The organism is Pseudoalteromonas sp. MEBiC 03485 (genome assembly GCF_004195145.1).
Taxonomy (GTDB): Bacteria; Pseudomonadota; Gammaproteobacteria; order Enterobacterales; family Alteromonadaceae; genus Pseudoalteromonas; species Pseudoalteromonas apostichopi.
Map to the genome: position 1 here is coordinate 315001 of NZ_SGBT01000001.1, position 230686 is coordinate 545686.

216 protein-coding genes, 6 tRNA genes, 1 pseudogene and 1 riboswitch (1 of these 224 cut by a window edge) are annotated in these 230686 nt (G+C 41.4%); of the genes and pseudogenes, 86 read left to right on the forward strand and 137 right to left on the reverse strand.

All coding sequences use genetic code 11. The annotated features are described in order from the left end of the window. Positions 1–588, reverse strand: partial view of a ribonuclease PH gene (gene rph / locus EVU92_RS01435; protein WP_130049721.1) — the 5' portion only. Its footprint begins 126 nt before the window's first position; only the first 588 of its 714 coding nucleotides appear in the window; it begins with the start codon at positions 586–588; the stop codon falls past the left edge of the window. Between the two features lie 181 nt (positions 589–769). Between rph and EVU92_RS01440 the strand changes: the two genes are divergently transcribed. Beyond that, entirely contained in the window at positions 770–1630 is an 861-nt protein-coding gene (locus EVU92_RS01440; protein WP_130049722.1) for a YicC/YloC family endoribonuclease, read from the forward strand. A 234-nt stretch (positions 1631–1864) separates the two neighbouring features. On the opposite strand, the pseudogene EVU92_RS01445 reads toward EVU92_RS01440, so the two are convergent. Next, positions 1865–2964, reverse strand: a pseudogene (locus EVU92_RS01445) (IS3 family transposase). A gap of 310 nt (positions 2965–3274) precedes the next feature. On the opposite strand from EVU92_RS01445, the gene EVU92_RS01450 reads away from it, so the two are divergent. The 9 genes from EVU92_RS01450 to EVU92_RS01490 all read left to right on the forward strand — a co-directional run bounded on the left by EVU92_RS01450 (position 3275) and on the right by EVU92_RS01490 (position 14120). Continuing rightward, positions 3275–4462, forward strand: a complete 1188-nt coding sequence (locus EVU92_RS01450) for a hypothetical protein (RefSeq protein WP_130049723.1) — start codon at positions 3275–3277, stop codon at positions 4460–4462. Next, positions 4446–5762, forward strand: a complete 1317-nt coding sequence (locus EVU92_RS01455) for an HD domain-containing protein (protein ID WP_130049724.1) — start codon at positions 4446–4448, stop codon at positions 5760–5762. Before EVU92_RS01450 ends, EVU92_RS01455 begins: the two co-directional genes overlap by 17 nt. After that, on the forward strand, positions 5759–7033 hold the full coding sequence (locus EVU92_RS01460) for a DNA methyltransferase (RefSeq protein ID WP_168989993.1): 1275 nt from the start codon (positions 5759–5761) through the stop codon (positions 7031–7033). The genes EVU92_RS01455 and EVU92_RS01460 overlap by 4 nt, the downstream gene beginning before the upstream one ends. Before the next feature lie 4 nt (positions 7034–7037). After that, on the forward strand, positions 7038–8423 hold the full coding sequence (locus EVU92_RS01465; protein WP_168989994.1) for a GTPase: 1386 nt from the start codon (positions 7038–7040) through the stop codon (positions 8421–8423). 301 nt (positions 8424–8724) lie between these two features. Continuing rightward, complete coding sequence (gene gmk, locus EVU92_RS01470) at positions 8725–9345, forward strand: guanylate kinase (protein ID WP_130049727.1); 621 nt, start codon at positions 8725–8727, stop codon at positions 9343–9345. Between the two features lie 101 nt (positions 9346–9446). Beyond that, positions 9447–9722 (forward strand): DNA-directed RNA polymerase subunit omega, encoded by a 276-nt coding sequence (gene rpoZ / locus EVU92_RS01475; RefSeq protein WP_054554225.1) that lies wholly within the window; start codon positions 9447–9449, stop codon positions 9720–9722. Positions 9723–9852: 130 nt separating this feature from the next. Continuing rightward, the gene (spoT, locus tag EVU92_RS01480; RefSeq protein WP_130049728.1) at positions 9853–11958 is read left to right on the forward strand and encodes a bifunctional GTP diphosphokinase/guanosine-3',5'-bis pyrophosphate 3'-pyrophosphohydrolase; all 2106 of its coding nucleotides are present in this window, start codon (positions 9853–9855) and stop codon (positions 11956–11958) included. An 11-nt stretch (positions 11959–11969) separates the two neighbouring features. Further along, positions 11970–12362, forward strand: coding sequence for a RidA family protein (locus EVU92_RS01485; protein ID WP_054554223.1), 393 nt, complete (start codon positions 11970–11972; stop codon positions 12360–12362). A gap of 153 nt (positions 12363–12515) precedes the next feature. Continuing rightward, positions 12516–14120, forward strand: coding sequence for a FapA family protein (locus EVU92_RS01490; protein WP_130049729.1), 1605 nt, complete (start codon positions 12516–12518; stop codon positions 14118–14120). A 49-nt stretch (positions 14121–14169) separates the two neighbouring features. Here the strand turns inward: EVU92_RS01490 and asnA are convergent, their stop codons facing one another. Next, the gene (gene asnA / locus EVU92_RS01495) at positions 14170–15165 is read right to left on the reverse strand and encodes an aspartate--ammonia ligase (protein WP_130049730.1); all 996 of its coding nucleotides are present in this window, start codon (positions 15163–15165) and stop codon (positions 14170–14172) included. A gap of 197 nt (positions 15166–15362) precedes the next feature. Between asnA and asnC the strand changes: the two genes are divergently transcribed. The 3 genes from asnC to recG are packed head-to-tail and all read left to right on the forward strand — an operon-like array spanning position 15363 to position 18703. Continuing rightward, the gene (gene asnC / locus EVU92_RS01500; protein ID WP_054554220.1) at positions 15363–15821 is read left to right on the forward strand and encodes a transcriptional regulator AsnC; all 459 of its coding nucleotides are present in this window, start codon (positions 15363–15365) and stop codon (positions 15819–15821) included. 44 nt (positions 15822–15865) lie between these two features. Continuing rightward, entirely contained in the window at positions 15866–16582 is a 717-nt protein-coding gene (gene trmH, locus EVU92_RS01505) for a tRNA (guanosine(18)-2'-O)-methyltransferase TrmH (protein ID WP_130049731.1), read from the forward strand. Positions 16583–16621: 39 nt separating this feature from the next. Next, positions 16622–18703: an ATP-dependent DNA helicase RecG gene (gene recG / locus EVU92_RS01510; RefSeq protein WP_130049732.1), complete on the forward strand. Its 2082-nt coding sequence runs from the start codon at positions 16622–16624 to the stop codon at positions 18701–18703. Positions 18704–18807: 104 nt separating this feature from the next. Here the strand turns inward: recG and EVU92_RS01515 are convergent, their stop codons facing one another. Continuing rightward, positions 18808–19740 (reverse strand): porin, encoded by a 933-nt coding sequence (locus EVU92_RS01515; protein ID WP_130049733.1) that lies wholly within the window; start codon positions 19738–19740, stop codon positions 18808–18810. Between the two features lie 196 nt (positions 19741–19936). After that, the gene (locus EVU92_RS01520; protein WP_054554216.1) at positions 19937–20791 is read right to left on the reverse strand and encodes a LysR family transcriptional regulator; all 855 of its coding nucleotides are present in this window, start codon (positions 20789–20791) and stop codon (positions 19937–19939) included. Positions 20792–20881: 90 nt separating this feature from the next. Between EVU92_RS01520 and EVU92_RS01525 the strand changes: the two genes are divergently transcribed. After that, a complete protein-coding gene (locus tag EVU92_RS01525; protein WP_130049734.1) occupies positions 20882–21256 on the forward strand; it encodes a DUF413 domain-containing protein in 375 nt (124 codons plus the stop codon). 78 nt (positions 21257–21334) lie between these two features. Then, positions 21335–22570 carry a diguanylate cyclase gene (locus EVU92_RS01530; RefSeq protein ID WP_130049735.1) on the forward strand — a complete coding sequence of 412 codons (1236 nt, stop codon included), beginning with the start codon at positions 21335–21337 and terminating at the stop codon, positions 22568–22570. 2 nt (positions 22571–22572) lie between these two features. Here EVU92_RS01530 and rarD read toward each other — a convergent pair whose 3' ends face one another. Continuing rightward, positions 22573–23496: an EamA family transporter RarD gene (gene rarD / locus EVU92_RS01535; protein WP_130052203.1), complete on the reverse strand. Its 924-nt coding sequence runs from the start codon at positions 23494–23496 to the stop codon at positions 22573–22575. A 225-nt stretch (positions 23497–23721) separates the two neighbouring features. Here rarD and recQ point away from each other — a divergent pair, with 225 nt between their 5' ends. The 4 genes from recQ to EVU92_RS01555 all read left to right on the forward strand — a co-directional run bounded on the left by recQ (position 23722) and on the right by EVU92_RS01555 (position 28258). Beyond that, complete coding sequence (recQ, locus tag EVU92_RS01540) at positions 23722–25545, forward strand: DNA helicase RecQ (protein WP_130049736.1); 1824 nt, start codon at positions 23722–23724, stop codon at positions 25543–25545. A 7-nt stretch (positions 25546–25552) separates the two neighbouring features. Next, positions 25553–25849: a DUF3630 family protein gene (locus EVU92_RS01545; RefSeq protein WP_130049737.1), complete on the forward strand. Its 297-nt coding sequence runs from the start codon at positions 25553–25555 to the stop codon at positions 25847–25849. 67 nt (positions 25850–25916) lie between these two features. Continuing rightward, the gene (locus EVU92_RS01550) at positions 25917–27632 is read left to right on the forward strand and encodes a BamA/TamA family outer membrane protein (RefSeq protein WP_130049738.1); all 1716 of its coding nucleotides are present in this window, start codon (positions 25917–25919) and stop codon (positions 27630–27632) included. A 65-nt stretch (positions 27633–27697) separates the two neighbouring features. Further along, a complete protein-coding gene (locus tag EVU92_RS01555; protein ID WP_105174932.1) occupies positions 27698–28258 on the forward strand; it encodes a mechanosensitive ion channel domain-containing protein in 561 nt (186 codons plus the stop codon). A 40-nt stretch (positions 28259–28298) separates the two neighbouring features. On the opposite strand, the gene EVU92_RS01560 is transcribed toward EVU92_RS01555, so the two are convergent. Genes EVU92_RS01560 through EVU92_RS01570 form a run of 3 tightly spaced genes read right to left on the reverse strand, consistent with a single transcriptional unit; the run spans position 28299 to position 30776 of the window. Next, the gene (locus EVU92_RS01560; protein WP_130049739.1) at positions 28299–29357 is read right to left on the reverse strand and encodes a succinylglutamate desuccinylase/aspartoacylase family protein; all 1059 of its coding nucleotides are present in this window, start codon (positions 29355–29357) and stop codon (positions 28299–28301) included. 32 nt (positions 29358–29389) lie between these two features. Beyond that, entirely contained in the window at positions 29390–30295 is a 906-nt protein-coding gene (rimK, locus tag EVU92_RS01565; RefSeq protein ID WP_062567363.1) for a 30S ribosomal protein S6--L-glutamate ligase, read from the reverse strand. 58 nt (positions 30296–30353) lie between these two features. Further along, positions 30354–30776 (reverse strand): ATP-dependent zinc protease, encoded by a 423-nt coding sequence (locus tag EVU92_RS01570; RefSeq protein ID WP_130049740.1) that lies wholly within the window; start codon positions 30774–30776, stop codon positions 30354–30356. Positions 30777–30924: 148 nt separating this feature from the next. Between EVU92_RS01570 and zntB the strand changes: the two genes are divergently transcribed. Beyond that, a complete protein-coding gene (zntB, locus tag EVU92_RS01575) occupies positions 30925–31896 on the forward strand; it encodes a zinc transporter ZntB (RefSeq protein WP_130049741.1) in 972 nt (323 codons plus the stop codon). A gap of 278 nt (positions 31897–32174) precedes the next feature. Here zntB and EVU92_RS01585 read toward each other — a convergent pair. Then, positions 32175–32249 (reverse strand) — tRNA-Arg (locus tag EVU92_RS01585). Positions 32250–32468: 219 nt separating this feature from the next. Between EVU92_RS01585 and EVU92_RS01590 the strand changes: the two genes are divergently transcribed. Next, on the forward strand, positions 32469–32651 hold the full coding sequence (locus EVU92_RS01590) for a helix-turn-helix domain-containing protein (RefSeq protein WP_054563404.1): 183 nt from the start codon (positions 32469–32471) through the stop codon (positions 32649–32651). Here EVU92_RS01590 and EVU92_RS01595 read toward each other — a convergent pair. The 3 genes from EVU92_RS01595 to EVU92_RS01605 are packed head-to-tail and all read right to left on the reverse strand — an operon-like array spanning position 32648 to position 34356. After that, a complete protein-coding gene (locus EVU92_RS01595; protein ID WP_130049743.1) occupies positions 32648–33454 on the reverse strand; it encodes a phosphotransferase in 807 nt (268 codons plus the stop codon). The two genes, EVU92_RS01590 and EVU92_RS01595, sit on opposite strands and share 4 nt — an antisense overlap. Continuing rightward, on the reverse strand, positions 33455–34078 hold the full coding sequence (gene pnuC, locus EVU92_RS01600; RefSeq protein WP_130049744.1) for a nicotinamide riboside transporter PnuC: 624 nt from the start codon (positions 34076–34078) through the stop codon (positions 33455–33457). 20 nt (positions 34079–34098) lie between these two features. Further along, entirely contained in the window at positions 34099–34356 is a 258-nt protein-coding gene (locus EVU92_RS01605; RefSeq protein WP_054563401.1) for a YkoF family thiamine/hydroxymethylpyrimidine-binding protein, read from the reverse strand. Between the two features lie 115 nt (positions 34357–34471). Between EVU92_RS01605 and EVU92_RS01610 the strand changes: the two genes are divergently transcribed. Continuing rightward, positions 34472–34711: a DUF2960 domain-containing protein gene (locus EVU92_RS01610; protein ID WP_062567354.1), complete on the forward strand. Its 240-nt coding sequence runs from the start codon at positions 34472–34474 to the stop codon at positions 34709–34711. Positions 34712–34716: 5 nt separating this feature from the next. Here EVU92_RS01610 and alr read toward each other — a convergent pair whose 3' ends face one another. From alr to radC, 17 genes are all read right to left on the reverse strand, one after another. Further along, positions 34717–35796 carry an alanine racemase gene (alr, locus tag EVU92_RS01615; protein ID WP_130049745.1) on the reverse strand — a complete coding sequence of 360 codons (1080 nt, stop codon included), beginning with the start codon at positions 35794–35796 and terminating at the stop codon, positions 34717–34719. After that, complete coding sequence (gene dnaB / locus EVU92_RS01620) at positions 35796–37175, reverse strand: replicative DNA helicase (protein WP_130049746.1); 1380 nt, start codon at positions 37173–37175, stop codon at positions 35796–35798. Before dnaB ends, alr begins: the two co-directional genes overlap by 1 nt. 265 nt (positions 37176–37440) lie before the next feature. Continuing rightward, the gene (locus EVU92_RS01625) at positions 37441–38382 is read right to left on the reverse strand and encodes a DUF4097 family beta strand repeat-containing protein (RefSeq protein WP_130049747.1); all 942 of its coding nucleotides are present in this window, start codon (positions 38380–38382) and stop codon (positions 37441–37443) included. Between the two features lie 11 nt (positions 38383–38393). Continuing rightward, complete coding sequence (locus EVU92_RS01630) at positions 38394–38879, reverse strand: hypothetical protein (protein WP_175580504.1); 486 nt, start codon at positions 38877–38879, stop codon at positions 38394–38396. Then, positions 38866–39417: an RNA polymerase sigma factor gene (locus tag EVU92_RS01635; protein ID WP_054554197.1), complete on the reverse strand. Its 552-nt coding sequence runs from the start codon at positions 39415–39417 to the stop codon at positions 38866–38868. The genes EVU92_RS01630 and EVU92_RS01635 overlap by 14 nt, the downstream gene beginning before the upstream one ends. Before the next feature lie 142 nt (positions 39418–39559). Further along, on the reverse strand, positions 39560–41308 hold the full coding sequence (locus EVU92_RS01640) for a PilX N-terminal domain-containing pilus assembly protein (RefSeq protein ID WP_240701294.1): 1749 nt from the start codon (positions 41306–41308) through the stop codon (positions 39560–39562). Further along, entirely contained in the window at positions 41301–41825 is a 525-nt protein-coding gene (locus EVU92_RS01645) for a prepilin-type N-terminal cleavage/methylation domain-containing protein (protein ID WP_233786785.1), read from the reverse strand. Before EVU92_RS01645 ends, EVU92_RS01640 begins: the two co-directional genes overlap by 8 nt. Next, the gene (locus EVU92_RS01650; RefSeq protein ID WP_130049750.1) at positions 41822–42223 is read right to left on the reverse strand and encodes a prepilin-type N-terminal cleavage/methylation domain-containing protein; all 402 of its coding nucleotides are present in this window, start codon (positions 42221–42223) and stop codon (positions 41822–41824) included. Before EVU92_RS01650 ends, EVU92_RS01645 begins: the two co-directional genes overlap by 4 nt. Continuing rightward, on the reverse strand, positions 42220–42672 hold the full coding sequence (locus EVU92_RS01655; protein ID WP_130049751.1) for a GspH/FimT family pseudopilin: 453 nt from the start codon (positions 42670–42672) through the stop codon (positions 42220–42222). Before EVU92_RS01655 ends, EVU92_RS01650 begins: the two co-directional genes overlap by 4 nt. A gap of 5 nt (positions 42673–42677) precedes the next feature. Beyond that, on the reverse strand, positions 42678–43109 hold the full coding sequence (locus tag EVU92_RS01660) for a type IV pilin protein (protein WP_233786784.1): 432 nt from the start codon (positions 43107–43109) through the stop codon (positions 42678–42680). 340 nt (positions 43110–43449) lie between these two features. Beyond that, a complete protein-coding gene (rplI, locus tag EVU92_RS01665) occupies positions 43450–43902 on the reverse strand; it encodes a 50S ribosomal protein L9 (protein ID WP_054554192.1) in 453 nt (150 codons plus the stop codon). 35 nt (positions 43903–43937) lie between these two features. Beyond that, entirely contained in the window at positions 43938–44165 is a 228-nt protein-coding gene (rpsR, locus tag EVU92_RS01670) for a 30S ribosomal protein S18 (protein ID WP_002962753.1), read from the reverse strand. Positions 44166–44177: 12 nt separating this feature from the next. Then, a complete protein-coding gene (priB, locus tag EVU92_RS01675; protein ID WP_036973732.1) occupies positions 44178–44480 on the reverse strand; it encodes a primosomal replication protein N in 303 nt (100 codons plus the stop codon). A gap of 67 nt (positions 44481–44547) precedes the next feature. After that, a complete protein-coding gene (gene rpsF, locus EVU92_RS01680) occupies positions 44548–44889 on the reverse strand; it encodes a 30S ribosomal protein S6 (protein WP_036973113.1) in 342 nt (113 codons plus the stop codon). A 239-nt stretch (positions 44890–45128) separates the two neighbouring features. Next, positions 45129–45284 (reverse strand): 50S ribosomal protein L33, encoded by a 156-nt coding sequence (gene rpmG / locus EVU92_RS01685; protein ID WP_022946036.1) that lies wholly within the window; start codon positions 45282–45284, stop codon positions 45129–45131. Positions 45285–45295: 11 nt separating this feature from the next. Then, positions 45296–45532 carry a 50S ribosomal protein L28 gene (gene rpmB / locus EVU92_RS01690; RefSeq protein ID WP_036973115.1) on the reverse strand — a complete coding sequence of 79 codons (237 nt, stop codon included), beginning with the start codon at positions 45530–45532 and terminating at the stop codon, positions 45296–45298. Between the two features lie 272 nt (positions 45533–45804). After that, on the reverse strand, positions 45805–46479 hold the full coding sequence (gene radC, locus EVU92_RS01695) for a DNA repair protein RadC (protein WP_130049753.1): 675 nt from the start codon (positions 46477–46479) through the stop codon (positions 45805–45807). Positions 46480–46622: 143 nt separating this feature from the next. On the opposite strand from radC, the gene coaBC reads away from it, so the two are divergent. The 5 genes from coaBC to EVU92_RS01720 all read left to right on the forward strand — a co-directional run bounded on the left by coaBC (position 46623) and on the right by EVU92_RS01720 (position 55839). Next, positions 46623–47816, forward strand: a complete 1194-nt coding sequence (gene coaBC, locus EVU92_RS01700) for a bifunctional phosphopantothenoylcysteine decarboxylase/phosphopantothenate--cysteine ligase CoaBC (protein WP_130049754.1) — start codon at positions 46623–46625, stop codon at positions 47814–47816. Positions 47817–47928: 112 nt separating this feature from the next. Further along, positions 47929–48516, forward strand: a complete 588-nt coding sequence (slmA, locus tag EVU92_RS01705) for a nucleoid occlusion factor SlmA (protein WP_054554189.1) — start codon at positions 47929–47931, stop codon at positions 48514–48516. A 325-nt stretch (positions 48517–48841) separates the two neighbouring features. Continuing rightward, on the forward strand, positions 48842–51604 hold the full coding sequence (locus EVU92_RS01710; RefSeq protein ID WP_130049755.1) for a prolyl oligopeptidase family serine peptidase: 2763 nt from the start codon (positions 48842–48844) through the stop codon (positions 51602–51604). A 189-nt stretch (positions 51605–51793) separates the two neighbouring features. Next, on the forward strand, positions 51794–54007 hold the full coding sequence (gene katG / locus EVU92_RS01715; protein ID WP_130049756.1) for a catalase/peroxidase HPI: 2214 nt from the start codon (positions 51794–51796) through the stop codon (positions 54005–54007). A 134-nt stretch (positions 54008–54141) separates the two neighbouring features. Then, a complete protein-coding gene (locus EVU92_RS01720) occupies positions 54142–55839 on the forward strand; it encodes a diguanylate cyclase (RefSeq protein WP_130049757.1) in 1698 nt (565 codons plus the stop codon). Between the two features lie 67 nt (positions 55840–55906). Here EVU92_RS01720 and EVU92_RS01725 read toward each other — a convergent pair whose 3' ends face one another. Both EVU92_RS01725 and EVU92_RS01730 read right to left on the reverse strand, forming a co-directional pair. Then, positions 55907–57172, reverse strand: coding sequence for a diguanylate cyclase (locus tag EVU92_RS01725; RefSeq protein ID WP_130049758.1), 1266 nt, complete (start codon positions 57170–57172; stop codon positions 55907–55909). Between the two features lie 251 nt (positions 57173–57423). After that, positions 57424–58608 carry an NAD(P)/FAD-dependent oxidoreductase gene (locus EVU92_RS01730; RefSeq protein ID WP_130049759.1) on the reverse strand — a complete coding sequence of 395 codons (1185 nt, stop codon included), beginning with the start codon at positions 58606–58608 and terminating at the stop codon, positions 57424–57426. 323 nt (positions 58609–58931) lie between these two features. On the opposite strand from EVU92_RS01730, the gene EVU92_RS01735 reads away from it, so the two are divergent. Next, complete coding sequence (locus EVU92_RS01735; RefSeq protein WP_130049760.1) at positions 58932–61067, forward strand: S8 family peptidase; 2136 nt, start codon at positions 58932–58934, stop codon at positions 61065–61067. Between the two features lie 88 nt (positions 61068–61155). Here the strand turns inward: EVU92_RS01735 and EVU92_RS01740 are convergent, their stop codons facing one another. The 5 genes from EVU92_RS01740 to prlC all read right to left on the reverse strand — a co-directional run bounded on the left by EVU92_RS01740 (position 61156) and on the right by prlC (position 68080). Continuing rightward, on the reverse strand, positions 61156–61629 hold the full coding sequence (locus EVU92_RS01740; protein ID WP_130049761.1) for a peroxiredoxin: 474 nt from the start codon (positions 61627–61629) through the stop codon (positions 61156–61158). 106 nt (positions 61630–61735) lie between these two features. After that, positions 61736–63661 (reverse strand): methyl-accepting chemotaxis protein, encoded by a 1926-nt coding sequence (locus tag EVU92_RS01745; RefSeq protein WP_130049762.1) that lies wholly within the window; start codon positions 63659–63661, stop codon positions 61736–61738. Between the two features lie 280 nt (positions 63662–63941). Further along, entirely contained in the window at positions 63942–64697 is a 756-nt protein-coding gene (locus EVU92_RS01750; protein WP_130049763.1) for a class I SAM-dependent methyltransferase, read from the reverse strand. 43 nt (positions 64698–64740) lie between these two features. After that, complete coding sequence (locus EVU92_RS01755) at positions 64741–65919, reverse strand: response regulator (RefSeq protein WP_130049764.1); 1179 nt, start codon at positions 65917–65919, stop codon at positions 64741–64743. 109 nt (positions 65920–66028) lie between these two features. After that, complete coding sequence (prlC, locus tag EVU92_RS01760; protein WP_130049765.1) at positions 66029–68080, reverse strand: oligopeptidase A; 2052 nt, start codon at positions 68078–68080, stop codon at positions 66029–66031. 151 nt (positions 68081–68231) lie between these two features. Between prlC and gorA the strand changes: the two genes are divergently transcribed. The 4 genes from gorA (at position 68232) to EVU92_RS01780 (ending at position 73488) form a co-directional block, all read left to right on the forward strand. Next, positions 68232–69593 carry a glutathione-disulfide reductase gene (gene gorA, locus EVU92_RS01765; protein ID WP_130049766.1) on the forward strand — a complete coding sequence of 454 codons (1362 nt, stop codon included), beginning with the start codon at positions 68232–68234 and terminating at the stop codon, positions 69591–69593. 119 nt (positions 69594–69712) lie between these two features. Continuing rightward, positions 69713–70759, forward strand: coding sequence for an AraC family transcriptional regulator (locus EVU92_RS01770; protein ID WP_130049767.1), 1047 nt, complete (start codon positions 69713–69715; stop codon positions 70757–70759). Positions 70760–70957: 198 nt separating this feature from the next. Continuing rightward, positions 70958–72631 (forward strand): hypothetical protein, encoded by a 1674-nt coding sequence (locus EVU92_RS01775; protein WP_130049768.1) that lies wholly within the window; start codon positions 70958–70960, stop codon positions 72629–72631. A 125-nt stretch (positions 72632–72756) separates the two neighbouring features. Continuing rightward, on the forward strand, positions 72757–73488 hold the full coding sequence (locus EVU92_RS01780) for a glutaredoxin (protein ID WP_130049769.1): 732 nt from the start codon (positions 72757–72759) through the stop codon (positions 73486–73488). A 54-nt stretch (positions 73489–73542) separates the two neighbouring features. On the opposite strand, the gene tldD is transcribed toward EVU92_RS01780, so the two are convergent. The 9 genes from tldD to EVU92_RS01825 form a co-directional block, all read right to left on the reverse strand. Then, entirely contained in the window at positions 73543–74982 is a 1440-nt protein-coding gene (gene tldD / locus EVU92_RS01785) for a metalloprotease TldD (RefSeq protein WP_130049770.1), read from the reverse strand. Further along, positions 74979–75809, reverse strand: coding sequence for a carbon-nitrogen hydrolase family protein (locus EVU92_RS01790; RefSeq protein ID WP_130049771.1), 831 nt, complete (start codon positions 75807–75809; stop codon positions 74979–74981). The genes tldD and EVU92_RS01790 overlap by 4 nt, the downstream gene beginning before the upstream one ends. Then, a complete protein-coding gene (locus tag EVU92_RS01795) occupies positions 75799–79656 on the reverse strand; it encodes a YhdP family protein (protein WP_130049772.1) in 3858 nt (1285 codons plus the stop codon). The genes EVU92_RS01790 and EVU92_RS01795 overlap by 11 nt, the downstream gene beginning before the upstream one ends. Further along, positions 79656–81128 carry a ribonuclease G gene (gene rng / locus EVU92_RS01800; protein WP_130049773.1) on the reverse strand — a complete coding sequence of 491 codons (1473 nt, stop codon included), beginning with the start codon at positions 81126–81128 and terminating at the stop codon, positions 79656–79658. The genes EVU92_RS01795 and rng overlap by 1 nt, the downstream gene beginning before the upstream one ends. Before the next feature lies 1 nt (position 81129). After that, a complete protein-coding gene (locus EVU92_RS01805; protein ID WP_130049774.1) occupies positions 81130–81699 on the reverse strand; it encodes a nucleoside triphosphate pyrophosphatase in 570 nt (189 codons plus the stop codon). Beyond that, the gene (gene mreD / locus EVU92_RS01810; RefSeq protein ID WP_054552785.1) at positions 81699–82178 is read right to left on the reverse strand and encodes a rod shape-determining protein MreD; all 480 of its coding nucleotides are present in this window, start codon (positions 82176–82178) and stop codon (positions 81699–81701) included. The genes EVU92_RS01805 and mreD overlap by 1 nt, the downstream gene beginning before the upstream one ends. After that, a complete protein-coding gene (gene mreC, locus EVU92_RS01815) occupies positions 82171–83013 on the reverse strand; it encodes a rod shape-determining protein MreC (RefSeq protein WP_130049775.1) in 843 nt (280 codons plus the stop codon). The genes mreD and mreC overlap by 8 nt, the downstream gene beginning before the upstream one ends. After that, complete coding sequence (locus tag EVU92_RS01820) at positions 83013–84056, reverse strand: rod shape-determining protein (protein ID WP_054552787.1); 1044 nt, start codon at positions 84054–84056, stop codon at positions 83013–83015. The genes mreC and EVU92_RS01820 overlap by 1 nt, the downstream gene beginning before the upstream one ends. 133 nt (positions 84057–84189) lie before the next feature. Beyond that, a complete protein-coding gene (locus tag EVU92_RS01825; RefSeq protein ID WP_130049776.1) occupies positions 84190–86217 on the reverse strand; it encodes a formylglycine-generating enzyme family protein in 2028 nt (675 codons plus the stop codon). 236 nt (positions 86218–86453) lie between these two features. Here EVU92_RS01825 and EVU92_RS01835 point away from each other — a divergent pair, with 236 nt between their 5' ends. Next, positions 86454–87353 (forward strand): pyridoxal-phosphate dependent enzyme, encoded by a 900-nt coding sequence (locus EVU92_RS01835; protein WP_233786783.1) that lies wholly within the window; start codon positions 86454–86456, stop codon positions 87351–87353. On the opposite strand, the gene EVU92_RS01840 is transcribed toward EVU92_RS01835, so the two are convergent. The 3 genes from EVU92_RS01840 to EVU92_RS01850 all read right to left on the reverse strand — a co-directional run bounded on the left by EVU92_RS01840 (position 87350) and on the right by EVU92_RS01850 (position 91408). After that, positions 87350–89077, reverse strand: coding sequence for an EAL domain-containing protein (locus EVU92_RS01840; RefSeq protein WP_130049779.1), 1728 nt, complete (start codon positions 89075–89077; stop codon positions 87350–87352). The two genes, EVU92_RS01835 and EVU92_RS01840, sit on opposite strands and share 4 nt — an antisense overlap. A gap of 253 nt (positions 89078–89330) precedes the next feature. Then, complete coding sequence (gene ssb, locus EVU92_RS01845; RefSeq protein WP_054563349.1) at positions 89331–90020, reverse strand: single-stranded DNA-binding protein; 690 nt, start codon at positions 90018–90020, stop codon at positions 89331–89333. Positions 90021–90040: 20 nt separating this feature from the next. Then, a complete protein-coding gene (locus EVU92_RS01850) occupies positions 90041–91408 on the reverse strand; it encodes an MFS transporter (RefSeq protein WP_130049780.1) in 1368 nt (455 codons plus the stop codon). A 163-nt stretch (positions 91409–91571) separates the two neighbouring features. Here EVU92_RS01850 and uvrA point away from each other — a divergent pair, with 163 nt between their 5' ends. Next, on the forward strand, positions 91572–94391 hold the full coding sequence (uvrA, locus tag EVU92_RS01855) for an excinuclease ABC subunit UvrA (protein ID WP_130049781.1): 2820 nt from the start codon (positions 91572–91574) through the stop codon (positions 94389–94391). A 12-nt stretch (positions 94392–94403) separates the two neighbouring features. After that, the gene (locus EVU92_RS01860; RefSeq protein WP_130049782.1) at positions 94404–95462 is read left to right on the forward strand and encodes a hypothetical protein; all 1059 of its coding nucleotides are present in this window, start codon (positions 94404–94406) and stop codon (positions 95460–95462) included. A gap of 14 nt (positions 95463–95476) precedes the next feature. Here EVU92_RS01860 and EVU92_RS01865 read toward each other — a convergent pair whose 3' ends face one another. Continuing rightward, entirely contained in the window at positions 95477–95722 is a 246-nt protein-coding gene (locus tag EVU92_RS01865) for a hypothetical protein (RefSeq protein WP_130049783.1), read from the reverse strand. A 278-nt stretch (positions 95723–96000) separates the two neighbouring features. Between EVU92_RS01865 and EVU92_RS01870 the strand changes: the two genes are divergently transcribed. Both EVU92_RS01870 and EVU92_RS01875 read left to right on the forward strand, forming a co-directional pair. Next, on the forward strand, positions 96001–96192 hold the full coding sequence (locus tag EVU92_RS01870; protein ID WP_130049784.1) for a hypothetical protein: 192 nt from the start codon (positions 96001–96003) through the stop codon (positions 96190–96192). Positions 96193–96247: 55 nt separating this feature from the next. Continuing rightward, positions 96248–97141 carry a TraB/GumN family protein gene (locus EVU92_RS01875; RefSeq protein ID WP_130049785.1) on the forward strand — a complete coding sequence of 298 codons (894 nt, stop codon included), beginning with the start codon at positions 96248–96250 and terminating at the stop codon, positions 97139–97141. A gap of 127 nt (positions 97142–97268) precedes the next feature. Here the strand turns inward: EVU92_RS01875 and trpS are convergent, their stop codons facing one another. From trpS to rpe, 3 genes are read right to left on the reverse strand one after another with little or no spacing between them, the layout of a single operon-like run. Next, positions 97269–98273: a tryptophan--tRNA ligase gene (gene trpS, locus EVU92_RS01880; protein ID WP_130049786.1), complete on the reverse strand. Its 1005-nt coding sequence runs from the start codon at positions 98271–98273 to the stop codon at positions 97269–97271. 50 nt (positions 98274–98323) lie between these two features. Beyond that, the gene (locus EVU92_RS01885) at positions 98324–98989 is read right to left on the reverse strand and encodes a phosphoglycolate phosphatase (RefSeq protein WP_130049787.1); all 666 of its coding nucleotides are present in this window, start codon (positions 98987–98989) and stop codon (positions 98324–98326) included. Continuing rightward, positions 98986–99672 (reverse strand): ribulose-phosphate 3-epimerase, encoded by a 687-nt coding sequence (gene rpe / locus EVU92_RS01890; RefSeq protein WP_130049788.1) that lies wholly within the window; start codon positions 99670–99672, stop codon positions 98986–98988. Before rpe ends, EVU92_RS01885 begins: the two co-directional genes overlap by 4 nt. Before the next feature lie 333 nt (positions 99673–100005). Here rpe and EVU92_RS01895 point away from each other — a divergent pair, with 333 nt between their 5' ends. Further along, complete coding sequence (locus EVU92_RS01895; RefSeq protein WP_130049789.1) at positions 100006–100302, forward strand: hypothetical protein; 297 nt, start codon at positions 100006–100008, stop codon at positions 100300–100302. A 5-nt stretch (positions 100303–100307) separates the two neighbouring features. Next, positions 100308–100493: a DUF2970 domain-containing protein gene (locus EVU92_RS01900; protein ID WP_130049790.1), complete on the forward strand. Its 186-nt coding sequence runs from the start codon at positions 100308–100310 to the stop codon at positions 100491–100493. On the opposite strand, the gene EVU92_RS01905 is transcribed toward EVU92_RS01900, so the two are convergent. The 9 genes from EVU92_RS01905 to EVU92_RS01945 all read right to left on the reverse strand — a co-directional run bounded on the left by EVU92_RS01905 (position 100465) and on the right by EVU92_RS01945 (position 109422). Next, the gene (locus EVU92_RS01905) at positions 100465–101307 is read right to left on the reverse strand and encodes a Dam family site-specific DNA-(adenine-N6)-methyltransferase (protein ID WP_130049791.1); all 843 of its coding nucleotides are present in this window, start codon (positions 101305–101307) and stop codon (positions 100465–100467) included. The two genes, EVU92_RS01900 and EVU92_RS01905, sit on opposite strands and share 29 nt — an antisense overlap. 53 nt (positions 101308–101360) lie before the next feature. After that, complete coding sequence (locus tag EVU92_RS01910; protein ID WP_130049792.1) at positions 101361–102779, reverse strand: AAA family ATPase; 1419 nt, start codon at positions 102777–102779, stop codon at positions 101361–101363. Next, a complete protein-coding gene (gene aroB, locus EVU92_RS01915) occupies positions 102779–103849 on the reverse strand; it encodes a 3-dehydroquinate synthase (protein WP_130049793.1) in 1071 nt (356 codons plus the stop codon). The genes EVU92_RS01910 and aroB overlap by 1 nt, the downstream gene beginning before the upstream one ends. Before the next feature lie 27 nt (positions 103850–103876). Next, complete coding sequence (gene aroK / locus EVU92_RS01920) at positions 103877–104395, reverse strand: shikimate kinase AroK (protein WP_036973192.1); 519 nt, start codon at positions 104393–104395, stop codon at positions 103877–103879. Between the two features lie 179 nt (positions 104396–104574). After that, on the reverse strand, positions 104575–106632 hold the full coding sequence (locus EVU92_RS01925) for a type IV pilus secretin PilQ family protein (RefSeq protein WP_233786782.1): 2058 nt from the start codon (positions 106630–106632) through the stop codon (positions 104575–104577). 22 nt (positions 106633–106654) lie between these two features. Further along, complete coding sequence (locus tag EVU92_RS01930) at positions 106655–107191, reverse strand: pilus assembly protein PilP (protein ID WP_130049795.1); 537 nt, start codon at positions 107189–107191, stop codon at positions 106655–106657. Beyond that, a complete protein-coding gene (locus EVU92_RS01935) occupies positions 107188–107793 on the reverse strand; it encodes a type 4a pilus biogenesis protein PilO (RefSeq protein WP_130049796.1) in 606 nt (201 codons plus the stop codon). Before EVU92_RS01935 ends, EVU92_RS01930 begins: the two co-directional genes overlap by 4 nt. After that, on the reverse strand, positions 107783–108355 hold the full coding sequence (locus tag EVU92_RS01940; RefSeq protein WP_130049797.1) for a PilN domain-containing protein: 573 nt from the start codon (positions 108353–108355) through the stop codon (positions 107783–107785). The genes EVU92_RS01935 and EVU92_RS01940 overlap by 11 nt, the downstream gene beginning before the upstream one ends. Next, positions 108343–109422: a pilus assembly protein PilM gene (locus EVU92_RS01945; RefSeq protein ID WP_130049798.1), complete on the reverse strand. Its 1080-nt coding sequence runs from the start codon at positions 109420–109422 to the stop codon at positions 108343–108345. Before EVU92_RS01945 ends, EVU92_RS01940 begins: the two co-directional genes overlap by 13 nt. 132 nt (positions 109423–109554) lie before the next feature. Between EVU92_RS01945 and EVU92_RS01950 the strand changes: the two genes are divergently transcribed. Beyond that, complete coding sequence (locus EVU92_RS01950) at positions 109555–112065, forward strand: PBP1A family penicillin-binding protein (RefSeq protein WP_130049799.1); 2511 nt, start codon at positions 109555–109557, stop codon at positions 112063–112065. An 83-nt stretch (positions 112066–112148) separates the two neighbouring features. Here the strand turns inward: EVU92_RS01950 and metL are convergent, their stop codons facing one another. Then, complete coding sequence (gene metL, locus EVU92_RS01955) at positions 112149–114494, reverse strand: bifunctional aspartate kinase/homoserine dehydrogenase II (RefSeq protein WP_130049800.1); 2346 nt, start codon at positions 114492–114494, stop codon at positions 112149–112151. 5 nt (positions 114495–114499) lie between these two features. Then, positions 114500–115759 (reverse strand): cystathionine gamma-synthase, encoded by a 1260-nt coding sequence (gene metB / locus EVU92_RS01960; RefSeq protein WP_130049801.1) that lies wholly within the window; start codon positions 115757–115759, stop codon positions 114500–114502. Between the two features lie 224 nt (positions 115760–115983). Here metB and metJ point away from each other — a divergent pair, with 224 nt between their 5' ends. Next, positions 115984–116304, forward strand: a complete 321-nt coding sequence (gene metJ / locus EVU92_RS01965) for a met regulon transcriptional regulator MetJ (RefSeq protein WP_036973203.1) — start codon at positions 115984–115986, stop codon at positions 116302–116304. 99 nt (positions 116305–116403) lie between these two features. Here metJ and EVU92_RS01970 read toward each other — a convergent pair whose 3' ends face one another. After that, a complete protein-coding gene (locus EVU92_RS01970) occupies positions 116404–117645 on the reverse strand; it encodes a malic enzyme-like NAD(P)-binding protein (protein ID WP_130049802.1) in 1242 nt (413 codons plus the stop codon). A 572-nt stretch (positions 117646–118217) separates the two neighbouring features. Further along, complete coding sequence (rpmE, locus tag EVU92_RS01975; protein WP_036973208.1) at positions 118218–118433, reverse strand: 50S ribosomal protein L31; 216 nt, start codon at positions 118431–118433, stop codon at positions 118218–118220. Between the two features lie 233 nt (positions 118434–118666). Here rpmE and priA point away from each other — a divergent pair, with 233 nt between their 5' ends. From priA to EVU92_RS02000, 5 genes are all read left to right on the forward strand, one after another. Beyond that, entirely contained in the window at positions 118667–120847 is a 2181-nt protein-coding gene (priA, locus tag EVU92_RS01980; protein ID WP_130049803.1) for a primosomal protein N', read from the forward strand. Between the two features lie 15 nt (positions 120848–120862). Further along, the gene (locus tag EVU92_RS01985) at positions 120863–121390 is read left to right on the forward strand and encodes an SPOR domain-containing protein (RefSeq protein ID WP_130049804.1); all 528 of its coding nucleotides are present in this window, start codon (positions 120863–120865) and stop codon (positions 121388–121390) included. An 80-nt stretch (positions 121391–121470) separates the two neighbouring features. After that, positions 121471–121989: an ATP-dependent protease subunit HslV gene (gene hslV, locus EVU92_RS01990; protein WP_054552816.1), complete on the forward strand. Its 519-nt coding sequence runs from the start codon at positions 121471–121473 to the stop codon at positions 121987–121989. Positions 121990–122000: 11 nt separating this feature from the next. Further along, positions 122001–123329: an HslU--HslV peptidase ATPase subunit gene (hslU, locus tag EVU92_RS01995; protein ID WP_130049805.1), complete on the forward strand. Its 1329-nt coding sequence runs from the start codon at positions 122001–122003 to the stop codon at positions 123327–123329. Positions 123330–123405: 76 nt separating this feature from the next. Next, a complete protein-coding gene (locus tag EVU92_RS02000; RefSeq protein ID WP_130049806.1) occupies positions 123406–123780 on the forward strand; it encodes a gamma-butyrobetaine hydroxylase-like domain-containing protein in 375 nt (124 codons plus the stop codon). A gap of 341 nt (positions 123781–124121) precedes the next feature. Here EVU92_RS02000 and EVU92_RS02005 read toward each other — a convergent pair whose 3' ends face one another. The 3 genes from EVU92_RS02005 to EVU92_RS02015 form a co-directional block, all read right to left on the reverse strand. Then, the gene (locus EVU92_RS02005; protein ID WP_130049807.1) at positions 124122–126002 is read right to left on the reverse strand and encodes a HAMP domain-containing methyl-accepting chemotaxis protein; all 1881 of its coding nucleotides are present in this window, start codon (positions 126000–126002) and stop codon (positions 124122–124124) included. 105 nt (positions 126003–126107) lie between these two features. Further along, positions 126108–127157, reverse strand: coding sequence for an MJ1255/VC2487 family glycosyltransferase (locus EVU92_RS02010; protein WP_130049808.1), 1050 nt, complete (start codon positions 127155–127157; stop codon positions 126108–126110). Beyond that, the gene (locus EVU92_RS02015; protein ID WP_130049809.1) at positions 127154–127690 is read right to left on the reverse strand and encodes a phosphatase PAP2 family protein; all 537 of its coding nucleotides are present in this window, start codon (positions 127688–127690) and stop codon (positions 127154–127156) included. The genes EVU92_RS02010 and EVU92_RS02015 overlap by 4 nt, the downstream gene beginning before the upstream one ends. A 212-nt stretch (positions 127691–127902) precedes the next feature. Here EVU92_RS02015 and rraA point away from each other — a divergent pair, with 212 nt between their 5' ends. Beyond that, positions 127903–128400: a ribonuclease E activity regulator RraA gene (gene rraA, locus EVU92_RS02020; protein WP_054552822.1), complete on the forward strand. Its 498-nt coding sequence runs from the start codon at positions 127903–127905 to the stop codon at positions 128398–128400. Between the two features lie 5 nt (positions 128401–128405). Next, complete coding sequence (locus EVU92_RS02025) at positions 128406–129455, forward strand: formimidoylglutamase (RefSeq protein ID WP_130049810.1); 1050 nt, start codon at positions 128406–128408, stop codon at positions 129453–129455. Between the two features lie 317 nt (positions 129456–129772). Here EVU92_RS02025 and EVU92_RS02030 read toward each other — a convergent pair whose 3' ends face one another. Both EVU92_RS02030 and hutI read right to left on the reverse strand, forming a co-directional pair. Further along, positions 129773–131449, reverse strand: a complete 1677-nt coding sequence (locus tag EVU92_RS02030; RefSeq protein ID WP_130052205.1) for a GGDEF domain-containing phosphodiesterase — start codon at positions 131447–131449, stop codon at positions 129773–129775. A gap of 118 nt (positions 131450–131567) precedes the next feature. Further along, positions 131568–132809 (reverse strand): imidazolonepropionase, encoded by a 1242-nt coding sequence (hutI, locus tag EVU92_RS02035; protein ID WP_130049811.1) that lies wholly within the window; start codon positions 132807–132809, stop codon positions 131568–131570. A gap of 144 nt (positions 132810–132953) precedes the next feature. Between hutI and hutC the strand changes: the two genes are divergently transcribed. After that, positions 132954–133661 (forward strand): histidine utilization repressor, encoded by a 708-nt coding sequence (hutC, locus tag EVU92_RS02040; RefSeq protein WP_130049812.1) that lies wholly within the window; start codon positions 132954–132956, stop codon positions 133659–133661. Here the strand turns inward: hutC and EVU92_RS02045 are convergent, their stop codons facing one another. Further along, positions 133662–134432: an NADP-binding protein gene (locus EVU92_RS02045; protein WP_130049813.1), complete on the reverse strand. Its 771-nt coding sequence runs from the start codon at positions 134430–134432 to the stop codon at positions 133662–133664. It lies immediately after the preceding gene. A 113-nt stretch (positions 134433–134545) separates the two neighbouring features. Between EVU92_RS02045 and EVU92_RS02050 the strand changes: the two genes are divergently transcribed. Beyond that, complete coding sequence (locus tag EVU92_RS02050; protein WP_130049814.1) at positions 134546–136573, forward strand: methyl-accepting chemotaxis protein; 2028 nt, start codon at positions 134546–134548, stop codon at positions 136571–136573. On the opposite strand, the gene EVU92_RS02055 is transcribed toward EVU92_RS02050, so the two are convergent. The 3 genes from EVU92_RS02055 to EVU92_RS02065 form a co-directional block, all read right to left on the reverse strand. Further along, positions 136558–136767 (reverse strand): hypothetical protein, encoded by a 210-nt coding sequence (locus EVU92_RS02055; RefSeq protein ID WP_130049815.1) that lies wholly within the window; start codon positions 136765–136767, stop codon positions 136558–136560. The two genes, EVU92_RS02050 and EVU92_RS02055, sit on opposite strands and share 16 nt — an antisense overlap. Positions 136768–137020: 253 nt before the next feature. Beyond that, positions 137021–137179 carry a YqaE/Pmp3 family membrane protein gene (locus tag EVU92_RS02060; protein ID WP_064971745.1) on the reverse strand — a complete coding sequence of 53 codons (159 nt, stop codon included), beginning with the start codon at positions 137177–137179 and terminating at the stop codon, positions 137021–137023. 55 nt (positions 137180–137234) lie between these two features. Continuing rightward, complete coding sequence (locus EVU92_RS02065) at positions 137235–137801, reverse strand: BON domain-containing protein (protein WP_130049816.1); 567 nt, start codon at positions 137799–137801, stop codon at positions 137235–137237. Between the two features lie 318 nt (positions 137802–138119). On the opposite strand from EVU92_RS02065, the gene EVU92_RS02070 reads away from it, so the two are divergent. Further along, positions 138120–138779: a LiaF domain-containing protein gene (locus EVU92_RS02070; RefSeq protein ID WP_130049817.1), complete on the forward strand. Its 660-nt coding sequence runs from the start codon at positions 138120–138122 to the stop codon at positions 138777–138779. A gap of 147 nt (positions 138780–138926) precedes the next feature. Here EVU92_RS02070 and rpsI read toward each other — a convergent pair whose 3' ends face one another. The 3 genes from rpsI to zapE form a co-directional block, all read right to left on the reverse strand. Further along, entirely contained in the window at positions 138927–139319 is a 393-nt protein-coding gene (gene rpsI, locus EVU92_RS02075; protein WP_095209788.1) for a 30S ribosomal protein S9, read from the reverse strand. A gap of 8 nt (positions 139320–139327) precedes the next feature. Continuing rightward, the gene (gene rplM / locus EVU92_RS02080; protein WP_130049818.1) at positions 139328–139756 is read right to left on the reverse strand and encodes a 50S ribosomal protein L13; all 429 of its coding nucleotides are present in this window, start codon (positions 139754–139756) and stop codon (positions 139328–139330) included. A 327-nt stretch (positions 139757–140083) separates the two neighbouring features. Continuing rightward, positions 140084–141172: a cell division protein ZapE gene (gene zapE / locus EVU92_RS02085; protein ID WP_130049819.1), complete on the reverse strand. Its 1089-nt coding sequence runs from the start codon at positions 141170–141172 to the stop codon at positions 140084–140086. A 219-nt stretch (positions 141173–141391) separates the two neighbouring features. Between zapE and EVU92_RS02090 the strand changes: the two genes are divergently transcribed. From EVU92_RS02090 to EVU92_RS02100, 3 genes are all read left to right on the forward strand, one after another. Next, positions 141392–141835: a YhcB family protein gene (locus EVU92_RS02090; protein WP_130049820.1), complete on the forward strand. Its 444-nt coding sequence runs from the start codon at positions 141392–141394 to the stop codon at positions 141833–141835. Positions 141836–141958: 123 nt separating this feature from the next. Further along, positions 141959–143311 carry a DegQ family serine endoprotease gene (locus EVU92_RS02095; protein WP_130049821.1) on the forward strand — a complete coding sequence of 451 codons (1353 nt, stop codon included), beginning with the start codon at positions 141959–141961 and terminating at the stop codon, positions 143309–143311. A 98-nt stretch (positions 143312–143409) separates the two neighbouring features. Further along, the gene (locus EVU92_RS02100) at positions 143410–144492 is read left to right on the forward strand and encodes a trypsin-like peptidase domain-containing protein (protein WP_130049822.1); all 1083 of its coding nucleotides are present in this window, start codon (positions 143410–143412) and stop codon (positions 144490–144492) included. A gap of 230 nt (positions 144493–144722) precedes the next feature. On the opposite strand, the gene murA is transcribed toward EVU92_RS02100, so the two are convergent. The 7 genes from murA to EVU92_RS02135 are packed head-to-tail and all read right to left on the reverse strand — an operon-like array spanning position 144723 to position 149379. Continuing rightward, positions 144723–145982 carry a UDP-N-acetylglucosamine 1-carboxyvinyltransferase gene (murA, locus tag EVU92_RS02105; protein WP_130049823.1) on the reverse strand — a complete coding sequence of 420 codons (1260 nt, stop codon included), beginning with the start codon at positions 145980–145982 and terminating at the stop codon, positions 144723–144725. Positions 145983–145997: 15 nt separating this feature from the next. Further along, positions 145998–146255, reverse strand: coding sequence for a BolA family protein (locus tag EVU92_RS02110; protein WP_054554171.1), 258 nt, complete (start codon positions 146253–146255; stop codon positions 145998–146000). Positions 146256–146260: 5 nt separating this feature from the next. Then, positions 146261–146554: an STAS domain-containing protein gene (locus EVU92_RS02115; protein ID WP_130049824.1), complete on the reverse strand. Its 294-nt coding sequence runs from the start codon at positions 146552–146554 to the stop codon at positions 146261–146263. Beyond that, positions 146547–147224, reverse strand: a complete 678-nt coding sequence (locus tag EVU92_RS02120; protein WP_130049825.1) for an ABC transporter substrate-binding protein — start codon at positions 147222–147224, stop codon at positions 146547–146549. The genes EVU92_RS02115 and EVU92_RS02120 overlap by 8 nt, the downstream gene beginning before the upstream one ends. A gap of 2 nt (positions 147225–147226) precedes the next feature. Beyond that, positions 147227–147775, reverse strand: a complete 549-nt coding sequence (gene mlaD, locus EVU92_RS02125) for an outer membrane lipid asymmetry maintenance protein MlaD (protein WP_130049826.1) — start codon at positions 147773–147775, stop codon at positions 147227–147229. A gap of 13 nt (positions 147776–147788) precedes the next feature. Continuing rightward, positions 147789–148568: a lipid asymmetry maintenance ABC transporter permease subunit MlaE gene (gene mlaE, locus EVU92_RS02130; protein WP_130049827.1), complete on the reverse strand. Its 780-nt coding sequence runs from the start codon at positions 148566–148568 to the stop codon at positions 147789–147791. Beyond that, positions 148561–149379 carry an ATP-binding cassette domain-containing protein gene (locus EVU92_RS02135; protein ID WP_130052206.1) on the reverse strand — a complete coding sequence of 273 codons (819 nt, stop codon included), beginning with the start codon at positions 149377–149379 and terminating at the stop codon, positions 148561–148563. The genes mlaE and EVU92_RS02135 overlap by 8 nt, the downstream gene beginning before the upstream one ends. A gap of 248 nt (positions 149380–149627) precedes the next feature. On the opposite strand from EVU92_RS02135, the gene EVU92_RS02140 reads away from it, so the two are divergent. The 12 genes from EVU92_RS02140 to mgtE all read left to right on the forward strand — a co-directional run bounded on the left by EVU92_RS02140 (position 149628) and on the right by mgtE (position 158999). Beyond that, entirely contained in the window at positions 149628–150596 is a 969-nt protein-coding gene (locus EVU92_RS02140) for a calcium/sodium antiporter (protein WP_130049828.1), read from the forward strand. Positions 150597–150599: 3 nt separating this feature from the next. Beyond that, entirely contained in the window at positions 150600–151571 is a 972-nt protein-coding gene (locus EVU92_RS02145; RefSeq protein ID WP_130049829.1) for a KpsF/GutQ family sugar-phosphate isomerase, read from the forward strand. A 3-nt stretch (positions 151572–151574) separates the two neighbouring features. After that, positions 151575–152126: a 3-deoxy-manno-octulosonate-8-phosphatase KdsC gene (gene kdsC, locus EVU92_RS02150; RefSeq protein ID WP_054561100.1), complete on the forward strand. Its 552-nt coding sequence runs from the start codon at positions 151575–151577 to the stop codon at positions 152124–152126. Continuing rightward, the gene (gene lptC / locus EVU92_RS02155; RefSeq protein ID WP_130049830.1) at positions 152123–152677 is read left to right on the forward strand and encodes an LPS export ABC transporter periplasmic protein LptC; all 555 of its coding nucleotides are present in this window, start codon (positions 152123–152125) and stop codon (positions 152675–152677) included. The genes kdsC and lptC overlap by 4 nt, the downstream gene beginning before the upstream one ends. Continuing rightward, a complete protein-coding gene (gene lptA / locus EVU92_RS02160) occupies positions 152667–153188 on the forward strand; it encodes a lipopolysaccharide transport periplasmic protein LptA (RefSeq protein WP_130049831.1) in 522 nt (173 codons plus the stop codon). Before lptC ends, lptA begins: the two co-directional genes overlap by 11 nt. Beyond that, positions 153185–153910 (forward strand): LPS export ABC transporter ATP-binding protein, encoded by a 726-nt coding sequence (lptB, locus tag EVU92_RS02165; RefSeq protein ID WP_062566533.1) that lies wholly within the window; start codon positions 153185–153187, stop codon positions 153908–153910. Before lptA ends, lptB begins: the two co-directional genes overlap by 4 nt. 117 nt (positions 153911–154027) lie before the next feature. After that, positions 154028–155524 carry an RNA polymerase factor sigma-54 gene (locus tag EVU92_RS02170; RefSeq protein WP_130049832.1) on the forward strand — a complete coding sequence of 499 codons (1497 nt, stop codon included), beginning with the start codon at positions 154028–154030 and terminating at the stop codon, positions 155522–155524. 27 nt (positions 155525–155551) lie between these two features. Next, complete coding sequence (gene hpf, locus EVU92_RS02175; RefSeq protein ID WP_036971325.1) at positions 155552–155839, forward strand: ribosome hibernation promoting factor; 288 nt, start codon at positions 155552–155554, stop codon at positions 155837–155839. Between the two features lie 3 nt (positions 155840–155842). Beyond that, the gene (gene ptsN / locus EVU92_RS02180; RefSeq protein WP_130049833.1) at positions 155843–156295 is read left to right on the forward strand and encodes a PTS IIA-like nitrogen regulatory protein PtsN; all 453 of its coding nucleotides are present in this window, start codon (positions 155843–155845) and stop codon (positions 156293–156295) included. Next, on the forward strand, positions 156296–157141 hold the full coding sequence (gene rapZ, locus EVU92_RS02185) for an RNase adapter RapZ (protein ID WP_130049834.1): 846 nt from the start codon (positions 156296–156298) through the stop codon (positions 157139–157141). A 15-nt stretch (positions 157142–157156) separates the two neighbouring features. Then, a complete protein-coding gene (locus EVU92_RS02190; protein ID WP_130049835.1) occupies positions 157157–157429 on the forward strand; it encodes an HPr family phosphocarrier protein in 273 nt (90 codons plus the stop codon). 211 nt (positions 157430–157640) lie between these two features. Beyond that, positions 157641–158999 carry a magnesium transporter gene (gene mgtE, locus EVU92_RS02195; protein ID WP_130049836.1) on the forward strand — a complete coding sequence of 453 codons (1359 nt, stop codon included), beginning with the start codon at positions 157641–157643 and terminating at the stop codon, positions 158997–158999. A gap of 34 nt (positions 159000–159033) precedes the next feature. Here the strand turns inward: mgtE and EVU92_RS02200 are convergent, their stop codons facing one another. Beyond that, on the reverse strand, positions 159034–161214 hold the full coding sequence (locus tag EVU92_RS02200; RefSeq protein WP_130049837.1) for a YgiQ family radical SAM protein: 2181 nt from the start codon (positions 161212–161214) through the stop codon (positions 159034–159036). Positions 161215–161498: 284 nt separating this feature from the next. Further along, positions 161499–163694 (reverse strand): EAL domain-containing protein, encoded by a 2196-nt coding sequence (locus EVU92_RS02205; protein ID WP_130049838.1) that lies wholly within the window; start codon positions 163692–163694, stop codon positions 161499–161501. Between the two features lie 259 nt (positions 163695–163953). On the opposite strand from EVU92_RS02205, the gene EVU92_RS02210 reads away from it, so the two are divergent. Together EVU92_RS02210 and EVU92_RS02215 are read left to right on the forward strand one after the other, a co-directional pair. Beyond that, positions 163954–164460, forward strand: coding sequence for an SRPBCC family protein (locus EVU92_RS02210; protein WP_167658738.1), 507 nt, complete (start codon positions 163954–163956; stop codon positions 164458–164460). After that, positions 164429–165316, forward strand: a complete 888-nt coding sequence (locus EVU92_RS02215; protein WP_130049840.1) for a TIGR03899 family protein — start codon at positions 164429–164431, stop codon at positions 165314–165316. Before EVU92_RS02210 ends, EVU92_RS02215 begins: the two co-directional genes overlap by 32 nt. Before the next feature lie 33 nt (positions 165317–165349). Here EVU92_RS02215 and EVU92_RS02220 read toward each other — a convergent pair whose 3' ends face one another. From EVU92_RS02220 to EVU92_RS02260, 9 genes are all read right to left on the reverse strand, one after another. Then, entirely contained in the window at positions 165350–166117 is a 768-nt protein-coding gene (locus EVU92_RS02220) for a TIGR04219 family outer membrane beta-barrel protein (RefSeq protein WP_130052207.1), read from the reverse strand. Positions 166118–166121: 4 nt separating this feature from the next. Beyond that, positions 166122–167108, reverse strand: a complete 987-nt coding sequence (locus EVU92_RS02225; protein WP_130049841.1) for a DUF2333 family protein — start codon at positions 167106–167108, stop codon at positions 166122–166124. An 8-nt stretch (positions 167109–167116) separates the two neighbouring features. Beyond that, a complete protein-coding gene (locus tag EVU92_RS02230; protein WP_130049842.1) occupies positions 167117–167623 on the reverse strand; it encodes a copper chaperone PCu(A)C in 507 nt (168 codons plus the stop codon). A gap of 80 nt (positions 167624–167703) precedes the next feature. Further along, complete coding sequence (locus EVU92_RS02235) at positions 167704–168030, reverse strand: hypothetical protein (RefSeq protein WP_130049843.1); 327 nt, start codon at positions 168028–168030, stop codon at positions 167704–167706. Between the two features lie 9 nt (positions 168031–168039). Continuing rightward, positions 168040–168246, reverse strand: a complete 207-nt coding sequence (locus EVU92_RS02240; RefSeq protein ID WP_054554145.1) for a PspC domain-containing protein — start codon at positions 168244–168246, stop codon at positions 168040–168042. A 10-nt stretch (positions 168247–168256) separates the two neighbouring features. After that, the gene (locus EVU92_RS02245) at positions 168257–168931 is read right to left on the reverse strand and encodes a PspA/IM30 family protein (protein ID WP_130049844.1); all 675 of its coding nucleotides are present in this window, start codon (positions 168929–168931) and stop codon (positions 168257–168259) included. Between the two features lie 235 nt (positions 168932–169166). Further along, positions 169167–170144, reverse strand: a complete 978-nt coding sequence (gene dusA, locus EVU92_RS02250) for a tRNA dihydrouridine(20/20a) synthase DusA (protein WP_130049845.1) — start codon at positions 170142–170144, stop codon at positions 169167–169169. Positions 170145–170380: 236 nt separating this feature from the next. Further along, positions 170381–170860, reverse strand: a complete 480-nt coding sequence (locus EVU92_RS02255; RefSeq protein ID WP_130049846.1) for a hypothetical protein — start codon at positions 170858–170860, stop codon at positions 170381–170383. Positions 170861–170958: 98 nt separating this feature from the next. Further along, complete coding sequence (locus EVU92_RS02260) at positions 170959–171579, reverse strand: MarC family protein (RefSeq protein ID WP_130049847.1); 621 nt, start codon at positions 171577–171579, stop codon at positions 170959–170961. Positions 171580–171673: 94 nt separating this feature from the next. Here EVU92_RS02260 and EVU92_RS02265 point away from each other — a divergent pair, with 94 nt between their 5' ends. From EVU92_RS02265 to EVU92_RS02275, 3 genes are all read left to right on the forward strand, one after another. Then, positions 171674–172108 (forward strand): transcriptional repressor, encoded by a 435-nt coding sequence (locus EVU92_RS02265; RefSeq protein ID WP_054554141.1) that lies wholly within the window; start codon positions 171674–171676, stop codon positions 172106–172108. 73 nt (positions 172109–172181) lie between these two features. After that, on the forward strand, positions 172182–172649 hold the full coding sequence (locus EVU92_RS02270; protein WP_054554140.1) for a chemotaxis protein CheX: 468 nt from the start codon (positions 172182–172184) through the stop codon (positions 172647–172649). Continuing rightward, entirely contained in the window at positions 172646–173071 is a 426-nt protein-coding gene (locus EVU92_RS02275) for a secondary thiamine-phosphate synthase enzyme YjbQ (protein WP_130049848.1), read from the forward strand. The genes EVU92_RS02270 and EVU92_RS02275 overlap by 4 nt, the downstream gene beginning before the upstream one ends. 72 nt (positions 173072–173143) lie before the next feature. Here EVU92_RS02275 and EVU92_RS02280 read toward each other — a convergent pair. The 5 genes from EVU92_RS02280 to orn form a co-directional block, all read right to left on the reverse strand. Continuing rightward, positions 173144–173219: transfer RNA gene (locus EVU92_RS02280), tRNA-Gly, on the reverse strand. 172 nt (positions 173220–173391) lie between these two features. Then, a tRNA-Gly gene (locus EVU92_RS02285) sits at positions 173392–173467 on the reverse strand. Between the two features lie 101 nt (positions 173468–173568). Then, positions 173569–173644, reverse strand: a tRNA-Gly gene (locus EVU92_RS02290). Between the two features lie 85 nt (positions 173645–173729). Continuing rightward, positions 173730–173805: transfer RNA gene (locus tag EVU92_RS02295), tRNA-Gly, on the reverse strand. 255 nt (positions 173806–174060) lie between these two features. Next, complete coding sequence (gene orn / locus EVU92_RS02300; RefSeq protein WP_130049849.1) at positions 174061–174606, reverse strand: oligoribonuclease; 546 nt, start codon at positions 174604–174606, stop codon at positions 174061–174063. A 122-nt stretch (positions 174607–174728) separates the two neighbouring features. Between orn and rsgA the strand changes: the two genes are divergently transcribed. Beyond that, positions 174729–175787, forward strand: coding sequence for a small ribosomal subunit biogenesis GTPase RsgA (gene rsgA / locus EVU92_RS02305; RefSeq protein ID WP_130049850.1), 1059 nt, complete (start codon positions 174729–174731; stop codon positions 175785–175787). A gap of 18 nt (positions 175788–175805) precedes the next feature. After that, on the forward strand, positions 175806–176672 hold the full coding sequence (gene asd, locus EVU92_RS02310) for an archaetidylserine decarboxylase (RefSeq protein ID WP_205987916.1): 867 nt from the start codon (positions 175806–175808) through the stop codon (positions 176670–176672). A gap of 38 nt (positions 176673–176710) precedes the next feature. Here asd and EVU92_RS02315 read toward each other — a convergent pair whose 3' ends face one another. The 8 genes from EVU92_RS02315 to EVU92_RS02350 all read right to left on the reverse strand — a co-directional run bounded on the left by EVU92_RS02315 (position 176711) and on the right by EVU92_RS02350 (position 184260). Next, complete coding sequence (locus EVU92_RS02315; RefSeq protein ID WP_130049851.1) at positions 176711–177478, reverse strand: HesA/MoeB/ThiF family protein; 768 nt, start codon at positions 177476–177478, stop codon at positions 176711–176713. A gap of 1 nt (position 177479) precedes the next feature. Continuing rightward, a complete protein-coding gene (thiE, locus tag EVU92_RS02320; RefSeq protein ID WP_130049852.1) occupies positions 177480–179003 on the reverse strand; it encodes a thiamine phosphate synthase in 1524 nt (507 codons plus the stop codon). A gap of 15 nt (positions 179004–179018) precedes the next feature. Next, entirely contained in the window at positions 179019–179801 is a 783-nt protein-coding gene (locus EVU92_RS02325) for a thiazole synthase (protein ID WP_130049853.1), read from the reverse strand. A 1-nt stretch (position 179802) separates the two neighbouring features. Then, complete coding sequence (thiS, locus tag EVU92_RS02330; protein ID WP_130049854.1) at positions 179803–180000, reverse strand: sulfur carrier protein ThiS; 198 nt, start codon at positions 179998–180000, stop codon at positions 179803–179805. Between the two features lie 8 nt (positions 180001–180008). Further along, positions 180009–181013, reverse strand: a complete 1005-nt coding sequence (locus EVU92_RS02335; RefSeq protein ID WP_130049855.1) for an FAD-dependent oxidoreductase — start codon at positions 181011–181013, stop codon at positions 180009–180011. A gap of 65 nt (positions 181014–181078) precedes the next feature. Next, positions 181079–183031, reverse strand: coding sequence for a phosphomethylpyrimidine synthase ThiC (thiC, locus tag EVU92_RS02340; protein WP_130049856.1), 1953 nt, complete (start codon positions 183029–183031; stop codon positions 181079–181081). A gap of 147 nt (positions 183032–183178) precedes the next feature. Next, positions 183179–183280, reverse strand: a riboswitch (TPP riboswitch). Between the two features lie 64 nt (positions 183281–183344). Then, complete coding sequence (locus tag EVU92_RS02345) at positions 183345–183746, reverse strand: META domain-containing protein (RefSeq protein ID WP_130049857.1); 402 nt, start codon at positions 183744–183746, stop codon at positions 183345–183347. 124 nt (positions 183747–183870) lie between these two features. Further along, complete coding sequence (locus EVU92_RS02350) at positions 183871–184260, reverse strand: acyl-CoA thioesterase (protein ID WP_130049858.1); 390 nt, start codon at positions 184258–184260, stop codon at positions 183871–183873. Between the two features lie 230 nt (positions 184261–184490). Between EVU92_RS02350 and EVU92_RS02355 the strand changes: the two genes are divergently transcribed. Beyond that, the gene (locus tag EVU92_RS02355; protein ID WP_130049859.1) at positions 184491–186590 is read left to right on the forward strand and encodes a TonB-dependent receptor; all 2100 of its coding nucleotides are present in this window, start codon (positions 184491–184493) and stop codon (positions 186588–186590) included. A 53-nt stretch (positions 186591–186643) separates the two neighbouring features. On the opposite strand, the gene epmA is transcribed toward EVU92_RS02355, so the two are convergent. Beyond that, positions 186644–187618 carry an elongation factor P--(R)-beta-lysine ligase gene (gene epmA / locus EVU92_RS02360; protein WP_130049860.1) on the reverse strand — a complete coding sequence of 325 codons (975 nt, stop codon included), beginning with the start codon at positions 187616–187618 and terminating at the stop codon, positions 186644–186646. A gap of 164 nt (positions 187619–187782) precedes the next feature. Further along, positions 187783–188349, reverse strand: coding sequence for an elongation factor P (gene efp, locus EVU92_RS02365; protein ID WP_054554126.1), 567 nt, complete (start codon positions 188347–188349; stop codon positions 187783–187785). 41 nt (positions 188350–188390) lie between these two features. Between efp and epmB the strand changes: the two genes are divergently transcribed. Then, the gene (gene epmB / locus EVU92_RS02370) at positions 188391–189404 is read left to right on the forward strand and encodes an EF-P beta-lysylation protein EpmB (RefSeq protein WP_130049861.1); all 1014 of its coding nucleotides are present in this window, start codon (positions 188391–188393) and stop codon (positions 189402–189404) included. A 268-nt stretch (positions 189405–189672) separates the two neighbouring features. On the opposite strand, the gene EVU92_RS02375 is transcribed toward epmB, so the two are convergent. After that, entirely contained in the window at positions 189673–189885 is a 213-nt protein-coding gene (locus tag EVU92_RS02375) for a hypothetical protein (RefSeq protein ID WP_130049862.1), read from the reverse strand. A gap of 72 nt (positions 189886–189957) precedes the next feature. Between EVU92_RS02375 and EVU92_RS02380 the strand changes: the two genes are divergently transcribed. Then, positions 189958–190248, forward strand: a complete 291-nt coding sequence (locus EVU92_RS02380) for a hypothetical protein (RefSeq protein WP_054554123.1) — start codon at positions 189958–189960, stop codon at positions 190246–190248. A gap of 423 nt (positions 190249–190671) precedes the next feature. Here the strand turns inward: EVU92_RS02380 and EVU92_RS02385 are convergent, their stop codons facing one another. Beyond that, complete coding sequence (locus tag EVU92_RS02385; RefSeq protein ID WP_130049863.1) at positions 190672–191175, reverse strand: DUF3016 domain-containing protein; 504 nt, start codon at positions 191173–191175, stop codon at positions 190672–190674. Positions 191176–191405: 230 nt separating this feature from the next. Here EVU92_RS02385 and galE point away from each other — a divergent pair, with 230 nt between their 5' ends. Further along, positions 191406–192419, forward strand: a complete 1014-nt coding sequence (galE, locus tag EVU92_RS02390) for a UDP-glucose 4-epimerase GalE (protein ID WP_130049864.1) — start codon at positions 191406–191408, stop codon at positions 192417–192419. Positions 192420–192665: 246 nt separating this feature from the next. Here the strand turns inward: galE and EVU92_RS02395 are convergent, their stop codons facing one another. The 4 genes from EVU92_RS02395 to EVU92_RS02410 form a co-directional block, all read right to left on the reverse strand. Next, positions 192666–193235: a hypothetical protein gene (locus tag EVU92_RS02395; protein WP_130049865.1), complete on the reverse strand. Its 570-nt coding sequence runs from the start codon at positions 193233–193235 to the stop codon at positions 192666–192668. 5 nt (positions 193236–193240) lie between these two features. Continuing rightward, positions 193241–193744 carry a sigma-70 family RNA polymerase sigma factor gene (locus tag EVU92_RS02400; RefSeq protein ID WP_130049866.1) on the reverse strand — a complete coding sequence of 168 codons (504 nt, stop codon included), beginning with the start codon at positions 193742–193744 and terminating at the stop codon, positions 193241–193243. A gap of 21 nt (positions 193745–193765) precedes the next feature. Next, positions 193766–194473, reverse strand: a complete 708-nt coding sequence (locus EVU92_RS02405; RefSeq protein WP_130049867.1) for a hypothetical protein — start codon at positions 194471–194473, stop codon at positions 193766–193768. 250 nt (positions 194474–194723) lie between these two features. Further along, positions 194724–194800 (reverse strand) — tRNA-Ile (locus EVU92_RS02410). A gap of 272 nt (positions 194801–195072) precedes the next feature. Here EVU92_RS02410 and hemN point away from each other — a divergent pair. Next, a complete protein-coding gene (gene hemN / locus EVU92_RS02415; RefSeq protein ID WP_130049868.1) occupies positions 195073–196446 on the forward strand; it encodes an oxygen-independent coproporphyrinogen III oxidase in 1374 nt (457 codons plus the stop codon). Between the two features lie 59 nt (positions 196447–196505). On the opposite strand, the gene EVU92_RS02420 is transcribed toward hemN, so the two are convergent. From EVU92_RS02420 to EVU92_RS02430, 3 genes are all read right to left on the reverse strand, one after another. Next, on the reverse strand, positions 196506–197021 hold the full coding sequence (locus EVU92_RS02420; RefSeq protein ID WP_130049869.1) for a DUF2489 domain-containing protein: 516 nt from the start codon (positions 197019–197021) through the stop codon (positions 196506–196508). Then, positions 197018–197617 carry a Der GTPase-activating protein YihI gene (gene yihI / locus EVU92_RS02425; RefSeq protein ID WP_130049870.1) on the reverse strand — a complete coding sequence of 200 codons (600 nt, stop codon included), beginning with the start codon at positions 197615–197617 and terminating at the stop codon, positions 197018–197020. The genes EVU92_RS02420 and yihI overlap by 4 nt, the downstream gene beginning before the upstream one ends. A gap of 751 nt (positions 197618–198368) precedes the next feature. Then, complete coding sequence (locus tag EVU92_RS02430; RefSeq protein WP_130049871.1) at positions 198369–199001, reverse strand: c-type cytochrome; 633 nt, start codon at positions 198999–199001, stop codon at positions 198369–198371. A 283-nt stretch (positions 199002–199284) separates the two neighbouring features. Between EVU92_RS02430 and yihA the strand changes: the two genes are divergently transcribed. Next, entirely contained in the window at positions 199285–199932 is a 648-nt protein-coding gene (gene yihA / locus EVU92_RS02435; protein WP_130049872.1) for a ribosome biogenesis GTP-binding protein YihA/YsxC, read from the forward strand. Positions 199933–199936: 4 nt separating this feature from the next. Here the strand turns inward: yihA and EVU92_RS02440 are convergent, their stop codons facing one another. After that, on the reverse strand, positions 199937–200455 hold the full coding sequence (locus EVU92_RS02440; RefSeq protein ID WP_130049873.1) for a DUF1285 domain-containing protein: 519 nt from the start codon (positions 200453–200455) through the stop codon (positions 199937–199939). Continuing rightward, a complete protein-coding gene (locus EVU92_RS02445; protein ID WP_130049874.1) occupies positions 200455–201042 on the reverse strand; it encodes a YceI family protein in 588 nt (195 codons plus the stop codon). Before EVU92_RS02445 ends, EVU92_RS02440 begins: the two co-directional genes overlap by 1 nt. A 424-nt stretch (positions 201043–201466) precedes the next feature. Here EVU92_RS02445 and EVU92_RS02450 point away from each other — a divergent pair, with 424 nt between their 5' ends. Next, a complete protein-coding gene (locus EVU92_RS02450; RefSeq protein WP_130049875.1) occupies positions 201467–202387 on the forward strand; it encodes a triacylglycerol lipase in 921 nt (306 codons plus the stop codon). A gap of 253 nt (positions 202388–202640) precedes the next feature. On the opposite strand, the gene polA is transcribed toward EVU92_RS02450, so the two are convergent. Beyond that, positions 202641–205376, reverse strand: coding sequence for a DNA polymerase I (gene polA, locus EVU92_RS02455; protein WP_130049876.1), 2736 nt, complete (start codon positions 205374–205376; stop codon positions 202641–202643). 511 nt (positions 205377–205887) lie between these two features. On the opposite strand from polA, the gene elbB reads away from it, so the two are divergent. The 3 genes from elbB to EVU92_RS02470 all read left to right on the forward strand — a co-directional run bounded on the left by elbB (position 205888) and on the right by EVU92_RS02470 (position 209878). Beyond that, positions 205888–206538: an isoprenoid biosynthesis glyoxalase ElbB gene (gene elbB / locus EVU92_RS02460; protein WP_130049877.1), complete on the forward strand. Its 651-nt coding sequence runs from the start codon at positions 205888–205890 to the stop codon at positions 206536–206538. Positions 206539–206719: 181 nt separating this feature from the next. Beyond that, positions 206720–207112, forward strand: coding sequence for a cytochrome c5 family protein (locus tag EVU92_RS02465; protein WP_130049878.1), 393 nt, complete (start codon positions 206720–206722; stop codon positions 207110–207112). A gap of 201 nt (positions 207113–207313) precedes the next feature. Beyond that, positions 207314–209878 carry a diguanylate cyclase gene (locus tag EVU92_RS02470; RefSeq protein ID WP_130049879.1) on the forward strand — a complete coding sequence of 855 codons (2565 nt, stop codon included), beginning with the start codon at positions 207314–207316 and terminating at the stop codon, positions 209876–209878. Here EVU92_RS02470 and rep read toward each other — a convergent pair. After that, the gene (gene rep / locus EVU92_RS02475) at positions 209868–211880 is read right to left on the reverse strand and encodes a DNA helicase Rep (RefSeq protein ID WP_130049880.1); all 2013 of its coding nucleotides are present in this window, start codon (positions 211878–211880) and stop codon (positions 209868–209870) included. The two genes, EVU92_RS02470 and rep, sit on opposite strands and share 11 nt — an antisense overlap. A gap of 111 nt (positions 211881–211991) precedes the next feature. Between rep and EVU92_RS02480 the strand changes: the two genes are divergently transcribed. Then, positions 211992–212255 (forward strand): accessory factor UbiK family protein, encoded by a 264-nt coding sequence (locus EVU92_RS02480; RefSeq protein ID WP_054561163.1) that lies wholly within the window; start codon positions 211992–211994, stop codon positions 212253–212255. A gap of 45 nt (positions 212256–212300) precedes the next feature. On the opposite strand, the gene can is transcribed toward EVU92_RS02480, so the two are convergent. From can to ilvG, 7 genes are all read right to left on the reverse strand, one after another. Continuing rightward, positions 212301–212963, reverse strand: a complete 663-nt coding sequence (can, locus tag EVU92_RS02485) for a carbonate dehydratase (protein ID WP_130049881.1) — start codon at positions 212961–212963, stop codon at positions 212301–212303. An 18-nt stretch (positions 212964–212981) separates the two neighbouring features. Continuing rightward, positions 212982–214160: a methyltransferase gene (locus EVU92_RS02490; RefSeq protein ID WP_130049882.1), complete on the reverse strand. Its 1179-nt coding sequence runs from the start codon at positions 214158–214160 to the stop codon at positions 212982–212984. A 50-nt stretch (positions 214161–214210) separates the two neighbouring features. Beyond that, a complete protein-coding gene (locus tag EVU92_RS02495; RefSeq protein ID WP_130052209.1) occupies positions 214211–215215 on the reverse strand; it encodes an ABC transporter substrate-binding protein in 1005 nt (334 codons plus the stop codon). Positions 215216–215333: 118 nt separating this feature from the next. Then, the gene (ilvA, locus tag EVU92_RS02500) at positions 215334–216887 is read right to left on the reverse strand and encodes a threonine ammonia-lyase, biosynthetic (RefSeq protein WP_130049883.1); all 1554 of its coding nucleotides are present in this window, start codon (positions 216885–216887) and stop codon (positions 215334–215336) included. A 2-nt stretch (positions 216888–216889) separates the two neighbouring features. Further along, positions 216890–218746: a dihydroxy-acid dehydratase gene (gene ilvD / locus EVU92_RS02505; protein WP_130049884.1), complete on the reverse strand. Its 1857-nt coding sequence runs from the start codon at positions 218744–218746 to the stop codon at positions 216890–216892. Between the two features lie 103 nt (positions 218747–218849). Next, positions 218850–219095, reverse strand: a complete 246-nt coding sequence (ilvM, locus tag EVU92_RS02510) for an acetolactate synthase 2 small subunit (RefSeq protein ID WP_054554110.1) — start codon at positions 219093–219095, stop codon at positions 218850–218852. Beyond that, positions 219092–220741, reverse strand: coding sequence for an acetolactate synthase 2 catalytic subunit (gene ilvG, locus EVU92_RS02515; protein WP_130049885.1), 1650 nt, complete (start codon positions 220739–220741; stop codon positions 219092–219094). Before ilvG ends, ilvM begins: the two co-directional genes overlap by 4 nt. A gap of 534 nt (positions 220742–221275) precedes the next feature. Here ilvG and EVU92_RS02520 point away from each other — a divergent pair. Then, positions 221276–222154: a TraB/GumN family protein gene (locus EVU92_RS02520; RefSeq protein WP_130049886.1), complete on the forward strand. Its 879-nt coding sequence runs from the start codon at positions 221276–221278 to the stop codon at positions 222152–222154. Between the two features lie 28 nt (positions 222155–222182). On the opposite strand, the gene EVU92_RS02525 is transcribed toward EVU92_RS02520, so the two are convergent. Continuing rightward, positions 222183–223640 carry an ATP-binding cassette domain-containing protein gene (locus tag EVU92_RS02525; protein ID WP_130049887.1) on the reverse strand — a complete coding sequence of 486 codons (1458 nt, stop codon included), beginning with the start codon at positions 223638–223640 and terminating at the stop codon, positions 222183–222185. A 129-nt stretch (positions 223641–223769) separates the two neighbouring features. Between EVU92_RS02525 and EVU92_RS02530 the strand changes: the two genes are divergently transcribed. Then, positions 223770–224393 (forward strand): hypothetical protein, encoded by a 624-nt coding sequence (locus EVU92_RS02530; RefSeq protein ID WP_130049888.1) that lies wholly within the window; start codon positions 223770–223772, stop codon positions 224391–224393. 13 nt (positions 224394–224406) lie between these two features. Here the strand turns inward: EVU92_RS02530 and EVU92_RS02535 are convergent, their stop codons facing one another. The 5 genes from EVU92_RS02535 to EVU92_RS02555 all read right to left on the reverse strand — a co-directional run bounded on the left by EVU92_RS02535 (position 224407) and on the right by EVU92_RS02555 (position 230682). Beyond that, entirely contained in the window at positions 224407–226155 is a 1749-nt protein-coding gene (locus EVU92_RS02535; RefSeq protein WP_130049889.1) for a response regulator, read from the reverse strand. Between the two features lie 97 nt (positions 226156–226252). Beyond that, entirely contained in the window at positions 226253–228589 is a 2337-nt protein-coding gene (locus EVU92_RS02540; RefSeq protein WP_130049890.1) for a fatty acid cis/trans isomerase, read from the reverse strand. Next, positions 228586–228966 carry a hypothetical protein gene (locus EVU92_RS02545; RefSeq protein WP_130049891.1) on the reverse strand — a complete coding sequence of 127 codons (381 nt, stop codon included), beginning with the start codon at positions 228964–228966 and terminating at the stop codon, positions 228586–228588. Before EVU92_RS02545 ends, EVU92_RS02540 begins: the two co-directional genes overlap by 4 nt. Positions 228967–229104: 138 nt before the next feature. Further along, a complete protein-coding gene (locus EVU92_RS02550; RefSeq protein ID WP_130049892.1) occupies positions 229105–229770 on the reverse strand; it encodes an SDR family oxidoreductase in 666 nt (221 codons plus the stop codon). Positions 229771–229887: 117 nt separating this feature from the next. Next, positions 229888–230682: a VOC family protein gene (locus EVU92_RS02555; RefSeq protein WP_130049893.1), complete on the reverse strand. Its 795-nt coding sequence runs from the start codon at positions 230680–230682 to the stop codon at positions 229888–229890. Positions 230683–230686: the final 4 nt, after the last annotated feature.

Here is a 230686-nt window from a genome sequence, read left to right on the forward strand (position 1 = left end):
TTTGCCAGTTTCAGTCAAAATCACGTTCATATCTGTTTCGGCTTCAGAATCTTCTAGATACTCAAGGTCACTAATTGGCTGGCCTTTATATACACCTACAGAGATTGCAGCAATCATATGCTTAAGTGGGTTTGAATTGATCATACCTTTACTACGCATATAAGTTAGCGCATCAACTAATGCAACGCACGCGCCACTGATTGATGCTGTGCGCGTACCACCATCAGCTTGAATCACATCACAATCGATAGTAATGGTATTTTCGCCTAACGCTTTTAAGTCAACCGCTGCACGCAGTGCACGTGCGATTAAGCGTTGAATTTCCATAGTACGACCGCCCTGCTTACCGCGCGCTGCCTCACGACCATTACGAGTATGTGTTGAACGAGGTAACATACCGTATTCAGCCGTAACCCAACCTTTACCTTGGCCCTTCATAAAGCGTGGTACACCTGCTTCAACAGTTGCTGTACACAAAACTTTAGTGTTTCCAAACTCTACTAATACTGAACCTTCAGCATGCATAGTGTAATTACGTGTAAATGTAACCGGTCTAATTTGGTTAGGTGTTCTTTCGCTTGGACGCATTAACGATCCCCTTAATTCTGAATTTGCCACATTATAAGTCGATGTGGTGCTAGATGCCATGTTCATTTACATAATTAACTACATCAGAAAAACACATTTCAGAAAATTTACGCTAGAGGTTAAAAGCTGATTCGGTATAATCAGTCAACTTTGTAAATTCAATAACACTAGGAAATCATCCATGATCCACAGCATGACAGCTTATGCGCGCCGCGAAATTAAAGGCGAATGGGGCACTGGCACTTGGGAAATTCGTTCAGTTAACCAACGTTACCTTGAGACTTTTATCCGCGCACCTGAGCAATTTCGTGGCATGGAGCCAGTTATTCGAGAGCGTTTACGTAAACATTTACAGCGCGGTAAAGTTGAAGTTTTCTTAAAGTTTGCTGCAAATCCAGCGCATGTTGGTGAGTTAACGATTAACGAATCACTCGCAGAGCAATTAATTAAAAGCGCACAATGGGTGCAAAGCCAAAGTAACGGTGACATCAACCCCGTTGATATTTTACGTTGGCCTGGCGTTATGGAAGCCGAAGAGCTAGATATGGATAGCGTAAACACTGCGCTAATTGCAGGGTTTGACCAAGTAATTGAAGATTTCAAACAAGCTCGCGGCGATGAAGGTGCGAACTTACAAGAAATGATTGCGACTCGCCTTGATGCAATTTTAGAGCAGGTTGCTATTGTTGAAAGCCACTTACCAGAAATCGCTAAATGGCAACGTGAAAAACTAAACCTAAAGCTTGAAGAACTAAAAACAGACATCGACGAATCTCGCCTTGAGCAAGAACTTATTTACCTTGCACAAAAACAAGATGTTGCTGAAGAACTTGACCGATTAAAGTCGCATGTTAAAGAAACCAAAAAAATCTTAACTAAAGGCGGCGCATGTGGTCGACGTCTTGATTTCATGATGCAAGAGTTTAACCGTGAAGCAAACACGTTAGCATCAAAATCTATCAACAGTGACATCACTAACGCTGCGGTAGAGCTAAAAGTGTTAATTGAGCAGATGCGCGAACAAATTCAGAATATTGAATAAATTTTTCATGTGTCAGCATTTGTTCTGAATAATAAATTAAGCCTCATTTTTCGGAGCTTTTCTGTACCTGTATGTTCTCAGGTTTTGTACTATTTTTGGTGGGCACTTGAGGATTTTTACAGCTAAGCAAATACAGACGTATTTGAAAGGTGAATCTAAAAGGCCCCCTGTTCGAGCGTTTTTTTATTTTGCGGTAAGGAAAGGTGCTACTCCATATTGGGTGCTTTGTTGTGGTCAACTAATTCCGGACAGTGAATTAAGTTTTTCTTCTGCTATAGCAGGGGCAACCATTTGATTATGGCTATGTGGCCTTCGTCAGTTATAATAATTCATCAAATAATTACTAATATCTTTTTCAGCCTATTGATAATTACTATAACCTAATCAGGGAACCCATTCTGTTTTTAAACATCTAAATAGACGCCCCTGCCCAAACAATTCCCTCTGCGACAAATACTTTGCTCTATCCGGTAACGCCACAGTCTTTGTTGAAACCTTCTTGCGATGTTCGCATGCTTTATCTAATGCTTTAATAACTAAGTCAGTGTCAAGCTTATCAGACATTGCCCAGCCAACTACACGGCGAGCAAACAAATCGATAATAACAGCCAAATAAGACCATTTTTTACCCGTCCAAATATAGGTGATACCCCCACACCAAACTTGATTTGCGCTATTTACTTTAAACTCACGATTAAGTTTGTTTGGAATATTTGGCCGCTCCGCCGTCGCTAATTTATATGAATGAAGCCCAGGTTGTTTACAGACCAACCCCATATCACGCATGATACGGCGTACCTTAAAAACGCCTACAGGTAAATCAGCTTCTTTTAGCATCACTGCCAACATACGGCTACCAGCAGCTCCACGACTGAGTGAAAATAACTCATTAATCGTTGATCTAAGCTGCACCTCTTCAAGTTTAATTGATGTCACACGCTGCTTAAAATCGTAATAACTCGAACGCGGAACATTCAATACGCTACAGACCATTTCCACTAACTCATGCTCACTTAATTGGTCTATCAACGAATATTGTTTATCTCGTCTGACATTAAGAGAGCGGTAGCCTTTTTTAAAATTGTTTTCTCTCTTTCAAGCCGATTAACTTTAGCTTCAAGCTCCTGAATTCTAAGCTGCTCAGGAGTAAGCGCTTTAGAATTTGGTGTTGTACCACTACGCTCTTCTTGTAATTGCTTAACCCAACGTCGAAGGGCTGTTTCACCGACTTCTAGTGAACGAGCAGCTTCTGGAAATGAGTATCCATCATCAAGGACTAGTTTTGCTGAATTAAGTTTAAACTCTTGAGAAAAAGAGCGACGTTGTTTTGTAATAGAACGACCTCTGTTTGGGTCGTAATAATACCACCTAAATTAGTGTCCGGTTTCATTGAAGCACAACAGATAATTCTAGTTGTTCACGATGCACAAAATTAGGTGGTAAATTATTCCTAGTTTGTAAGCGTAAATTACCAGCAACATCTGCAGTTAAGAAAAAGGGTCTAAAGACACCCAAAGTTTATTTTCCGTTACTTTAGTATAAAAAATGGGTTTGTTGATCTGGTTTATGGCATTATGTCTCATATAAATGTTATTTTTACAATTTAATTCTTAGTAACACATTTTATTTTTCGGAATTTATTTAATGGAAGAAATAGTAATTGTAGGTGGGGGCCTTGCTGGAAGTATTGCTGCACTCAAATTAAAAGAATTTGGATTTGATCCAGTTATAATTGACAAACCTCTACCTCAATCGAATGGGTCAATTGGTGGGTTTACCAAATTTTCGGGGGCTAAATTTTCATTACCTCCCGCAGGGTTAGGGCTGTTAAAGGTAGCAAAAGATGAATCCGAAATATGGGACTCAATTTCGGAAGTTGCAAAGTACTTAAACTTAGAATTTAATAATTCAAGCAGTTCCGAAGACACTTCAATGGATATGGGAACATTACGGGAGTATGACTCTTTAGTTTTGAGTCCCAATGAAATAGAAGATTTGCTCCATGACTTAGAAAAGTTGCTATTTAAAGAGAACATTCGGGTTATTAAGGGAGATTGCACCAAAATAGTATCTCAAGATTCTCTATATAACATTCACTATAGTCTTGGCCAAAGTGATGAATTGATCTTATGTCGAAATGTTTTTTATGCAGGGGGACGATTAGGTAGTGATATATTGTCACTCTCGGGAGCAAAGCACACTTCAATTAAAGGTCTAGATTTAGGGGTTCGTATTGAATTTAAAGACATCAATGGGCTGAAAAAGTTAAGACAACTTGGCCCAGATGCGAAAATTATACACAATGACTGTAGAACATTCTGTTTAAATGTTCCCGGAGCAATTTACCGCTACCCGTACATGGATACTTCAATTCCTGGTGGTATCATTACTACAGACGATACGACTGGAGCGAATGTTGGAATTCTTTGCCGACTTTCAGATAAAGCTAGCTCGTTAGAAATCATTAATGAGAACTTGCAAAGTGTTTCCTCTTCAGAAATTGAAGAAAGTTATCATGCGAAAGGTAGTATGCTTGGCTCATCAGAAAGTATTATCGAAAGAATTTACGGTAGTCAAGTAAGAGATAAACTTAATCAGTTTGGGCAGTATTTATTTGATGAAGGATTAGTTGATTGGAATGAAGAGCATTATGTTCACTTACCCTTAATAGACTGGCATTGGAATACTTATTCCTTGCCTGGTACATTTAAAACTAGTCTGAACGCAGTTTATTGTTTAGGTGATTCATCAGGTCACGCTAGAGGTCTATTACAGGCGGCTATTTCTGGTATCTTAGCTACTCGAGAGTTTATTGATGAACAACAGTCATAAAAGAGTATACGACCCACTATATGGTGTAACAAAACTCTCTGAAGAAGAGTATGAAATTTTAAGTGCCCCTGAAATTCAACGCCTTCGCTACGTAAGATTGTGCAACATAAATTCAATGTTAATCACAGGGGCATCTGAAATTTCAAGATTTGAACATGTTGTTGGAGTTTTGAGACTGGCTAAGGAGTGGTGTGAGCATAGAGGTAAAAAAAGGACTAAACAAGAACATCTGAATATATGTGCAGCAGCATTTTTACATGATTTTCAAACAGGTCCGTTTGGTCATTCACTACAATATGTATTAGAGGATAATGAGACTGAGGAAGAGTTTATCCATGATGATTTAAACCATGGCACACTCAGCAAATATCACCAATCAATAGATATAAACGCTAGTTTTTGTGGCCGTCCTTTTAGAATGGCCAACCTATTGTCAAGCCAATGGAGCTCAATAACAGGGTTGATCAAAGGAGATGGTGATTTAGGCCCTTTAATTTCTGGAACTTTAGATTTAGACAATTTAGATAATGTAGTTAGGTTGGCTTACCATGTTGGTGTAGCAGATAAAAGTGATGCATGTATTGCGCTAGAGTTAGCAAGGGATATGAACGCAAAAGAAGGAATTTTAGAAATATCGCGAGCTTCAATCCCATTGGTAGAAAGGTGGCAGGGAATAAGAAAAAGATTATATGAGTTATTGTTATTGGATTGGGCAGAGTTTTCAGCGAAAGCAATGTTAACTAAGGCTATGGAACTTTCCGTTAAGCACGACCTTATAGGTACTGATTCGTGGATTAAGACAGACTTGGAATTGTTCGGACACCTGGAGAAAGTATCTGTAGGCGACGCACAGGAAGTGGGTGAAATCATTAAACGTATTCGATGCGGAGAACTATATGAGCCAATCTTTATAGGTGCTACTCAAAAGATATCGATATACAAAGAGTTCTCAACCTTAGAAACAAAAATAATGTTAGAAGAAAAACTAAAACAAAAATTATCTGATTTATTAGCTTTAAATATTGATCTAATTATTCATCCAATTTTGGATAGTAAAAAAACAGAGCGTGCTATTTCAGTAAAAGTTAGAGAGTCTGGAAAAGTTGAAATTATAGGTAAACATAGTAACAAGTTACTGTTAGGCGTATTTGTACCAAGAGAAATTGGAGGTACACCTAAATTTAATGAGACACTAAAAAGGGTTGTTAAGGTAACTTTAGAAGGATTTGGTGCGAAAAATATTCAAGAAATAGAAGACCCTATTTCAGAGAGTGAAAATGTTCAGTTGGAATTTTTGTGATTAATAATAAAATAGAAAGGCAGCTAGAAGCTATTGACTGGGATTTTCCTGTAAGGCAAAAAGGACTGACTAGTTCAACTCATTGGTATCCAGGAACTTTTCCTGCCCAATTACCATCTGCAATAATACAAGCATTATGCACAACGGATGAAATTGTATTTGACCCCTACGGTGGTTCTGGAACTAGTGCTGCTGAATCTTTGAGATTGGGACGAAAATCTTGGGTTGTTGATATTAATCCAATAGGCATATTGAATAGTTATTTGCATGCGGCATTGATTCTATTAAAAAGACAATCACCAAAGAAGGTTAAATATTTTATAGATGTCGTCCATAAGCAATTGGATACAACACCTGAAGGTACCTTAGTTCTTGATTTTGATTCTACATTGGAAAAGGAAGAGTTGAGAACAATAAGTTTATCATTAAGTTCTCAAATGAACCCAAAGCCAGATGAACTCAATAGAAGCCTTAGGAAAAATGAACCAAATATACAGCTCCTAGGGCAGTGGGTGCATAATGATACTCTAGAAGAACTCATTAACCTACATGAGAAATTAAATAGTTTTTCTGACTGTGCATTTTATAGATTATTTGTAGAAGGAATGATTTCTTCTAACCTTAGGGCGATTTGCTCGCAAAACAAAAGCTGGGGGCATATTGCTGACAACTGTTTTCCTAAAATAAAGGTACGTAAAAAAGTTTCTGTTCAGCTGGGAAAATGGTTAAAGAAACTCTCAAGTAATATAGAGAATACTCAGTTAATAGCTCCTAAGACTTCAAGCGGAGTACAGTATTGGTGTTCATTGCATAATTGGAATTTAAATGATTTACCAGCTAACAGCCCTGAGACAAAACCAACATTAATGGTGACTTCTCCTCCTTACGGAGATGCTATTGATTATATATATGCTCAAAAGCTGTCTTTGTTCTATTTAGGATACAATGAAGTAGATATACAAAATCTGTGTAATGGTGAAATAGGAGCTAGGCGCAGAAGAGCAAAGGCTAATTCCCGAACCATTTGGGCTGAACAATTAGCAGATTCAGCTCTAAAACAAGCTGATATTATGGGCAATGGGTTGATGGTTACTATTTTGCCACATAAAGATCATGGTCGAGAAATAGGAATTAAAATGATGACGGAGTCTCTACAGGAAAATGGTTGGAAGAGTATTTTTGAAATGGATAGATCGATTTGTCAAAAAAAAACAAGACAATCATGGACCTCAATCAAGCAAGAAACAATCAACATATTCTCAAAGGAATGATTCTATGAGTCTGTTAGTTTTTATAGTAGGTGTTAGGGGGGCAGGTAAAAGCACTTTAATAAATAAACTTAAAGGCTCTAAAAATAATATCAAGGCTCTAAAGCCCTCCACGACTAGAAAACCAAGAGGGAAGGATGATGATGAATATCATTTCACATCAGACTGGATAGAAAGTGACTATGCATGGTCGATCGAATTGGGGCAAGAAAAATATGGAATGCTTAACTCTGAACTAGATACCGATACTACTTATCGCGTGACCGTTTTTGATCCTGGAGAGATAGAAAAATTAGTAACTTTTAGAAATAGATATGAAGGGCAAACATTGACAATTGGCCTTGATACTGTGAACTCAATAAAGCAGCAAAAACAAAGGGTTCAAGATAAAAGTCGGGAGCTAAGTGAATTAGAGTTTAAAGCCCAAAGAGAAGTTGTCAAAAACTGCGATGTTTTGTTGAGTGGTGATAAAGATAATGTATTCGAGGCGACAGAAGCTATCTTCGAATGCCTTGCGTCTAGAGGCGGTGTCATTCCAAAATCAATTCTCTCAAGAATGCTATTAGGAAACTCCCTTTTAAACAACACAACAAATAAGATTTCACCAGCAAGCTATGATTTAAGGTTAGGCACAGACCATTGGTGTCAAGGGGAGTTCTGCAAACTAACAGATGAAAACCCTGTTTTGAAAATACCGCCCTATTCATATGCTATTGTCAGTTCTGTGGAAACTGCATGTCTTCCGAGTTTCATTACAGCCAGATTTGACCTCAAAAACTCATTGTTTTTTCAAGGTGTAATACTTTCGAATGGACCTCAAATAGATCCAGGTTATAGAGGTGCACTATTTTGCATGCTCTATAACGGAAGTGATGTGCCTGTCGGTATATCTGAAGGTGATCATTTTGCGACAATTGAGTTTGTAACAACAGCAGGTTTGGACTTAGGGTATAGGGATAAGTATCAAGGTAAAACTAAATTAAAAGATTTCATGCCATCAACAGTAGCAGTATCCAAAGGGGGGCAAATTTTAGAAAGAACTAAGGAAAAAATAGATAAGATTGAAAGTGAATGGAAAAATTTTAGGACAATCTTATTTGCTTTATTAGCCTTAATTTTTAGCCCTGCTCTAATTGTGTACTTTAACGTATATGACATACATAAAAAGTGGGATTATTCTGATACTGAACTAACTAACAGGCTCGATGAATTAAAAGTATTGGAAGAAAATGTAAAAAAACATATAGGTACTTTACAAAAGCTAGAAAAATCAATTGATGAAAAAATGCAATCGTTAGATAAGAAAGACTATGAGCCGCCGCAAGCCACTGAAAAGAAACAATTGAAAAGCGAAAATGAATCCTCTATTCAAGATGCCGAAGCCAAATCTTAACGTAGACTAGCTTTCCAATAACTTATTGTTGGTGGGCAGAAGTCGAAAGTTTATTTAAGGGTGATTTAAACCATATGAATTATATTGGGTATTTTATTTCGCTTTGCGAACAGAACCAGAATATTGAATAATCACGCTTTACAGCATTTTTATAAGACCCAGCATCTGCTGGGTCTTTTGTTTTGAAAAGGCTAAAAGCAGGCAAACTTGAGCACTTTTAGCGAAATAAAGTACAATAGATGAATTAAAGGCTTGGATTAGTGATAGTCCGAGCCTGTTTATTTTTTATTAGAGACAAATCATGGCGCAAACTCGCGGAAATTTATTTATCTTGTCAGCTCCATCAGGGGCTGGTAAATCAAGCTTAATTGGTGCTTTATTAAAGAAACACGGCGATATGAAAGTATCGGTTTCGCACACCACTCGCTCACCTCGTCCGGGTGAAGAAAACGGTGTGCACTATCATTTTGTGTCTGTGGATGACTTCAAAGCGCTAATTGAGAAAAATGACTTTTTTGAATGGGCGCAAGTTTTTGATAACTACTATGGTACGTCTAAGCAAGCAATCGAAAGCCAACTTGCTGCAGGTATTGATGTATTTTTAGATATTGATTGGCAAGGTGCTCAGCAAATTCGTAAATTAGTAGATGATGTTGAGACTATCTTCATACTTCCACCATCAAAAGAAGAACTAGAATCACGTTTAAATAACCGTGGTCAAGACTCTGCTGAGGTAATCGCAGGAAGAATGGCGAAAGCACAATCAGAAACATCACACTATAATGAGTATGACTATGTTGTTGTGAACGATGACTTTGATACTGCGCTTGCTGAAATCGAAACCATTGTCATGGCTAAACGTTTATCGTTAAAAAGCCAAACTTTGCGCCATCAGGCGTTATTAGAGAACTTACTTAAATAATACTTTTAAGAATAAGATAAAAATTAACCACAAGCTATTGGCGAATTTAACTTGGTACAGTAAACTACGCCTTTGCTTAAGAATTTATTTGGAGTGCTGAGATGGCTCGCGTAACTGTTGAAGATGCAGTAGATGCAATTGGTAATCGTTTTGACTTAATTTTAGTTGCGGCTCGTCGTGCCCGCCAAATCGCGGTTGGTGGTAAAGATCCACTCGTTGATGCTGAAAATGACAAACCAACGGTTATTGCTTTACGTGAAATTGAGAAAGGGCTAGTTGATAGCTCTTCTATGGACTTAATTGATCGTGAAGAACAACAACATCAAGAAGCAGCAGAAATGGCTGCTGTGGCTGCTATCGTAGGTGGCAACCAGTAATCAAGCTCCCCGCTTTGATTTAGCTATACGGCTAGTATTTCTACACTAGCCGTTGGCAAGCCCTTCTTTTCATCGTATATTCTATTCATACCGTTACCGATTTACTTCATTTGCGCATTGGAGTGTGACTTTGTATCTATTCGAAGGCCTCAAAAAGAAAATATCCGAATACTTACCACCAGCAGAGATTGAGCTGGTACAAAAAGCATACGTGGTAGCTCGCGAAGCCCACGAAGGCCAAACTCGCTCAAGTGGCGAGCCTTATATCACCCACCCTGTCGAAGTGACACAAGTACTCGCTGGCATGCACCTAGATCACGAAACGCTGATGGCTGCCCTGATGCATGACGTGATTGAAGACACCGACTTTAGCCAACAAGACTTAGCTGAAATTTTTGGCGACACAGTTGCTGAGCTTGTTGAAGGGGTGAGTAAGCTAGATAAACTTAGCTTTAAAGATAAAAAAGAATTCCAAGCCGAAAACTATCGAAAAATGATCATGGCGATGACCCAAGATATTCGCGTGATCTTAATAAAACTGGCTGATAGAACCCATAACATGCGCACCTTAGGCGCGCTGCGTCCAGATAAACGCCGCCGAATTGCCCGTGAAACGCTAGAGATTTATGCACCAATTGCGAACCGCCTAGGTATTCATGATATTAAAAATGAATTAGAAGATTTAGGTTTTCAAGCCCTTTACCCTATGCGTCATCGCGCATTAAGATCAGAAGTCGTCAAAGCACGTGGTAACCGAAAAGAAGTTATCAGTAATATTAAAACTGAAATTGAAGCGCGCTTAGAAGAATCTGGCATCGAAGCGACTATATCTGGCCGTGAAAAACACCTATATAGTATTTATAAGAAAATGCTCAATAAAGAGCTGTCGTTTAACGAAGTAATGGATATCTACGCATTCCGTATCAATGTTGATAATATGGATACCTGTTACCGCGTATTAGGTGTTGCTCATAACCTTTACAAGCCAATCGAAACCCGTTTTAAAGATTATATTGCAGTACCAAAAACTAATGGCTATCAGTCACTTCATACCTCACTAGTTGGCCCTCATGGTATTCCTGTAGAGATTCAAATCCGTACCCACGATATGGATCACATGGCAGACAAAGGGGTTGCTGCTCACTGGATGTATAAAAAAGCCGGTGATAATGCAGGTAATACAGCACAGCAGCGTGCTCGCCAATGGATGCAAAGCTTATTGGAACTTCAACAAAGTGCAGGCTCATCTTTTGAGTTTGTTGAAAACGTTAAAACAGAGCTGTTCCCTGAAGAGATTTATGTATTCACGCCAGATGGCCGTATAGTTGAGCTCCCTATGGGCGCAACAGCTGTCGACTTTGCGTACGCAGTGCATACTGATGTTGGTAATACTTGTGTGGGTGCACGTGTTAATCGTAAACCTCACCCTCTGAGCAAGCCTCTTGATACAGGACAAACGGTCGAAATCATCACCAGCTCAGGCGCACACCCGAATGCAACTTGGTTAAACTTTGTTGTTACAGGTAAAGCGCGTTTAGGTATTCGCAATTACCTGAAGAGTCAGCAGCATGAAGAAGCAATGTTGCTCGGTAGACGTTTACTCGACTCAGCTCTAGGTGAAACCAAACTGGATGATATTCCAGATGAAAACATTCGCCGAGTACTTCAAGAGCATGAACTAAATACAGTGCTTGAGCTATTAGTTGAAATTGGTTCTGGTAACTTAATGAGTGTGCTGATAGCGAAACGCTTGATGCAAGTTGATGCCGGCGATCTTGATGACCTAGCGCAAAAAGCAAAAGCAACCATCATCGGCACTGAAGGCATGTTGGTTAACTACTCTAAATGCTGCCGCCCAGTGCCTGGCGACGCTATAACAGCTTATATTAGCCAAGGTAAAGGCCTTACTGTCCACCGCCAAGAATGTAAAAATATTCGTGGTTGGGAAAAAGAGCGCTCAAAATACCTGGTTGTAAAATGGGACGATAACCCAGAGAAAGAATATATTGCAGCCCTTCGTATTGAGATTATCAACCACCAAGGTGCGCTAGCTAAATTAACCAATGTTGTTGCCTCAACCCAAGCCAACATTGTTGAGATAGCGACTGACGAAAAAGAAAGTAATTTATACATGATAGATTTAGGCATCACGGTAAAAAACCGCGTTCATGTTGCTAATATTATGCGCCGCATTCGCGTTATGCCTGATGTGCAAAGAGTCTATCGTAAAAAGTAACAAGGATAATCATGAACAAATCTTTTATTTCTACTGATAATGCACCTGCTGCTATCGGTACTTATAGTCAAGCTGTTAAAGTAGGCACGGCTGTTTATTTATCAGGTCAAATTCCACTTGTACCAGAAACAATGGAAGTTATCTCTGAAGATTTTACTGAACAAACCCACCAAGTATTCAAAAACCTAACAGCTGTTTGCCAAGCTGCTGGCGGTCAAATTCAAGACATGGTGAAAGTAAATATCTTTTTAACTGACTTATCTAACTTCGCTATCGTTAACGAAGTAATGAGTCAGTACTTTAAGCAGCCATACCCTGCTCGCGCAGCAATTGGCGTACGTGCGTTACCAAAAGGCGTTCAAGTTGAGATTGACGGTATCATGGAGCTACCGTCAACAAACTAATAGCTCCTTGCCAGCAACGCAATGTTGCTGGCGCTATTTTAGAAAAACTTACCACTTTCCTCATCCGAAATTCTTGACTCATAAGCAATTCTCTAGCACTCTGTTGTTATAATTAATAAAACCTTTAGCTAGAGTAGTAAAAAAGGATTACAAGTGTTTAAGCTCGCTCACAACGGCAACGTTTTATTAGATGTTCATGAAAACTCGCCTCCTAGTGCTGCGTTTATTATCGAAGCATTAGAAAAGTCACCATTTTGTGAATGCAGAGTGGATCATGAAGCTATCAATAATTTCTTCAAAAGTGACTCTAATGAGCGCATGCTTGTGGTCGCTTCTAAACATGATGCAAGCTTAGTTGTAACTTTGAGCGATGATAAAATGCTGGCTACAGGCGAGCTAACCGTCGCTGAAGGCGGTAAAGTAATGAGCCTTGAAGAAGCGAAGAAAGAGCTTATCAAAGCTGGAGTAGCCCGAGGTTACAAACAAACCTTTTTAGAACAATTACTACAGAAGCAATTTGAATTACCCGCAGGAGAAGTAGCTAAAGGGGTGCTAGCGAAAGGTCGCTTGCCTATTGATGGTCAACCATCCAAATTTGTACCACAAGTTGAGACCTTAAAAGATCGCCTAAAAAAACCAAAGCTACGAGAGGATGGCACTGCCGATATGCGTGACTTTGGTAAATTAGCGAGCGTAGAGCCTGGCGTATTACTAGTTAAACAAATTCCGGCAACTCCTGGTAAAGAAGGCTTTACTGTCACCGGTGATGTACTGCCAGCCAAACCAGGTGAGAGCAGTACATTAGTTGCTGGTGAAGGTACCGAAATATCTAAAAATAATCCACTTGAACTCATTTCTGTCATTGCCGGTGTCCCTGTTGATATTGCCAATGGCATGCGTGTTGATGATATTTTTACTATTGCCGATGTAAACGTAAAAAGTGGTCACGTAGACTTTGAAGGCAGCGTCATTGTGACTCATAACGTTGAACCAGGCATGCGTATTAATGCCAAAGGCGATATAACTGTTATGGGTACTGTAGAGTCTGGTCATTTATCAGCGGCTGGCGATATCACCATAAAACAAGGCGTGATTGGCCACCAGCTCGAAGATAAAAAGTTATCATGTAATATCATCAGCCAAGGTGACATTCACTTATCACATGGTCAATACTGCTATCTTGAAGCCAATAATATTCTCATTGAGCGCCAAGCCAGCCATTGTACGATGAAAGCCACTAAGCTGTTGCAAATAGGCCAAGAAGATAATCCGCAAGGCAAGCTATTCGGCGGAGAAATCTTAGATGCACAAATGATTATTGCTGGCGAAATTGGCAATGAATCGGGTGCTAAAATGGTGATTAACTTAGCCGCTTCAGGTGCTGATGTAACCGCGCAAACAGATCAGTGCTTAAAAGACTTAGCACAAACAGATGCGCAACTTGATACCTTACAAACTGCTATTGAAAAGGCAGATCAAGTAAAAGATGCCGAAAAGAAAAAGCAATTACTCGCAAAAATTGGTGCCACACAAATGCACTATTGCGAGCAAGCTGAAACTCTTGAGAAAAAGCTATCAAGCTTAGAGCATCATTTGCATGATTTACTGGAAGATGCGCAGTTAGTAGTTAATAAAAAACTACACTCCGGCGTCGAAATTCATATTTTCGAAAAAGTACTTTTAACTAACCGCCAATATCCACCTTGCAAAGTGAAGCTCGAAGAAAACAAGGTCGAGGTTGAATTTAAAACTAGTTAATAAAAAAGAGGCTTAAAGCCTCTTTCTACCAGGGTCTTTAAATCTTAATTTAAAGAATTCCTTCCACTTGCTGTTTTAGCTGCTCAGGCCAAACACCTACTTGTACTTGCCCGATATGCTGTTTTTGTAACAGCAACATAGCGAGTCGTGATTGACCAATACCACCACCTATCGTTTGCGGAAACTTCTTCGCGAGTAGCTGTTTATGCCAATCAAACTCTAAACGAGCTTGGTCGCCTGTAATCGCTAATTGAGTAGCTAAGGCATCAGGACTTACTCGAATCCCCATTGAAGAGATTTCAAATGCATCTTCAAGCACTGGGTTCCAAACTAAAATATCACCGTTTAAGCCTGCAAATTTACTACAGGTTTGTGTTGACCAATCGTCATAATCTGGCGCTCGTACGTCATGAATTTTACCATCGGCAAGTGTGCCGCCTATTCCAATTAAAAATACCGCACCGTATTCTTGTGCGACCGCTTTTTCACGTTGTTTCGCTGTAAAGTCAGGATACATCTGACGTAGCTGTTCACTGTGTACAAAGGTGATTTGCTCGGGCAAAAACGAGGTTAAATCAAACTCACTAGCCACAAAGCGTTCAGTTGCTTTAATCGCCTGATAAAGCGATGTTACGGTTTCTTTTAGTTTGTCTAAGGTACGCTCTGTACTCTCGCAAATCACTTTTTCCCAATCCCATTGGTCAACATACACCGAGTGGATTGGGCTTAAAGATTCTTCATCAGGGCGAAGCGCTTTCATATGCGTATAAAGTCCTTCACCTACCGAAAAATCGTAATCAGCCAAGGTCTTACGTTTCCACTTTGCTAAAGAGTGGACCACTTCAAATTGGCTACCCGGAATTGTTTTCACTGCTACCGATACAGCATTTTCAGTACCGCTTAAGTTATCTTGAATACCATCGCCTACTTTTGCCAAGATCGGCGCTTGTACTTCAACTAACCCTAATTGTTGTTCTAATTGGCTTGAAAAAAACTGTTTTACTTTACTAATTTGCTGCTGTTGCTGCAGGTAGTGTGAACTCATAATAATTGGCCTCATTCCCAGTTATTGTTACTTGCTTAATTAGAGAAACCCGCTGCTTGGCTCCTCCTGTTAAAGCAATCCTCAACCAAACAAAGATTATTTTCAATAACCCGCAATAAAAAGAACTTAACATTGAAATATTCATAAAAATAATGCTATAAAAATTATTGATTCAACAATTAACACTAAGAAATACCATGGAAAATTATCAAATCGATAATCTCGATAAAAACATCCTTAACGCTTTAATGGAAAATGCCCGAACAGCGTATGCAGAACTTGCTAAACGCTTTGCTGTAAGTGCCGGCACCATTCATGTTAGGGTCGAAAAGATGAAACAAGCGGGTATTATTACAGGTACCCAAGTCAGTATTGATGCCAAGCAGCTTGGTTACGATGTTTGCTGCTTTATTGGCATTAATCTCAATAATGCCCGTGATTACCCGCAAACTTTACTGCATTTAAAAGAGCTAGAAGAGGTTGTCGAAGCCTATTACACCACAGGTAATTACAGTATATTTATCAAAGTGATGGCGCGCTCAATTGATCATCTACAAGATGTGTTAATTAACAAAATACAAGCCATCGAAGCTATTCAATCAACAGAAACGCTGATCTCATTACAAAACCCAATTAGCCGAGCTGTTGTTCCCTAGGGTATAATCAGCGCCAATTAGAATCCGTCAACGAGCACACAACTATGGATACAACTCGCTTTGAGCGTGTTAAGCGCGTATTAGATCGCCGCCAAACGGACCTAACGGTTTGTTTAGAAGAAGTACACAAGCATCATAATTTATCTGCTATTGCCCGCACAGCAGACGCAACGGGCTGCCATCACGTACATGCTGTATGGCCAGAGAATCAAAAATGGTTAACCAACAATACCTCAGGCGGTAGTAAGAACTGGCTAGAAACCCACTTACATCGTGATATCGATGAGGCCGTTGCCATGATGCGTGCCCACAACCCTGAAGTACAAATTTTAGCAACTCACTTAACAGATGATGCAGTCGACTTTCGCGAAATCGACTACACCAAACCAACAGCTGTCATTGTTGGCCAAGAACGAGACGGTATTTCATCACGCGCCCTCGCTCACGCTGATAAAAACATCATCATCCCAATGCAAGGGATGGTGCAGTCTCTTAATGTATCCGTAGCAGCAGCGCTTATTCTATTTGAAGCACAGCGCCAAAGGGAAGAAGCTGGGCTTTACAACCGAGATATGCTTGATGCCAGAATTAAGCATCGTATCTTGTTTGAAGGCTGCCACCCTATTATTGCAGAACAATGCCGCGAAAAAGAGCTGCCGTACCCTGAGCTTGATGAAAATGGTGACATTGTTGCTGATGAAACGTTCTGGAACATTTTAAAACACACGCAACCGCTTGAAGCTACTAACGAGTGCAAGTAAACTGAAAAACAGTCTACTAATTAATAATTTGAGTCACCTTTGAGTCATCCTAGCTTAGCGTTATACCCAATTACAGAATTAAAAGGCGTCGGCCCGAAAATGGCCGAGCGTCTTGCTAAGCTAAATATTGAGACGGTGCAAGACATGCTGTTTCATTTGCCTCACCGCTATGAAGACCGCACCCGCATTCACCCAATCTGCGAACTCCAACCTCATAGTCATGTTAGTGTTGAAGCCACGATTGAAACCAGCCAAATCACCTTTGGTAAAAGACGCATGCTGGTTTGCCAAGTCAATGATGGTACAGGCCGTTTAACACTCAGGTTTTTTAACTTTAGTGCGGCTCAAAAAAACGCTCTAAGTACAGGTAAAATCATTCGCTGCTTTGGTGAGATCCGCCGTGGTCGAGTTGGTTTTGAAATGACACACCCAGAATACAGCTTATCGGATACCCCATCTGAGCAACCAACGAACACAACGCTGACACCAGTATACCCAGTTACTGAAGGTCTTAAGCAGTTATCTATTCGTGCACTTAGCGATCAGGCGCTTGCTCTATTACGTAAATACCCAGTAGAAGAACTACTGCCAGAGCAGTTTCAGCCAACTGGAATGCGCTTAGCCGATGCTTTAATGACTTTACATCGCCCACAAAACGATATTGATTTAACAGCTCTAGAGCAAGGTATGCACCCTGCCCAACAACGGCTAGTGTTTGAAGAGTTACTAGCCCAAAACTTAAGCCTATTAAAGCTGCGGCAAAAAGGGCAAACCGTAAAAGCAGTTGCATTAAAGCCTCATAATCAGCTTGAGCAGCAATTTTTAGCTAATTTAGCCTTTAGCCCAACCAATGCACAAAGTCGTGTCGTGGCAGAAATAAAAGGTGACTTGCAGCACCCATTTCCAATGATGCGCTTAGTGCAAGGCGATGTAGGCTCTGGTAAAACCTTAGTCGCAGCGCTCAGCGCACTGACCGCGATAAGCGAAGGGTACCAAGTAGCTTTAATGGCACCTACTGAGATTTTATCAGAGCAACATGGCATCAACTTTAGCCAATGGTTTAATCAATTAGGAATTGAAGTCGCTTGGTTAGGTGGCAAAAGTAAAGGTAAAGAGCGCGCAACGACTCTTGAAAAAATTGCCTCTGGGGAAGCGCAAATGATTGTTGGCACCCATGCATTATTCCAAGAGCAGGTTGAGTTTAACAACCTGGTATTAATTATTATTGATGAGCAACATCGCTTTGGTGTTCATCAGCGCTTATCACTGCGTGAAAAAGGCCGCTTTGGTGACTGTTATCCACACCAATTAGTAATGACTGCAACACCTATCCCGCGAACATTAGCAATGACGGCCTATGCAGACTTAGAAACCTCAGTGATTGATGAGTTACCACCTGGTAGAACGCCTATTACCACAGTGGCTATTCCTGATACCCGTCGCGACGAAATTATCCAGCGCGTTAGAACAGCCTGCACAGAGCAAGGTCGGCAAGTGTATTGGGTTTGCACCTTGATTGATGAATCTGAAGTTCTGCAATGCCAAGCCGCAGAAGATAGCGCTGAGCAATTAAAAGCAGCATTGCCAGAATTAAACGTTGGCTTAGTGCACGGGCGGATGAAAGCCGTGGAAAAACAAGCCATCATGAGTGAGTTTAAAGCCGGGAATATTCATGTACTCGTTGCCACAACGGTGATTGAAGTGGGTGTTGATGTGCCCAATGCCAGCCTTATCATTATTGAAAACCCTGAACGATTAGGGCTTGCTCAACTACATCAGCTGCGCGGCCGTGTTGGTCGTGGGGCAACAGCGTCACACTGTGTTTTACTTTATCATGCGCCATTATCAGCGACAGCGCAAAAACGCTTAGGTGTGCTGCGTGAAAGTAACGATGGTTTTATTATCGCAGAACGAGATCTTGAAATTCGTGGCCCAGGTGAAGTACTTGGTACCAAACAAACAGGCCTAGCTGAATTTAAAATCGCCGACCTCAACCGCGATAAGCAAACACTCGATCATGTTAGACCAATAGCCTTCAAAATTTTAAACGGCTACCCAGAACTAACCGATAAATTGATTCAGCGCTGGCTTGCTGGCAAATCAAACTACGCACAAGCTTAACCATTCAAGCAAGCTAACTACGGTAAAAATTTTATTTCTAGAGCAATAAAAAAGCCCAGCTAATTAGCAGGGCTGACAAGTTAGAGAGTTATCCCAGTGTTGGGTTAGAACTTATATTCAATACCAACACCTAAGTAATCTTGGTCAACTTGATTGTCTGTATCAAACGTCGAGTAGAAACCAAATACTTTAGTATTTTTGCTTAGCTTGTGATCAACACCTGCAGAAATAGCTGTTTTCTTATCGCCTTCATCAAAGTCAATTACTTGGTACTGTACTTTGAAAGTGTTGCTATTCATTTGGTAAGCAGCATTTACTAAGTAACCATCAGCTTCTGCACTACCATCCACTTTTTCTTGTGTTTGGTACATAGCACCTAGTTTGAAGTCGCCTAGTTTACCTTGTACTGTTGCACGAACAATGTCGTAGCCTTTTACTTCGCTGTCAGCTGCAACTGATGCATAAAGTTTGCTTTCTTTAAGTTTTGCATCGCCGTAAGTTAACGCTACTGAGTAACCGTTATCAGCATCTACATTATCTTCAGCTACATAAGTTGCTAATACTTTGAAACCATTAAAGTCTTTAGAAGCATAAGAAATTGTGTCGCCTAAACGGTTTTCACCTTTAAATGCGTTCTTGATATCTCCTTCAAGGTCATTGAATAAATCAACTTTACCTTGAGATTGCTTCATTGCTGTATCGTTACGGCCGATAACAACTTGACCAAAGCTACCTTTCACACCCACATATTGGTTACGCGCAGTAATGTTATCGTCATTGTCGCCTTTTGAATCAGCGTCAGATACGTCTACACCAAACTCAAATTTATAAACAGCTTCTAGGCCTTCAGAAATTTTTTCTGAACCTTTTAAGCCAAAACGTGAGTTATTGCTTTTAATTTCAGTGAAAGACCCTTCGCCATCATCTGATGATTGAACAGTCACGTTTGCTTTACCATATACATCTACATCAGCTAATGCAGAAAAAGATAAACCACCAAATAAAGCTAGGAATAAGCTAGACTTTGCAAATTTCATGTCGTTTCCTCAATAATCGCAACAAAAAACACATATTGTGTTTCAATGCGCGCAGTGTGACAGCAAAAAATGACAAAAAGATGACAATTGAAACAAAAACGTCAATTTACCTTCATAAAATATAATTATTTCTGAAATAAAAACGTAACCTACTGTTGCGGCATTAAATTTTTATAAAAGCTAAGTTAAATTAATTTTAAGCCTTTATTTGCAGCTCAGTTAATAATGTCACTAATTTCTCTAATAGAGGGGTTTGTTCATTATCTCTGTGGTAAGCAACAAATACATCTCGCGAGGTATGTGCAACATCTTCAACATGATAAAGCTCACCAGATTTAAGCTGCTCTTCGACTAATAATTGTGGAATGAAGGCACTGCCGCCGCATTTTAATATTAAATCGAGTGCAATACGCCCGGTGCTGGTTCTGAAATAAGGGGGAGCATGGCCATTAAACTCTCGGGCATGCCATAACGAAAAGGTTGTTCCCCAATCAACATAAACATATTGATTATCGAAAAAGTTTTCGCTGTTTGCGGTTTCAAAAGCGCTCACAGGAATAATAGGGAGTTCACAAATTCGTTGAACAACCAGCTCATCAACTTTAGGGGGATCAAATAATACCGCTAGATCTAATGTACGTTCAAGCAATAAGCGAGTACTCTCTTGCTGTGCTTTTACTTCAGCGACTAGCGATACACCCGGCATAGCAGAAACAATGTTTGTAATACCAAACTGCAAAAAAGCATCCCATATATTAGGTGTGCCCGCTAAACTAATTTGCTTATGCATATTATCAGCAAGCGCCACATCAACTTTTGCTCGTTGCATCCCCGTTATGATCATTTGTGCGTGTGGCAGTAATCGCTCACCAGGTGCCGTTAACTGAATGTTGTTTCGTTGACGAATAAATAAGTTAACGCCTAAACCTTGCTCTAATTGTCGGATCCGAAAACTTACCGCAGACTGTGTAATATATAAATTTTCAGCTGCTTTACCGAAATGGCGAGTACGTACCACTTCAACAAAAGTCTTCAATAAATCGATATCCATTTTTTACCCTTACGATAAAAATAATTTGTTTAATAAAATCGACAACTTGATCCATACTCCAGCAAGAAATTAGGGCATGAGGATAAAGCCATGAGCAATGACATTTCATCACTTCGTCAAGCATTTGCAAGCCAACGTCAATTCTATGATGATCAAAATTTCCCACGCGGTTTTGGTCGTAGTGGTCACTTCACTTTGCTAGAAGCCGACATTCTCGAGCAGCATGGTGTTGTTCTAAAGGGTTTATACAACAAAACCCTAGAACCACAAAATGAATTTCAAACTCAATTTGTACAAGTTGTTACCGGTAACCTTGAAGCGACCAATCCAATTGAGCGCGCTTGGATCAAATACCTTAAGCAAACAACCTGCAAAACTAAGTTTCATACCTTATTTGGGCGCTCTCGTATTGCGAGCCCAACAACACAAAGTGTTGAATATTATTCTGAGTCAGATAGCCTATAACAATTTGCTTTTTTACCCTTTTAGGGTTAAAACTTGTAATAACTTTTGTTTCGCCAGTAAGTTATTTCAAGGCAAGTTGTGACTCGAAGAATATTAATAATTGAAGATACGCCAACCATTGCGCGAGTGCAAAAGCACATTGCACAAAAGGTTGGCTATGAAGCCGACATAGCCGGTAGCTTAGCTGAGGCAAAAGAGCTTATTAGCAAGCACAATTACTTTTGTGCCGTAGTAGATTTTATTCTGCCTGACGCACCAACCGGAGAAGCAGTTCCTTGCACCATCGAAGCCGACATTCCTACCATTGTAATGACCGGCAATCTTGACGAAACAACGCGTAATATTGTTGAAAAACACCCCATCATTGATTACATTACCAAAGAAAATAAACAAGCCTATCAATACTTAGAAAAACAACTTGCTCGATTACCTCGTAATGAGCAAATATTAGTATTAGTAGTCGACGATTCAGCGGCAACACGCCACCATATTTGTAATTTATTAACCCGTCATAAATACCAAACCATTGAAGCGGTTGATGGTGTTGATGCTTTAAAAGTACTGGCTGAAAACCCAAAAATATCGGTGATCATTACCGATAACGAAATGCCGAATATGAATGGGGATGAGCTCTGTGTTGAAATTCGCCGTTTATATTCTAACGATGAAAAAGCCATAATCGGCATTTCTGCACTCGATACTCTGCATTTATCAACGCGCTTTTTGAAATCTGGCGCAGACGATTACCTTCGCAAGCCATTCAACAATGAAGAGTTTTATTGTCGGCTAAGCCAAAACGTCGACATGCTTGAAAACATTAAAACAATTCGTTTGCAGGCAAACACTGATTACCTCACTAAACTCCCTAATCGCCGCTATTTCTTCGGTGAAGCAAACAATCACCTAAAAGCTGCAAAAATGTCAGATACCTCAGTCTCTTTAGCCATGATTGATATTGACCACTTTAAATCAATTAACGATAACTATGGTCATGATGCAGGTGATGAAGTGCTTAAAGGTTTATCACAATGTATGGCGAAGTATTTTGGAGATAATTTAGTAGGCCGCTTCGGTGGTGAAGAATTTGCGGTGTACTTTGCGGATCAAGATCCACAAGAATCGTTACAGCGTTTAGAAAAATTCCGTTTGTTTGTCGAAAAACACAGCTCTGAATTTAGCAAAGACCACATCAAGTTTACGCTGTCGATTGGTTTTCATAATGGGCCTATTTATAGTTTGGATGAACTAATAAAACAGGCCGATTTAAAGCTTTATCAAGCAAAAGACTCTGGCCGCAACAAACTAGTAAGCTAAGCCTATACAGGCTTAGTCACTGCCTCTAGCTGCGCTTTGCGTTGCTTTCGACTTTGACGATACGAATCCCAGCTGAATAATGCTAAAGCACTCCAAATACACGCAAAAGTCACCACACGCTCAGCATCAAATACTTCACCGTAAAACGCCACGGCAAGCATAAACATTAAACTTGGGCCTATGTACTGAAAGAAGCCAAGCGTACTGTATTGCAGGCGCTTTGCGGCACCGGTAAAACATAACAGTGGTAAAGTTGTCACCACACCGGCACTAATGAGTAATAAGTTAATGTGCCAATCATTTGCAGTTAAATCAGAGCTTGCTGATGGCGCCATCAACCACCAATAAATAAGTGCAACAGGTAATAAAATAAGTGCTTCGAGCAATAATCCTGGTAATGACTCGATTGGTAACTTTTTACGTAATAGACCATAAATAGCAAACGAGCTAGCCAGCGAGAAAGCAACTACAGGGAATGAACCAAAGCTCACCAGCTGAAGTAACACACCACAAAGCGCTAGACCAACCGCAACACCTTGCCATTTACGCAGCCGCTCACCTAAAAACAACATACCCAATAACACATTGAGTAATGGATTTATGTAATAACCTAAACTGGCATCAAGCATATGATTATTGTTCACTGCCCAAATAAATAAGCCCCAGTTAAAGCCTAGTAAGCTTGCTGTTATCACCAACATCAACAGTAATTTAGGCTGTCCAAGAACCACACGAATACGCTGCCATTGATGACGAGCAGCAATGATAAGAAGTAAAAACAACACCGACCAAATAACACGGTGCATTAAGATTTCAAAAGCAGAAATCTGCTGTAGAAACTTAAAGTAAATGGGCGCAAGACCCCACATAAAAAAGGCTAAACAAGCGAAAATAACGCCTTTTCGCTGCTCAATGTTGGTAGGCATAAGTTTGGCTTTATAGTTTAAAAACGCCATTTTACGCCCCCTCAGCAGTGACGCAACCAAAACGCGCTAAATAAACCCATGTATTTACTTATTAAAAGGGACTGCCATTGTTGCAAAGTAACACCTTGATATTAAGCACCTGTGAAACGCTGAATTCTGCATTTTAAGGTCGTTTGGGTATATTGCTAAAGACATCGCAATAAAAAACCACTAAAATGCTCGGCGATGAATACCAATACCGCAACGTCCAACACACCCGTTCGATCACCACAAGCCGTACTCAAACAAGTGTTTGGTTACAAGGATTTTCGTGATGGCCAAGAAGCGATTATAGCCGCTGCGCTAGACGGACAAGACTCGCTTGTACTCCTACCAACGGGTGGGGGCAAATCATTATGCTATCAAGTGCCTGCTTTGATCCTCGATGGTGTGACTGTGGTTATCTCGCCGCTTATTTCCTTGATGCAAGACCAAGTAGCCCAACTAAGAGCACTTGGCGTACAAGCGGCATACATCAATAACAGCCTGCCTTTTGAAGAGCAACAAGCTGTCTATCAACAATTGCACTACGGGCAAATTAAGCTGTTGTATGTAGCACCTGAAAAAGTACTGCAACACGAATTTTTAGAGCGTTTAAGTCATTTAAAACTCGCACTCTTTGCGATTGATGAAGCTCACTGTGTGTCGCATTGGGGTCATGACTTTAGACCGCATTACTGTAGACTCAACGAATTAAAGCAACGCTTTACACATGTGCCTATGATGGCACTTACAGCAACGGCAGATAAAGCAACTCGTTACGATATTATTGAACAACTTCAGCTTAACCACCCTTACGTGCATACTGGTAGCTTCGATAGACCTAATATTCGTTACACCATAGAAGAAAAATTCAAACCTATGGTGCAACTACTTCGTTATTTAAAAGAACAGCAAAATCAAAGTGGTATTATTTATTGCACCAGCCGTAAACGGGTTGATGATGTAGCCGAAAAACTTGCTGATGCAGGATTTAATGCCGCAGCCTACCATGCAGGTATGAGTAACGAGCAACGCCAATTTGTGCAATCAGGCTTTGCCCGTGACGATATTCAAATTGTGGTTGCAACTGTTGCCTTTGGCATGGGAATTAATAAACCTAACGTACGTTTTGTGGTGCATTACGATATTCCAAAAAGTATCGAAGCTTATTACCAAGAAACCGGTCGTGCTGGTCGTGATGGTTTGGCTGCAGAAGCCATTATGTATTTTGACCCGGCAGACATAGGCCGCGTACGCCGCTTTTTTGAAGATATCGAAGACGAACAACGTCGTCGTGTTGAAGAGCAGCGCTTTAATGCTATGGCCAGCTTTGCGGAAGCGCAAACATGCCGTAGACAAATTTTGCTCAATTATTTTAGTGAATATAAGCGCGAAACCTGTGGCAACTGTGACATTTGCTTAAACCCACCCACTAGCTTTGATGGCACACTTGTCGCACAACAAGCTTTGTCGTGTGTGTATCGTGCTGAGCAACGGTTTGGGATTGGTTATATCGTTGAGCTGCTGCGCGGCGCAAACACTAGCCGCATTCGTGATAACAATCACCACCAGCTTAGTACTTATGGCATAGGAAAAGAGCACAGTGTGGAATTTTGGCTCAGTATTTTAAGGCAACTCATCCATCAAGGGTTATTAAGCCAAGACATTACCCAAGGCTCTTCATTACGCTTAACAGAAGCCGCCCGTGCGGTTCTTAAAAGTGAATATGCACTGCAACTTGCTGAACCTCGATTACAGGCGAAACATGTATACCAAGATAAACTCGCCCAGTTTAATTACGACAAAAAGCTGTTTGCTAAATTACGCGCCTTACGTAAAGAGTTGGCAGATGCCGATGATGTGCCACCTTATGTGGTATTCAATGATAAAACCCTTGCAGAAATGGCGCAGTTAATGCCAACCAACGACAGTGAGTTTTTAAAGGTATCGGGAGTTGGTTTTACTAAACTAAATAAGTACGGCGCACCATTTTTAAATACCATTCGCGACTATCTTGCCGCTAATTAGGACTGCTATGACTGAACTAACGTATGATGCCGAGCATGAAATTATTCTCGTAACGTCGAATGAGCTGCCACACGACGAAGACTTTGAACTTTGGGCTACGCTTTTCTTACACGCTCCCGCAATAACAACCGCTGATTTTGATGCTGGCGCTGATCGTCATCAATTACGCTTTCACTTTACAGATCATAGTTTTAATCTAAACTTTGAACATTACAGTGAAAGTATTTGGATTAATGCTGAGGGCATAGAAGCCAGTGCAGCTTTACCACAACTTCATCAGTATTTAGTCGCGCAATTACAATAATAAGCTAGACTTTTTACCTCGCTTAGTATGTAGTAGTTGCATAGGACATACTCAACTAAGGGTGTAAATGGGATTTAAGAAGTCGTACTTTGTTGCTAGGTTAATAACACTATTACCAATCTGCATAGCAGCAAATGTTCATGCAGAGCAGTTATTTACTGACGATAGTAATTATTGTCAAAACCAACGCACACTTAAATCACAAGATAATAACTTACGCCGCCAGCTCGATGCCGACAACCCACTCCCCGATGCTGCTAATAACCGTAAAATAGTCTCCATTGAACTTGAACAACTAAACGTCTTTAACACTGAGCTTGAAGAAGAAAATAACTTTTTATTCCGCTTTGCCAATCGGGCTCACATGACTACGGAACCTAATGTAATACACAGCGTTTTATTGTTCGAAGAAGGTGATGTGTATAACCCACGTAAATTGCTAGAGTCTGAGCGATTGCTGCGTAAACAAGGTTATCTATATGATGCACGTATCAACGCAAAGCTTGATTGTGATGGCAACGTACATGTAAAAGTAATTACTCGCGATCTGTGGACCTTATTACCAGAAATAAGCTTTAGCCGCAGTGGCGGAGAAAATGAGTCGAGTATTGGGTTTCGTGAATCTAACTTTTTGGGCTGGGGTAAGCGGGTCTCGTTTAGTCGCACCCGTGATGCAGACCGAACAGGTTACCTATTTGTTTATGACGATCCGCATATTTTCTCGAGCCGGTATCAAGGCCGTTTTGAATACTCAGATAATGACGACGGTAAGCGTCATTACCTCGATGTAAGCTACCCGTTTTTCTCAATAGATACGCCATACAGTTACGGTGTTACAAGTTACTCAGATCAACGTCGAGAGTCACTTTATTACCGAGGTGATGTGGTCAATGAGTTTGAACAAAAAACGGTACTAAACCGCGCTTACTTTGGTCACTCATCACAACTTGGTAATAGCTGGACTCAACGTATTAAGCTTGGCATCGAAAACCGCGAAGAAACCTTTAAAGAAACGCCATTCACGCGCTTCCCAATTGCTGAAGACCGTACCCTGAGTTACCCCTACATTAGTGGCCAATGGTTTGAAGATCATTACGTTAAGGTGAGAAACTTCGATAGCATCTACCGTACAGAAGATTTAAACCTCGGTTGGAATATTCATGCTTTATTAGGTTATTCAAGTAAAGATTTTAGCGACGATGCCAGCCGCACTATTTATTCGTTATCGTTATCAAAAGCGCATTACTCTGGAGACAACCAGTTATGGCGTTTTAAGGCAGACCTTGATGGCTACTGGAATGAAGAAATCGATGATGTCGAAAACCTGTTTGCCAGCACGCAACTACAGTACTACCTAAATACCACACTTAGACAAAGCTGGTACGCCAAAGTACGCTTACAATATGCTGAAAACCTCACTGCTGATAAACAGCTTACTATTGGTGGTGAGAACGGCTTACGTGGTTACCCGCTAGACTACCAAGTAGGCGACCGTAGCTTTTTAGTGACTTTAGAGAAGCGCTACTACTGGGAGTATGACTTATTACAATTGTTCAAAGTTGGTGGTGCCGCGTTCTATGATATTGGTAGAGCTTGGTATAACGACAAAGATAATGGCACGAATGGAGGCGTGCTACAAAATGTGGGTTTAGGTCTGCGCTTAGCACCAAGTAGAGCAAATGCCGGTACTGTTATTCACCTAGATATTGCCGCACCAATTAATAAACAAGATGACGATATTGACTCAGTGCAATGGCTAGTAACAGTTAAAAATACCTTTTAAGGTAGTGTTATTGTTAAGCTAAAAAGCTAGAATCGATATGAAAAATATTTAACTTAGGATCACTTTTGGACTTCGTCGAATTCTTTAATGAGCAATACCACTTAATCGTAACTATCATTGCGATCTTGCTCTACCCGCTACTGCGTAAAACCACTAAAAAACTGCTTTTAAAAGCAATTAAAGGCAAAGCTGATCCGCATCGAGAATACCGTGCCGAGCTGTTGCTCAATATCATTCTTGCTATTGTCATGCTGTGTTTAGTCTTGGTTTTTTGGGGTATAGAACTGCGCGGCTTGTTAGTACTAGGTTCATCAATTTTTGCCATGCTGGGTGTCGCGCTTTTTGCTGCCTGGTCGTTGCTGAGTAACCTAACAGCTTTCTTACTCATGTTTATTCAAAACGACTGTCGCGTTGGCTTTTGGGTGAGAGTGATTGACGGTGCAAACTTCTTAGAAGGCCGCATTATCGAAATGGGCTTGATGAACGTAGTGCTTGAGCATGTTGATGGTCACAAAGTGATTTACCCAAACAACATCTTTGTCACCCGCCCTGTGATGGTGTTAAAAAACCCACCTACAGCGACTAAAGCGCCAACCATAAAACGTATTTTAGGTCCAAAAAAGTAAAAAGCCGCGATTGCGGCTTTTTAATATTTTGATTAAACGGCTAGTTATTTAACTCTGCCGTTTTTAACTCGTCTTCAATATCGCTTATTTCATCAATAAAGTTTTCGAGTTGTTGCTCAACTAAGCTGTTTGCATGAGCAAAGTAAGCAAGGTGGAACACGGCATCTCCCTCGTTGACAAGCGGCATGGTTTGCTGACCTATTACGATACCACTGCGTGGCGCCAGTAACTCAAGCTCAGCATCACCAAGTGGGCTGCTTATATAGGCAAGTACCTGCCCTTTCATTACTCGCTCACCCAGTGATACCTGTGCACGAACAATACCGTCAACTTCGGCACGTATCCAACTTGTCGAGCTTGCAATAACTGGCTCCGGTAGCTTTTTAGCTCGCTTGCCGCGCACCATTTTTAAATGGCGCATCACATAGTCAACACCTTGCACACCTGCAGCAATTGCAATTGGGTCAAAGCGTAGCGCTTCGCCGGCTTCATAGGTAATAACGGGTATTCCTAAATTGGCCGCTTCACTGCGTAATGAACCATTACGAAGTGACGCATCAATCACCGCTGGCGTGCCAAAAGCTTTTGCCATCGCAGCCGTTGCAGGGTCACTCAAATTAGCGCGAATTTGCGGCAAGTTAGTTCGGTGAATTGCGCCCGTATGTAAATCAATAATATGCGTACAATGCATTGCAACTTGAGTAAAAAATGCATTCGCCATTCGCCCAGCTAACGAGCCTCGAGTTGAGCCCGGAAAACTGCGATTCATATCACGGCGGTCAGGTAAGTATCGTGACTTATGAATAAAGCCAAACACATTCACAATCGGTACCGCAATTATAGTACCGCGCAATTGCTCTGGGTCGATTTTTGCCAGTAACTGCCTAACAACCTCAACACCATTGAGCTCGTCACCGTGAATTGCAGCACACACCATTAATACAGGACCTTGCTGCACACCATTGACAACTTCTATCGGAATATTTAACGGCGAGTGGGTATAAAGCTTGGCAGCTTCAATCGCAAATGTTTTACGTTCGCCAACCCCCACCGTATCGCCTAAAATTGAAAACGGTGTATTTTTCTTAACCTTAGCCACGCACTTTTCCTTTTAATAGAGCGCTATATTACTTAACCTTTACCACGAGTTGCAGTTCTTTTTGATGCCGCTGTTTTTTCAATAAACTCGACAATCATGCCTGCAATGTCTTTACCGGTTGCAACTTCAATACCTTCAAGACCTGGTGATGAGTTTACTTCCATGACCAACGGACCACGTGCAGAGCGAAGTAAATCAACACCCGCTACGTTTAAACCCATCGCTTTTGCTGCTGCAACCGCTGTTTTTCTTTCTTCTGGAGTAATACGCACTAACGTCGCACTACCACCACGGTGTAAGTTAGAACGGAACTCACCTTCTTGCGCTTGACGCTTCATCGCCGCAATTACTTTATCGCCTAATACGAAGCAGCGAATGTCAGCACCGCCCGCTTCTTTGATGTACTCTTGCACCATAATATTGGCTTTTAAGCCCATAAACGCTTCAATTACACTTTCTGCAGCTTTGCGTGTTTCAGCTAATACCACACCGATACCTTGGGTACCTTCAAGTAGCTTAATTACCACTGGCGTGCCACCAACCATACTTAGTAAGTCTTTTACATCATCTGGTTTACTTGCAAAGCCTGTCACTGGCATACCTACACCTTTACGCGAAAGTAGCTGTAGTGAACGTAACTTATCGCGTGAGCGAGTGATCGCCACTGATTCATTGACAGGGAATACACCCATCATTTCAAACTGACGTAATACCGCACAGCCATAAAAGGTCACTGACGAACCAATACGCGGCACGATAGCATCAAAATCTTTTAAATTTTCACCACGGTAATGAATTTCTGGCTGCTCTGAATTGATGTTCATATAACAACGAAGTGCATCAATTACTTTCACTTCATGGCCGCGCTGCTCTGCAGCTTCAATTAAGCGACGTGTTGAATATAAATTTTGGTTGCGAGATAAAATACCAAGTTTCATAGTTAAAAACCTTAACTGATAAACTCATACACGTAGCAACGTGTGATAAGTCCTTTTTCTATAATAAATGAGATAAAGCCGGATCAACGACTATGCGATTTTCCATTGCTGTACGCCCTAACAACATTCTAAACTTCATTGTTGAACGGTTACTTAAAGTCACCCTTACAGGCCAGCTTTGGGTTCCTGCGACTAATTTTGTTTCAATAAAGTAGCGTAGCTCACGCTGACCGCTTGAACTGGTCACATACTTACGCTCAACTACTTTGGCGCGACACTCTACCGTTGTTTCTACATCGTCTTGTAGAGGATGGGTAGAAAATTTCACCCATGCTTCGCCATTTTCTGAAAATTCCTCAATGTCAAAAGCATGAATACATGAGGTTCTTGCTCCGGTATCAACTTTTGCTTTGATTTTTTCGATTCCCAGTTCAGGCAGACCAAGCCATTCTCGCCAGCCAACAATAATTTTTGCGCTCATTAATGTGCCCTCTTTAAAAAAGTGTCTTATACGCTACGGAGCTAGAAACACCAACGAAATATATTTATCCACTCGATAAGTCGATTTAATTGACGTAGGCTAAACTATCATCAACTATATCGCACTATTTGTAAAACGAGAGTTCAATATGATCAATGGGTTACTTCATGTCTTAATTTTAGACGAACAAGGCGGTGCACGTGCTATTGAAAATAGTACTGAGCTGCAAAATTGGCAACCTGAACACGGAAAACTTTGGGTGCACATGGACTATAGCCAAGCTGAGGCCGTTGAATGGCTTGAGCAGAGTAACTTATTAACAGATTTCGAGCTTGAGTCCCTGATTGCTGATGAGACACGTCCACGTTTAAGCAAAGTCACTCATGGTAATATGCTATTTTTGCGTGGGGTTAACTTAAACCCTGCGCAAAGCCCAGAAGACATGGTCTCGTTACGCTTATTCATTAACGAAAACATCGTGATCACAACGCGTAAGCGCCGCTTATTATCGGTGCAAGATGTTGTTGAGTCGTTCGATGGCAGCAATGGCCCATGTTCAATCTCTGAATTAGTTTGCCAATTGGCGCAAAACCTAACGTCGCGTATGCAAGCTGTTATTGACAGTTTAGATGACACACTCGATGGCTTTGAAGATGAAATTGACGAACCTAATAAAGGCTTTGATCATCAATCATTAGCACAAATACGCCGCCAGACAATCGCGTTAAAACGTTATTTAAGACCACAAAAAGAAGCTCTTATCACTTTATTAAACAATAAGTATAAGTGGTTAGATGAAGACGATAAGGCACGCTTAAACGAAACAACCAATATGTTGATCCGTTACTTAGAAGAGCTAGATAGCTCAATTGAACGTGCGCAAATTATTCAACAAGCAATTACAAGCCAAGTGTCTGAGCAACTAAATCAACGTATGTATGTAATGTCGGTGGTTGCAGCACTATTTTTACCACTCGGCTTCTTAACAGGTTTACTGGGTGTAAACGTAGGTGGTATTCCGGGCACTGAAAGCCCTTATGCATTTAGTTTGTTTATTATTTTCTTGGTGGTGCTTACCGTAGGGATTGGCATTTACTTTAAAAATAAGAAATGGCTATAGCTCGACAACCTTTTTAATTAAATCAAGGCGAACGGCATGTTCGCCTTTTTTTGTGCTCAAAATTAAGTGCTCGCCCTCTGGGTTAATTATTTTAAGATTCTCAGCCTTTCCCTCTAACGGTTCACCAGATACTAAGGAAATTCGTAATAGGGACTTATGCATGCACCATAATTCGTATTTATCGTATTCACCACAGGCGATGGGTTGATAAGTCATTGGCTTTTTGAGATTGCTTAAGGAATAAATCGAGCTTAGAAGATATTAAAGTGAAGAGCAAATGGCGCTCTCGGCAGGGATCGAACCTGCAACTTAGCCTCCGGAGGGCCACGTGATATCCATTTCACCACGAGAGCACATTTGTCGTCGCCAATGCTAACTCGCGATATCAGCATGACAACCCGGCAATGATAATGGCATCTTGCCCTAAATGCTAGCATCGAGACCTTTATATGCACATAAATTCAGCAATTTGCATTAAAACACTTCACTTTCGTGCAGAACCAAGGTATTAACGTATACTTAATAAAATTAATAACAAGGTGGCTGTATAGCCATGTAAGGGGAATTTGATCATGAGTTTAATGTCTACAGAGCAAGTCGCGGAGTTTTTAGGTGTAAAAGTCGAACGCGTAAAACGTCTTGCTCGCGAACATTTACTGATCTCGAAATCACAAGATGACAAAGGTGAACCTTTGTTTGATCCAGAAGACGTAAAAAAATATAAAGAACTTGCCGAGCGAATTGGCGGTCTTTAATTTTTAACTTTTTCTATGAAGTGGTTAAGCTGTGTAAGCAGTGGCGCCACTTTATCCACCGCTCCACGTTGTTCATACCAACAAATACATAAAAGTAAAAACAGCGCATGAAACGCTGCCAGCTTTTCAACTGATAAGTTAAACGCGTGATGGTCGCACACTAACGCTTGATAGCGTTTAAGCAACGCTAGTTGCTGCTCATCATTTAACGTAAAGCTCACCACCAGCGCAGCCAAATCAAAATAAACATCGTTACTTTTGGCATATTCAAAGTCGATTAAAAACATACCCGATTCATTCACAATGATATTTTCTTTCACTAAATCATTATGACAAAAGCCCATGTCTTTAGGTGCACCATCAATATAAGCCAGTGACTGCCTAATTAACTCAGCATGTTGCTGGTACCGGGGTGTTTGCTGGTAGTAGTTAATTTCGTACGCAATATCCATCGGCTCGGTAAGCACAGGGTAACGATGTAAATTAACTAAATCGGGTAGTAAGCTATTACAAAATTCACCGCTGGCAATGTTCCCTGCCACGTATTCGAAAATAACAGTATCGGTTGCTTGTTCTAACCAAAGTGGTGCTGGGCAGCAACTTTGCTTTGCAAAATGGGCTTGCGCAGCAAGACCAATCGCCGGCCAGTGGTCTCGATAATGCTTAACCAAGAAAGCTTGATTTGATGTTTTTACCAAGTAGTTGTCATTGCTTAGCCCCTCAACCAGCGGACTGATTGAGGTAATAACTAAATTTGAGTTGAAGCGCGTAAAAAGCGCGTGAATTTGTTGCTCAGTTTTCATCTATAACTGTGCAAGCGGTTTAGCCTGATGCTGCTCGTACTCTTCATACCATGTTTTAAAGCCCCACGCGGCCATAATGGTGTAAAACACGAAAAGTACTAAGGTTGGGTAATACCCTTTTTCAAAGTATAAATACATGGACGCTGCATCAATTACAATCCAGTACAACCAGTTTTCCAGTACCTTCTTAGCAACAAGATAAGTCGTCACCACCGCAAAGCACGTAGTAAAGCTATCTAAATAGGCAAAATCAGCGTGAGTGTAATTGGTCATCACGAAACCAATAGCAACTGAGGCCACAGAGGTTGCAAACAAAATCACTGCATGACGCTTTAACGACCATGAAATAATGGGCAGTTGATCTTTATTGTTTATACCCCGACGCCAAACCACCCAACCATACACTGCCATATACATATAATAAAAATTCAGTAGCGACTCCATTAACAGTGCGCCATTCCAGTACATTACGGTATAAATAAAGGTGCTAACAAACGCGGCTGGCCAACACCATAAGCTTTCTTTAATCGCTAAAAGTAAGTACGCCATCGACAATGCAACGGCAATATATTCCCAATGCGACATGGCAGTAAAGCCAGAGAAGGTTTCGCTCAAAAATTCCATAACACGCGCTACTTTAGATTTTAGTCTTCGCTAGGCGACAAGTCACCATGCAAGAATTTACAGACAAAAATAGCTTTACCAAACTCTTCATAAGAACGTTTGATTTCAGTATTAAGTACAGACATCACTAAATCATAATCACCGAAAATCTGAGTTGATAAGGTATTGGTGATCACTTTAAGACCTTCGTAACTGTTTACGCGGTCAATAAAACCTTTGATAAACGGAATGTAGTCTTGATGTAGTGGGTACTTACTGATCTCTACTGAAAGTTTCATTATGATTTACCGAGTCTTTGAAAAGTATTGCATTGTAACCCGCTTATACTAACAAGTCATGGCTATGGCTATTTTTTAGTGTAAAATCAGCCGCGATAAACATTGAGGATTCATTATGGCACGCCGCATCACTTACAAATTTAAAAACCAGCCTCGCGAAATCAATTTTGCAAAAGATAAATACCGCGATATGTACCATGCGATCGCCGCAGCTGAAGGCATTGATTTAACCAACTATTTAAAGATGGAGCAGCAAGTAGAAATGACTTCAAAAGGCTCTTCAGCAGTACGTAACTTTCGTGACCAAGAATTCGCACGAATGGGGTTCAGTGACGTGTATTTTATTAAAGAGTAACAAAGTTACTCTTGATACTCGTAGCTTACTCGTGGGGTGATATTACACAGTAACTCGTAAGGAATGGTTGTCGCACACTGGGCAATCTCTTCAACGGGAAGCTCTGGCCCCCACATGATCACTTCATCACCGACTTTGATGTTGTCGCTGTTATCACCAATATCCACCGTGATCATGTCCATCGCCACACTACCAACAATGCCATAGCGTTGTGATTTAATAACCACTGGTGTGCCTTGCTCAGCATGACGTGGATAACCATCACCATAACCCATCGCGACCACAGCAAGCTTAGTGGGTTTATCGCTATGCCAACGACCACCATAACCAACACATTGATTAGCATCGACATCGCGTATTGCTATAACACGCGTAGTTAAGCGCATAACCGGCTCTAAACCATGCTGTTGACCAATGCTATTTAGCATTGGTGATACACCATACAACATCAACCCAGGGCGTACCCACTCGCCATGCCCTTTTGGCCAAGCAATAATTCCCGCTGAATTTGCAAGACAATGCTGCTCGCTTTTGCCATCAGCTAATGAGTCAAATAAAGCAATTTGCTGAGCGGTTTTTTCATCATTGATGTCATCGGCGCACGAAAAATGGGTCATTAGTTTAATGTCATCACGGGCATTCGAGCTTGCTTTTAAACGGCTGTAGAAAGACTCAAATTGTGATGGTGCAATACCAAGGCGATGCATGCCAGTATTAACTTTTAACCAGCAAGCAATAGGTGCATCAAGAGCTGTGTTTTCAAGCGTTGCGAGCTGATTTTCATCGTGAATGATGGTTTGAAAGTTATTAGCAAGCAAGATAGGTAAATCATCTTTATGAAAAAAACCTTCAAGCAATACAATAGGTTTTGTCAGCCCACCGGCACGCAGCGCTAACGCTTCGTCAATGCGTGCGACTGCAAATGCGTCTGCATCATTTAGGTATTGGGCAATTTTAACTAAACCATGGCCATATGCATTAGCTTTTAGCACCGCCATTACTTTGCAACCGGGCGCAAAGCGCTTCACCTGCGCTAAGTTATGAGCAAGCGCTTGTAGGTTGATTTCAGCAATGGCTAAGCGCATTAATATTCGTCGTCCATAGCTGGGCCCGCGTAGTTATCAAAACGCGAGAATTGGCCTTGGAAAGTTAAGCGTACTTTACCGATTGGACCGTTACGCTGCTTACCTATGATGATTTCTGCCACACCTTTTTCAGCACTATCTTCGTTATAAACTTCATCACGGTAAATAAACATGATTAAGTCGGCATCCTGCTCGATTGAGCCTGATTCACGTAAGTCGGAGTTGATTGGACGTTTATCGGCACGTTGCTCTAGGGTACGGTTAAGCTGAGACAGTGCAATAACCGGACACTGCAGCTCTTTTGCTAGTGCTTTTAATGAACGTGAGATTTCAGCAATTTCTAACGTACGATTATCTGACAAACTTGGAACACGCATTAACTGTAGGTAGTCGACCATGATCATGCTAATACCGCCATGATCGCGAGCAATACGACGAGCACGAGAGCGCACATCCGTTGGTGTTAGGCCCGATGCATCATCGACATACATCTTACCTTTTTCCATTAACAAGCCCATGGTTGAGGATAGACGCGCCCAATCGTCATCATCAAGCTGACCTGTACGAACTTTAGTTTGGTTAATGCGACCTAGCGATGCCAGCATCCTCATCATAATTTGCTCTGACGGCATCTCTAGTGAGTAAATAAGTACAGGCTTATCTTGCGTCATAGCAGCATGTTCAGCCAAGTTCATCGCAAAAGTAGTTTTACCCATCGATGGACGTGCCGCCACAATAATAAGATCTGAAGGCTGCATACCCGCTGTCATTTTATCTAGGTCGGTGTAGCCTGTACTCACACCAGTTACACCATCTTGCGGCGACTGGTAAAGCTCTTCAATTTTATCAACGGTTTTTTCTAAAATACTATGTAAGTTTTGAGGGCCTTCGGTACTTTTAGTACGCTGCTCCGCAATTTTAAATACTTTACTTTCAGCAAAGTCAAGCAGGTCATGGCTATTTCGCCCTTCAGGGCTAAAACCCGCTTCGGCAATTTCATTGGCAACACCAATCATTTCTCGAATAACAGCACGCTCACGCACGATATTCGCGTAGGCATCAATATTTGCTGCACTTGGCGTATTCTTGGCTATTTCAGCAAGGTAGGCAAAACCACCAACACTACTTAACTGGTTATTTTTCTCAAGGCTCTCAGAAATAGTGATCAAATCGATTGGATCACCGCCTTCAGCAAGGCTTACCATAGCTTCAAAAATCAGCTTATGAGTGCGGGTATAAAAATCCTGAGCAACCACTAACTCAGCAACACGGTCAAACGCTTGATTATCAAGCATTAAACCACCTAAAACAGATTGCTCAGCTTCTATTGAATGAGGAGGGACTTTTAACGTATCGACTTGCTTATCTGGTTTGGCCATAACTTCACAAAACTAAAATTGAATGGCTCTATTCTATCGACTTGCTAAGGCTGTGCAAATAGTAAATACCAATCGACTTAAATATTTGGTCATTCTAGCGAGCTAAATAAAGCGCTAACTGCGTTAGAAATGTCTAAAGTAGAGTAACTACATGTCAAAATTTCTGCCTTGTTATCACTTCATTTATCTGTCGCTATTTAAGACCAATAACTTAACACGATTGGTATAAGCGGGAAGTCTTCCCGCTTTATTGTAACTCTAATCGTTATTTCTGTTTACGAAGTTCAATGCGGCCGCTAATCGTATCCATTTCGATATCAGCATCTCCACCGTTAATACTAAATTCTAAGTCGCTTGATGGGCCATACTTCGCTTTTGTTGCTTTGTCGTCACTCAGTTCATTGACTATTTTACCATTAGCGTGAGCTTCAATTTCAAACTTTGCTGACACATTAGCAGGGAAGTAAAACTCAGCATCTCCACTAACCGACTCAAAACGAATATTAGCATCATCAAGTAGCTTATTAATGTGAACTTCGGCTTCACCGTTTACCGTATTAATACGCAGTTTTTTAATCGCATCAAAAGCAAAGTCAATATCACCATTTACGTTCTCAAGACGAACATCTTGCGCTTTGGTCTTTGACTTAATGTCACCATTCACCGCGGTAAAGCGTAAAGCACCTTGCGAGTTTTTATCATTAATTTCGCCATTCACAGTTTCAAAGCGAATATCACCATTCAGGTCATGGGCATTTACGTCCCCATTTACCGTTTCAAAGCTCATGTTGCCGCTAATATCTTGTACTGTAATATCGCCGTTGACAGTATCAATCTCTGCGCCTGCTTCAAGCTCTTTAGCACTAACTGTGACATTCACTCCAGCAAATTCAAGCTCACTACTTTTTGGCATGTAAATGGTCAATCGAGAGCCGTCACCGCTATTCCAGCCACCTAAGTTACGCGGCATTTTTACGATAAATTCAACACGGCTGCCTTCTACATCTAAACGATAGCCTTGTGCTTTATCGTCAAGCTCACCTTCGATTTTAAGTTGTGGTTTATCCCACCCTTCAATGCGTACATCACCACGTTGGTTTTCAATAAAAATGCGTTTATTTGCAGGTACATCAATTTGTTCATTAATGGTTTGTCCTGCCATTGCCATCAGTGGCAGTAATCCTAAAGTTAAGGCTAGTAATTTCATAATTGTCACTCCTAAATCGTTTGCCACTTCGGTGCATGCACCTTGTTAATTAAGTCCAGTTGTTGCTGATAAACCTGCGACAGCATTTGTAATAAAGCTGGGTTTTCAGGTTCATTCTCAAGTGCTTGCTTAATGGCACTTTCGGCTTCTTCTAACTCTTTTAGTTGTTGCTGCCAGTTGTCGGTTAAAGCTGGTTGATTTTGATACTGCACCAACAAACCTTGCTTTTGCTTAGTAAAATAATCGCTCATTGCCATCATGCTATTTGACTCACCTTGGCCAACAAAAAGCTGCACAGTCAAAAGGGCTGCAATACAGCAAGCGGCAACAGCAGCGAGTTTATTCCAGCCATTAGTTGGCTTATCAATATGCTGTGTTTGCGGCCTTGCAATTGCTCGCTCAATTCCCGGCCAAAGGTCTTTTTCTGGACTAATATCTTGCTTTTGATTAAGCGAGTCATTTAAAAATTGTTCAAATTCTGGCTTACTCATTTTCATACCACTCTTTTAATAACTGCCTTGCACGGTGAAATTGCGACTTACTTGAACCTACAGCCATATCAAGCATGCTTGCTATCTCTTCATGGCGATAGCCTTCGATCGCATGGAGCACAAAAACCATACGTGCTCGCTCAGGTAGTCTCAGTACTAATTTGTCGAGGCCGTTAAAGCCGTCGCAATCTGCTGCGCTTTGCTCATCCATACCACTTTGTTCAAAACTCACTACTTTTTGAAACCAGCTTTTATGTTTGCGAATGTAGCTAATCGCAATATTGCTGGTAACACTATGTAACCAAGTCGAAAATTGTGAGCGTCCATCAAAGTTCGCGATTTTGTGCCACAACTGTACAAACACTTCTTGTGTTGCATCTTCAGCGTGCTCTTTATCTGCAAGCAATCGCAAACAAAGGCTATAAACCCGCTTCACATGCAACTCATAAAGTGTTGCATAGGCAGCTTGATCACCGCTTTTTACGCGCTCTATCAAGGCATGCTCACTTTGCTGGGCGAACGCTTGTTCTGCATCTATCAACATCCTGGATGTTGTCCTTTATGATTATTGTTGTGAATTTAGTGTATTAGACGTAAGGAGGGATTCAAAAGGTTTAAATGAAATTAATTTTTTTTGTGTAAGCTACAAATAATTGAGCTTACACAATTTTATTTGGGGATTTGCGTTATTCGGCAGGGGATGATTCGTTTTCTTCTTCGGTTGTTTCTGTGGTTTTATAGCTCCAACCTAAAAATACGATGCGTGCTGGAGAGGCTGGTGTACCACCATTTTGTACTTGTAATAGACCAGCATCATAGTGAGCGCCACTGCCCCCCGATGCGGTAATTGTTGAGCCACGTACACTACCAAACAACTCACCACTACCTGACAATTTCACCGTAGTCAAAGGCGCATAAATAGCCGCATATAAATTAGCAGCGCCGCTAAATTGTACACCATTTACACCATTAAATGATGAGTAGAATGATAACGAAGGATGACCACTGGTGGTTAGCCCTTCTTGCTCAGTAATTACTTTTGCGCCTGCACCAATATTTACTTTTCCGGTTAATAACACCGTTAAGCTGCTATCTTTTTTTATTGTTAGGCTGGTGTCCCCTTCCATCGAAAAGTCACCATCAATCAGTAAAATAACATCACCACCAGACACTTCCATTTTGCCGTCACTGGTCATCTTGAGTCTATCAAGTGAAAAAATATACTCTTTGCTATTACTACCATTGGCTTGGTTCTGAGCTTTAGAGTTAAACAAGAAAATATCAGCAAGGCTTGGTAAAATAACTTGGCTACCACCACTACTGTAATAACCCTTTTCGGTATTTAGCTTAAATTGTTGCGTAGGGCCTATAGCAACAGAACTATAACTGCTCACTTGATCCGTGATGTCTGCCATTTTCTCTGGCAATATTAAAGGATCACAACTCGTATCTGGGTTTGTAGGGTCATAATCTGGCGCAGTTGGGTCAGCAACGGTTATCGGTTCAACATTCGGGTTTACATTAAACTTGCTATCACTGTAGTGCACACCATCCTGTTGATTATTGTAGGTATCTTTAAAATCGCCTGAGCCACCATACATAATATCTAACGCTTCAGCTTGGCTATTCGTGATGAATGTTGACCACTGCATTTTTGCATCACCATTCGCTCGCACTACCCCCGAAACTGTCCCGCCACGATGCGTATAATAACCTCGGGTATATACATTACCGTCAACACGTAAACCGCTGCCTGGAGAAATATAAACACCGGTATTTGAATGGATGTTACCAATAATCGGTGATGAACCATTTAAGTAGATCACCCCGGTCGCTTTAACATCGCCTTTTATCGGTGAATGACCCGATAGCACCACATCTGAATCGCCAGCAATCGTTGAAACATCGCCATCATTTGACTTAGTTTCTTCGTAAGTGCCTTTGCTAGAGTCATAGCTGTCGATACTGCCACTGCCAGACAAGTTAACCCCTTTACAACCCACCATAGCATTCGTGAAAATCGAACTTCCCTTCGCGCCTTGCACTGCAAAACGAGCAACTAAGTTACTTTGTGCATCGCCATCAAATCGTTGTCCTAGGCTTGCAATTTCTAGCTCACCTGCAGCATTTTGACTTAAACTTGCATTAAAAATTGCATCATCAGCGATAACACCTGAACCAGATGCATGACTGGTTTTACTGATCAAATCTTCAACCGCTAATACACCTTCCTCATCCAAGGTTTGTTGTAATAACTTAGCTTGTTCAAAAACACCTTTTTCAGCCAATAAGCGACTATTTAATTTCTTTTGAAAGTTACCACTTAAGCGCTCTTGAACGACGTTCTCGCGCAGCGAACTAAGCACCACGATACTGGCCATACTGGTCAAGATCAAAACTGTAATTAGAGTAAAACCACCTTGCTTTTTATACACTACCTGCTCCGTATGCTTTAACTAATATTACATTTGTTAGAGCAATATCAATATTGATGCCATTGCCAAATTGCGCAGGTAAATCATTTGGCTTCACAGTTACAGTGACAAGCTCACCAGCGATATCAAATGATAAAGTTTCGATACCTGTGAGTAATCGCTCAGCAGCAGCGCCATCGAGTGAACACATTAAATTACTACCATTTAAGCTATAGACCTCAATCACTTGCGCTGTTGTCGCAGAGCCATCACAGGCAATAACACCACTAGGCTGAGTAATGGTAATCGTGCTTTTATCAGCACTTATGATCGGAGCTAACTGAGTTTGCTTAATACTACGATTGAATACTTTACTGGTATAGCGAATCACCTCTTGGGCGTTTTCGAGTTCTTTACTCACTTCAACAGTGCTTTTAATCGCCGAGTAAGACAAACTCACTCCAGCTAGTAAAAAAGCGCCTGCAGCCAATGCCACCATAAGTTCAACTAAAGTAAAGCCCTGAGCGCGTTTATTCATGAGCATACAGCCGTTAAGTCTGGGAAACTGGCATTTAGACTAATTTGATTTTCTGCACTGTCTGTCATGCGCTTATCAACCCAAGCGACATTAATTTGCATATCATCACTGTAATTAGCTGGGATAGTCAGTTGATAATCACTGACTTGTGGTGCTAGCGAAGCTCTAAAAGTCGCGTCTTGAAAAAGTGCGGTATTAGTTTTTTGAATTTCACAAATGCGCGGCCACAAACGCTCAATAGTATTTTGGCCTTGAATGAGTGACACGGTGTAATTAAAGCTATTGGTTGCATATTGCAGCGATTTTAGCTGCGCAGCAGCCAACCCTAATAATGCGATTCCAGCAATCACCACTGAAATCATCACCTCTAATAATGAAAAGCCTGCCTGCTTATTCATGCACATCCTCGCTGTGAACTTTCAACTAACCAGTTTTGACCACTTTTAAGCACACACATTATGTAATCTGTGGTATTTGTGTGCTCATCTTTAACTAAAATTTCAGCTTGTTTATCGACTTCGCCACTGGCGCTAATTGCCAGTGCCACCAAGTTGACAGTAACACCGCTTTTAGTGATCGAAAATTCTTTCAAAATCGTGTCTGCCCCGCCCTCATTGAGGGTCACTTGCCAGTTCTTATTGCTAACAACTAGGTTAATAGGTTTGTCACGCTTTACCGCTTCACTGCGTGCAAACTTATAGACACTATTTAATTGATTTGCAGTAGTTACAACGCGATCTTGCAAGATCTGTTGACTAAATGACGGAAAAGCAAGGGCTGCCATAATGCCAATAACACTTAGCACAACCATTAACTCGATTAAGGTAAACCCTGCAATTCGACGCAACTTAGTTACTCCCAGCAATCACTAAATGAAGCGTTGTAACTACCATCATGTTTAATGGTTAAGTCACCACAGCGATCACTTGCTTGCGCCGAACCCGATTTAGGAGAGGCTTTTAAACTGTAGCCACGATTTTTAAAGTCGCTTACAGCACCTGATACTTTGTCAGTTGCTGTATAGGTAAAGGTGTAGTAATCAGTATTTTGGGTTGAAAATGCATTGGGGTAGCCGCCATTTCGTGAATAAATACGCTCAAGACTGGCACTGTATTGCAATAACTCTTGTTGAATATCTGCGCGGCGACTACGTTGCATATGCTCAGTGTAAGCAGGCAGTGCTACGCTATACAGAATGCCCAAAATAGCGATAACAATAAGAATTTCTACTAATGTAAAGCCAGTTTGTTTACCCTTTCCATATGGTAATAATGAACTTCTCAACTTCAACTCCTTACTACTTTTTAACCAGCACAATATAAATGACAGCGTTGTCAGTGTCAATTTTAACCAATTTACTTTTACTCATCCGATTATACTAATAAGATTAAGAAAATTAAGAAAAAAGAACGTTAGTTTGCAAAATAGGTAAGATTATAGGGTTAGTACTTGTGTGTTTAAAACATAAAAAACTAATACTATTAGTATCTATACTGATGATTAATGGAGGTACAACACGCTGAAATTAATAGTGTTTAGGCGAATGAATAACGTTGTTTATACAAAAATTTCAGGCACAAAAAAGCCGCACATAAAGCGCGGCTTTTTCTACTTAATATTGCTATTAAGCTTCAGCGATAACGATTACTTTGATAGTAGCCGATACGTCTGAGTGTACTGCGATTGCTACGTCAAATTCGCCAGTCTCACGGATAGTACCTAGAGGTAAACGAACTTCTGATTTAGCAACTTCAACGCCAACAGCTGAAATAGCTTCAGCGATGTCGCGAGTACCGATAGAACCGAATAACTTGCCTTCGTCACCAGCTTTAGAAACTAGTGTAACTTCAGCTAATGCTTCTAACTTGTCAGCGCGAGCTTGAGCAGCAGCTAGATCTTCAGCGATCTTAGCTTCTAAATCAGCACGACGTGCTTCGAAAGTTTCGATGTTAGCTTTAGTTGCAGGAACTGCCTTACCTTGTGGGAAAAGGAAGTTACGTGCGAAGCCAGATTTAACTACAACCTGGTCACCTAGGCCACCTAGGTTTGCGATCTTGTCTAGTAGAATAACTTGCATGTCTCTACACCTTTTAAAAACTGTTAATCCGCTGCTTACTTATGTAAGTCAGTGTATGGAAGAAGGGCTAAGTAGCGAGCACGCTTGATAGCAGTTGCTAGCTGACGCTGGTATTTAGCGCTAGTACCTGTGATACGGCTAGGTACGATTTTGCCACTTTCTGTAACATAGTTTCTAAGAGTAGCTAGATCTTTATAATCGATTTGTTGTACGCCTTCCGCTTTAAAGCGGCAGAACTTACGACGTCTGAAATAACGTGCCATGAGTAAAATTCCTCAAAAAATTCTTTCTATATGTTGAGCATGCAAGACTAACTGGCTTAAGCCGTTTCGTCCTTCGTGACGGTTTAAAAACCCCGTCACTTGCACTTGTTGCCCAACGTGCAATTGTTGAGTTTGTTGTTGCATTGGCGTGCCGCTGGCAACAACTTGAAGTCTGACATAACTATTACGGTTAAGGTCTGCTTCAACTTGCATCGATTTATGTTCAAGAACAAAAATACAATGCGGTATACCAGCAGGGCTTTGACTATATTTAGGTGTTTTACAAACAACCCCAGATAATGTCAGCTGATTCATATAAGGATTAACCGGTTGGCTCATCTTTTTGTCTCAACTGCAAGCGCCATGCTTGAACTCAAAACGATTAAGCAGCTGGTGCTTCTTTCTTCTCTTCTTTCGCAAGAGGAGATGCTTCAGTTACAGCGTCTTTAGTACGCATAACTAAGTTACGAAGCACTGCATCGTTGTAGCGGAAAGTAGTTTCTAGCTCGCTGATTACTTCAGTAGGTGCTTCAACGTTCATAAGAACATAATGAGCTTTGTGAAGCTTGTCGATTGGGTAAGCCAATTGACGACGGCCCCAGTCTTCAAGACGGTGGATAGTACCACCAGCTTCAGTGATAGAACCAGTATAACGTTCGATCATACCAGGTACTTGCTCACTCTGATCAGGGTGAACCATGAATACGATTTCGTAATGACGCATGGATATTCCTTACGGTTAATAGAGCCTTCTACCGTTTCGGCCAGTCGGTTTAAGGCAAGGAATTAAATTTAATAAGCCGAAATGAGCGCGCATTTTACGCTTAGATTGATAATTAAGCAAGATAAAACAGCAGAGCAAATAAGATTCTTGTGCTGATTGCTATTTTCTAAACTGCAAATCTAAGCTGAAAAACAAAAAACCCAGCCGAGGCTGGGTTTTTGAGATTCTGAAAACTAAAATTACTTGATTTTAGCTTCTTTGAAAATCACGTGTTTACGAGCTTTAGGATCGTATTTTTTGATTTCCATTTTTTCAGGCATGTTACGCTTGTTCTTGTCGGTAGTGTAGAAAAAACCAGTACCAGCAGTTGAAACTAAACGGATCTTATCGCGCATGATTCAGTTCCTTAAACTTTTTCGCCACGAGCACGGATTTCTGTAAGAACCGCGTCGATGCCTTTTTTATCGATAATACGCATACCTTTAGTAGTAGTGCGTAGTGTTACAAAACGTTTTTCACTTTCAACCCAAAAACGGTGAGTTTGTAGGTTAGGTAGGAAACGACGTTTAGTCGCGTTTCTCGCGTGTGAACGGTGGTTACCAACCGCTGGACGCTTACCTGTAACTTGACATACTTTAGACATGTCTATATATCTCCAATAACTTCGCTCGAGCTTAATTTTCCCTTAGGCCAGTATTTGTGCCCCGGGATAAATCGAAGGGCGCTCTTTATACAGCTTATACAGGCAAAGATCAAGTAACAGATCTTATCCAATCAGCTCATGTGTAAATTTGATAGCGGCTAATTATAATGATCGAATGCCCTTAGGGAAAGTAAAAACTGCATTTAAATTAAACTAATTTCTAAAATCGCCCTAAACTGCTCATTTTTAACACACTCCTGCCTTAGCTCCGCTTAAATTAATCCCCTTTCGGCAAACGATACACAATTTTCACCACCCACTATGATGTGATCCAGTACATTTATATCTATTAAGGCTAAAGCTTGTTGTAATTTTGTAGTGATCAATTTATCGGCCTGACTTGGCTCTGCTACCCCACTTGGATGGTTATGGGCAAGAATCAGTGCCGCCGCATTATTACGTAGTGCAGCTTTAACAACTTCACGAGGATACACAGAGGCCGCATTAATAGTGCCATAAAAAAGCACTTCGTCTTTTATCAATTGGTTTTGACTGTCCAAGTACAGCACCATAAATACTTCTTGCTGTAAGCCACGCAACTGAATAGTTAAATAGTTATACACAGCCTGTGGCGAATTAAATAGTGCCTCGCGTTTACATTGCTCAAGCATATAGCGCCGGCTCAACTCAAGCACAGCTTGGAGCTGCACATATTTAGCGGCTCCTAACCCCCTTTGTGAACAAAACTCTTGTTCAGTGGCATTAAATAAATTGTGCAGGGTGCTATTTATATCTAGTAGGTGCTCGGCCAACTCAATGGCATTCATACCCGGCACGCCGGTACGTAAAAATATCGCTAATAGCTCAGCGTCTGATAGTGCTTTTGCGCCTTGGGCGAGTAACTTCTCCCGCGGCCTTGCTGATAAAGGTAGATCGGTTAACGGCATTGCTTCATCCTTAAAACAACTATTCCATTTAATAAACTGTACTATAAAATCGCGTTTTTTCCTGTAAGAAAAAAGAAAACTTCATGCTATCGGTAAAGATTTGCTATCGTTAGCCCATATCGACAAAGGTTAAATTTCACGTAATGACAAAATCAGTAAATAAAAAAATCCTGCTAGGTATGAGTGGTGGTATTGCAGCCTATAAATGCGCAGAGCTTGTTCGCCGTTTAAAAGATAAAGGCTGTGAAGTAAAAGTCGTCATGACCGACTCAGCAAAACACTTTATTACTCCTTTAACTATGCAAGCGGTAAGCGGTGAGATTGTTTCTGATTCATTACTCGACCCTGCAGCAGAAGCCGCAATGGGTCATATTGAGTTTGCCAAATGGGCAGACCTTATTTTAGTCGCCCCTGCAACCAGCAATATTTTAGCGAAAATGGCGATGGGTATTGCAGATGACTTACTGACAACCCTACTACTAGCCACCCCTGCAAAAGTCGCGGTTGCACCTGCCATGAACCAACAGATGTACGCCCACCCAGCTACACAAGCAAATATTGCCACACTTAGTGAACGCGGCGTTGCTATTTGGGGCCCAGGTAAAGGTGAGCAAGCCTGTGGTGATGTAGGCGCAGGACGTATGTTAGAGCCTCATGAGTTAGTCGCGCTGTGTACACAACCTGAGGTTGAGCCTTTACTTGCAGGCAAAACCATCACGATCACAGCAGGACCAACCCGAGAAGCCCTCGACCCAGTTCGTTATATTTCTAATCACAGCTCTGGCAAAATGGGTTATGCCCTTGCTGAAGCTGCACTTGCGTTAGGTGCAAAGGTAAACCTGATTTCAGGCCCAGTGACAATTAAAGCACCTGCTAATGCCCTGCTTACTAATATAGAAAGTGCTGAGCAATTACTCACCGCCTCGATGGAGCTAGCCGCGCAATCGGATGCCTTTATCGGCTGTGCAGCGGTGGCAGATTACCGTGCAGCAGCGATTCATGAGCAAAAAATGAAAAAGCAAGGTGATGAACTAACCCTCACCTTAGTTAAAAACCCAGATGTCATAGCTAACGTCGCCGCGCTGAACGAAAACCGTCCTTATACAGTTGGTTTTGCTGCCGAAACCCAAGATGTTGCCAGTTACGCACAAGGTAAATTAAAGAATAAAAACCTCGATATGATCTGCGCAAATGACGTATCAAAAGAAGGCCTTGGCTTTAATTCTGATCATAATGCTTTAACACTGTTCTGGCACAATGAGCAACTAGATTTAGCAATGGGAAGTAAAAAAGATTTGGCCATGAGCGTAATGACTGAGCTTGCCAAGCGTTTGTAAAAATGCTGGAAAGAAACTGAATAAAACATTAACATAAGCCACTCATTTGCACAAAAAATGGCTTGTCTGACTCCCAACAGCGCAAGTAATAAATTATAAGAAAGGAATGGTCATGCCTGCGACAAAAAGAAGTAATCGCAAAGAGCAGATTCTGCAAGCACTCGCACAAATGTTAGAAACCAGCCCAGGTCAACGTATCACAACCGCAAAACTAGCGGCGGAGGTAGGTGTGTCTGAAGCTGCGCTATATCGTCATTTCCCGAGTAAAGCACGGATGTTTGAGGGCCTAATCGAGTTTATTGAAGATACTCTGTTATCACGCATTAATCTCATTTTAGAAAATGAGAAAGAAAGCCAAACTCGAGTCTACAATATTTTGCTGTTATTGTTAGCCTTTGCAGAGAAAAACCCAGGCATTACCCGTATTTTGACCGGTGATGCCTTACAAGGTGAACAAGAGCGTTTACGTGAACGAGTACAAGGCTTATTCGAGAAGCTAGAAACTCAATTCAAGCAAGTGCTACGCGAGCGCAAACTTCGCGAAGGCAAAGCATTCCAGTCAGACGAAAGCACCCTAGCCAATTTCTTACTCGCCTATGTTGAAGGTAAGATGAACCAATTCGTGCGCAGCGACTTTAAAGCAAAACCAAGTGCACAATTTGAAAAACAGTGGCCAGAGTTACAAAAAATTTGGTTGTAGTGAGTTGCTAGGGGAAAGAGTAATGTTGGAGCTGTCAGCCGTCAGCTATCAGATTTAACTCCAAACAGTTAGCGAGCTTCTAGGGGAAAGAGTAAAGTTAGTAGGCTGCTTTCTAACTTTCCTCATTCTTTTCTCATTCACTTCTCTTTGTGCAATTTTTTCGCGTGAAATAAATTTCACGCCTACAAGCTTTAATCTCGCTAACTTTCCCCTAGCAACTTTCCCCTTCCACCTCCCCAAACACGCCACTTATCGTATCTACTCGAATTGTTTATTAAAAACGCTACACTGGGTGCGTAAATTTTAAAAACAACGAGAAAGACTAATGAAAGCGCAATTATCACTTTTGAGCTTAGCCTTGGTGACAAGCCTTGGTAGTGCACATGTTAGTGCGAAAGAGGCTCTGCAATTTAAAGACGTGTTTGATTTTAAATACGCAAAAGGCACCCAACTTTCTGAAGACGGCCAAATTCTTAGCTTTAGTGCAGACCCTTATCGCGGTAATGCTGAAGGTCAGGTTTATACGTTAAACAATAACCACCTACTTACCAGCGTTGAGCGCGGTACCCGCCCTACTATTAATAAAGCGGCAAACTGGGTGGCTTTTACTCAGGTACCTACCCTACTTGAAAAAGAAACCACCAAGAAAAAAGACCAGCTGAAAAATAACCTTGTTTTAGTAAATACTAAAAATGGCGAGCAGCAGACTTTTAACGATGTAAAAGACTATGCGTTATCGGATGATGGTATATGGCTTGCCTATCGACTAGATAAGAAAGCAGAAAAAGCAGATAAAAAAGACGGCGAAGAAAAAGACGAAAACAGCAGCGAAATCAAGCCAGATAAAAAAGATAAAAGCTTTGATTTAGTGCTTGTTAATCTTCAAGACAAAACAACTCACACTATAAATAATGTATTTAGCTATGCGATTAGCAGTACAGGCGAGCAATTATTAGCAAGCCAAAGCTACAGCGATGGTGCCGACAACCAAGTTGTATTAGTTGATCTTAATAATGACTTTGCAACTAACGTGTTGATTGATGAGCCTGGTGTTGTTGCAAATAAAATTGCATGGCAACCAAACAGCAATACCGCAGCACTATTAATTGGTAATTATGTTAATGATGATACACGACGTCGCGATCACAGCTTACAGCTTTTACAAAACGGGGCTCTTTCAACCATTAACTCAGCAGATAGCAGCTGGACTATCGGCAAAACAGCATCATTAAAATGGTCTGAAGATGGTGCTCGTTTATACTATGAAAACCACCCTAAACTCGCCGCAAAATCTGTCTTGAAAGAATACAAAGATGAAGCCTCTTTATATGATTTCGATACCATACGCGACCAGAAGGGCCTAAACGTTTGGCACAATAAAGACGCTGAAATTAAGCCTCGCGAAGAGCAGCAATGGAACAAAGCGAATAAGCTTCGTCACTACCAAGCTGTGTATCATATAAATGGTCAGCACGTTGTGCAGCTAAGCACACCAAACATGCCAGAAGTTTCGCTTAACACTAATCGCGAAGCACTATTAGGCTATTCAGACCGACCTTACTTAGAGCGCGTTATGTATGGTGGTTTTTATGCAGATTACTTCAGTGTTGATGTTAAAACCGGTAAACAAACAGCTATCGTCAGCGACTATCCATTTAGACCAAGCCTTGCGCCAAATGGTCAATTTGCAGCATTTTTCCAAGATAGCCAAGTTCAGCTAAAAGATTTAGGTAGCAACAAGGTTTCGACCTTATCTAAAGCAATTAACGCTGTTTTTGCTGATGATAAACATGACTACCCATCACCTCAGCCGGGTTATGGTTTTGCGGGCTGGTTGAACGACAGCAGCCAAGTATTGGTTTACAGCAAATTTGATATTTGGGCTTTTGATGTCGCATCACAAAAGGCAACGCGCTTAACTCAAGGTAAAGAAACTAACACCCAATATCGTGTTATTAAACTTGATAAAGACAAAGTTGGTTTTGCCAAAGATGAAACATTATTGCTAAGCGCAACCAACGTGCAAGATAAGCAAACAGAGATTGCCAAACTTGACTTATCGAGCAATAAAGTCAGCAAAGTACTTTCGGGTAAAAAGCGCTACGACGTAGTGAAAAAGGCTAAAAATGCCGACAAATACCTATTTACTGCACAAACATACCAGCAATTCCCTGATTACTACCAAACTGATTTTAGCTTCAAAAAGCCACAACGTGTTACTAACCTAAACCCGCAAATTAGCAACTTTGCATGGGGTGAAAAACCTGAGCTTATTAGCTACAAAGGGTTTGATGGTGAAGATTTACAAGGCGTATTAATTAAGCCTGCAGGCTATAAAAAAGGCGATAAGGTTCCTGTAGTTGTGTACTTCTATCGCTATATGAGCCAACGCATGTATGACTTCCCGAAAATGGAGTTAAATCATCGCCCTAACTTCCCGATGTTTACCTCAAATGGCTATGCGATTTTCTTACCTGATATCCGTTTTGAGATTGGTCATCCTGGTAAATCATCAACGCAAACTATGATCAACGCAACTCAAAAGTTAATTGATTTAGGCATTGCTGATCCAGATAAAATTGGTTTACAAGGTCACTCTTGGGCAGGCTACCAAAGCGCCTTTATGATCACTCAAACAGACATGTTTAAGGCCGTTGTATCAGGTGCGCCAGTATCTAATATGACCAGTGCTTATAGCGGTATTCGCTTAAAATCAGGTCTTGCCCGTCAGTTTCAATACGAAACAGGGCAAAGCCGTATAGGCAAAACTTTATTCGAAGCGCCAGAGCTATATATCGAAAACTCACCGGTGTTCTTTGCCGATAAAGTGAATACCCCAATTCTGATTATGTTTGGTGACAAAGATGATGCAGTGCCATGGCACGAAGGGGTTCAATACTACTTAGCTCTTCGCCGTGCCGGTAAAGATGCAACCTTCTTACAATACGAAGGTGAACCACACCACTTGAAGAAATTCCCTAACCAAGTGGATTTTTCGGTGCGCATGATGGAATATTTTGATCATTACTTAAAAGGTAAACCTGCTGCTGAGTGGATCAAAAACGGCGTCCCTTTTATTGAAGAATAAACAATAAGCTGAATTTCAGCTTAATGTCCCCCTCCCCTAGAGCCAGCATTATTGCTGGCTTTGTTCGAAAAAATCAATCACACCATCTATTTTATCGATTTTATCAATCGATTTAAACCCCAGTTTGTAAGTGGAAAGTTAATCAGAACAACTCTATATTTCACCCAACTTCTAACTGGAGACAACACAATGTTAAAAAAATCAACTTCAGCTTTCTCTAAAGTCGCTGTTGCAGTATCACTGTTGGTGGCAACAGGCGTACAAGCTACGAACGAAATAAAATCAAACCAATTCTGGTGGCCAGAGCAATTAGACCTTAGCCAACTTCGTGCTCATGGCGCAGAGTCTGATCCTATGGGTCCATACTTTAATTACAAAAAAGAATTCTTAAAATTAGATCTAAATGCGGTAAAAGCCGACATTGAGAAGGTACTGACTGACTCTCAAGACTGGTGGCCTGCTGATTACGGCCACTACGGTCCATTCTTCATCCGCATGGCGTGGCACGCATCAGGCACTTACCGTACATTCGATGGCCGTGGTGGTGCTGGCGGTGGTCAACAACGTTTCGACCCACTAAACAGCTGGCCAGATAACGCAAACCTTGATAAAGCGCGTCGTTTACTTTGGCCAATAAAGCAGAAATATGGCCGCAGTATTTCTTGGGCTGACTTAATGGCACTAACGGGTAACGTTGCACTTGAATCAATGGGCTTCAAAACTTTCGGTTATGCCGGTGGTCGTGAAGACGATTGGGAACCAGACTACGTATACTGGGGCCCTGAAGGCAAAATGTTAACTGACGAACGTCGTGACAAAAAAGGCAAACTAAAAGGTCCACTAGCGGCAGTTGAGATGGGCTTAATCTATGTAAACCCTGAAGGCCCACACGGTAATCCTGATCCACTTCTTGCAGCAGAAGATATTCGTTTATCTTTCGGCCGCATGGCAATGAACGATGAAGAAATCGTTGCCCTAATCGCCGGTGGTCACAGCTTTGGTAAAGCTCACGGTGCCAAAAAAGCGACCTGTTTAGACAAAGAACCTGCAGCAGCGGGTATCGAAGAACAAGGCTTAGGTTGGAAAAATAAATGTGGTAAAGGCCATTCAGAAGATACCATCACTTCAGGTCTTGAAGGTGCATGGACTGTGACACCAACACGTTGGTCAATTAACTACCTTCAAAACTTGTTCAGCTTTGAATGGGTTAAAACCAAGAGCCCAGCAGGTGCAACTCAGTGGATCCCTGAAAAGGGTCAAGCATCTAATCTTGTGCCAGATGCACACATCAAAGGTAAGCGTCATGCACCTATCATGTTCACAACCGATATCGCGTTAAAAGCGGATCCTGAGTTCCGTAAGATCTCAGAACGTTTCTTAAACGACCCGAAAGAGTTCGAACTCGCATTTGCTAAAGCATGGTTCAAACTAAACCACCGTGACATGGGCCCACGAGCTCGTTACTTAGGTGACTTAGTGCCAGAAGAAGTATTAATTTGGCAAGACTACATCCCTGCGGTTGATCACAAACTAGTAGACAGCAAAGATATCGCGTCACTTAAAGCTAGCATCTTAGATTCAGGTTTATCTGTATCTGAACTAGTCCGTGTTGCTTGGGCATCAGCAGCAAGCTACCGCGACACAGATATGCGTGGTGGTGCAAACGGTGCACGTATTCGTTTTGCTCCGCAAAAAGATTGGCCGGTAAACAACCCGAAAGAAGTGGCTAAAGTACTTAGCAAACTTGAGAAAATCCAAACTAAGTTCAACAAAAACGCATCTGGCGGTAAAGAAATTTCACTAGCAGATATGATTGTTCTTGGTGGTGCGGCTGCAATCGAAAAAGCAGCAAGCGACGCTGGTTTCTCTATCGCAGTACCATTCAAGCCAGGTCGTATGGACGCGTCATTAGAAATGACTGACGTTGAATCATTCGAAGTGCTTGAGCCAACGGCAGATGCGTTCCGTAACTACTACAGCTCAGCATGGAAATCACCGGCTGAAATGCTTGTAGAACGTGCTGATTTATTAAGCTTATCAGTACCAGAAATGACTGCACTACTAGGTGGTATGCGTGCTCTTAACGCGAATACTGACCAAACTAAACACGGTGTATTCACGAAAAAACCAGGCACATTAAGTAACGATTTCTTCGTTAACCTACTCGATATGTCAACGAAGTGGTCTAAATCTTCTGAAGAAGGTGTTTACGAAGGCCGTGACCGTAAGTCAGGCAAACTTAAGTGGACAGCAACACCAGTAGACTTGATCTTTGGCTCCAACTCAGAGCTTCGTTCAATTGCTGAAGTGTATGCATCTGACGATGCTAAACAAAAGTTCGTTGATGATTTCGTAGCAGCGTGGACTAAAGTAATGACGCTAGATCGTTTCGACCTACGTTAATATATTTTCGCAACCAACAAAGCCGCTAAGTTAGCGGCTTTTTTATTTTTCGTTAATAATTTACTCGACAAGCCAGCAGTTTACGTTAAAAATAAAACTTTATTACTATTTTTATTTGGATACAGGCACCAGGGATGATTACGCGCTTTATACTGCTTTTTGTTATCTACTCAATATGCCTAACTTTGGCTAATCAAAGCCGCGCCGATAACTCCCCTATTGTTAATATTAACCAACGTAGCATTGACCTCACCCAATTTGATATGAGCTATTTTATTGATGGCTCTGGCACTATGCCTCTTTCACAAGTTCAGCTGCAAAGTTTTATAAACAGTCAAAACAAGCTCACTTTAGGCACGAATGCCAAAACAACATGGTCAAAAATAGTTATAAAAAATACCTACAGCGACACCCTGCGCTTATTTGTACATAACCCAGATGCCTATCACTTAGAAGAAGTGAGCTTTTACGAAACGCAAGCAGGGCAACTGATAAATCAATCGGTCATTCAGCTTGATAAAGCAGGGCCTAAAACCAACATGTTTGGTGGTAGTGCCGTATTTTCGTTTTATATTGCACCCAATCAGCAAAAAACAATTTACATAAAAAGCGTGACCTTTTCTCATCAATGGTTTGCACTCGCTATTTTTGATGAAGAGCACTCAAAACGTGCTCTTGTAGGGAATGGTAATTATATTGCTCTACTTGTTGGGATGATGTTAGCACTGATGATTTATAACTTTTTCTTGTATTTATCGGCACGTAAAATCGAGAACATCGTTTACGCCCTTTACCTTATTTCTGGCACAGTTTGGGTGGCGCTATCTTATGGTGTTGCCGCTAACTTTTTCGGTATTTTTAGTGCCGAACTATTACAACTCAATTCTAACTTGCTAAGTATGCCAAGCTTTTTAGTGATCTTTGTAATGCTTATTTTCGAAACCAAAAAGCTCTACCCTAAAGAGCATATTGCACTTTCGATTATTTTGTTCTTACTCGTTGCGGACTTTGTTTATAGCTTGTTCGATATTGTAGGTGCATTAAAACCTGCCAGCAGCTTGGCTGCATTAATGATGACTGTGACATTTGGAGTATCTATTTCGCTGTGGCGCAAAGGTAACGCGCTGGCAAAATACTTTTTGCTCGGCCACTCTATGTTCGTTATTTTCAATATGCTGGCGGTGCTTTATTACAAAGGGATCAGCGACGCAAACGTGATTAATAGCCACGGTGTTGGCATAGGTATTTTGCTCGAAGCGTTAATGATGGCGTTTATTCTTTCCTATCGAATTAAGAGCCTCGAAAAAATTAAAGCACAGCAAACTGAGCTCAACCGCTTGGTCGATACAGACCCTATGACAGGCCTGTATAATCGCCGTTACTTTGACAGAAAAAGTGAAGAACTGATTGCCGCGATGGCAACCAATCAGCAAGAGTTTACCCTCCTAATTGCTGATCTCGACCACTTCAAAAACATTAACGACACATACGGCCACGATGTTGGCGATAAAGTTATTATCGCATTTGCCAACATACTCACCTCAGAACAAGGCCTTGCTGATATAGCCTGCCGTTACGGCGGCGAAGAGTTTGTGTTACTACTCAATTGTAACCTACTTGATGCAAAGCTAGTTGCCGAGCGAATTCGCCAAAAGGCGCAAGAAACCTACATCACTATTGATGAAGTGCAAACCGTGCAGTTTACCGTGAGTATTGGTATACACAGCGTAGCTCACTCTTCAACAACCGTGAAAGAAACCCTCACCGTTGCCGACAAAGCATTGTATAAAGCGAAAAGTAACGGCCGTAATTGTGTTGAAGTGGCTGCTTAGACGGGAAAAGTTTCAAGTTTCAAGTTTCAAGTTTCAAGTTTCAAAGTAACTTAAGGCTTTAAAACGATTAGCTAAAGTGAATAATGGTTGTTCCAGGTTGCTTTTTAGCTTGGTACATAGCCGCATCGGCTTCTTCAATTAACTGGTTCGCTGCGTACACACCATCTCCTAGAAAATGCGCTGTCACACCTATACTCGCTGTAACCTCAATTGATATACCTTTAGAACTAAATGGTTTTGTAAACTGAGCCGCAATTTTATGAGCTAAGCGATTCAAAATCATCGTATTAGTTACTCCTGATATAGTCACTAAAAACTCATCGCCGCCCATTCTTACTACATAGTCGGTACTTCTAACGGCGGCTTGAAGTTGCTTTGCAACCCATACTAAAACTTCATCACCTATTGCATGGCCATATTGATCGTTGATTTGTTTAAACTCATCTAAATCGATATAAATAAAGCCCATTCCCTCAGCCACATCACCATTTTCACTAAATACATCATTCAATAATTGCTCTAGATAACGACGGTTCGGTAATTGGGTAAGCGGGTCAAGGTTAGCAAGCTCAATCAACGCCTGTTCTTTATTTTTTCGAGCTGAAATGTCACGCACAATCGCGAGAAGATAACTTTTTCCTTGATGGTCGATATAACAAACACTCACTTCAGTTGGAAAAGTATGACCATCTTTATGTTTTAAGCACGACTCAAAAATAGTGGTTTCTTGGGCTTTTATTCGCGCTACCCTATCCAGCCATTTGCTATTCGTATCATAGTCTGGGTTAATATCTGGCACAGTCAGTTTTAGTAGCTCTTCTTTTTCATAACCTAAGCACTTGTAAGCTAATTGATTACAGTTAAGAATTTGACCAAACTGAGGGTCTGCAATAAACATGGCATCATTTGATTTATCAACCAAATATGTCAGTAGAATATCTGCTGCCGCCTCTTTATTGACCGTTGTTAAATCAATTATCTGTGAAATATAACGAACGACATTACCGTCATTATCTACCTCTGCGACAATGTTCAGCTGGCAATAAATAGAATGCCCAAGCTTATGCTTGTAACGCTTTTCGATTTGTAATGGCTGCTCAGGGAACTGATTAAGCTTGGCACGAATAGTTTTATTTAGCTCCCTGTCATCAGCATGAGTTATAACAACATCATCTGCGTACACTTCATCGCCTTCGTAACCTAATAATTGTTTTAGTGCCGGGTTTGCATATTCAAGTTTACCGCTAGGCGAAGAAACAGTAACGGGGATAGGTGTAATTTCTATTAACCGATAAACAGGGTTAATAAACATCTGTGCGTCGTTAAGCTTCATGGGCAACTCGAGTCCAATACATTATTACTACTCAGCAAAATGAAATAATAGACCATAAATCGGAACTTGGCTGTATGGGAGGAGCTGTAAGCTAAATTATTAAGGCCGTCATATGGCGTTATAAAAAAACGCTAAAGCCCGACCTCCAAACAAGTGCTAACCTAGCACCTAGTTCCTAGAGCCTAGCTCCTATCTCCTGGCTCCTAGCCAGTAATGTCTTTCCCCTAGCAACTAGCAGCTAGTAACTTAGCTCAACAATACTGCCCTGCTGCAAAGCCGCAGCTCCAAGCATATTGGAAGTTATAGCCGCCTAACCAGCCAGTGACATCGGTGACTTCGCCGATGAAATAAAGGCCCGGTGACTTTTTCGCTTCGAAGGTTTTTGAGCTTAACTCGTCGGTGTCTACACCGCCAAGCGTTACTTCGGCTGTTCTATAACCCTCTGTGCCGTTAGGTTTAATTTGCCAATTATGAACGTAGTCATGTAACGCGTCGATTTGCGCATGGCTTAGCTGGTTTACATTGCAATCTGGAATAGCCTTGGTGTCGTGCAGCATTTCAACAAAACGTTTTGGTAAAATTGTCGCAAGAGTATTTTTTAGTGACTTTTGCCCTTGGCTTTGACGCCACTGCTCAAGCTGCTGTTTTAAATCGAGCTCGGGTAACAAGTTGATGTACACAGTTTGCCCTGCACGCCAAAAAGAGCTGATTTGCAAAATCGCTGGGCCCGAAAGGCCACGGTGAGTAAACAGGATGTTCTCTTTGAACTGGGTGCCATCTTCACTGCTAACCAGACAAGGAATACTGATCCCCGATAAACCTTCAAAGCGATCTTTATCGTGCTGGTGCAAAGTAAATGGCACTAATGCCGCCATGGTTGGTAACACTGTTAAACCAAATTGATCTGCAATTTTATAACCAATTGGTGATGCACCGAGCTTAGGCATGGTTAACCCACCGGATGCAACAACTAACGACTCGCATTGATAGCTGTCTTGCTCGGTAATAACTTCATAACCAGCATCTGTTTTGGTCACACTGAGTACTTCGTTACGCAGCGCTATGTTAACTCCCGCCCACTCGCACTCAGTTAAAAGAATATCGACGATATCTTGTGCGCTGTTATCGCAGAATAACTGGCCCAGCGTTTTATGGTGATAAGCCAAACCGTGACGGTCCACCAGCTCAATAAAGTCATGTTGGGTATAACGGCTTAAACACGATTTTACAAAGTGAGGATTGCCACACAAGTAATTGTCTGGGCTTGCGTTTTCATTGGTGAAGTTACAACGACCACCGCCGCTGATTAATATTTTACGGCCCGGCTTTTTGCCCATATCAAGCACAGTAACATTGCGACCACGGTAGCCTGCTTGTGCAGCACACATCAAACCTGCGGCACCGGCGCCAATCACAATTACGTCTACTTGGGTCATTACTCATACTCACTAAAAAAATTTAGCTGATTATAACAAGTTATTTTCGCTGCTGTGTTAACAGTACGGTGTTTTTACAAAAAAGATAAAACCAAAAAACGAAATAAAGTAAAAACTCAAAACTAAAAATTTATAACTTTATTATGAGAAAAGTATTAAAAAACACCATAAAAAGACTGATTTAGACGTCTATACATTCGGTTATAACCAAAATAGAGACAACCATAATAAAACGATATTTTAACTAAATTTACATTTATTTTACCTTTGTCCCCCTTCGCGAAAAATACCGTGAAGATTTACATAACAATCTAGGGATCATTATGACAACTAACAACAACTTGAAGAAGTGCGCAATTGCACTGAGCTTGACTGCGTTGTTTGGGACAACAGCAGCAATGGCTACTCCAAACCAACTTATGTCGCCATCTATGCAGGAAACTGCAGCAAAATTACAAGGTCAAGAAGGCTTTGGTACGCAATTCATCATCAAATATAAAAATAACAATGATGAAATGATGACTATGTCGGCAGCAGAACAATCGCCAACTATGATGAACAAAAAAGCAAAAGGCTTTGTTAAAAACTTCACAAGTAAGAAAGGTAAAGTAAAAGCACAATATGTTCGTGCAATGGCGATGAATAATCACCACGTAATGCGTGCTGATAAAAAACTTTCTGCTCAAGAAGCACAAGAGTTCATGCAAGAGGTGCTTGCAACAGGTAATGTTGAATACATCGAAATTGACCAAATGTTAAAGCCATTTGCAACGCCTAACGACCCTCGTTATGACGACCAATGGCACTACTACGAGCAAGCAGGTGGTTTAAACCTTCCTACAGCTTGGGATACAGCAACAGGTAGCGGTGTGGTAGTTGCGGTACTTGATACAGGTTACCGTCCTCATATTGATCTAAACGCAAACATCCTTCAGGGCTATGACATGATCTCTAACGTGTCTGTAGCAAACGATGGGGGCGGTCGTGATAGCGATGCTCGCGATCCAGGTGATGCAATCAGTGCTAACGAGTGTGGTTACACACACGGTGCTCAAGACTCTAGCTGGCACGGTACGCACGTTGCCGGTACAGTTGCAGCTGTTACTAACAACGGTGAAGGTGTTGCAGGTGTTGCTTACGATGCGAAAGTAGTTCCTGTTCGTGTACTTGGTAAATGTGGTGGTTTAACATCTGATATAGCTGACGGTATTATCTGGGCTTCAGGTGGTTCCGTTTCTGGTGTACCAGCAAATGCTAATCCTGCTGATGTTATTAACATGAGTTTAGGCGGTAGCGGCTCATGTAGCTCTACAACACAAAATGCAATTAACCAAGCCCGTAACAACGGCACTGTAGTCGTTATCGCAGCAGGTAATGACAACGATAACTCTGCAAACTACAACCCAGGTAACTGTAATGGCGTAGTAAACGTTGCATCAGTAGGTCGTAACGGTGGTCGTGCATACTACTCAAACTACGGTAGCAACATTGATGTTGCAGCACCGGGTGGCGCACAAAGCTTTGCTAATGATTCTGAAGGTGTGTTATCAACTCACAACTCAGGCTCAACAGGCCCAAGCAGCGATTCATACCACTACTCGCAAGGTACATCGATGGCAGCACCACATGTTGCGGGTGTCGCTGCGCTAATCAAGCAAGCTAAACCTTCAGCAACGCCTGATGAAATCGAAAACATTTTAAAATCAACAACCCGTTCTTTCCCAGCAACATGTACTAGCTGTGGGACAGGTATTGTGGATGCGGCAGCAGCAGTTGCAGCGGCATCAGGTACAACTCCGCCACCACCAACGGGGAATGTGTTAGAAGATGGTCAAGCACTAACAGGTTTAAGTGGCTCTGCTAGCAGCCAAACTTTCTACACAATGGAAGTTCCAACAGGTGCGACTAACGTAACTTTCACTATGAGTGGCGGTACAGGTGATGCTGACCTTTACGTTCGTGCAGGTAGCGCACCAACAACGTCAACCTATGATTGTCGTCCATACAAAGGCGGTAACAATGAAGTATGTTCTATCGATAACCCAACAGCAGGTACTTACCATGTAATGCTGAATGGTTATTCTGCCTACTCAGGTGTTAGCTTAGTGGGTGATTTAACTGTATCAGGCGGAGGTTCAGGCTCAGGTTCACCACAAGCAGGTGGCGGCACAGTGACTGATATCTCGGCAAGTGCAGGTCAGTGGAAACATTACACATTAGAAGTACCAGCAGGTATGGCAAGCTTCACAGTAACGACTTCTGGTGGCTCGGGTGATGCTGACTTATTCGTTAAGTTTGGTAGCCAACCAACGACATCAAGCTATGACTGTCGTCCGTACAAAAACGGTAACGCAGAAACATGTACATTCAGTAACCCACAAGCAGGTACTTGGCACTTAAGCTTAAATGCTTACAAGACTTTCTCTGGTGTGACATTGGATGCACAGTATCAACCTTAATAGTTGATCTCCCCAGTTCCCCCCTGGGACTTTCAGCCGGACTTACGTCCGGCTTTTTTGTATTTACTTAATTAAGCACGAATTGCTATTAAAGTTTTTCTAGCACAGCTTCAGCGCGGCTCACAACAAACTCTTTATCTTGTTCAACAAAAAGCCCTGTTACTATTTGGTTTTCAACGATCATCGCGTAACGCTTTGAGCGCACACCACCAAAACTTGCCGTATCTTTATCTAAACCAAGTGCTTTAGTAAAGCTGGCATCACCATCAGCCAACATACGAATGTGCTCAGCATTGTGCGCTTCACCCCATGCTTTCATTACAAATGCATCGTTTACCGATACACAGTAAATTGCATCAACGCCTTTGGCAGTAATTTTATCAGCTAAGGTGATAAATTCAGGTAAGTGAGCATTAGAACAGGTTGGTGTAAATGCGCCAGGCACGGCAAATAACACCACTTTTTTATCTGCAAATAATGCCTCTGTTGATAAGGTTTGCATACCTTCGCTAGTTAATTCGCTAAGGGTTGCTGCAGGTAGAGTTTGGCCTTGTTCGATCATCGTGATTCCTTGAAAGAAAATAAGAGTACAGAGTATATACCCAAAAAATTGAATACCGCATGATTTAAGGGCAAACAGTGTAAACCATTGCTCGCCCTTTGAAGAGTTATAAACCTAAGCTGGTTTTAATGGTGTGCATTTGCTCTTGTAGGCGATGCTGAATATCACTAACCAATGAGTTCGACTCGCTTACCTGCCCTTTCATGCTCTGCATTGATTGGCTAAAGTTTTCGAGTAAGGCATTTTGTTGCTTTGCCAGCTCCATGGCATCAAACGCGACTTTATTAGCATCTTGCGCGTTATCGGCAACACCTTCTGAGTTACGTTTAAGCTCTTGAGCATTTTGTGTTTGCAGCTCGGCATCATTAGCCAACGCACTAATTTGCTCTGATACCATGGTTGAATTTTCACTTAAGCGGTTTAGCTGACTATTAATATCATCAAGCGAACCTTGTGTTTGTCTGGCAAGTTTTCGGACTTCGTCCGCTACAACCGCAAAACCTCGACCATGTTCACCGGCACGAGCCGACTCAATCGCTGCATTCAGTGCCAATAGATTTGTTTGTTCAGCAATGTTTTTGATCACCTCAATAACTTGGCCAACGTCATCAACCCCTTTTAATAGCTCTTTTAAGCTATCAAGACCTTGCTCAACGCGCTCTTCAGTGCGAGAGCTTGCGGTTAACATGCTGTCGGCAAAGCCTAAGCTCTGCTCCATCGCACCAAAAGTTTGTTTGGCGTTATCAGCAACTTGACCATTAATATTATTGACCTGCTCACCAATGTGTTGAATATCAGAAAGTAAACCTTGGTTTTGTTCAACCTGAGAATGACTGGCATCTGTTTGCTGAGCAATGGTATGTAAGTGCTCGCTCATCTCTAGCATAAAGTCATTAATAACCTTCAGCATTTGTGCTCGTTCTTCTGCCTCACCACGCTGACGCTCAATCAGTTGATTAAAGTAATGGGCAATTTCACCTATTTCAGTTTTCGGGTTTTTACTCTCGATGTTTTTAAGCTCATTACTTTCAATTAAGAAAGCAAAACCATCACGTAATTGGCGCAATGGGTTAAGCACTTGGTTACGCTGTACAAAGTAAACACCCGCCGCTAAAACCACCAGCATGCTAATAGCCACACAGAACACGATAAACACTTGTTGCTTAAGATTACTTTGTTCATCTTTTAACTGTTGCTCAGCACCAAGCACCGTCGCAGATAGGGCTTCAATCTGTTCTCGAAGTGCTTGCATGCCAGTTTGACGTTGCTCAGCTTGCTCAAGAGTGGATGCTAAATCACGTGGGAAACGTTTAGGCCAGCTACTTAGTTCAGCTTTAATATCACCGGCTAAGTCTTCAGCTTCTTCACCAAAAAACAAAGCGTCTTCATCCACTTCGCTCATAACACCTAGGTTTTCAAGTCTATCGATTTTAGCAGCAAGGTCATTTAGGTTTTCAACACTTTGATTGAGGCTATTTTTAGTGTCTTGATCATAGTTAAGCACTAACTTGTATGTATACAAAGCGAGTGATGTAACTTCGCTGTAGTAGTCAGCAGCAAGTTGATAATACTCAAGTGCAAGCACTGTTTGCGGCTCGGCTTTGCTTGCATAGCCAATTAACGATGAGGCCGAACCTGCCATTTGCCTTAACGAGTTATCGAGCAGCGCCATTTCGTTACCCGATAGCTTACCTAAAGCACGATACTTACCATTAATGTCTTTATCGAGCGCCGTCAGTTGGCTATTTAGTTGGCCCGCCAAGTCATTAGGTAGCTCAGTTAAATGCTGCTTTTTAACATCGCTTATTAGCGTTGAGGCTTTATTTAAGTGTTGGCTGTCACCTTGCTCTAAATAATCATCAAGGTAACTTTTTAAATCAATAATGATGGTGTTTTTAAGCTTATTATAAGCGTTATCTTGCTGCTCTAAACCGAGTAAAGTTTGACTAGCCCAGAACAGGGTTGCTGCCAGTAAAATACTAGCGAGAGTGAGTAAAACGGCCAATAGCCGAGTAAATGATGACACGCGCATAAACGATATTCCCAAGTAACGTTACGCGCGTAGAATATTAACCTTTTATGACAATTTGATGTAAACCGTAAAAAATAACAGGTAAAAGCGAGAGCAACTAACCCAAAAGGGTTACATAAATACCAATTCGCTTAATTAAGGTGTCTATTTTGAGGCAATAAAACCTCGTCGATAACAAGGCAAAAATTTCGTTATTAAGTTGCTCTTAATGAAAAATTTTTAACGCTGGTAGCGGTAGGTTTAATCCCTCAAAATGATTAAGTATTACTGCGGATTGGTATCAGACCATTGCAGCTTTTACGTATACATCAAAGCGGTTCTTCTTAGTTTTGATTTGCATACTCGGGGTTTTATCATTTAGAAATGGGGCGTAATCAGGGCGCTTCACAACGACTCGCTTACTAGCAAGCGGATAAGCAAATTCTAATAGATCATCGGCATCGTTATCTCCGCCCACAAGCTCTTGGAATACTCGCATTTCTTTTTTAACGAGGGCTGATTTTTCACGATGAGGAAACATAGGATCTAAGTACACGACATCTGGTGTATCACTACACTGCGCCAGTAAAGTATGGCTTGAGCCAAACACTAGGCTCATGTTTTCTTTCATCCAAGGACCAATTTCAGCATCGTTATAGGCGCGTTCTAGGCCGTCAAATAATAGTGCAGCTACAACTGGGTGGCGCTCATGCAAAATCACTTTACAGCCTAGTGATGCCAGTACAAAGCCATCGCGGCCAAGGCCTGCAGTGGCATCAAGCACCACTGGCGTGGCACCTTTGTTTAACCCTACAGCCTTTGCAATTGCTTGCCCTTTACCACCACCAAACTTACGGCGATGGGCGGCAGCACCGGTTACAAAATCAACATGGATAGCACCAAGTTTTGGCTCGTCCTTTTTCTTTAAGCTGAGACCCTGATCGTCATAATGAAGCGAAAAGCCAACATTCTGCTCAGCCCACTTAGCCAAACCAAAACGCTGTTCGATAGCATCTAAATAAGGACGCATTTCTTTAAAAGGACAATGAATTACCACGCAAAACTCCGAGCTAAATTATTCGGCGCCAGTATAGCATGGCTTAAAATAGCTCGATATCCGTTTGTGAAGTGACATCTTCGGTATCACTCGGCTCAGCCATTTTTTGTAAGCTAGCTAAAAGCTCACTACGCGATTCGATAATATGCTTTAGCTGAAACTTTATAAACGCTAAGTCTTCATTCAGTGAGGTAAATATCAGCTGAGTTTGTTTTAATTGCTGCAAGTGAAATGCGACTTCGTCGCTGCCCGATAAACCACTTTGCTCAATAGACTTGTTTAGCTCATCAAGTTGGGCGGCAAATTTCTCTACAGCATGTTCGCGCGAATCACTGTTTTGGTACATTTGATCAGATAACTCATTAAACGAGTTACCTATTTGCTGCGCCTGAGTCAGTGCCCGCTCATTGTTTTCCATGTCTTGTACTTTAGCGTTAGTCACTTCAAGAATATGCGGAAATAAATCTTTATAACGGCCATAAAGCTGGGCATCATCAAGTGGCATGTTTTTAACCAGCATCGACACTTTAGGGTAATTAATAATTGTGCGATGGCTAAAGTCAACAAAGCGATTTGCATCACGGTGTTTTTCGAGTAGCTCTTGCTCTAGTGGACACACTCCGCCCTCAGCACTACAAAACACACCAATATCTTGATACCAAAACGCCAGCACTACATCGAGCTCCATCGGATTAAAAAACTCAAACATATGCTCAGATAACGCTTTGATATCGTGTGCATGATAGCTCTGCCCAACGTAGCGCATTATACGACCCATATCGCCTGAATCTGTCATCGCGATTTCGGCAGTGATTTGCGCTCGCTCTACATCACTTTTAAGCTTTTTAGAGTGCTGACGATATTGATATAACACGCGAATACGTGCCATGAGCTCTTCAGCATTAAATGGTTTTACAATGTAATCAGCTGCACCTGCGTTATAACCTTTTACACGGTCAGGTAAATCAGCTTTACCCGACAAAAACATCACAGGCGTGTCTTTTGTTTGCGGGTTGGCTTTTAATTCGTTACATACCTCAAAGCCCGTTTTACCCGGCATTTCGATATCAAGTAAGATGATGTCAGGGTTGTACTTTAACGCCTGTCTTAATCCTTCGTCACCATTTTTAGCATGGATCAGTGTGCAAAAGCCCGATAGCGATTCCTCAATCACATGATGGATATATTTATCATCATCAATGGCTAATACCAGTTTTGACATGCTTAATTCCTATAAACTCTTTTTTAAGAAGAATAGTACGAGAGCGTAATTTTGCGAAGAAATATTAATAAAAAAAGCGCCTTACGGCGCTTTAAATCAACAAAAATTATTATGCAGCAATGCCGCTATGTCTCAGTAGTGCATCGACTTGCGGTTCGCGTCCTCGGAACTTCTTAAATAACTCCATAGGCTCTTCACTACCCCCTTTCTCTAAAATGTTCTTTAAGAAAGCTTCGCCCGTTGCAGGGTTAAAGATACCTTCTTCTTCAAACTTAGAAAACGCATCAGCCGAGAGCACTTCAGCCCACTTATAAGAGTAATAACCTGCGCTATAACCACCGGCAAAAATATGGCTAAAGCCATGCTGAAAACGGTTAAACGCTGGCGCTTTAACAACAGCAGTTTTACTGCGCACCTCGTCAAGTGTTGCTTGAATATTACATGGCTCACCCGCTTTGTAAGTATGGTGAATAGTAAAGTCAAACAACGAGAACTCTAGCTGACGCAGCATTTGCATACCTGATTGGAAGTTCTTCGCCGCAAGGAGTTTATCTAATAACTCTTTTGGTAACGGCTCCCCTGTTTCATAGTGACCCGAAATAAAGCTCAGCGCTTCTTCTTCGTAACACCAGTTTTCAAGGAACTGACTTGGTAACTCAACCGCATCCCATGCAACACCGTTAATACCTGCAACCGGCGCAGCATCAACTTGCGTCAACATATGGTGAATACCATGACCAAACTCATGGAATAAAGTTGTCACTTCATTATGAGTAAACAAGGCGGGCTTATCACCCACTGCTTTATTAAAGTTACACACTAAGTAGGCAACAGGGGTTTGTAATTCGCCGTTAGCACGTACTTTACGACCCATGCAGTCATCCATCCACGCACCTCCGCGTTTGCGATCGCGGGCGTATAAATCAAGATAAAAGCGACCACGTAAGGTATTGCTGCTGTCGTAAATTTCGAAGAAACGTACATCAGGGTGATAAGTATCAAACTCTGTTACTTCTTTAACACTAATGCCAAATAAACGATTTACTGTAGTGAATAAGCCACTTAATACTTTATTGGCTGGGAAATATGGGCGCAGTACTTCATCAGAAATCGCATACTTCTCTTGCTTAAGTTTTTCGCCATAATAAGCGTAGTCCCATGCAGCAAGTTCCGTCACACCGTGCTTGTCTTTTGCATAAGCTGTTAGCTCAGCAAGCTCTTGCTCAGCTTGCGGTTTTGACTTATCAGCTAAATCTTCTAAGAATGAGAAAACTTGCTCAGGCGTTTCTGCCATTTTAGTTGCCAGTGACATGTCAGCGTAGCTGCTAAAGCCAAGTAACTCGGCAAGCTCATGACGCAGTGCAAGCTCTTCGCTCATAATGGCAGAGTTATCAAATTCACCAGCATTAGGGCCTTGATCAGAGGCACGGGTCACAAACGCAGTGTAAAACTCTTCACGTAACTCGCGGTTATCTGCGTAGGTCATAATAGGTAAGTAAGATGGAAAGTCTAAAGTAAACACCCAACCTTCTAGCTCTTTACTTTGTGCGGTATCAGCACCAAGTGCTAAAGCAGACTCAGGTAAGCCAGCCAGTTCACTTTCATCAGTAATGTGTTTTTGCCAAGCAAGTGTAGCATCCATAACATTGTTGCCAAACTTAGAAGCCAGCTCAGATAAACGCGCACTGATTTCGCCATAACGTTTTTGTTGTTCAGGTTTTAAAGCAATCCCAGAGAGCTCAAAATCACGTAATGCATTAGTAATGGTTTTTTGTTGGGCAATCGTTAATAATTTAAATTCATCGCTATTATGAAGTGTGTTGTAAGCATCGTACAGACCTTGGTGCTGACCAACAAACGTTGAATACTCAGATAACAATGGCAAACATTGCTCATAGGCTTCACGTAACTCATCACTGTTAACGACTGAGTTCATGTGTGATACCGGTGAAAATAGGCGTGATAACTTGTCATCAGCTTCCTCAAGCGGAAGTACTAAATCATTCCATGTGTATGATTTGGTTGCCAGTACCTCATCGATTTTAGCGCGGCACTCAGCAATTGCCGCTTTTACTGCTGGCACTACGTGTACAGGTTCTATTTTAGAAAACGGCGGAAGCCCTTCTAAACCAATGAGTGGGTTATTTTCTGCAATTGTCATTTTTGTTCTCAAATTTTATGCGAAGATGATTTTGAAGTTGGGGCGAATTGATGAAATACAAGGGGCTTAACCTTGGTCTTTATTATGCTATTATCAAGTTATTACTAAATCGATTAATTAATAAAAAATTATCTATTTTTGAGGACAAACTATGGCTCAGCATTTTGATTACATTGCAATTGGTGGTGGTAGTGGCGGTATTGCCTCTGCAAACCGTGCAGCAATGCGTGGCGCAAAAGTCGCTCTTATTGAAGCAAAACACATGGGTGGCACTTGTGTAAATGTCGGTTGTGTTCCAAAGAAAGTTATGTGGCACGGCGCACAAATCGCTGAAGCTATTAACGCATATGCACCTGATTACGGCTTTGATGTTGAGTTAAAAGGTTTTAGCTGGGCTAAATTAGTTGAAAGCCGCGAAGCGTATATTGGTCGTATTCACCAAGGTTACAACAAGTACTTATCTAGCAATGGTGTGACTGTGATCAATGGCTTTGCTAAGTTTGTTAATAACAAAACAGTTGAAGTTGACGGTGAACTTTACACCGCAGATCATATCCTTGTTGCTGTTGGTGGTCGTCCTACTATTCCTAACATCCCTGGCGCTGAGCTTGGTATTGATTCTAACGGCTTCTTCGAGCTAGACGCACAACCTAAACGTGTTGCTGTGGTTGGTGCAGGTTACATTGCCGTTGAAATCGCTGGTGTACTTCATAGCCTTGGCACAGAAACCCACCTGTTTGTTCGTAAAAACAAACCACTACGTACTTTTGACCCGTACATTATTGATACGCTTGTCGATATCATGGCAAAAGAAGGCCCTACGCTTCACACTGATTGCACTCCAAAAGAAGTAATTAAAGAAAGCGATGGTAGCTTAACAATTCACTTTGAAAATGGTCACAGCCAAAACGTTGATGAAGTTATTTGGGCAATTGGCCGTACACCAACAACTGACAAGATCAACCTTGCAGCAGCAGGTGTTGAAGTGAACGAAAGCGGTTACGTAAAAGTAGACGAATTCCAAAACACCACCGCTGAAAACGTCTATGCAGTAGGTGATATCATCGAAAACGGTATTGAACTTACGCCAGTAGCCGTTAAAGCAGGTCGTATTTTATCAGAGCGCTTATTTAATAAAGAATTACCTGACGATTTAAAAATGGACTACGAGCTAGTACCGACTGTGGTATTCAGCCACCCGCCTATTGGCACGATTGGTTTAACAGAACAAGAAGCGATTTCGCAATATGGTGCTGAAAACGTAAAGGTTTATAAATCAAGCTTTGCAGCAATGTACACAGCGGTTACTCAGCACCGCCAAGCTTGTAACATGATGCTGGTGTGTGCTGGAGAAGACGAAAAAGTTGTTGGCTTACACGGCATTGGCTTCACAGTTGATGAAATGATCCAAGGTTTTGCGGTTGCCATGAAAATGGGCGCAACAAAAGCAGACTTTGATGCTGTTGTGGCTATTCACCCAACAGGCTCAGAAGAGTTTGTGACGATGAGATAAGATTAGCTTTAAGCTAAATTAAAACCTTGTGGTGCTGCCACAAGGTTTTTTTATGCCTATGATTACAAAGTGATGATGAGTTGTTAAACTCAGTTAAAAGAATAAGAACGTAAACTACTTTGCAATCAATCACTTTATTCCCTGTACACCTTGTACAGAGTATCTTTCTGTTCCAAATGTTATTTGGTGCATTATTAATTAATAGCCAAAAACAAAGTCGTTCCTTGGTGCTGCTATTTGTATTTCAAGGCTGTGTATGCGCCTTTAACCTGTTAGAAGGGTTAGGCCTTTCTGATTACCTAATCACACCGGCATTTACATTACTGTATGGGCCTATGATTTACTTTTTTACCTTGTCGATTACAGGTAAGCAGCCCTTTATAACATCACACTACGCGGTTCACTTAATTCCTGCGGCTATTTCCTTGGCCTTTACCCACTACACGCAGGAGATCATTTTACTCGGTTCGCTCAGTCAACTTGGCTACTTCTACTTTGCTTATGGCACTTTAAAGGGCTACCACAAACAACTTATGCATGCGCGCTCAGATGCTGAGAGCCTTAAATTAAAGTGGCTGATCAAAGCATTATTTATTTTTGCCATTATTGTCGTATTCGATTTGCTGCGTATGAATGTGCAACCAATCACGCCGCTCGATTTAAAGATGCACTGGTATTTATTAAACGAAATACTGTTACTGCTAATGTTTAGCTTTTTGTTGTTTCACACCATCAAAAATAGCTTTCAATTCGAGCCAGTCACATTGCCTGAAGAACCCGAAGCTGAACAAACTGATTCGTCTGACGAGCAACTTGCGCAGCAAATTTTCTCAACCATTGATAACTTGATTATTCATGAATCGCTTTATCGACAACCTAGGTTGTCATTAAACGACTTAGCAAATCAAACTGGGCTCGGTAGTAAAGAAATATCTTGGGCTATTAACAGCACAACGGGGAACAACTTTTGTGAGTACATCAACCAGCATAGAGTGAATGATGTTAAACGCGAAATAGAGCAAGGCTCATCTCAAAAACTCAGCCTGATAGAACTGGCATTTCAAGCTGGCTTTAATTCTAAATCGACTTTTAATGCGGTGTTTAAAAAAGAAACGGGATTAACGCCGAGTCAATTTAAGAAGCAAACACTAAAAACCTGCTCATAAAACAGACAAAAAACGTCCTAAATCCTGTTTTAGGACGCTTTTTTACAGCTCTAACGCTAATTTAAACAAAAAACAGCTTTGAGACTCCAGATGTACAAGTCCTATTTTTTACTACTAACATTGTGCCTATTAATAAACTTTTCGAGCTTTGCTTTAGCAACGAATCACTCTTTAGAGGTAACGAATCAAGCCTTAAAAGTGCAACCAAGTCGCGTTGGTGCAAGCGACCCAATCGCTTACTTTCAATCGAAAACAGCAGCAATAGAATTTGCTAAACAACAAAACTGGGCTCTGGTGAATAAACTCACAAAACAGCTCATTAATGAATATCAAAATGATGGCGATACTTGGTATTTACTTGGTCTCAGTTATTTTCAATTGGCTGATTATCAAAATGCCAGCAATGCTTTGCAACGCGCACTTGCAATTGGGACTAGCTTAAAAGGCATTCCTAATGGGGCCAGTAACCCTAACGATTTAATGGTGAAAATTGCAGAGGCATACGCAGAGCTTAACAACCAACAGCAAGCAGAATATTGGCTTAAAAAAGCACTGGCAGCAAGATGGGATGACCGCCCAACACTTGCTGGCACCAGCTTATTTAAATCTGGTACTAACCCTCACTTTGAACGCTTTGCGCAATCAGCCAGTTACAAATCACTTGCAGGTAATGATTTAGATACTGAGCTCAATCGAGATCAAAAATGGCGCGCCGATTTAGCGTTTTTAGTTGCAGAGATTAAACGTTTACACGTGGCAATGTATCAAAACATGAGCTCACAACAGTTTGCAGAAAAAGTAGCTGAGATTGATAAATCGATTCCTGATCTGACTGATCAGCAAATTGTTTTTCAGTTTATGGAGCTAATTGCGTTACTTGGCAATGGTCATAATCTATTGATCCCAGCATGGGGTGAAAAAGGCAACTTTCAGCAACTACCATTTCAGTTTTATCAATTTAGTGACGGCTTATACATCACCAAAGCAAGTAGCGATTACCAGCAATATGTTGGCCATAAAGTTGAGGCATTTGCCGATACACCAGCCCAGCAAGCTCTTGAGTTAACTAAACGTGTTAATGCTCGCGATAATGAAATGCAAACCCTTTGGCTGGGACCATATTATTTAAGTTTGCTTGATGTACTAAACGGGCTTGGCATTAGCAAAGGTAACGAGGTAACGCTCACCCTCAGCTCGCCAAAAGGCGCTCTCACCACAGTTACACCAGCGCTCAAGTCAATGCAATTTGCAGGTTTTCCTAAGTTACCAAAACTTGCTGAACACCCTACGCTTAGATACTTAGCGAAAAACAACACACCGTTTTGGAGCGAACAAATAAAAGCGAATAAATTACTGTATGTACAATTCAATGATGTACGTAATAGCAAAGATCTCACCCTTGCTGAATTTGCTATGCAGCTACAAGCACAAATCAAACACGATGACATTGAGCATATGGTGCTAGACCTTCGCCATAACAGTGGTGGTAATGGCTCGCTCACCCCACCTTTGGTAGCAACGGCCGCATTTTTTAAAGTATTAAAGCCACAAGGAAAGTTATTTATATTAATTGGCCGCAATACATTTTCGGCAGGCCATGATCTAGCAGTTAAGATTACCAATATAGTGCCAGCAATTTTTGTAGGTGAACCATCAGGCACCCGCCCTAACGTGGCAGGTGAAGCAGGCTGGTTTAACCTACCATACAGTAAACAAACAGGCCTTATTTCGAGCCAGTTCCACCAGCAAAGCCGAGCTGAAGACCATCGTATTTGGTTGGCGCCCGATATGCCAATTACGCTTTCTGCAAAAGACTACTTTGCAGGTGTAGACCCAGTAATGGATGCTGTTTTAACCATAACCAAGCAATAAACAGTGCTGGCACAAACCTTGTAACTGTTAATAAAGTAACCAGTTATAGCAACAATTTGCCCTTGTTTACTGTGTAATTAAGCAACTTTTACGCAGTACTCAAGGCATTTTTACAAGGAGGCACTGTGTCTAAGTCTGCAATTTTATACCGCATGGTGACCGATGAGCATATTTGCCCGTTCGGTTTAAAATCAAAAGATTTATTAGAGCGACATGGTTACGATGTTGACGATCGTCACTTAACCAGCCGTGAGCAAACTGACGCATTCAAACAGCAGCATGATGTAAAAACCACACCACAAACCTTTATCAATGATAAACGCATTGGTGGTTACGATGATTTGCGCGACTTTTTTAATCTACCTAAGGCTGTCCAACAGGGCACCAGTTACACGCCTGTATTAGCCATTTTTGCGGTCGCTATGCTACTCAGCTGCGGTTTTACTTATGCCAGCGGTGAGGCTTTATTCTCTTTGCAAAACCTGATGCTGTTCGTTGCAGTATCAATGGCGGTATTAGCGATACAAAAGCTACAAGACTTATACAGCTTTTCTAACTCATTTATTACCTATGACTTACTAGCGATGCGTATTGTGCCCTACGCTTATGTATACCCGTTTATTGAGGCGTATGTAGCGATAGGTATGGTAGCTGAATTACCTGCCTTAGCTGTTGCCCCATTTTCATTATTTATTGGTGGTATAGGTGCAGTATCGGTTATTAAGGCTGTGTATATCGATAAACGAGATCTGAAATGCGCCTGTGTTGGTGGCGACAGTAATGTGCCGCTCGGCTTTATCTCACTGAGTGAGAACTTATTTATGATAGCCGCGGGTATATGGATGCTAGTAAGCTAATACAAAAACGCGAGGGATTACCCTCGCGTTCATTATAACTATAATGAGGGAATATTAAGCCGTACCACCCACCGTTAAGTTATCAATTTTAAGGCTTGGTTGACCTACCCCAACAGGTACGCTTTGGCCATCTTTACCGCACACGCCAACGCCTTTATCAAGTGCTAGATCGTTCCCTACCATTGAGATCTGCTGCATCACTTCTGGGCCATTACCAATTAGTGTGGCACCTTTGATAGGTTGCGTGATTTTACCGTTTTCAATTAAGTAGGCTTCAGAGGCGCTAAATACAAATTTACCTGACGTGATATCCACTTGGCCGCCACCAAAATTAGGCGCGAAGATACCCTTTTTCACCGAGCTGATAATATCGGCTTGGCTGTGCTCTCCACCTAACATATAAGTGTTGGTCATACGTGGCATAGGTAAATGAGCGTACGATTCACGGCGCGCATTACCGGTAGGGTTAACCCCCATCAAACGCGCATTTAGCTTATCTTGCATGTAGCCTTTTAGAATACCGTTTTCAATAAGCACGTTATACGCAGCAGGAGTGCCTTCGTCATCTACGTTCAATGAGCCTCGGCGATCAGCAATGGTGCCATCATCCACGACTGTACACAGCTCAGATGCAACCTTTTGACCTACCTTACCGCTAAAAGCTGATGCGCCTTTACGGTTAAAGTCACCTTCTAGGCCATGACCTACCGCTTCGTGTAGTAACACGCCCGGCCAACCTGCACCTAGTACTACTTCCATGCTACCTGCAGGTGCATCGATTGCTTCTAGGTTTACTTTCGCTTGGCGAACAGCTTCTTCCGCGTATTCCATCCAACGCGGTTTGCCATCGACTAACTCTTTAAAATAACCATAATCTAAACGAGCACCGCCCCCTGCACCACCGCGCTCACGACGACCATTTTTCTCAAGTAACACTGAACAATTTAAACGAATAAGCGGGCGAATATCGGTTGCAAAGGTGCCATCACTTGCAGCAATTAACACTTCTTCATAAACCGCCGACATTGAACTGATCACTTGCTCAGCATCAGGTGCTAATTGACGAATATAGCTTTCAAGCTCACGTAGCAGACTTACTTTGTCATCATTGCTCATGCTTTGAATAGGTTGATGCGGCGCATACTGCTCTTTAGCAGCAACATCACTGAACACCTGAATCGTTTTGTTTTCGCCTGCATTGGCAATACTACGCGCTGCGGTTGCGGCTTTATTTAACGCTTCAAGATTAATCGCATCTGAGTATGAAAAACCGGTTTTTTCACCACTAACAGCACGCACACCCACACCGCGTTCAACGTTGTAAGAACCTTCTTTCACTAAGCCATCTTCAAGCACCCAAGATTCGTGGTGACTAGATTGAAAATACAGGTCGGCATAATCAACTTGGTGTTGATGAATAAAAGCGAGCGTTTTTTCTAATTCTTCTCTCGTTAGTTGGCTGTCATGTAATAAATGCTGTTCAACCGTGTTCATAATAAATGCTCTCTAAATCGTTGCTGAGACTGCATAGGCATGTCTTGGCGAATTGTATTCAAGCGGTTTAAATCAAGCCAATGGCTGATAAACCCAGTACCAGAGGCAAGCTCACTGAGCGTTTCCCCCCATGGTGAAATAATAATGCTGTGCCCATAAGTGTGACGGCCATTCTCGTGCTCGCCCCACTGTGCTGCGGCAACCACATAACATTGTGTTTCGATTGCGCGCGCAGCTAATAAAATATGCCAATGAGCAGCGCCGGTGACTGTAGTAAAGGCACTTGGCACTAAAATGAGGTCAGCCCCTTGGCGCTGCATCGCGGTGAATAAGCCACTAAAACGTAGATCATAACATACTGCTAGGCCAATTTTACCAAATGGCGAATCAACCACCACAATATCCTCGCCCGCCTGCGTCGCATCAGACTCTCGGTAACTGCGCGTCGTGTCGGCAACATCTACATCAAATAAGTGAATTTTATTGTACTGTGCAACCACATCACCCTGGTTATTAAATAAAAACGAGGCAGCTAAATACTTACCATTTTGCTGCGAAACAGGGAGGGTACCAGCAGCTAACCAGATATCATGCTGCTTACATAAATCGGCAAGTTTCGCTTTATAAACCTCACTCTGTAGACCTAATTCATAGCTTGCTTGGCTGTGCTTACTAAAAATCAAAAAACTTTCAGGTAAACACACAAGCAATGGCCGAGTAGCAGGTAACTTGGTCAGTGTATCTGCTAGAAAAGCGAGGTTTTGCTCAGCATTCATGCTTGAGCACATTTGTACTGCGACAACCTGTGGTTGATGATTAGTCTTCATTGTTACCTAAACTCGCTGAAGATGCGGCATCTTTTAATTTTAATTGCGTCGACGACTGTGGCTGACTTTGCGCAGCTTGTGGTAACGTCACTTCACGACTCTTACGATCAAGCTCTTTCACTACAGGATCATTCATACTCCCTGTTACTTTAAAGTTGATCTCAGAGATCACTCGTGCCGAGTGAATTACTTTATCGATTGCCAGCGCTGCAAGACCACTTACAGGGTTGACCATCCATGCCACAATAACAGGAATACTTGAGGTTACCTGCGGTGCAACAGCCAGGTCGTAGTCAATTTCAAAGGTGTTTAAGTTAGTGTGGCCTTTAATCGTTAAATCGGCAGGTACACCATCAAGCTTGGTATCTTGAGTGTAAGCAATGCCCTTTTCTAGCTGCATCGTGCCTTGCATGCTGTTATAGAAAAAGCCTTTAGAGAATACATCTCTAAAATCGAGTTTCAGCTTACGCACTAACGAATCTAAACTCAGTAATGAGAATACCCGCGCACCACCATCACTAATTTCTGTAAGGTGACCTTCACCTAAACGCCAATCTAGCTCCCCCGCTAAACTGGGTACGTCAAAGTTATAAGGTGCGCCTTGCCATGCAAGATCAAACTTAATATCGGCATCAGAATCTTTTACTGTTGTTGTGATATCAAATTCATCAAATAACTCACCGATATCGTCACTTTGTAAGTTACCAGTAAAGCGTGTTTGACCATCGGCAAATTGCCCCTTACCACGCAATACATGATCGCCTTTGTCGATAACAAGCTCAGTGAACAAGAGTTTACCTTGCTCTCCTACTAAGCTGCTTTTAATTTTATCGAGTTGATATTCTGCCACTTTACAATCTTCGCAGTTAAACTCGATAGCTGGAACACGAGTTAACCATCTTAAATCTTCAGGTTCAGAAACTTGATCTGCTTGCTCTGCTACTTCGTTGAAGTTAATACGCAGATAGTCAGTAAAAATTTGAATTGGTCTGCGCGTTTCACCGGTTGGAATAAGTGCGTCGGCACGTAATTCTTTAGCATTTAACCTTAACTCTAAGTCTGATTGTTTTGGTGCTAAGCGAAATTCAAAATCATTAAAGTCGATATTATGTAATGCCAGCTTATTAAATTTACCCGTTACGTTATTGAATGCAGGCATCACACTTGGCGCGTCAGACTTCACTTTGGTGAGCGCAATAATTTGATCAATTAAGCCAAACCAAGGCACTATTTTAGTTTCTGGCAAATCGATAGATACAGCAAAACCTTCACGATTAAGACCTAAATCTTGTGCGCCTAAAATTAAATGGGCATTACTAAATTTCTGTTTACCATTATCTAAAATCGCATTAAAGAAAAGCTGCTCATCGATATTAGCAGTAATCAGATTTGAGATGCGGTCGCCTTGTACCACCGCGGTTAATGGCCAACTTTGCTCTGAACTCTTGTTATAAGGTGCCGGCAACTGGCTAGTCACACCGATTAAGTCGCCACTCACATCTGCACGATAATTGAAATCATTCGGTAAAAAATTAAGTGAAACATTAATATCAACATCGCTTTGACCGCTTAAGTAACCTGCAAGCAAACCATGGGCTTGTTCAATTAAAGGCTCAGCTTCAAGCGCCAGTTTTATATCAATTTCTGCGAGGTAGTTATCAGCCACGCTTTCGCTGTTATAACTCGCAGTGAGTGGCATCCCCATCCAGTTTGCTTTAGCATTTTTTAGGTCGATTTTATCGTTATTAAACTTAACGATACCAGTCATGTTATTAAGTGTGATCCCCGGTTGTGCAAGGTAAACCGGGATATTTGCAAGTTCAACTTCACCAATCGCATCAACATGACCAGAACGTAAATTAACTAACAGCTCAATCTCGGCGGTTGCTTCACCTTGAGGTTGCACGACTTCAAAGACACTTGCTAAAGGCTTTGCAAGCGGAGTCTCAGTAAAGAAAGGATTAAGCTTATTGCCATGGGCGCGCTTGTTTATAGCAACTTTTAGTATCTCTGCATTCATTAAATCTGCAATACTGACGTGCACACTCTCTCCGAGAGATAAATTAACTAGCTTGCCTGACTTGCTATAGATATCCATGCGCTCATTTTCAAAATGTAAAATGACGTTAGCATTTTCAACTGTAGGCCAGCTCGGTGAGAATTTATATTTGGCACTCTCAACATTCGCTAAAACTTCAAATTGACCTTGCTGCTGTTTGAATGGAAAACCTTTAAATGGCCCAGAAAACAACACTTGAGCTTTGTTTACTTCACCGCCCTTAATTGCCCCATTGAGGTAATTAACCAACTTTTCGCTCATCACAGGTAATGGGAAATAATGCCCAGCTACGTTGGCATCAGGGGCATAGGCTTCAGCATATAAATCTAAACGCGGCTCATCAGTAAGACTAAGCATCATCTCAGCTGCAAGGGTAACTTCGTCGTTATCAAGCCAGATATTATCGCTACTAATACGCCAGCCATCGTCGTAACGATGAAGGTCTAGCTCGACATTTAATTGGTTATAAGCAATATCTTGGCTAAAGCTGCCGTTCGTGAGCAGTTGATTATTCTCGCCATATAACTGAATTCGACCAGCTGATTGATTAATTAAGCCATCAACACGAATAGCTTGCCCACCAGGAATGCCTTGCAGCGATAGCCAATTAATTTGCTCACCTTGAAACCAGAACTGCCACTTATCTTGCTGACCTAATTCTAAATAGGCATCACTTAATTGACCATTGGGTTGGCGTGCTAAAAATGGTGCTAGCACCTCAAAGTTACTTAACTGCGATAACTTGGCGAGTAATGCAAAATCAAATTGTTTAAGCCAGATTTGGCTTTTATCGCCAAGTTGAGCTTCAAATTGTAAGGTCGGCCATTCTTTTAAGTCACTTTCAAACGTGAGTCCGGTGCTTTTTAAACGCCAGCCATTTTGCTTTGGAAATAAATGAAAGCCACCTTCACTTAAGCTAATTTGATGTGCTTCTTGGTTTTGCTGCCAGTTGATAAAGCTAGGTAGCCACTGCACTTTTACATCGCTGATCAGGCCTTTCTCAAGGCTAAACCACGTCTTTAAGTTGATGTCTGAATTAAGCTGCTGTTTGTCAGTATTAATATATTGCGCCAACCACTTAGACACATCGACGTTCGCTGCTTGGACATAAATATCACCAGCCATGGTTTCGAGGGTTGAGCCATTAAGTGCCATACGGGCGTCAAAGCTACCAACAGAAATCCCCGGTAACGCTAATGTTCCCGAGCCTTGATGCTGCTCTGGGGTATTTTGCCAAACAATGTTTTCAAGGATCAGCTTACGCTCTTTGCCATCACTGAGGGTAAGGTTAAGGCTACTGTCTTGCACTGCAAAGTGGCCTGTTTCACCAAGGAATAAGCCTTCAATCAGTTCTTTTTGCTCAAAGTTGCCTGCTTGCTGGTTATTACCCAAATCAAGCATTGTGGGTAAATCAACATCAGCATGAAAGCCATTGATCACAAAGTAGCTCGATTTAAGCTGACGGCTTTTCACCGACTCCCATAAGTTTACTTCAAGACTGGCTTTATCAATGGTTAGTGCGATGGGTGAGGTTTGGTTATCTTCAAACGAAATGTCTTCAATGACTAAGGCAGGACCTTTGCCCTGCCAGCTAGCCGAGATAGAACCAATCGCTAAATTAACATCAAAACGTTCATACAAAAACGCTTCAATATCATCTTTATAGTCATTCGCATAAGGGAGTGAATACTTCACAACAGAGACAATAACGGCCAGCAGTACGAGAGTGATAGCAAATACTTGCCATAACTTACGTAAACAATAAAAGCAGACCGTTTTTGCCTTCATTACATCATTACCACATCAAACTGTTCTTGGTTGTATAAACTCTCTGTTTGAATACTGACTTGCTTTCCGATAAATAGTTCCAGCTCTGCAAGATTGTGATACTCATCGTTGATCAGCGCTTCACTTACCGAAGGAGCGGCATAAACCATGAACTTATCAGCCGCATAAGCACGGTTTACCCTAACGATTTCACGTAAAATTTCGTAGCAAACTGTTTCTACCGTTTTTTGTGAACCACGACCGGAACACGCAGGACACACATCACAAAGGATATGCTCTAAGCTTTCGCGGGTACGCTTGCGGGTCATCTCTACTAAGCCTAGTGCAGATAGACCATTTATGTTGGCTTTTGCACGATCTTTTGCAAGAGCTGACTCAAGCGAGTGCAATACTCGGCGCTTGTGCTCATCACTGACCATATCGATAAAGTCGATGATAATGATGCCACCTAAGTTGCGTAACCGCAGTTGACGTGCAATCGCAGAGGTCGCTTCGATATTAGTATTAAAAATGGTTTCTTCTAAATTACGATGACCAACAAACGCACCAGTATTTACATCAACGGTTGTCATCGCTTCGGTTTGGTCAATAATTAAATAACCGCCCGATTTAAGCTCAACTTTACGGTGGAGTGCTTTTTGAATCTCGGTTTCAACATCGAATAAATCGAAAATAGGCCGCTCACCAGGATAATATTCAAGTGCTCCCGATAAGATAGGCACAAACTCTTCTGTAAACTCTTTAAGCTCCTGATAAGTGAGCTTTGAGTCAACACGAATACGCTCCATGTCTTCACCTACGTAGTCACGTAAAGTTCGAAAAGCGAGTGTTAAGTCTTCATGCAAGATGCTTTCTTTACTGATTTTTTTACGCTTAGTAACAATTTTTTGCCACAGTTTTTTTAAGAACTCAGCATCATGACGTAGCTCAGCTTCCGACGCACCTTCTGCTGCGGTACGAACAATAAAGCTGCCATCATCATCGCCATATTCAGCAACAATTTTCTTTAAGCGTAAACGTTCTTCTTCAGTTTCAATGCGCTGACTCACACCAACATGAGTCGCATCTGGCATGAACACTAAGTAACGTGAAGGAATGGTGATATCAGTTGTTAAGCGTGCACCTTTGGTTCCAAGAGGGTCTTTAACCACTTGCACCATGATATATTGACCTTGGCGCACAAGCTCACGAATATCTTGTACTTTCTTTATTGGCTGCTCATCAACGCCTTCCACAATCGAGGCACTGTTTACAATGTCCGATGCATGTAAAAAGGCAGCTTTCTCTAAGCCAATATCCACAAACGCAGCTTGCATGCCTGGTAAAACACGGCTGATTTTACCTAGGTAAATGTTACCGACAATACCTAGGTTGCCAATTCGCTCTAGTTGAATCTCTTGCAGTACGCCATTTTCGATAAGCGCAACGCGACTTTCGCTCGGTGTAACGTTGATCAGTAATTCAGTGCTCATGTTACCCTCTTAAAAATTCGTTTAATAACTGCTCTGTCTCATATAAAGGTAAGCCGACAACTGCAAAATAGCTACCCGAAAGATGGCTAACAAAGCGCCCACCTAAGCCTTGTATGCCATAACCACCAGCTTTATCTTGTGGCTCCCCACTATGCCAATAGGCATCAATTTCAGCATCGCTGAGCACTTTAAATGTGACATCAGTCACAACAAGACAGCTTTTTACTTGCTCACTATCAGCAATTGCCACAGCTGTCATCACTTGATGGGTACGGCCAGATAAACGCTTCATCGTGGTAGTAAAATCTACTTGGTCTAGCGGTTTACCGAGTGCGGTATCATCAATTACAACTACGGTATCGCTGCCAAGTACTGGACGGTCAATGTAACCCATAGCTACGCCTGATTGTGCCTTGAGTCTGGCAAGACGCTCTACATAGTCACGAGGGGCTTCGTTTGGGAACTGGCTTTCATCTGCATCAACGCTAAATTGAGAAAACTCAACGCCAAGTTGGCTGAGCAACTCTTTTCGGCGCGGTGATGCAGACGCCAAATAAATTGCGGTTTGCATTATCTAATCCTGAAATGACGGCGATATTTACGCAAAATTAAGAAAATCCACCACCAACAAAGCATGCCGGTTAGCACTGGCCACATATAATGGGGGCTAAAGTAAACGCCCATTAAAAAGTGGTTAAGCCAAAACTGCATGAGGTGATAAAGCGTTAAAAACAAAGCAATTAATATACTTTGCTGCCATAAAGAAAAGTTTCTAATTTTTTGGAAGTTACTAGCAGTGATAAATATACACACCGAATAAGTCAGTGAGTTCACACCTAATGGCGATCCTGATGCAAGGTCCATCAATAAACCAACCACCCAAGCTGTGCCAATATTTAAACGGTGTGGCACCGCTAATGACCAATACATTAATACCATTAACACCCAATCTGGACGATAGGGCTCAAACGAAATCGGTAACGGCATTAACGCCATAACCAATGCAAAGAAAATACTGATAGCAATCAGCAAAGAGTGACGACTATTCATTGCTCATGCTCTCCTGCTGATTACGCCACAGCACAACCAATAAGCGAATACGATCGAGTTGTGCAATGGGTTCAGCATAAACTTGTGCAAACGGACGCCCTTCATCGCGGTTAATTTCGGTCACCACTGCAACCGGATACCCCTCTGGGAACGTGCCCCCCAGACCTGAGGTAACCAGAATATCGCCAATGCGAACATCAAGGCTATGCGGAACGTGCGAAAGCTTTACTACGTTAATTTTGCCAATCCCTTCAACTACGGTTCGCACATCGTTACGTAGAATACGCACTGGTGTGGCATGGGTTGTATCTGTCATCAGTAGTACTCGAGAAGTAGTCGAGCCCACTTGAGTGATTTGCCCCACAACCCCCATTTCGTCAATGACGGCTTGACCTTCACTTAGACCATCAGTTGTACCACGGTTAATAACCACCTGATGGCTATACGGATTAGAGTGAACAGAGAGTACTTGCGCAATGATTTTACGATTTGATTGCTTAGCTGATGAACCCAGTAACGCTCGTAACTTATCGTTTTCACGAGATAAAAATTGCAATTGTTGTAGTTGTTCGCTTTGTAGTAACTGCTTCTTTTTTAACGCTTCGTTTTCAGTTAATAGCTGTTCGCGGGTGTGCAGATTCTTCGCGCCAATGCTAAATAACTCATAGGGTAAATTGGCAAGATAAATAAGTGGGCTAACCAGGGTATTTAAACTAGTGCGGATTGTTGTACCACCTTGAGTGTAGCGATCGCCCACGATCAACACGACACTCAAAAGCACTGCGACAAAAAGTCGCAGTTGCAAAGAGATGGTACGACCAAACAGTAACTTCATTAGTCGTAACTAAATACGTCACCACCGTGCATATCAATCATTTCTAGTGCCTTACCGCCACCACGAGCAACACAGGTTAATGGGTCATCAGCAACCACAACAGGAATACCGGTTTCTTCCATTAATAAACGATCTAAGTCTTTTAATAATGCACCACCACCTGTTAATACCATACCATGTGCAGAGATATCAGACGCAAGCTCTGGCGGAGATTGCTCAAGCGCAACCATCACTGCACTTACAATACCCATTAATGGCTCTTGTAATGCTTCTAAGATTTCGTGTGAGTTCAGTGTGAATGAGCGCGGTACACCTTCAGCGAGGTTACGACCACGTACTTCAATTTCAATTGGCTCGTCAGTTTTGAAGGCCGAACCAATTTGGTGTTTAATGTTTTCAGCCGTTGCTTCACCAATTAAACTACCAAAGTTACGGCGTACATAGTTGATAATCGCTTCATCAAACTTGTCACCACCGATGCGTACAGATGAAGAGTAAACCACACCATTTAGTGAAATAATGGCAACCTCAGTTGTACCACCACCGATATCAACAACCATCGAACCCGTTGCTTCAGATACAGGCAAACCTGCACCAATCGCCGCAGCCATTGGCTCTTCAATTAAATAAACTTCACGTGCACCAGCACCCATTGCTGATTCACGAATAGCACGTTTTTCAACTTGAGTTGCACCACAAGGCACACAAATAAGTACACGCGGGCTTGGACGCATAAAGTTGTTGTTATGCACTTGTTTAATAAAGTGTTGAAGCATTTTTTCTGTCACATAGAAGTCAGCAATAACGCCGTCTTTCATTGGACGAATCGCTTTAATGTTACCCGGAGTACGACCTAACATTTGCTTAGCTTCAGTACCTACAGATGCCACGCTCTTAGGGCCACCAGCACGCTCTTGACGAATAGCAACAACTGAAGGCTCGTTTAATACGATACCTTCTTCTTTTACATAAATTAGGGTATTGGCTGTACCCAAGTCGATCGATAGATCGTTTGAAAAAATACCACGGAGTTTTTTAAACATGAGGCTGGATGACCTTTGAAAAATTCATTCTTATACTAGCTGCTCTCACTCTATCATGCTAATCATGAGAAAGCGCAACTGCTTTATTTAAATTGCTAAAAAAGGAAGCATCCATTGCTTCCTTTTCAAATTTCTATCGTTCGCGTACTAAACGGAAACCGATATAGTTTGCACGGAAATCTGGCGCTAAGATTAAGCGCGTTGATACGCGTGCTAGGCTAGGGGCAAAATTCCATGCACCGCCTCGAACAGCCACATCAGACTGTCCTGACTTTTTGTTTGTCCATTCCCACACATTACCTACTGTATCGTATAGGCCAAATGCGTTAGGAGAAAACGATCCTGTTGGTGCAGCGCTCTTATTTGACCATTCGCTACCACACCAGCCACAGTTCGCTAGATTCTTTCCAATTTCGTTACCCCAAGGGTATTCAGTTTCTTTACCTGCGCGTGCAGCGTACTCCCACTCAACCTCATTGGGTAAACGAAATAACTGGCCTGTTTGACCCGATAACCAATCTGCATACGCTTTGGCATCATTGTAAGTTAAACAAACCGCCGGAAAATCACTTTCTTGATCAAAGCCTGGGTTACGCCAGTTTAGGGTTGCTTCCCACACTGGTTCACCATTTAAGTAATACGCACAGCCGCGATCTTTTTCTGCTTCTGTTTTGTAGCCCGTATTCGCAACGAATTGCTCATACTCGCCAACGCTTACTTCTTTGCTTTGCATTGCAAATGAATTAGCAATGGTTTTTTCTACCACTGGACGTTCATTCGCTAAACCGTTGCCGTTAATATCACCCATCTTAAATTTACCAGCGGGTATAACCACAATGCTGGCAGAGCTGGTTTTATTAACAATACTTGCAACGGGTGCTATTACTGGTTGAGTTGGTGCCGTAGTAACCTCAGCAACAACTGGTTCTGGTACTTTCACTAGATTTGCATTAATTGTTTGCGCTTTACGCAGATCAATTCGCGCTTTATAGCTTTTGTAGCCTCGTTTGCGAATTTCAATTTCATGGAAACCTTTTGGTAATGATGTCGTTAACCTAGTTGCGCCATAGCTCACACCATCAATAAACACTTCGTCATCATAAACATTTGAACGCAGTGTTAATTCAACCATTTTAGATTTTTTTAGATCAGGTAATGGTTCAACCTTTATTGGCTTTTTTACAGAGTAATCGCTTACAGGTTGTTCACTCATACGTGAAACCGATACCACCTGCCCATTATCCTGAGGATCACTGAATGTTAACTGACTATCTGAATATGTGGTCCCATAGCTTGGCTGAAAGTTTCCAGCTAAAGGTGTGCCATAGTCTGCACAAAAACGGTTGTCTAAATTAAGTAAGCTACATAAACGGCTACTATTTACATCACCGCGCATCGTCACGCTTAAGTTAACGTTGTAGTTACCTTGCCCACTAAAAGCGCTATTCACTACATGGCTACTTAAAATCTTAACTTGTGCACCAGCAAGGTTGCGTTTTGGTTCAACTAAACGCTCTTCAGTTAAGTTAGCAAAAATTTGGTCTACAAAACGTTTAGTGGCTTTTTGTAAGCCCATTTGCTGGCCGCGCTGTTCACATGCAGCAAGTGTTTCAGTGCGCTTACAGTTAATTGTGTGATTAACCTCTAATGTGCCTTCACGAGTGAATTCGTTACGTAAACGCTCAACACGTGCCGTTGCTAACTGCTCTTTTAAACTTTCTAAGGTGTTTAACTGTGTATGTTTTGATACACGAATTTGCTCAATGTCTTTTCTATGTGAAGCAATTGCCGCCAATTGCATCGAAATATCATCTTTGTTTTGTTTGTGATCAACAACCGCTTTTTGATAGCGCGACTGCGCATTGCTGATATCAAGGGTTGGGTCATCAATTAGTCGGCGGTACATCTCGTTCATTGCATCTAGCGCTTGATTCTTTTCTTTGTCTAGCTCAGTTGAGCGGGCGCGCAATAATTCGAGTTGTTTTTGTAACTGACTTTCTTCTTTTAGGTGTTTTTCGAGGATTAGGGTCGAGTTATCGTATTCGGCTTGTTTTTTACTGATCTCTGATTCAATGCCAGTTACCGTAGCAGTATCTTGTGCAAATGCACTAGTTGCTAGCAAACTAACTGAAATTAACAGAGATAAAGGAGCAATTCGCATATATTCCATTCCCAAAAAGCGGCAATTATTTGGTCATTATTATTTTTTTATAATTAAACTCTTATGCTATGTACTTGCAAAGCAAAACACAAGCTTTGTTCAATTATTATCTGAGTTTACATCTATTACCTTAGTTGATGCCAGTAAATAACAAAATCATTTTGGTTTAATTGACTAATTTCTATCTGTAAGACAACTTTGCTACAATTGGATGTGTTTTTTTACTGAATGATACCGTGTACACTTTCTTTGAATCACCAATACAAACTGTTAATCACCCATTACTAACTGCACGTAAAATTCACCTTAGTATCAAGCGTGATGATCTTATTCACCCACAAATTAGTGGCAATAAATGGCGTAAGTTAAAATTTAACTTAGATGCTATGAAACAACAGAGGAAATCTGAGTTACTCACTTTTGGTGGTGCGTTTTCAAATCATATCCATGCTACGGCCACTGCAGGCAAACTATTTGGTTTTAAAACCCATGGTATTATCCGCGGCCCCGAATTAGATGAAGCAAACCCAACACTAAATTACGCTAAACAATGTGGAATGAGCTTGCACCCTGTTAATCGTATTACTTACCGTTCAAGGCACGATCAAACTTATTTGGCAAAATTACAAAAGCAGTTTCCTAATGCGTACATATTACCCGAGGGTGGCACCAACGCAGCAGCGCTTTTAGGCTGCAAAGAATTAGCACAGAGCTTACCAAGTTGTGATGTGCTTGTTTGTCCAACAGGTAGTGGTGGCACATTAGCGGGCTTAATTGAAGGTATGCCAGAGCATACTCAGTTATTAGGTGTGGCAGTGTTAAAGCAAGCTCACTATTTAATTGAGGAAATAAAGCAGCTCAGCAATAAAGCAATGCTACAGCAAAACTGGCAGCTGCTTTGCGATTTCCATGATGGTGGCTACGGAAAGTTTAGCGATACTTTGTGGCAGTTTTGTCAAACGTTTACTAAGCAACACGCAATCCCACTTGAACCTATTTATAGCGGTAAAATGCTTTATGCCGTTTGGCAACTAATTGAACAAGGTTATTTTAGTGAAGGAACGCGCATTATTGCTGTCCATACTGGTGGGCTGCAAGGTTTAGATGGCCTTAAATATCGAAGGCTAATAGACTAACTATGAGGCGTAATATCAGCCAGCCTTTGCAATGGCTCTGCAAAGTAAAAACCTTGTGCAGCTACTACACCTAGGTTTTTCAAGGTAGCGAGTTCGTTTTGAGTTTCTACCCCAACCGCATACACTGGAAAGTTTAATTCTGTGCCTTTAGTAATTATTTGTTTAACCGTTTTTTGTTGCTGAGTATTAGTATCAATATTGTGAATAAGCTCAAACGCCAGCTTAATACTGCGTACACTTTTGATATTTTTTTTATAAGTTGCTAGATGCTCTGCACTGCGAACATTATCGATAACAATACCTGCCGACAGTGTTTCTAAACATTCAAATTGTGCACTAAGCTTTTTATGTTGTTTTAAATAATCATCTTCACTGAGTTCAAATTGCAATTTATCTGTACAATTAAAATCATCCATTTGCTGTTTAAACCAAACCCAAAACTCATCATTAAACCAATTCATTGCATGCAAATTGATGCTTACTATTAATGTGCCAGTTTCGTTCACCAGCATTTTCTTCACTTGCGAAACCACTGTTTTATCCAACAGCAAGACATCTTTTTTACTGCTCATGTGCGGAATAAAGTGCCGCGCAGCCAACAAACCTAAGTTTTTATGGCGTATGCGGATCAATGCCTCGTGCTGCAAAATGTCACCTGTTTGTAAGTCAAACAACGGCTGAAAAAACAACATAAAATGCTTTTTCTTTATATATTCAAAAAGGTGCTCTTTGCTATCAGCCAAAATACTTGACTGTGTATGACCAAAAGGCAAGCGGTGAATATGCTGCCAAGCACTTTGTTTCGCCAATGCTAATGCCGATTTCGTAAGCTGATATACAACGGCCTGATCGGCGCCTGTACGGTAATTACATACGCCAATTTTAATATCAGAGCGAGACAAGTCACTTCGGTAGTTTAAGCAAGCTTGATATATAACTTGATGTAATCGCTTAGTGTATTTGTCGACTTCAGTAGCAGGTACACTATTTAAGGTCACGGCAATACCACCAGATGGCAACAATTTAACAGAACGATTTACAAGCTCACCAAACCCTTTAGCTATTACTAATTTAAAGTAATTATCAACGTCGAGGTTGGCAGGAAATGGGTTCTTCCAAAAAAACAACGCAAACAAGTGATTATAATTTGTGGGTACACCATACAAAATATTCAAATCTTGATGGCCTAAAGGTTTTGGCGATGCTATTTTTTTTGTCGCCGACTGAATACTCGGCTTCTTAGTTGGATTAATTATTGGTTTATCTACGACAGCCAATTGCTTGAACATTTTTTTCCACCAGCGAAACCCCCAATACCCTGCTCCAAGCAAGATTAAATTTAAGAAAATAAATAAGTGGCTTTCGACCAGCCAAGAAGGCCAATGAAAAAGACGTAGATTAACCGTTTTATAGCTAAACACCTCTTGTTCAAGGTTAATAAAATTTGCAAAGTTAGAGGGTACGTCACTGACACTCACAGCAAAGCCTTGGCTCTTAGCTAATGAAGCAATAATATCTTGCGAGGCAACTGGGTCGAGATTTAACTCATAAACCTGTTTGGCAAGCTCAGTCCCTGTGCGATGCACTTTGTCGTGCAGCACATCACTTAAGAAAATATTAAAAACAACCAATAGCAAAAACGCGGCCATCATATAGATGACCACCGGTTGCTTGAATTGTGAAGTTAAATCTCGTTTCATTTCACAGGTTAGTTGCTTAAACATATACAAAGTGTTGTCCAAGAACCCTATAAATACAAGGCTGCAGGGCGATTTAAAGCAAGATCAGAAAAATCCTATAACCAGCGCTGTCAAAAGTTTTGTAATTTTAAACACCTAGCAATAATAGTTAATGAGAATTATTTTGTAACCAACACGACTCAATTAAAGAGTAGTGATACGGAGTGTTATGCAAATAAAAAACCCAGCTACTAGGCTGGGTTTAAAATATTGCAAACACTTAACGGTGTCTGGTCATTTAGAACGGGATATCGTCATCAAAGTCGATTGGTGGTTCCATTGGATTTGATGCGCCACCTTGTGGTGCATTTTGAGGCTTAGGAGCAAAACCACCTTGTTGAGGTGCGCTGCTTTGCTGCTGACCATAACCGCCACCATATTGGTTATTGCTTTGTTGTTGTGGTGCAGATTGCTGTTGCGGACGCTGTTGCTGCTGTGCTGGCGCAGACTGTTGCTGTGGAGCATAACTATTATTGCTTTGTGATTGCTGAGCACCACCGCCGTATCCGCCACCTTGTTGCTGACCACCTTGGTAACCGCCTTGTGATTGACCACCTTGATAGCCACCACCTTGTTGCTCACCACGGCCGCCTAACATTTGCATTTGACCGCCCATGTCTACCACGATTTCTGTGGTGTATTTTTCTTGGCCTGATTGATCAGTCCATTTACGGGTTTGTAAACGACCTTCAATGTACACTTGTGAACCTTTGCGAAGATACTCACCAGCAACTTCTGCTAGTTTGCCAAATAACACGACACGGTGCCATTCAGTACGCTCTTGCATTTGCCCTGTGTTTTTATCTTTCCAGCTATCTGTCGTAGCAATGCTGATATTCGCTACGCCATTGCCATTAGGCATATAACGTACTTCTGGATCTTGGCCTAAATTACCAACCAAGATAACTTTGTTCACACCGCGTGCCATGGAACTTCTCCTATAAAACGTTAGATTAAACCAGCCACTTTGCGTGCTTGGTCTAGGTCAAATTCTTTATCATTAATCTTTAAATAGCTGCGATTTTCATCACAGACGACCGTTGCTTCAATTACGCCCGGTAAAGCAACAAGACGAGAAGCAAGCGCTTGTGCCTGCTGCTCTGAACTTAATTCAGTCATTAAGCTAATTATTTTACTTCTTGGTGGGACTTGCATATTCCAAGCAAGGATAAGCCATATTACCCCAACAAGTGCCGCCGCCGCAAACACTGCTTGCGCACTTAATGCTTGAGCAACGTAACCTCCTAATAAACCACCTAAAAAGGCACCAAAAAACTGCGTAGATGAAAATACCCCCATCGCAGAACCTTTCTGGTTTGCAGGGGCAATACGCGACACAAGTGCAGGCATGGTTGCCTCTAAAAAGTTAAAAGCAATAAAATAAACCAGCATACAAATGCCAATGCCAATCACCGAATCAACCCATAACGACATCGCTAACATACTTAAAACAAGTAGCGCGATTGAGCCAATAAAGGCTTGTTTTTCTTTTTCTTTACGAATCGCCACAATCATCATCGGTGCCATCAAGAAAAACGCTAAAAACAGCACAGGGATATATAAGTACCAATGGTGATCTGCAATTAAACCATCTTTTATAAGCTGCCCTGGTAAGGCTACAAATACGGTAGTTAATGTAAGGTGAAGTAGCATTACACCGAAATCAAGGCGCGCTAATTGTGGGTGTTTAATGAGTTGTTTAATGTCATCAACTGTCGCTAGCGTATCACCTCTTGGTGCCTTACTAACAGCATTTGGCACTAAAAATAACACGATTAAAATACCTAAAATGGCAAGTCCAGCAGTAAGCCAAAATACCCCAGCGACTCCCCAAGATGCAGCGACAATTGGCCCAAGTAACATGGCGACTGCAAAGCTCATACCGATACACATACCGATTACAGCCATCACTTTCGGGCGTTGTTCATCACGGCTTAAATCAGAAGCAAGCGCTAATAACGCACTGGCAATTGCCCCCATCCCCTGTAGTGCGCGCCCTAGCGTAACCATTTGCACAGACTCAGCCGTTGCCGCTATCACAGAGCCAAGAGCAAACACACAAAGGCCACCTATAATGACTTTTTTACGGCCAATTTTATCTGACAACCAACCCATTGGGATTTGCAAAACAGCTTGTGTTAAACCATAAGCACCAATAGCAAAGCCAATCCAAAGCGGTGAAAACCCTTCCAACTGCTGACCATAAATCGCCAATACTGGCATCAGCATAAATAGGCCAAGCATACGGAATGCAAATACGCTCGCCAACGAAACGGCAGCGCGTTTTTCTCGAGAGTTGAGTGAAGATGCTGTCATGAATTACTGATCTTGCTGTCTATTTAAAATTTGAGCGTGGATTCTACCACAAGCGAAAACTAAATAATCACCTGTAAGTGATGATTTTTTCTTTGATCAAGGATTAATCTTATCGCGTATTATGAGATACTGAAAAAATAATTAGGTAATAAAACGAGATAGCATGGAAAACATTGAAGTCCGAGGCGCCCGTACGCATAATTTAAAAGACATCAGCCTAACCATTCCCCGTGATAAGCTGATAGTTATCACTGGCCTATCTGGTTCAGGGAAATCGTCTTTAGCGTTTGATACTTTGTATGCAGAAGGGCAACGTCGTTATGTTGAATCACTGTCAGCGTATGCAAGACAGTTTTTATCGCTAATGGAAAAACCCGATGTGGATCACATTGAAGGTTTATCGCCTGCTATCTCTATTGAGCAGAAATCAACGTCGCATAACCCGCGTTCAACGGTTGGTACTATCACCGAGATTTACGATTACCTACGTTTATTATTTGCCCGTGTAGGTGAGCCACGCTGCCCTACTCACGACTTACCTCTTGCAGCACAAACCATCAGCCAAATGGTTGATACTGTTTTAGCCCTACCTGAAGGCAGTAAGCTAATGCTGTTAGCGCCGGTCGTCAAAGATCGCAAAGGTGAGCATGTTAAGTTGCTTGAACAACTAGCAAGCCAAGGCTTTATTCGCGCTCGTATCGATGGCGAAGTATGTGACTTATCTGATCCACCTACCCTTGAGCTTCATAAAAAGCACACCATCGAAGTGGTCGTTGACCGCTTTAAAGTAAAAGATGGCCAACAACAGCGTTTAGCTGAATCATTCGAAACCGCCCTTGAGCTGTCGAGTGGTATTGCCCATGTAGCGGCAATGGACGACTCACTTAGCGAAGACATGCTGTTTTCAGCTAACTTTGCCTGCCCTACTTGTGGCTATGCCATGAGTGAGCTTGAGCCTCGCTTATTCTCGTTTAATAACCCAGCAGGTGCGTGTCAAAGTTGCGATGGTTTAGGTGTACGCCAGTACTTTGATCCAAACCGTGTTGTGCAAAATCCAGAGCTAAGCTTATCTGGCGGTGCAATTAAAGGCTGGGACAAACGCAGCTTTTATTACTTTCAAATGCTGCAAGCAGTCGCAGAGCATTATAAGTTTGACCTAGAAGTGCCTTTCCAAGAACTTAGTAAAGATGCGCAAAAAGTTATTCTTGAAGGCTCTGGCAAAACCAAAATTGCCTTTAACTACCGTAACGACCGTGGTGATTTAATTACTCGTAACCATGAGTTTGAAGGCGTTTTGAATAATATGAATCGCCGCTACCGTGAAACCGAATCAAACTCGGTTCGCGAAGAGCTCGCTAAATACCAAACAAGCCAAGCGTGCCCGAGCTGTCATGGCTCTCGATTACGTGAAGAAGCTCGCCACGTATTTATTGGCCAAACAAACCTACCAGCCATCACCACTATGAGCATTGGTGAAAGCATGGCATTTTTTGATGGTTTGAATTTAACTGGTCAACGCGCACAAATTGCCGATAAAATTCTCAAAGAAATTCGCGATCGTTTATCTTTCTTAATTAATGTGGGCCTTAATTATTTATCGCTTGAACGAAGTGCCGACACTCTGTCAGGTGGTGAAGCGCAGCGTATACGTTTAGCAAGCCAAATTGGTGCTGGCCTTGTTGGTGTTATGTACGTATTAGATGAACCATCAATTGGTTTGCACCAGCGCGATAACGATCGCCTGCTAAAAACCCTTATTCACTTACGTGATTTAGGCAATACGGTGATCGTGGTTGAGCATGACGAAGATGCCATTCGCGCTGCGGATCATATTATCGATATTGGCCCAGGTGCGGGTGTTCATGGCGGCCATGTGATTGCACAAGGTACCCATGACGATATTTTAGCGAGCAAAGATTCAATCACAGGTCAGTATCTCTCTGGAGAGAAGAAAATTGAAGTGCCAGCGGCTCGCCATCAAACCAACGACAAATGGCTTGAGCTATTTGGTGCCACAGGTAACAACTTAAAGAACGTTGATTTACGTATTCCATTTGGCTTAATGACCTGTATCACAGGTGTATCAGGCTCAGGTAAATCGACGCTTATCAACGACACTTTATTTAAGCTGGCTCATACAGAGTTAAATGGCGCAACTACCGCAGAGGCGGCACCGTATAAGTCAATCAAGGGTCTAGATCATTTTGATAAAGTCATTGATATTGACCAAAGCCCAATTGGCCGTACTCCGCGCTCAAACCCTGCAACTTACACCGGTATATTTACCGGTATTCGTGAGCTATTTGCAGGTACTCAAGAAGCCCGCTCGCGAGGCTATAAAGTCGGTCGTTTTAGCTTTAACGTTAAAGGTGGTCGCTGTGAGGCTTGCCAAGGCGATGGCGTGATCAAGGTAGAAATGCACTTTTTACCTGATGTGTATGTTCCTTGTGATGTGTGTAAAGGTCAGCGCTACAACCGCGAAACGCTTGAAGTACAATACAAAGGTAAAAACATTCACCAAGTACTCGAAATGACTGTTGAAGATGCCCGTGAATATTTTGATAAAATTCCGGCTATTGCACGTAAACTGCAAACCTTAATGGACGTGGGCTTGTCGTATATTCGCTTAGGTCAAGCAGCAACAACCCTCTCTGGTGGTGAAGCGCAGCGTGTGAAACTGGCTCGTGAGCTTTCAAAACGCGATACCGGCAAAACCTTATATATCCTTGATGAACCAACTACTGGTTTACACTTTGCCGATATTCAGCAATTATTAGTAGTACTTCACCGCTTACGCGATCATGGTAATACCATTGTTGTTATTGAGCATAACCTTGACGTGATCAAAACCGCAGACTGGATTGTCGATTTAGGCCCAGAAGGTGGCTCAGGCGGTGGTGAAATTTTAATTTCAGGTACACCTGAAGATGTCGCCGATTGTGAGCGCTCACACACCGGAAGATATTTAAAACCACTACTTTAAAAAGGAAATTGCGTGCGTAGGTATTTAAAAATTGCAAAATGGCGCGCTAATAAACAGTTTCAACAACAGCAACGTAGCTGGCAGCCACATAGAACAAGGCTGGTTGAACGATTACAAGCTATTTGGTTTAACTTAAGTACCGCACAAAAGCTTTATCTTTTAGCATTAAGCAGCCTGATTGTTGTGCAATCGGGCTGGCTAAGTGCCTCTATCACAATTGTTGCGTTAGTTATTGAATTTTGGCCCAAGTTTAATCAGCTTTGGCATTCGCTTGCTGGTAAAGCACTGATTTTAATATTCTACGCCAGTGTCGCTAATTTTGTGTTAGCCAGTGCGAGCGGTATTGTAAATGATGTAACACATGTTTCTGCCAGTCATTTTAACTACACACATAACTTTGCCACCCTCTTATATTTACCCCCTTGGGCTATGGGCATTAGCTTAGTTACATTGTTGTTATTTCAACTTTTTTTACCTTTTTATATTTTTATTCTTTTGTTGATAAAACCGTTTGGTTCTGAGCGAATTAAGTTTATTAGCCAAAGTTACTCACCGCTGTTAACCGCTATATTGCGTTTTATATTAGCGTCAGTCGTATTTATTAATCTAATTTCGTTTATTGACGACAAGCCAGTTGAAGAAGTGGTAGACGATGTTGTCAGCAGTTTTGCAGATAGCAAAGCTATTGCAGAGGAGACACCTACTGATCAGCAAAAAGCAGTTGAAGAACTCAGTGAAAAAATAGAGCAGCAATTACCAGACAGCAGCAATTCTGTGCCGATTCTAAGGCGAGATGTAGATATTGAAGGTGATAGCGAAACTGCGCAAAATCTACGTCAGTTTTTAGACACTAAGGGTTACTTTGAAAGGAGTAAACGCTTAATTGCTATGTTTGCTTATAGCTTTGAGGCTGATAGCTATTCTCGCTGTTTAAAATCACAGAGCAGTAAAACTGTTGAGCTGAATGATTATGAAATTGTGCAAGTAACCCCGGATCACAATGCCGAATACGGCTATCGATTTGAAGTCATTGCGTGTGACTCACCTGGTGTCACTCCAGTAGCAAAGTAACGCAGCAATCAATACTACTCGCTTGGCTTACTGCGTTTTTCTCTGATGAAATGAAATACCGAAAGCCCAATAAAGCCAAAGCAAACTAAGGCGATTACTAAGTTGGGTATAAAAATAAGCAGCATGCTTGCGTCATAGCCGACCTTTGCGAAGGCTGCGCAAAGGCTACCAATAATAAGTTCAGTTAAAATTAGCTCCCATTCTAATGAGCTATTCGCAGCCACAGTTTTAGCCGCATAATGTTTTACTTTAAAGCCCATACCAAAACCTAATAGTTCCTATTTTAATACACCTACACTAGCATCAAAATGCACAGACTCAAAAATAATAGACAATAAAACCTTATTTAACCCCGTAAGGATTAGACATAAAACATTGAAATTAAAAAGATTAACTTTTTAGAACCTTATAAATAAATCGCTTAGATGTAGATAAGCGACTCTCACTATTTTCCTCGCTATTGTAGTTTCCATCAACGGGCTACCAACCAATTTTGCTTCGCTGATAAAACTAACCAACCAATTAAAGGAATTAAATTATGACCAGCTCAGTTTTAAAAATGATGTCACTTCTAACAGTAACGGTAATTGTTTTTACATCACCAAACACCTTATTAAATAGTCAAAATGCCCAAAAGCTAAATCAGCAATTAGAGACCTCTATCGAGGCTTCTATTGAACAAATGAACAATAAAATTGATCACCAAATTGAGCAACAGCTCAATAAGTAATATCTAGCTTGTCCAATATACTGGGCAAGCTTCATCTAATTAACAGGCTTAAGTAATGAAAACACTGACTCGACACTTACTCATCTCATCGATTGCAGTATCAGGCTTATTAATATGTGAATTTAGTATTGCTAAAAGTGCTGTTTGGCTGGTAAGTAAAGGTGATAAATATATTTACATTGCTGGCTCAATTCATGTTTTGCCTCCGAAAGAGATACCATTACCTGCAGAGTTTAATCAGGCTTATCATCTGGCAGATACCTTAGTACTTGAAGCTAATATGCCAGCACCAAGCAATAGCTCGGCACAACTGACAATGCTCAAAGCTCTCAGCTACCCAGCGGGTGAAACCTTAAGTGGCAAGCTGACAGCACACGTGAAGCAACGATTAGAAGAGCAACTAAACCGCTATGACATGCAACTCAGCGAATTCGATAGCTTTCGCCCGTTTATGGTGGGTTTGTTGATGATGTCGTTGGAGCTGAAAAAGCAATCGCTTTTGGGTGAAGGTGTCGATAGCTACCTTACTAAATTAGCTAAAAAAGATAGCAAAAAATTAGCCTACCTTGAAAGCTTAGCTTATCAATTACATCTATTTAAGGAATTAGGCAGCCAAAACGAAAATGCCTTTATTGAATCACAGTTAACGCAAATTTCTCGCTATCAGCATGATTATATTGCCATGCTCGCTGCATGGCGAAACGGCAATATGCGGGCAATGAATGAGCTTATCATCATGCCATTGAAAGAACATGATCCCCACACTTATCAAATACTCATAAAGCAACGCAATTTGAATTGGCTTAATCATATTGAGCACTATTTAACTGATCAGCAAAAAGAGCTGGTAGTCGTTGGCGTAGCTCACTTGGCCGGAGAAGATAGCCTATTAGCCTTGTTAAAAAATAAAGGTTATGAAATTAAGCAGTTGAATACAGATGAGGAATAAGAAAATGGAAAAAACCGACAAAACCGCCGCAGCACTTATCTGTTTGTTTACTGTTTTAATTGTGCTTAGCTTTTAATAAAAAATACCGCTTAAAAGCGGTATTTTTATATGTGACTTAAGTAATAGCTTACGGACGCGGGATAAAACCAACAGCGTCATATACTGCTTTTAATGTTTTTTCAGCGCGAATACTCGCCTTTTCAGCACCTGATTTCATAATACTATCAAGCAGTGACTGATCTTCGCGAATTTCTTTAAAACGTGTCTGGATCGGCTCAATCATACTAACAACAGCTGCTGCTGTGTCTTTTTTCAGGTGACCATACATTTTATCTTCGTACTCAGGTACTAAGTCTTCAATTGAGCGCTTAGTAGCCACAGATAATAAAGTTAGTAAGTTAGATACACCTGGCTTTTCTTCACGATCAAAGTAGATACGTGCTTGTTCGTCTGAATCGGTTACTGCTTTTTTCAGTTTCTTTTCAATCTTCTTCGGCTCATCTAATAACATAATGTAACCGTTTGGATTTTCATCAGACTTAGACATTTTCTTAAGAGGATCTTGTAAGCTCATTACACGTGCGCCAAACTCAGGAATGTACGGCTCAGGCAGTTTGAACACATCACCGTATAGGTTGTTAAAACGTGTTGCGATATCACGAGTTAACTCAAGGTGTTGCTTTTGATCTTCACCTACTGGTACTTGATCTGCTTGGTATAACAAAATATCAGCAGCTTGCAGTACAGGGTAAGAGAATAATCCCACGTTTACGTTATTAGCATGCTTAGATGATTTATCTTTAAACTGCGTCATACGATTAAGCTCACCCATTTGAGCATAACAGTTTAATACCCAGCTTAGCTGTGCATGTTCTGGCACTTGAGACTGTACGAATAACGCAGCTTTCTCTGGGTCGATACCGCATGCAGCATATAGCGCAATACCGTCAAGTACGCGCGAGCGTAGTTGCTCTGGATCTTGGCGAACCGTAATGGCGTGCAAATCTACTAACATAAAGAAACTTTCGTGGTCTTCCTGTAGCTTAAGCCACTGGTTAATAGCGCCAACATAGTTGCCTATTGTCATACCACCGGTTGGCTGAATGCCACTTAACACTACTGGTTTACTCATGATGTTCCTTTATATTTTTACTAAACTAAAAAGACGAATTTAAAATGCTCTTACCTTTGAGTAAGAACGGGTATTATATCTAAGAAATTCTCGCAGAGGTACTCTGGATTGAAATCAGCAAGGTTTTCACCTTGGTTATAGCCATAACCGAGCGCGACAACGTCAACATTAGCAGCTTTTGCTGCCAAAATATCACTTTTTGAGTCGCCTATCATAACCGCTTTGGCAGGGCTGACATCGAGTTGCTGACAAGCAAATTGTAAAGCCTCAGGTGATGGTTTCTTTGCCATATCATCACCACACACAATCAATTGAAAATGACTGGTCAGTGAGAGTTTATCAAGTAGCTTCTCGGTAAAACGACGTGCTTTATTGGTGATCACCACTTTAGGAATACCAGCAAGTGCAGCAAGCCCTGTTTCTACATGTTGATAAAGCGCACTATAGTCACCCACAACTTGGTCATAGTGCTGATAAAACAAATTAATAGCTCGCTCAGTAAGAGCTTCATCTAAATGCTCACTGACTTGCATATCGCCACTCAAACCGCGTTTAACGAGCGTTTCTATACCATTACCTACCCAGCTTTCAACTAGCTTCTGTGTAACAACCGGAAATGCTAGGTCAGTTAGAGTCAGGTTCATCGCAATGTATAAATCATAAACACTATCAACTAAGGTGCCATCTAAATCGAAAAAAGCCGCATCGTATTTCATGACTCAACCTTTGCAAGTTCACTACGCATTGCATCAATGACCACTTTGTAATCTGGTTGATTGAAAATCGCAGAACCAGATACAAACATATCAGCTCCTGCTTCTGCTATTTTAGCAATGTTATCAACACCCACACCACCATCAACTTCTAAACGAATATTGCGACCTGAATCATCAATAATTTTACGCGCTTGGCGAAGCTTTTCGAAAGTATGTGGAATAAAACTTTGCCCGCCAAAACCTGGGTTAACCGACATTAATAACACCACATCTACTTTATCAAGCACATGTTCAAGATAACTAAGACTCGTAGCTGGATTAAACACGAGTCCTGCTTGGCAGCCACTATCCTTTATTAATTGTAAAGTACGGTCAATATGCTCACTCGCCTCTGGGTGGAAGCTAATAATAGATGCGCCTGCATCAGCAAAGTCGGGAATTAAGCGATCGACAGGCTTCACCATAAGGTGCACATCAATAGGAGCTGTGATGCCGTAATCGCGCAGTGCTTTACAAATCATTGGGCCAAAGGTTAAGTTTGGCACATAGTGGTTATCCATTACATCGAAATGTACAACGTCAGCCCCGCTTGCAATTACACGATCAACATCTTCACCTAAACGGGCGAAGTCAGCTGATAAAATAGAAGGGGCAATTAAATACTTTTGTAATGTTTCCAACATAAAAGATTCCATCATAATTTGCGACTGCAAGAAGAGCGCATAATGTAACCCAATCGACAGCTGATTAAAACACCACAGCTGACTGTTAAGAGGCTATTACTTAAGGCTAGTCCTTTTAGCTTATTGAATTAAAGTGAATTTAATCAAAAATTGAACAATAACTCTATTCAGCTACTTGCATTGACAACCCCAAATAAAACAAAAAATAAACATAAAATTTACTTTAAAGAACTAATTTTATTATATTTTTATTTAATTCAGCCTTAATTAAGTTTGTTATTTGAGCAATTATTATGTATGCTTGTCTAAATAACACAAACAAGGGTTATTCTCATGCGTGCTTTTAAAATAGGGATCTTAATCGCGTCCGCACTTACGGTTGCTACGTTTGTATCTTTTTCATCTGCCGATGAAGACGACTTTTTAGCAGCGGCGTCTAGTTGCTCATGCAATACACTAAGCGCATCGTCATCATCTGCTCAATGTATGAAAGCAGAACAAGAAACAGGATGGTTTTCTTGGTTAACTGGTGATAGCCGCAGCGCTCAATTCCATTATCTTGATTTACTTGAGTTATTAACAAGTAGTGAAGAGTCAAAGAAAGTTAGCAGTTTAGGTTCTAAGTTCTAAATCGCATGAACAAATTCATTAGTGCATTGCAAAGTGTCTTCGCGGCATTTTTTGGTGTGCAATCAGAAGACAAACGTCAAGCTGACTTCAAAGAGCATTCACTCAGTACTATCATCATCATCGCGCTCATCTTATTTAGCCTGTTTGTAGCAGCGATTTATTTCACCGTTTCTTTGGTGCTAAATACATAGCCATTAACTCATTCACTTTATTACGTGAACCGCCCTTCGGACTAATAGTTCGCTTCACCTGAATTTCATCAAGTGAAGCTTGGCTATAGATTTTACGAGTCCATACTGTATCGTGATTAGATATGAGCACTGGTGTGTTATTTTCGAATGCAGTTTGCTCAGCCAAATTAGCCAAGTTAGCCTGATCATCTAAATTGAAGCCACCTTTAGCGTAAGAAGTAAATGATGCAGTTTTACTCAAAGGCACATATGGTGGATCGCAATACACAACTGCATTATTAGGAATAAGCTTAAATACCTCGTCATAACCTAAACAAGTAAAGGTTGCTTGCTGCGCTTTTTCAGCAAAAAAGTGCATTTCTTTTTCAGGAAAATAAGGGCGCTTATATTTACCAAAAGGGACATTAAAAATACCTTTAAGGTTGTAGCGACACAAACCGTTATAGCCATGGCGATTCATGTATAAAAATAAAATTGCACGCTCATACACATCACTGCTTTGATTAAACTGAACACGATACTCATAATAGGCTTCAGGGTGGTTATTAAGCTCTACAAACAACTTCTTTGCATCGCTAATAAATTCATCAGGTGTTCGCTTTAGCTCAGTGTAAAGGTTGATCAGATCCGCATTGATATCGTTTAAAATATAATGCTTAAAGTCCGTATTAAGGAATACAGAGCCAGCACCAACGAAAGGTTCAACTAAGGTGTCAGCATCCATACTCGCTTGCTTCAAGCGGGTACGAATATCTTCAACTAGGCTGTATTTTCCACCTGCCCATTTAAGGAAGGCTCTGGTCTTTTGCTGCATCTGCTCTTAACTTCAATTCTGTGTTGCGCGATTTTACACTAATCAGTTTTAATTTACTGATTAAGTGAAGCGATTTCTTGTTTAATTTTACTTATTTTTTTATAAAATGGCTGATTTTTACGCACATTATCAGAAAGTGTTGTTACACCTTTCTTAGCTTCATTCAGTGTGGCATAACTGCCATAAGTTACAATCCACCAAGGCTTACCACTGCGTAGACTTCGGTATGTATTAACCTGCCCTAGCAAATCATTTTCACTAATAAATTTATCGCTAATTTCTGGTTTAGTAACCGCAAGTAATTGGATGACATAATGATCGTCTGGCTGAGTTAAATACCAAGCATTACCTTCAAGCGTTAGCTCAGATTCAGTAGTTTGCTCGAGCGCAGCTACTACCGGCTTAGTATTAGTATTTATCGCTGTCGCTATTTCCTCTGTGCTTTGCTGCTCGCTATCTTGTGCTGCATGTTGTTGCTCAGCAGGAAAAAGGCTATCGACAATCGCAGCAACATTATTGTCATGGATTTCGTTCTCATGACTTTCTTTTTCTGAAGTTTCTACTGGCGGTTGAGCAACTGGGGTGGTATTTACAGCATGTTCAGTAATGGCTTGCTCTGGTTTTGTTAGCTTATCTAACGCTTGTTCTGATACTCGCTCGTCACTTTCTACTTGCCTATTGACTATCGTCTCTGCGGGCAGCGCTGTTGCCACAGCGCTCACTGTATCTTGCTGATAATGCGCTTTCCACCACTCGGTCATATCCGCTTTATACAAAAAGCCAATAATTAACAACATTGTTGTGAGTAACAACAAAATTATATAAAGCAATTTGTAGCTTTTTTCTGGTACTCGAATGTCTGCGCTTTGTTGCTCGGGCTGCCATGCAAGTAATAAAGCTGGATTACCATGAGCCTCTTGTAAAAAGGTGCGAAAAACAGGATCTTCTTCAACCGGCAGGTTATCGAAAAACCAACGCATAAGCTGTTTGCTTTCGCTCAAATTCAGCGCTTCTAGATGAATTTCAACAGCTTGACTAAATTGCCCTACCGACTGGGATGCTATTAAAATGTATAGTGTGCTCGGGCTTTGCTTTGCTAAAATTTCTAGTTGCTGGATTAACTCTTCAGATAAATGACGCCCTCCATCAATCACCCATAAGCAATCACCACAAGGCTGTTGTTTATAAAGTTGATAGAAGTTTTCAGACAAACTCAAAGAGTGGTCTATCAGTGGGTTACTAAAGCTTTGTTCAAGCAGTTCGGTCATAAACTGCTGGTCGGTCATTTTTCCCGACAATTGAACAAACGCCTTGTTAAAGTCGAGGTATTTATCTGTAATAAAGGTTTCTAGTAAATAACTTTTGCCTAGCCCCGATGGACCAAGTAAGCAAATTAGGTTTTGCCCATATTCAAACTGCAGAGCGATTCGATCAACTAGCGCAGCACGGCTAGGCAATATTTGTGATTGCATTAGCGCGCTATTAAATCACAAACCTGCTGATCAGTAACATCACTTACCAGCGCACATTGACCAAATTGGGTTGGAAGAATAAAGCGAATAGTACCTTTCTTATTTTTCTTATCTTTACGCATATGTGTTAAAAATTGCTCACCAGTCATATCTCTTGGAATATCAACAGGTAAATCATACTCAGCAATCAATTTAACAATGCGTTCAACTTCAATAGCAGTTAAATCACCACGGGTTTGCGCTAAACGAGCTGCGAGCACCATACCTGCCGCAACGGCTTCGCCGTGTAACCAATTGCCATAACCCATTTGTGCTTCAATCGCGTGCCCAAAGGTGTGTCCTAAGTTTAGCAGTGCACGTAAGCCAGCTTCTTTTTCATCTTGTGCAACAATCAAAGCTTTAATTTCACAACAACGGTAAATCACATGCTGCAAAGTTTGCTCGTCAAGTGATTTAAGGTTGTTAATATTTTGCTCTAGGTAAGCAAATAATTCAGTGTCGTAAATGAGGCCGTACTTAATAACCTCAGCCATACCTGCAGCAAATTCACGCTCGGGCAAAGTATGCAGCGATTGAGTATCGATGAATACAGCTTGTGGTTGGTAAAACGCGCCAATCATGTTTTTACCAAGAGGATGATTTACTGCCGTTTTACCACCTACAGACGAATCAACTTGCGAAAGCAAAGTAGTTGGCACCTGAATAAAAGGCACACCACGTTGATAACATGCAGCAACAAAGCCGGTTAAGTCGCCAACAACACCACCACCTAAGGCAATAAGACAAGTATCGCGACCACAGTTATGTTCAAGTAAGAACGCCGAAATCTTTTCAAACCACTCAAGTGATTTGTATTGTTCGCCATCAGGGATGGTAAAAGATAACGGGTTAAGATCAGCCAACGACGTCATTACATCATCAAGATATAAAGGTGCAATGGTGTCGTTGGTGATAATGATAGGTCGACAATCGCCGATGTGCTCGCGTAGCCGACCAGTCTCTTTAAGAGCAGATTGACCAATATAAATAGGATAACTTCGCTCGTCCAAATTAACTGTTAATTCAAGCATAGCTAGTTCCCTTTTTATTATTGGTTTTTAAAAATCTAATTTCTCGATGATTTGATTAGCAACAACTTTCGCGCTTTGCTCATCAGTGCGGACAACAAAATCAGCAACTTCTTTGTATAACGGTTCGCGTTCTTCAGCTAAGCGTTCTAATACATCACGCGGTGCTTCTTCTGTTTGCAATAATGGGCGACGCTTGTCGCGCTGCGTGCGTGCAACTTGCTTTTCGATTGGTGTCTCTAGGTATACAACGATACCGCGAGCAGATAGCTTGTTACGCACTTCTTTACTGATCACAGAACCACCACCAGTAGCAAGCACAATACCTTGCATCTCTGTTAGGTCTGAAATTACAGTTTCTTCACGAAGTCGAAAGCCCTCTTCACCCTCAAGATCGAACACCCAAGCAATATCTGCTCCAGTGCGACGCTCGATCTCTTGATCTGAATCGAAAAATTCAAGGTGTAATTGATCAGCAATGTGACGACCAATTGTGCTTTTGCCAGCCCCCATAGGGCCCACTAGAAATATATTACGTTTCTCAGCCATATCTTTTTAGTACAAACGAACTCTAAAATTTGAAATAAAACCCCGCCTAACGACCTGGCCCCAAAATTAAGGAGGGGATTATCTCAGTAATTGCTTGGGTATTTCAAGTCAATTAGCATAAAAAGCCAGATAACGAGCAATTAAACATGCTAATTGCTCGTTGCTTAAGAAAAAATCACTTATTCAATTTGGATTTTTGGTGTTACAAAGATTAACAGCTCTTTTTTCTCGTTAAATTCACTCGTACTTTTAAACAACGCACCAAGGTATGGAATATCACCTAACAGAGGTACTTTCTTAGTTGAGTTAACGATTTGCTGTTGGAAGATACCACCAAGCACCACAGTTTGGCCATTTTCTACTAATACCTGCGTTTGGATCTCTTGGGTATTAATTGCCACAGCAGAACCTGTTGGTGTTTGCACTGTATCACCGCGGGTATCTTGTGTAATAACTAGGTCCAAAATGACCTTATTGTCAGGCGTGATATGTGGCGTTACTTCTAAGCTCAACACCGCTTTTTTGAAAGTTACCGTAGTTGCACCACTTGATGCTGCTTCAACGTACGGGATCTCTGTACCTTGCTCAATGCGAGCTTTTTGTTGGTTCGCCGTAGTAATACGTGGACTTGCGATAATCTCACCACGGTTTTCTTCTTCAAGAGCACTTAGCTCTAAATCTAATATTGTACCGTTGGCTAACTTAGCTATTTGTACACCAATGCTACCGGCAGGACTTGAAACAGGTAAGTTAACATTTAAGCGGTCAGAAATACTTGGAATATTATCGTAAGAGCCAGCACCAAACATACCACCGGCACCATCTAATGTGCCAGAAATAGCGCCATCACTACCTACATCGCTGATCCCCCAACGAACACCTAAGTCTTCTTGGACATTATCATTCACTGTCACCATACGTGATTCAATTACCACTTGTTTAACAGGAATATCTAAGGTTTCCACCATACGGCGCACGCTTTCGATGCTTTTGGCTGTATCTTTGATGAGTAAAGTATTGGTACGTTTATCAACAGAAACACTGCCTCGTGAAGAGATTATGCTATTGGTGTCTGTTTTTAAAAGATCAGCAAATTCTTCAGCTTTTGCATAGTTAAGGCGAATATATTCACTGTAAAGCGGCTCCAAGTCTTCAACTTGCTGCTTAGCTTGAAGCTCCTTTGCTTCACGAGCGGCTAACTCCTCTGCAGGAGCCACCATCAAGATAGTGCCATCCATACGCTTATCTAAGCCTTTAATCTTCAGCACCACATCAAGTGCCTGATCCCAAGGAACCCCGCTTAAACGTAAAGTGATATTGCCTGTTACAGAGTCACTTGTGACAAGGTTAAATTCGTTATAACCAGCAATAATCTGTAATACAGAACGAATAGGAATATCTTGAAAATTAAGACTCATAGGGCGGCCTTGATATTCAATTCCACCATCAAGGTATGCGCGCTGAGTATCGTCTTTTTCAACTGTGAGGGTAAAGATGTTTTCAATTTGTTGGTGCGTAAACTTAAATGCCGCATTTGGTTCAACCTCAATGCGTGTTATGTTGCCTTCTTTGAAGGTTTCAATGTTGCTTACGACCGTTCCAAAATCAATCACATCTAATTGATATAATAAATCGTCTAAAATATCTGTGTGGTGAAACTCAGCAATGATTTTGCCACCGCTTTCATACACATTAATTGCCGCTTGCGTATTTTGTAAAAAGACTAATAGACGCGCTTCACCTTTTTCACCACGACGAAAATCAATCGACTGTACTGTGTTAATATAGTTATTAGAAGCGGTTAACCCATCCTTTGAGTCATCTGTTGTAATCGGATTGTCTGAAACATGCAAAGTAACAATGTTGTCTTTCGCTGTTGTTTTATAAATTTTTAATTTATCTAAGCTAACAATTACTTTTAAACCATCTTCGGTCATAGTGCTGGTTACATGCTGAATACCTGCTTGATTAACTGGTACATCACGTACTTCATTATCTACACCTACATTACTAAAAAGCATTTCGATACGAGCTGGCGAGTTATATACCTGGATTTTAGGTTCAAACGTAAGAGCTTCATCAAACACAAGTTGTAATTGTGTTTCGCCTTGCATTAATGGGTTATAACGAACGTCGTACAATAAAGGGGCAGCGATTGCCGTCTGAGCCACAATTAAGGCTAACGCAGCTAACACGCATTTATTTATGTGCTTTAACCAAGCCATTCCTTTATGCATTTTCTTTTCACCTTTCATATGATTAACCTGCACCATTTGTACTTGCCTCTGACATTTCTAGCTTGGTCAGGCGCTCTTTCCAGCAACCAGCCCCATCTGGGATTAATTCTAATAATTCAATATAATTGTCGTGCACTTGTTTTATTTCACCGTGATACAAGCCAATATAATTACCCACTGTCACTCGATAAAGCGTGTCATCAGTCGCTTTGATCAGTGCCCAAGTATTGTCAGCACGACCGATAGTCCCTTGCATAACTAAATTATCCAATGGGTATTTCTCAAGTGGTTGACGAACCCTATTAGGGTCTGGATGTAAGCAATTTTTAACTTGTACTAAATTGTTTTGGATTATTTCTGGCTTAGGTGCCACAAACGGGCTGCGTAACTTACCAGCACTATATTCAAAATGCTCAAATTTTGTGATTTCAGGTATCGGTTCAACTTTAGGCGTCGTACTCGCTTTTACTTGATCAATAAACTCTTTTTGTTCAGAAGTATCATCATTACAAGCAGTAAGCACAATAGCCATTGCAATAACTAAGGGAAGCTTCTTCATTTTTTAGTCCCCCCTTCATAACGATAAGTCTTTGCAACAACACTAAAAGTTAGTTCGCCATTACCGAGTGTTTGAATCGTAAAGTCATGTAAACTAACAATACGCGGTAACTGAGCAACTTTACCAACAAACTCACCAAATTCATGATACGTTCCTACCACTTCTATTTTAATTGGTAGTTCTGTATAAAACTCTTTTTCAATTTCTGGTAACCAGCCAATTTTCAAAAAAGTTAAGCCACTAGTTGTACCAACATAAGATAAATCATCTAGTAAACCAGGAGTCTCATTGGAGGTTGGTAAGCGTTTTAAGAGCTGCGAAAACTTATCTTCCATTTCAACCATTTGTTGACGATATATTTCCAAGTTACTCGCAATCGCATACTTTGCTTTGTATGTTTGGCGCAGTTCAGTTTCTTTAGCTACTGCACTGTGGTAGCTAGCAATTTCATCTGAAACTAATAAGCTATAGCTAAAATACAAAACAATTGCAGCCACAAACGCACAACATAGCGCTTTCACTGCTATGGGCCAATCGCCCATATTTTCGAGTTCTATTTCATTCCAATCTATTTCTGTTAACGCTTTGATATCAAGGTTCATTACGTGCCTCACCTATCTGATCAAAAGGCTTAACATAAAAATCCATATTAAAGTCACTCAACAATCGCGACGTTTGCTCACCAGCTACAATGCCTTGCATAATCGGTCGTTCTAATAAGTAAGAACCTTGCACTTGGCGCAACATAGTCGATAAGCGATTATTGGATTCACTGCGACCGATAACATGAATGCGATTATCATGTCGCTCTAGTTTAGTTAAATAAACACCGGCAGGGACTATATTTGCCACTTCATCCATAATTTGTGTTCCCAAATTACGGTTACTTTGTAACTCTTCAATTAAGCGCATACGTTGTTGTAAGTTCTCTTTTTTCTTATCTAGCTCATTAATTTCACGAATACGTTGGTTTAATAATGCTATTTCAGTATTTAAGAAGTTGTTCTTTACATTCTGCCCTTCACGTAAGCCGCTGTAAAAAGAGCTTAATAAATACATACTCAAGAAGCTAACAACAACAACGCCGAACAAAATTGTAATGAACTTGTTCTGGGAATCTTTTCTTTGTTGTTCGCGCCATGGCAATAGATTTATATGTGGCATGATGAAAAGCTCCTTAAAGCCAATCCTGTAGCTATCGCAAACTGAGTGCGATGACGCTGTAACATATTACGGTCAACCTTCGGCGAAATTTCAAGATTTGCAAATGGTTCAGCAACAATGGTGTGGATTCCTAACTCTTCAATTAGCAACCTATCTAAGCCTTCAATCATGGCGGTTCCGCCAGTCAGCACAATGTAATCGACTTGATCTTTACCACTGGTAGTTAAGAACATTTGTACTGCACGCCTTACTTGTTGCAATAACGATGTCTGGAATGGCGCAAGAACTTCAAACGTGTAATTTGGTGGTAAGTCACCTGTTGTTTTACCTATTTCAGCTTCATCAAAGCTCTTGTTGTAATAAGCAACAATACTATTGGTATATTGGTCGCCACCGAAAACTTGGTCACGAGTGTAAATTGTTTCACCTTCCTGTACTACGCTGACAAGCATCAATACAGCACCAATATCAACCACGGCAACACACTTGTTGAAAGCATCACTAGGTAGTTGTTGGTAGTAAATATCCATTGTTCTACTTAGTGCATAACTTTCAACATCAACAACCGCAGCCTTTAAGTTTGCAGCTTCAAGTGCACCGACTCGCGCTTGCACACTTTCAGTACGAGCTGCAGAAAGAAGAACATTTACTTTACTTGGATCTGCTTCGTTGATTGCCAGCTTTTCGAAATCGATATTTACTTCATCAAGTGGATATGGAATTAAGCTATCAGCTTCAATGGCAATTTGTGACTCTAATTCAGCATCTGTTAATGATACATCCATAAAAATCACTTTCGTTATTACAGTTTGACCAGAAACAGCGACTGCTGCAGCTTGAACTGATTTAGGAATTTTTCTTTTTAATTTAGCGATAACATTGCCTATCGCTTCTATGTCTTGAATAGAACGCTCAGACATAGCGCCTTTTGGCATAGGTTCAATAGCTAACGCTTCAAGCCGCATACCTGCGTCTGTTTCTTGCAGCAACACTGCTTTTATACAGTGCGATCCGATGTCAATTCCTACCATCATAGATGAAGGCTTTTTAAATAGCTGACTTAGCATGTTTGCAACTTTGCCTTTGTTTTAATAATAAACAAGTTATAATTTTTATCTGAAAAAATATTATTCATTTTTTAATCAATATATACTAGCAGTCTCCGATTCTAATTGGGAGTCCATTTAGGGAAAATATAAGTGATTTTATTAAAGCGAACTTTACAATTTATTATCATTTGCTCATTCTTAGGGCTAATCACTTTAGTTGGTCTATACTATTACGTTAAACCTGACATTCCTAGCGTTCAGGTACTAAAAGACGTTCAATTACAAACACCTATGCAAGTATTCTCACGCGATGGTTTATTGATTAACCAATTCGGTGAAAAACGACGCATTCCCGTTACGATAGATCAAATCCCTCAACCATTAATCGATGCTATTTTAGCAACAGAGGATAATCGCTTTTACGAGCATATCGGTATCGATCCAATTGGTATTGTTCGTTCTGCCATTGTACTCATATCCACAGGTGAAAAGAAACAAGGCGCAAGTACGATAACTATGCAGCTTGCCCGTAACTTCTTCTTAACCCGAGAAAAAGCATACATCCGTAAAGTCAAAGAGATCTTCATCGCTTTACATATCGAAAGTATATTAACTAAAGACGAAATCCTCGAATTATATTTAAATAAAATTGAACTTGGTAACCGTGCTTTTGGTATTGGTGCTGCAGCACAAGTTTATTACGGTAAGGAATTAAATGAACTTACCTTGGCGCAAATGGCAATGATTGCAGGTTTACCTAAAGCACCTTCAGCACTAAACCCTATACGTAACCCTACCCGTGCTAAAAGCCGTCGTAATGTTGTTTTAGGACGTATGTTAACCGAAAAGTACATTACGCAGAGTGAATACGCAGAAGCCACTAAGGCGCCTATTACTGCAAAATTCCACGGCGCAGAAATTGAAGTGTATGCACCATATATCTCTGAGATGGTGCGTGCTGATATGGTTGAACGTTATGGCCATGAGCGCGCTTATAATTCTGGTTTTAAGGTCTACGCTAGCGTTGACTCAAATATTCAGCAAGCAGCACAAGATGCCATTGTTGATAACCTACATGCTTACGACATGCGTCATGGCTACCGTGGTGCTACGGCACAGTTATGGGACAGTGAAAACGAGAGCCCACTTAGCCAAGAAGAAATCTTAAATAAACTAAAAGATGTTAAAGAATTTGGCCCGTTATTGGCTGGTGTTGTAACAAATGTCGCAGAACAGTCAATCGATGTGCTTTTAAAAAGCGGCGAACAAGTTACTATTGAGTGGGATGGCTTAAAATGGGCACGTAAATATATTACGCGATACCGTCAAAGCTTCGCACCAAAAACCGCTGGTGAAATCCTAACGGCTGGAGCGCAAATTTGGCTGCGTAAAAATGCAGATGACAGCTATATATTAAGCCAAGTGCCCGAAGCTTCGAGCGCATTGGTTTCACTAGATCCACAAGATGGTCGTATTAAAGCGATTGTTGGTGGTTATAGTTTTGAGCAAAGCCAATACAATCGTGCAGTCCAAGCAAAACGTCAAGTAGGTTCAAACATTAAGCCGTTTATTTATTCAGCGGCACTTGAAAATGGATATACACTCGCTTCTATTCTGAATGATGCACCAATTAATCAGTGGGATAAAAGTCAAGGTGTCGCATGGCGCCCGAAAAACAGTCCTGCGGTTTATAATGGACCTATCCGTATTCGTAGAGCACTTGCCCAGTCGAAAAACGTAATTTCGGTACGCTTATTACGTGGTGTTGGTCTTGAGCGCACAGCCGATCATTTGCTTAAGTTTGGTTTTTTAAACAGTGATATTAACCGTAGTGAATCGCTGGCACTTGGCAGCGCCTCTATCACTCCTCTTGAACTTGCGAGGGGGATGAGTACTTTTGCTAATGGTGGGCACTTAATTACTCCATACTTTATTTCAGAAATTCAAGACTCTGCCGGAAATGTGTTATTTAAAACAGAGCCTGAACTTGCCTGTGATGAACCACAACAAGCCATTACCCCTGAATTTGCATCTCTGGATGATACTCAGATAAATATTCCAAATACTCAGGTTACTAGCGCCCCACGTTGTGCACCACGAATCATTTCAAAGCAAAATGCTTTCTTAATTTCACAAGCTATGCACAGTGCTATTTGGGGTGGCGGTAGCTGGACTCATAAAACGGGTTGGAGTGGTACAGGCTGGCGTGCACAAGCCCTTGGTCGTCGTGACCTAGCCGGTAAAACAGGTACCACCAATGACTCTGTTGATACTTGGTTCAGCGGCTTTAACCGCAATGTGATGACTTCGGTATGGGTTGGTTTTGATAACCCAGGTAAGGCCCTTGGCCGTTCGACCTATAATAATAACCTCGATAAATCGCAAATATCTGGTGCAGAATCAGGCGCTAAAACAGCGCAACCGGCATGGGTCGACTTTATGCGTGCAGCCCTTGATGGTATGCCAGAAGCACCTATTGAACTTCCTGAGGGGCTAGTATCGGTTCGTATCGACTTAGCGACGGGCCTTTTAAGCCATAAAAACGATTACACTAGTCGCTTTGAGTACTTTATTAAAGGCACTGCGCCAACCAAGTATGTACTTGATCAACCTACTGATGTGTTTGAAGAAAAGCTCAGCACAGAAGAAGAGCTGTTTTAAGCAATTTGTATAAGTAGTTGTGATAATAAAAAAGCGCCCAAAGGGCGCTTTTTGCTTAGCCATTTAAACTAAGATCAGCAAAATTATTTTAGGTTATTCACTAACCAATAAAGATCTGAGTGAATCCCCGCTGCGGTGACCTCTTTGCCCGCTCCAGGGCCTTGGATCACCAATGCATTATCTAAATACCACTGTGAATTAATTACAAAGATATTATCGCCCGGTTTAAGACCTGCTAGTACATCATCTTTGCCAACATTGACTAAGCCAACTTGTGCTTTGACCTTACCATCTACTAATGTAATAGCACCGGTATAGCGCACAACTTTATCTTCAGCTGCAGCCAAGTTTGCTTTTTCAGTCATAAAATCATCGAGTAGCTGCTTATTTGCAAGAAAATCTTGCCAGCTACCTATTGCTAACGCTTCAGGCATGAGTGGAGTTAAAGCAATGTCATCAAGCTCTAAATCAAGACCGAGATCTCGCGCTAAAATTAGCAGTTTACGCTGCATATCGCGGCCAGATAAATCTTCACGAGGATCTGGCTCTGTATAGCCCATTTGCTGAGCTTGAAGCACTAAATCTGAAAACGGCACACTGCCATCATAGCTGCTGCATAACCATGACAAGGTACCTGAAAATACCCCTTCAATACGGTTAATTCTGTCACCACTATTTTGTAAATCAGCTAAAGCAAAATTAATTGGTAAACCAGCCCCCACACTGGTGTTATAGCGCCACAATAAATTTCGCTCGGCTAAATTATTACGTAATGTTTGATACCAACTACTGGCGGCGGTGCCAGCATATTTGTTTGCACTGATCAAATGGCAGTTAAGTTCTATAAAATCAGGATAAAACTGACTAAAGGCCTCACTGGCTGTAATATCAATCACTACTTTGTGTTCATAATCAAGCTCATTGATACGTGCTAATAACTCAGCTTTGTTGTAGCTTTGCGCTTCGTTGTGCCATTGCTCTTGCCATGTTTCAGTATTTAAACCACTGGCACTAAAAAGCATTTGCTTTGAACGTAAAAGAGCAACAACTTTTACTTTATACTGAGCAGATAAACGAGCAAACTGAGCTTGTAGTTGCGATAAGAACACCTCACCCACATTACCAAGACCAGCAACGATAATGGCCAGCTCTTGGCCTTTGTTGACTAACTTGTCATGTAGAAGAGTTAAAACATCACTATCAATTGCCTGGTCATTTAAGATCAACACATAGTTATCATCTTGTTGTACAAAACGAGGATGAATGCTTTGCTCTTTTAAAAGCGCTGTCGCTTGATCTGTAAGCGTAATTACATCAGTTGTTGGTGCAACCACTGCACAACCACTTAAATTAGACTCAACAATATTGGCGCGACCCGCTAAGTGGCCTACAACCTGATGAGTGCTTTGGCCTGGCACTAATAAGTAAGTATCGCCATCTTTAGTAAAGTGGTGCAGGCTGTGCTGGATTAACTGGCTTAGTTCACCTACTTCACCACTACTAAGTTTATCAACCCGTAATAAATCGATGTTATCTAAGGTAGTAATAAAACGTTTTGCTTTGCTATAGCCTTCTTTTACTACTTCGGTTGGCGTTGCATCGCAATCAAAGCTACTTCTAACAACTAGCTTGATCTCGGTGCCTTTTAACGGCGATAACGTCTTAGCATGCAGTACAGGATTACCTAAACGCGCTAATAAGTTAGCTTGCTCGCGACAAACCTTGGCATATTTAAGCGCATTTTTAACTTTACGAGGATCTGTACTAAACACTCCTTGTGTATCGGTCCATATAGACACTTGTTTCGCAAAAGTATAACTGGCCAGTAACGTCGCACTGTAATCACTGCCGTTGCGCCCTAATGTAACCGTATTGCCTTGGCAATCCACAGCTATAAAGCCCGTTACTACGTTTATGTGTGACTTACTAATTATACTTGTGCATTGCTGCTGATTTTTTTGATGTAATAGTTGCCCGTCATTTAAAGTAAATAACTGCCTTGCATCAACATCTTGCGCAGCGACACCGAGCTGATTTAGGTAAGCGGCCAACAAGCGCGCCGACCATACTTCACCATGGGCAAGTAAAGGCGCCTCAAGTAACTGCTGTTGACTAATTAATTCATTTAAAACCGCAAGCTCATCATTTAGCTGCGCCAACGCCTGTTGTTTATTCTGGCCTGTAAGTAATTGCTCAATTAAGGCTCGTTGATTGTTATCAATAAGCAATAAAATATCGCTAACTGCTTGTCTATCTTGCTGCTGGTAACTTTGCCAAAGTTTTACTAGAGTATCGGTTGTTTTACCTGATGCCGACACAACCACACAGTCACCCTGCTCTGTATTCGCTAGAACGATGTTAGCTACCGCATGATAACGATCTGCAGAGCTTAAGCTTGAGCCACCAAATTTATGAACAATATTTACCATCTCTTCTACCACAATGCCGTATGCGCAGGCGTTAACTTAAATGACGCGTTTTGTTGTGTATCTTGCTGTGTTTGTTTTACTTCAGCTTTAGCAACTTGCTGGCCTTGACCTGGTTTTACTAAATTGAAAACACGGTCTAAATCTGCGATAAGATCTTTTACATCTTCAATGCCTACAGAAATACGGATCAAAGTATCGCCCACACCGGCTTCAAGGCGTGCTTTAGGCTCCATGCCTGCGTGTGTCATAGTCGCAGGGTGACAAATCAAGCTTTCTACCCCACCTAACGACTCTGCAAGGCTAAAGTCTTTAAGACTGGTTAAAAACGCTGCTGCATCGTTAATGTCGCCTTTAATATCAAAGCTCACCATGCCACCAAAACCACGTTGCTGTGCTTTAGCAAGCTCATGTTGTGGGTGAGAAGCAAGGCCTGGATAATAAACTTGGCTTACAAAAGGAGAGTTTTCTAAATACTCCGCAATCGCAAAAGCATTTTCTTGATGCTGCTTTAAACGCACATTTAAAGTACGTAAACCACGAAGCGTTAAGTAACTGTCAAATGGTGCACCAGTAATACCGATATTATTTGCCCACCAAGCAAGCTCATCACCTAGCTCTTGCGTAGCAGCAATCACCGCACCGCCAACCACATCAGAGTGACCATTAATATATTTAGTAGTTGAGTGAACAACAATATCAACACCAAACTCAATTGGGTTTTGCAGCGCAGGTGATAAGAAGGTGTTATCAGCCGCAACTAAAGCATCACACTGCTTAGCAATACTAGTGATTGCTTTAATATCTGTTAAACGCAAGATTGGATTACTTGGCGTTTCTATCCAAATCAACTTAGGTTTAATCGATAAAATTTCTTGGAGATTTTCAGATTTCGTTAAATCCAAAACTTTTAGTTTTAACAGGCCACGCTTTTCAAGCGAAGTGAATAAACGATAACTACCACCATAGCAGTCATGTGGGATCACTAAGGTGTCGTCACTGTTTAATAGCTGAGTCGCTAAATGCACTGCTGACATACCTGTTGCAGTAATAATACCTCTAGCGCCACCTTCAAGTTCTGCTAAGGTTTCAGCTAAGATATCGCGATTCGGGTTACCGCTGCGGCCATAGTCATACTGGCGCTTAGTATCAAAATCAGCAAATGAATAGGTGGTTGATAAGTAAATTGGCGGTACAACCGCGCCATGATGTTTATCGGCTTCGATGCCGTGACGAACAGTAATCGTCGCTTTATTTTTATCGCTCATTTCATCACCTATTCCTGAATTGGATGTTTAGACGTCTAAAAGGTTAGATGATCAAATATGAGAAGTCAAAGCATTTATCGCTCACACATAGAAGTTTATACATTTACACCACTAGATGGCTAAATAACTAGTATTTGACTATCTTTTTTAAAGAGATAGAATTTCCGCATCTTGCGCTGTGAATAAGGCGTAAATCACTGACAACCGAGGCAACGAAACAACTTATGGCTAAATGGAACGGTGAATACATTCACCCATATGCAGAACACGGTAAAAAATCAGAACAAGTAAAAAAGATTACCGTATCAATCCCACTTAACGTATTAAAAGTATTAACTGACGAGCGTACACGCCGCCAGATCAATAACCTGCGTCATGCGACGAACAGCGAGTTATTGTGTGAAGCTTTCTTACATGCTTTTACAGGTCAACCATTACCAAATGATGACGACCTTCGTAAAGACAACCCTGAAAAAGTACCTGAAGAAGTTAAAAGAATTATGCAAGAAATGGGGTTAGATATCCCAGTGCTTGATTCAGAATAAGTATTTCGGCCATCGGATCACCGCCGATAATCGCAGATATAAAAAAACTCAGCCAAGGCTGAGTTTTTTATTAGCGTTATACAATTTGAGTAATTAAGTTTAACGCATGTAATCTTCTGGCATCTCGATTTGCGCTACACCTGACTCCACTGCAGCTTCAGCAACAGCACGTGCAATACGAGGTAATAAACGCGGGTCCATTGGCTTAGGAATGATGTACTCAGCACCAAACTCTAGTGACTCAACACCAGCCGCTTTCAGTACTTCATTTGGTACAGACTCTTTAGCGATACCACGAATAGCGTGTACTGCCGCAATTTTCATTTCATCATTAATTGCCGTTGCACGCACATCAAGCGCACCGCGGAAAATAAACGGGAAGCAAAGCACGTTATTTACTTGATTAGGGAAGTCTGAACGACCCGTAGCCATAATTAAATCGTTACGTGCACTGTGCGCAACTTCTGGTGCAATCTCAGGATCTGGGTTTGAACACGCAAACACGACTGGTTTATCAGCCATTAGCTTAAGATCATCTGCAGTTAATAGGTTAGGACCTGATACACCAACAAATACATCAGCATCAGCAATAACATCTTGTAATGTACGCTTATCAGTATTATTAGCGAATAGTTGCTTATACTCGTTTAAGTCATCACGACGAGTATGGATCACACCTTTACGGTCAAGCATATAGATGTGCTCACGTAGTGCGCCACATTTAATTAAAAGCTCCATACAAGCAACTGCGGCAGCACCGGCACCTAAACATACAATAATGGCATCTTCGATATCTTTACCTTGTACTTCAAGGGCATTAAGCATACCGGCAGCAGTAACAATAGCTGTACCATGCTGGTCATCATGGAAAACGGGAATATCACAGCGTTCAATAAGCGCTTTTTCGATTTCAAAACATTCTGGTGCTTTAATATCTTCTAAGTTGATACCACCAAAGGTATCAGCAATATTAGCAACCGTATTGATGAAATCTTCTGTTGTGCGGTGTTTTACTTCAATATCAATTGAATCAAGGCCAGCAAAACGTTTGAATAATAAGGCTTTACCTTCCATTACAGGTTTTGATGCAAGCGGACCTAAGTTACCTAAACCTAAAATTGCGGTACCGTTTGAAATAACCGCAACCATGTTACCTTTACCTGTGTACTTATAGGCATTTGCTGGATCAGCAGCAATTTCGCGGACCGGTTCAGCCACACCTGGGCTATAAGCTAAAGCGAGATCGTTAACCGTTTCGGCTGGCTTGGTTAGTTCAACACTAATTTTACCTGGAACGGGGTGAGCGTGGTAATGTAATGCTTGTTCACGAAAATCTGACATAACGCGATAGTATCCTGCAAAAAGTTAAAAAGTGAGAGAGCTTGCATCAGTACGATACCTGTAATGTATAAAAATTCCAAGTATTATCAGGTCTATCCTGTTATAAGCTATATCGCTTAATTTTAAAGGATTTCCCCACAATTTCTGTGCATAGTTGCGATTAATTAGACATAAAAATTCACCTATTTATGGCCTTTTAAGCACGTGTTTTTGTATTTTGTATGCACGAACACTGCAAATAGCCGAAATTAGCCTAAAACCGCCATTTCAACGAAGTTCACAGCATTTAATTACGAAATTATTTAAAATTATTATTTTTAATAACTTTTAGATACCAATACGCTTAATTAAGTATTATTGCGGATTGGTATGCATTTATACAAAAAAGAATATAGCCAAGGGTTTACACTTTGTCTGCACAATTAGCGACATAGTGGGCATAACACTCAGAAATAGTTATGCAAAAGAAATAAGTGAAGATGGTAAGTTAGTGATGAGTTCAAAGTATACTTAATGAATTTTAGGTATAAAAAAAGCACCCTAAGGTGCTTCTTTTAACTAAACAGCAGAAATTACTTCTTGCTGCTAAGTGCACCGAAGCGCTTGTTGAAACGATCAACACGGCCGCCAGTGTCTAGAATCTTTTGCTTACCAGTGTAAAACGGGTGACACTCAGAACATACGTCTAAGTGGATGTCTTTACAAAGAGTTGAGCTAGTTTCGAATTTGTTACCACATGAACAAGTTGCAGTGATAGCTTCGTACTTAGGGTGAATACCTTCTTTCATAGGGAACCTCTAGTTAAGGCCGTATCGCTCTCCAAACCCGAAGTCTGGCACCATACGCAGTTAATACAATTAATAGGCCGCGTATTTTATAGCTCAAGTGACCTTGCGACAAGCTTTAAATGCATCTTTCGCTAAAAAAATAATCAAGTGGCCTGTTGTTCAGTATTTGTTGGTAGGTTTTTAACAGTAATTTTAGTACATTATCCTTCTATCTTTGTTTCAGTTGAGTTGTTATGCACTTTGTAGAAGTTGCCATAAAAGTCCCTTTACAGCGTACCTTCGATTATAAAGTTGAACAGCTGCTGCATAGCCCTGACTTAAAGCCAGGTATGCGAGTTCGTGTGCCATTTGGCAGTCAAAAAAAGGTCGCTGTGGTACTCGCTCTAAAAACATCAACAGAAGTTCCTGCAGACAAAATTAAAGCTATTATTGATGTAATAGACGACACACCAGTTTTATCAGAGCAGCATCTAGCCTTGCTAAAATTTACTGCCCGCTACTACTGTTACCCATTGGGTGAAACCATTCATACGGCACTTCCGGCTGCTTTAAGACAAGGCGAATGTCCAGATAAAACCAGTATTAATATGGTTGAGCTGACCGATAAAGGCGCAAAGCTTCCATCACTAAAAGCAAAAACCCAGTTGAGTTTATTAAAGCAGCTAGCCGAATCGGGCAAATCATCTGTTACTGAATTAAAAGCACTCGGATTTACAAAAAAAACCATCGACGGCCTACTCGATAAAGAATTGATCACTCAGTTTATCGAACATGATAACCAATGGCAGCAACGCGTGCCGACCGTTGGAAACAAACCAATTCTTAATAAAGAGCAAGCCGTTGCCTGTACCAGCATTAATCAAGCTTGCGGCTTTACTAGCTTTTTACTTGAAGGGGTTACCGGAAGTGGTAAAACTGAAGTGTATTTGCAATGCCTAGAAGAAGTACTTAAAAAAGGTCAACAAGCCTTAGTATTAGTGCCCGAAATTGGCTTAACACCTCAAACCGTTAACCGTTTTCGTCGCCGATTTCCTGATACACCAATAATGCTATGGCATTCAGCACTAACAGACAATGAACGCTTACAAACCTGGCGTTTCTGTGAAAAAGGCAGTTGTGCCATAGTGATCGGTACACGTTCGAGTATTTTCTTACCCTTTTTATCGCTTGGGATGATCATTGTTGATGAAGAGCACGACAGCTCGTTTAAACAGCAAGACACGTTACGTTATCATGCCAGAGATTTAGCCGCTTATAGAGCATACCAGCATAATATTCCACTGGTTTTAGGTAGCGCCACACCGGCACTTGAAACCTTACACAAAGCAATTAATAACAAATATCAGTTATTGAGTCTTACTGAACGCGCCCAAACCAGCACTGATAATCAGTTCCAATTAATCGATATGAAAGGCCAACCAGAACAAGCTGGTATTGCCCATGCCAGCCTTGCCTATATGCGTCAACATTTAGAGCGAGGCAAGCAAGTGATGGTGTTTTTAAACCGCCGAGGTTTTTCACCTACCCTCATATGTCATGAGTGTGGTTGGCTAAGTGAGTGCTCACGTTGTAGCACCAGTGCAACCTTTCATAAAGCCATTGGCCAGATGATTTGTCACCACTGTGGTGAACAACATCAGGTGCCCCATCAGTGTCCAGATTGTGGCAGCACGCAGATTTTTCCAAATGGTAAAGGCACTGAGCAAATTGAAGAGTTTTTAACACAAACCTTCGCTGATATTCCGATTAGTCGTATTGACCGCGACTCAACCCGTCGTAAAGGCAGCTTAGAGAAAGCACTTGATGATATTAATCAAGGTGGTGCTCGTATCTTAGTCGGTACGCAAATGTTGGCAAAAGGCCACCACTTTGCCGATGTGAGTCTCGTTTTAATCTTAGATGTCGATAGTGGTTTATATTCCTGTGACTTTCGCGCGACAGAGCATTTAGCACAGCTAGTTACACAAGTGGCAGGCCGTGCTGGGCGAAGTGGTGAGCCAGGGCAAGTATTACTGCAAACTCACTTTCCTGAGCATCCACTACTACAAGACCTAGTAAATAATGGTTACCAAGATTTTGCCCGCTATGCACTCACAGAGCGAGAAGATGCGCAGCTTCCACCTGTCACTAATATGGCCATGGTTCGTGCAGAAGGGCATAACATTAATCAAGTGGTCGATTTTTTAACTGATTTGGTTCCTGTCCAGAACGTATCTGGTATACAATTGCTTGGTCCGATACCTGCGCCACTGGAACGTGTAGCAGGTAAATATCGCTTTCAATTACATATTCAGGCGCAGGAACGCTCTCACTTACACCAATATTTAGCGCAGATGGTTGACTATATAAGTACCAGTAAATTAGCGCAAAAGGTGCGTTGGAGCCTAGATGTTGATCCTATAGATATGATTTAAGGCCAATTAAGAATCATGGCACAACACGATTACATAAATAAAAAACCAGCAAATCGAAATAATAAAAAACAAGCCCCGGCAAAAAAGCCCTTCCCAATTTTTCTTGTTTTAATTGCGCTTATCTTAGTAGGCGGGTTTGGTTACGGCTTGTGGTATATCAAACATAATGCCGATCCTGAGTTAGTAGAGCAGCAAGCAAACCCAGTTAAAAAAGAAGAAGCTATCATTCCGCCTCCTAAAACGCCTGAGTTCATTAAGGAGATTAAAGAGCATGAAGTTCAAGTCGAGGTCAAAGAGATTGAACAAAAAGGCCCTTATGTAATGCAATGCGGCTCTTTTAGAACCATGGCACAAGCACAAACATTAAAAGCAAAAATCGCTTTTGCAGGCTTAGTTGCCGAGGTAAAGAAAACACAAGGCAGTAATGGTATTTGGTATAAAGTGCGCTTAGGCCCTTACGAAACCAAACGTTTAGCCGAAAGTGACAAGAATAAACTTAAACGCATCAAAATAATGGGCTGCGGAATTTGGCTTTGGACTTGATTTTAGTTCATTCACCCATATAAACACCTCATCAATCGCTTTTTACGAGCGGCTTCGCCGCTCGATGATGAGGAATAATCATGACCACTATTGTAAGTGTACGCCGCGACGACAAGGTCGTTATTGGTGGCGACGGCCAAGTTTCACTTGGTAATACCGTAATGAAGGGCAACGCCCGCAAAGTTCGACGTCTTTATAATGGCAAAGTAATCGCTGGTTTCGCTGGCGGTACTGCTGATGCCTTCACCCTTTTCGAACGATTTGAAAGCAAACTAGAAATGCACCAAGGTAACCTGACTAAGGCTGCCGTAGAAATGGCCAAAGATTGGCGTAGTGATCGCGCACTTAGAAAGCTCGAAGCACTATTAGCAGTCGCAGACGAAACTGCTTCATTAATTATCACAGGTAACGGTGATGTTGTGCAGCCAGAAAACGACCTAATTGCGATTGGCAGTGGTGGTAACTTCGCACAATCAGCAGCCACAGCGCTACTAGAAAATACCGACCTAAGTGCACGTGACATTGTAGAGAAAAGCCTAACAATTGCAGGCAATATCTGTGTATTCACGAATAATTTCCAAACTATTGAAGAATTGTAATAGGAACTGCCATGTCTGAGATGACGCCAAGAGAAATCGTTCACGAGCTTGATCAACATATTATTGGCCAAGCTAAAGCTAAAAAAGCAGTTTCAATCGCGCTACGTAATCGCTGGCGCCGTATGCAACTGAGCGACGATTTACGCGCTGAAGTAACACCAAAAAATATTTTAATGATTGGTCCTACTGGTGTGGGTAAAACTGAGATTGCTCGCCGCTTAGCCAAACTTGCTAATGCCCCTTTCATTAAAGTTGAAGCAACCAAGTTCACTGAAGTGGGCTATGTTGGTAAAGAAGTTGAAACGATCATCCGTGATTTAGTTGATATTTCAATTAAAATGACACGTGAACAACAAACTAAAAAATTTAAACACCGCGCTGAAGAAGCGGCAGAAGAACGCATTTTAGATGCTCTTTTACCACCAGCACGCGATACATTTGGTGAATCAAAAACAGAAGAGAACTCTTCTACTCGTCAATCTTTCCGTAAGAAATTACGTGAAGGCCAATTAGACGACAAAGAAATTGATATCGATGTTGCACAAGCACAACCAAATGTTGAGATCATGGCTCCTCCTGGTATGGAAGAAATGACCAACCAGCTACAAAGCATGTTCCAAAATATGGGTGGTGATAAGCGCAGCAAGCGTAAGCTGAAGATCAAAGAAGCATTCAAACTATTAGTTGAAGAAGAAGCCGCAAAACTTGTTAATCCTGAAGAGTTAAAAGAGCAAGCTATCTTCGCGGTAGAGCAAAACGGTATCGTTTTTATCGATGAAATCGATAAAATCTGTAAACGTGGTGAAGCTTCTGGCCCAGATGTTAGCCGTGAAGGTGTACAACGCGATTTACTACCATTAATCGAAGGCTCAACGGTAAGCACTAAACACGGCATGGTTAAAACAGACCACATGTTGTTTATCGCATCAGGCGCATTCCAAATGGCTAAACCATCAGACATGATCCCAGAGCTGCAAGGTCGTTTACCAATTCGTGTTGAGCTTGAAGCGCTTAGTGCTGATGACTTTAAACGTATCTTAACTGAGCCTCACGCTTCATTGACAGAGCAACAACGTGAGCTGTTAAAAACAGAACAAGTTGAGGTTGAGTTTACAGATGATGCCATTGAACGCATTGCGAAAGCGGCTTGGCAAGTAAATGAAAAAACCGAAAACATCGGTGCACGTCGCTTACACACAGTGATGGAAAAACTAATGGAAGAAATTTCATTTGATGCCTCAGAAAAAGCAGGGTCAACACTGACAATTGATGCCAACTACGTTGAGCAGCATTTAGGTGCACTTGTTGAAGATGAAGATTTGAGTCGCTTCATTCTTTAATCAACAATTTAGCGTTATAATCAAAAGCCTCCAGTTGGAGGCTTTTTAGTTTATAAATCGTACATACGAGGCTCACATGAAAGAAGTCACTAAAGTGCATTATCACAGCGTTAGCAAAGTATTAGATGTTCATTTTGATGATCAGACTATTGCTCAATTTAGTGCTGAATTTTTGCGTGTTCACTCACCTTCAGCTGAAGTACAAGGACATGGTAATGAGCCGATGAAACTAGTGCTTGATAAGCAGCAAGTAGGAATTAGCAAGATTGAGCCTGTTGGTCATTATGCAATTCGACTGGTATTTAGCGACAATCATAATAGCGGTTTATTTAGCTGGCACTATCTTAGCGAGCTACATGCTAACCATGACGAGCTTTGGCAGCAATACCAAGCTAGAGTCACCGAGCACGAAGCAAATAAGGACAGTGTGCCTATTAAGTTCGTGCCTTAATACCTATCAAAATGCCTCGATAAAGCACACCTAAAAAAAAGCGCGATGACGGCACCGTCACCGCGCTTTTTTTATATACCCAAACCACCTCAAGATGCGAGTTTCAGTTGGAATTAAAAGCGATTTAGGCAAGGCATTGATTGCAAGTAATAGTGGTTCTATTGTTCAAATCAATAACGCAGTATAAATCGCTTTTAAACCAACCCGTTGGGCGCTTCACAGGAACTTACTCTCATCCTTGTTACTTCTTAAAAGGGACTGACTCTTGCAAAGTAACGCCTTGATATTAATCACCTGTGAAACGCTGAACTCTGCATCTTGGGGTGGCTTGGGTATACTCATTAAACTTTAAACTTATCTATTGCCTGATAAAGTACACGCGCTTGCTCAGACACTTCTTCGCTAGTTTGTGCGTTAGTTGCCGCATGGCCTGATGCCTCTTGAGCGATATCACGAATACGTACCACGTTTTTGTTCACCTCAGAAGCCACTTGGCTTTGCTCATCAATTGCTGTAGCGATATGAGTACTCATATCCATAATGGTTTGAACATCTTCGGTGATTGAGCGCAGTAACTCACCGGCTTTACTTGCCTGTGCTGCACTTTCGCCACCCTGTGTACGACATTGCTGCATAATGCTCACCACTTCTTGAGTGCGCCCTTGTAAGGTTGAAATGATACTCTCGATCTCTTGAGTTGAGTCTTGAGTACGCTGCGCAAGTGAACGTACTTCATCAGCAACCACCGCAAAGCCTCGACCTTGCTCGCCAGCACGTGCTGCTTCAATTGCCGCATTGAGTGCCAGTAAATTTGTTTGCTCAGCAATGCCACGAATAACATCAAGTACAGAGCCTATTGTTTCGGCGTCTTTTTCTAACTGTGAAACCACACTTGAGGCATTACCGAGTGAATCGGATAAGTGATTAATTTGCACCACTGTTGATTCAACTTCTGAACGGCCTTGCTGCGCACTTAAGTTAGTTGACTCAGCTTTTTTCGCTGCAGCTTCAGTGTTGTGCGAGATATCTTGAATCGTCGCCTGCATTTCAGTCGCCGCCGTGGCAACCATATCGGCTTCATGAAGTTGTTCTTGCATACCTGAACTGGTCGCAGCTGTCGTCTCAGATAAATGCTCTGTAGCCACATTAAGGGTACTTAGCGCTGTATTTACCTCATAAATAAGCTTTTTGAAATCACTAATCAAACTATTAAAGTCGATCGTCATAGTGGTGATTTCATCTTTACCTGATTGAGTAATCGACATGCTTAAGTCGTTATTACGACGAATCTCGTTAATCGTGTGGTACACACGTTCAATAGGCTGAATAATTGAGCGGCTAGTAAAGTAAACTAATACCATCACTAAAATGCTCGCAATAATAAATACAATGAGTGCAATTAGCTGCGCAGTGGCTGCACTTGATTCGACGAAGGCCTTTGTTTGATCTGTCAGCTCTGTAACAATAGCATCACTGAGTCCAACACTGTGTTTCATCTCACCGAGTGCACCTGAATCTAAATCCAGACCTAAGGCAACCTGTGCATCAACTAAAGCCTTAAATTTACTTTGATAAGTCGCAAGCAAATTAATTAATTGATTTTCGTAATTTGCATCGAATCCAGCATTTTTAATTTCTGATTGGAAGTTTGTGACTAAATCGTTAAATTTACTCAAATATTTTAAGTCAAAGCGCAACATAAAGTCTTTTTCTGCGCGGCGAAGCTGTAGCATTAAAGCTAGTAATTTATAGTTTTCGCGCTCACTTAATAATGTTTCTACTTGATGCACCGCACCACGTAAATCACCATAAAGTGCATCTTTAGGGTGTAAGCCAATTTTCTTTTGTAGTTCCACAACTTCATTGAAGTCATCGTAATAAGTTTTCGCAAGACGTCTAAATTCATTTAGATTAGATGAGTCCATCGACAAATCTTTCACTAACTCGTCTAGTCTCGCCATTTTAATTTTTAGCTGCGAATACTCTTTCTCAAAAAGCTCAAGGCTATCGACATCTTTGTAAAACAAAAAGTTTTTTTCATGCTTACGCATCGCAAGTTCATGAATGTCGAGCTCCTCCGCATTTTGAATTGTTTCGTTGAGCTTAAGCATCATGCGCGACTCAAAGATGATTACACACAGCATCACAATCATTGCAAGACCAACAACGAGCGCGTTTAACTGTAAACGACGCTTAATAGTTAAGTTTTGTAATACATTCATTCAAAGTGCCTTATAGAAACATGCATTTAAAGTATAGCTAAACTATTTAAAGCAGCTAATAAAAAGTGGTTAAATTTGCCGTGCATTTTCCAGTATAAGGTACCTTTAAACAATCAGCTTTTCTTCTAAATCAACCTTTTGCCATAGGTTTTTATGTAATTGTTCCAGTTTTCCCCATTGTTTTTTTTGCAACCAATCAACCAAGGGCGCTGGATCGCTGGGAAAATTGAGTTTTTTGTTCTGTGGAGATTGCAACCAATCATCCATCGCATTAGGGTTTAAATAGCTCATTACATGAGCAGCTCCCATCGACAATAAAGTCTGCGCATTAATCCCCTGCTCAAATTGCTTACCAAGCGGTTTTAACAATAACTTTTTACCAAGCTGCAATGCTTCACTTGCAAGTTCAAACCCGGCGTTACCAATTACACCACCAGCATTGGCTAGGTCATTTAAAAACCCAACGCGTGAGGGAGCCCGCAAATGAATATTCCCGATTGAACAATCTTGCGCATCAGGGTGATAACAATAAAACTCACGTTCAGGAAAGTCTTTTAAGTACTCAACTACACTGTCTAGATTCTCAAAAGGCAGGTAAACCAATACCTTATTTTCGACCATAACCGGGTTATCATGATGATGATTGGCAATAAATGGCGGAATTATGTTCTCTGCATAGGGTTGCCAATGGACACCTAAATAAACACTGGCTGGCGCATAGTTACGGATCAGCGCACGGCGAAAGAAGGCACGGCCAAACATCGGTACTTTATCAGATAAAAATGCAGCTTGGTGGCTCATACCAATAACAGGGATACCTTGCTGTTTAGCAGCCCACGCGGTGATTGGTTCAAAGTCATTAAAAACTAAATCATAGTGACGCAAATCAAGGTTTTTTATATCTCTTATAAGCTGAAGTGGGCGCGCATTTTTTAATGTTTTAAAGCTATCAACTTGCCCCGATTTGCTGGTAAACGACAAGCCGCGAAAAGCTCGATAATCAGCAAACTCGTCCATATCAAAGTAGTCTTGTTCTTTACGGCCCGAGAACACATAGTCAACATCGACTCCCAACGCTTTAAAAGTTGTTGCCATCACTCGAGCTCGAGTAATATGTCCATTACCCGTACCTTGAATACCGTACAAAATTCTCATATAGATTCCACCACCATCACTGCTAATACTGCACAACTTGATCCCATCACTGCACCAATCACTACATCAGCGGGGTAATGCACACCAATAATCACCCTTGATGCCGCCACCCCTGATGCCCACATCAACCACAGCACAGCAAATTCAGGAAAATACATAGTCAAAATAGTCGCCACCACAAATGCCCCTGCACTATGTCCTGACGGTAAGCTAAACTGATCACTTGGTACTAAATAAGCGCCTTGCACTAAGCAATCGCAAGGCCTTACCCGCGCAATCCGCTTTTTAGCTAAAAAGTAAATAGGCCGCTCAATTGCAAAGCCCACCAATATACTCATCGCAAGTTGCTGAAAATGCAGCTGCTCGGTAAACCACCAAAAACCAAAAAACAACATTACGTAAAGTCCGCCATCGCCACTTTTCGAAAACCCGAGCGCTGATCTTCTGAGCCAAATTGGCGAAGCATCATTAAACACACTTAAAAACAGCTGTTCATCCACTTTTGCCAATTTAGTAAGTATGTTGTTTGCCATGGTGAGCTCCTTATCATACTTTGCGTCTAATTTTTATACTCATCTCAGCTTAGGCGCTAAAAATAACAATTAGGTGACGCTTTTGAGACACTAATGTTGCGATAACGAGATTCCTTTGATTTAAACTAATAAACCGCTATTAAGTCGTTGTTATTGAGTTGTATCAGGGTATACTGAGTACTAAACAGACAGTCTCTTTAGAGGATGAAAAAATGGATTACAGCACTTCTGATTTATGCGACCACTTTGCAGATGTGGTTGATGTGCTCGAACCAATGTTTATCAATTTTGGTGGACGCCCAAGCTTTAGTGGTCGAGTCAAAACCGTTAAATGCTTTGAAAATAACGAGCTGATCCGCGAGATTTTATCAACCGATGGTACCGACAGCGTGTTATTGATTGATGGTGGTGGCTCAACCCGACGCGCCCTTATTGATATAGAGCTGGCTGAAATCGCATTAGAAAACAACTGGCAAGGCATTATAGTTTACGGTGCAATTCGCCATGTTGATGAACTTGAAGAGCTAGACTTAGGCATTCAAGCAATTGCGTCTATTCCTGTTGCTGCAGATAGTGAAGGTGCAGGTGAAGATGGCATTGGCGTTAACTTCGCAGGCGTATCTTTCTTTGATGACGACTTTGTTTACGCTGATAGCACCGGTATTATATTATCTGCTGAAGAATTAGAGTTAGAAATAATAGAAGACTAATCTCGGTGACAAATTACCTTAAAATTTATGATGAAGCGGCGGTGAGGCACTTATGTGCTCGCCGCGCTAACGAACTTAAAGCTTGGCAAGCCCTTGCCCTTCTCGACACTCAAGTTAATGCCCCACAAGCCCTCATCGATGCAAAACAATTCGGTATTCGCTATGTTTTAGTTGGCGTATGTGAAGATATTGGACCTCGAGCTAACTTAGGCAATGGTGGCTCTGGGCAAGCATGGCAGGCTTTTTTAAAGCGCTTTTTAAACCAAACGCATAATCAGTTTTTAAATCATGAACGTGTGCTGCTACTTGGCGAAGTTGACCTTGACGATTTAAACCAACAGGCTATTAACCTTGATAATAAAAACGAAGCAGACTTAGCCAAACTTCGTGAACTGTGCGGCGATATCGACACTCGCGTTGAGCAAGTACTTGCAATGATTTTTGCAGCAGGCCTTGAACCAATTGTAATTGGCGGCGGCCATAACAACTGCCTGGGCATATTACGTGCCCTTAGTAAGCAACATGGCAAACCAGTGAACGCTATTAACTTAGACCCTCATGCTGATTTCAGAGAGTGTGAAGGCCGTCATAGCGGCAATGGCTTTAGATATGCGTACAGCGAAAACCACCTTGCTGATTATCATGTCATGGGTTTACACGAATTTAAAAATAACCAAGCGATTATGGATGCCCTGACTAACGCAAACTTCACGTTTGATAGCTATCAAGACATTCAGGTCCGTCGCAAAGTCGATTTATCTTCAGCATGTAAACATGCTTTAGCTCAGTTTGATAATGCACCGCTTGGAGTAGAATTAGACCTAGACAGCATCTCATTAATGCCTGTAAGTGCTTATACTAACTGTGGTTTCAGTGTTAGTGATGCAGAACATTTTGTGCATTTAGCTGCCAGTCAAACAACCGCTCACTACTTACATTTATGTGAAGGCGCACCATCGCAACACCCAGTAGGTTTAGAAGCTGGAATGAACGATGCCGGCCAAATCATCACAGCCTTGGTGAATGCGTATTTGCAGGCAAGAGAAGACGGTTAGAAAGGTGCGAGCAACGAGGTAACGACTGATTTTTAGGTAGGTCTGGTCGAACGAAGCGATACTCAACACATAGAAGCGGTCAGCTCTCAGCCTTCAACTCTCAGCCTTCAGCGGTCAGACGCGCGAAACAAGTTTCACGCCTACCTGTATCAGCGGCTTTATGCCGCGCCACTTAAATTGGAAGCAAGATTCGAGATAAAACGCGATGTAACGAGTCAAACTGCTCGCTAACTTTCAATCTGATAGCTGACGGCTGAAAGCTCTATATAACTCTTTCCTCTAGTAACTCGCTAACTTTACTCTTGAAACTCGCTAACTCAACCCTGATGCTCTAACCGCCACTGTTTTAACCATGACATCATACCTACGCTGCTAAGCGGGTAATTAAAGTAATAGCCCTGTGCGGCGTAGGTGTTCAGCGACTTAACAAATTTAAGCTGTTCTATGGTTTCTACCCCTTCACAAATTACTTTCGCATTGTTTTGACTGTGCATATCCACCATGCCAGAAACCAGACTGCGAACTTGGCTTTGATGGGCAAAGTCAGCGGTTAGTGATGCAGCCACTTTAATGTACTCAACATTGAGGTTAGGTAATTTAGCAAGCCAAATAGGTGTGTCACCAAATCCATCAATACACAATTTGATGCCAATACTACTTAGCCTTGCAACCATAGCTTTACCCTGCTCATCTAAGTTCATAAATAAATCGAGCGGGCATTCAATGATTAAATCACCCGGTTCTAAGCGGTGCTCAGCCATAATGCGATCAACAAACTCGATAAACTCTTCATGCAGCATTTCAGGGCCAAACACATTGATACTAAGAGGTAATTCAATACCTTCCATACGCAGCGCCATAGCTAGTTCGGCAGCGCGCTCAATAACGTAGGCAGCAACGGGGTAGCTAAGCCCAGCGACACGAATATCATCAATAAATTTATTCGCTGAAAGAATGCCTTGTTTAGGGTGTTGCCAACGCAACAGCAATTCTAAAAATTCAATTTGCTCGTCGCTATTGCGGATAACCGGCTGAAAATACAATTCAAGTTCGCTGGCAAAATCTAGATGTGCTAACTCGCGCAATCGTGCTTGTTGTTCTAATTGCTCGATCATCATTTGCGGGTGATAAGGCACAATTGCTCGCTCAGGGTTTGAGTCAAGGGCAAGGTTGGCAAATGAAATTAGATTTTCGAAGCTATAGTCTGGCTCGTCGCAGTTCACATAACTAGCACGCACTTTCACTTCAATGGTGCAATTAGCAACGTTAAATGGTTTTAGTGTGACTTGCCTAATTTGGCTGATCAACTGCTCGTGAAGATGTTTTTGTTCTTCAAGTGAGCAAATAAACGCAAAATTTAACCCCCCTAAATGCGCCAACTTTTCAGCACTACCTGTATTACTTGCCACACTAAGAACAGCATTAACATTGAGTTGTTGTTTAATTCGTGTAGCCGATTGTGCTAATAACAAATCACCAAAGTCACGACCAATATGCTGGTTAACATCGTTAAAACCTTCAAGGCGGATCATCACTAGTGCGCAGTTCGCTGAGTGCTCTTCAGTCCATGCAACAAAGCTATTTCTAAGTGCATTACGATCAGGTAAGCCTGTGAGTGGGGTCGCATCTAACTCATCGTGATACAAGGGCTCAACCTCAACCAGCTCTTCATCTTCGGGCTCTTCGTAATTAAAAAAGCCCGAGATAGATAAAATGACAACAGAGAAAACAAGCCAATATAAAGCTATATCGAGTAATAGGTGGGCTGAATATAAAACAGCAAATAAAATAGCACTAGCCACACTCAAAATAATGGCAAGCCAATTTGTGGTACGAAATGCTTGCCATAAATGAAAACATAAACTTAAAGCAAGCAATATAACCAGCCAAGGTAATCCTAAACTTAGGATAGCTAAACCTAGAACGCCATTAACGACTAGGCTAAGTCTCAAGATAGGATTATGGGTTACGCATAAGGCACAAATAATTGCCATAAAGACACTACCAGCTAAAAACACTGGCACAACATCACTTGTTAAATTTACGAGTTGAGTACTACTCGCTAAACTAAAAATCAATGACATGTAATCCAAACTGCGTAATAAAACTTATCTAACTAAGTCTACCCAAAATCCACAGATTTAACAGTTTATTTACGCCAAACTGGTAACTTAATTGTGCTGGATGGGATATTTGCCAGTGGGCAATATCAGCCCGAGCACCTACTTTTAACACTCCACGGTCATCAAGACCTAAAGCACCTGCGGCGTTGCGCGTTACCCCTGCTAATGCTTGTTCAGGCGTCATGCGGAAAATAGTACATGCCATATTCATCATTAAGTGCAATGAACATAATGGTGAAGTCCCCGGATTAAAGTCAGTTGAAATAGCGATAGGAACTTGATACTGCTGGAGTAGTTCAATTGGCGGATACTTTGTTTCGCGTAAAAAGTAAAATGCACCAGGCAACAATACCGCAGCAGTGCCTGCTTTGGCCATTGCTTGAATGCCTGCTTCATCTAAGTGTTCAATATGATCAGCAGATAAGCCATTAAATTCTGCAACAAGCTCTGCACCATGTTGATTAGATAGCTGCTCAGCGTGCAACTTAACCGGTAAGTTGTGCTTTTTAGCCGCTTCAAACACACGGCGAGTTTGCTCGTTACTAAAGCCAACGTTTTCACAAAATGCATCAACCGCATCAGCTAAATCAGCCTCAACAACACGGTCAAGCATTTCACCGCACACCAAGTCAATATACTCATCGCTACGGCCTTTATATTCAGGCGGTAACGCGTGAGCACCTAAAAAGGTGGTTTTAACATCAACCGGGTGATTTTCACCGAGTAAACGAGCCACTTCAAGTAGTTTAATTTCGTTTTCGCAATCAAGGCCATAACCCGATTTAATCTCTACCGTAGTCACGCCTTCTGCGTATAACGCATTTAAACGCTCTTTTGCACTAACAAATAAGGTTTCGTGGTCGGCTTCTCGGGTTGCACGTACCGTACTTGCAATACCGCCTCCCTTTGCAGCGATTTGTTCATAGCTTACACCTTGTAAACGCTGCTCAAATTCTTCTGCGCGGCTACCAGCAAATACTAAGTGAGTGTGACAATCAATCAATCCAGGTGTTAACCACTGCCCTTTTGCAGACACAGTTGGCGTTGCGAGTGCGTCAAACTCAGGTAAATCAGTTTGTGCACCTAACCAGGCAATTTTGCCATCTTTAACGGCAATCGCTGCATTTTCAATGGCGCCGTATGGTGCATCGACAGCAGGATCCATTGTGGCGATATTGGCATCTGTGATCAGTAAATCCCAGAGCGCTTGATCATTGTTGGTTGTGTGCATTTTTCACCTATTATTTTGATGCTTGCTAAAGGCTCAGTATGAGCCTAAATTTAAATTGCTTAAAGTTTATCAACTCATCTTGTATATACAAGGAAATTATGTCACCTTGTAACATACCATTAACTTACTAATAAACTTTTCATAATGAGCGTCCCTAAGTTTGCGCAAATAAAAGAATTCATTTTGGAAAATATTCAATCGGGAGAATGGCAAGAAAACGACCGTGTCCCGTCTGAAAACGAACTAACTAGTCAATTTCAAGTTAGCCGCATGACAGCTAGGCGCGCACTCTGTGAATTAACCGATGCCGGTATTTTAACGCGCAGCCAAGGCCAAGGTACTTTTGTTGCCAACTTCAAATCACAATCATCACTACTTGAAATCAAAAACATTGCCGATGAAGTTAAAGCACGAAACAGCAACTACAGTTGTACTATTTTAGTGATGGAATCAATTAGCGCTATAGCGCCAATTGCGATTGCTTTGGGTGTCGAGGTCGACAGCCATGTTTATCGAAGTGTGATTGTGCACAATGAAAACGAGCAACCTTTGCAAGTTGAAGAGCGTTTTGTGAACCCAGCTCTTGCTAAAGACTACTTACAGCAAGACTTTCACAGCCTAACACCCCACGAATATTTATCGCAGAATGCTCCACTAACCGAAGCACGTCACACGGTTGAAGCAATTATGCCAAATCCAGAAATGTGTGAATGGCTCAATCTTTATAACGAAGAGCCATGCTTACAAGTGATCCGCCGAACCTGGTCATCACAAGGTATTGTAAGCTTTGCACGCTTAGTCTCACCGGGTAGTAAATACCGGCTAGGCGGTCACCTTACTTTTAAAAAGTAGCTAAATAGGCGTTTGATAAAGAAAATTCAGTGTCTCTATCGCTGAACCATCAATGATTCGTTCGCCTTTATCATGGCTTGTGAAAGTGGGTGGTTGATTGCCTTGCTCAGAGCATTTTTGCTGGTAGTAATCCACTTTTGTTGGATGCGCCGGATTGACAACATTATAAATGCTGCTCGCGTTAGACCAATTTTCAAGTACAGCCAAAATCGCCGCTATCACGTCTTGCTGTTGTACCATGTTCACTACCTGCTGACTTGAGCTAGAAAGCTCTTTACCAGCAACAAACTTACCCGGATCGCGCCCAGGGCCAACTAGTCCTGCCAAACGCAATACTTTACCACCGGCATTTAACACTAACTGCTCGGCATCAAATAGCAGTTGTTGGCGCGCTGATTGACAATTAATTTCTGTAGTTTCGTCGTATTGACCATTGTCAGTTGGGTAGACACCTGTCGAAGAGCATAAAATAAAGCCTTTGCAATTTAGGTATTTAGCAAGCTCAAGACCTGCTTGCAAAGTGGCTAGATAATTACTTTCTGAACTGCGGCTACGTGGTGGGATTGCACACACCCACCATGCATCTTCAAGTGATACGTCTTGTTTAAGCACTGTGTCTTCAAGTACAAACTGACGCTGAAAGTCATATTCATGTTCGCTACTACGGTGTGTTCCCTGCACATGCCATGCTAATTCTTTTGCCTTAATACAAAGTGCTTGGCCTAGCCAACCAGCACCTAAAACTACCAATTTATTCTTTTCAATACTCATTTATACAATAAGTCCTTAGCATTTATTATTAACCTTCACTTAACAGTGTAGCGATTTGGGTGCAAATATGATTAGATAGATAACTCTACCCGATAATAAAAACACGTGCACCTATGTTAAATAACCTCTCTTTACGAAAAAAAATATTACTACTCATCGGCGGGACGATAAGTGTATTACTGATCATCGCCTCTAGTTTTTTTGTTAACCATATTGCCGAGCTATCACGCCAAGCTATTCAACGAGAAGCAGATAGCTATTTACAGAGTGAGCGACTCTCAATGCAAGGTTACTTTGCCAAATACGGTAAAGTTGTACAAACTTTCGTGACAAATCCGCACTTAGTTAATTGGTTCGACAACTGGACTGAACGTGATCAAAGCCTTGATAACCAACCTGGATATGACAGTGTTAACCAAGATTTTGTCCGCATCAGTGGTAACGACGACAACATCTTATCTGCCTTTTTTGCATCTGCAACAACAGGTGAGTATTTTAAAGAAAATGAGCGCACCTCTCATTATAACGGCCAGCCTTATTACGCGTACAAACGAGGTTGGTGGCAAGACGCTTTAAAAATCAACAAACTCTATGTTGGTCCTATTTCTGTAGATCTGACCACCGGGAATGCTTCAGCAGTTGTACAGCAGCCTGTTTATAATAAACAAAATAAACTTGTAGGCTTTGGTGGTGTTGATTTACAGCTTAATAATATTAACGACATGGTTGAAGGCATTCGTTTTAATGGCCAAGGTTTTGGCTTCCTACTAGATGGCAATCAAAAGGTTGTACACTTATCGAAACGCACTGGTCATAAGCTGTCTGTAACTGATGAAGGACCGAATGGTAAAGAAGGCTTAGATGCCCTCGAAAAACAATTTAGCGACACTTCAGGCTTTAGCGAATTAAACCGCGCGATGAAAAGCCAAAAAGATGGTAGCAGCTTTGTTACATTCAAAGGTGAGCAATATTATGTTGTATACAACCGACTTGAGTTAGAAACTCCTTACCTAGATTGGTATGTCGGTATTTTAATACCGACCAGCATGATTGAAGAGCCGGTAAACGATGCGGTGATGACAACGACCACATCTGTGATCATCATTCTCGCGATTATCATTGCGATGATCTTTTGGGCGACGCAAATGATCACCAAGCCTCTAACAAAACTAACTTACATCATGCGTGATATTGCCTCAGGTGATGGCGATTTAACACAAAAAATCGAGATAAAAAGTAATGACGAAGTGGGTCAACTTGCCCATCACATGAATACTTTCATCGATAAGCTACGTGCAATGATGCTTAATACTGCTGCACAAGCAGAGCAGCTAAGCCAAGCTGCTAGCCAGCTGAAAACAGTTTCGCAAAAAACCAACGATGAAATTCAGCAAGAGAAGCAACAAGTAGACAGTGTGAGTGCTGCAGTAACAGAAATGGCAACTACGGTGATGGAGATTTCACGTAACGCTCAGCACACCAATAATGCGGCTGAAGAAGTGCAAACTATTACCGCAGATGGCACTAAGCGCTCGACTCAAGCACAATCAGTGATGACCGCTCTTGCAAGCCACATTGGTGAAGCATCTAAAGTGGTTGCGGGTCTTGAGCAAGAAAGTGGCAATATTGGCGCGGTAGTTGATGTTATCAACTCAATTGCAGAGCAAACTAACTTACTAGCACTGAACGCGGCAATTGAAGCAGCCCGTGCTGGCGAGCAAGGTCGAGGCTTTGCGGTTGTTGCTGACGAAGTTCGTTCACTGGCAAGCCGAACGCAAGAATCAACAGATGATATTCGCAATATGATCAGCCGTTTACAGCAAATTGCTCAACAAGCATCAACCATGATGCAACAAGGTCAAGAGCGTGCTGAGGGTTCAGTTGAGCAAACACAAATTGTATTGCAAGCTCTACAAGATATCGCGCAATCTGTGACAAATGTGCAAGATCAAAGTCATCAAATTGCGACTTCGACAGAGCAACAAACTGTGGTTGCAGAAGATATCAACAATAGCTTGGCAGCGATTAATCACTTAGTGAATAGCACTGCGGATCATGCTCATGAATTGGCGGATGAAGCACGTGATTTGAATGAATTAGCAGCCGCTTTAAATAAGACGGTGAATCAATTTAAGTTATAAAGATAAATTGCTGAAGTAGTTAAAAACCCGATGTCACCTGAAGATGACATCGGGTTTTTATCGTCAGCCTTCCCTGTTATTCGTGGCGCAACCGCTTTCGCGTGTTCCATAAATTCGTGCCACTGTTGCTTGTTCCATAAAGCAACTCCTTTGTCGGTCAATCCTTGTGTTGGTTGCGTTTGTACTTTTTCCATATAGTCTCCTCCTTACGCTAGCTTCATCCTTTTTGGCTCCTGCCTAAGCTTATTCCTTGCTGTCATCTCCATTCACTTTATCCATAAAGCGTTGCCATTGTGCGCTACTCCATAACGCCTTGTTACTTCCTTGTTGTCCTTTGAGCGTAGTTACATTATCCATACTGTAAACTCCTTGCGGTTTATAATCCGTTACTCCTACAGCCCTTCCTTGCTGTGCTCCATTACTCATCCTTGCAGATCAATGCAGTAATTATCGCTTAGCGATGATATACACGGCATGAATCAAACCAGGAATGTATCCTAATAAGGTTAAAAGAATATTAATCCAGAATTGCGCACCTAAACCTACCTGTAAAAATACGCCTAAGGGTGGAATTAAAACTGATAAAATAATACGTATTAAATCCATAACTCACTCCTTGAATTAAATCAGCCCAGCTAAAGCTGGGCTAAAGGGCTTGCTATTATTCAGCAATAATCTTCAATTTATCGATTACTTTACGAACGTCTTCAGCGTTTTCAGCAATGCTTACCGCTAATTGCTTTTCTGCATCAGATTCAACAGTACCATTAAGTGTTACTACACCGTTGTCAGTATCCACATCAATGTCTGTACCACCTACTTCTGAGTTAAATAAATAACGTGTCGTGATTACAGTAGTGATCTTTGCATCGGTTAAGTCGCTTTCTGCTGAATCAGCTTTGTCTGATTTCATGTGCTTAGCTTTCATGTTTTTAACAACAGTTAATTTGTTATCAACAGAGCTAACACCGTCTAGGCTAAGAACCAGCTCTTCAGCAAGTTCTTTATCTAATTCGCTATCAACCTTACCTGTAAGTACAACCTTGCCATTCGTTACATCAGTGTTGATGTCAAAGTTGTTAAGGTTTGTGTTCATAAGAAGCACAGTTTCTGCCTTACCATCAATCCAAGCATCTTTACTTTCATTTTCCCAGCTGCTTGCCTGAGCTGACATGCTAGTTGCACCAATTACTAAAGCGGCAATCATAGATTTGTTAAAAGTGTTCATAATCTTTCTCCTTTTGATTAAAGACAGATTAAGTAATGCGACTATGATGCCAACTATTTATATCTTAATTTTCAATTAGTTAAACATTGATTCAGCGACTGTTTATATTTATTTCGGTAAAGATTTACAAGCTGATCGGTAATAAGTTCACGATGTTGCAAAAATAGCTACTTAGTTGCGAATTTTATTAATCTGTGGTTAATTTAACGAAATTGATTATTAGCCATAAAAATTAACCTTTTGATTTATATGGAAATAAAATTTGGCCTAAGCCTTGCTTCATGAATAATAACTATAAAATCACAACAGGGAACTACCATGGCCGTTAAACTTGAAGACCGCCCAATTGATCAAGTAAGAGAAGAAGTAATCGATCAACTCATTTATAACTATAGTCATGCTGTTATTTCAGCTGAAGCATTTGAACGCCGACTAGATCAAGCAATGGCGGCCACCAGCAACGAAGTTCTGGTAGAGCTTGTTGCTGACTTAGAACTAAAAGCTGACATTGACTACAAATCGCATAAGCATGCTCAATTTAAGCCTCATTATAGTCACAGCAGCGATAACGAAAGCCTACACCTTCGTAGTATTCTTGGTTCAAATGAGCGCAGCGGCCAATGGGTGGTACCAAAAGAAATTCACCTGACAAACTGTTTAGGCTCTATCGAACTCGACTTTAGCGAAGCGATCTTCCAGCATCAGCATGTCACTATATATGTAAACTGTATTTTAGGTAACGACGAAATCTACGTACCAGAACATGTCAATGTGGTATCCAAACTGTTTAGTGTAATAGGCAGTGTTGAGAACAAGTCAGTCGCTCTAAACAAAGGTCAAGGTCCAACCATCACCATTGAAGGTAACGTATGGCTAGGCTCAGTCGAGATTTCAGTTAAACGCACTATGAAAGAAAAGTTCATTAGCTTTGCTAACAGCCTAAAAGCCAGTTGGAAAGAAATGAATAAGATGCAATAAAAAAGTCTACTCTTATAAAGCTATTATGTGTGGTAAGTATGTGTGGTAAGGGGTTTGTTCATTTAAACAATACTGACGTCTGAGAGAGCTATAAATACAAAAAACCCAGCCGAAGCTGGGTTTTTGGTATTCTGATAAACGTAAATATTAACGTTTTGAGAATTGTGGACGCTTACGTGCTTTCTTAAGACCCACTTTCTTACGCTCAACTTTACGTGCATCACGTGTAACGAAACCTGCTTTACGAAGTGTAGGACGTAGAGACTCGTCAAACTCCATAAGTGCACGAGTGATACCGTGACGGATAGCACCAGCTTGACCAGTAGTACCACCACCTGAAACAGTGATGTGTAGGTCAAACTTTTCAGTCATTTCTACGTGCTCTAATGCTTGACGAACAACCATGCGAGCAGTCTCACGACCGAAGTACTCTTCTAGAGAGCGCTTGTTGATTACGATGTTACCAGTGCCTGGGCGTAAGAATACGCGAGCACTTGAACTTTTACGACGACCTGTACCGTAGTATTGATTTGCCATGATAGTGCTCCTTAAATGTCTAGAACCTGAGGCTGTTGTGCAGCATGGTTGTGCTCAGTACCCGCGTAAACTTTAAGTTTACGGTACATAGCGCGGCCTAAAGGACCACGTGGCAACATGCCTTTAACAGCTTTTTCGATAATCATTTCAGGCTTTGCAGCTTGAAGCTTGTCGAAAGTAGTAGACTTAAGACCACCTGGGAAACCAGTATGAGCGTAGTACATTTTGTCTTTTGCTTTATTACCAGTAACAGTAACTTTCTCTGCGTTGATAACGATGATGTAATCACCAGTATCTACGTGAGGAGTGTACTCAGCTTTATGCTTACCGCGTAGGCGATGAGCGATTTCAGTAGCGATGCGACCTAAAGTTTTACCTTCAGCGTCAACTACGTACCAGTCACGTTTTACTGTTTCTGGCTTAGCAACAAACGTTTTCATTTATTAAAATCCAATGTTTTTTAATTAAAACCACAGGTAATTATTATTAATTACCGCTCTAAGTTGAATGCTTTAACCCCTTCGAGTTGAAGACTTTAAACCAAAAATTAGAGGCTAAACTAATAATTGGTAATAGAACGCAACGTGGCAGACGCGGGAGTATACCAGCACTCAAACCACATTGCTAGATGATGGTTGTTTTTTATTCGAGAAAATCAGCTAATAAGTGCGCGTGAAATAAATTTCACGCCTACATCAATCGTAGGCGTCACGCTTGCTTGACGCGTCTTACATTCAACACCGTTCGGCTAAAGACTGACGGCTCTTCTAAGCTAAGTGTTCTTTTGCTAAATACTCTAGCGATTGCATTTCTTGTAATCGACTAATACAACGCTTAAATTCAAAGTTTAAGTTACCTTCACTATATAGCTCAGTAATTGGCTTTTCTGCAGAGATAATCAAGGTGACATGACGTTCGTAGAATTCATCCACTAATGCGATAAAACGACGTGCCGCATCATCATTAGCTTGACCTAGCGATTTTACATTAGACAAAATCACCGTGTTATAGAGTCGACTGATTTCCATGTAATCAACTTGACTACGAGCTGTTTCGCACAGCTCGCTAAAATCAAACATGGCAATACAGTCTGATACTTTACGGGTTTTGATCATGCGCCCTTCAATTTCAATTGCCTTGTCGAGCACCCCCGGCTCAGGTGACAACTTATCGAAGTATTCAAATAAATTATCGTCAGCTTGTTTATCAAGCGGGCTATGGAAAATCTCAGCCTGTTCAAGTGTACGCAATCGATAATCAACACCCGAATCAACATTAACGATTTCTGTATTAGCTTTTACCAGCTCAATTGCAGGTAAGAAACGTGCGCGCTGTAAACCGTTACGATACAGCTCATCTGGCACTATATTAGATGTAGCAACGAGCACAATGCCACGTTCAAATAATGCTTCCATCAAGCCACCAAGCAGCATTGCGTCAGTGATGTCTTGAACAAAAAATTCATCAAAACAGATAATGTCTGTTTCTGATTTAAAAATATCAGCTACAACATTTAATGGGTTGCTGGTGTTCTTTAATTTTTTAAGCTCATCATGTACTCGATGCATAAAACGATGAAAGTGCACACGCATTTTACGATCAGTAGGTAAAGCTTCATAGAAAGTATCAACTAAATAGGTCTTACCTCTACCAACTCCCCCCCAAAAATAAAGCCCTTTTATACTCGGCGTGCTATCTTTAGAGAATAGTTTGGCAAACCATCCCTTCGCGGCGGGTTTGTCTGCCGTAAGGTCATCATAGAGTCTTTGTAAGTGACGCACTGCATTTTCTTGCGCTGCATCATGTACAAAGTCTTCACGTTGTAAATCTTGTTGGTATTTCTGCCATGGAGTCATAGGTCGTTACAATAAAACACTGTTAAATTTGCGTAGTATATTAACACGCATCGTATCTCAGGGTATATTAGCCCGCAGTATGATTTCACAATCAAATTAAGCATATTTTAATAATGATTGGACTATAAATGCTTTTAATACCAACGCGCTTAATTAAGAATTATTGCAAATTGGTATGATGCATCTGTTTTTGTTATTTTTTCCCAAAGGGGTAGATTTATGGGCACAATTACCTGGATTGGTATTCTAATCATCGTTGCAATTTCAGCATTTTTCATTGGTGCTTTTGTAACTAAAAAACAATTTAAGCAAGACGAACTAGAACAACAAGTTGAGCAAGCTAACAATGCCCTTGAGCAATACCGCCAAGATGTGGCTGATCACCTAGCTAGCACTGGTAAGCTAGTTTCTAAAATGAAAGATAACTACGACCAGTTGCTAAACCATGTAGAAGAAACAAATAACTTGTTACTGGCTGATAAAAAACAGCATCCAAATGAGCCGTTCTTTTCTAAAGAAACCACGGAGCAATTACAAAACTCATTACAAGACCGCAGAGGCGATCGCTCAAGTGCTGAAGCTCAGCCAGCTGACTATGTTGTTGGTGAAACAGGCTTGTTCACTGGTTCAGAGAAAGTTTCAGAACATTCTAAAGCCTCTTGATGAACTTTTTTTTGACCCCATAGTCTTTAGATATAACAGCTTTATATCTAAACCAAGAAAAGGGCTGCTTATGCAGCCCTTTTTAGTTTTTGCTTTATCTCTGAAGTGGAGTAAACCCGGACTATGAAAATGAAATTATCTGTTATCAGTGCTGCTATTTTATCTTCTAGCTTATTATTAAGCCCTACTATTTCAATGGCAAAGCTTCCTGTTGCTGTAGATGGACAACAATTGCCAACCCTAGCACCTATGCTTGAGCAAATCACACCTGGCGTAGTCAGTATTCAAGTGTCAGGTTCAAAAGAAGTCCGCCGCCGTGCGACACCATTTGATGATTTTTTTGGTGTACCTCGTGGCGGCAGTCAAAAGCGTGAGTTTAGTGGCCTAGGCTCAGGTGTGATCATTGATGCAAAAGAAGGTTACGTGGTAACCAATAACCATGTTATCGAAGATGCCGAAAAAATGGTGGTGACCTTAGAAGATGGCCGCGAATATGAAGCAACTAAAATCGGTAGTGACAAAGAATCAGATATTGCCTTATTGCAAATTGATGCAGAGGATTTAACAGCACTTAAGATTGCCGATTCAGATAAGTTACGTGTAGGTGATTTTGCAGTTGCCATTGGTAACCCATTTGGTTTAAGTCACACAGTAACATCAGGTATCGTCAGTGCCCTTGGCCGTAGCGGTTTAAATATAGAAGGTTATGAAGACTTTATTCAAACCGATGCTGCTATCAACCAAGGTAACTCTGGCGGCGCGTTAGTTAACCTCAATGGTGAGCTGATTGGTATCAACACCGCTATCTTAGGCGCATCTGGCGGTAATGTGGGGATTGGTTTTGCGATTCCATCGACCATGATGAAAAACCTTGTTGACCAAATTATCGAGCACGGCGAAGTGCGTCGTGGCTCATTAGGTATTTCGGGTCGCCCACTTGATGCTGGCCTTGCTAAAGCACAACAACTCGACGTCAAACAAGGCGCCTACGTTATGCAAGTAATGGATGATACCGCAGCAAGTAAAGCTGGTATCAAAGCCGGTGATGTAATTATTAGCGTTGATGGGACTGAAATTAGCGGTTTCCATGAACTACGCAGTAAAATAGCCACTCTTGGTGAAGGCAAAAAAGTTAAGCTTGGCATTTACCGAGATGGCAAAGTCAAAACAGTTAATGTCACCCTAGATGGTGCATCAGCAATCACAGCCGCTGGCGAAGAAACACATCCAGCATTCCAAGGGGCAACTTTAGAAAATACCCAGAAGAGTGATGGTAAAGGTGTTGAAGTTACAGGCGTACAAGCACGCTCTCCTGCGGCACGTGTCGGCCTTGAAGAAGGTGACGTAATTATGCAAGTTAACCGTCAACGCGTAGAAACAATCCGTGACATGAATAAAATCATCGAAAATACCAAAGGTAACATCGTACTAGGTGTTAAACGAGGTAGAGAGCTTATTTTCGTATTAATTCAGTAAACCTAGTTGATAAATCATGAAAAAATAACAGCGGTGCTTGCCGCTGTTATTTTTTTTGTGCCATCATTAAGGGATTGCTCACTGATAATAAGAATACTGTGCTAAAACTTTTTAAATTTATCCTTCCCCCGCTTTTCACTGGTTTAGGCATTGCCTTTTTAGTGGTGTTATTTAGCCCAAGTCTTCGTAGCACGTTGTTACCTGACATGAATTTACCAGTAGCAATGTCATCAGAACACATGAGCTTTGCTGATGCGGTACAAAAAGCAGCTCCATCTGTGGTCACTATTTTTTCAGAAAGTATTTCGAATCAACCTCGCTATAAACGACAAAATACAGTTCAAGCTCTAGGCTCTGGCGTGATCATGACCCAAGATGGCTATATTTTGACTAACTACCATGTAATAAAAAATGCCGACCTAATTATAGTCACACTCTCTGATGGCCGTCGTTTTTATGATGTACAAGTGATTGGCTTTGATACGCAAACAGATTTAGCACTGTTAAAAATCAGCGCCGAGCACTTACCGAAAATCCCGGTGAACGATAAATTTAAACCGCGTGTTGGTGATGTAGTATTAGCGATTGGTAACCCGCTTAATTTAGGCCAAACGATTACCCAAGGTATTATAAGTGCCACAGGCAAACAGAACTTAATCGATAGCCCTTACAGTAGTCTATTACAGATGGATGCAGCGATTAACGTAGGCAACTCAGGTGGCGCGTTAGTCAACTCACGGGGTGATTTAGTAGGTATCACGTCGGCGCAGTTTAAAACTCACGAGAACCTCGATATTCAAGGTATTTTCTTTGCAGTACCTTACTCTATTGCCAAAGATGTTATGGATAAGCTGATCAAACATGGTCGTGTAGTACGTGGCTATTTAGGATTTAGTGGCACAGGTATCGATAGTACAGGTAAGGATGTAAGCGACAATTTTACACCCGTTGCGGGGATGCGCATTTCTCAACTTGATCCATTTGGCCCAGCTTGGAAAGCAGGCATTAGAGAAACGGATATTGTTATTAAAATTGGTGGTATTCCTGTAGCAAATCCACAACAAGTACTTGAGAAACTTGCCAACACAGAACCAGGTAAAGAGCTTGAATTTGAAATTTACCGCGATGGTAAAATTTTAAAAGTAATGGTGACCGTAGCAGAGCTCGAAGACGAGCAATAATACCAATTCGCTTAATAAAGTGGTCTATTTTGAGGCAATAAAACCTCGTTGATAACAAGGCAAAAGTTTCGTTATTTAGTTGTTCTAAATCAGAAATTTTTAACGCAGGTAGCGACAGGTTTAATCCCTCAAAATGATTAAGCATTATTGCGGATTGGTATAATTACAGAGACATACAGATATAAAAAAGGCCTAACATTCGTTAGGCCTTTTTTATAAGTATTTAGCGATTAGCTAGAACGACGTTTAATGTTTGCACCCAGTGCACTCAACTTGTCTTCGATACGCTGATAGCCACGATCTACGTGATAAATACGGTCAACAATGGTCTCACCTTGAGCAACGATACCGGTAAGGATGAGACTTGCAGAAGCTCGTAAATCAGTTGCCATTACTTGCGCGCCAGATAGGCTTTCGGTATCACCACAAATTGCCGTATTACCTTCCAAGCGGATATTTGCGCCCATACGCTGTAATTCAGGCACGTGCATAAAACGGTTTTCGAAAATCGTTTCTGTGATTGTTGCACTGCCCTTAGCCACCACATTCAAGGCTGTAAATTGCGCTTGCATATCGGTAGGGAAACCAGGGTGTGGCATGGTCTTAATGTTCACCGCTTTTAATTCACGGCCACGCATATCAAGATAAATGCTGTTATCAGTCACTTCAACCAAAGCATTGGTAGCACGCAGCTTTTCAATCACAGGATCAAGGCTATGGTGATCAGTGTTTTTACAAAGCACTTCACCGCCAGCCATTGCCGCCGCGACCAAAAAGGTGCCTGTTTCAATGCGATCGGGAAGAATGCTGTATTCACAGCCCGATAGTGATTCGACACCTTCAATTTCGATGCGGCTTGTGCCTGCCCCGTTGATCTTCGCCCCCATCGCAATTAAGCAATTTGCCAGATCAGTTATTTCAGGTTCACGGGCTGCATTTTCAAGTACAGTTTTACCATCAGCCAGCGTAGCTGCCATTAGTAAGTTCTCTGTTGCGCCAACACTGACCATCTCCATAAAGATTTCAGCACCTTTTAAGCGTCCATCCACCTTGGCATTAATGTAGCCATTTTCGACCTTAATGATAGCGCCCATGCGCTCAAGGCCTTGAATATGGATATCAACCGGACGGGCACCAATCGCACAGCCACCAGGCAGTGAAACCTGCGCTTCACCAAAACGAGCAACCAAAGGGCCTAATGCTAACACTGAAGCACGCATTTGCTTAACCAGCTCATACGGAGCAAGGGTTTTATCAACCGTCGCGCCATCAATGATTAGCTTATCTTGTTGCCACTCAACATTGGCGCCCAGCGTTTTTAATAAGGCTTCTGTGGTGCCGATATCGCGTAAACGAGGAACATTACTAAAAGTACTTTTACCCTGTCCTAAAAGTGCAGCAAAAAGAATTGGAAGAGCGGCGTTTTTCGCGCCCGAAATAGTGACTTCACCTGCCAGCGAGGTGCCACCTTGAATAACAAATTGATCCATGAGGAGGCCCTGCGACTATTGAGGTAAAATGAATTTTTGTTCGCGTTTCCATTCAGTCGGTGTAAACGCTTTGATAGATACAGCGTGGATTGTACCGTCTGAGATTGTTGACATTAACGGAGCATAAACCAACTGCTGCTTCTTCACGCGAGATAAGCCATCAAAACACTCACCAACAGCAATCACTTCGTAGTGGCTACCATTTGCTTTAACAATCACTTCATCTAGTTTTAGTTCGTCGCGTAATAACGTTTCGACTTGGCTTGTTTCCATAAATCTCACTCAAATAGGTTTGTGACCTGACCCAACTGCATCAAGTTTTGCAATTGTTCAGGGCTATTTTGCAGTTCAAGGTGAATACCTTGCTGCTTTAATTCTGCGAAAGAGTGAATTAACCAAGCTAAGCCCGCCGTGTCAACCCTAGATAACCCAGAAAGGTCAAAATACCATGTTTTATGGCTAGAATCTGGCTTGACGTTCAGAAGGCGTTCACGGCCAATTGAATTTCGAGTCAGTTCACCACTGACTCGAAACTGGTTATCTTCAAGTTGAGTAATCTCGACTTTACTCATCGCCACCATTACCTCTAAATTGCACTGGCAGTTGGCTCTTCTGCTCAAGTAAGTCACTAACATAATCTAGACCATGTTGGCGTAAAATACCTTGTAATTCACTTTGTTTAGCATCAAGCAAACTAATACCTTCTGCAATCATATCGTACGCGCCCCAGTCACCACTGCGGTCTTCACGTACTTTAAAGTCGATTCTGATATCAGGTTTACCGGCTTCAACAATTTTGGTTTTAACGACCACCACGTCTTTACCCTTAAATGGTTGTGCCGGAGCAAACTCAACACTTTGGTTAGTGTATTGAGTAAACACGCCAGCGTAGGTGGCAATTAAATACTTTTGGAAAACGTCGATAAAGCGTTGTAGTTCCTTAATCGCTTTCGCTTTTTCATCTTTATCTTCGATTGCACGCACCTTCGACACATGATTACCAAGCACACGTAGTGCAGCATATTTATAATCAATGTAAGGCATCAACTCTTCTTCAACGATAACACGTAAATGCTCTTTGTTTTTTGCAATAATCGGTTGATCTTTAGTAATACGTGCAAAGGTATTATCAGACACCGTACGTACCATTTTATACGGGTCTTTTAAATCAACCGCAGGCTCAGCAGCATGTGTGTTAAGTGAAAACAACACACCAATACACAATAAAAACTTCTTAAACATAATTACTCACCACCTTGGTTGAATAAGAACTGACCAATTAACTCTTCTAAAACAAGCGCTGATTTTGTATCAGTAATGTAATCACCATCTGAAAGCGCTTTGCTTTCAACACCAAATAAATCATCTAAATCTGAATCATGCTCACTTGCAGTTACATCCTCACCCATACAGCGTTGCTCAGCAGACTCAGCTGCAATAACAGGATTAATGCCTAAGTACTGCTCACCTAAAATACCTGATGTTAAAATTGAGATAGATGTTGTGTCTGAAAATTTACATAAATAATTTGCATCAATCGCCATGTTAACGACTGGCACAAACTCTTTCGGGTGAATGAAAATAGACTCAACTCGACCAACAACAACACCACCTACTTTAATAGGTGCTCTGGCCTTTAAAGAGCCAATGTTTTCAAACTTTGCATTTAGTTGGTAAGTTTCACCGCTACCACTAATACCAGCATTGGCAACTTTCAATGCTAGTAATGCAAATGCAGCGATACCAAGGGCTACAAAAAAGCCAACTAAAATTTCTAATTTCCGTGAATTCATCTTTATACCCTAATTAGCTGGTAAACATTACCGCGGTTAAAATAAAGTCAAAACCTAATACTGCCAGTGACGAGTGCACTACGGTCTCTGTTGTCGCTTTACTGATACCTTCAGAAGTCGGAACACAGTCATAGCCTTTGTAAAGAGCGATCCAAGTCACAATCATGGCGAATACAAAACTTTTAATTATGCCGTTAACAATATCTTGTTGGAACGACACTTGTGCTTGCATAATTGACCAGAAGCTACCCGAGTCAACACCTAGCCAATCAACACCAACTAAGTGAGCACCGATAATAGCAACTGCCGAAAAAATCAGCGCAAGCAATGGCATACTAATAAAACCAGCCCAAAAACGCGGCGCAATAATACGCTTAAGTGGGTCGATTGCCATCATTTCTAGACTTGATAATTGCTCAGTGGCTTTCATTAAACCTATTTCAGCAGTAAGCGCACTACCCGCCCGCCCTGCAAACAGTAACGCTGTTACTACGGGGCCTAATTCGCGTAACAAACTTAATGCCACTAAAGGCCCTAAGCTATCTTCTGCACCATAACCTACTAGAACGGTATAACCCTGCAGAGCGAGCACCATCCCGATGAATAGGCCTGATACCATGATGATTAAAAGAGATTGCGAGCCCACCATATATAATTGGCGAACAAGTAAAGGCGTGCCTTTTTTGAAGTTAGGCATATTCACTAATGCGCCAAACAACATTTGTGTTGAACGACCAAGAGCAGCAAACCGGCCTAGCGTCTTGTGACCTAACTTCTGAAATAGATCAAGCATTGTGCACTCCCAATAACTCTTTATCATAAGCAGGAGCTGGATAATGGAACGGCACAGGCCCATCAGACAAGCCGTTTAAAAACTGCTGCACTAGCTCAGATTGATGATTTTGCATTTGTTCAGGTGAACCTTCCCCTATCACCCCCTGATCAGCGATGATGATAACGTGATCAGCAATGCTCAAAACCTCAGTCACATCATGAGTTACTATAAGTGATGATAAACCTAGCACCTCATTAAGTGATTTAATTAGCTTTACTAACACCCCCATTGAGATAGGGTCTTGGCCAGCAAAAGGTTCATCGTACATAATCAGTTCAGGGTCCAGAGCAATAGAACGCGCAAGGGCTGCACGGCGAGCCATACCACCAGAAAGCTCAGACGGCATTAAATCTTGTGCACCACGTAAACCGACGGCTTGTAATTTCATTAAAACGACAAGACGAATTAAATCTTCGCTAAGTTGAGTATGTTCGCGCAAAGGAAAGGCGATATTGTCAAACACTGACATATCGGTAAATAAGGCACCGCTTTGGAACAGCATACTCATTTTGGTACGGGCAGCATAAAGTTCCTTGCGAGTCATGCCAGGAATACTGTTGCCTTCAAATAAAATGTCACCAGAATCAGGCTTAAGCTGACCGCCAATTAAGCGTAACATGGTGGTTTTACCAATGCCGCTCGGTCCCATGATAGCGGTTATCTTGCCTTTCGGAATGTTAAAACTCATATTTTTATATATGATTCTATCGCCCCGTGAAAAGGTTATATCCTTGATTTCTACTATTGATTGCGACAAGTCGCTCTCCATAACTTTTTTCACTAGTTTTGCCATTTTAAGGGTTTTTTAGTCAATATGGAAAAAACAAATCGTAAAATTTTGTAATATTTCCTATTAATAAATTCTAAAGCTAGCTGCAAAGAACTTAATCACACCTGAAATTTAGATTCCTCGCCCAGCACGCTTTATGCTTGCCAGCTCATTCTTTTACTTATACTTTCAGTTTCGCTTTTGTTACTATTTGCAGTCATCTGTATAAGTAATGTTGGCGTATCACAATGGTGACTTCTTTTGTCATTTTAATTATTGGTTTTGCTGCACTCGTTTGGAGTGCCGATCGGTTTGTTTATGGGGCGGCTGCACTCGCAAAAAACATGGGGATCCCCACCCTAATCATTGGTTTAACCGTAGTAGCTATGGGCTCATCTGCGCCTGAAATGATGGTATCAGCATCAGCAGCTCTAGCTGATAAAACAGATACTGCAGTAGGTAATGCGGTTGGTTCTAACATCACCAATATCTTACTTGTACTTGGTGTTACTGCTTTATTGCGTCCTCTTTCAGTATCATCTTTGACGCTTAAACGCGAAATGCCACTCGTACTGTTAATCTCTGTAGCAGCTTGGTATGTGTTTTCAGATAACTATTTTTCATTCACTGAGGGCATTGCATTAATGGTTGCCTTTGCTGTATTCATTGGTGGCTTAGTGATCGTCTCACTGCGCGCGAAAAACCAAGATGATCCTTTTGTCAGTGAAGCATGTGAAGATGTCCCGAACGACGTGAGCACAAAATCAGCCGTATTTTGGTTAGTCATCGGCATGATTTTATTACCTATTAGCTCGCATTTTTTAGTTGGGTCGGCGGTTGATATTGCAAAATATTTTGGTTTATCTGATCTCGTTATTGGCTTAACCATCATTGCCATTGGTACCAGCTTACCTGAGCTAGCAGCCTGTATTGCTGGGGTTCTAAAAAACGAAGACGATTTAGCACTGGGTAATATCGTTGGCTCAAATATCTTCAATTTACTCGCTGTATTACCACTTGCGGGCATTATCAACCCTTCAATTATTGACCCTTCTGCGGCAAACCGCGATGCACTTATTATGATTGCAGCAACCGTTGTATTGATGGCCATGTCATTGAACTTTAAAGGTGCTCGTCGTATCAATAGAGTAGAAGGTGGCTTCTTGTTAGTCGCATTTATTGCATATCAGGGCTATATTTTTAGCCAAATAGGATAATCAATGACACAACAAAGCTTTATCGCGCAAGGTAAGCGCGTACTCGAAATTGAAGCACAAGCCTTACAAGAAATTGAGCAATATATAAATCAAGATTTCGATAAGGCTTGTCAATTAATGTTCCAGTGTACAGGCCGTATCATTGTTATCGGTATGGGCAAGTCAGGCCACGTTGGTAATAAAATTGCGGCGACCCTTGCAAGTACTGGTACACCCGCATTTTTTGTTCACCCTGGTGAAGCAAGCCACGGTGATTTAGGCATGATCACTCATGATGATGTAGTGATGTGTATTTCTAACTCTGGTGAGACCAGCGAAGTACTAAGCATAATTCCTGTTATTAAGCGCATTGGCGCAAAGATGATTTCACTAACAGGTAATCCAGATTCAACCATGGCAAAGTTATCTGATGTCCATGTTTGCATTAAAGTAAGTAAAGAAGCATGCCCGTTAGGCCTAGCACCAACTGCTAGTACAACAGCAACATTAGTTATGGGCGATGCAATAGCCGTTGCGTTACTTGAAACACGTGGTTTTACAGCTGACGATTTTGCACTTTCGCATCCTGGTGGCAGTCTAGGTAAACGTTTATTACTAACATTAGATGATGTTATGCACGCAGGCGATGCCACCCCAATCGTTAACGAAACGCAAAGCATTAAAGATGCGTTAATTGAAATGTCAGCCAAGGGCCTTGGTATGACTGCGGTAATAGGTGCAGACAAAAAGTTAGCCGGATTATTCACCGATGGTGATTTACGCCGTATTTTAGAGCAGCGCATTGATATCCATAGTACTGCTATTAGTCAAGTGATGACTCGTTCATGTACTACTGCGCGCCCTGACATGCTTGCAGCTGAGGCATTGAACATTATGGAACGTAAACGTATCAATGGTTTAATTGTGGTAGATCATAGTAATACGCCTATTGGTGCCCTTAATATGCAAGACCTATTAAAAGCAGGAGTTCTTTAAGCAATGACATTCGCCGAGCTTTACCAGCCTCTTAGCCCTGATGTGAGTCAGCGCGCACAAAAAGTAAAATTGCTAATCTGCGATATTGATGGTGTTTTTTCTGATGGCCGAATTTATTTAGGCAATGATGGCGAAGAACTTAAAGCATTCAATACAAAAGATGGCTTTGGTATTAAAGCGCTCATAAATAGTGGTTTTGAAGTGGCAGTCATTACTGGCCGCCATTCACAAATAGTTCAGCAGCGAATGACTAGCCTAACAGTTCAGCACATTTATCAGGGACAAGAAGATAAGCTAATTGCTTATCAAGAGTTAAAGGATAAACTGGGGCTAACTGATGAGCAAATTGCCTATATTGGTGATGATGGTCCAGACTTACCAGTAATGGAAAAAGTAGGGTTTGCTGTTGCTGTTAACGACGCACACCCACTAATTAAAAAGCTGGCTCATTACACCACATTATTACCAGGTGGCTTTGGAGCCGTGCGTGAATTAACTGATTTACTGATGTTAGAAAACGGTAAGCCGTTAACTAGCGATGGAACCAGCGCATGAATATAGCCCGTATTTTACTGAGTGTTGTTTTTGTTTGTTGCATGGTGTGGTTGTGGTATCCGTACTTTAATCAATCAGCAGACACAATAACTAGTGAAGACGAGATCATTGCAACGCCTGATTACACTGCGGTGGCGTTAAAGCAAACTGCTTATGACGAGCAAGGAAAAATCAGTCATAAAGTAGCTGCGGCTAAAATGGAGTTGTATCAACAATTAGGGTTTACCTTTTTTGAGCAACCTGTATTTACTATTTATGGCGACCAGCAGGTTTGGCAAGTAAAAGCCAAAGAAGCCACTTTATACGAAAATGATCAGCTGATTTTTGAAGGGGATGTAGTTGCTAAAAACTTAACCCATAACGGTATGATCGAAGATATAAAAGCAGAAAACATTAATGTCGACATTAATAAAATGACCATGTTTTCAAAGCAACCTGTAACACTAACAGGACCGAATTTAAAGATTACCGGTAAAGGCTTAAAAGCCGATTTAAAAACCGAAATTGTTGAGTTAACTAACCATACACGAACCATATACTATGACCAATAAACTGAAGAAATTACTCCTGATCCCAAGCTTATTGATTGCGTTTTCCGGCACCGCTGCCGAGCAAACTGGCGCACAAATTAGCATTAGCTCAGATCGCCAAGTTGGTAAACTAAAAGATGGCGTTGGCATATTTGAAGGTAACGTAGAGATCGTGCATGGTAATCGTCGTATTACAGCAGAACGTCTTGAAGCACACGGCGGTGATACCGAAGGTACAGTAGAGCTAATTATTGCAACAGGCAAACCAGCTTACTTCGAAGAAAAACAAACGGATGGTTCCGTAATGAGCGCCAGTGCTGAAGAAGTTCGTTATGATGTTGCGAAACGCTTCTTAACCTTAAACGGTGAAGCTGAAGTTACCCAAGCTGGTCAAAAAGTAACAGCGAAAAGCATTACCTATGATATGGCTCAGCAGCTTATCAGTGCTGAAAAAGACGAAAACTCATCAGATCGTGTACACACTATTTTAGTACCTGTTGAAAATAAAAAAGACAATAAAGGCCAACCATGAGCACATTAAAAGCAGAGCTTTTAGCTAAGAGCTACAAAGGCCGCCAAGTGGTTAAAAATGTCGGTCTGGAAGTTGAAGCAGGCAGTATTGTTGGCTTGCTTGGCCCAAATGGTGCTGGTAAAACCACGACTTTTTACATGATTGTAGGCCTAGTTCCGAGCGACAAAGGTAAAATTAGCATCGATGATAACGATATTACCCTTTTGCCAATGCACAGCCGTGCGAGGTTGGGTATTGGTTATCTACCGCAAGAATCTTCGATTTTTCGAAAGTTAACAGTTTACCAAAACTTGATGGCTATTTTAGAGACTCGTAAAGATCTAAATAAAACCACGCGGGAAGAAACTCTAAATAGCTTATTAGATGAATTTAGCATCCAACACATCCGTGATAGTCAAGGTATGGCTCTATCTGGTGGTGAACGTCGCCGCGTTGAAATTGCTCGCGCATTAGCCGCTAATCCTAAATTTATCCTTTTAGATGAGCCTTTTGCTGGTGTTGATCCAATTTCAGTGTTAGATATAAAGAAAATTATTGAGCACCTAAAAAATCGTGGTATTGGTGTACTAATTACTGACCATAATGTTCGAGAAACCCTTGATGTTTGTGAAAAAGCCTACATTGTTTCTCATGGGGAGCTAATTGCATCAGGCACACCTGAGCACGTATTAGCTGACCAAACTGTACGCGATGTTTATCTAGGCGAGCAATTTAGGCTGTAACCATTACGCCACCGACTAGAGCATCTGCTAGACTTATAACAATGACAATAAATCGATAATAACTTAACTGTCTTTGCACAGTTATCGATAACTTAAAAAAAGGATTGTTAGGGATACATGAGGCAATCATTACAGCTGCGCATGGGCCAGCAACTTACAATGACTCCACAACTGCAACAAGCTATACGTTTGTTGCAGCTCAGTACATTGGATCTCCAACAAGAAATTCAAGAGGCGCTAGATAGTAACCCTTTACTTGAAGTGGAAGAAGCGGATTACAACGAAGAAAGCATCGGCAAAAATGAGCAAAAAGCTGAATCTGACGATGTGCAAGTCAGCGCTTCTGCAGACGAAGCACCTAGCGAATATGAACAAGAAAGCAGTGATGCTCTAAATAAAGACACTGTAAGTGACGATTTAGCCATGGATGTTACATGGGATGAGTACATGAGTGCCGCTCCATCAACATCATCAGGGCCAATGCCAGAAGATGAATCTATTTATCAAGGTGCATCGACCGAAACCCTTCACGAATACCTTATGTGGCAATTACAGCTAACTCCCTTTAGTCCGACTGATGAAGCGATTGCTGTGGCAATTGTTGAGGCTATCGATGACTCTGGTATTTTAACGGTAAGCTGTGAAGATATCGTCGAGAGCTTTAATCAAAATAGTGATGAAGAAGAAATCGAACTTGATGAAGTCGAAGCGGTCCTAAAGAGAATTCAATTGTTTGATCCTGTCGGTATTGGGGCGCGTAGTTTACAGGAATGCCTGTGTATTCAACTTCGCCAATTCGATGCAAACACGCCATATTTAGCTGAAACTAAAATGGTTTTATCTGAGCATATCGAATTATTAGCGAGTCGCGACTATCGAACTTTGATGAAAAAGACTAAGCTTAAAGAAAATGAGCTTAAAGAAGTAATGACGCTAATTCACAGCTTAAACCCTAAGCCTGCGGATAGCATAGTACGCGAAGAGTCTGAGTACGTCATACCTGATGTATCAGTGAAAAAAGTAAAAGGTCGCTGGGTGGTTGAGTTAAACCCAGATAGTATGCCAAAGATTAGAGTGAACAGCCAATATGCGGCTATGTCTCGCTCTGTTAAATCAAGTAGCGACAGCCAATTTATTCGCTCTCACTTACAAGAAGCAAAGTGGTTTATTAAGAGCTTAGAAAGCCGTAACGATACACTATTAAAAGTGACCAACTGTATCGTTCAACAACAACAAGCTTTCTTTGAGCATGGCCCAGAAGCAATGAAGCCGATGGTGCTAAATGATGTTGCTGAAATGGTCGAAATGCATGAATCGACGATTTCACGAGTAACAACGCAAAAATATATGCATACCCCTAGGGGTATCTTTGAGTTGAAATATTTCTTCTCAAGCCATGTCAGCACTGAAAATGGTGGTGAGTGTTCTTCAACAGCAATACGCGCTTTAATCAAGAAGTTAGTCGCTGCAGAAAACTCGGCTAAACCATTGAGTGATAGCAAAATTGCAGATATATTGGCTGAGCAAGGAATTAAAGTAGCTAGACGTACAATTGCAAAATATCGTGAGTCTCTAGCAATACCTCCGTCTAATCAGCGTAAGAGTTTGATTTAGACGTTTTACATAGAAGGAAAAATGCTTATGCAACTAAATTTAACTGGTCGTCATGTAGAAATCACTGATTCATTAAGAGACTATGTAAACACCAAGTTTGCGAAACTAGAAAGGCATTTTGACCATATTAATAATGTTCATGTCATTCTAGATGTAGAAAAATTAAGCCAAAAAGCAGAAGCAACTTTACATGTAAACGGAGGCGAATTGTTCGCTTCTACAGAACATCAAGATATGTACGCAGCCATTGACTCGTTGATCGATAAGCTTGATCGCCAAGTCATTAAACACAAAGAGAAATTAGCTCGACATTAAATTATGAAACTAAGTTCACTTACTAATCAGGACTGCAGCAAAGCTGCGGTCCTTTTTAATAGCAAAAAAAGAATTCTTGAATATATCAGCGAACTGGCTCACCAGCAGCTTCCTCATTTATCTCAACAAGATATCCTAAATGCTTTACTCAACCGAGAGAAGCTAGGTAGCACCGGTATTGGCCGAGGTATTGCTATTCCACATGGCCGAATGAGTGGCGCCGATGAACCTCAGGCGTTTGTCATAGTGAGTGAATCCCCAATCAATTTTGATGCAATTGATAATCGCCCTGTTGACATTTTCGTAGCACTCATCGTACCAGATGGTGACTCTCAGCTTCATCTAAAGACCTTATCAACAATTGCTGATAGACTTAAAGATAAAGAGTTTTGTAAACAGCTGCGTAGTGCTACTACCGATCAGCAACTGTTTCAGGTTATATCAGCAGAGGCATAAATGGAATTAATCATTATCAGCGGTCGCTCAGGCTCAGGTAAATCGGTCGCTTTACGAGTACTTGAAGACTTAGGTTATTATTGCGTTGATAATATTCCAGTCAATTTACTGCCTTCGCTCGTGCGTAGCGTATCAGATAACTACGATAAAATAGCGGTCAGTATTGATGTGCGTAACCTTCCAAAAGAGCAGCAAGAATTTAATGATATTCTTGAGTACCTTCCTGGTTTCGCAAATCCAACACTTTTTTACTTAGACAGTGATGACCAAACCCTGATAAAACGCTTTTCAGAGACTCGTCGTTTACACCCATTATCCATTGATTCTTTGCCACTTGATCTGGCTATTAAACAAGAAAAAGTCTTACTCGATGTGTTGATCACTCGTGCTGATTTTATGATTGATACCACAGATCTCAGTGTTCATCAGTTAGCAGAATCAATTCGCGAAAAGATTTTGGGTAAAAAGGATAAAAAACTGATTATCACTTTTATGTCTTTCGGCTTTAAACACGGTATTCCAAAAGAAGCTGATTACGTATTTGATGCACGTTTTTTACCTAACCCACACTGGGAACCTGATTTAAAGCCGCTAACGGGTCTAGATCAACCAGTAAAAGATTACTTAGCTAGCCACAGCATAGTGCAAAAGTTCACATGGCAAATTCAAACATTTGTACAAACATGGCTACCACATTTAGAGCGTAACAACCGAAGTTACCTTACCATTGCCATTGGTTGTACTGGTGGCCAACATCGCTCTGTTTACTTAGCACAAACAATTGGTGAGAGTTTTGCTAAAAGCCATGACAATGTAAAAATTCGCCACCGTGAACAAGACATTTAATTAGGCACTATTATAATGCGCGCTGAAGATACCTTTTTAATTCAAAACAAACTCGGCTTACATGCTCGCGCAGCCACTGTTTTAGCCCAATTAGCACTACAATTTGATGCTAAAATTACGCTTTATCAAGACGATAAAGAAGCTGAAGGTGACAGCGTATTGGCATTAATGCTACTTGAAAGCAGTCAAGGTAAAGAAGTTAGAGTCGTTTGTGAAGGCCCTGATGCTGATGCAGCATTAACTGCAATCGGTGAATTAATCGCACAGCGCTTTCACGAGCACGAATAGCATTTGCTAAGCCTTCAAGATTTACGGTAAACTTAATTAGGATATTTTAAATTCCCTTTAAATATCCTACTTTTATATCGCTCGCTTTTCTAAGTTGCAAAACTCTTAATAAATTTATCACAGTGCGACGATATCTCTGCAAATACACCACAAAGCAACTATGCTGTATTTGCTCAGCCTATATAAACTTTTTTCAGTTGTAAGGACGCCAATGCCAGAAGCCTTTGAACAAGATTACCCACTACAACAACTCAAACAAGTGACCAAGTCACTCAATAGTGGTCAATTTGTTCAAGTGCGCGGTATGTTAGCCAAAACGGCGCCTTGTGATACAGCCCTTTTACTTGAGTCTTCTCCCCATAAAATTCGTCGTATGCTTTGGCAGCTGGTTGATCCAGATGTGCGTGGTGATGTTCTAGAAGAACTGTCTGAAGATGTACGTCTTGGTATTATTGCGCAGATGGAACCTGAGCACATTGCTGCCGCCACCGAGGACATGGACGACGATGACTTAGGTGAGGTTTTACGTAGCCTTCCTGATACCGTATATCAAGACGTAGTTAGTGCAATGGACTCGCAAGATAGAGAAAGGGCTACTCAGGCACTTTCTTATCAAGAGCGCTCTGCCGGTGCCTTGATGAACAGCGATACGGTAACAATTCGCCCAGATGTTACTTTAGATGTAGTGCTACGCTATTTACGCCTACGAGGTGAGCTACCAGAAGGCACTGATGACTTATACGTTGTTGATAAGCATAACTGCTTCCTAGGAGCACTTTCGTTAACTACACTGCTGACAAGCCCATCTGATAAAATTGTTCGCGATTTAATGGATGAAGATTGTGAGTCTATACTTATTTCAATGGATGAAAGTGATGTAGCACAACTTTTCGAACGTCATAACTGGATTTCAGCCCCGGTTGTTGATGACAACGCACACTTGCTAGGTCGTATTACCATCGATGATATCGTTGACGTAATCCGCGAAGATGCTGAACATAGCATGCTAAGCCTCGCTGGTCTTGATGACGAAGAAGATACCTTTGCGCCAGTGCTAAAAAGTTCGCAACGTCGCTCTATTTGGCTTGGAGTTAACTTATTAACCGCATTGCTAGCAGCAATTGTGGCAAGCTTTTTTGAAAATACCTTAGCAATTTTGCCTATTTTGGCAGTACTCAATGGTATCGTACCTTCAATGGGTGGCGTTGCAGGCAGTCAAACTTTAACACTGGTTATTCGTGGTATAGCCGTTGGCCATATTAATCAAACTAACCAACGCTTCTTATTACTCAAGGAATTAGCGATTGGCGCACTGAATGGCGTTATTTGGTCGATATTAATTGCCGGTGTTGTTGCCCTATGGCAATGGGACTTTAAGCTCGGTGCAGTATTAGCCTTTGCAATGTTTATGAACCTGGTTGCTGCAGGTATTGCGGGTGCAAGCATTCCATTAATTCTCAAGAAAATGAAAATTGACCCTGCCCTCGCTGGCAGTGTGGTACTAACAACCGTTACCGATATTGTCGGTATCTTTGCCTTCTTAGGTACTGCAACGTGGTTATTAATCTAATCTGAAAACGGCCCTTTAAGGGCCGTATTTATTTCTATTTACTTGCACGCTGCTTATTTTTACCAACTCTTGGTTTAGTATTGGCCTTTTTAAACTGGCTAAAACCGGTATGACGAGTCAGTGCCGCGCGGCCTTTACCGCCCTTCCCTTTAGCAGCTTTCTCGTTGCGACCTTCTTCCGGTACCAAACAGTTTGGCCCCTTACCGATTAGATTCGCTTTGCCCATTTTTCTTAGCGCTTCACGGATCATCGGCCAACCAGCAGGATCATGGTAACGTAAAATCGCTTTGTGTAAACGACGCTGGCGGGCGCCTTTTGGTACAGGCACTTGCTCAGTGTTATTTTTAATATTGCGTAACGAGTTCATCTCAGTATGATAAATCGTCGTTGCGTTGGCCATTGGCGACGGATAAAAGTTTTGTACTTGATCAAGCTTAAAGTCATTACTCTTTAACCAAAGCGCCATATTAACCATGTCTTCGTCTTTAGTTCCTGGGTGAGCAGAAATAAAGTACGGGATCAGATACTGCTTTTTACCTGCTTCTTTTGAGTATTTATCAAATAGCTCTTTAAACTTATCATAAGCCCCCATACCCGGCTTCATCATCTTAGATAATGGGCCATCTTCGGTATGCTCAGGGGCAATTTTTAAATACCCGCCCACGTGATGGGTAACCAGCTCTTTTACATAGCGTGGATCTTCAACTGCTAAGTCATAGCGTACGCCTGAAGCAATTAAGATTTTCTTCACACCCTTCACATCTCGGGCTTTTTTATAAAGCTCAATGGTTGGCGTGTGATCCGTGTCCATATGCTTACAAATATCAGGATAAACGCATGATAAACGACGGCAAGTACTCTCTGCTTTTTTACTCTTACAGCGCAACTTATACATATTCGCAGTCGGTCCACCTAAGTCAGAAATAACCCCTGTAAAGCCCGGTACCTTGTCACGAATTTGTTCAATTTCATCAATAATTGATTGCTCTGAACGGCTTTGAATAATACGCCCTTCGTGCTCTGTGATCGAACAGAAAGAACAACCACCAAAGCAGCCACGCATAATGTTCACTGAGGTTTTAATCATTTCATACGCAGGGATTTTGTCATCACCATAACTTGGGTGCGGAATACGTTGGTATGGCAAACCAAATACACCATCCATTTCTTCTGTTTCTAGTGGAAATGCTGGCGGATTTACCCAGATAGAACGGTCGCCATGACGTTGAAATAAAGCACGTGCACAGCCTGGATTTGTTTCTTGGTGCAAAATACGCGACGCATGGGCATAAAGCGGCTTATTCACACTCACTTGCTCAAACGCTGGCAGTTTAACGTAGGTCTTTTCCCATGGTTTAGGACGTGCAGGCTGAACAGTTATTGGTTTGGCCACTTCAGCACTTAGATCAATACCCGCTTTTTTAAACTCAGATTTACTACAACCCACATCATCTGCGCCATACGGGTTTGGAATTGGATCAATCTTACCGATTTTATCGATAGCTGTAGAGTCACTACCACGCCAACCCGGCAATGGTTCCTTACGAATTACCGCGGTACCACGTATATCTTGAATTGTCTCGACCGACTCACCTGCGGCAATACGGTGAGCCACTTCAACAAGTGGACGCTCAGCATTACCGTAAATTAAAATGTCGGCTTTGGCATCAAACAGAACACTTCGGCGTACTTTTTCTTGCCAGTAATCATAATGAGCAATACGACGTAAACTCGCCTCAATACCACCGATGATCAGCGGCACATCTTTATAAGCTTCGCGACAACGTTGGCTATATACAACCACCGCACGGTCAGGGCGTTTACCACCTATGTTACCTGGCGTGTATGCATCATCATGACGCATACGCTTTTCAGCGGTATAACGGTTGATCATCGAGTCCATATTACCCGCCGTAACACCAAAGAATAAGTTAGGCTTGCCTAACGCCATAAAGGCATCTTTCGAGTTCCAGTCAGGCTGCGCAATAATACCAACGCGAAAACCCTGCGATTCAAGCATGCGGCCAATCACAGCCATACCGAAACTTGGGTGATCAACATATGCATCACCACTGACAATGATCACGTCACAGCTATCCCAGCCTAACGCGTCCATTTCTGCACGAGTGGTCGGTAAGAATGGCGCCGTGCCATAGCATTCAGCCCAATACTTAGGGTAAGAAAACAGGCCTCGCTCGGCTTTTAATGCGCTCATAAAGTGTACTCTGCTAACAAAAGGGGCGAATTATACCAATTCGCTTAATTAAGTGGTCTATTTTGAGGCAATAAAACCTCGTTGATAACAAGGCAAAAATTTCGTTATTTAGTTGTTCTAAATCAGAAATTTTTAACGCAGGTAGCGACAGGTTTAATCTCTCAAAATGACTAAGTATTATCGCGGGTTGGTATTATACCCCACTCTTATGCATTATTATAGAAAACAAAACGCCCTTCACGTGGAAGGGCGCTGTTTAATTCATATGCACTTACTGTAACTAGCTATTGCTTAGCTTGCAGGTAGGTAATTAACTCTTTTTCTGGCATAGGCTTAGCGTACATGAAGCCTTGCACTTCATCACAGCCAAGCTGGGCTAAATAATCTGCTTGCGCTTGTGTTTCGACCCCTTCTGCAATAGTTTTTAAGCCTAACCTTGCACCAAGAGAAATAATTAACGCTGCAATCGCCTGACAATCTTGACCTGGTAAATCTTTAATAAAAGCACGATCAATTTTAAGTCTATCAAGCGGCAATTTTTGCAAATAACTCAACGACGAGAATCCTGTACCAAAGTCATCAATCGCAATCTCAATGCCAAACTCTTTAAGCTCTTTTAATGTCGTGATCACATTAGCTAGTTCATCCATAACCACACTTTCGGTTACTTCAAGTTCGATAAACTGCGGCTCTACATTGTATTTTGTTAAAGTGTCTTTAACTTGCTGTGCATAGCCTTTAACTTTAAATTGTGGCACCGACACATTCACAGCAATACTTATTGAAAAGCCTAATGCTTCTAAGCGCTTTTGCTGCAAACATGCTTGCTCTAGCACCCACTGGCCTATATCAACAATTAAGCCTGCATCTTCAGCCATAGGAACGAAAATCGCCGGTGAAATATACTGACCATTACCCGAAGGCCAACGAAGCAGCGCTTCGCAGCCAATAATCTCAAGGGTATTTAAATCAAGTTGCGGCTGAAACCAAACCTCTAATTTACGTTGTTCGAAATCTTGGCGAAGTTGTCTGATGATACCTAAACGCCACGCCATTTTCTCTTCCATATCTGGGGTATAAGTCACCACCATTTCAGAAGATTGTTTTTTAGCTTGGTTAAGAGCAATGTATCCCAGTTTTAATGTCTCAATTCCCGCTTTTTGAAAGTCACCTTGATAACATAAACCGATGTTAAAATTGATTGGCAAAATGTGTTCGCCCGCATTAAAAGGCAAACTTAAATGCTCGCGAAGTAGCTCAACATCACACTCATTAACTGGTAACAATAGACCGAACACATCTGCACCAATACGTGAGAGCAACTCAGCATTAGGGTACTCTTGTTGTAACCTATCGACAATTGCGTTCAGTAATAAGTTACCGATCTCTTGACCTAAGCCGTTATTAATATCAGAGAATTGCGCAACATCAATTAATAAAAATACAAAATCACTTTTACCCGGTTGATAGTAACGCTCAACTTTATTCATGAAATCATTACGATTCGATAAGCCAGTTAAAATATCTTTATATGCAGCATCGCGTAAACGGTTGAACAATCTAACATTATCAAGACCAACACTGACATTAGTCAGGAATATCTCGGCAAATTGTAATTGCGAAGGACTTGGCGTGTGCTCGGTTTCTAAGTAAATAGCTGCTTGGCGATTTTTACTTTTGAGTAAGTATGTACTGTCAATATCCGTATGTTGATGTTCACCTTGCGCCAAGCAATTATTCACTTGCATGATGATACGACCATCATCAAGTTGCTCAACACCTTGACCTATAAAATCATTGTATTGAGCGCAACCGCCTAAAACATAAACCTGATTATCATCTTCGATTGAACCACACAGTAAGCCTTGCGGTTCACAATCCAAAATAATTGAAAGCTGTTTGATAACCGCCATCGAAAAAGCTTTGATATCGGTAAAACCAAGAATGGCTTTTGATGCATACAAAATATTATTTAAAGCGCGGCTTTGAAATTCTAGCTGACAAACTTGCTCATATGAGCGAATAGCAGTAACAAGTGCAGTAATAAGCTTACTGCGTGTTAGTTCTGTTTTGGTTTTATAGTCGTTTATATCGTATTCGCGGATAACCTTTTCTTCAGGTGCATAACCTGGTTGTCCGGTTCGTAAAATAATTCGCACGTTGTGATTTTTGAGGCATTCTCTAACTTGCTTTACAACTTTTAAGCCAGCATCATCTGACTCCATGACTACATCAAGTAAAATCACCGAAATCGAATGGTCATTTTTAAGTAATTCGAGTGCTTCTGCACCTGAATAGGCATGGTGGAACCGCAAGCCTTTGTCCCAGAACTCAACCCCTGAAAGAGCAAGCTTAGTCACTGAATGTATTTCTGGATCATCATCGACAATTAATACGTCCCAAAAATCAGAGACAGTTTCATCCACTAACTGTTCGTCATCTTGGTCACTAAACAAAAAGTCGTTACTCTCTGATGCCATTAATAATTCCTTAGAGTGATGCCCATAATACTGTAACCATGGTTCCACTCCATTTTACAGCGACGCTCAAAATTCTATCACTTATTTAACTATGATACATTAGTGATAGCTTATATAGTATCAAACAGATTATAGTCTATGTTACGTATAATGTTATGAAAGTTATAAAACAATTGCCTGAGGTGAGACTATTAAAATACTCATTTTTACCCTAAAAGCGATTTTTATCGGCATTCTGATCTCACTTGTCATTGGACTGATGCTTTCACCGCAATATACAGTTCACAAGTCAATTAAAGTGAACGCAAGCAGCGCCGAGATTGCGAGTCTTGTTGGCGACTTTAGTCAATGGCCAAAGTGGCAACCATGGCAGGCAGTGGACCCGAGCATTAAATTTATCATTGCTGAGCCAAGTCAGGGCGTTGGTGCACATCAATTTTGGCAAAGTCGCTTTGGCGAAGGTGAAATGACCATCACCCAACTCGACAATACTCAGCTTTCATTTAATATATTATTTAATAAAGAACACATTACCCAAGGCACTATCCGCTATTTACCTGAAGGCGATAACGTTAATATTGAGTGTTCACTAAATGGTGAGGTTAATACCCCAATTATTGGTGGCTACCTTGCTTTATTAAGCCAGTATATTCTCAATAACACAGTAAAGCTGGCGCTCAATAACATCAAAACCCATGCGCAGTTAGCAACAAAAGACAAGGCGATTGCTACCGATGACAGTGAAAGCAGCTCAAGCGAGAGTTAATCTTGCTAATATCATAGAAAATCAGCTCGGCTATCCAATTCATAAAGCCCCATCGGCTAGGATTAACCATGCTGATAATGACAGCTACTCAGCACAAGGTCAGCAACAGCTAGCCTATCAAATAAGAGCTCAAGCCAGCCTTTTAGAGCGCGCCCAAACTCGCCAAGAAATTCAATTTATAAAGCGCCAAGAAAATATCGAAACCATTATGTCGATGGCCATGGCTTTTTGCCCGGATGTTACTGGTCAACAACAGCCCGATTTTGATTGGATAGAGCGTTTTATTAGTTTATGTGAAGACACAGCGAACTCATCAATGCAGAAACTGTGGGCGAAAATACTAGCTGGTGAAACAGTCTCACCGGGTACCTTTTCAATTAAAAGCCTGCAAACACTTAAACACATGACTCAGCGAGAAGCTGATGCCCTTCAACGCTGTACATCACTGTGTGGCTTTAATGAAAAAGACAACAGCCACTTAATTTTACTCGGCTTTTATAAAAAACCATCGCTGTTTGATTTGCTCAGAAAGGGTAACAAAGTGTCATTTAACTTAGGAAAAACTCCCGTTAGCTTTCCTGATATTCTTACCTTAATGGATATTAACTTACTATACCGAAAAGAAATCGAATCAGCCGTTTTAAAAGCTGGCCAAGAACTAGTACTGAGCTTTATGAATCAACGCTTGGTTCTAATAGCGAAAAGTAATGACTTGGTACTCAGTTATTATAAGTTTACTCAAACGGGTGATGAGTTACGAAAGCTAATTGCATCGCCAATAAACAAAGCTTATAAGCAAATATTATCAACAGCATTAGAAGATGAATTTGAAGTAAGCTGGCAAGCTTTAAAGTAAAGCAGCCAGCTTAGTATAAATCGAATGGCTCGATTAGAAGTGGATTTGAATACCCGCAAAAGGGCCTGATGCATCTAAGTCTGTGTAGATATCATCAATATCATCAAGCTCTAATGTCATTGAGCGGTAGCCGGCTTTAATATCCATATCAATTGCTAAGTTATCAAGTAAAGCGTATGCAATGCCCGCCTGATAGTCTTGAATTTTGCTATCGTCAATAGCAAGTAAACTACCTTCAAAGAATACGCTTAAACCCGTTAATGGTAAGCCAACTTCAGCACGGCCATAAACTAAAGGTACGAAACCAGAGAAATCAACTCGCTCAGTCGTGTTTTGGCCACCATCTTGCGATGTACCCGTTACCGTAATTTCACCGTCGAATTGTTTCGCATTCACACCTAAATCAATAGAAACTAAATCATTATCAAAGATTTCGTAATAGAGAATATAGTCGATGTGTGATAAATCGCTGACAGTGCCTACTTGCGTACCTACAACGTAATCTGAACCACCAAAGCTAAAGGTTTCATCTAGGGTGGTATCACCATTTAACTCAAGCTCAGTGTATTTTAGTTTAATGTTTGGTACTAACGGCACTGGGTGCTCAAGCGCTGCGTAGTAGCTCGTAAACGTTTCATCATCAAATTTAAAGCTTTGTAAGTTTCCGTCTTGAGCAAAGCTACCGCTGTTATCTGATTGCCAGCCATCAACACCTAAGTATAAACCTAATAATGTATCAGCTTGCGCTGTTGGGGCTAAACAAGCCATTGAAAGGGCTGCTGCTAAACAGTACTTTTTCATCATTTTATCCTTGCGCTAAAAGTTCGCTAAGTTCAATTAGAGCCGCATTGGCTCGAGAAATATAATTCGCCATGACCAATGAGTGGTTAGCTACAAAACCAAAGCCACTGCCATTTAAAATCATTGGGCTCCACACTGTTTCTTGTGTGGCCTCTAATTCACGAATAATTTGTTGCAGACTAACACGAGCATTTTTCTTTTCTAATACATCAGCAAAATCATATTCAACCGCTTGTAAAAAGTGCAGTAATGCCCACGTTGCACCACGAGATTCATAAAACACATCATCAATTTGCCACCAAGATGTTTTCACTTGGTTTTGCAAAGGTGTATAAGTTGCTTGATGAGCTGCAGTGTCGCCAGCTAAATCTGTATTCAAACGGTCTTGACCAACACTCGCGCTTAATCGCTGACTTAAGCTGCCAAGTCGCTTTTCAGCTTCTTTTAACCAGCTGCGTAAATTATCAGCACGGGCATAAAACTGGCTATCACGATCGTTCTGATCCGCTATTTGAGTACGGTACACTACCAATAAATCAATGCCCTTTTGATACTCTGTTTCAGCACTCGGCCATGCCCATGCAACAGAGCTAATGTTAAACTGTGGCTGGGCTTTTTTTAGAGCTTCATGCTCAGTAGATTGCGATTGTGAACGGCTGAAGTCTTTACGCATAGACAACACTAAATCACGGGTCATCTCAAGTGCGCCGTATTCCCAGGCAGGCATATTATCCATCATCACACTAGGTGGCATCATATCATTTGATAAATAACCACCAGGCTTATTTAACAATGTACTTGCAACATCAATCAGTGTTGACGTTGTTGTGTAGCCAGTGACAAACTTTTCGCCACGCAGTTGCGCTTCTTGTTTTGCCTTGCTAACAACATCCATGCGATCCGGCTCACTACTCCAGTAAACAGCAATCGCGTAAAAAATAATTAATACAATAAGTAATGCACTGGCTATTTTTCCTTTATGCTCAGACATAATACCTCCTAGTGATGTGAGTGCTCTTTACTTTTTTGTGCTGCCTGTTCAGACATTTCTTGTAAAGACACAACTTTGGCTTGGGTGAAAACTCGATTGCCATCATTAAAATATAGCGTGAGTTTACGCTCTTGCCCTGCTTTTAGTTGATCTTCAGGTTCAAACACCATTAAGTGATAACCGCCTGGTTTAAACTCAACACTGCTATGACCATCGATCTTTAATGATAAAACCTGCTCCATTTTCATCATGCCATCAACATGGGTATGCTGATGGATTTCAACACGTCCTAAACCATCCAGTTCCGCTTTAGTTAGTACTGTTGCATGCTCACTTGGGTTGGTAATAGTTAAATAAGCAACACTTGCTTTACTGGCTGGTAAAAACTCACGTACCTGCGCGTTGCTTACGGTTACTTCAGCAACATCGTTATGGTCATGGCCACTATGGGCAAATGAAAAGGTACTCGTGATTAAACTTGCGGTAAGAAAAGAGAGTGCGGGCCATAGTTTCATTATGTTTTAATCCTTGTTAAGACATTAACTTACCCGCTAAATTTAGCATATTTTATGTATTAAGGCAGTTTAATAGTACCTTAAGCTGGTGATTTTTTGTTATCGGCGATCAACCAACACAATGCTGCGATCAATAAAAGAGGCCATGCAATCATTACTGAGCCAAATAAAAACGCAAGCACAACACCAATCAGAGCAACAACACCTGCGCCAAGTAGACCAATAGTGAATAGCGCAACACCAGCAACGACAGCAATCACAGCTACAATTGCTCCGATGACCTCAAGGCCAGCCCAACTCATATCAGCAATTGATAAGGGCAACTGCCATGAGTCAAACGATACAAATGAAACTACATCAGTGCATAGTAGTAACATTGCTAGAACGATGATAGCTAACGTTTTCATGATCGACTCCTAGTAGCCTTTTACTGGTAAAGTGCAATGAGCCACTAAGTAACCCACGCCAATTAACAGCGGCATTTGAATAAGTAGTATGATCATTACCAAACGGGTTGACCACACAGGGAAGCCTAAGCGTGCAGCGAGTCCGCTACACACACCCGAGATCTTTTTGTTACTCAGATCACGGTACCAACGTGTCGATGTGTGATAAGTATTCATCATAAACCTCCTAAGCCGACTGCTTCATCGTTGCTTTTAAATCAGCAAGCTGTTTTTCGATTGCTTCATCTTTCTCAAGGGCAGCGATTTGCGCTGCTGTTGAATTTGCGGCATCACTTTGCGTAAGTTCATACGCTTCAACTTGTGACTCAATGTTTTCAACGCGCTGCTCTAAGTAGTCAAAACGTGCTAATGCATCTTCAACTTTACTGCTATGCAGCTGCTCTTTAACCTTTAAACGTGCTGTAACAACACGTTCTTTTTGCATGTAAGTCAGCTGTTTGGCTTTTGCATCCGCAAGCTTGTTTTGTAAACGCTGGCAGTCTTCTGTCAATTTTGCGAGTGACTCAGCAACTTTATCCATTTCAGCTTGTTGCGCTTCGATTTCTGTCGTTAAACGCTGCTTTTCAACTAACGCAGCTTTGGCAAGATCATCACGATCTTTACTTAGTGCTTTTTCTGCTTTAGCTTGCCAGTCAGCTACTTTCGCTTGTTTAGCTGCGATTTCGCGCTTCATTTGCTTTTCTTGCGTTAAAAATGTCGCAGCGGTTGCACGGCATTCAGTCAGTGCATCCTGCATTTCTTGCACGAGTAGATTAAGTAACTTTTCAGGATCTTCAGCTTTATCTAATGCTGCAGAAAGGTTTGCCTGAATAATGTCATTTACGCGATTTAATACACCCATGTGACTCTCCTGTTGATTATTGGGTTAATACAGCTAGGAGATTCCAATTCTTGTGCCAACTAACGAATAAACAAAATTTATTATTTAAATACAATCAGTTGAAGTGGATTTATTGAGATTTTGGCTGACTAGTGACTGAATAAAAAATAACTAATTTGACTAAAAAATTAACTTTTTCACTAAATTTTAGGATCAAAAAAAGCCACGAAATGTGGCTTTTTAATAGGATATTTGATTAGGCTTCTGGGACAAAACTCAAGGCTTTATCCATAACAGATAAATCAGCCGCTTTACCATGACCCTTTTCTGAAAGGTGGCGTCTAAAACCACGCGCCCCAGGTTGGCCTTGGAAAATCCCCAACATGTGGCGAGCAATATGCCAAAAGTTAGCGCCTTTACTCATTTCATCTTCAATGTAGTCATACATTGCACGCACAACCTGATGGCGACTCAGTGTAAAGGCTTCATCACCATAAATATTTTCGTCTACTTCAGACAAAATAAACGGATTACTATACGCCTCACGGCCAATCATGATGCCATCAACATACTCAAGGTGCGCCACACTATCAGCAATCGTTTTCACGCCACCATTCAAGCTTAGGTGTAGTTGCGGGTAATCTTTTTTCAGCTGATAAACGCGAGGATAATCAAGAGGTGGGATCTCACGATTTTCTTTTGGGCTTAAGCCATTTAGCCATGCCTTACGCGCATGAATAATAAAGTCATCACAACCAACATCATGACTTGCTTCTATTAAGGCACATAAAAACTCATACGAATCTTGCTCATCAATACCAATACGAGTTTTAACCGTAACAGGAATAGTCACTTCGGCCTTCATTGCAGCAACGCAGTCAGCAACCAGTTTAGGCTCAGCCATTAAACAAGCACCAAAACGACCATTTTGCACGCGATCAGACGGACAGCCCACATTTAAATTAACTTCATGATAGCCGCGCTCTGCCGCTAATTTTGCACACTTAGCCAAAGCTTCAGGATCTGATCCACCAAGTTGCAATGCGACTGGCCCTTCATGCTCATTAAAGTGTAAGTAATCGCCTTTACCAAATAAAATAGCGCCTGTTGTCACCATCTCAGTGTAAAGCACAGCGTGCTTAGTCATTTTACGGTGAAAGGTTCGACAGTGACGATCAGTCCAATCTAACATGGGTGCCACGGAAAAACGGCGGTTTAATGTCGTTGTGCTCATAACATGGCCCCTTTTAAGATCAATGCATTTACTTGCAACTTAAATTACCTAATACGATGAACGCTAAAAATAGCGATGACACATACCCCATTGGTATGCACCGAAATGAAAAATTGCAGCCATTATACCACCGAAGCAAGCTCACGGCATGGCTTAATCAAAGATCAGATGATGAAAAGAGGTGAAGAAGTGTACTGCAAACTCACTTCTTTGATGAATAAGCAAAAATGGAAAAGTTACATCTTCACTTCATTTAGAAGATGCTCAAGGTTTTGTCCTGTAAGCTCCAATACCGTGATTTCAAGCTCTTTGTAGTCTTCGTTTTTCAGGTTAACGAGCTTAGCACCCACTGCAATTCGCGCTACTTTCTCAACAGGATCCATTTCTACAATTTCAATTGATGCGCGCGTATCATGATCTTTTGATTGCACATAATATTCACTAAAGAAGGTACCATCAGCACGTACATTTGGATTACTGTCAGACACAGACTGCAGAAGCGTGCCTTTCTTTAAATCACTTTTACGAAGTGAGAAGCTGTATTCCGCCACATTGGCATGACCAACAATCACGGTTACTGCGCTTTCACCATTAATTTTAAAATCATGATCTGTTACTTCGATGACTTTTAGCTTACCACTATCATAGGTCGGCTCCATGCAAGCACCTAAACTAAAAATCAGAAAAACAGATAAGACGACATTTTTGATTAGCATTCTTTGTTCCTTAAATTTTATATTGCCTTCTTTAAAGTTAGATAAAAGAAGGCAATTATTCAAAGTTTAAATCACTGAAAATGCACTTTAAATTAAAACTAGCCGACAACACTTAAACCAAAGTAGTGAGCAATACCGCCTAAAATATTAGTAACCGCCACTGACGATAAAATTAAGCCCATCACCCGGCTAATGATACTCGCGCCACTATCACCAATTAACTTATGAACATGTGTAGCAAGCAGTAATAAAACCAGCACGATTACTAATACAGAAAGCATGATCGATGAGGTTATAAGTTGCTCATACCAAGTGTATTCGGTATTTCGGGTCATCAATACCGCACCTAGCATGGCACCTGGGCTGGCAATTGAAGGTATCGCCAATGGGAAAATAGCGGTTTCTGTGCTATCTCGAACGCTTTTGATCTCTGTTTCTGGTTTACTTTCACCGAATATCATCAATAAAGCAAAAAGTAATAAAACAATACCTCCGGCAATCTGAAACGCCGAAAGCGGAATATTTATCGCGTCTAAAAGTAACTCACCAGCCACAACGAAAAACAATAAAACCAGTGCCGAAACACCAACAGCTTTTAACGCAACTTTGCGCTTAAATTTAGCATCATCCCAGCGTGTAACAGCAATAAAAACGGGCACAGTGCCGATCGGATCAATGACGGCAAAAAAGAAAATGAACGCAGCTAACAATTCATTCATTAAGAAAACTCCCTTGAAACGTGTTAGCGAATAAAAACACTGCAACTACAATACAGTATGTTAGTATATCACGGTAGCGTAAGGATAAGAGAAGATGAATATAGAATCACTCGTCAGTAAAGCAAAACAAGTATGCGATAATCGTGGTGCACGTTTCACACCTATCCGTGAAAAAGTATTCCGCCTATTAGCTAGTGCGCAGGGTGGTGTCGGTGCTTATGACTTATTAGAACAACTCAAATTAACTGAGTCAGGCGCAAAACCAGCCACTATTTATCGAGCGCTCGATTTCTTATCGGAACTTGGCTTTATTCATAAAATTGAAAGCACCAACTCATTTATGTTGTGCCATCATTTTGATCACATTCACCCTGTACAATTATTAATTTGTGACAGCTGTGGTTATGTAAAAGAATTACATTCAACAGTAATATCTCATGAGCTTAATAACTTAGCTGCAGAAAGTGGATTTATTGTCTCAGGACAAACTATCGAAGCACATGGCAAGTGCGAAAAGTGCAAAGAATAAGTGCGGTGTTTGAAACAACCACTACACTTAAAGTATGATTAATGGCATTTCGAAACCTAAGGGAAATTAAATAATGAATGTGGAGTTCATCAACCCTTTTTTATCATCATTATTAAATGTATTGAGCACCATGGCTCAAACAGAATTAAAGCCGGGCAAACCTAGTTTAAAAAAAGATGAATTAGCCCGTGGCGATGTATCAGGTTTGATTGGTATGGTTGGCCCACAAACTAAAGGTTCACTTTCAATCACCTTTGATGAAAATCTGGCACTAACCATTATGGAAAGAATGCTAGGTGAACGCCCTGATACGGTGAACGAAGAAGTAACCGACATGGTAGGTGAAATTACTAACATGGTGACAGGTGGAGCTAAAAACTTACTCGGCGAAAAAGGCTATGAGTTTGATATGGCTACGCCAGTTGTCGTGTCTGGTAAAGGACATACAATCGCTCATAAATGTGAAGGTGCCAAGGTGTTAATTCCATTCACTTCTGCTGATGGTAACGCCAATATTGAAGTTAGCTTTGATAAACTATGAGCTGGCAGCAAAAAATCATTCAATTGAAGCCTCGTTCGCGAGGCTTTCACATCATTGATGACGAGCTACTTCGTCAACTTCCTGAAATAACGCAATACAAAGTAGGCTTATTACACCTTTTCATTCAGCATACTTCTGCAAGCTTAACTATTAACGAAAATGCAGATCCTACTGTACGAATGGATATGGAAAGTCACTTCAATCATTTTGTGCCAGAACGACAAAGTTATTATCGCCATGATTATGAAGGTGATGATGATATGCCTGCCCACATAAAAAGCAGCACATTAGGTGCAGAACTCACTATTCCAATTAACCAAGGCCGTTTAATGCTAGGCACTTGGCAAGGTATCTATTTAGGTGAACACCGAGACCATGGTGGTACTAGACGCATTGTCGCCACGATTCAAGGTCAGATCTAAAACTAGCTGTAAGCTGCAAGCATGTCTTAACTTCTAATTTTTTTAAAAAGTGTTTGGGGATTTATTAGAGATTGGAGCGGCACACGAGGCTCGAACTCGTGACCTCAACCTTGGCAAGGTTGCGCTCTACCAACTGAGCTAGTGCCGCTTTTAAGTAGTCAGTGATTTGTCCGTTGTCGCACAACCTGAAAGTTGCGGTGAAACGTTCTGGCAACTGAGCTAGTGCCGCACAATGAGCTATAAGCTACAAGTTTCTAGTTTCAAGCTAATGCTTTCAACTTTCCCCTTGAAACTTATATCAATTTCTTTTGGTGAGAAATTGGAGCGGCACACGAGGCTCGAACTCGTGACCTCAACCTTGGCAAGGTTGCGCTCTACCAACTGAGCTAGTGCCGCACAATAAGTTACTAGTTATAAGACTCAAGTTAAAAGTTGGAATAGCTTGGTGCTTTCAACTTTCCCCTCGAAACTTAAGCCAATTTCTTTTGGTGAGAAATTGGAGCGGCACACGAGGCTCGAACTCGTGACCTCAACCTTGGCAAGGTTGCGCTCTACCAACTGAGCTAGTGCCGCACAATAAGTTACTAGTTTTAAGTTACAAGCTTCAAGTTAGTTACTTTCCCCTCGAAACTTAAGCCAATTTCTTTTGGTGAGAAATTGGAGCGGCACACGAGGCTCGAACTCGTGACCTCAACCTTGGCAAGGTTGCGCTCTACCAACTGAGCTAGTGCCGCTTTTAAGTAGTCAGTAATTTGTCCGTTGTCGCACAACCTGAAGGTTGCGGTGAAACGTTCTGGCAACTGAGCTAGTGCCGCTTTTAAGTAGTCAGTAATTTGTCCATTGTCGCACAACCTGAAGGTTGCGGTAAAACGTTCTGGCAACTGAGCTAGTGCCGTATTCAATTACTTAAAGACATACCAACCCCGCGGGGGTTAACGTCTTAAGCGGGGCAGGATTCTACAATAATCCGATGTGTTTGCAAATGTTTTTTACAAATTAAAGAATTTTTCTTGGTAAATCTTTAATTCCATGATCGAATCTTTGATATCGTCGAGGGCTAGATGTGAACCTTTTTTGTTCACTTGCGCTAGTACGTCAGGTTTCCAACGACGTGCAAGCTCTTTAACGGTACTCACATCAAGGTTACGGTAGTGAAAGTAGTCTTCCAATTCAGGCATGTACTTATTCATAAAGCGGCGGTCTTGGCCGATAGAATTACCACACATAGGCGAAGCACCCGCAGGTACCCATTGCTTTAAAAATGCCAATGTTTGATCAATAGCATCTTGTTCAGTCAATGTGCTGGCTTTACAGCGAGCTGTTAAACCTGATTGTCCGTGCTGAGTCGTACACCACTCGTCCATACCATTAAGCAGTTCATCACTTTGATGAATAGCAATAACAGGGCCTTCAGCCAAGATGTTTAAATCACTGTCGGTGACAACAGTGGCAATTTCGAGTATTTTATCTGTTGCTGGTTCGAGGCCAGTCATTTCCAGGTCGAGCCAGATAAGATTTGATTTATGAAAAGACATAGTTACCTTAGCGGTGCTTTCCTTTAGATCCAACGCATTTAGATATATCATATTAGTATCATCAGTCGACCTAAAGCTTTTTTTTCAAAAAGCCCGACATTTAATCAAGTTATGGGCCAAAAGTGGCAAAACAAAAGAAATTAAGTAAAGGCCAATCACGTCGAATTAAGGCCAATCACCAAAAACGCCTCTCTAATGCAGATAAAAAGCAACAGAAAGGGGCTGCAGTGCAATGGCAAAATGATAATTTAGGCCCTGCCGAAAATGCAGTTGTAATAAGTAGATTTGGTCAACATGCCGACATCGAAATCGAGTCAGGTGAAGTATTACGTTGTAATATACGGCGAACAGTATCAAGCCTTGTCTGTGGTGACGAGGTCATTTTTCGCCGTGCAAAAGTCAGCGAAGGCGACTTAGCTGGCGTTATTGAAGCAACTCATGAGCGCCGCTCACAACTGACACGCCCCGACTTTTATGACGGTGTCAAAGTAGTCGCTGCAAATATCGACCAAATTTTAATGGTCTCAGCTGTGCTTCCTGAGTTTACGCCAAACATTATTGACCGTTATTTAGTTGCCTGTGAAGACATGGGTATTGAGCCTATTTTGGTACTTAACAAAATAGATTTAATAGACGATGAAGGCCTTGCTTTTATTGATGAAATTCTCGATATCTATCGCGACCTTGGTTACCAAGTACTGTTAGTCAGTAATAAAACAGGTCATGGCATAGATGAGCTAAAACAAAAGCTGGTAGATAAAAACAGTATTTTTGTTGGTCAAAGCGGTGTGGGTAAATCAACCTTAGTCAATACAGTGCTACCCGACGCTGAAATTTTAACTCAAGAAGTCTCTGAAAACAGCGGCCTTGGCCAGCATACAACCACCGTATCGCGATTACACCATTTACCAAGTGGCGGTAACCTTATCGACTCACCAGGAATTCGTGAGTTTGGCTTATGGCATTTAGATGTTGAGCGCGTTACTTGGTGCTTTAAAGAGTTCCGTGATTTTATTGGTGGCTGTCGTTTTCGTGATTGTAAGCACTTAAACGATCCTGGCTGTATAATTCGCCAAGCTGTTGATGATGGTGAAATTTCAGAACTTCGTTTTGACAGTTACCACCGAATTTTAGAAACTATGGCAGACGGCCGTGCTGGTGCACGCGCTCCTCGCGTATAACTATTTAGGAAATAACAAGTGAGTTTAGATAAATTCAAAATTGCTATGCAATATGCCATGCCAAAACATTTCATTTCGCGCATGGTTGGCAAGTTAGCAGCAGCAAAAGCGGGTGGCTTAACAACGGCCTTGATTAAATTGTTTATCAAACAATACAAAATTGATATGAGTGAGGCTAAATACCCAGATCCAGCTCATTACAAAACTTTTAATGAGTTTTTCACTCGCCCATTAAAAGAAGGTATTCGTCCACTTGCTGAAGAAAGCGACATTGTTGCTCACCCAGTTGATGGTGCAATAAGCCAATTAGGCGATGTAGTAGACGGTCAAATCATTCAAGCCAAAGGTCATGACTACAGCTTACAAGCGTTACTTGGCGGCAATGAAGAAGACACTGCGCCGTTTTTAGGCGGTAAGTTTGCGACTATTTACTTAGCACCTAAAGATTACCACCGTATTCACATGCCTGTTGATGGTACGCTGAGCAAAATGATCTACGTACCGGGTGATTTATTTTCGGTTAATCCGTTAACAGCACAAAATGTTCCTAACCTATTTGCTCGTAACGAGCGTGTCGTGGCTATATTCGAGACCGAAATTGGCCCGCTAGCTATGGTACTTGTTGGTGCGACAATTGTTGCTAGCATTGAGACTATCTGGGCAGGCACAGTAACGCCACCAGCGGGTAAAGATGTATTTAGTTGGAATTACCCAACTGAAGGTGACAATGCAATTACCCTTAAGAAGGGTGAAGAAATGGGCCGCTTTAAATTAGGCTCTACTGTTATATTAGCTTGGGGTGCAAATCAAGCTGAGTTCTTATCAGATCAACACCCTGAAACAGTGACGCGCATGGGCACACCATTTGCGAAAATTAACGACTAATATACCCAAGCAAACCACTTTAGCTAAAAAGTGGTTTGCTAACAACGTGTCCATACACTGTTATTACATTCTGAGCATTCGCTATCTTTTTGTATACTGAAGCGCTGCTGTTGTAGTGTTAGCCCATCGAATTGAATAAACTCACTGCCCGCTTTATGGCCAAGCAATATATTGATAGCCAATAAACTTTGCATGCTCCCCATAACCCCGAGTAACGGGCTCAATACCCCAGCATTATCACAATTAAGTGCAGTTTGCTCATCCGTTTGCGGGAATACACAACCATAGCAAGGGCTATTTTCATCACGAAAATCAAAGCTCATCACCTGCCCTTGTGTTGCGATAGCTGCAGCTGAAACAAGTGGAATAGACCTAGCTAAACAATAGCGATTAACCAAATAGCGGGTAGTAAAGTTATCACTGCAATCTAGGATGATGTCAGCACCCTTAAGAAGCTCGGAACAGTTAGTTTCATCAAGTTTTTGGCATAATGGATTAACCTTTATTTGATTATTTAAACTGCTTATCACCTTAGCAGCCGCCTGCGCTTTTGCCTGCCCCATGTGGTTTACTTTATACAGTATTTGTCGTTGTAGGTTTGAAAGCTCAACCTTATCATCGTCTATCAAAGTGAGCGTTCCGATACCTGCAGCCGCTAAATAAAACAATGCCGGTGAGCCAAGCCCACCAGCGCCGACGACCACAATATGTGTAGACTTTAACTTTTTCTGACCCGCAAGCCCCACCTCTTTTATTAGTAAATGGCGACTATAACGAATTTGCTCTTTGTCGCTTAACGCGCTCATATTAAGGCTGACCTTCGACCATGTGTTTTAACTTAGCAATGGCTGCTTGGTAGTCTTCGGCTTCAGTAATCGCACGTACTACGGCAACACTACCAACACCTGTGCTCGCCACTTGCTCTGCACGTGATAAATCAATCCCACCAATTGCGACTGTTGGGTAATCAGCCATTAAAGGTACGAATTTTTCGAGCTTTTCTAAGCCTTGAATTTGCCCTGTCATGTCTTTGGTGGTGGTTGGGTAAATAGCGCCAAACGCCATATAACTTGGTCTGTAATTATGCGCGCGTAGCATCTCATAAAAACCATGGGTCGAAACACCTAAACGTAACCCAGCCTCTTTTATGGCAATTAAATTAGCGGTTTGTAAATCTTCTTGCCCTAAATGCACACCATAAGCACCATGCTTAATCGCCAATTGCCAGTAATCATTGATATACACCTGCGCACCGTATTTCTGCCCTAGCATAACTGCACTTGCAATCGCATCTTCGAGTGCAGCATCGTCTGCATTTTTCATTCTTAATTGAACAGTTTTAATCCCTTCGGCTAAACACTTCTCCAACCAATCAACGGTATCTACAACGGCATATAAACCAAGCTGTTTCGAGTCACATTCTGCAAAGCCTGCTGCCATGGTAAAATTAACCGGGCAATCAAAGTCGAGCTCATCACCTAACCAACTCCCCGCTTCGATTACTTGTGGGTAATCCGCCAGCGTTGTTGGAAAGCGAGTATGTGCAACAGGACCAATCCCTTCACCATAACGAACAGCCGCTTTTAAACCTTGGTTTATATAGGCTTTTGCTAAAATGAAGGCATCTTTAAGTGGGTACTGTTTTGCTAAGCAAGCAGCAACTACCGACGCCATACTACATCCAGTGCCATGACTATGCGGAGTTTGAATTTTTTCGTTGCCAAGCCAATATGCTTGTTCGCCTTGCACGCAGTAATCAATGCAATAGCCACTCGGGTAATCCCAATGACCACCTTTAATGATCACCGCTTTTGCACCATAGCTTGTTAACTTTTCAGCGGCTTCTTTCACTGCGCTTGGGCCAATCAAATAAACACCGGTTAATAACTGCGTTTCGTGCGTGTTCGGTGTTACTACATCGACTAATGGCAATAAACACTCTTTGATGGCACTAACAGTATCTTCTTCTGTTAATAAATCACCACTTGAAGCAATAGCAACCGGATCATAAACAACCAAAGGCGGCACTGCCCAAGTTGCTTTGTAATGTTTTAAATGTTCACTAATAAGCTGTATCTGCTGCACATTTGCAAGCATGCCAATCTTAATAACGCTGGCAGGCATATCACTGGCTAACGCGAGTAATTGTGATTCAATAACCGCTGTTGAAATCGGGTTTAGTGCTTCTACACCTAAACTGTTTTGTGCCGTTAAAGCAGTAATAACCGTACAGCCATGTACATTAAAACTTTGCATTGCCTTGATATCGGCCTGAATGCCTGCGCCGCCGCCCGAATCTGAGCCTGCTATGGTCCATACAACCTGATTCATGTTAGTCCTCACATTTTATTCTTGATGCCAAAACGGCATACCGAGAGTTGGCGTTGACGGGCTTGCTACGTCTTTTTCAGGCATCGCTTTAGCCAAATAGCTACATCGCCCCGCCTCAACAGCATTCCTAAACGCTTTACTCATAGTTACAGGGCAACCAGCACCTGCAATTGCCGAATTTAATAATACGGCATCATACCCTAATTCAAGCGCTTGGCAGGCATGAGATGGTAAACCTAAACCCGCATCAACTATTAAAGTATGGTTAGGTAAACGTTCACGGATCATTTTTAAGTTGTAAGGATTCAGCAAACCCTTACCTGTTCCAATCGGTGCGCCCCAAGGCATTAATACTTCACAACCTAAATCAGCTAGACGCTGACACAGCACTAAATCATCGGTGCAATAAGGTAAAACTTTAAAGCCATCAGCCAATAAAATTTTAGTTGCTTCGAGCAGTGCAATTGGATCAGGCTGTAAATTATATTCATCACCTATTAGTTCTAATTTGATCCAATCAGTAGCAAACACTTCGCGGCACATTTGCGCCAACGTCACCGCTTCTTTCACACTGTGGCAACCCGCAGTATTTGGCAGCACCTTTAAGCCAGTGTTTTTTATCAATTGCCAGAAATCATCACCCGCTGCAACGCTTTGCTGACGACGCAATGAAACGGTGACAATGTCAGCCTGTGAGGCCACTATCGAATCCTGCATAACACTTGGCGAAGGATAGAGTGCAGAGCCAATCAGTAAACGACTGCTAAATTGCTCACCATAAACCGAAAAACTATCCATCTTAACCTCCTTGAATCGGCGACAATAACTCAATGCTGTCGCCTTCGTTGAGGATTTTAGCATCGCACTGACTGCGAGGTACAAAGTCACCATTAACAGCAACCGCAAATGGGGGTCTAGCGCCAAATTGATTCAAGGCCTGAGTGAGAGATGTATCGTCGCTCACTGTAACTGACTGACCATTAATTAAAATATTCATTTTTATCCTTAAGCAATTAAGCTAACAGCTTCATCAACCACCAGAGGCGCAAGTAAATAACCGTGCCGGTATAAGCCATTAATACTGATAACTCGATCTTGTATACTGACTTTAGGGCGGTTGTCTGCAAACGCAGGACGAAGCCCCGATTGCAAGCTCTCGATACGCCCTTCAGCAAAACCGCTATGCACCGTATAAGCAGCAGACAATAACTCAAGTGCAGAGCGCACTGTGACTTTGCCTGTGTCTTGCGATTCAATCTCCGTAGCACCAATCACAAATTGGTGGTTTGGTTTTGGTGCAATGTAAATTGGGTAGCGCGGATGCATCAGTCGTATAGGTCGAGTAAGATTCACCTCTGGTGCATATAAACGCGCCACCTCACCTCGTACTCCGCGAAGTAAAGGCTCATTCTGTTTAGCACCTAAGCCTCGGCAATCAAATACATAATTAAAGCTTTGACCATTCACTTGATGACCATTCAGCTCAACTTTGCAAGCAAATTTAAATTGAACTCCTTGCGATGTAAGCTTTTTGAAACTGGCGCTATAAAATGCCTGATTATCTAGCTGCCCTTCACAGGGTAAATACACCCCCTGATGGAAACGCCCCGCAAGCTCAGGCTCAAGTTCGGCTATTTGAATGCTCGACAAAGATTTCGCTAGATTACTACCAAGGGGCTTTAAACGGCTCACAAAACTTTGTAAATCGCCCTTATCTTGCTGGTGAGCAACCACTAAGCTGCCTGCTTGTTGAAAATATACAGGTTCATCAAGTTCGCTTAAGATTTGCTGCCAACGTGAAATACTATTAAACCCTTGTAATGCTAGATCCTGTTCGCACAGTACTGATTCAGCGAGTGGTGCCAACATCGCTGCGGCAACACTGCCAGCACTATTGCTAGCATGTTGATCATCCTGCTCAAACACACTTAGCTGATGCTCTTTGGCAAGTGCTAGTGCAGTCAAACGACCCGTTAAGCCAAAACCAAGTATCGCTATCTTTAAAGACATAAACTTTCTAGGTGCTAGGCTCTAGGTAAAAACCCAGAACCTATCGCTATGCCTAGCTCCATCAATTAAACTGCTTTGTGGTAAATCTCAGAGCCTGTTTTTTTGAACTCGTCTGACTTTGCTTTCATTTCGGCTTCAACATCGACCATTTTGATTTCGATAGCATCGCCCACGTTATTCGGATCAATGCCTCTAGCCTCAAGATCTTTTGCATAATCACGTACTTCTTGAGTAATCTTCATCGAGCAAAATTTAGGGCCACACATAGAGCAAAAATGTGCAATTTTTCCTGATTCTTGTGGCAGTGTTTCGTCGTGATACTCACGAGCGCGTTCAGGGTCTAAACCTAGATTAAATTGGTCGTGCCAACGGAACTCAAAGCGTGCTTTTGATAATGCGTTATCGCGTTCTTGCGCCCCAGGGTGGCCTTTTGCTAAATCAGCGGCATGGGCGGCAATTTTATAAGTAATAAGGCCTTCTTTAACGTCTTCTTTATTTGGTAAACCTAAATGCTCTTTAGGTGTTACATAACAAAGCATGGCACAGCCATACCAGGCAATTTGCGCGGCCCCAATACCCGATGTGAAATGATCGTACCCCGGTGCAATATCCGTTGTCAGTGGGCCGAGGGTGTAAAACGGTGCTTCTTCACAGTGTTTTAGCTGCTCTTCCATGTTCTCTTTGATCATATGCATCGGCACATGGCCAGGGCCTTCAATGAATACTTGTACGTCATGTTTCCAAGCAAGTTTTGTCAGCTCACCTAAAGTACGTAACTCACTGAACTGGGCTTCATCATTGGCATCTGCAATAGAACCTGGACGCAAGCCATCACCCAGTGAAAAACACACATCGTACTGTTTTAAAATTTCACAGATCTCTTCAAAGTGAGTGTATAAAAAGTTTTCTTTATGGTGTGCTAAACACCATTTGGCCATGATTGAACCGCCGCGCGACACAATACCGGTAACACGTTTTGCCGTCATAGGTACATAACGAAGTAATACTCCAGCGTGAATGGTAAAGTAATCAACACCTTGTTCAGCTTGTTCAATCAAGGTATCGCGGAAAATCTCCCACGTAAGGTCTTCGGCAACACCGTTTACTTTTTCAAGCGCTTGATAAATAGGTACAGTACCAATTGGTACTGGTGAATTACGTACCACCCATTCACGGGTTTCATGAATATAGCGGCCTGTTGATAAATCCATTACCGTATCGGCGCCCCAACGCGTTGACCACACCATCTTCTCAACTTCTTCTTCGATTGATGAGGTGACTGATGAGTTACCAATATTCGCGTTCACTTTAACTAAAAAGTTTCGGCCAATGATCATTGGCTCGGTTTCCGGGTGGTTGATATTATTCGGTAACACCGCACGGCCACGTGCAATTTCATCACGCACAAATTCAGGGGTAATGAAATCAGGAATGCTGGCCCCAAACGATTCGCCTTTATGCTGCGCTGCAAGTAACTCTTCACGAATTTTAGCGCGTCCCATGTTTTCGCGAATTGCCACATACTCCATTTCTGGAGTCACAATGCCTTGTCGCGCATAATGCATTTGCGTCACATTTTTACCCGCTTTAGCACGGCGGATTTTTGGCAAGTGCTCAAAGCGAATATGATCTAAGCCTTCATCCGCCATACGTTGCTGAGAAAATTGCGAAGTGACTGAGTCTAAGACTTCAGTGTCGCCGCGACTCTCAATCCACTTTTCTCGATATTTCTCAAGTCCCTTGCGCACATCAAGCTTAAAATCAGGGTCAGTGTAAGGGCCTGATGTATCGTAAACGCGAATTGGGGCATTAGGTTCAAACACTGGGTTCTCTTCAGTGCCACCGATAAAGGTATCGCTAAGGGTGATTTCGCGCATCCCTACTCGCACATTATCTTGTGTGCCTTCCACATACACTTTATGAGAATTAGGAAAGGGTTGCCCAGTTAAGTTATAAATATAATCAGATGCTGCCGCACGCACTTCGCGGCGAGATGGTTTAGTTGTTGTATTTGACATGACTTACCTCATTACTTTAAGGGTTGTCTTGTCAGATATTGCAAAAGCAATAGAGAGTGGCTAACGCCATTGGATCGTTGTTAATAAGCTAATGCTTACTAGTGCAGCCTGCGCCGCTTATGCCCCAGAAATTTGGCGCACAAGCGCCCATTGAGGCAGCTTGTTCCCTACGCAGGTGTTAGCCTGATCAGGTTCACGGATCCCGCTTTCGCGATCTCAGCCTTGTTAAAGGCACTCCGACAAGTATAAATTCGTTTCTTATAAAACGCCCTGAGTGTACGTCAGTTAAAAAATTGCTGCAAGCTCAGCAACTTTAGTTTTTTGCAATGAAGGTAAAGTGATGCTCGCCTTGCAAGGTTAGTTGCTCACCATTTAAATTAATGGCTGCACCTTCCTTCAACGTTGAAAGTAATTGCTGCTCAAGATCATCAATTTGCTCGCCACACGATTTACGTGTCATACCTAACTTATTGACTGTTAGCATATCTTCGTTTAGCGCACCCTCACCAAAAAATTTATTACAACCAGCGAAGCCATTAACCTGCATCGCTTCAATAAACCGTATAGAGGCAGTTTGGGATACAGGAATTGCTAAACCATTCACTTTTGATAATTGCCACTGTGTATATTTTAATTGCTCACTCGATACAGTACCGGTCGATGAGCAACCCATGCAAAATAGTACTAAAAGAAGAGGCAAGGCTACTAACTTCATATTTTTTTACGACTCAAATTTCAATGTAGTAATAATAACAACATTTAACGCAATTGATCGTTAAAAAAACATGTTTTATCTGTAAAAAATTGTTCTAAGTTAGCTTTTCGAAGAACAACGCAGACTATTTGAATAAGTTATCGACTTCTTCTGGTAAAAAAGGACGACCTTTTTCGTTAACTGATGTGCCAATGACCAAAGCTTGAAGCATTACTTTATCGTCATGTTTACGGTATACCGTTTGTCTAAACGCAAACTTTAAGCGGCTAATTCGCTCAGGCTCAACAGCAACATAAAATTCATCACCAGGCACAAGTGATGCCTTGTAATCCATTTCGCTGCGAAGCACCACAAGGTTTACTTTTTCTCTTGCTAGCTTTGCAAAGTCGACACCTTGGGCATGTAAAAACTCATGACGAGCATGCTCTAAGTAATTAAAATAAACACTGTTATTTACAATTCCTTGTAAATCACACTCATAATCACGCACTTTAAAGTCTACTCTAAAGGTCATAGTCGTATTCCTAATCAATTTACGTATAATTGCCTGCGTTTATACCATAAAAATTGATTTATACCATTTCGCTTAATTGAGCGTTCTATTTTTGGGCAAGCAAGCCTCGCAGGTAATGCTAGGTATAACCCGTCAAAAATGCTTAAGTATTATTGCGAATTGGTATTTATAGCCATTTGGCTAGCTAGGTTGCTAGAATAGCAGTCCCTAAAATGGAGTTAAGAACCCGCATGAAACGACGTTTATCATTATTATCTGCTGCCATCCTGCCTTTATTCGCAGCATCTTCGATTGCTTACGCTGAAGACGGTGAGCTGGAAACAATTGTAGTTACCGGTGATTTCCAAAAAGAGAGCATTCAAACTTTAAGTGCCAGTGCAAGCTTGTTTTCAGACCATGAAATCAATCAACGTGGTGCAAAGTTTTTAGATGAGATGCTAGCTAGCGCTGCCAACGTAAACTTTACCTCAGGCGCATCTCGTGGTCGTTTCGTGCAAATTCGTGGTGTTGGATTACGCTCGCAATTTGTTGATCCTATTAACCCGTCGGTTGGCTTAGTTATTGACGGCATTAACTACTCTGGTTTAGGTGGCAGTTCGCTATTATTTGATATCGACCAAGTTGAAATCTATCGCGGTCCACAAGGAACTCGCTTTGGTGCTGATGCTTTAGCTGGCATGATTCAAATGGAATCAGCTGCGCCAACCTTTGATCCAAGCGTTAAAGTGCAACTGGGTGCGGGCAACTACAATAGCTACGAAGCAGGTATTGCAGCAGGTACTGGTATTACTGATGATACTGCAGTACGTGCCAGTGTTTATCAACGCGAGTCTGATGGTTATGTAGAAAACCGTTATTTAGGTGAAGATACCCAACAACAAGACGAGCTCGTTTCTCGCTTTAAATTGCACAGCCAATTAACTAGCCACTTACGCACAGAACTTAACGTTCATTATATTGATATTAATAACGGTTATGATGCTTTCACGCTCGATAATAGCCGTAATAGCGTTGCTGATGAGCCTGGTGAGGATAATCAAGAAAGTATCGCCGTTGGCCTTGCAAACATTTACACCGGCTTCGATTGGTTTGATGTAAGCCTAAATGTTTCAGGGATCGACAGCGAGCTGCTATACAGCTTCGACGAAGATTGGGTATGTAACGATGAAGCTCAGCCTGAACTATGTGCTGCAGGCCTACATGAGTGGGGTTATAGCTCAACAGATACCTATTTACGCGACCGAAAAGATCAAGCAGCCGAGCTACAATTTAATGGCAAAGCGGGCGATTGGGTGGCAGGTATTTATTACCAAGGCCGCGAAGTCGATTTAGAGCGCCAATACACTTGGCTGGCACAACCTTTTGCATCAAATTATGAAACCAGCAATATTGCTGCATACGGGCAGTTAGCTACACCTATTGGCCCAAAAACAACCTTAATTACAGGTCTGCGCGTTGAACAGTACCAAGGCGACTACACCGACAATAACGGTTTTATTGAAGAAACTGATGATGTCATGGTCGGTGGTAAGCTTGCGCTTGAATATCAAGTCATTGATCGCACCATGATCTACACCAGCATCACCCGTGGCTATAAAGCTGGCGGTATTAACTCTGAAGCTTTAGCAAAAGCAAAAGACAAAGGCTTAAACCTCGATGCTGACTTTTTTGCTAATCACACATCATTTGCCCCTGAGTACTTATGGAGCGGTGAGTTTGGTGTTAAAGGCAGCTCTCTAGACGATAAATTTGTGTTACGTCTAGCCGCCTTTTATATGTATCGAGAAGATATGCAGCTAAAATCGTGGCAAGTTGAAGGTCAAAAGTTCACAGGCTATATCGATAACGCCAGCTCTGGCGAAAACTACGGTTTAGAAATTGAAGGTAGCTTCCAAGCAACTGACAATTTACTACTAACAGGTAGTGCAGGTTATCTACATACAGAAATCAATGACTTTGTGGCTCAATCAGGTCTTGATCAAGATGGTCGCGACCAAGCACAAGCACCTAAGTACCAATATGCATTCACTGCGCGTTATAACTTTACGCCTGCACTTTATGCATCGATTGGTTTAGAGGGTAAAGACGATTATTACTTCTCTGATAGCCATAACTCAAAAGCACCAAGCACGAATTTAGTGAATGCTTCATTTGGTTATGAAGGTGATAATTGGAGCATTAATGCATGGGCACGTAACTTATTTGACGAAGACGTACCAACCCGTGGTTTTGAGTTTGGTAACGACCCATTAGATGGATACACCACTCACACTTACACGCAGCTTGGCGAACCAATGGTTGCCGGTGTGACATTTATTTACGAGCTATAAGCAATTCGGTGCTAAGTTTTTACTTAGCACCCAAATTCCTAGAACCTAATAAATTAAGCCCTTTCAACATCAAAGGCGAGTACGTCTTTAATCTTTTGCTTATTCGTTGCCAGCATAATGAGTCGATCAATACCCAGCGCTACACCCGCACATTGTGGTAAGCCATGCTCTAGCGCTGCGATTAAGCGCCCATCCATTGGCACTTGCTTTAAACCATTCGCTTCACGGTATTGATTGTCTTCACTAAAGCGAGCTGCTTGCTCTTTGCCATCTGTTAGTTCATTAAAGCCGTTTGCCAGCTCCATATTCTTGAAATATAACTCAAAGCGCCCTGCGACTCGCTCATCATGTTGGCAAATTTGGGCAAGAGCCGCTTGCGAAGCTGGAAAATGATAAACAAAACAAGGCTTTTTTTGGCCAATCGTTGGCTCTACCTTCATACAAAATAATAGCTGCAACAAGGTATCTCGGTGCGTTTCATGCGCAGCAATATCGGCAAAGCCCTGCTCCGTTGCTAGTTGCTGCAAAGTGCTGATATTAGCGGTTAAAGGGTCAACACCTAAGGCGTTCATAAAAGCTTGTTGATAAGTTAGTCGCTCTGCGCTTTCTACGCCAAGCACTAATTGCATAAGCTCATCCATTTCATCCATAAGGGCAAATTCATCAAAACCCGGACGATACCACTCAAGCATTGTAAATTCAGGATTATGATGACTACCCGCCTCTTCATTACGAAAGGCTTTGCATAGCTGGAAAATAGCCCCAGAGCCTGCAGCAAGTAAACGCTTCATGGCAAACTCAGGTGACGTTTGCAAATAAAGTGGTAAGCCACCAGCATGACCAGGACCAACAAACTCGGTACTAAATGTCGCTAAATGCACATCGGTTACACTGGCCGCACTTAAGCTTGGCGTTTCAACCTCCATAACATCACGTGCATAAAAGAACTCGCGAATACGGCGGATGATAGCGGCACGGTGGCGTAAAGTTTCAATATCGGCGCTTGGTTGCCAAAGGACATTAGACATAGTGTTTCCCAAGAAAAATCCCAGCAGAAGCTGGGATTTTATAATAATTCATACCAACTCGCTTAATTAAGTGGTCTATTTTGAGGCAATAAAACCTTGCTAGCGACAGGTTTAATCCCTCAAAATGATTAAGTATTATTGCGAATTGGTATTAACAAAGCCTGTTACTTAACACGGCTCACGTATTCACCGCTACGTGTATCAACTTTGATCACTTCGCCGATTTGTACGAATAGAGGAACACGAACAACAGCACCTGTGCTTAATGTTGCTGGTTTACCGCCAGTACCCGCTGTATCACCTTTTAGACCTGGATCTGTTTCAGTGATTTCTAATTCAACGAAGTTTGGTGGAGTCACAGCGATTGGGCTACCGTTCCAAAGCGTGATTGTACAAACGTCATTTTCAACTAACCATTTTGCATTGTCGCCAAGCGCTTTTTCGTCAGCAGCGATTTGCTCAAATGTTTCGTTGTTCATGAAGTGCCAGAACTCACCGTCAGTGTATAGATACGCTAAATCTGTATCCATTACGTCTGCACCTTCAACTGATTCACCTGACTTGAATGTTTTTTCTAGTACTTTACCTGTGATAAGTTTACGAATACGAACACGGTTAAACGCCTGGCCTTTACCTGGTTTTACCATTTCATTTTCTAAGATGCTGCAAGGTTCGCCGTCTAACATAATTTTTAGGCCGCCCTTGAACTCATTGGTGCTATAATTCGCCATCGTTTCCTCTGTCTAAATAATTTCGAGTAATCTACGTGTCAATGATACAAAGAAATGAAGTAAATTTGCATAAAAACTGGCAAAAAGAATTGGCAAATGTTGTCACTTGTCCTGAACGCTTGCTAGAAATGCTAGGATTATCAAGCAAAGTAGACGAAAAAGACCTCAAAGCACGCAGTCTTTTTCCTGTCCGTGTGCCACTGCCTTTTATCAAAAAAATGCGTTATGGCGACATAAACGACCCTCTTTTGCTGCAAGTGATGCCAAAACACCAAGAGTTTTTAGCAAAAACAGGTTACGATAAAGACCCTCTAAAAGAACAAGATAATAATCAACCGGGCTTATTACACAAGTATCGCTCTCGCGTTTTAGTGATGTTTAAAACCGGTTGTGCTGTAAATTGCCGCTATTGTTTTAGACGTCATTTTCCTTATCAAGAAAACCAATTAAACAAACGCAGTTTAATTGAGGCACTGGCATATATAAAAGCCGACGCCAACATCAACGAAGTCATTTTGAGTGGTGGTGATCCATTGATGGCCAAGGACGATGCTGTTAGTTGGTTTATGGATGAGCTCGAACAGCTACCGCAAATTAAACGCATGCGTATTCATAGCCGCTTGCCTGTGGTGATCCCAGCAAGAATTACCGATGAGCTATGTTCGCGCTTTGCTGCATCGCCTTTAAAAGTGGTGTTTATAAACCATATCAATCACGCCAACGAAATTGATGATGACTTTAAAGCGGCTATGCAAAAATTAAAAGTCGCGGGGGTTACGTTATTAAATCAAGCGGTATTACTGAAAGATGTGAATGATTCTGTTGATTCACAAGTTGCACTAAGTGAAGCACTATTTGAGGCAGATATACTTCCTTACTACTTACATCTACTAGATAAAGTTGAGGGTGCCAGCCATTTTGATATAGCTGAGAGTCAAGCACGAGAAATCGTGACGGCTATGCTGGCAGCATTGCCGGGATTCTTGGTTCCTAAGCTGGTGCGCGAGATCGGTGGCGAGCAAAGTAAAACGCCTATCGATCTAAGGGCGTGTTGACCTTTGTTGATTGAAATTTGTTCACTCTAGGGGCGATTTAATCGCGGCGCGAGATTTGTAACCTAGTGGGCTAAGTAAAAATCGAGTAACAAAGAGTTAATCGCCCCTAGGAAGAACCCGAAGGGCAGCGCGTGTTTGGCATTAATGCTGCGTTATCGCCTATTTATGTGGAACAACCACACTACATAGGCTCTGCCTTGCCTAAATACCAAACACACTGCTGCAAAATCAATCATAAAGGGTCAACACGCCCTATCTAATTTAACAACTAAACGTATACGTTTACGTTGTTACCTAGTGTCGCAGTTACCGACTTAGCAGGTGTTTGCGCTGCAGCACTCGATGTTGCTGCGCCTTCGATAAGTGCAAGTGCCGCAGCACCATCAGCCTTTTGCTGTTTTTTAGCAAGCGATGCGCTGTAAACTTCTGCACTTTCGCCACCGCCACTCATCGCTGGTAAGCTTGATCCTGATATATTCATAGTTCATTACCTGACTTTTTATGACAATCCACGTACTATATCGGCATTGCAGTCTAAAGCTTTAGGAAAAAAATGGATTCAATTATTGAACAACTCAATGCTAACCTAAAAATCGTTTATCGTCAGGCACTTGATGCTGATAAAAAATTAGATGACTTACAGCAGCAAGGCCATGGTAAATTCAAAGCCTTATTTGCAAAAGATGCTGGCTTTGATTTTGAAGCAAAACGCTTTAAACCTTACGTTCTCGATGTTGCTGCTGATGTAGAAAGCTTAAGCAACGACGGTATGGACGAAGAAAAACTGAAAAAAACCGTTATTAAACTGCAACAGTTACTACAACTGTTAGCGACGTTTAAGTAACGTAGAAGCCTCTATTTTTATAGAGGCTTACGCGCGAAATAAATTTCACGCCTACACCAACGACATTTAATCTCACAAAGAGAGGTAAGAGACGCTTCGCTGAACATAAACACTATTTGAATCTCTCTTCTTTTCCTCTGTGCTCTCTGTGTCCTCTGTGGTTGGAAAAAGATCTTTAATTCACAAAGAGGCTAAGAGGCGCTGCGCTTTAGAGGGAAACAAAAAAGTATTATCATCACTTCCTCATTCACTTATCTTTGTGCAAATATTTTCGTGCGAAATAAATTTCACGCCTACATGTGGGAGCAGCTTTAGCCGTTAATTGTTTTTCGGCGTTAAAACGCCTCCCACGATATAGGTCTTTTACAAGACCCACAAACAACACAGTTCAACTTTAAACTGACAGCTGACAGCTGACAGCTATCATTCGCCCAAATTTAACGACGGCAATAACTCATCTTCAAACCAATCAGTGATTAAACGCTTATCGTAATAGTAGGCTTCATCGCGCCCCATTTTCATGCGATCCATAAATCCCATATCTTTAAGCTTGATATCATTTGCTTCACTTATCACTTTACCGTTTTTATCGGTAATCGAATAATTTAGGTCGATACGTGGGAAGTAAATTGGCTTGATGATACGTAACTCATTCATGGTACCAAAACGCACATCACCGGCTAGGTCAAGCTCTGTCACTTCAACGTTAAAGGTGTAGCCTTCAGGTAACTTTTCGGCAAGCTTGTTGAAGTGTTTTTCAAAATTTTTCGCCACATTTTTATGAAATGAACCTTTTGGTGAATTGTTGCCAGGTTCTACATCACGGTAATCGTTAAAGTCATGCCATTTAACTTTTGCCTCTCCTGCATGAGCAAAAGCAGGTAGTGCAATGACCATTGCTAAGGCAATTTTTTTTACTGTATTCATCTGTTTCTCCACTTAACAGGTATAGCTAATGATTAAATTTTAGCTGCTGACAATTAACTATAGCTTAATATCTAAACACTTAGGTGTAACCAATATGGTGCAAAATGTAATCAAAAACAAGCGATTCATATTTTTGCTTTATTGTTATAAATCACAATTTATTTATGTAATTTAAGCCGAAATGTGCTGAAATAAGGCTAATTCAACCAGGTATAGTTCATGGATATTTTATGACCATTTTAGTCACCGGCGGAGCCGGATACATCGGTTCTCACACCGTTTTAGAATTATTACAACAAGGCACTGACGTTGTTGTTCTTGATAATTTAAGTAATTCATCGAATGAGTCATTGGCTCGCGTAAAACAAATCACTGGCAAAGACGTCACGTTTTATCAAGGTGATATTTTAGATAGAGCCTGCCTAGACAAAATATTCCGTGAACACGCAATTGATAGTGTTATTCACTTTGCTGGTTTAAAAGCGGTTGGTGAATCGGTTGTAAAGCCTATTGAGTATTACCAAAACAACGTACAAGGTACACTGACTTTGGTTGATGCCATGCGTGACGCTGGCGTATTTAAGTTAGTATTTAGCTCATCAGCAACTGTATACGGTGACCCTGCAAGTTTGCCAATTCGTGAAGACTTCCCGGTTGGCGGTACGACCAACCCATATGGCACATCAAAGCTTATGGTTGAGATGATGCTACAAGATATCGCAAAATCAGATGAACGCTTTGCCTTTGTTATCTTACGTTACTTTAACCCTGTCGGCGCGCATGAATCCGGCCTGATTGGTGAAGATCCGAATGGTATACCTAACAACTTATTACCTTATATTTCGCAAGTCGCAGTGGGTAAGCTAGCAAAGCTAGGTGTATTTGGGGATGACTACGATACTGTAGATGGTACAGGTGTTCGTGATTATATCCATGTCGTCGATTTAGCATTAGGTCACTTAAAAGCACTTAACCGTATTGCAACTGATACAGGTGCACACGTATTTAACCTTGGCACAGGTAATGGTTACTCAGTACTGCAAATGGTTACCGCTTTTGAAAAAGCCAGCGGTCAAGCTGTCCCATATCAAATTTCACCGCGTAGAGCAGGCGACATTGCAGCTTGCTATGCAGCACCAGAAAAAGCGTTAAAAGAGCTTGGCTGGCAAGCTGAACGAGGCATCGATGAAATGATGCAAGATACGTGGCGCTGGCAAAGTAATAACCCTAACGGTTACAAATAGTCAAAGTCTAAAATTAAAAAGCTGATGTTCACACATCGGCTTTTTAATTTGATGAGGCTTTCTTAAGCTGCGCAATCCCCCAGAAAAGTACCCCAGCCCCAGTGCAGGATAAGAAAAAGAACAACCCTAAGCCGACTGGCGATCCCCAAAACAAAATACTGTATAAAACTTCCATCTTTATATCCTTTATTATTATTTGAATAACAAGTTATATAAGTTTTAGGAACAGCCCGTCAAGTAGCAATATCAGCGCATCGCTTGAATACTCTCTAGCGCTGCAGCAAGCTGTGATTTTAGTTTTTTATGACGTATGTAAACAGCGAACACTATAATGCCATTGATACCAAGCTGGATAAGCCATAGGCTGTATGTTTTAAAAATAACCATGTTAAACAAGGCAACAATTAGCAGAGCGGACCAAAGAGCAACACAGCCAATAAAGCTCACATACCAGTAATGAACTTGGTGTTTCAGCTGGCTTTCTTTAAAGTCGAGCATCGCGTTTACGTCTAGCGTTTCAGCCCGCCAAAGCTTTCGTCTTAAACGGTAAGACCAAACGCCAAAACCTAGTGGAATAGGCACTAATAGTGCAAACATGAAGGTTTCATAAGTATGTTTTGCCTCAAACAACATGGCGTAAATACAAAACACGGTTACCACAACACCTAATAAAGAGTCTATTAAACCTTTTAGCTTTAATTTAGTTCGCGACTTTTGTGTTTGTGCAATTAATGCAGCGCTATCCACTTTCGGCGTTGCCTGCACGAATGCCTGCTGCCACTTAGCTAATTGATCATCTGCTTCGAATTTATCCACTTCATTCACTCCATTAGGCTTGCAAGTTGTTGCCTTGCTCTACTTGCACGTTTCGCAACAGCATCTTCAGACAGACCCAGTGTTTCGGCTATCTCACTTTGATTAAACCCTTCAAGCTGTAGAGCAAGCACCTGCCTATATTTCAGCGTTAATTTACGCAGGGCAGCCATTAAATCTAAACTGTCGTCTTGTGATTTGTGTGCACTTAAAGCTTGGGTGTAATCAACACTCTCAGAGCTTGCAACCTCTTTACGGTTTTGCTCTTTAATCACATGATCAACTGCTTTATTGTGAGCTATTCGGGCGATATAGGTTTTTATGCTAGCATCGCCTCGAAAGGCAATATCTGGTGATGATTCATTACTTTCAAATGCGCGCCAAAGCGCCAATGACATCTCTTGAATTAGCTCATCTTGTAACGCTTGATTGATCTCGTAGGTTGCAGCAACACGCGCCAACAGCGGCGCGTATTCATTCAGCAATGTGTTTATTTGAACATCAGCTTTCACTGTACTTCCATGTTTTTATTATTATTTGAACAAACGATTATAGGCACAAAAGAAAGTACACGCTAATACAGGCCCCATCAGTAGCATAGGTAAAAGGCTATACGGTGCAGCAAAGGTAACAAGCATATTAATCAAACAAAGCACGCTTAGCGGTTTAATCACTCTTAGTGCTGTTGCAAGGCTTTCTTTTACAGCTGCACTAAGTGAAGAATTACTTAAAAGTAACAGAGGTACCACAAATATAAGCAGCATATTTATAGGAACAATTGATACAAACATAACTCCTACGCGCCAACGCTCAACATCAACAAACTGACCAGATAATAATGCCGATAACTGCTCACTTCCAATCAAAGTACTCCCTACAGCAAGTTGCACCAGCGCGAGTAAAATACCCACTACTGACCAAACCGCAACTCGTCCCCACTTCGCCCATGTTGTATTGTGTCGAAATGAAAAGCCTTGATTACTATTTAGGTTAAACAATAAAGGCCACACGGTTGCCATTAACATAGGCGCTAACCATTTCGATAATGTTAAACCTATAGGTGCTGGCAATAGTTGCACTAGCCCAGGCAAAATAGCGAACAGTGTCATTAGTAAGAAAAGTTTAAACGGCGCCTTTTTAAATAGCCCCCAACCTTCTTTTAACCAAAGAGCAGCATCACTAAATGGTGCATTCGTTGAATCAAGTTTTAGCGTATTCACAGTTGATGTTGTAGTCGTCATGAGCTTGTCCTTTTCGTAAAAATAGATACATAAGACACTGCCTATCGCTACCACCGAATAGAACAACTTCGTGTCATTTGCAGCTATAGACGAGACAAACTCAAAAAACCTGACAAAATATTTTTAAAAAATTAAAAATAATTTTATTTGGTTGAATTTTAAGGATAAAAACATGGGTGGAACAAAAGTGGAACAAAACTGTTAAAGATTGGTGTAAAGCGTTGATTTACATGTTTTAATATAAAGAAAATGGTGGCCCCTCCCAGACTTGAACTGGGGACCTAACGATTATGAGTCGTGTGCTCTAACCAACTGAGCTAAGGGGCCAATGTATTAGCGAAAGCTAAATTTTTGATGCGTTTAGCAGGTTTAACTGACTAAAGCGGGATGCAGTATAAAAAGTTTTTGTAACCTTGTCACTAGCAAAACCCTTTATTTTAACAATCACTAATTCAATTGCTCAAATAGTAAACTTTTTGTTTTTACAACAACCTTAAAGCATGCCGATTAGTTTCTAGCTTCCGACATTGTTCTAGATCAAATAGCTAGATCAGTAAACTCGTTAAAATAGCCGCTCAATCATTTGCGGAGTGCTGACTGTGATAAATTTACCAAGCTGGGATCAATCTCTGATCAACAAGTACAATATTTCTGGGCCTCGATATACATCTTACCCAACGGCATTGTCTTTAGCTGATGGTTATAACCAACAAGATATGATTAACGCGATTGCAGCGTCGAAAAGCCGTTCTTTATCGCTGTATATCCATATCCCTTTTTGCAGTCAGCTTTGTTATTACTGTGGCTGTAACAAGGTGATCACACGTCATCAATCCAAAGCCGATTTATACCTAGATAATTTAGCGCTTGAGATTGCTGAGCAAGCAACGCTTTTTGCTGATTATAAAGTTGAGCAACTGCATTTAGGAGGTGGTACGCCAACTTTTTTATCGGCAGAACAAATGAGCCGCTTAATGACGTTAGTTGAACAGCACTTTAATTTTGCTGATGATGCCGAGCGTGGTATTGAGATTGACCCTCGTTCTTTAGCTGATGGCATGCTAGTTCACCTACGTAAGCTTGGCTTCAATCGTGTCTCGTTTGGAATTCAAGATTTCAATGATGATGTGCAACTGGCAGTTAATCGTCCACAAAGCGTGCAATCTGTAAAAGGCTTGATTAGTGAAGCTCGTGAGCTTGGCTTTAAATCTATTAATGCCGATATGATTTACGGTTTACCTTTGCAAACGCCTGAGAGCTTCAAAGAGACGATTGCACAGCTTATTGAACTAAACCCCGATCGCGTTTCGGTATTTAACTATGCTCACTTACCAGATAGATTCGCAGCACAGCGCAAGATTAAAGACGCTGACTTACCATCTGCTGGCGATAAGCTTACTATGTTCAAAAATACACTTGAGCAGATGTTAGCGGCGGGTTATCAGTTTATCGGTATGGACCACTTTGCCCGTAAAGACAATGAACTGGCAATTGCGCAAAACGCAGGTCAATTACATCGTAATTTCCAAGGTTACACAACGCATGGACAGTGTGACTTATTAGGTTTAGGCGTGTCGTCTATTTCGCAAATTGGCAATGCTATTTTACAAAACGAAAAAGAGTTAAAGCACTATTACAAAGCTGTGCAAGAAGGGTTTGGCAGTGCAGTATGTAAAGGTGTCGCTCTAACTGATGACGATATTTTACGTGCCGCAGTAATCAAACAATTGATCTGCCAGTTTGAGCTTGATATTCCAGCAATCGAAGAACAATTTAATATCAACTTCGCTAGCTACTTCTGTGAGGCACTAAAAGCACTCGACCCACTGCTTGCTGATGGCTTGGTGACTGTTAGCCAAGATAAGATCACAGTAACAGCCCGCGGTAATTTATTTATTCGTATTATTTGTATGTGCTTTGATGCGCACCTACAACAACAAATCAAGCAAACTCGTTTCTCACGAGTTATCTAGCCCAACAAAAAGCAGAGCCTAGGCTCTGCTTTTTATTTTGCTTAAATCACAACTTCTGCTTAATTGAATACTACGTTTTCGCTGCCTGGCGCGGCTTTAAACTCTTCAATTATGCGGGCGCAATCTGCTTTAATCTCATCGCTATGCTGCTCTTCAGCACGCCAGCGAACGGTGTCCATTTTGAAAACCTCTTTTTTAGAGTATTTCTTTCGAGCATCGTGCGTTGGCATATCTTTTACGACTTCGTACATTTTAAAGATGCCAGGGTAACGCTCACTTAACTCAAACTCTTCTGCAAAGCTGTATTGAGAGATCAGCACCCAAATGCGTAAGCAGCCTTCAGAGAACTCACATTGCTCTTCATTCATTGCACGGGCAATTAAATGAATGCTATCGGCTAACTTTGCATTACGTTTTGCTTTTGATGCTGCAAGCTTTTGCTCATGCTCAGCTTGCTTCTTGGCGATAAGCTTATTTTGCTCTTTTAGTTTATAAAGAAGTTGTCCTGCATAAAACGCAAGCCCTGCGATAATTGCCGCACCAATTACTATGGCAATAATCAAGGTTGTGCTCATCGCTCATCCTCATCTTCGTCATCAAACCATTCGTTGGCTAAGTCATCTGATAAGTACTTATCGAAGTCAGACTCACCTTCATCGAATGAATCATCTTCAAAGTCATCTTCGTACTCGTCTTCATCTTCAATACCTAATAGCTCGCATAAAGCCTGATGACGAGCAATACGACTATTAAAGTACTTAGCATCTTTACCAGTTAATAACTCGCCACGCTCATGACGCTCAACCAACTTCAGTAGACGCTCGTCATTTTCTAGCGCTTCTAACTCTTGCTCTGGCGTTAATTCAGGCTCAGCCACTTTTTTAAGCTCAACCATTGGTTTCAAGTTGCGTTTCATTTCAACTTTCGGCTCGGCCTTAGGGGCAACTAAAGAAATAGGCTTTTTACTACCAACACGCTTATCTTTCGGTTGATTGTTCGCTGCTGCGTTTTCTGCGCTTAGTACATCAGGTGCATTTCGAGACCCTGGTTTAGCGCCTTTGGTCTTTTTAACTCGCTGCTCTTTTAACGCGCGCATTTCTTTAAGCTTTTCTTTGCTTAAACGTACAGGACCATTTGATGGAATTTTACGCGACTTTTTCTTTCTACTCATATCTTGATCATCTCACTTAAGAGGTTGTGCACAACGCCTTTGTGGCATTGTAATGCTGGCATAACCAGAAGAATTCGATGTGCGGATGTGGTTGGTCAACTTGACGAACTGCGCACTTTTTATACTTTTAGTACAAACGGTGGCTATTGTAACAGGACAAATAAAAAGGCGGTAGAGAAAACATCTCTACCGCCTACTAATCTGAGCGCCAATTATCTGGACACTTCTCCCTTCGACTTTTTAGTCTTTATTATTTTTATTATTATTGTTTATCCATTTTGTTATTTTTTTAACCTTCCGTGTAGCATTCCATTTTGTTTTTATTATTAAACTTCCATGAGCTTTTATTATTCTCGGTCAATCCTGACGCTTTTTTGTTATTTCCTTTAGGACACCTAACCAGTGTCAACCCCTAAAGACTTGCCGCAATCACTTTCCTTATTACATTGTCCATGTTGTTTTTGATGTCTCAGCGACAGTGGTTAATTTACTCATTAATAATTTTGTTACAACTAATTTATATAATTTTTCTTACAGATAAGATATTGCAACAAGTGCAATCCATTTAATAACAAAGAGTTATGCTAAAAATAGAAATAAAAATAGGATTTAGCTTACAGCTCACTATGGACAATGTCTCACACGAGAGTAGGAGATTTCGACATGTGTTAAATACAAAAAAAGCAGCTTGCGCTGCTTTTTTCACACTAATCACATATTAATACGGAGTATTTCTATCCGCAATCAGACTTTAGTGTAAGCCACCTAAGTATTTTGAAAGTACTTCGATGTCTTTATCTGTTAGCTTTTTAGCGATATCTTGCATCATACCGTTTAAGTCGTTATTACGCGTACCATCACGGAACTTTTCAAGTTGTGACTTGATGTATTCTGGATGTTGGAACGAAACTTTCGGAAATTTTGCTAGTGATGTACCGTTACCACGTGGACCGTGACAAGCAGCACATGCTGGAATACCGCGCTCAGCATCGCCGGCTTTATAAAGCTGTTGACCCACTTCCACTACATCTTTAGGTGTTGTACCTGCAGACATATTTAAAGAAGAGAAGTAAGCAGCTAGGTCTTTCATGTCTTGATCGCTAAGCGGCATAGCCATACCACTCATTACTGGATCCATACGACCTTCTTTGCCTCCAGATGTCATACCTAATTTAAACTCTTGTAATTGTTTATAGATATAATCTGCGTGTTGGCCTGCAATTTTAGGGTAGATATTAACCGGTGCATTACCGTCTGGGCCGTGACAAGCCGCACACGTTGCCGATTTCTCTTTACCTGCGTTTACATCGCCATCAAATGCTGTTGCGTTGCTTGCTGACAACGTACCAAGCAATATAGTTAAAGATAGTGCTATTTTTTTCATGGTGAATTCTCTGTTTCCGACCCTGTATCATCTACAATATGGATGTTGTGATTTCTATATTCTACACGATAATAAATTCTCTGGCACGTTTTCTGCCCACATTAAGCTCATAATTTATAGGGATTTGACTTAGATTAAGTTTCTACTTAGTAATTTTCCTAATTTAAAGCCAATTTAGCACGCTTAAATACGCTTTTGAATGCTGCTTTAATAGTATAAAATACGTGCCTTAAGTGGAAATTAGCCACTGCTTGTTATTTTTTATAAAAGACTAGGAGAGCCTGTGCTCAAATCTCGTATCAAATACAACACTGCGTCCTTTGTTACCAGCGCACCTGATATCTCACGCTTACCTGCTGATACGGGGATTGAAGTCGCGTTTGCTGGTCGCTCTAATGCTGGTAAATCAAGTGCTCTAAACACTTTGACTGATCAAAAGTTAGCTCGAACTTCTAAAACACCAGGTCGTACTCAGCTGATCAATACCTTTGAACTTGATGCCGATAAACGCCTTATCGACTTACCGGGTTACGGTTTCGCTAAAGTACCTATCGAAATGAAGAAAAAATGGCAAAAGTCGCTAGGTGAATACTTACAAAAGCGTCAAAGCTTAAAAGGTATCGTTGTTTTAATGGATATTCGCCATCCGTTAAAAGATTTAGACCGTGACTTAATCGACTGGGCCGTTGGTAGTGAAATTCCAGTGCTGGCACTATTAACTAAAGCCGACAAACTCAAACAAGGCGCACGTAAAGCGCAAGTTTTACAAGTTCGCCGTGAGTTAAGTAGCTTAGATGGTGATATTACAGTTCATGCCTTCTCTTCATTAAAAGGCACAGGCTTACCTGAAGTTGCTAAAAAGCTAGATGAGTGGTTTTTAGGACCCATTGAAGTTGAAGCTCCTGAGTCTGACGAACAACCTGAAGCTTAAACACTTAGGCTAAGTAATAACGCTTGGCTAATGATTCTAAATAATAGCCCTGCTCATCTGAGCAGGCTATTTCAGCCCACTGATAATACACATTTCTCGATACCCGCGCAGCCAAGCCATGTACTAATTGTACATAAGGCACGCTGACACCTTCAAATTCACGTAATACCAATGGTTGCTTTGCTGATACGAGCCATGCACGCTGCAAATTATCGACACAACAAAGCGCAGGACCTTGCTCTGTGTCTTCAAAACGCCAATCAATAATAACAAAAGGCACATCATCGACTGTAATGGCCATTTTCTCGACCGGCGTTTTTAAAAAATAAGTATCAACTTCTTTGCAAAGAACTGAGGCAAAGAGCTTAACCATTGCCTCGCGTTTTATTTCACTGCCGGCATAAAACCACCGCCCTTGCGCATCAATCGTCATTGGCAATTGCCCACAATTTTGTGGCTGCCATTGATCAAAGGGTTTATCGGGAGCCTGAAGAGCGGCTTCTAATTCGGCAAGTGATTGCATTATTTATCTTTATCAAGCGTCAAAGAGAATGTCACAGGTATAGCTGTTGCAATAGATGGTAGACCTGCAAGCTTTTGCAGTTCGCTAATACCTTCTGTTACTTTGAAATCACTCGCATTAATAATAACGGGTGTAAAAGATGATACGGTTACATCGCCTTTCGGTGACATATTAGCAAGCACATCAATTGTTAGGTCTTTTTTATTGCCATGAAAGTCTAACTCAGCCTTTAAACCTTTAAGTACATGTTGACCAGGCTCAAGTTTTAACAATGTTTTGCTTAAATCAGCAGTTAACACAGCATTAGGAAATTTAGCCGTTTCAAATAACAGCTTAGTCATGCGCTCATTGCGGATAGGGATCAGTGTTTCAACCGATGCCAGGTCGATCATCAACTTAAATTGACCTTGCTCATCTAGTGTTCCAGATACTTTTTTGAAATGATGCGCTTCTGCAACTGAGTTCTTTTTGATAGACACAAAGCTCACGTTGCTTTGCTCATTATTAACTTGCCAGTTTGCGCTGGCTAAAGGGGCAACTAAAATACTCGATAATGAAAAGGCAGCAATTGCCATAGATTTAAACATAACGCATTCCTTCGAAAGTAAATAAGAATCACTTTGATGGTATCACTTGCGTTGATTTGTGCAATGAATTGTATGATAAGAGAAAGAAAAAGCGACTCACTCAACAAGGAGTGAGTCGTTATAGCAAACTGGGGAGAAGCTATCAATACGTTGCACCCTTTCAGATGCATCATCAACAGGATGTCCTACAGGATGAGGACGGCGCGGACTTTAGCAAATACCAGATTAAAAATAAATTGCACAACCGCAGAAACAACACAAATTGATAAAGATATAACGAAACACTAAAACCATCTTTTCTTGTTTACCTTAAATTAACATTACAGCGAGCCGTAATTTAGGGTAAAGTGAATTTAAAGCACGCTAAAATCAGACTTTTTTAAGGCTTGTTAGTGATAAAAATTGCAGTAGAAGAGTAAAAGGTATGAAGAAAATCCCCTTATTTTTATTTGTTACCTTACTTTTTTTCATGAATCCTTGCTGTCATGCAAAAAAAACAACGACACAATATCCTGTTGTTTTAGTTCACGGGCTAATGGGTTTTGATAATCTACTCGGCCTCGATTATTTTTATAATGTTGCAACCAGTCTCAACCAAGATGGTACCTTGGTGTTCACGCCAGCGGTCTCTGCTATAAATAGCTCTGAGGTACGAGGCGAACAATTACTCACTCATGTCGAAACAATTTTAGCATTGACAGGTGCCAAAAAAGTAAACTTGATTGGCCACAGTCAAGGAGCGCAAACTGTGCGCTACGTTGCATCAACTAGACCTGATCTTATTGCCTCCGTAACCAGTATCGGAGGGGCAAATTATGGTAGTGAAATTATTGATCTTATTAATCAAAAACTGCCAGCAAACTCTCAAGCACAACATGCAGCCCAGTTAATATTTGATGCGCTTGGTGGTGTTATTTCACTACTATCAGGTAACAGTGAATTACCACAAAACACACTTGGTGCATTAAATAGCTTAAGTACTCAGGGTGCGAACACATTTAATCAAAAATACCCTGAAGGCTTACCGGTAAATAAATGCGAGCAAGGTCAGATAGTTGCCGAAAATGGTGTGTACTATTTTTCGTGGAGTGGTACAGCAGCACTCACTAATATACTGGATCTAACTGATTTGCCCATGCTACTTGGCTCATTACTCATTTTAGGAAAAGATGATGGCCTTATATCACGCTGTAGTAGTCATTTAGGCTATGTAATTAAAGATAATTATGAAATGAACCACTTAGATGAGATTAATCAGTTTATTGGTTTACACAATTTTCGTGAAGTTGACCCTATTGAGCTTTATCGTCAACACGTAAAGAGATTGCGGGAGTTGGGGTTATAGTTAAAGAGTAATGATTTATTTTTGGCTAAATCGGGTCGCACGAAGCGATGCTCTATATACAGAAGCGATCAGCCTTCAGCGGTCAGACGCGCGAAACAAGTTTCACGCCTACCTGTAGCAGCGGCTTTATGCCGCGACCCTTACATTGGAAGCTAGATTCGAGATAAAAGGCGATATAACGGTCAAGCAAATCGCTAACTTTTAGTCTGAAAGCTGACGGCTGATAGCTGACAGCTCTCATTTATTGCGACTATTAGTGAGCTTGCTGCCAGTTGTCACCACTGTCGGCTTCAACAATCAATGGCACATCGAGAGTAGCAGCTTCAGACATTAACTTACATATTTCAGCTTTATACTCATCAACACACTCTTCTTTAATTTCAAAAACTAATTCATCGTGCACTTGCATTAGAAGCTTCACTGAACCTTCAGCTTGTGCATTCACCCATTGATGAACTTTAAGCATCGCTTTTTTGATAATATCTGCGGCCGTACCTTGCATGGGTGCATTGATAGCAGCACGTTCTGCAGCTTTACGACGAGCACCGTTACGTGCATTGATTTCTGGTAAATGTAAGCGACGACCAAAAATCGTCTCTACATAGCCTTTCTCTGCTGCTTTTTCACGAGTTGTTTCCATGTACTCAAGTACGCCTGGGAAACGCTCAAAATATTTATCAATATAATGTTGTGCTTCATGGCGTGGCACATCTAATTGACGTGATAAACCAAATGCCGACATGCCATAAATTAAGCCAAAGTTAACCGCTTTTGCTTTACGGCGCATATCGCTGGTAACCTCTTCAAGACTTACCCCGAAAACTTCTGCTGCTGTTGCACTATGAACATCTAAGCCATTTGCAAATGCAGTGAGTAGGCCTTTATCTTGTGATAAATGCGCCATGATACGTAATTCAATTTGGCTGTAGTCGGCCGCCACAATTTTATGGCTAGGAGCAGCAATAAAGGCTTCACGAATACGACGTCCCTCTTCTGAACGAATTGGAATATTCTGTAAGTTAGGATCAGTTGAGCTTAAACGCCCTGTTGCTGTTACTGCTTGATGATACGAAGTATGCACTCGCTTAGTGCGCTCATTAACCATTAGCGGTAGTTTATCTGTGTACGTTGATTTCAGTTTTGACAAACCACGATGCTCAATAATCACCTTAGGTAATGGGTAATCATGAGCTAATTCTTGCAGCACTTCTTCTGCAGTTGAAGGTGCACCCTTTGGTGTTTTCTTGATAACAGGAAGCTCTAACTTTTCAAACAAAATCGCTTGTAGCTGCTTAGGCGAGCCTAAGTTAAATTTTTCACCTGCAATATCATAGGCTTCTTGCTCAAGTTCTAATAAGCGTTCACCCAAACGTTGGCTATGAGCTGCCAGCATGTTGCTATCAATTGCAACACCTGTACGTTCAATATCAGAAAGCACAGAAACGAGAGGTAATTCTATGTCTTCAAATACCGACTTTAGCTGATTATCTGCATCAATTTTTGGCCATAAAACTTGGTGAAGACGAAGTGTTATATCTGCATCTTCAGCGGCATACGGTGCCGCTTTTTCAAGCTCAATTTGGTTAAATGTTAACTGCTTTTTACCTTTGCCAGCGATATCTTCGAAGCTAATATTTTTGTGGCCTAAGTATTTAAGTGCCAGTGAGTCCATATCATGACGGCTACCTACACTATTAAATACATACGACTCCAGCATAGTGTCATACTTAATGCCTTTTAGCTCGTAGCCAGCATTCGCTAACACACTTTTATCGTATTTTAAGTTTTGTCCAACTTTCGCTTTGTTTTCGTCAGCTAAGATTGGACCAATTTTTGCCATTACAGTTTCTAAACTTAATTGATCTGGCGCATCTGGATAATCATGTGCTACCGGTAAATACGCTGCTTCTCCTGCTTTAACCGCAAAGCTCATACCGACCAATTGCGCTTGCATATAATCGAGGCTGGTTGTTTCAGTATCAAAAGCAAAAAGTTCGGCATCATTTAACTGCGTCACTAAGGTATCAAGCTGTTCTTCAGTTAAAATTGTTTCATAATGCGCATCAGCAACTTTTGGTAATTCGTTAGCTTCTGTTGGTACATCTAAATGAGTGTCAGCATCTTTAGGGTTATCAAGTAGTTCAGCTAACCAGCGGCGGAACTCACACTCACCATAGAGTGCGATAAGTTCGTCACGATTAGGTTCTTGCAGCTTAAAGCTTTCTAGATCCGACTCAACGTCAACATCACACTTAATTGTTGCTAATTCATAGCTAAGTGGCAGATGATCAAGTGCTGCAGCAAGCTTTTCACCAATTTTGCCTTTAATTTCACCAGCATGATCAATTACACCTTGCAATGATCCATATTTTTGCAGCCATTTCACCGCTGTTTTTGGACCACAGCCATCAACACCTGGAATGTTATCTACTTTGTCGCCCATTAAGGCAAGATAATCAATGATCAGCTCAGGGCCAACACCAAACTTCTCAACCACAGTGTCTGGATCTGAAATGCTATCAGTCATCGTATTAATAAGCGTGACATGCTCATTAACAAGCTGCGCCATATCTTTATCGCCGGTAGAGATCAGTACATGACGTTGCTGCTCTGAAGCAATACGCGCAAACGTACCAATGACATCATCAGCCTCAACACCTTCAATACTAATAAGCGGAAAACCCATTGCTTTAATAATGTTATGCAATGGTGCGATCTGAGTGCGTAAGTCATCCGGCATTGGTGGGCGATTAGCTTTATATTCGCTATACATGTCATTTCTGAAGGTTTTACCTTTGGCATCAAATACCACCACCATGTGTGATGGATCATATTGCTTGATCAAACTCTTAAGCATATTAACTACGCCATAGATTGCGCCTGTCGCTTCACCTTTTGAGTTAGTAAGGTGTGGTGGCGAATGATATGCACGGAATAAATAAGAAGAACCATCAACAAGAATAAGTGGATTTTCAGGGATCTGAGCCATGGTGAAATTGGATCCTAATTGAATAACATTAAATTGTTTGTAAGCATGCCATAAGGCCATCAAGAAAACGACTGTGAATTATTAACCAATAGAGGTTTATTAAAGAGCAAGCTGTGGATAACTTTGTAGATAACAGACAGAGTTAATTCTCCCAAAATGAAAAAACATTTAGGAAATTTTAGTAAGTTCATGTTTTGATTTAAAAAAGATATTACGACGTTCTTTTTTTATTATTTTAGTCCGATGTGGAAAACGGTTTTAGTAGCGATAACCTTTTGCTTATTCGATACCGAATTAACATCCCTTTTCATAACCGGGGGAGTATTCTAGCATAATGGATCAAAGATCATAGCGATCCTTTATACTTTTTTTTTCGTTAGTTATTTATAAAAAGGCATAAACAGCTATTCATAACGCTTTGCGAGTTATCGAGCTACAAAAATTTTTTATTTTGTCGGCTGACTCGTATCCTTGTTAAACTAAAGCTAATCGCATTAAGGAGAGTTCAAAAATGAAAAAAGTGGCAGTTATTTTAGCAGGTTGCGGCGTTTACGACGGCGCAGAGATCAATGAGTCAGTATTAACTTTATTACATATAGCCAAAGCAGGCGCGAGCTATGAGTGCTTCGCACCTGATATTGAACAAATGCATACCATTAATCACCTAACAGGTGAAGAAATGGCACCTAACCGTAATGTGTTAGTTGAAGCTGCTCGCATTGCACGTGGTGAAATTAAAGCCCTTACAGAGCTAAATGTAAATGAATTCGACGCTTTGATTGTACCAGGTGGTTTTGGTGCCGCGAAAAACTTATCAGATTTTGCAGTCAAGGGCGTAGATGCCCAAGTTCAAAGTGATGTACTTACAACTGCGAAAGCCTTTGTCGAGGCCAATAAAGCGGCTGGGTATATTTGCATTGCCCCTGCGATGCTTCCACTTATATATGGCAAGGGTGTCAAAACCACCATTGGTAACGACGCTGATACAGCAGCAGCTATCGAGCAGCTTGGCGGTGCACATCAGAACTGTGCAGTTAATGAGATCGTTGTTGATCAGCAGCATAAAGTGGTCACAACCCCTGCTTATATGTTGGCACAAAGCATTTTAGATGCTGACGCAGGTATCGAAAAATTAGTAAAAAAAGTATTAGAACTCGCTTAATAATCGGGCAAATAGCCAGCATCTAATGCAGGCTTTTCTTGCGCTAACGCAAAAAATGAAGGTTTTTCTATAGAAAAAGCCTTTTAGATCATTTTATAAATTGTGGCTTAGCGTTATAATCGTTCTAATTTCCGTCAGATATCGTGATTGATCACGTTCAAATCGAAGTGAGCAAGGCAAAATGAAAAAACTATCAGCTGCATTATTACTGCTAGCAACAACGGCATATGCACAAGCGTATGACAACTCTTTGACTGAAGATGCAATTAAAAAGCGTCTAGCGCCAATTGGTTCTGTATATCTAGAAGGTGATAAAGCTGCGGCCGCTGCTGAGCCTACAGGTCCTCGTTCTGGTGAGCAAGTTTACCAAGCAGCTTGTTTTGCTTGTCATGGTACTGGCGCACTAGGTGCTCCTAAATCAGCTGATGATTGGGCTCCTCGTATCGCTAAAGGTAAAGATACACTTTTAGATCACGCGCTTAACGGTTTCAACGCAATGCCTCCTAAAGGTACGTGTATGGATTGTTCTGAAGATGAAATCAGCGCTGCTATCGATTTCATGACTAGCAAGTAATAGTTTTAAAACTAATACTAAGGGCTTAATTTTATTAGGCCCTTTTTTTATGTCTATTTTAAAGCGCTAAGCTAGCTCTGTAGCCAATTCAGACCCATAATAAATTACCATTTTGTTAACATCTGTTACTTGACGATCTAATAAAAAAGTGGAACTATATAGGACGAAATTTAAACAACAATAAGATCTGGTTCTAAATCATTGGAAGATTCAGCAACACACATTGATAAGCTAGCCCGTAAGAATGCTCGCTTAAAATCGCTTTTACAAAAGTATAAGCAATCACATCACTTGCAAAATGCTCTTTTACAATTATCAGAGCAAGCAAGTACTGTTGCCGAATTAACCCTGCTCTATCCCGCTATTCATAATATTTTACAAGACTATATTCCGAGTAAAAACTTCTTCGTTGTATTGCATAACCCGGTTTACGATACTCTTGAGTTGTCTTATTTCGCTGATGAAAAAGATGGTCTTTCTGTACCATTAAAGTATGAGCAGTACTTCAAAGAAGGCTTAACGGGTTACGTATTCAAGCAAGGTAAAACCAGCTACTTTACCAAACAACAGACTGAGCAAGCTGTTGAACAAGGCTTACTTAAATGTTTTGGTACACCTGCAGAGCACTGGGTAGGCGTACCCGTCTACCGTGAAAAAGTCATTATTGGCGTAATGGTTGCGCAAAGCTACGACATAAACCAATGCTATTCAGAGCAACAAATTGAATTGCTAGAAGCTATGTCACTGTACTTAGCAACAGCAATTGAACGAGTGAAAAAGCGTGAACTACTAGAGTCTGAAGTTAAAATTCGAACCCGTGCATTAACTCAAAGTAACCAAGCACTTAACGACGAAATTCAACAGCGCAAAAATGCTCTCGAACGCCAACAACTGCTATTCAAAATATCAGAGCTGGCAACGCAAAGTAAAAACCTTGACGATGTATATCAGCATGTTCATAGCATTATCAAAAATATTACCTATGCAGATAACTTATACATCGCATTGTATGACCAACAATCTCATTGGTTGAGTTTTCCTTATTGCGTCGATGAGTTTAACGATAATGGCAAACCACGACCATTTGCTAAAGGCTACAGTGAACTGGTTCTCAGCACTGAAAAGTGCCAAGTCATTGACAGTGAAAGAGCAAAAGAGCTCATCAAACTTGGCGTTGTAGAGAGGCCCGTTAATGTTCCATCAGAGCGCACAGCGACTAGTTGGTTAGGTGCTCCGCTCAAAACTTCGCAAGGTGTTATAGGTCTCATTGTTTGCCAAGCTTATAATAATAAACATGAGTTTAGTCAGGATGATTGTGAGCTAATTACGTTTGTATCACATCAAATTGCTAACGTTATCCAAACTCATCTAGCCAACCAAGAGTTAAAGCTCAGTCACCAAAAATTGGAACATCGAGTCACTGAAAAAACTAAAGAGCTTCGCCAAGCTAATATGCATCTGCAAATGCAAATTGAAGAGCGAAAAAAAATAGAACAACAGTTGTATCACGATGCACACCACGACTCATTAACTAGTTTACCTAATCGCAGTTTGTTCTTAACTCAGCTTGAAAAAACATTGCAGCATTACCAGCGCTACCCAGAGCAGCAATTTGCGGTGCTATTTATTGACCTTGATAAATTTAAAGATATAAACGATCACCTTGGTCATCAGGCAGGTGACCAATTTTTAATTGGTGTTGCAGAGTCTTTCTCGCATTGTATTCGTGAGCATGATCTACTCGCACGCTTAGGTGGTGATGAATTTGTGGTATTGCTAACTCACTTAACTGAACAACAGCAAGCCCAAGATGTTGCAAAACGTATCATCGAAATTATGAAAAAACCTTTCTGTATGAAAGGTCAATGTATTCAAAGTGGTGCCAGTATTGGTATCACCTACTCAAAACCAAGCTACAAACACACTGATGAAATTATTCGCGATGCGGATGCCGCGATGTATTACGCCAAAAATGCAGGCCGAAATCGCTTTGAGTGTTTTCATCCACTGCTTAATGCCAGTAATGTACAGCATGATGTAGAGAATATGCATCACCTAGATGATTTGCCTATGCACTTTAGATGTGCAGAAATCATTACCTTGGATGAAAAAACTCACGCTGAGTCTTTACTAGAAGCATTTGGTGAGCACCCTGTGCTTGGTAGCACTAGCTTTGAAGTCCTCAAAAAATTTGCGACCGATCGTGTTCAGCACTTCGAAGTTGAGCTTAATCTACTAAAACAAGCCTTTTCCCTAGCAAGTAACAGCCAACTCGAAAAAGTACTGTTTTCTTGTTCAGGATTAGTTTTAGAGCGTATTAACTTTCAGGCACTGTGTAAGTTATTAAACGCACACGATTCAAATAGAATGTGTTTATTGTTCAACGAACAAGAAATTCGTTACGCTTCAGCGATACAAATTGAAAACTTAAAAAGCTTGGTCGCACAAGGGTTTTCGATTGGTTTAAATGAATTTGCTAAAGATCGCTGTGAGTTAAACTTATTAACTGAGTTCCAGTTCGATTACTTATTGTTGAGTTCAACATTCAGTAAGCGTGTTCTACAGCAAGAGAATTATCATTTGCAACTACAAGGTGTTTTAGCTATCACTAAGCTGCAAAATATCCAAGTAATAGCTAAAGGTCCGTCGATTTTTAACTACCGCACTTTGCTAGATAAGCACGGATTATCGCTGTTTATTGGTAAACAGCATGCGCTGGCTCCCTTCGAGCACGAAGCACCTAGCGCACAATTCATTACTTCTTAAGCATCGCTCTTAGATTAGCCACTCGTGCCTGGCCTTTCTCCATACGCTCAGCTTGTGAGGAAGGTGGCTTCTTCGCTTCAAAGGCTAAGTCATCTTGTGGTAACTCCTGCACAAAGCGACTTAGCTCTGTGTCTGAGGTTTCACCAAACTGACGACGTATTTTAGCATAGGTCATTACTAGCTCTTGCTGGGCGCGTGTAATTCCTACATAGGCAAGACGACGCTCTTCTTCAACGTTATCTTCATCAATACTTACTTGGTGCGGTAATAAGCCCTCTTCCATGCCAACCATGAACACATACGGATACTCTAAGCCTTTTGAAGCATGTAATGTTAGTAATTGCACGGCATCAGATTCGTCCTCTTCTTCGTTACGCTCAAGCATATCGCGCAAGGTCAGTTTACTAACCACCTCAGCAAGGTTCAGCGGTGGGTTATCTGCATCACCTGTCAGCATATCGGTGATCCAACGATATAGCTCTGAGACGTTTTTCATGCGCATTTCAGCAGCTTTTGCACTCGGTGATGACTCATATAGATAAGCTTCGTAATTAATTTGTCTAACTAGTTCTTTTACTGCTTCAAGGGTATCACCCCGAACTGCATTATCAGATAGCTCAACTACCCAACGGGCAAAGCCAGCTAAGGCATTAAAGCCACGCCCTTTTAATCGGTGCGCAAGCTCAGGCTCAAAGCATGCAGCAAATAAGCTGATATGCTTTTCATTAGCAAGGGTACCTAGCTTTTCCAGTGTGACAGTACCAATCTCACGACGTGGCGTATTAACAATACGTAAAAATGCGTTGTCGTCGTCTTGATTCACCAATAAGCGCAAGTACGCCATGATATCTTTGATTTCTGAGCGAGAGAAAAACGACATACCGCCGCTGATTTTATAAGGAATACGGTTACTCATGAGTGCTTTTTCAAACACTCGCGCTTGGTGGTTACCACGGTATAAAATCGCATAATCTTTATAACTAGTGCGCTTCATGAATTTATGAGAAATGATCTCTGCAACCACTCGCTCAGATTCATGCTCTTCATCTCGGCAACCAATTACTTTAATGGGCTCACCATAACCAAGTTCACTGAATAGCTTTTTATCAAACTCATGCGGGTTATTAGCAATCAGAATATTTGCAGCTTTAAGAATTCGTCCAGCACTTCGGTAGTTTTGTTCTAGCTTAATTAAACGTAAGCCCGGAAAATCTTTACTCAATAGCACCAGATTTTGTGGCTTTGCACCACGCCATGAGTAGATAGATTGATCATCATCGCCTACCACGGTAAACCGGGCTCGTTCACCCACTAATAGCTTAACTAGCTGATACTGACTAGTATTCGTATCTTGATACTCATCCACCAGCAAGTAACGAAAACGCTGTTGCCAGCGCTCACGTGCCGTGACATTTTGACTAAGCAATAAAGTTGGGATCATGATCAGATCATCAAAATCAAGGGCATTATAGGCGCGCAGTTGATTTTGATAACGAGCATATAACTGAGCAAATAACGCTTTTTGCGGCTCACGGGCTTCGCGAACAGCACGCTCAGGTAGAATCAATTCGTTCTTCCAACTACCTATTTGCATCTTCAGCAGGTTAAGTAAATCTTTGTCCTTTTTAAGCTCTTCTTCGGTCAGCTCAGCTAATAACTGGTTGGTATCTTGGTCATCAAACAACGAAAAACCAGGTTTAAAACCTAAAGTAGTTAACTCTTTTTTGATAATCTCAAGCCCAAGCGTATGAAACGTTGAAACCCATAAGCCTTTCGACTCTTGCTTGCCCAGTGTTTGCGTTACACGCTCACGCATTTCTTTTGCAGCTTTATTGGTAAATGTAACTGCGGCAATATTACGTGCTTGGTACTCACACTTTTGCACCAAGTAAGCAATTTTATTAGTAATAACACGCGTTTTACCTGAACCCGCACCGGCTAATACCAGACACGGTCCACTGATATATTTTACCGCTTCATCTTGTTTTGGGTTGAGTTTCATAAGCCCCTAAAGAAATTATCCAAAGATAGGACGGGCAATTTTACCGTAATCACTACACTACGCCTAGCCAATAAGGTAAGATTGTTTTTTTACGTGACTCAAGGGACGAAGATGATTAACCCAGCAAAACTTGAAGAAATCGCTAAGCAAATCACTGATAACATGCCACAAGGCGTGAAAAACCTTGCCGAAACAGTCGAAGGCAAGACTAAGCAAGCTATTCAAAACAAACTTGCTGAGATGGACTTTGTAAGCCGTGATGAGTTTGATATTCAAAGCCAAGTACTTATTCGTACTCGTGAGAAACTCACTGAGCTTGAAGAGAAAGTTGCTTTACTTGAGCAGCAACTTGCTAGCAAACAAGACGAACAATAAAAAAGGAGAGCTAATTAGCTCTCCTTTTTTCTACCATATTCGGTATCAACTTTTTTCGGCAACGCGTTCGAAAACACGCTTAACCGCAATTCCGTATGTATCACTGGCTTCTTCAGCACAAGTTACTACCGACTCTAAATCATTAAGGTGGCCATTGGCTAAACCATAAACCCAACCATGGATTGTTAAATCTTGACCTTTTGCCCAGGCATCTTGGACGATATTAGTACGGCAAACATTACGTACTTGTTCAATAACGTTGAGTTCTATCAGGCTATTTAAACGCTCTTGTTCTGGTAATGAGTTGAGTTGTTCAATGTGTTTTTCTTTTACATCACCTACATGACGAAGCCAGTTATCAATTAAACCAAAACTCGCTCCGTTCAATACCGCCTGTACACCACCACAACCATAGTGGCCAACGACCATTATGTGCTTCACTTTAAGTACTTCAACGGCATATTGCATCACCGAAAGACAGTTATGATCAGTATGAACAACGACATTTGCTACGTTTCGATGAACAAATAACTCTCCAGGTAGCAAGTCTACTATTTCATTTGCAGGTACACGTGAATCAGAACAACCGATCCACAGGTACTCTGGATTTTGCTGCATTGATAGAATTTTAAAAAACTCAGGATCACTTTCACTCGTACGCGCAGCCCAACGTCTATTATTTTCGAATAAATTTTTTAACTTTCTCATTGCGCCTCTTTACGGTATTTAATAATTAGCTTGGATCAAGATATTCCTTGGTGTCAGCTGCTTTTCACAAAACGTACTAACTGTTACTTGATAACCTTGTTGTTGCAAATATAAAGCACGATCGAGCACGAGCCAAACTTCAATTGCCCTTCTGAATACATGTCGGACGAGTTCAACTCGCTCAGTAACCCTTTTGCGTTTTTTACCTATAGTTAAAAACTTATTGTAATCAATACCTTCAGGCAGTGATAATGATTTTTTCTCAGCAGCCCATAAACAAAATGAACCAAAAGAATCAGAAAAAATAGCTTTGTTCACTGATGGCACACTTACATAGTGCATTTCACCAGTGAGTGATTTACGTAATGCATCAAATCCAAGTCGCCATTCAACTTCTGTTTTTCTTACCTTATCAACTCGGCTTGGTGCGGTCACAGTTTCTTGCAGCGCTAGTTTTAAATCGCGATGAGTAAGCGCAAGCTGGCTTTGTTTTGCAGGCTCGCTCATTGCTTGATAGGCGTTATCTGTGAATAAATGATAACAACATGGTGAAAAGCTGATTTGCTGGGTTTTCGCTTTGCTCGCTTGCTGCATAAATGTTTGATGCAAACGACCACAGGCATGTAAAGCAACTGCATGCTGCTGGCGCTCAAAAAAACCATCGGTGTCGTCGGTTAATACATCAGCTTGTGAAAATTGCATTGCCAATTGCTGTTGCTTAGCACTGTGCTGACCTTGATCACACAAGTGTTGTTGTAGCTCAATGCTATGTACACTTGGCGCTCCATTAAATGCCAACATACGACCTAAATGCCCCTTACCTGCGCACCATTCTAAAACGGGCTGGTTAAATGACTGCTGACTAACAGCTGCAACAAAGTCTTGTAATTGCTCAAATTTACGGCCTTTAATGCCATTACTTATCCAAAACGGAAACTCATTACGAGCCAAGTTGATAGCAGGTAACTCACACAACTCAGCCAGCTGTTCAATGTTTTCAATTTCATCAGCAAAATAACGATATAAAGCTTGCTGATCGGCATCTAGTTCACTCACTTGTTGGTCATCCAGCGCCCATAATAAGTGGGCTAATTCAGGCCAAGGAAGATCATCAAAATCAAATGCGGTACATTGCCAGTATTGGCGGGTTGAAAATAGCAGTGCATCTAAGGCAGCAAAGTGCTCGGCAAGTGTCATAACTACTTAGCGACAAGAAATAAAAAGCAGTATAACAGTTTTTATCTTATTTAACGTCGGTTACTGCTGATCAAGCGAATGTACAATGGCACACATGCAATACTTAAAATGATTGCAAGGATCAGCATCCAAGATAGCTCAAACCCTTCTGTTTGCTGTTGATCATACATAAAGCCTTCAAAAGCCTGATCAAACTCATCCTGATCTAAGCCATATAAATCTGCAATCAAGCGCCACTTTGCCATCGACATATTACCTAGATTAATTCCTGGAGGTTGGATGTAGCTTTTTAAAACATGCGCTTCATAGGCCAGCTCTTGTACGCTTTTCTGGGTAGCATAGTGCTGCTTGGTTACATCGATGCTTTCTTCTAAGTGTAATAAGGCATAACGCCACCCTTTTAAGCTGGCACGATAAAAGCGCTCAACAACCTCTGGCTTTTTCGCTAAAAATTGCTCAGAGGTATATAAAATATCGCCATACACATTCAAACCAAACTTTTGCGGGCAAATGAGTCGGTAACCTACTCCTTGCAATGTCATCGTGTAAGGCTCATTAGTGACATAAACTTGCACCGCATCTATATCACCGGCAAGCCACTCTTTAACGCCTCCTTCATGGCTAGCTGCCATCAAGCTTTCTAGGCTCAATCCTGCACGCTGTAACATCACCAGTAACTCAGCATTTTCTATTGAACCGATTTTACTTAGCTTTTTACCAGCAAAGTCTCTAGGCTGAAAAATATCTGAGTTATTTTTTACCATCCAGCAATAAGGCGAAAACTGCAATATTGCCCCAAGGGCAACAACCGGTGCGCCTTGCTGGCGCTTTTGTAATATGCCTGAGTGAGTAATAGCAAAGTCAGCTTTGCCGCTTAACACTTTAGGGAAGGTATCTGGGTGGTTTGGATCGGCAGGTATAATAGAGACATCAAGGCCCGCTTCCTTATAAAAGCCTTTTTCTGCAGCCATATAATAGCCTGCAAATTGATACTGGTGAGTCCATTTTAATTGTAAGCTAACTTTATCAGCGCACAGTGCGCTCATAGAGAGCATTAAACAGATTAACCCTAGTAGGCTTTTTATACCTTGCACGCATCATCCTTGCTCGAGAACCGTGCATTAACTATAGGAAAAATCAAGACTGCTAGTGAACAGTCTTGATTATATTAAGCTACTGATTTGCCGCTTTAACTTCACTAAGTTCTTGACCTTGGCTAGTTAAGAACTGGGTGAAACATGGGTTGTTCGTTTCATCTTGAACGTTGTATCCCAAACGGTTCAAATGCTCATTGAATACCTCATAATCACTCGGTTCAATAGCAAAGGCCGCCAGCACATTACCAATCGATCCACCATGGTTGCGGTAATGGAATAAAGTAATATTCCAGTTACTACCAAGGGTATCTAAGAATCGTGCCAGTGCGCCTGGGTATTCAGGAAACTCAAAGCGTAATAAACGCTCATGAAGTTGAGCTGGCGCTTTACCACCAACCATATAACGAATATGCAATTTAGCCAGCTCGTTATCTGATAGGTCACAAAACGTATAGCCGTTTTCTGTCAGTGTCGCTTTTAGCTCATCAAGCTCTTGTTGGCCTTGTCTTAAAGCAATACCTACAAAGATTTGTGCTTCGCCAGGGCCTGCATAGCGATAATTAAATTCGGTGATAGCTCTGCCACCTAACGAGTTACAAAACTGCTTAAAGCTGCCCTTCTCTTCTTTGATAGTCACGGCAAGCAATGCTTCGTTCTTTTCGCCAAGAGCTGTTCGTTCAGCAACATAACGTAAGCGGTCGAAGTTTAAATTTGCACCCGATAAAATCGCGGCTACATTTAAACCTTTCACTCCATTTTGTTGACACCATTTTTTCAAGCCAGCTGTTGATAGCGCCCCTGAAGGTTCAGCTATAGCGCGAGTCGAAACAAAGATATCTTGCATTGCTGCGCAGATTTCATCGCCCGTTACAGTCACCACTTCATCACAAAACTTTTGTGCTAAACGAAACGTTTCTGTGCCGATGACTTTGACTGCTACACCATCTGCAAAGCTACCAACACGGTCAAGCTCAACCGGCTTACCTGCTTCAAGGGCTGCTTTTAAGCAGGCACTCTCATCGGCTTCAACACCGATGACTTTAATATCAGGACGTAACGACTTAATGTACACTGCCATGCCTGCAAGTAAACCACCTCCGCCTACAGGAATAAAGACTGCATCAAGATCATTGAGTTGCTGCATTAATTCACGAGCAACGGTACCTTGACCAACAATCACATCTGCATCATCAAACGGTGGTACAAACACCCCATTGCGCTGCTCTGTGAGCTCTAGAGCATGAGCCTTTGCAGCATCAAAATGATGGCCGTGTAATACCACTTCACCACCTAAAGAACGCACTGCATTCACTTTAATTTCTGGTGTTGTAACAGGCATAACAATAGTTGCTTTATGCCCTAAAAATGAAGCACTTAGAGCTACGCCTTGCGCATGATTACCAGCCGATGCTGTAATCACATCAGAACCTTTTGGCAATTTGCTCAATTTATGAAATGCACCGCGTAGTTTAAATGAATAAACAGGTTGTTGGTCTTCACGCTTTAACCACACATGATTGCCTAGCCGAGCACTAAGATCAGCCATTTCGCTAACCTCAGTGACTTTTGCAAGCGGCTCCATGTTCGCTTGAATGATAGCGCGAAAATAATCGAGCTCTTGAGAAACCATAATTAACTAAGCTCCTCAAGTTTAGCTAAATCACGCACAGCTCCTTTGTCTGCACTGGTGGCTAGTAAGGCATAGGCTTTAAGTGCAGATGAAACATAACGGTCACGATCTAGAGGTTTATAAGCATCTTTCCCGCGTGCAAGTTGCTTTTGCTTACGAGCTTCAAGCTCTTCATCAGAAAGAGCTAATGTGATTTCGCGAGTTGCGATATCAATTACTATCTTATCGCCATTTTCAACATAGGCAATTGCACCACCGCTTGCAGCTTCTGGGGAAACGTGACCAATTGATAAACCCGATGTACCACCTGAGAAACGACCATCAGTGATCAGCGCACACTTTTCACCTAAGCCAACTGATTTTAAATAACTGGTTGGGTACAGCATTTCTTGCATGCCTGGGCCGCCTTTTGGCCCTTCGTAACGAATCACAACAACATCACCCGCTTTTACTTCACCGTTAAGAATGCCTTCAACCGAGTCATCCTGTGATTCGTAAACGACTGCTGGGCCTTCAAAATGCAGCATTTCTTCAACCACACCAGCACTTTTAACAATACAACCATCAAGGGCTAAGTTACCCGATAGCACCGCTAAGCCACCATCTTGACGAAACGCATTTTCAACGCTGCGGATACAACCATTTTCACGGTCATTATCCAGTTCAGGCCAGCGGCATTCTTGGCTCATTGCTTTTGTTGTGCGGATACCAGCAGGGCCTGCTTTATAAAATTTTTGCGCTACTTCATTACTTGGATCAGTCGCATCCCATTTAGTTACCATTTCAGCCATTGTATGACCCGCCACATGATCAACAGATAAATCGACAAGGCCTGCTTTACCTAACTCACGGATAATAGCCATCATGCCACCAGCGCGATGTACATCTTCAATATGGTATTTGTTTGTCGCTGGTGCCACTTTACATAAGAATGGTGTTTTGCGAGAAAGCTCATCGATATGCGACATATCAAAATCAACACCCGCTTCTTGCGCTGCTGCTAGTAAGTGTAAAACCGTATTTGATGATCCACCCATAGCAATATCAACCACCATTGCATTCATGAAAGCGGTACGATTGGCAATAGCGCGTGGTAACACTGCTGCATTATCTTTTTGATAATACTCACGACATAAATCAACAATGCGTGCACCTGCTTCAACATACAGTTGTTTACGGTCTTTGTGGGTCGCAAGTGTAGTACCGTTACCCGGTAGTGCCAGACCAATCGCTTCTAATAAACAGTTCATTGAGTTAGCAGTAAACATACCCGAACATGAACCACAGGTAGGGCATGCCGAGCGCTCAACTTTTTCAGAGTCTTCATCGCTTACTGAAGTATCAGCACCCTTAACCATGGCATCAACTAAATCAAGTTTGATGTCGATATCAGCAAGGCGTGTTTTACCCGCCTCCATTGGACCACCTGATACAAAAATGACAGGAATGTTTAAACGAAGTGCTGCCAGCATCATTCCAGGAGTGATCTTGTCACAGTTAGAAATACAGATCATGGCATCAGCGCAGTGGGCATTTACCATGTACTCAACTGAGTCAGCAATTAAATCACGCGATGGGAGTGAATACAGCATTCCGCCGTGACCCATCGCGATACCATCATCGATTGCAATAGTATTAAATTCTTTTGGTACACCACCCGCTTCGGTAATGGTTTCGGCCATCAGCTCACTGAGCTGGTTAAGGTGAACATGACCCGGTACAAACTGAGTGTACGAGTTTACAACAGCGATAATAGGCTTACCGAAATCTTTATCTGTCATTCCTGTTGCACGCCATAAAGCACGCGCTCCTGCACGTTTTCGACCCTCTGTTGTTGTTGCACTTCTTAATTTAGCCATAATTACCTCAGTTTTTGCAGTGGCATGCCACTGACTTCCTCATTCCTAATTTATTACTCACTAAAGCATCAGTTGATTGCTCTAGTTACCTGTTGATTTATTACTAGATTGCTTGTTGTTGAAATTGGTTTTCAACATTGACGTGTTTTACATCGACCAATTTATTCAACTGTGATGTTAGTAGATAAATCGGCTTATCGCTGTCTACTGTCATGGTGACGTGAAACGCTTCATCAGCCATTTCTAAATTCATTGTTGTTAGGTCAAAGCCGCGATGACGCGCAACGCGTAAAAAGCGCTCTACAGCGACACTTTGATTCTTTAGTGCAATCGTTAGGGTGTGTTTCATTTTACTGTCTCCGTCATCATTTCATCGTTGGCTGCACCAGGCGGTACAAGCGGCCATACATTTTCTTTATCATCGATACAGGCATGGAGAATGTATGGACCTTTACTAGTTACTAACGCATCAACCGCAGCATCAACTTCATCTGCTTTAGTGATAGTTTGACCTGGAATACCAAACACTGCTGCTAACTGCACAAAATCAGGATTATCTGAAAGGTTTGTTTCAGAATAACGACCTTCAAAAAATAGCTGCTGCCATTGACGTACCATGCCTAAACGTTGGTTATCTAAGATTAAAATTTTAACTGGCAGATTGTTACGACGAATCGTTGCCAGTTCTTGAATGTTCATCATGATTGAACCATCACCCGACACTGTGATCACAAAATCATTTGGGCGAGCAACTTGTGCACCGATGGCTGCTGGTAGACCAAAGCCCATGGTACCTGCACCACCACTACTTAAATGATTGCTTGGGTGACTAAATTTCATGTGCTGCGCAACCCACATTTGATGCTGACCCACATCACAACACACCACACCAGTTGATGGCATTTTTTGGCTTAGCTGGTTCAATAAATAAGGGGCGAATACTTTTTCACCCGGGTAGTCATAGCGCCATGCATGCTCTTTCATCATGCTTGCAATGTGCGTTAGCCACTCATCTGGAGTTACAAAACACTCTAGTTGCGGTAATGAAGTTTTTAAGTCTGCCACTAATGACGCTTTTACAGGCTTACGTTTACCAATCTCTGCGGCATCAATATCAAGGTGAATAACCTTTGCTTTTGCCGCAAACTTGCTTAAGTTTCCAGTGACACGGTCGTCAAAGCGGGCACCAATACAGACCAAAACATCACACTCTTGCACCGCTAAGTTAGCCGCTTTACCACCATGCATACCTAGCATTCCTAGGTCATATTCATAATCAGGTAATACACTACCTAACGCTTTTAACGTTGATACTGCAGGCATATGTGTTTTTTCTAAAAACTGCATTAATTCATCTTGTGCACTGGCAGCTTGTACACCACCACCGATATACGCTACAGGGCGCTGCGCTTCACTTAAGATTTGATTGGCAATAGCAACTTGGTTTGAGTCTAATTTTGGTAAGTGATCTTCGGCAGCTAACCAAGGATGAAATGGTACTTGCGCCATTTGGATGTCTTTCGGAATATCCACTAACACAGGGCCAGGACGGCCGCTTTGCGCTAAGTGGATGGCTTCTTGTAATATTTCGGCTAAATCTTCAGCTCTTTCAACCATGTAACTATGCTTGGTGCAAGATAACGACATGCCTAACACATCCACTTCCTGAAAGGCGTCGGAGCCTATCGCTGCGGTTGGTACTTGACCTGTGATAGCAAGTAATGGCACTGAATCCATCATCGCATCGGCAAGGGCTGTGATTAAGTTGGTCGCCCCAGGGCCGGAAGTAGCAAAACACACGCCTAACTTACCTGTGCTTCTCGCAAAACCCACAGCGGCAAAGCCAGCCCCTTGTTCATGACGGGTCAAATAATGTTTGACTGGCGCACCGTACAAAGCGTCGTAAATAGGCATAATGGCACCACCCGGGTAACCAAAAACATCCTTAACGCCATGTTTAGCTAATAAATCGATTGTTAACTCTGCGCCTGTCATCGTAAATCCTCATTCCTCAGTGACATTGTGTATTTGCTGCGACTCAAACCTTAAAACGAAAAAGCCCCCCGAACTGTTAAGTGCGGGGGGCTTTTAAATGCTTTACTTTTCTCTAAGCACTAACTAGCCCCCGCGGTGATAATAATCACCACGACGTTAATTAGAATTAGAGAAAGTTTGTTTGTAAGCATTTATCTGTAACCAAAATTTGTTCATTTGTAGCGGATATCTAGCCATCCCGCTGCCTTTTTCTATTAGTACCGCGCTAGGGCCTGTAAGTCAACATAAAAATCAATTCAAAAAACAGTCTAAAAAGCAAAATTAAAGAAATAAATATCTAACAAATGAAAATATCGAGATTTATATTTCACTATTTTTTATATATCGAAATTTCATACCTCGTTATTCACTATTCTATGATTGATTAATTTTTATCAAAAACATGCAATTTTCTTTGCTTTAAGCTGATTTATTTTAACGCCTCTGAAAAATTAGTTTAGTATTGAAAATAACCACGTTATGAAAAGGAAAGTTATGAAGTTCGTCCAGCGTATAAATGCCCTGTTTTTTATGCTGCTACTGCTTGGTTTCAGCCAACATGTACTCGCAGAGCCGGGATTATGGAAAGTAGAGAAAAACGGAGTTACTTCTTATTTATTTGGTACTGTCCATGTTGGTGATAAAAGCATGAAAGGATTACCAAGCAAGGTAACTAAAGCACTCGATAACTCAGATAAAGTCATCGTTGAAGTCGATATCAGCGTGATTTCCCCCATGGAAATGCAGCGCCGGTCATTGCCATTTATGATGCTGAAAAATGGTAAAACCTTACAGTCAGAGTTATCGCCAGAAAACTACACTAAATTACAAAAATACTTTGCTGATAAATCAATTGATATTGCGATGTTTAAAAACCTAGCACCGTGGGCGGTAATGGTCACCATGATGCAAATGGAGTTCCAAAGTGTTGGTTTTTCAGATCAGTACGGCATCGACAAGCAAGTACTTGCTTATGCTAAACAGCATGACATATCAGTTGGTGAGCTAGAAACCCTAGAACACCAAATGGAAATGTTTGAACACTTAGCAATTATGAATGACAAAATGATCGAAGAAACATTCGACCAACTTGCTGATGTAGATACCTACTTTTTTGGTCTTATTAAGGCTTGGAAATCGGGCGATATGAAAACACTTACGCAGTTTTACAACGAAAGTTTTGATGACTCTCAATATGGTCAGCTAAGTGAGCAAGTTATGTTGATAGACCGTAACAACAATTGGGTTAATCAACTATCTGCTCGTATCGGTAAAGAAAAGCTGTTTATTGCTGTCGGGGCTTTACACCTACCTGAGCAACACGGATTGTTAAAACAACTAACAGATAAAGGTTTTACCATTACCCGTATCTAAGTTAAGTAATCCGAATATAAAAAGCGCTTTATGGCGCTTTTTTTGTGAAATCAGACATCTCTAAATAGTTTTCGATACCTACAATTTTATCACTCGCGTGGTGATTAACATAAACCACGGTACTGGTACCTGCAGCGCAGATCTTTTCTATCAGTAATAAAACTCGCTGCCTATTTGCTTCATCGAGACCTAAGCAAGGTTCATCAAGAATCAATAAATTAGGGTGCTTAACCATAGCTCGTGCAATTAACAGCAAGCGTTGATCACCAAAAGACAACTGACTAAATGAGCTGCTTTGTTTATCACTTAAACCTAATAAAGCCAACCACTTTTTAGCAATGGTTAGCTGTTTATCAGTGGCTTTTTGATAAAGACCAATGCTGTCATAAAAGCCCGAAACTACCGTATTGAGCGCCGAGATACTGACCCGATAATCCATATGCAGCGCGTTAGAAATATAACCAATGTGCTGTTTAATTTGCCAAATACTCTCACCACTTCCGCGCTGATAGCCAAACACCTTAATATCATTGTTATAACACTGTGGGTTATCACCAGTGATAAGGTTCAGCAAACAGGTTTTACCTGAACCATTTTTGCCTGTTAACTGCCAATGCTCGCCTTGGTTTATTTGCCAGTTTAGTTTTTCAAAAACGACCTCACCGCCATAGCCCACTGCTGCGTTATTGAGTCTTACCAGCATAGAGTCATCGAGCGGAGGCGCTTGATGGTCAATATCAGCCTCAGGTATCTGTAACTGAGTATGAGTGAGATGTAATAACTTTAGTAAGTCATCGCGCTGCTCAGGGGAGGGGTTTGCTAATTGCTGAATCACATGGCCCTCTTTAACATAGGCGTAGTGATCAACAAAATCTGGTATTTCCGTTAACCGATTGAGCACAAAAATGAGGGTCGTTGTTTTACTAAACTTAGCTAGTAACTGATTGAGCTCAGTCATAGCCGTGACATCTAAACCATCAAAAGGCTCATCAAGTACAAGTAAATCTGGTCGACCTATTAATGCTCGAATCAGCATAAGTTTGCGGGTTTCACCGGTTGATAAATCGCGAAATGCTTTGCTAACTTTGTCACTAAAATCAAATAGGCTAATTAACTGCTGAAGCAACTCGCTATCAAGCTGATGTTCGTCCCGACCAGCAATTATAAGCTCATAAACCGTACTAAAAGTAGTTACGCCATCAATAATATCATCTAGATCTTTTGTAAGCTCAGTTGCGAGGAGTTGCTTTTGACTGTCAGGGGAAACTAACGCAATTCGCTCAAAGCGATTCTCATAGTGGCCTTGCTCTATTTTCGCAAAACCTGCAATGGCAGCAGCCACGGCCGATTTTCCCGCGCCATTAGCGCCTAGTAAAACCCATTGCTGCAATGGCGATACATTGATATTGAGATCATCTAAATAATAAACGTCATTACCCTGCCCCTTTAGGCTGGCTTTAACATTAACCAACTGTACTTGTTGCACTTTGAATCCTCATTCTAAGTTACCGTTAGGTTGACGTTACCGCATTCGATAAAAAAATAAAATTCGTTTAAACCTTTTTTGAACACAGCTGCGACTAAGGTATAAAAGGTCATCAACAGGAAACAGACTATGAAAAAATTACTTTGTGTAGCAGCAATAGGCCTAGCACTGACAACGTCATACGCTATGGCAAAAGATTCACGCGAACTAAGTCACAACTTCGCAATTAATGGCGCAAGCCAGCTTGATATTGATTTTCCGGTAGGCAGCTTAGAAGTTGAAAGCTATGACGGCAGCGAAGTCGTAGTTACGGTACGCATTGAACCAAAGAATGACAATAGCTGGTTCAGCTCTGATGTTGATTTATCAGATATTGAATTAAGCCATTCGCAAAGTGCTAGCTCACTTAACTTAAAATTAGATAACGATGACATTCAACAAGACTGGCATGTAAAAATGCCTAAATCGATGGCAATTGATGTCGAACTAGGTGTTGGCGATATCGAAATTAACGATGCGAGTAATTCGGTTGATATTGAACTAGGTGTGGGCGCGGTAAGAATTGATAGTGCGCTTGATGACTACAAACACATAGAGCTTGATACCGGTGTGGGCGACACCAAAATTCGCGGCTTAAAAAATGACGGTAATACCAGCCGAAAAGTTGTTAGCTCGCACTCAAGCTATCGTGGCAACGGCCAATACGATATTGAAGTAGAAGTGGGTGTTGGCGACATCAAGGTAACACACTAATTTAATACTTAGGTTATCCCTGTGAGCTCTCAGTAAATAAAATGCTGAGAGCTTTTTGCACCGAATCTAGGGTGATAGGTTTGTATACGTGCAGGTTTGCCCCAAGCTCATACACTCGTTGCAAATCATCATTTGATGTATTGGCAGTTACCACCAAAATAGGCACCTGCTGGCCCTGCTCATTGCGAATAATATCAATTGCTTTAAAGCCATCCATAACCGGCATATTCAAATCCATAAAGATTAAATCATAGTGCTTATCTGACGTTTTATCTATGGCGATTAAACCATTTTCAGCCACATCAAAACTGTAATTTAAATGACTTACTATACGTCCTAAAATAGTGGCATTAAGTGGGTTATCTTCGACGATTAAACAATGTAAAGATTGCGGAAGTGACGCAGGCATTGCAGGTGTGGTTGCACACTCTAGCTCTAAATTCACCACCACCTTCGCACCTTGTGGCTCGGCATTAAGAAATTGGATCTCTCCCTTTAATGCTTTGACAATGTGCATAACCCGTAGCACCCCAGTTTTTAACCCTTGGAAATGTTGTTCAAAGTCATTTTCGTAACTGAGTAAGTCTGTCGGCGGTTTTTCAAAGCCTTTACCGTTATCTTGTATTTCCATTACAAAGTGCCGCTCACCCTGACACGCTGCTGTTACGGCAATACGGCCTTGGCTTGGAGTAAATTTAACGGCATTATTAATAATTTCAGCAACGATTTGAGTCAGCCTAGCATGGTCAGTGATTACCTCTTTATTGAGTGACTCAGCTAAATTCACGCTCAAGGTAATACCTTTATCATTACAGGCATATCCAAACGGTGAGATAGCTTGCTTTAATGTTGATAACAAATTGCTGCTAGTAAAACTTAACTGCCATTCCCCCGAAGTAAGCTGATGTAAGTCATTTAACTCATCTAGCATTGCCACCAACCTGTTAACGCAATAAAGCGCCTGCTGTTTAGTTAGCTGCTGACTGTCGCTAATATCAAGGGCTTCGATTGATGCAGTTAATCCTTGCAATGGTGTTCTAAACTCGTGACTGGTGCGGGCAATAAAACGCTCTTTATTTTTATTTACACGCTCAGCAAACTCTTTTTGCTCCTTGTACTTAGCTATGTTGTTAGTGATCAGTTTCTCCATAGGTTTAAAAATGAAAAATAGCTCAGCGACTAATAACGCTATGGTTGTGAGCCAAAACAACAACTCTAAAACCGCCAAAAATGTCACTTTTTGAACTGATTTTTGCTCAAGTAATTTAACCGCTTGGTCCAGTTTAGTTAGCAGCGCCTCAAGCTGGTTGCTAACAAATGTTGGGCGATCCACATAGCCAAAACCATCGGTATTGTTGAGTAATAGCTGCGCTTTACTAACATAACGCTTCACGTGCTCATCTAATGCAGTAGGCGGCGAGAAGTAATGAGCCTCAAGCGCCTCATTCAAATGAATATAGTGACCTTGCTCATCTTGCTGAATTAAAAATTGATGCCCTGCAATGAACTGCTCAACGGATTGTTGCAATAGCCTTCGGTGTTGCTGTTGAAAATGTTCGGATTCAAGATTGGTAAGTGCATTGCCATACAAGGCTATTTTTTGTGACAGCATGCGTTGCTTACCGGCAATATTAATGACTTTGGCATCACCCTTTTGGATATACAAAAGGCTCTGTATCAAGATAGCTGATACAGAGATCAATATAGCAATCGCCAATAATCCCCAGCGATATCGTTTTCTAATATCTATGATTAGCTGCAACGTGCTTTACTCATTATTTTTTTTAAAATAATTGTAGTTCATAGAATACAAGAAAGCCCACTTGAAGTGGGCTTTAAAGATGACACTCAACAGAAGTTTATCTATTTTCCAATCGATTATAATCAAACAAACCAAACTCGACGCCACGATATTCTTTTGCTACACGGTGTAAAATATCACTATATTGCCAAAACTGCGGATGCGTACGGCGAATTGCAAACTCGCTTTTCAGATCTCTGTAGGCTGCTTCATCTGTTGCTTTTGCAAGCCCAGCTGCAAATGCAGCAATCTGCTGTTCGTTGTGTAGATACCAAATTGCTTCTGGGTAATCACCTATAAATCCAGGCACAATCGTCACTGTATCTTCATCATAAGCACGCTGACCCTCTTCGTTTAGTAAGCTTGAAATATTGTAATGAGCATTATGGTGGATCAGGGTGTATGCCTTATGTTTATCATCGCTACCTTTGACTAACACAAATGAAATTTGCGGCAGCAAGTTAACGGCTTTAACCGGAAGATCGTTAATTTTAGCCAATGGTTCAGGCACTTTGGTATAGTCATAGCGAGGGCTCAAAATGGGCTTCAGTTTATCTTTAAGCATATTGAACAACTCAGATTGAGGGTCCTTGGTTTTGTATTCAATGCCTGTAGGTTGACTAAATGACAATTCATCTTCAAAGAAGCTCGTTAAGCTAGGTGGTGATTTACGATACCACTGGGCTTTAATTTCTTTACGCTTAGCTTCTGGTAACAAGGCAAGGTAGTTTGCTTCACCCTCTAAACGTAAAAAGTCCATATACAAGCGAGTTAACAACTGATGACCAATGTTGCCATACACATCAAAGCCCGCCACCAGCAGGTAGTGAATACGTTCAAATAATGCGTAATCAAGTATCCAAGCGGTCTTTGGTTGCTGGCCAATCCAGCCCTTAACAACCGTTGCGCTATCAAAATGACGAAACACCGTAAGTGCTGCATTTTGGTTATGACCATCACCTTGCCAAAGTAAATCTGTTGTTAGGTGCTGACCGTTCTCAAACATTTTATTTGCCAGTGCAACTTTAGCAGACAAATATTTGTTTTGGCGTTTTGAATACTTCACCCAACTAGAAATCGGCAAGGCATTACTTTCTTCTTCAGCTGGTAATGCTAAGGCATCTTCATGTTGTAACAACAATTCACCCACTTTTGGTGTCGCCGCCATTTCAGGTTTCGCAAAGCCAACCCAGAACTGATCGTTAATCACGTTTAACGCAATTTGACCACGACAAACAGGCCCTTTAATAAAGCCCATAATAATCAGCTCAGCTTCATCAAGCATAAATTGATAGCGTGAGTTTACTGGGATTGCAGCAAACGCTTTAAATGGGTTTGATGCGACTTCTGGTTTATAGCTTGGTAGTTTATTTACTTGGTAATCAGCCTCAATAAATTGCGAGTTTATGCGCGCTAGCTTTTCGTCATTTAATGCTAAAGGTAAATGTGTTTTCGCTAAGATAGTCGAACGGTCATGCATCAATCGGTAGTAAACTCGCTCAACCTTAGGATCTTCATAAGGGCGACGTGTACTAATATATTTAATCTCTTCACCCGGCGGAGTCGAAGAACGTACTAGCTTAAAATAACTGTGTTTATCGCCATGCTCAGGGAAGTAAATATGTGCTAAATACCAGTGCTCATAGATATAGCGAGCCGCTAGTTGATGCTTTAAACCATCTTGGTTTAAGAAAGCTTCCCAGCGTTCGACTTGTTTTAGCACTCCTTCTTCAGGAGGCTCAATATGAGCAAGGTAACCACCCTTTTTAAGCCATTTAGCAAGGTGCTGAAATTCTTCGCTTGAGATACCAGGCAAACCATAAGGCATACCACTGTGAGGATTATCCTTAGCAAATGAGTCAAACTCGTTCATCGTGGTACATGTTTGTTCACGATCGAGTGAAAAATCAAACTCATCGCCTAAAATAGCTTGCTTAGGCAGTGGGCTGCTTTGCTTAAGCACTAAAGCATTGTAAAGCACACTTCCAGCAAGATTAGCTTCTTCTGTTTGTGCACGCTCATTTAGTACTGGGGTAAAACCTTTTTCACGCCACTGAGCGGTACTTGTCGCATCAAATAGTAAGCGGCTTGGCTCTTGCGCTAATAACCGAGTACCATCATAGACAAGCTCTTTACTTAAACCTCGGTCAATTCCTTCAACTGAAGATAATTTAAGCTGACAAGGTGCGTCATAACAGCCGTGACAAACAACACAACGAGTATCGAGAACAGGTTTTACATCGTTTAAAAACTCTGCCCCCTCTAAAGTTGATGCGGCAACAACACGCTCTCTTGGCTGCTCTTCACCAAACAGTTCATCGTAATGAGCTGCACCTAGATAAGCACAGCCACTTAATAAAATGAGGCCAAATACGGTCGTGAGGAGTTTTCTCATCCTTCCTCCTCGATATCTTCAACGTCATCACCTAAATCAAAGGTCGGCATCATATCAACTTGAGGCGACACAAAGGTTTGGTCATTGTCGCAGCTAAGCATAGCGCTTAATAGTGGCCCACGAACTAAAGTCAGTTGCGCATCGTGCTCGCCATCATTCAATGCTTGATAGTCATCATTTAACACTTCAAGACGGTATTCATTAATAGCAATTGCGACACTGCTATCAACAGCTGGGTTTTGGCAAAGCTGTGCGAGTAACTCTTCGCTTAGCGTTACATGCAATAGTAAATCTGGAGACTCGATGTCACGGCTATGAAGATTTTCATCGAAATAAAAAAGAGGAAGGGTTAAATCGCTATTTTGCTCTAATTCCATGTGCTGTTCTCTACATCAAAATGACTTTTAATTGTACGAGTATAGCAAACTATAAGTTCAATAATTAGCGAAACTTATCAGCCGTTAGCAGCTTTTTAGCTGCTAACTAGCCGAGTTATAAAAACCTAGAAAAAAGAATTACCAAGGTAGCGTTTCGCCGTTTGAATGCCAAAACCCACCTGTGTTGCTAAGATTTAATTCATCAATCCGTTTGATGAGCCGCTCTGCAGCAGTTTCAGGGCTGATATCTCCTGCAAAATTAACCATTTGCGTTTGTACAAAGCCCGGATGGAATAACCCTACGGCAATTTTTTTATCTTTTAACTCATGGGCTAAACTAACACTAGCTGCATTAAGCGCGGCTTTTGACATACGATAGCCGATGTAACCGCCCGAGCCATTATCAGTAATTGAACCCATGCGCGATGTGATCATCGCCACTTTTGCATCAATACCTAAGTTTTGCTGTAACGCATGAGTAATACGAATAGGCGCGATACTGTTCACACTTATTTGCTTTTCGATGGCAGCAAAGTCCATGTCAGCTAAAGTTTCGTTATGAAAAATACCGGCGTTATTAATCAAAATATCAATTTTGTCGCCGTGTAAGTAATTGGCAAGTGTTGCAACATCACCGGCGTTAGATACATCAATGTCGCTAATAACTTTCACATCGAGTGCTTGGAGCTCTTCGCTTGGCGTGCGAACCACTGCAGTAACACGGTAACCTTGGGCTGAATACTGTTTACAAAAATTAAGGCCAATACCTTTATTGGCCCCTGTAACCACCACATGCTTAGTCATCAATCTGCTCCTTAGTTGGGTTTTCTATATCCAAACCACCTCAAGGTGCGAGTTTCAACATCTTGAGGTGGCTTGGGTGTATATATACCTTGGGACAGATTAACAAAAACCAAGATGTTAAGTTAATTCATCAATGGTTGATTTAAGAATTGAAAATACAGCCCCTTGTGGATCGGTAATAACACTAAAGCGCCCAACATCTGGGATGTCTGTCGCTGGCACACAAATAACCCCATTAAGCTGCGTTGCTTTGGCAACCGCCTGATCGCAATCTGCTACGGCAAAATACGGCATCCAATGGGGTGGAATGTCATCTGGCCATTCATTGGTCATTTCAAGCATGCCTGCTATCGGTTGCTCATCAATGGTGAATAAGATGTAGTCCATGCCCTCCATGGGTTTCACCTCAAACTGCCATCCAAATAACTGACAATAAAAGTCGCGACTTTTTTGCATGTCTTTCGACACAAGTTCAAACCAGTAAGGCAGGTTAAGCTCTTGCACTCGTTTAGCCCCGATATGCTCACCAGCTTGCCACAAGGCAAATGTTGCACCTCCTGGCTCTTGTAGCATCACCATGCGACCTGCTTTCATTACATCATGCGGCCCTGCCAAAACAGTTGCACCTAATGATTTTGCCTGCTCTGTGCTTTGATCAACATCATCAACAGCAATGTACAATAACCAATGGGTTGGCATCTCGCTCATACTTGCTGGTAGTTGATACATAGCGGCAATATCATCACCTTGCTTTTGCAGCATGGTGTAAAACATATCTTCGCCTATTGGTTGGTCGTCAAAATCCCAATCAAATAATTGCGTATAAAATTGCTTCGCAGCTAGCCAGTCTTTCGCGCATAACTCTGCCCAGCAGAAAGTACCTGCGGGGTGTTTTGTATTTATTTTTGTCATGGCT

Coding starts and splice junctions, on each gene's coding strand:
- EVU92_RS01790 (WP_130049771.1), bottom strand. CDS start 75,809: ATGAAGACTAATCATCAACCACAGGTTGTCGCAGTACAAATGTGCTCA.
- EVU92_RS02335 (WP_130049855.1), bottom strand. CDS start 181,013: ATGTCTTTAAAGATAGCGATACTTGGTTTTGGCTTAACGGGTCGTTTG.
- rpmG (WP_022946036.1), bottom strand. CDS start 45,284: ATGCGCGATAAGATCCGTTTAGTTTCAACTGCTGGTACTGGTTTTTTC.
- mreC (WP_130049775.1), bottom strand. CDS start 83,013: ATGAAGTTACTGTTTGGTCGTACCATCTCTTTGCAACTGCGACTTTTT.
- EVU92_RS01465 (WP_168989994.1), top strand. CDS start 7,038: ATGAGTCTGTTAGTTTTTATAGTAGGTGTTAGGGGGGCAGGTAAAAGC.
- EVU92_RS01515 (WP_130049733.1), bottom strand. CDS start 19,740: ATGAAATTTGCAAAGTCTAGCTTATTCCTAGCTTTATTTGGTGGTTTA.
- EVU92_RS02225 (WP_130049841.1), bottom strand. CDS start 167,108: ATGTCTGAGCATAAAGGAAAAATAGCCAGTGCATTACTTATTGTATTA.
- EVU92_RS01745 (WP_130049762.1), bottom strand. CDS start 63,661: ATGCGCGTGTCATCATTTACTCGGCTATTGGCCGTTTTACTCACTCTC.
- EVU92_RS01805 (WP_130049774.1), bottom strand. CDS start 81,699: ATGCAAACCGCAATTTATTTGGCGTCTGCATCACCGCGCCGAAAAGAG.
- dnaB (WP_130049746.1), bottom strand. CDS start 37,175: ATGGCCAAACCAGATAAGCAAGTCGATACGTTAAAAGTCCCTCCTCAT.
- rraA (WP_054552822.1), top strand. CDS start 127,903: ATGGATTACAGCACTTCTGATTTATGCGACCACTTTGCAGATGTGGTT.
- EVU92_RS01545 (WP_130049737.1), top strand. CDS start 25,553: ATGACTGAACTAACGTATGATGCCGAGCATGAAATTATTCTCGTAACG.
- EVU92_RS02200 (WP_130049837.1), bottom strand. CDS start 161,214: ATGAGCGCATTAAAAGCCGAGCGAGGCCTGTTTTCTTACCCTAAGTAT.
- EVU92_RS01440 (WP_130049722.1), top strand. CDS start 770: ATGATCCACAGCATGACAGCTTATGCGCGCCGCGAAATTAAAGGCGAA.
- asnC (WP_054554220.1), top strand. CDS start 15,363: ATGGAAAATTATCAAATCGATAATCTCGATAAAAACATCCTTAACGCT.
- ilvD (WP_130049884.1), bottom strand. CDS start 218,746: ATGGCTAAATTAAGAAGTGCAACAACAACAGAGGGTCGAAAACGTGCA.
- zapE (WP_130049819.1), bottom strand. CDS start 141,172: ATGACTCCATGGCAGAAATACCAACAAGATTTACAACGTGAAGACTTT.
- EVU92_RS01735 (WP_130049760.1), top strand. CDS start 58,932: ATGACAACTAACAACAACTTGAAGAAGTGCGCAATTGCACTGAGCTTG.
- gorA (WP_130049766.1), top strand. CDS start 68,232: ATGGCTCAGCATTTTGATTACATTGCAATTGGTGGTGGTAGTGGCGGT.
- EVU92_RS01595 (WP_130049743.1), bottom strand. CDS start 33,454: ATGAAAACTGAGCAACAAATTCACGCGCTTTTTACGCGCTTCAACTCA.
- EVU92_RS02235 (WP_130049843.1), bottom strand. CDS start 168,030: ATGAAAACGTTAGCTATCATCGTTCTAGCAATGTTACTACTATGCACT.
- lptB (WP_062566533.1), top strand. CDS start 153,185: ATGAGCACATTAAAAGCAGAGCTTTTAGCTAAGAGCTACAAAGGCCGC.
- thiC (WP_130049856.1), bottom strand. CDS start 183,031: ATGTCAAATACAACAACTAAACCATCTCGCCGCGAAGTGCGTGCGGCA.
- rpmE (WP_036973208.1), bottom strand. CDS start 118,433: ATGAAAGAAGGTATTCACCCTAAGTACGAAGCTATCACTGCAACTTGT.
- EVU92_RS02545 (WP_130049891.1), bottom strand. CDS start 228,966: ATGGAATTAGAGCAAAATAGCGATTTAACCCTTCCTCTTTTTTATTTC.
- EVU92_RS02345 (WP_130049857.1), bottom strand. CDS start 183,746: ATGAAGTTAGTAGCCTTGCCTCTTCTTTTAGTACTATTTTGCATGGGT.
- EVU92_RS01720 (WP_130049757.1), top strand. CDS start 54,142: ATGATTACGCGCTTTATACTGCTTTTTGTTATCTACTCAATATGCCTA.
- EVU92_RS02270 (WP_054554140.1), top strand. CDS start 172,182: ATGAATGTGGAGTTCATCAACCCTTTTTTATCATCATTATTAAATGTA.
- EVU92_RS02045 (WP_130049813.1), bottom strand. CDS start 134,432: ATGAGTATTGAAAAGAATAAATTGGTAGTTTTAGGTGCTGGTTGGCTA.
- EVU92_RS01610 (WP_062567354.1), top strand. CDS start 34,472: ATGGCACGCCGCATCACTTACAAATTTAAAAACCAGCCTCGCGAAATC.
- EVU92_RS02005 (WP_130049807.1), bottom strand. CDS start 126,002: ATGAATGTATTACAAAACTTAACTATTAAGCGTCGTTTACAGTTAAAC.
- dusA (WP_130049845.1), bottom strand. CDS start 170,144: ATGAGCACAACGACATTAAACCGCCGTTTTTCCGTGGCACCCATGTTA.
- EVU92_RS01970 (WP_130049802.1), bottom strand. CDS start 117,645: ATGTCAGATTTTCGTGAACAAGCATTACATTACCACGCTCACCCCGTT.
- EVU92_RS02245 (WP_130049844.1), bottom strand. CDS start 168,931: ATGGGTGTATTAAATCGCGTAAATGACATTATTCAGGCAAACCTTTCT.
- rpsF (WP_036973113.1), bottom strand. CDS start 44,889: ATGCGTCATTACGAAATCGTATTCATGGTTCACCCTGATCAGAGTGAG.
- EVU92_RS02055 (WP_130049815.1), bottom strand. CDS start 136,767: ATGGAAAAAGTACAAACGCAACCAACACAAGGATTGACCGACAAAGGA.
- EVU92_RS02265 (WP_054554141.1), top strand. CDS start 171,674: ATGAATATAGAATCACTCGTCAGTAAAGCAAAACAAGTATGCGATAAT.
- rng (WP_130049773.1), bottom strand. CDS start 81,128: ATGAGCACTGAATTACTGATCAACGTTACACCGAGCGAAAGTCGCGTT.
- EVU92_RS02530 (WP_130049888.1), top strand. CDS start 223,770: ATGAAAAAATTACTTTGTGTAGCAGCAATAGGCCTAGCACTGACAACG.
- EVU92_RS02140 (WP_130049828.1), top strand. CDS start 149,628: ATGGTGACTTCTTTTGTCATTTTAATTATTGGTTTTGCTGCACTCGTT.
- EVU92_RS01825 (WP_130049776.1), bottom strand. CDS start 86,217: ATGCGAATTGCTCCTTTATCTCTGTTAATTTCAGTTAGTTTGCTAGCA.
- EVU92_RS02120 (WP_130049825.1), bottom strand. CDS start 147,224: ATGTTTAAGAAGTTTTTATTGTGTATTGGTGTGTTGTTTTCACTTAAC.
- EVU92_RS01840 (WP_130049779.1), bottom strand. CDS start 89,077: ATGTTTAAGCAACTAACCTGTGAAATGAAACGAGATTTAACTTCACAA.
- EVU92_RS02000 (WP_130049806.1), top strand. CDS start 123,406: ATGAAAGAAGTCACTAAAGTGCATTATCACAGCGTTAGCAAAGTATTA.
- mreD (WP_054552785.1), bottom strand. CDS start 82,178: ATGAATAGTCGTCACTCTTTGCTGATTGCTATCAGTATTTTCTTTGCA.
- mlaE (WP_130049827.1), bottom strand. CDS start 148,568: ATGCTTGATCTATTTCAGAAGTTAGGTCACAAGACGCTAGGCCGGTTT.
- prlC (WP_130049765.1), bottom strand. CDS start 68,080: ATGACAATTGCAGAAAATAACCCACTCATTGGTTTAGAAGGGCTTCCG.
- polA (WP_130049876.1), bottom strand. CDS start 205,376: ATGGCTCAGATCCCTGAAAATCCACTTATTCTTGTTGATGGTTCTTCT.
- EVU92_RS01570 (WP_130049740.1), bottom strand. CDS start 30,776: ATGAGCGCAAAAATTATTGTTGGCTGGCGAGAATGGCTTGGTCTGCCT.
- EVU92_RS02540 (WP_130049890.1), bottom strand. CDS start 228,589: ATGAGAAAACTCCTCACGACCGTATTTGGCCTCATTTTATTAAGTGGC.
- EVU92_RS02010 (WP_130049808.1), bottom strand. CDS start 127,157: ATGAGAATTTTGTACGGTATTCAAGGTACGGGTAATGGACATATTACT.
- EVU92_RS02430 (WP_130049871.1), bottom strand. CDS start 199,001: ATGAAAAAAATAGCACTATCTTTAACTATATTGCTTGGTACGTTGTCA.
- EVU92_RS02210 (WP_167658738.1), top strand. CDS start 163,954: ATGCTTTCACCGCAATATACAGTTCACAAGTCAATTAAAGTGAACGCA.
- EVU92_RS01875 (WP_130049785.1), top strand. CDS start 96,248: ATGAAAACACTGACTCGACACTTACTCATCTCATCGATTGCAGTATCA.
- EVU92_RS01795 (WP_130049772.1), bottom strand. CDS start 79,656: ATGAAGGCAAAAACGGTCTGCTTTTATTGTTTACGTAAGTTATGGCAA.
- EVU92_RS01940 (WP_130049797.1), bottom strand. CDS start 108,355: ATGCCACATATAAATCTATTGCCATGGCGCGAACAACAAAGAAAAGAT.
- EVU92_RS01730 (WP_130049759.1), bottom strand. CDS start 58,608: ATGACCCAAGTAGACGTAATTGTGATTGGCGCCGGTGCCGCAGGTTTG.
- gmk (WP_130049727.1), top strand. CDS start 8,725: ATGGCGCAAACTCGCGGAAATTTATTTATCTTGTCAGCTCCATCAGGG.
- EVU92_RS01605 (WP_054563401.1), bottom strand. CDS start 34,356: ATGAAACTTTCAGTAGAGATCAGTAAGTACCCACTACATCAAGACTAC.
- rpoZ (WP_054554225.1), top strand. CDS start 9,447: ATGGCTCGCGTAACTGTTGAAGATGCAGTAGATGCAATTGGTAATCGT.
- EVU92_RS02450 (WP_130049875.1), top strand. CDS start 201,467: ATGAAGAAAATCCCCTTATTTTTATTTGTTACCTTACTTTTTTTCATG.
- efp (WP_054554126.1), bottom strand. CDS start 188,349: ATGGCGAATTATAGCACCAATGAGTTCAAGGGCGGCCTAAAAATTATG.
- aroB (WP_130049793.1), bottom strand. CDS start 103,849: ATGCTTGAATTAACAGTTAATTTGGACGAGCGAAGTTATCCTATTTAT.
- EVU92_RS01630 (WP_175580504.1), bottom strand. CDS start 38,879: ATGAAAATGAGTAAGCCAGAATTTGAACAATTTTTAAATGACTCGCTT.
- EVU92_RS01885 (WP_130049787.1), bottom strand. CDS start 98,989: ATGAAATACGATGCGGCTTTTTTCGATTTAGATGGCACCTTAGTTGAT.
- alr (WP_130049745.1), bottom strand. CDS start 35,796: ATGCGCTTAGCCATTGCTGAAATCAACCTACAAGCGCTTGCTCATAAC.
- EVU92_RS01895 (WP_130049789.1), top strand. CDS start 100,006: ATGCGTGCTTTTAAAATAGGGATCTTAATCGCGTCCGCACTTACGGTT.
- orn (WP_130049849.1), bottom strand. CDS start 174,606: ATGTCTTTTCATAAATCAAATCTTATCTGGCTCGACCTGGAAATGACT.
- EVU92_RS02030 (WP_130052205.1), bottom strand. CDS start 131,449: ATGGCAATTATTTGTGCCTTATGCGTAACCCATAATCCTATCTTGAGA.
- EVU92_RS02325 (WP_130049853.1), bottom strand. CDS start 179,801: ATGGATAGTTTTTCGGTTTATGGTGAGCAATTTAGCAGTCGTTTACTG.
- EVU92_RS02520 (WP_130049886.1), top strand. CDS start 221,276: ATGAAGTTCGTCCAGCGTATAAATGCCCTGTTTTTTATGCTGCTACTG.
- EVU92_RS01455 (WP_130049724.1), top strand. CDS start 4,446: ATGAACAACAGTCATAAAAGAGTATACGACCCACTATATGGTGTAACA.
- EVU92_RS02350 (WP_130049858.1), bottom strand. CDS start 184,260: ATGACCTTTAGAGTAGACTTTAAAGTGCGTGATTATGAGTGTGATTTA.
- EVU92_RS02490 (WP_130049882.1), bottom strand. CDS start 214,160: ATGACACTTGCCGAGCACTTTGCTGCCTTAGATGCACTGCTATTTTCA.
- can (WP_130049881.1), bottom strand. CDS start 212,963: ATGAGAAAGTTAAAAAATTTATTCGAAAATAATAGACGTTGGGCTGCG.
- EVU92_RS01910 (WP_130049792.1), bottom strand. CDS start 102,779: ATGCAATCACAAATATTGCCTAGCCGTGCTGCGCTAGTTGATCGAATC.
- coaBC (WP_130049754.1), top strand. CDS start 46,623: ATGACAAAATCAGTAAATAAAAAAATCCTGCTAGGTATGAGTGGTGGT.
- trpS (WP_130049786.1), bottom strand. CDS start 98,273: ATGAGTAAACCAGTAGTGTTAAGTGGCATTCAGCCAACCGGTGGTATG.
- thiE (WP_130049852.1), bottom strand. CDS start 179,003: ATGAATCAGGTTGTATGGACCATAGCAGGCTCAGATTCGGGCGGCGGC.
- epmB (WP_130049861.1), top strand. CDS start 188,391: ATGATACAAAGAAATGAAGTAAATTTGCATAAAAACTGGCAAAAAGAA.
- ilvG (WP_130049885.1), bottom strand. CDS start 220,741: ATGACAGGCGCAGAGTTAACAATCGATTTATTAGCTAAACATGGCGTT.
- EVU92_RS02220 (WP_130052207.1), bottom strand. CDS start 166,117: ATGAAAAAGTACTGTTTAGCAGCAGCCCTTTCAATGGCTTGTTTAGCC.
- thiS (WP_130049854.1), bottom strand. CDS start 180,000: ATGAATATTTTAATTAATGGTCAGTCAGTTACAGTGAGCGACGATACA.
- asnA (WP_130049730.1), bottom strand. CDS start 15,165: ATGAGTTCACACTACCTGCAGCAACAGCAGCAAATTAGTAAAGTAAAA.
- metB (WP_130049801.1), bottom strand. CDS start 115,759: ATGAGCGATAAAAATAAAGCGACGATTACTGTTCGTCACGGCATCGAA.
- EVU92_RS01450 (WP_130049723.1), top strand. CDS start 3,275: ATGGAAGAAATAGTAATTGTAGGTGGGGGCCTTGCTGGAAGTATTGCT.
- EVU92_RS02495 (WP_130052209.1), bottom strand. CDS start 215,215: ATGCTCTCTATGAGCGCACTGTGCGCTGATAAAGTTAGCTTACAATTA.
- EVU92_RS01650 (WP_130049750.1), bottom strand. CDS start 42,223: ATGAATAAGCAGGCAGGCTTTTCATTATTAGAGGTGATGATTTCAGTG.
- EVU92_RS02480 (WP_054561163.1), top strand. CDS start 211,992: ATGATTAACCCAGCAAAACTTGAAGAAATCGCTAAGCAAATCACTGAT.
- rpmB (WP_036973115.1), bottom strand. CDS start 45,532: ATGTCTAAAGTATGTCAAGTTACAGGTAAGCGTCCAGCGGTTGGTAAC.
- slmA (WP_054554189.1), top strand. CDS start 47,929: ATGCCTGCGACAAAAAGAAGTAATCGCAAAGAGCAGATTCTGCAAGCA.
- priA (WP_130049803.1), top strand. CDS start 118,667: ATGCACTTTGTAGAAGTTGCCATAAAAGTCCCTTTACAGCGTACCTTC.
- EVU92_RS02070 (WP_130049817.1), top strand. CDS start 138,120: ATGGCCGTTAAACTTGAAGACCGCCCAATTGATCAAGTAAGAGAAGAA.
- EVU92_RS02405 (WP_130049867.1), bottom strand. CDS start 194,473: ATGACGACTACAACATCAACTGTGAATACGCTAAAACTTGATTCAACG.
- EVU92_RS02050 (WP_130049814.1), top strand. CDS start 134,546: ATGTTAAATAACCTCTCTTTACGAAAAAAAATATTACTACTCATCGGC.
- EVU92_RS01905 (WP_130049791.1), bottom strand. CDS start 101,307: ATGCAGCAAAAGACCAGAGCCTTCCTTAAATGGGCAGGTGGAAAATAC.
- rplI (WP_054554192.1), bottom strand. CDS start 43,902: ATGCAAGTTATTCTACTAGACAAGATCGCAAACCTAGGTGGCCTAGGT.
- EVU92_RS01485 (WP_054554223.1), top strand. CDS start 11,970: ATGAACAAATCTTTTATTTCTACTGATAATGCACCTGCTGCTATCGGT.
- uvrA (WP_130049781.1), top strand. CDS start 91,572: ATGGAAAACATTGAAGTCCGAGGCGCCCGTACGCATAATTTAAAAGAC.
- hutC (WP_130049812.1), top strand. CDS start 132,954: ATGAGCGTCCCTAAGTTTGCGCAAATAAAAGAATTCATTTTGGAAAAT.
- EVU92_RS02260 (WP_130049847.1), bottom strand. CDS start 171,579: ATGAATGAATTGTTAGCTGCGTTCATTTTCTTTTTTGCCGTCATTGAT.
- EVU92_RS02015 (WP_130049809.1), bottom strand. CDS start 127,690: ATGGCAAACAACATACTTACTAAATTGGCAAAAGTGGATGAACAGCTG.
- EVU92_RS01525 (WP_130049734.1), top strand. CDS start 20,882: ATGAGCAATGACATTTCATCACTTCGTCAAGCATTTGCAAGCCAACGT.
- rimK (WP_062567363.1), bottom strand. CDS start 30,295: ATGAAACTTGGTATTTTATCTCGCAACCAAAATTTATATTCAACACGT.
- ilvA (WP_130049883.1), bottom strand. CDS start 216,887: ATGGTTTCTCAAGAGCTCGATTATTTTCGCGCTATCATTCAAGCGAAC.
- lptA (WP_130049831.1), top strand. CDS start 152,667: ATGACCAATAAACTGAAGAAATTACTCCTGATCCCAAGCTTATTGATT.
- EVU92_RS02090 (WP_130049820.1), top strand. CDS start 141,392: ATGGGCACAATTACCTGGATTGGTATTCTAATCATCGTTGCAATTTCA.
- EVU92_RS01935 (WP_130049796.1), bottom strand. CDS start 107,793: ATGAACCTTGATATCAAAGCGTTAACAGAAATAGATTGGAATGAAATA.
- aroK (WP_036973192.1), bottom strand. CDS start 104,395: ATGGCTGAGAAACGTAATATATTTCTAGTGGGCCCTATGGGGGCTGGC.
- recQ (WP_130049736.1), top strand. CDS start 23,722: ATGAATACCAATACCGCAACGTCCAACACACCCGTTCGATCACCACAA.
- galE (WP_130049864.1), top strand. CDS start 191,406: ATGACCATTTTAGTCACCGGCGGAGCCGGATACATCGGTTCTCACACC.
- EVU92_RS02255 (WP_130049846.1), bottom strand. CDS start 170,860: ATGCTAATCAAAAATGTCGTCTTATCTGTTTTTCTGATTTTTAGTTTA.
- metJ (WP_036973203.1), top strand. CDS start 115,984: ATGGCTAAATGGAACGGTGAATACATTCACCCATATGCAGAACACGGT.
- EVU92_RS02380 (WP_054554123.1), top strand. CDS start 189,958: ATGGATTCAATTATTGAACAACTCAATGCTAACCTAAAAATCGTTTAT.
- EVU92_RS02065 (WP_130049816.1), bottom strand. CDS start 137,801: ATGAACACTTTTAACAAATCTATGATTGCCGCTTTAGTAATTGGTGCA.
- EVU92_RS02445 (WP_130049874.1), bottom strand. CDS start 201,042: ATGTTTAAATCTATGGCAATTGCTGCCTTTTCATTATCGAGTATTTTA.
- mlaD (WP_130049826.1), bottom strand. CDS start 147,775: ATGAATTCACGGAAATTAGAAATTTTAGTTGGCTTTTTTGTAGCCCTT.
- trmH (WP_130049731.1), top strand. CDS start 15,866: ATGGATACAACTCGCTTTGAGCGTGTTAAGCGCGTATTAGATCGCCGC.
- mgtE (WP_130049836.1), top strand. CDS start 157,641: ATGCCAGAAGCCTTTGAACAAGATTACCCACTACAACAACTCAAACAA.
- katG (WP_130049756.1), top strand. CDS start 51,794: ATGTTAAAAAAATCAACTTCAGCTTTCTCTAAAGTCGCTGTTGCAGTA.
- EVU92_RS02315 (WP_130049851.1), bottom strand. CDS start 177,478: ATGAGCGCGTTAAGCGACAAAGAGCAAATTCGTTATAGTCGCCATTTA.
- zntB (WP_130049741.1), top strand. CDS start 30,925: ATGATCAATGGGTTACTTCATGTCTTAATTTTAGACGAACAAGGCGGT.
- EVU92_RS02095 (WP_130049821.1), top strand. CDS start 141,959: ATGAAAATGAAATTATCTGTTATCAGTGCTGCTATTTTATCTTCTAGC.
- lptC (WP_130049830.1), top strand. CDS start 152,123: ATGAATATAGCCCGTATTTTACTGAGTGTTGTTTTTGTTTGTTGCATG.
- EVU92_RS02375 (WP_130049862.1), bottom strand. CDS start 189,885: ATGAATATATCAGGATCAAGCTTACCAGCGATGAGTGGCGGTGGCGAA.
- EVU92_RS01740 (WP_130049761.1), bottom strand. CDS start 61,629: ATGATCGAACAAGGCCAAACTCTACCTGCAGCAACCCTTAGCGAATTA.
- EVU92_RS01755 (WP_130049764.1), bottom strand. CDS start 65,919: ATGTCAAAACTGGTATTAGCCATTGATGATGATAAATATATCCATCAT.
- rplM (WP_130049818.1), bottom strand. CDS start 139,756: ATGAAAACGTTTGTTGCTAAGCCAGAAACAGTAAAACGTGACTGGTAC.
- EVU92_RS02440 (WP_130049873.1), bottom strand. CDS start 200,455: ATGCAATCACTTGCCGAATTAGAAGCCGCTCTTCAGGCTCCCGATAAA.
- EVU92_RS02190 (WP_130049835.1), top strand. CDS start 157,157: ATGCGCGCTGAAGATACCTTTTTAATTCAAAACAAACTCGGCTTACAT.
- rpsR (WP_002962753.1), bottom strand. CDS start 44,165: ATGGCACGTTATTTCAGACGTCGTAAGTTCTGCCGCTTTAAAGCGGAA.
- EVU92_RS01925 (WP_233786782.1), bottom strand. CDS start 106,632: ATGCATAAAGGAATGGCTTGGTTAAAGCACATAAATAAATGCGTGTTA.
- EVU92_RS01635 (WP_054554197.1), bottom strand. CDS start 39,417: ATGTTGATAGATGCAGAACAAGCGTTCGCCCAGCAAAGTGAGCATGCC.
- ssb (WP_054563349.1), bottom strand. CDS start 90,020: ATGGCACGCGGTGTGAACAAAGTTATCTTGGTTGGTAATTTAGGCCAA.
- EVU92_RS02215 (WP_130049840.1), top strand. CDS start 164,429: ATGACAGTGAAAGCAGCTCAAGCGAGAGTTAATCTTGCTAATATCATA.
- ilvM (WP_054554110.1), bottom strand. CDS start 219,095: ATGAAACACACCCTAACGATTGCACTAAAGAATCAAAGTGTCGCTGTA.
- EVU92_RS01550 (WP_130049738.1), top strand. CDS start 25,917: ATGGGATTTAAGAAGTCGTACTTTGTTGCTAGGTTAATAACACTATTA.
- EVU92_RS02170 (WP_130049832.1), top strand. CDS start 154,028: ATGAGGCAATCATTACAGCTGCGCATGGGCCAGCAACTTACAATGACT.
- rapZ (WP_130049834.1), top strand. CDS start 156,296: ATGGAATTAATCATTATCAGCGGTCGCTCAGGCTCAGGTAAATCGGTC.
- rep (WP_130049880.1), bottom strand. CDS start 211,880: ATGAAACTCAACCCAAAACAAGATGAAGCGGTAAAATATATCAGTGGA.
- EVU92_RS02145 (WP_130049829.1), top strand. CDS start 150,600: ATGACACAACAAAGCTTTATCGCGCAAGGTAAGCGCGTACTCGAAATT.
- kdsC (WP_054561100.1), top strand. CDS start 151,575: ATGACATTCGCCGAGCTTTACCAGCCTCTTAGCCCTGATGTGAGTCAG.
- EVU92_RS02275 (WP_130049848.1), top strand. CDS start 172,646: ATGAGCTGGCAGCAAAAAATCATTCAATTGAAGCCTCGTTCGCGAGGC.
- hslU (WP_130049805.1), top strand. CDS start 122,001: ATGTCTGAGATGACGCCAAGAGAAATCGTTCACGAGCTTGATCAACAT.
- EVU92_RS02060 (WP_064971745.1), bottom strand. CDS start 137,179: ATGGATTTAATACGTATTATTTTATCAGTTTTAATTCCACCCTTAGGC.
- EVU92_RS01870 (WP_130049784.1), top strand. CDS start 96,001: ATGACCAGCTCAGTTTTAAAAATGATGTCACTTCTAACAGTAACGGTA.
- ptsN (WP_130049833.1), top strand. CDS start 155,843: ATGAAACTAAGTTCACTTACTAATCAGGACTGCAGCAAAGCTGCGGTC.
- elbB (WP_130049877.1), top strand. CDS start 205,888: ATGAAAAAAGTGGCAGTTATTTTAGCAGGTTGCGGCGTTTACGACGGC.
- EVU92_RS01985 (WP_130049804.1), top strand. CDS start 120,863: ATGGCACAACACGATTACATAAATAAAAAACCAGCAAATCGAAATAAT.
- EVU92_RS01850 (WP_130049780.1), bottom strand. CDS start 91,408: ATGACAGCATCTTCACTCAACTCTCGAGAAAAACGCGCTGCCGTTTCG.
- EVU92_RS01725 (WP_130049758.1), bottom strand. CDS start 57,172: ATGAAGCTTAACGACGCACAGATGTTTATTAACCCTGTTTATCGGTTA.
- rarD (WP_130052203.1), bottom strand. CDS start 23,496: ATGCCTACCAACATTGAGCAGCGAAAAGGCGTTATTTTCGCTTGTTTA.
- EVU92_RS01945 (WP_130049798.1), bottom strand. CDS start 109,422: ATGCTAAGTCAGCTATTTAAAAAGCCTTCATCTATGATGGTAGGAATT.
- epmA (WP_130049860.1), bottom strand. CDS start 187,618: ATGTCTAATGTCCTTTGGCAACCAAGCGCCGATATTGAAACTTTACGC.
- yihI (WP_130049870.1), bottom strand. CDS start 197,617: ATGAGTAGAAAGAAAAAGTCGCGTAAAATTCCATCAAATGGTCCTGTA.
- radC (WP_130049753.1), bottom strand. CDS start 46,479: ATGCCGTTAACCGATCTACCTTTATCAGCAAGGCCGCGGGAGAAGTTA.
- tldD (WP_130049770.1), bottom strand. CDS start 74,982: ATGAACACGGTTGAACAGCATTTATTACATGACAGCCAACTAACGAGA.
- hpf (WP_036971325.1), top strand. CDS start 155,552: ATGCAACTAAATTTAACTGGTCGTCATGTAGAAATCACTGATTCATTA.
- EVU92_RS01900 (WP_130049790.1), top strand. CDS start 100,308: ATGAACAAATTCATTAGTGCATTGCAAAGTGTCTTCGCGGCATTTTTT.
- EVU92_RS01710 (WP_130049755.1), top strand. CDS start 48,842: ATGAAAGCGCAATTATCACTTTTGAGCTTAGCCTTGGTGACAAGCCTT.
- murA (WP_130049823.1), bottom strand. CDS start 145,982: ATGGATCAATTTGTTATTCAAGGTGGCACCTCGCTGGCAGGTGAAGTC.
- EVU92_RS02115 (WP_130049824.1), bottom strand. CDS start 146,554: ATGAGTAAAGTCGAGATTACTCAACTTGAAGATAACCAGTTTCGAGTC.
- EVU92_RS01520 (WP_054554216.1), bottom strand. CDS start 20,791: ATGGATATCGATTTATTGAAGACTTTTGTTGAAGTGGTACGTACTCGC.
- EVU92_RS02465 (WP_130049878.1), top strand. CDS start 206,720: ATGAAAAAACTATCAGCTGCATTATTACTGCTAGCAACAACGGCATAT.
- EVU92_RS02230 (WP_130049842.1), bottom strand. CDS start 167,623: ATGAAACTATGGCCCGCACTCTCTTTTCTTACCGCAAGTTTAATCACG.
- EVU92_RS01645 (WP_233786785.1), bottom strand. CDS start 41,825: ATGAATAAACGCGCTCAGGGCTTTACTTTAGTTGAACTTATGGTGGCA.
- EVU92_RS02420 (WP_130049869.1), bottom strand. CDS start 197,021: ATGAGCACAACCTTGATTATTGCCATAGTAATTGGTGCGGCAATTATC.
- pnuC (WP_130049744.1), bottom strand. CDS start 34,078: ATGGAATTTTTGAGCGAAACCTTCTCTGGCTTTACTGCCATGTCGCAT.
- EVU92_RS02135 (WP_130052206.1), bottom strand. CDS start 149,379: ATGGAGAGCGACTTGTCGCAATCAATAGTAGAAATCAAGGATATAACC.
- EVU92_RS01930 (WP_130049795.1), bottom strand. CDS start 107,191: ATGAAGAAGCTTCCCTTAGTTATTGCAATGGCTATTGTGCTTACTGCT.
- EVU92_RS02550 (WP_130049892.1), bottom strand. CDS start 229,770: ATGACTAAGCATGTGGTGGTTACAGGGGCCAATAAAGGTATTGGCCTT.
- metL (WP_130049800.1), bottom strand. CDS start 114,494: ATGGTAAATATTGTTCATAAATTTGGTGGCTCAAGCTTAAGCTCTGCA.
- EVU92_RS02355 (WP_130049859.1), top strand. CDS start 184,491: ATGAAACGACGTTTATCATTATTATCTGCTGCCATCCTGCCTTTATTC.
- EVU92_RS02205 (WP_130049838.1), bottom strand. CDS start 163,694: ATGGCATCAGAGAGTAACGACTTTTTGTTTAGTGACCAAGATGACGAA.
- EVU92_RS01590 (WP_054563404.1), top strand. CDS start 32,469: ATGAGTTTAATGTCTACAGAGCAAGTCGCGGAGTTTTTAGGTGTAAAA.
- EVU92_RS02110 (WP_054554171.1), bottom strand. CDS start 146,255: ATGGAAACAAGCCAAGTCGAAACGTTATTACGCGACGAACTAAAACTA.
- hutI (WP_130049811.1), bottom strand. CDS start 132,809: ATGCACACAACCAACAATGATCAAGCGCTCTGGGATTTACTGATCACA.
- priB (WP_036973732.1), bottom strand. CDS start 44,480: ATGAATCAGCTGACATTATCTGGGGTTGTTTGTAAAACACCTAAATAT.
- EVU92_RS01820 (WP_054552787.1), bottom strand. CDS start 84,056: ATGTTTAAAAAACTCCGTGGTATTTTTTCAAACGATCTATCGATCGAC.
- EVU92_RS01625 (WP_130049747.1), bottom strand. CDS start 38,382: ATGAAATTACTAGCCTTAACTTTAGGATTACTGCCACTGATGGCAATG.
- EVU92_RS02555 (WP_130049893.1), bottom strand. CDS start 230,682: ATGACAAAAATAAATACAAAACACCCCGCAGGTACTTTCTGCTGGGCA.
- EVU92_RS02240 (WP_054554145.1), bottom strand. CDS start 168,246: ATGAATACTTATCACACATCGACACGTTGGTACCGTGATCTGAGTAAC.
- EVU92_RS01865 (WP_130049783.1), bottom strand. CDS start 95,722: ATGGGCTTTAAAGTAAAACATTATGCGGCTAAAACTGTGGCTGCGAAT.
- rpe (WP_130049788.1), bottom strand. CDS start 99,672: ATGTTGGAAACATTACAAAAGTATTTAATTGCCCCTTCTATTTTATCA.
- EVU92_RS02385 (WP_130049863.1), bottom strand. CDS start 191,175: ATGAATACAGTAAAAAAAATTGCCTTAGCAATGGTCATTGCACTACCT.
- hslV (WP_054552816.1), top strand. CDS start 121,471: ATGACCACTATTGTAAGTGTACGCCGCGACGACAAGGTCGTTATTGGT.